Genomic DNA, 226,173 nt, shown 5'->3' with positions numbered 1-226,173 from the left:
AGTTCGGGTAGAAGAGCCACGAGTCGATGCCCCACTGCGGCACTCGCTTGACGTTCACGCCCGGCGGCAGATCCTTGAGGTTGGCGATGAGCTCCGGCTTGTCCCACGGGCCGAACAGTCCGCTGCGCAGCACCTGGTCCAACGGCTTGACCATGGACATGTCGGGCGGCGGCGCCTGGCCACCCCACGTCGACTGCAGGCTGTGCGGGCCGGCCAGCTCGTAGTGCAGCGCCTCGTAGCCGAACTTCTGGATCTTGGCGGCTTCCTCCTTGGTGTACTGCCCCTGGTGCAGGATCGGCGCGTGGTAGAACTCGATGAACGCGTCAATGAAGAGCTTCCAGTTGCTGCCGACTTCGGCTCGGTAGGAGTAGGTCTCGGTCATCTCGCCGAACGGATAGCCCTCGATCCCCTTGGCCAGCGGCCCCAGGTAGTCGGCGAGCGGCCCGGCGTTGTCGTCGAAGTTGACGAAGATAAAGCCTTCCCATACTTCGCAGCGCACGCCTGCCAGGCCGTAGTCGGTCTTGTCGACGTTGAAGAACTCGTCTTCCTGCTGGACGAAGGTCAGGTCGCCGTCCAGGCCGTAGCGCCAGGCGTGGTACTTGCAGGTGAATTGCCGGCAGGTACCGGAGGTCTCCTCGTTGGGGAAGTCATTCCACACCAGCTTGTTTCCGCGGTGGCGGCAGATGTTGTGGAAGGCCCGCACGACGCCGTCTTTGCCCTTGACGACGATGATCGACGTTCCCTTGCACACCGAGGGCAGCTCCCGGGTGAAGTAGCTGCCGGTCTTGGGGAGCCGTTCGACGCGTCCGACGTTGATCCACATGCGCTTGAAGACCGCCTCGCGCTCGGCATCGAAGAATGCCGGGTCGATCGAATCGCTGTAATCGACTGGCTCGGTGCCCAGTTCGGGATAGCTCTGCGTCCAGCTGCCAGCAGCGGGCTTGGGGAAGTGCGCCACGGTACTACCTCTCTGATTCGGGTTTTTCGTCAAGTTCAACGCCAAAGGTGTTGAAGGCCATGGCCAACATGGAATAGCAGCCGACCGTGAAGACGAGTTCCATCAGTTGTTGCTCGTCCAGGTGTTCGGCGAGAACCGCCTCGGTGGCGGGGGAGAGCCGGGAGTCCTCTTCGAGTTCGTCGGCTGCGTTCACCACGGCTTGATGCAGGTCGTCACGTCCCGCGCCGTGCTGCAGGTCTTCGATGTCGGAGTCGGTGAGGCCGGCCTCCTTGCCGATCGTGATGTGGTGCACCCACTCGTATTCGCAGCCGCGGCGGTGGGCGGTTCGCAGGATCGCAAGCTCACGGAGGTTGCCGGGCAGCGATGAGCGGTACAGCAGTTCGACATTGAACTTGAGGAACGCCCGGGCCAGTTTCGGGTGGTGAACCAGCATGGTCATCGCCGAGCCGGCGTCGCGCGAGTTGCGCCGATCCGCGGTCAGCATCTGAGCCAGGGCGCGCTGGACCGCCTCATCGTCCCACTGGGACTCCGGCAGCGGGGTCAGGCGCATCGGTTCCTCCTCGTGAATGAGAATCACATTCTCATATTTGACCAACAGATTTCCATGTTTGGCTCGATTGGTCAACACTTCGCCGTTTGTGCAGGTGGAGTGAGTAGGTGGAACGGTGCTCGGCGCGGCCGGTCGCGCCGCGGACGCCGCGACGCCGAGAGTCTGCGCGAAGGTTGATTCTCCGAAAACGGGAAGATAGTTTTCCTAGGAGACGTCGTTGGGGCGGCCCACCCGCCGCCCCCGGAACGGAGGATGGCCGTGAACAAGGACGACATGATTCTGGTCAGCGTCGACGACCACACCGTTGAGCCACCGGACATGTTCGCCAACCACCTGCCGCGTAAGTACCTCGATGACGCGCCACGCCTGGTGCACAACCCGGACGGTTCCGACTCGTGGCAGTTCCGTGACGTGGTGATCCCCAACGTCGCGCTCAACGCGGTCGCGGGCCGGCCCAAGGAGGAGTACGGGCTCGAGCCGCAGGGTCTGGACGAGATCCGGCCCGGTTGCTACAACGTCGACGAACGGGTCAAGGACATGAATGCCGGTGGCATTCTGGGCTCGATCTGCTTTCCCTCGTTCCCTGGCTTCGCCGGCCGACTCTTCGCCACCGACGACCCGGACTTTTCGGTGGCGCTGGTGCAGGCCTACAACGACTGGCACATCGACGAATGGTGTGGCGCGTATCCCGGGCGCTTCATACCGATGGCGATCCCGGTGATCTGGGATGCCCGCAAGTGCGCCGAGGAGGTGCGGCGGGTGTCCAAGAAGGGCGTGCACGCCTTGACGTTCACCGAGAACCCGGCCGCGATGGGCTACCCGAGCTTCCACGACGAGTACTGGAATCCGCTGTGGCAGGCTCTGTGTGACACCGACACGGTACTGAATGTGCACATCGGGTCGTCCGGCAAGCTGGCCATCACCGCCCCCGACGCGCCGATGGACGTGATGATCACCCTGCAGCCGATGAATATCGTCCAAGCGGCCGCGGATCTGTTGTGGTCCAAGCCGATCAAGCAGTATCCGGACCTCAAGATCGCCTTGTCCGAAGGCGGCACCGGGTGGATCCCGTACTTCCTGGAGCGCGTGGACCGCACCTACGAGATGCATTCGACCTGGACCGGTCAGGACTTCGGTCCGAAGGTGCCTTCCGAGGTGTTCCGGGAGCACTTCCTGACCTGTTTCATCTCCGATCCGGTGGGTGTTGCGCTGCGCCACTTGATCGGCATCGACAACATCGCTTGGGAGGCCGACTACCCGCACAGCGACTCGATGTGGCCCGGAGCTCCCGAAGAGTTGTGGGATGTGTTGACCGCCAACAGCGTGTCCGATGACGACATCAACAAGATGACCCACCAGAACGCCATGCGCTGGTACTCCTTCGACCCGTTCTCGCACATTCCCCGCGAGCAGGCCACGGTCGGCGCGCTGCGGAAGGCTGCCGAGGGGCACGACGTCGCGATCCGGGCGCTTAGCCACCACAAGGACGGGGATCGACAGGCGAACGCGTTGATGGAAGCCGCGCGGTCGAACAGCTGAGCCGGGCTCGGCGGATCGGTCAACATTGACGGGCACGGCCGCATATGAAATTCTGTTCACCGGTTACGAGAATGGGATTCTCGGTTGTGAGAGGGAGCGAAACGGCTCGATGGATCCAGACACGATCGATTTCTTCACCGACCAGGCGGTGGTCGGCGACCCATACCCCTACCTGCGCGCGCTGCGGGAGCGGTCGCCGGTCACCCGCGAACCGCACCACGGCGTGACGATGGTGACCGGCTGGGACGAAGCGTGCGCGGTGGCCGGCAATGCCGAGGTGTTCTCCTCGTGTATCGCCGTGACCGGCCCGTTCCCCGGCTTCCCGGTTCCGCTCGACGGCGACCTGGGGGGCGAGACCGTCGCGGGCCTGATCGACAAGCACCGCGACGAACTGCCGTTCAGTGACCAACTGCCGACCCTGGACCCGCCGACGCACACCAACCACCGTGCGTTGCTGATGCGGCTGCTCACCCCCAAGCGTCTCAAGGAGAACGAGGACGCCATGTGGGAGCTCGCCGATGCGGTGCTCGACGATTTCCTGGCTCCCGGCGCCGGTGAATTCATCGGCGGGTTCGCGGCTCCGTTCACCCTGCTGGTCATCGCGGACCTGCTGGGCGTTCCGGATGAGGACCGTGACGACTTTGTCAAGAACATGCACCACAACGTCGGCGGTGGGATCGGCAGCACCGACGCCAAGGCGCTGGCGCACAGCCCGTTGGAGTTCCTCTACGCCACGTTCGCCGGCTATGTCGCCGACCGTCGCAGTGCACCGCGCGAGGACGTGCTGACCGGTATGGCGGAGGCGACGTTCCCGGACGGTTCCATTCCGGACCCGATGGACGTGGCCAAGGTGGCCGCCAACGTCTACTCGGCAGGCCAGGAGACCACGGTACGACTGCTCGGCTCGGCGCTGAAGATCATCGGGGAGCGGCCTGACATCCAGCAGCGTCTCCGTGATGACCGCAGCCTCATCCCGAATTTCATCGAGGAGGTGCTGCGCTTCGAGAGTCCGGTCAAGGGCGACTTCCGCCTCTCCCGGGTGGACTCCGAAATCGGCGGGATCCACGTCCCGGCCGGCACAACACTGATGGTGCTGGCCGCCGCGGCGAACCGGGATCCGCGCCGCTTCGCCGACCCGGACACCTTCGACCCCGCCCGCTCGAATGCCCGCCAGCACATCACCTTCGGGCGCGGCATCCACAGCTGCCCCGGCTCGCCGCTGGCCCGCGCCGAAACCCGCATCGCCATCGAGCGGCTGCTGGACCGCACCACCGAGATCAGGATCTCCGAAGAGCTGCACGGTCCTGACGGTGCGCGCCAGTTCCGCTACATCCCGACCTACATCCTGCGCGGGCTGATTCAACTCAACCTGGAATTCACCCCGACCGAGCGGGCAGCCCGATGAAGGCCTGGGTCGACCCGGATCGCTGTGCCGGACACGGTATCTGCACCACGATCTGTCCCGAGGTGTTCGCCATCAACGACGACGGATACTCCGAGGTCACCGTTGATGAGGTACCAGCACAGTTCGAAGGCGCGGTTCGCGATGCCATCAAACAGTGCCCGGAACGTGCCATCGACGACGTCACCGACGATTCATCCACGAAGGAGAGCTAATGGCGAACGCGCCAAAGGGATATGTCATCCTGACCGAGGCCATCAAGGACCCCGCGGGCATGGTCGCCTATGGCAAGGCGGCGGGGCCGACGATGGCCAACGCCACGATCCTGGCTGTCGAGACCCAGCATGAGGTGCTGGAAGGCGACTGGCACGGAAACCAAACCGTCGTACTGGAATTCGAATCCGTCGATGCGGCTCGATCCTGGTACCACTCCGAGGGCTACCAGGAGGCGGTGAAGCTGCGGCAGGCCGCGGCCGAGTGCAACGCGGTAATCCTGTCCGGATTCCCGGCGCGCTCCTGATCTGGGCCCCGCTATGCGGCGGGAAAACTCGTGCCCAGTGTGAACATGGCGACGTGACGTCGGCGTGTCGCGTCGTCAGATTCACACTCGCGGCGGGGAAGGTCTAGTCGTCGGCTTCGACGATCGCCAGCGCTTGGCGAGGGCAGCGGCGTACCGCCTCGGCGACGTCGCGTTCGGTCTCGGCGGTGATATCCGGCTTGAGAATGAAGAGGTTGTCGTCGTCATCGACGTGGAACACCTCCGGGTTGATCCCCATGCAGATCGCATTGGATTCGCACAGCCCGTAGTCGACCACTACCTGTCGCCGCGACATCGACACCCCTAACGCAACACGCGGACTGGGACGTTCTTCCATCCCGAGACATTCTGCATGTGAACTCGTTGCAGGCCAGACCAATCCACTTCGTAACGAGGCATGAACTCCAACAGTCGCTCCAAGGCGATGACGCTTTCCATCCGGGCCAGCGCCGCCCCCAGGCAGCTGTGAATCCCATAGCCCAGTCCGAGGTGCTGCGCCTGCGTCTGGTCCCGGTCGATGTCGAAGCTGTCGGGATCGGTGAAGGCTTCGGGATCCCGGTTGGCGGCCGCGGCGATCAGGAACACCGGCTTGCCAGCCGGAATGGTGCCGCCGGCGACGTGGGCTTCCTTGAGGGTGTAGCGGACGTTGTACTGCACCGGGCCCTCGTAGCGCAGCAGTTCCTCGACCGCGGCGGGAACTTTGCTGGGATCGTCGAGCAGCTTCTGCCACTGGTCGGGCTGGCGGGCGAAGATCACCGCGGCGTTGCCGACCAGCTTGGTGACGGTTTCCGCGCCGGCGGCCCCGAGCAGCGAGGCGAAACCGGTGATCTCGATATCGTCGAGGCGTCGCATCTGGCCGTTCTCGCCGGGCATTTCGGCGGCGATCAGCCTGCTGATCATGTCGTCCTGTGGGTCGACGCGCCGTTCCTGGATCAGTCCGTAGTAGTAGGTCGCGGTCTCGATGGTGGCCTGCATGCCGGCCTCGCTGATCTCGATCTGCCCCGGTTCGCGGTGAAGCGAGGTGTCGATCCAGTGCCGTACCTGTTGGCGGTACTCGTCGGGCACCCCGGCCATCCGTGTGATGACCTCCACCGGAAACGGCCCGGAGAAGTCCTGCACCACGTCGAAACCGTCGGGGTTGACGGCGCCCAGGAACCGCTCGACCTGCTCGATGACGGTGTCGCGCTGGGCCTGGATCGCGCGCGGGGTGAAGGCCTTGTTGAGCAGGCTGCGCATGTGCCGATGATCGGGTGGGTCCATGAAGATGATCATCTTCTGCGGCGCCTCACCGGAGCGCACCATCGCGAGGTCGCAGCCGCGAGCCGACGAGTAGGTTTCGAAGTCCTTGAACGCCGCCGACACATCCTCGTGGCGGGTCAGGGCGTAGAAATCCTCTTCGGCGTTGTAGTACAGGGGCGCTTCCTCGCGCATTCGCCGATAGATGTCGAATGGGTTGTCGTAATACTCTTCGGAGAACGGGTCGAAGACGACTTCCGCCTTGGTCATCGAACCTCCTCAGGGCGTCGGACGGTAGGGGAAGCCGACGCTGGGACGGTGGACTATAACCGCTACTGTAAGACAAACGGCAGCGACTCGGAAGGGGGCGTCGCACACCGGCGTCACCGGGGGTGGTCCATCAGCGACAGCGCCGCGTCGGCGGCGTCGAGTACCGCGCCGGGATCCGCCTCCGCTCGCTGCGCCAGGTCGGACACCAGCCGAACATCCTTTTGCAGCAAGGACCCCGCCAGGCCGGCCAGCCTGTCCAGGGTGCCGCCGGAACCTCGGATGCTGTTCAGCGCGAAGCTGTTCGCGCTGCCCCGTGACACCACCTCGGCGAGCCGGTCGGTGGCGACGCCCAACTGCTTGCCCAGGTCCAACGCGGTGGCGGCGGTCCCGAGGTTGGCGGTGAACAACAGATTGTTGAGCAACTTGGTCACCTGGCCAGAGCCGAGGTCGCCCAGGTGCACCACCGGGTCGGCAAAGGTCTCGAAGACCGGCCGGCAGCGCTCCACGACCTCGGCCTCGCCCCCGGCCATCACCAGCAGCGTGCCGGCCGCGGCGGCCGGACCGCCCCCGCTCACCGGAGCGTCGATCACCGAAACCTGCTGTTCGGCACAGTGTTGTGCCAACCGGCGGCAGGTGTCGGGATGGACCGTGCTGTGAATCGCGATGATCCCGCCGGGCTGCAAGCCGGCCAGCACACCGTTGTCTCCCCGCACCACTTCGTCCACGTCGGCGTCACCGACCACGCACAGGCAGACCAGGTCGCTCTGGCCGGCCAGTTTCGCGGGGGAGTCGGCGATGCGTGCCTCGGTGTCGGCGAAGGGCTCCAGCGTGCCGTCCCGTCGCGCCCACAATGTGGTGGCGTACCCGCCCTCGACGATGCGTCGCGCCATCGGCGCACCCTGGCTGCCCAAACCGATGAATCCAACGCGCATCAGCTGACCTCCGAGTCCCGCGCGACGACAGCCGCCGCGCAATCGTTGACGAATGACAGCACCGAGCGGTGATATTCCGCTGCGCTGAAGCCGAGGCTGAGATTGTGGCCCGCCTCGGACTGGTGGTTGCTCGTGAAACTGTCGGCGGCGACGAAGATGTCGCGGATCTCGCGCTGCGCGTCCGGGCCGGATTCCCAGACCTTCTCGTGTTCGGCGAAGGTGAAGCGCACCGGCACCCGAATCTCTCCGGCCAGCGACGGAAAGTCCCGCCGCGGCCAACTGGCGACCATGTCGGCTTCATACGGTGCGCCCGACGATGCGTTGGTGATCCCGCGCAGCACCGCCTCCGGATACAGCGAGGCGGGCTCCCAGAGCAGTTCGCGCAGACCGGTTGGCCGCTGGCCCGGTCCGGCCGAGCCCAGTGCGGCGCGCGCGGCGTCTTGGTAGTGCAGTCCTGTGCCGGCCAGTTCCAGGCCGAGCAGCTGCGCGCCGCGATCGGCCGCGGCCATCCGCACCGCCAGCTCGCAACCGTTGGAGTGTCCCAGTAGGAACAGTCCGGCGCCGCGCGCCCGGTCTCCGAGGATCCGGTCGACGGCCAGGTAGGCCAGTCGGACGCGTTGCTCGGGCTCGGCCATGGCTTCCGGATACAGGGCCGAGGAGCCGTAGCCCGGACGATCCAGCGCGATCACGGTGTAGCCCAGCGCCGCACCGCTTCTCAACAGCGACAGCGTGGGCTGTCCGGGGCAGTCGAAATAGATCGACGTGGTTCCACCGCCATGCAACGCGATGACCACCGCGTGTGGATTGGGAACCTCGGCCACCAGCGCCGACATCGGCACCCCGTCGGCGCTGACCATCCGCGGGCGAACCGTGGCGCTCACGAGTCGGTCCGCAACAACATGACCCCGCTCGGTGTCAGCCCACCGCTGCTGGCCACGGCGACCCGCGCGCCGGCGACCTGGCGGTCACCGGCCTCGCCGCGCAACTGGGTGACGGCCTCGTGGATCAGTCCCATCCCATGAGTGCGGCCATGCGAGAGCTGACCGCCGTGGGTGTTCAATGGCAGCACTCCGTCGCGCGCGATGTTGACACCCCCGTCCAGGAAGCCCTTCGCCTCACCGATGCCGCAAAAGCCCAGAGCCTCAATCCAAGACAGGCAGTTGAAAGTGAAACCGTCGTAGAGTTCGGCGACGTCGACATCCGCCGGCCGCAACGATGTCCGCGACCACAGATGCGCGGCCTGGCCCAGCACCTGCGGTTCGTGAGTCAGCGTGCTCTGGTCCCAGTCGATGCGCTCGATGATCTGGGTCCCGACCGCTTCGACTCGGATCGGTGGCTTGGCCAGATCGCGGGCCGCATCGACGGCCGACACGATCACCGCGACCGCGCCATCGCACGGGACGTCACAGTCGTAGAGGCCGAACGGTGTGGTGATCATCCGGGCGGACAGGTAATCGTCCATGCTCATCGGGTCGCGGTAGATCGCCGTCGGGTTGAGCGCGGCATTGGCCCGTTGGTTCAACGCGATCCAGCCCAATGTTTCCCGGGTGGTGCCGTACCGGTGGAAATGTCGCTGGGCGTTCTGCGCCAGCGTGTGCGCGGCCGAGGTTGCCCCGAACGGCATCTGCCAGCTCGTGGTCCGCCCGCCTTGCGGCCGGATCTTGCCCTGTTTCATCAACTCGTTGTAGGTGGCCTCCCACAGAGTGCGGAAACACAGCACATGGCGTGCCAGGCCGGTGGCCACGGCCATCATGGCGGCGATCACCGATCCGCTTGGCCCGAACGTCTCGAGGCCGCCGTTGTGCCAGGTCGGTCGGAGGCCCAAGGCGGCTTCGAGCGCGGTCACCCCGCCCTCACCGAACGGGCCGGGGAGGCCGGCGCCGGGGTACGTGGAGAGTCCGTCGATGTCACCGAGGCTCAGTCCGGCGTCGGCGATGGCCGCTTCGCACGCCGCCACGGTCAGCGACAGGGGATCCACCATCTGCCGGCGGCCCAACGTGGACATGCCGATCCCGGTGAGCGCTACCTTGTCCTCGAACTTGTCGCTCGTCACCATCGGGCGCACGTGCTGTGCGTAGTCCTCGGGTGCGATCTCGTCATCGGGAAGCGGCGCGATGTCACCTGCGTCGCCGGCGGGGCGAAACAGCGGCAACCAGACGTCTTCGTGCTGTTCGAACACCACTTCCAGTTGCCGGCCGAGCTCGAGTCGCTCCGGATCACAGTCGATGATGTTGGTGGTCAGCCGAATTCGCGGGTCCTCGCTGATAGCAGCCTGCGCCACCACATACGGAGCCGGCAGCCCGGGCAGGCTGAATCGGTGGTTGACGGTGAACCCGGCCAGGGTGGCCCGCCCGGACACGTCGCGCACACCCACGTTCGTGCTGCGGCAGTAGCGGCATACCGGCTGTGGCGGATGGATCAGCGAGGCACAGTCGCGGCATTCCTGCAGCCGTAGCACGCCGTCAGCGCCGGCGGTCCAAAAGAATTCGTTCTCGGGGGTGACCGCGGGGAGGGGGCGCCCAGGTGCGCTCATGCGTCGTCCTCCTCGGTGATTTCGATGATGGCGTGGACCGGGCAGTCCAGCAAGGCACGCTTGACGTCGTGCTCGTCGGCCTCGGCCACGGTCCCGTCGCCCGTCAGGGACGCATAACCCCAGTCGTCCAGCGAGAAATATCCGGGCGCGTGCTTGGCGCAGAAGCCGAACCCGTCGCACAGCGTGCGGTCCAGGCGGATCTTCATGCCCTCACCTCCTCGACCGCATAGGGACGCATCGCGCGAAATGCGCCGCCGCGGCACGACTCGCAGGCATCGTCGAGGTGGCTGGCCACCAAGTCCGGGAACCGGGTCAGCAGGCTGGACGCAACGTTGGTGGCGCCGTCCAGCGTGCCGCAGGCACCTCGACCGGGCAGCACGCCGGCCCAGCGCTGCAGTCGCTGCACGTCTTCGGTGGTGGCGGCTCCGTCGCGCAGCGCCTCGGCGACCGCCGCCATCGCTACGGTGCCGTTGAAGCATGACCCGCACTGTCCGGCGTTCTCCCGGCCGAAGTAGGCCAACACCGAGGCCGCCACCGCGACGGGGCAGTCGTCGGTGAGCACGGAGATCGCCCCACAGCCCAGACCGCTGCCGGCGGCACGCAACGACTCATGGTCGAGGGTGGCCGCCAGTGCGTCCCGATTGAGCAGGCCGGCGAAGTAGCCCCCCATCAGCACACCGCGTACCTGGTCGGCGGGAATCCCGTGCGCGCTCAACAATTCGGCGACCGTGACGCCGTGCGGTAGCTCATAGAGCACGGGAGGTCTCCCGCCGCCACTGACCGTGGCCAGGAAGGTGCCCGGCGACAAGGCAGTGCCGCGCGCCCGGAACGTGTCCGCGCCGTGGCGCAGCAGATAGGGCAGGTTCGCCAGGGTTTCGACATTGGAGACCAGGGTCGGGCGCTGGTGGATTCCCTGCTGGTACGGCCGTGGTGGTTTGTCGGTCGGCTTGGCCGGGCCGCCGTTGATGGCCCGCACCGCCGCGGTCTCCTCGCCGGCCACATAGCCCGCGTCGACGGTGTGTACCGTGATCAGCAGCCCGCCAAGGACTTCCGGGCCGGCCTCGGCCAGTGCGTTCTCGACACTGCGGGCCGCCGAGGGATCGGAGACATAGATGTAAGCGCGGCGGGCCGCCACCGTCGCGGCGGCCAGCCGCAATCCGTCGAGCACCAGATGCGGTCGGTTGCGCAGCAGCCAGCGGTCCTTGACCGAGGCTGGTTCACCTTCTTCGCCGTTGGCCAGGACCACGGTGTCGCGACCGCGCAAGGCCGCGTCGCGCACCGAGCGCAGCTTCACCGCAAGGGGAAACGCCGCCCCGCCGCGGCCGAGTAATCCACTGCGCTGAACCTCGGCCAGGAACTCCTCGGCATCGGGCAGTGGCCGATAGCCCTCGCCTGCCAGGTATTCCGCTGCGTCCTCGACGCCGGATTGCTCGCGCAGCAGCCGTGGTGCGCAGCCCGGCCAGGTGGCTACAGCGAGCTTCGGAGTTGCTGCCGTTGTCGTCATTGACACCTCTTTTGGCTAGGCTCGCGGACGTGAGAACAGCGGTGGTGCGACTCGACGTCGACCCGGCCGGGAAGCTGATGCCCGAGCATCTGGCGGCGGGAATGGCAACGCTGCGAGACTTGGCCGGCCAGGCCGGTGTCGACGTGGTCGATGCCGATATCGCGGCCTTGCCGGTGGGTCGGCGCCACGTACGGCTGCTGATCACCGGAGCCGAGAAAGACGTCGTCGACATCGGTATGAGGCTGTGTGCCAAGGCATTCGACACGATGCCGGCACCGGGTGTGGTCACCTACCTGAGCAGGGGAACCGATGATGACGTGCACGGGGTGCTGGCCGGGCTGGGACTGTCCGGCCAGATAGTCCGGACTCCGGGATCCGATGGTCTTGACGTCGTGCACGTGACCTTGGTGGAGTCGGATCTGCAGCGGGTTGGCGAAAGCCGTATCCACACCGCGCTGGAGGCGTCGCTGAACTGCGAGGTCCACATTCACACCTGCTGAGTCCATCAGCGGCCCAGGAATTCCAGGATCGCCGGGGCGGCCTGCACCCAAGTGTCGAACATGTTGAAGTGACTGACTTTTCCGGAAGCGCGATCCTCTGCCGCCCGCTCCCAGGCATCTTCGGGCCACGGCGGGTCGATCAGTTCGGATCCCTTGATCAGGCAGTTGACCTCCAGCGAGGTGCGCTTGGGATGGTCCCAGTCGTTCTCGCCGCCGCGGATGATCAGCGTGGGAACCGTGATCGCATCGAACATCTCGTCATCGACACCGGGAATCGTCTGGCCCGGCTTGGAGACGAATGCATTGAGCCAGCGCAACATCACCTTGAGGAACGCATCACCGTCCAAGTCGAGCAGTCGCTGCTTGTTGTTCGGGTTCTCCTCGATCCGCTCCTGCCACTCACGTACCCCCAGCAAGGCCGCCGGCCCGCCGCCGCGCGCGGCCAGGATGCTGGGCACCACGTAGTAGGAACCGAGCACGAAGGTGCCGTAGATGCCGCCCACGATGTTCCACAGCGCCAGCTTGGTGACCAGTTCTGGATAGAGCATGGTGGTCAGGATCGAGTCCCGCGCACCACCTGAGCCGCCGGCCAGGATGACCGGCCCGGTCTCCAGGGCGGTGAGTAGCCCGTGCAGGGTCTCGGCGCGCATGTGCGATTCGGACTGACCGTAGAACTGCACGTCGGAGGCGCCGCAGTTGGGGCGGTCCCACAGCAGTACCCGGTAGCCGCCGTCGACCAGTGCATCGGCGAGGGGGCGCAGCCCCGGTATCTCCTTGGAGAACCGGCCACCGGGTGTCAGGACGATCAGGTGGCCGGAGGTACCGAGGATTTCGTAGACAACGTTGCCGGCGTTGACTTCGATTGAGGCCACCGAAAACTCCTGTGTGCTAGGCCTGGACGAGGACGTCGTTACCGACTACCCGCACCGGGTAGGTGCGAATGCTCCACTCCGGTTTGACCGCTGTCGTACCGGTGGCGAGTTCGAAGCCCCATTGATGCCAGGGGCAGTAGATGTATTCGAGGTCCCGGACCATGGTGGCCTCTCCGGGGCTCTCCTCGTCGACGATGGTGCGGCCACGCAGCCGGCCCGAGCACAGTGGACCACCCTGGTGGGGGCAGAAGTTCGCGATCGCGTAGAACGTCCCGTTGATGTTGTAGACCCCGACGCCGTGATGCCCGATCGGCACGAGCTTGTGTGTGCCGGGCGGTATTTCATCGATGGTGGCAACAATGTGTTCACGGCCCTGGGCCAGCCGGGGCCGCTGTTCGTCTTGGCTCATCTAGAACACCCGCACCTGTCCCTCGAGGGCCGGGACCGTGTCGGGAAGGTGGTAGGTCTGCAAGCCGTTTTTGAACATCACCGCTTCCCGGGCCGCCTTGGGCAGGTGCTTGACCAGCCAGCGCGGGTCGTCGAAGGTCCAGTGTGGGTAGTCCGAGGAGTACAGCAGGATCTTCTCGCACTCCATCCATTCCAGAGCCCGCGTGAGTTCGGTCTTGTCTTCGGGGTAGTCCAGAGGCTGGGTGGTGAACTTGATGTGGTCCTTGACGTATTCGCTGGGCTTGCGCTTGATGTCCACCCATGACTTGCGAGCCTCGTAGATGGCGTCCATCCGCCACATCAGCGGCAGGATCCAGCTGAAGGCATGCTCGACGAGCACGATGCGCAGGTTCGGGTGGCGGTCGAAGACGCCGTCGAACACCAGGCTCATCACTTGGTTCGCTGCCAGCAGTGAGTAGGTGACCATGAAGTCGTGGTTGTAGCTGGGCATGCCCACCGGCGGCATCGGCAGCTCTTCGTGATGGCTGCGCGACAGGTGGCAACTCACCGTGATGTCGTGCTTGGTAGCCGTCGCCCAGATCGGGTCGTACTTGGGGTCGCCCCATGCGGGCCGCGGTTCGGCCTTGATCAGGATCTGCGCCATGTAGGGGTGGCCGGCCCACTTCTCGATTTCGGCCACGGCGCCGGCGGGGTCCTCGATCGCGGCACAGATCGAGCCGCGCCAGCGCTGGTGCCAATTGTTCTTGGCATCGAGCCAGTGGTTGGCCTGCCAGTCGTTGAGTGCGGACGACATCGCCTGCTGTGCTTCGGGAAAGCGGGCCGGGTAGGCGGCGGGCTCGAGGATCGCGTAGTCGGCGCCCGCTTCCATGATCAGCTGCTTGAATGCCAACTCCGGGTCGCTCCCGGGGAATTCGCCGTCGGACGGGAACGCGTCGACTCGCATGGCGTAAGCGTGCGCATAGTCCGGGGCGTCGTAGTAGATCTGCTCACCGACCCGACGGGGCAGAAAGTACTTGCTGCGCCAGGGCTCGGGGAGATACTGCACCAGATCGCCGCGTCGCGGCACCGGGTGAACGTCCGAATCCACGCACCGCACGGCGATTCGCTCGGCGGCCGGCTTGCGCTCGGTAGCTGTCACGGTCATCGTGAACTCCCTTGGTCCCTACTGCTCTCTAGTGTGCTCCCGCGACGGCTGGTACGGCAGGGACTTCTATGCCGTAGAGGCCAGCGGCGTTGCGCCAGCACAGCTTGTCGCGTTGTTCGGCGCTGAGCGCCCGCGGAACGCTCAGTTCGTTGCGCTGCCAGTGCGGGTAGCTGGATCCGTACATCACCATGTCGTCTTTGCCGGTGAAGCCGAACCACTCACCGGCGAAATCGGTGTCCCCGGGGCCATCCATGGCGCCCTGCACGAAGTAGACGTGGCCGGGCAGGTAGTCGCTCGGCATCTTGGGCGCCCAGGGCGTCTGCTCCAGGTGTGGCCGGCCGAAGGTGTCCATCCGCCAGATGATCGGCGTCAGCAGATCCGCGGCGCCGTCGGCCCACACGAACTTCAGCGCCGGCATCCGCTCGAAGACGCCCTCGGCGATCATGTTCATCAGGTGGTACAGGTAATTGCACGCCATGAAGCTGACGTACTGCTCGTAGGTGCGGGGAACGCCGGACGGCGTCGGCGAGGCGGAGATGCCCGAACCGACCTCGATATGCGCCACGACCGGCAGGCCGGCGTCGATGGCCGCCTCCCACAATGGCCAGAATTGCGGCTTGCCGAAGAGCTCCCGGGATTGCAGCGGAACGCCGATCTGCACAACGCGGGGGTGGCCGGACCATCGGTCGATCTCGCGCAGCGCTCCGGCAATGTCGTCCGGGTTGACGCGGATGGTGCCCCGGAAGCGCTCGCCGTACTCGGGGTGGTCCAGCCAGCGCGACACCAGGATCTCGTTGTGCGCTGCGGCGATCGCCGATCCCAGATGCCGGTCCGGCATCACTCCACGCGTCATCGGGTGCAGTACCGCCACGTCAATCCCACGTTCGGTGAAGAGGTGCTGGGCGAGGACCGCGGGGTCCGACCCCGGGTATTGGCGCTGTGGGCCGTCTGTGCCGGGTGCGTACTCGCCGCCCGGCGCGCCGTACCAGTCCATCTCGTAGTCGGGGAAGCCACGGCTCTTGAACGGCTCCCGCATGAAGCCGCGTAGGTCGGAGTTGGACGCCGCGAAGATGTGCACGCTGGCGTCGATGACGGGCGTGCGGGTGCCGTCCGGGTGTTCGATCATCAACGCCGCCCTTCGTCCTACCGCCCGCCGGGCACTGTGGTGCAGTCACCGTGCCGCCCGACCCCCCGGTGGGACTATTGTATAGCTGTATTCTTTGCACGCAAGAACTATATTCTCATTCTGGCGCGCAAGGGTTGAGGGTCACCGGCCGCGCCGTGGCTTGATCGACGGCGCGTTGTGCGGCGGTGACAAGGAATCTCAAGCCGAGATCGTTACATCCGTTTGCGAGAATGTTATTCTCGATCGGCGCTTGGGAGAGGTGACTGCAATGCTCTTGGAGTTCGACGAAGATCAGCGACTGTGGCAGGGCACGGTACGCGATGTGGTGGGCAAGCAGTGTTCGCCTTCGCTGGTGCGCAGCGTCGCCGAGGGCGAGGAAGACGGCGCAGTCGACTCCCTCTGGAAGGTCTACGTGGACCTGGGCTGGACCGAACTGCACGAACCGGAGACCGCGGTAGAGCTGGCGATCGTCCTGGAAGAGCTGGGCCGCGCCACCGACCCGACCCCCTTCCTGGCGACCATGACCCAGTTCGCTCCGCTGGTAGGTGAGCATTACAGCCCGGACGGGTCCACTGGTGCAGCAGTTTTCAGCGGGGTGACCGCGCATCGCAACGCCGGCGGCTGGGTGTTGGACGGAACCGCACTGAAGGTATTGGACGGCGATCGCGCCGACCGGCTGGCGGTGGTCACCGCGGCGGGGGTCTTCATCGTGGATGCCGGCACGGTGACGACACGCAAGGCGGCCGTCTTCGACCCGACGTTGCACCTGAGCGACGTCTCCTTCGCCGGAGTCGAGGTTCCCGACAGCGCCCGGATCCGGGTCGATGCCGAGCGGGCCCGCCACGTCGCGCTCAGCGGAATGGCGATGACGATGGTCGGCGCCTGCCAGCGCATCCTCGATCTGGCGTTGGAGCATGTCCGCAGTCGGCAGCAGTTCGGGGTCCCGATCGGGTCGTTCCAGGCTGTCCAGCACAAGGCCGCGGACATGCACGTGGCGATCGAACGCGCCCGGGCGCTGGCCTATTTCGCCGCGCTGACGATCGCCGTCGATGACCCGCGGCGCCGGATGGCGTCCGCCATGGCCAAGGCCGCCGCCGGGGAATGCCAATCGGTGGTCTTCCGGCATGGGCTGCAACTGTTCGGTGCGATGGGATTCACCTGGGAGAACGACCTGCAGTTCGCGCTCAAGCGGGCCAAGGCGGGGGAGCTGATGCTGGGTGGTGCCGCGCAGCACCGGGCCGCGATCGCCGAGGAATACCTTGCAGCTCGCATTTGATCCCGAGGTCGAGGAATTCCGCGCCGAGTTCGCGGCCTTCCTCGACGCCAACCTGCCCCCCGAGGCCGACACCATGGAGCGGCCACGTTCGGTGTCGCACATGCCGCAATGGGCCCGCCAGTGGCAGCGATTGCTGTTCGACAACGGCTGGTTGTTGCCCGGCAATCCGCCGGAGTTCGGTGGCCGCAATGCCACCCTGCTGCAGCAGTTCGTGCATCTGGAGGAGCTGTGCCGGCGCCGCATCTATCACAGCTTCAATCCACAGGGTGTGAATATCATTGCGGCGTCTCTGCTTTCGTTTGGCAGTGCTGAGCAGAAGCATCGCTGGGCGGTGCCGATTCTGCGCGCTGAGATCACCGCCTCACTGGGCATGAGCGAGCCGAGCGCAGGCTCGGACCTGGCGTCCTTGCGGACCAGGGCGGACCGTGACGGTGACGATTTCATCGTCAACGGCCAGAAAGTGTGGACCTCGGGCGCTCACGACGCCGACGTGCTGTTGACGTTCGTCCGTACCGATCCCGACGCGCCCAAACACAAGGGCATCAGCGTGCTGGTGATCCCGACAAACACCCCGGGCGTGGTGCGTCGTCCGTTCCCCACCATCTGCGGAATCGACGACAAGGACTTCAACGAGGTCTTCTTCACCGATGTGCGGGTGCCGGCGGAGAACCTGGTCGGACCGCTGCACGGTGGCTGGCGGGTGGCCAATGGATCCCTGGGCCACGAACGCACCATGATGTGGCTCGGTTTCGCCGACCGGTTGGACAACATCATCGCCGACTTCCATCCCGAGGGCGCGCTCGAACGCGACCGGTTCGCCACGGCGGTCATGGACTATCAGGCGCTGCGCCTGCTGGGGTCCGCAGCGCTGGCGCGCGCGGCGCGCGGCGAGGAGGATGTCGCTGCTCTGTCCGTGCTCAAGCTGCTCGGCTCCGAGGCAGAGATGTTCGCCTCCGGTCACGCGCTGGATGCGGCCGGGGCCGACGGCCTCGTGCACCCTGCGAATTCGGGACCGTATGCGCCGATGAACCTCGACAGCTACTTCGCCAGCTGGTTCGAGAGGCATGCCCGGAGCTTCTCCGGCACCATCGCCGGGGGCACCTCGGAGATCCACCGCAATATCGTCGCTCAGCAGGGGCTGGGCTTGCCTCGCGGCTGAAAGCTCAGTACCCCGCGAGCTGGTGGTCGGTCTACCTCCGCGTAGGTGATCCAAGGCGTGCGCCGAGCTTGGCGATCTCGGTACCCAGTTGTGCACCGATCTCGGCGAGGGTCGTCCGCCGTTGGTCGGGGTTGTTGCGCAGTGTCGTGTATGCGGCAGCGAACAGCCGTGGCGGGGTGAACAATTTGGTGGACGGGAGGTCGCGGTTCATCACTTTCAGCAGCGTCGCCGCGCCGTCCGGGTCAGCCGCGACCCGCCGGATGACTTCGGCGACCAGCGGTGAAGGCGCCCCTGGAGGTGCCATCTGCATCGCGAACCAGTACATGTCGTAGGAACTGCGGTCCCGGCTCTTCCACCACCGTTTCAGTGCAGCGTCTTGGGTGGCCGCAGCCCCGGCTGAGCCGCTGATAGCCATCGACAGCGACTTGGCTTCGCAGAGCGCATCGGAGATGCCCTGCCCCGGAGAGAAATCCTTGAAATGCCCGGCGTCTCCGGCGAGCACCCAACCCGGTCCAGCTGACTCTCGAAAGTAGCTGTGCCAGTTAGCCATGACGCGAAGTGGCCCGTCACGGTCGGTGCCTCCGACGATATCGTCAAGTTCAGGCCACTGACGAAGTGCATCGCGGTAGTTGGCCTCTCGGTCACGATTGAAGTCATCGGCCTCGCGATGATCGACACCGACAGCTGCCATATAGAGGCCTGAGTCCGTCGGACTGGCCAGGAAAGACAGATTGCCCCTGCGTCCGATACGCAGACGTGGCTCCTGGGGGCCCGTCGCGAAGTACCCCCACACGGGTATACGCCCGCCGGGTTTCACCAGATACTTACGAGCGCCAACTGACTTGGCCACCACCGATCCCCGGCCGTCGGCGCCCACCAGCAGAGCGGCCTCGACGGGTCCGTCCTCGGTGTCGATGCCGATCACGCGTGCGCCCGAGGTGCGGGCCCCGGTAACCCGGCATCCGGTCCGCACGTCGACGCCTGCGTTCGCCGCCGCTGTCACCAAAGCGTGGTCGAGGATCGTACGCCGCACATTCAGGCCGAGATGGGGAAACACATCGCCGAGAGCGCCATCGAGACGGACATCGTCGATCACCAAACTGAAGCAGTCCAGTTGGGTTGCGCCACGCGCAAGTACCGGCTCCAGAGCCCCGATCTCGGCGAGGATGGCCACGCCCCGGGGCTGGATTACATGGGTCGAAGGCGTCTCGCTCGGAAACCTGGCCTTGTCGACCAGGCACACCCGCATGCCAGCCCGCGCCAAGTAGATGGCGAGCGCGGAACCCGCACAGCGTCCGCCCACCACCACAACGTCAAACGGATCCATCGAGAGCCTCCGCGTCCACTCGACATCGGGGTGAACTAGCCGTTGGTGACTCTAATGTCGACCTTCTTTCCCCAATGGGCTTTGAGCTGACTTTGTCTCATCTCGACGGGCACACCGTTTCAGATAGGACTGTCGCCCACGGGAAACCGGATTGCGGTCGCTCGCGGGGAGCGTCAGTCGATGACGACCTGTTCTTTGAGCTCGGTGATCGGACGCGCGCACCCCTGCTCGTCGCAGATCCGCTGAAGTTTCTCCAGGGTCTCGTCCAGCCCCGGCCCGAGCCGCTTGCCCGGGGTGAAAGTCGCCGGCAGGTTCCGCATGCCCTGGATGACGCCGATGGTGTCGTAGTGCACCGCACCTTCGGTGTCGCACTGGTAGTCGGGCATCCGGTCGAGCACCGCGGTCACCATCGACTTGAAAACCGTGCGTGCCACGTTGGATCCGATGCAGCGGTGCACTCCCAGGCCGAAACTGAAGTGCCGGTTGCCTTTACGGTCCATGATGACGCGGTTGGGTTCTTCGAAGATGGCAGGATCGCGGTTGGCCATCGCCCAGGACAGCCAGAGCCGTTCGTACTGCTTGAACTGTTGCCCTTCGACCTCGACGTCCTCGGCGAATGTCCGGCCGTCGCCGGGCGCGGGCGTGAAGAAGCGCAGGAATTCCTCGGTCGCCGGGTCCAGCAGCGTTGCACGCTCCTCGCTGAGCCGGGTGCGCTCGGATGGGTGCTGGCCGAGCCATTCCAGTGCGTGCGCGGTCAGCGCCGTGGTGGTGTCGAAGCCGCCGCCGATGACCAGGCCCAGGTTGCCCAGGATCTCGATGTCGGGAGCGGGCTCACCGTCGATACGGAATTGCATCAGCGCGTTGACCAGACCGGGACGCGGGTTCTCCCGGATCTCCATCATGTTGTTGATGATGTCGATACCCATTTCGCGGTGCTGCTCGTTGATCTTCTCGCGATCGGGCGAGTGCTCGGGCGTGTACACCGAGGCGTGGGTGGGCTCGCTGTAGACGTTCCACTTCTTGAGCTCGATGCCCATCATCGCGAGGGTGAACACCGCGGGAACCACGTTGGCCAGATGCTCGACAAAATCGATCCGGCCCGACTCGATGTGCTCATCGAGTGCGGCGCGGGTGATCTCGTCGACGAATGGCACCCACCGCTTGATCGCGGCGGGGGACAGGTACGGATTCAGTGCGCCGCGGTAGGCGCTGTGCTCGGGCTCGTCCATCTCCAGGATGCCGCCGCGCACCACCGTTGCGCGGCTGGCCTTGGGAATCGTGATGCCCTGGAAGGGGGTTTCGCCGCTGATGTCGTGATGGTTGGAGACCACCGGGCAGCGGGCCAGTTCGAAGACGTGCTTGCTGTCGGCCGCCACCCAGTGCCCGCTGTACGTGGGACTCCACGCCATCGGGCACTTGGCCTGCATCTCGTTGGTGATCTCTTCGAACCGATCGCGGTACTCCGGAGCGTGCCGATCGAAGAAGAAGGTGTTCTTCTTCCGATCGTCGGACGCATCGTCTTGGCCGGTCGCGGCGAGTGAATCGTTGACGCTCAAGGAATCCTCCCTATTCATTCCTCGATGAGAATGGCCTGTTCGGGGCAGGAGTGTGCGGCCTCGCGCACGGCGTCCTGCTGATCGGCCGGAACCACTTCGGACACCGGCGAAGAGGTGCCGTCAATGTCGTTGAGCACGAAGGAGTCGGGCGCGATCATCGCGCACAGCGTGTGGCCCTGGCATCGTTGGCCATCAACGGAAACCTTCATGTTCTCGCTCCTTTCAACCGATTTCGGTGCGCTGGGATACGACGGGCGTCATCAGATGTGGTAGTCGTACCACTTGAGATATCCACCGGCGTCGACCCGCAGCTGCATCCCGGTGACGTACCGAGCCTCGTCGGAGACCAGCCACAGCACCGCGTTGGAGATGTCTTCGGGTTCGATGAACGGCACCTTCATCGCCTGCTGGACATAGAAGACCGGTTCGGCGTCGGCGCGGGTCGGGTGTTCGAGGTCGGGGCGGAACGAGCGATACATCGGCTCGCTCTGCAACATGTCGGTGTTGCAGTTGGTCGGGTGAATCACGTTGGCCCGGATGCCACGCGGTGACAGCTCGGTGGCCAGGTCGTGCATGAACTGCGAGATCATCCGCTTGGACGTCATGTAGGCCATGCCGCCCGGGTCGCCACCCGGGTTGGGCTTGCTGTGTGCGTCCATCAGCGCGGCGGCCGAGGCGGTGGCCACGATCGCGGAGCCTTCCTTCAGGTGCGGCAGCGCGACATGGACGGCGTTCATGGTGCCGACCAGGTTTGTGTTGATGACGTCGGTCCACGCCTGCAGCGGTGGCTGACCCTTCATGCCGGCGATACCGGCCTGTGCCACAACGATGTCCAGCTTGCCCAACTCGGCGATGCCGGCCTCCAGTGCCGTCTTGAGCGCGGCTGCATCGCGGACGTCGGCCTGTGCAATGACGCAGCGCTGACCGGATTTCTCGACGAAGTTCTTGGTTTCTTCAAGGTCTTCGGCCGTGGCCATCTTGTAGCCGATGGTCTCGAAGTCGGTGCAGTAGTCGACGGCGATGATGTCGGCGCCTTCCTCGGCCAGCCGCAGGGCGTGGCTGCGGCCCTGCCCGCGGGCTGCTCCCGTGATGAATGCGACCTTTCCGGCAACGCGTCCCACTGCTGTTCCTTTCGTTGGTGTCCGTGCACGCCTGGCTTGGCGAAATGTGGTGAAAGTCAGGTATTGCGGCCACCGTTGACGCCGAGGATCTGTCCGGTGATGTAGCCGGCCTCCTCGGACACCAGGAAAGCGCAGGCCGCGGCGATGTCCTCGGGCTTGCCGATACGCCGCACCGGGGTCTTCGCGATGCTGTCCTCGATGTTGCCGAGGAACCCTTGGCGATCGGCATTGCGCAGCATCGGGGTGTCGATGAAGCCCGGCGGCACGGCGTTGACGGTGATACCGCTCGGCCCGTACTCCAGCGCCAAGGTCTTGGTGAGCCCGTTGACGGCGGACTTGGCCGCGACATAGTGCGCCATATAGGGAGTCCCGGAATGCGTACTCGACGAGGAGATGTTGACGATGCGCCCCCAGCCGGCTTCGACCATGTCGGGCAGCACCGCCTGAATGGTGTGGAAGACACCGTTGAGGTTGATATCGATGATCTGCTGCCAGTCCTCGAAGCTGATGTGACTGAACTTTTTGAATCCGTCTTTGCCGGCTGCGTTGACCAGAATGGTGATCGGACCGAGCTGTCCGCGGATCTGCGTCAGTGCGATGTCGATCTGCCCGCGATCGGTCACGTCGGCGGCGAAGGCCAGATCTTCTTCGTTCGGTTTCAGATCGATGATGGCCACCCGGTGGCCGGCGGCGCGCAATCGGCTCACGACTGCCGCACCGATGCCCGAGGCGCCCCCGGTCACGACAGCAGTCCTCACGAGGCCCGTCTCGATCACAAAGAATCTCCTTTCCGAGCGTTGAGAATCGTACTCTCGCTTGTCGGATTCTGGCAAGGTCCATCCGGACCCCTTCTCAGCAGCGAAAATGCCGTAGTCGCATTAACTCTCGCCATAGAAGTGCAGGTTGTAACGCTTTTCGTCCACCCTTGAGTTCTCACATATGAGATGTATGATTCGCCGCAGATGAGAATCTAGTTACCCGCCGGGGAGGCTTGATGCGTTCGCAGGACACGGCAGACACCACCGCCGACGGCTCCACAGGACAGGTTGTCGACCGGCGACTGCTGATCAACGGTGAGCTGGTGGAGGCGGACGCCACGTACGCCTCGCTCAACCCGGCCACCGGAGAAGTCCTGGGCTATGCCCCCGCGGCCGGCGTCGAGCATGCGGTCGCGGCCATCGCGGCGGCACGCCGGGCCTTCGACGAAGGTGACTGGGCGACCGACACCGACCTGCGGGTCCGCTGCCTGGATCAACTGCACCGTGCACTCGTCGAGCACCGTGACGAATTCGCCGCGCTCACCATCGCCGAGGTTGGCGCGACGCCCGCGCTGACCCAGGGTGCACAGCTCGACCAGCCGATCGCGATCGTCCGCTACTACGCCGATCTGCTCAAGAACTATCCGATGACCGAAGACCTCGGCAACGTCGAGAGCCGCGGAATGCTGCACCACCGTTGGGTGGAGAAGGAAGGCGCGGGCGTCGTCGCCGCGATCATCGCCTACAACTACCCCAACCAGCTGGCCCTGGCGAAGCTGGCGCCCGCGCTGGCCGCCGGGTGCACCCTGGTGCTCAAGGCCGCGCCCGACACTCCGCTGGTGACGCTGGCGCTCGGCGAGCTGATCGCCAACCACACCGACATCCCGGCCGGCGTCGTCAATGTCCTCAGTTCGTCAGACCCCGCGGTCGGCGCCGCGCTGACCACCGACCCCGACGTTGACATGGTCACCTTCACCGGATCCACCCCGACCGGCCGGGCGATCATGTCCGCCGCCAGCGGGACACTCAAGCGGGTCTTCCTGGAGCTGGGCGGCAAGTCCGCGGCGATCGTCCTCGACGACGCCGACTTCAACATGGCCTCGGTGTTCGCTGCGTTCTCGATGGTGACCCACGCCGGCCAGGGCTGTGCCCTGACGTCGCGGCTGCTGGTACCTAACAGTCATCACGACGAGATCGTCGAGATGATCAAGACGAACTTCTCTCATGTGCGCTACGGCGACCCCACCGACCCCAAGACCTACATGGGTCCGCTGATCAGCGCCAAGCAGCGCGACAAGGTCGATGCCATGGTGCAGCGCGCGGTGGCCGCCGGCGCCACTCTGGTGACCGGCGGGGAGAAGGTCGATCCCGGCTTCTTCTACACCCCAACGCTGTTGACCAATGTCGACCCGGACAGTGAGATCGCCCAGGAAGAGGTCTTCGGACCCGTGCTGACGGTGATCGGCTATGACGACGACGACGATGCGGTCCGGATCGCCAACAACTCGATCTACGGCCTGTCCGGTGCGGTCTTCGGTAGCCAGGATCGGGCGCTGGCGCTGGCCCGCCGGATCCGGACCGGAACGTTTTCGATCAACGGCGGCAACTACTTCAGCCCGGACGCACCGTTCGGGGGATACAAGCAGTCCGGGATCGGCCGCGAGATGGGTATCGCCGGGCTGGAGGAATTCCTGGAAAGCAAGACGTTCGCGGTGCCGGTAGCCGGAGCAGGCGGATGAGACCGCTCGAAGGCGTTCGCGTCCTCGAAGTCGCGATGTACGGGTTCGTCCCCTCTGCCGGTGCTGTGCTGGCGGAGTGGGGCGCCGAGGTCATCAAGGTCGAGCACGCGGTGACCGGCGACCCGCAGCGCGGGCTGCGCCAGACCGGCATGTTGCGGGTCGAAGGCGACCCCAACCCCAACATCGAGCACGCCAACCGCGGAAAGCGCAGCATCGGCCTGGACGTGTCGACGCTCGAGGGTCGCGAGGTGTTGCTCGAACTGGCAAAGCGCGCAGACGTTTTCCTGACCAGTTTCCTTCCCGGCCATCGCAAGAAGTTCGCCATGGACGTCGAGGACATCCGTGCGGTGAACTCGAAGATCATCTACGCCCGCGGCAGCGCGCTGGGCCCCCGCGGAGTCGAATCGGAAAAGGGCGGCTACGACATGACCGCCTTCTGGTGTCGCGCCGGTACCGCCGCCACCATCACCCCGCCCGGCATCGAGGGCATGATCGGCCCGCCCGGACCCGCATACGGCGACACCATCTCCGGCACCAATCTGGCCGGCGGTATCGCGGCGGCACTGTTCCAGCGCGAGCGCACCGGCGAGCCGTCGGTGGTGGACGTGTCTCTGCTGGGCAGCGGCCTTTGGGCCATGGGCCATACCGTCGCCTTGACCAGTCATCTGGGCGAGCGTCTGATTCAGCAGCCGCCCGGTGTGCATGGTTCGCCGATCAATCCGCTGGTCGGGGTCTACGCGACCGCCGACGAGCGCTACATCTCGTTTGTGATGATGCAGCCCACCAAGTTTTGGGCCGACGTGTGCAAGCACATGGAACTCGACGACTACATCGACGATCCGCGGTTCGCCACCGCACAATCGTTCGCCGAGCACACCCCGGCCGCCGTGGAGATCCTGCGCGCGGCGATGGCCAAGCGGACGCTGCCGGAGTGGAGTGAGCGCTTCGCCACCCTGGCCGGACCGTGGGCGCCGGTGCAGGACACCCTGCAGGCTGCTGCGGACGCGCAGATCCGCGCCAACGAATACATCGTGCAGGCCGGTGAACTGGAGTTGGTGGCCAATCCGGTGCAGTTCGACGTGGCCGCCCCAGCGACCGGGCCGGCACCCGGATTCGCCGAGCAGACCGACGAGATCCTGGTCGAGCTCGGCCTGGACTGGGACCGCATCATCGAACTCAAGACCGTCGGCGCGGTTACCTAGGTCATCGGGCAGGAGCTGGGGAATCGCAATGCCGTGCTGCTTGACTCGCAAAGGCCACCCGCCGGGTGCCACTGGTGTGGCACAGTGCGTAGAACTCTTCGGGGGTCGATCCGCGGTGTCGGCGGTAACCATCGTGGAAGGGGCGGCAGCGGTGGTGCCTAGTGGTGTGGGAGCACTGATCTCGGCTCACGATGACGTCTGCCTCGACGCCGCGGTGATGGAGCGGTAATGGTTCTGGGAGCGACGGCGGATCCACCCTTGGGCGGCGACCTCCACGACCCGGACCGGCGGTCCGCCGCCGCGGGCCGGCATCGGCCCGCCGGTGCCAGGCGCCAGCCGCCGGCGTACCTGCGTCCGCTGATCGGACTGGCGACGGTGCTGACGATCGCGGCAGCGATCGGGCTGCCGATCGGCTTGTTCCGGGGCAGTTTCACCCGCACGGTGCCCGTCACGGTGCTCTCGCAGCGCGCCGGCCTGGTGATGTACCCCGACGCCAAGGTCAAGATCCGCGGTGTGCAGGTCGGCAAGGTCGGCGACATCGAGGCCAAGCCGGATGGCACCGCCGTCCTGCATCTGAAGATGGAACCGGGACAGCTGTCGCTGATCCCGGCCAACGTCAGCGCCCGGATAGCCTCCTCGACGGTGTTCGGAGCCAAGTTCGTCGATTTGGTGCCGCCGCCCGAACCGGTCACCGCCCGCATGCACGCCGGCCAGGTCCTGGCGGGCGAGCATGTCACGGTCGAGATCAACACGGTGTTCCAACAACTGGTGCGGGTCCTGGACAAGATCGACCCGAAGAAGCTGAACGAGACTCTGAGTGCGGTCTCGACGGCGTTCAACGGACGCGGGCAGAAGCTGGGGCAGGCGCTCACCGACTTCGACAAGCTGCTGGCCGAGATCGAGCCCAGCCTGGGCACCCTCGAACACGAGGCCACCACCATGGCTCCGGTGTTTCGGTCTTACGCCGACGCGGCACCGGACCTGACCGCCGCACTGAACGCCACCAGCACCATGAGTGAGAGCGTTGTGCAAGAGCAGAACAGCTTGGACAGCTTCCTGCTCAGCGCCATCGGGCTGGCCGACACCGGCAACGAGGTACTGGGAGAGAATCGGCAGGTCCTGACCGAGTTGACGCAGGTACTGGAGCCGACCGCCGCGTTGCTGGACAAGTATCACGAGGAACTCGGCTGCGCGATCGGCGGCTTGGTGCCGTTCGCCAAATCCCCGCCGTTCGACGTCCCCGGCATCATCATCACCGCCAGCTTCACCCTGGCCAAGGAACGCTACCGCTACCCCGATCATCTACCGAAGGTGGCGGCCCGCTCCGACCGTTCCTACTGCACGGAACTGGGCCTGCCCGATGTACCGCCGGAGTATCGGGTGCCCGCGTTGATCGCCGACACGGGAGCCAACCCGTACGAATACGGCAACCAGGGCATTCTGCTCAACTCCGACGGCCTCAAGCAGGCGCTGTTCGGGCCGATCGGTGGGCCGCCGCGCAACAGCGCCCAGGTGGGGATGCCGGGATGAGAAGCGGAATGGGAACGCTGATCAAGTTCGGTATCTACGCCGTGGTGATGGCGTTGGCGACGGTATTTCTGTTCGCGATCTTCGCTGAGGTCCGAACCGGGCCCACGGTGGGCTACCAGGCGGTGTTCGCCGACGCCTCCCGGCTCAAGGCCGGCGACAGCGTGCGGGTCGCAGGAGTGCGGGTCGGCACGGTCGGCGGCGTGTCGCTGCGTCCGGACGGAACGGTTTTGGTGAAGTTCCAGGCCGACCGCAACATCCCACTCACCACCGGCACGCAGGCCTCGGTGCGCTACTTGAACCTGGTCGGTGACCGCTACCTGGAACTGGCCGACGGGCCGGGTTCGACTCAGCTGTTGGGAAAGGGAGGGCAGATCCCGCTCGAACGGACCGCGCCGGCCCTGGACCTTGACCTGCTGCTCAACGGCCTCAAGCCGGTGATCCGCGGCCTGAATCCTCAGGACGTCAACTCGCTGACGGCGTCGCTGATCCAGATCATGCAGGGTCAGGGCGGCACCATCGACTCCCTGATGTCGCGGACGTCGTCGTTCTCGAACTCCCTGGCCGACAACAACCAAGTGATCGAGTCCCTGATCGACCAACTCCGCACGACGCTGGCCACCCTGTCGGGCGGTGACAAGCGGTTCTCCGGGGCGATCGATCGGCTGAGCAAGCTGGTCGCCGGGCTGGCGGCTGACCGCGACCCGATCGGGACTGCGGTCACGGCCCTGGACCGGGGCACCGCGTCGCTGGCAGACCTGCTCGGCAACGCCCGCGATCCGCTGACCAACACCATCACTCAGGTCGATCGGTTGACCACCGCGATCAACGCCGACCTCGCCGGCCTGGACATGTCGCTGCAGAAGGCGCCGGAGAACTACCGCAAGGCCATCCGGCTCGGGGCGTACGGCGGGTTCATCCAGTACTACCTCTGCGCGGTCCAGATCCGGGTCAGCGATACCCAAGGCCGTACCGCGGTGTTCCCGTGGATCAAAGCGGAGGAGGGCCGATGCAGCGACACCGACTGAGCGCCGTGCTGCCCGGTGCCGCCACGGTACGACGGGGGACCCGCCGATGCTGAAATACCATGGCAGCCACCTGATGCGCATGGGCCTGATCGGCGTCGTGGTCGTCGCATTCATCGTTGCCATCGGGCTGCAGCCCGAGCAGCTGATCCAGTGGGCCACCTGCGTGCGCTACCAGGCCCGGTTCGCCGAGGCCGGTGGCCTCAGTACTGGTGCCGACGTCACGCTGTCGGGGATCAAGGTCGGCTCGGTAACCGACGTCGCGCTCGACAACGGCGACGCTCTGGTGACCTTCACTCTGGCGGGCAAGTACGGACTGGGGACGCAGACCACGGCCCACATCCGCACCGGTTCGTTGCTCGGTGAGCGGGTGCTGACCGTGGAGCCGACTGGCAGCGGCAAGATGCATCCGCTGGAGGTCATCCCGCTCACCCGTACGTCGTCGCCGTACTCGCTGGTCGACGTGGTCGGCGAACTCACCACGAACACCGCCGGCACCGACACCGAGTCACTGAACCGGTCGTTGGACACCCTCTCCGAGACCATCGACCAGATCGCCCCGCAGCTGGGGCCGACGTTCGACGGACTGAGCCGGCTGTCCCGGGCAGTCAACAGTCGCAACGAGGGCCTTGCCGACCTGTTGAAGTCGGCGGCTGATCTCACCGGTGTGCTCTCCGAACGCAGCCAGCAGATCAACTCGCTGATCCTGGACGCCGACAGTCTTGTCGATGTGCTCAACACCCGGCGGCAGGCCATCGTCAACCTGTTGGTCAGCACCTCGGCGGTGTCGCGGCAGCTGTCCGAACTGGTCGCTCAGAACAACGAACAGCTCAAACCGACGCTGGACAAAATCATCGAGCTGAACAAGATCTTGGTGAAGAACCGGGACAACCTCGCCAAGGCGTTGCCAGGTTTGGCGAAATACGAACTCACTCAAGGTGAGACGGTGTCCAACGGGGCTTACTACAGCGCCTACGTCCCGAACCTGTTCCTGCCTCAGTTGCTCCAGCCGTTCTTCGACTACGCGTTCGGATTCCGTCGTGGCGTCGATGCCGGTCAGCCGCCGGACAATGCCGGACCGCGTGCCGAATTGCCGTTCCCGGTCAATGGGATTCCACAACCAGGAGACCTGCCGCCCAGATGAGGACTCGTAGACCACTGCAGATGGCGGCGGCCGTCCTGGCGGCACTGCTGCTACTGGCCGGTGCAGGCATACTCGTCGGCCAGACCGTCCTGAAACCGACCCGGATCACCGCGTACTTCTCCACTGCGACCGCGATCTATCCCGGTGACGAGGTCCGGGTTGCCGGGGTGAAGGTCGGCACCATCGACCGGATCGAACCGCAAGGGACTCAAGCCAAGCTCACCCTGCGCGTCGACCGCAAGGTGCCGGTCCCGGCCGAAGCCAAAGCCGTGATCGTCGCACCCAACCTGGTGGCGGCACGGTTCGTCCAGCTGACCCCCGCCTACCATCGCGGCGACGGGCCGACGATGGCTGATGGCGCAGTGATCCCGCGCGAGCACACCGCGGTCCCAGTCGAGTGGGACGAGGTCAAGACCCAGTTGAACCGGCTTGCCGCCGAATTGGGGCCGCGCAGCGGCGTCTCGGGAACGTCGGCGGCGCGCTTCATCGACAGCGCGGCCAATGCGATGGACGGCAACGGCGCCAAACTGCGCGAGACGCTCAAGCAGCTCTCCGGCGTGGCCCGGATCTTCGCCGAGGGCAGCGGCAACATCGTCGACATCATCTCGGGTCTGCAGACATTCGTGACGGCGCTACGCGACAGCGATCAGCAGATCGTGGTGTTCGAGTCGCGGCTCGCGACGTTGACCAGTGTGGTCAACGACAGTCGATCCAACTTAGATGCAGCTCTCACCGACTTCGCCGGTGCGATCGACACGGTGCGGGATTTCGTGGCGGGAAGTCGCGCCGAAACCGCCGAGGCGCTGCAGGGTGTGGCCAAAGTCAGTCAGACGCTGGTCGATTCGAAGAATGCGATCCGCAATATCCTGCATATCACCCCGAACGCGATCGCCAACACGCTCAACATGTACAACGTGACCAGCGGGACCCCGGTGGGTTCGTTCGCGTTCGCCAACTTCAGCAACCCGGTGCAGGCGATCTGCACGATGAACGGCGCGATCGGCAACGTGACGTCGACGGAGACCGGCAAGCTGTGCGAGGGTTACCTCGGTCCGGCCATGCGGCTGCTGAATTTCAATGGGCTCCCGTTCCCGATGTCTCCGTACCTCACCAAGGCGGCCAGCCCCGACAAGTTGATCTACACCGACCCCGCGTTGATGCCGCACGCCGAGCACCCGGGAGACCTGCCGGAGCAGACGCCGTCGATTTCGGCCTACACCGGGCTGAACGGCGACGTCCCGCCCCCGCCCGGGTGGACGGATCCGTTGCAACCGCGCGGTTCCTACGCGCCGGACGGACTGCCCGCCGCAGCGACGCCGCCGCTGATCTCCGGTGTACCGCCGCCCAGCCCGACCACCTTCGACGGGATGCTGCTGCCGGGCGGTCCGCCGCCGCCTGGGCCGTTGCCCGGACCGTTGCCCGCAGAGGGGGTGCCCACGCCATGATCGGTCTGAAATCCCTGCGGCACAGCGCTGCGGTCGCCGTCCTGGTCGCCGGCACCACCTCCGGCTGTGCCTTCGGCGGCCTGAACTCGATGGCGTTGCCGGGCGTTCAGGGCCGCGGTTCCGGGGCACAGCACTTCACCGTCGAGCTGGCCAATGTCGGCACGCTGGAATCCAATTCGCCGGTGATGCTCTCCGACGTGGTGATCGGCAGTATCGGCAAGATGACCGTCAGCAACTGGCACGCTAACGTCGATATCGCGGTCAACCCCGGCGTCGAGGTGCCGTCGAATGCGGTGGCGACCGTCGGGCAGACCAGCCTGCTCGGTTCTATGCACCTGGCGCTCAATCCGCCGATCGGGCAGGCGCCGACGGGGCGGCTGAAGTCCGGGGCCAAGATCCCGCTGAGCGACTCCTCGACCTATCCCTCTACCGAGCAGACCCTCTCGTCGCTGGCGGTGTTGGTCAACGGGGGCGGACTCGGTCAGATCGGTGACATCATCCACAACTTCAGCGCCTCCATGGCAGGCCGGGAAGGCGACATCCGCGACCTGATCGTCCGGCTGGACCACTTCACCGGTGCGCTGGACCGGCAACGGAACAACATCGTCGAGGCCATCGAAGAGATGAACCGGACAGCCACCACCTTCGCCGGGCAGCGCGACACCATCAACCGTGCGCTGAACAAGATTCCGCCGGCCATCGACGTCTTGATCAAGGAGCGTCCCAAGTTCGTCACCGCGTTGACCAAGCTCGGTCAGTTCGGCGACCTGTCAGCGGGTCTGGTCAACGACTCCGGGCACCAACTGGTCTCCGACCTCATCCATATCGAACCGGCGTTGCGTTCGCTGGCCGACATCGGCCCAGAGCTCAACTCCGCAGTGGCCTACGCCTCGGCCTTCCCGTACGGGCCCAACGCGATCGAGCGCGCCGTGCGGGGCGACTTCTTGAACCTGTTCGCCGTCTTCGACCTCACCAAACCCCGACTCAAGCGGGCCATGTTCGCCGGCACGCAGTGGGGCGACGAGGACGCGAAACTGGTTCCGGCTCCCGGCGATCCCTGGTATCTGAACTACTCCTACGACCCGCTGCAAGAGCCGATCCTGCAGTCGTCTGGCCAGGCCCTGCCGCCAGGAGCGGTTGGCTCGGGAGGCGGTGGCTAGATGCTGACACGCTTTGTCCGGATTCAGCTGATCCTGTTCCTGGTGGCTTCGGTGATCGGCGTTTCAGCCATGCTCTTCGGCTACATGCAGGTGCCGACCATGCTCGGGATCGGCCGGGTGGTGGTCAAACTGGACCTGCCCGAAACCGGGGGGCTCTACCGGTTTTCCAATGTCACCTACAACGGGGTGCAGATCGGCACGGTGACCAAGGTCGAGCTGACGCCGGGCGGGGTACGTGCCACGTTGTCGCTGAATCGATCACCTAAGGTGCCTGCCGATCTGGTGGCTGCGGTGCGCAGCGTGTCAGCCATCGGCGAGCAGTACGTCGATCTGCTGCCACGCAGCGATGGCGGTCCGTACCTGCACAACGGCTCGGTGATCGCGGCGTCGGACACCCAAGTCCCCCAACAGGTCGGTCCGATGCTCGATCAGGTCAGTGCGCTGGTCGACTCGATTCCCAAGGATCAACTCAGCAATCTGCTCGACGAGACCTTCCAGGCTTTCGACGGTGCCGGCTACGACTTCCAGTCCTTGCTGGACTCGGCAACCACCATCAGCGGTGACGCCAACCGGGTTTCGGACAAGGTGCGCAAGCTGGTCGATAACAGTGCGCCGCTGCTGGACTCGCAGGTGAAAAGCGCCGACGCTATCCGGACCTGGGCAGCCAGCGTGGCCGGGATCTCCGAACAGGTAGCCGCCAACGACCCGCAGTTGCGCGCCATCTTGCAACGCGGCCCCGGATTCGCCGACGAAGTATCCGGCCTGATGGCCGATCTCAAGCCGACGCTGCCGATCCTGCTGGCCAACCTGAACACCCTCGGGCAGGTGCTGATGGTCTACAACCCGTCGCTGGAACAGCTGATGGTGCTGCTGCCCGGTTACATTGCGGCCCAGCAGTCGTTCGGTCTGCCCAAGAACAACCCGACCGGTCTGCCGCAGGGCGACTTCACCCTCACGTTCGGGGACCCCAACCCATGCACCGTGGGGTTCCTGCCGCCGTCGTCATGGCGTTCCCCGGCCGACACCACCACAATCGACACCCCCGACGGCCTGTACTGCAAACTGCCGCAGGACTCACCGGTATCGGTGCGTGGTGCCCGCAACTTCCCGTGTATCGAGCATCCTGGTAAGCGCGCGCCGACCGTCGAACTGTGCGACGACCCCAAGGGTTTCGTCCCGATCGCGATGCGCCAGCACCTCACCGGACCCACTGCGTTCGACCCGAACCTGCTCAAGCAGGGCATCCCGGTCGACGACCGGGTCGATTTCAGCGACCGGCTCTTCGCCCCGGTCGGGGGTACTCCACTGCCGCCCTGGGCCACCCCGTCGGGCACATCACCGGATTCTCCGCGGCCAGAGGTGCCGGCGCCGCCGCCGTTGGCTGGAAACGCCGGGATCGGTGAACAGACGCCTTCGGTTGCGGTGGTGCCCTATGACCCGAACACCGGCAAGTACATGACCCCCGATGGGCGCTACGAGCAGCAGGCGAACCTGGTGCCCGGCTCCGGGCCCAAGTCGTGGACCGACCTGATGCCGTACTGAGTGCCGGAGGAGGACGAATGCGCGCACGTGAATTGATCGTCGCTACAGCGGCTTTCGGACTTGTCGTCGGGGCAACGCCGGGACCGCCGGCGCAGGCGGCCCTGGGCTTCGAGCTCAACGGCCCCTACCGGGTCATTTCGAACGGGGACTGGGCCAAGACCAACGAGGTCTTCATGAATGAGGTCACGGTCACGTCGGTATGGACATTCAGTTCCAGTTGCGAGAATGCGCACGTCTGCACCGGCCAGGTGAGCAGCGACCAGGGCTGGACCGCTCCGCTGGAATTTCGCACCTCGCGCTGGATTGTCGACCGCTTTCACCAGAACTGGCAGACCTGCCCGGACGGCACTACCTCATCCGGCCGCCAGCGCTACCAGTTCCAGGGCAGCGACACCAACGGCCAGTACGACAAACGCAACATCGACCGGCTGGTCGGCTACGACCGGACGATCGGCGTCTCGGGGGCCTGTGGACGTAACCAGCCCACGGTGATCCTCATGCCGTTGACCGTCGAGCGGCTCTAGACCGTGGGGGAGACCATGCAGACCACTCGCGTGATGAAAGTGCTTGTCGCGGCGCTACTTGCCGCCGGGACGATCGCCGGCGTGACGCCCGCGGCGCCGGCGGTTGCCGACCCGTACGTACCGATGTGCGACGTCCCGGCGTGCACACCCGGAATCATGCCGAACGTCGTGCTGGGTGCGCCGTGCTCCAACACCACCTACTTCGTCTTCGGGTCCGCAGTCGCAGGGGCCTCGACCCTGCCGGGCCGGCTGGTGTACTGCGCGTCGCCGCGCCGCTACGAGCCCCGCTGGTTCCGCTCCCCGGAGATGCACGGCATCAAAGAGGAGAACAGCAAGTGTGACGAATACTCCGGAGAGGTGGCGCAAGCACCCGACGGGCTTTTCTTGACCTGTGTCGCCGACGGCGAGTCGTTGTGGCGTCGCGGTGATCTGTAGCGGGACAACAATCTTGGCACGTCGAGGGAGTTCGCCCATGTTCCGAACCACTGCCGCTGCAGCGGTGGGCACGTTGACTATCGCCATTGCGGTGGCACCGACCGCCGCGGCCGACATGCGCTATGGCAACTACGAGGTCCTGAGCAACCGGTGGACCGACGCGACGTGGGTGTGGGCGGCCTATCCGTGCGAGACGATGGGCAAGTTCGACGACCTGCCCGCCGGCTGCGTGACGGTGAGTGCGATCGACCGGCCGCATTTCTTCGGTCGCGGATATTACGGTGGCACCGCCAAACTGGTGGACGGTCAGTACTCGTTCACCTCGGATTACCCCAACGGTCTGAACTGTCCGTTCGGGCCCTCGATGCCGACGCGCGACACCTACACGTGGGATGCGAACACACTGGCCGGTGTCGTCGAATCACATTTCGACGTGGGCTGTATGAATGGCCCGGGCGGGGTGAACACCTGGACGTTCGCGTTGGTGCGGATGTAGCGGGCTAGACCGGGTCGAACGAGGAGATCAGCCACCGGCCGTCGTGCTTCTCCAAGCCGACCTTGACGCTGCTCATCGAAAACGAGCCGTCCGGAATCGACTTGCTGATCGTGGTCTGATTGAGATAGATCAGCACCTCCGCGGAACTGGGGTGCAGGGATACGACGCCCTTGCGCACCACCGCGGCCACCGTCTGTACCTGCTTCTCCTTGACCGCCGGGGTGACGACCTTCTGGGTGAAATCGATGTAGTGCGACAGGAAGTCACCGGTGAGGTGGTTCTCGGCGGCGGCGAAATCCTGGTCCATCGTCTTTGGGGCGTAGGTCAGTATGGCGATCGCGCCGTCGGCGGCGGCAGCCATCACCGCCTGTTCGTCCGCGGGCCCGAGCTGCCGATCGGCACCTAGCACCCCGAAGTAGAGCCAGCAGGTCAGTGCCGCGGCGGCCACCAGCAGCCCGGCGAGCGCGGCCGCGATCCAGCGCGTCGTCGAGACGGCCGGTGCCGCCGACTCGGCCGCGTCCTCGACCGGTCCCTGGCCCCCGAGCGCGGCATCCACGGTCTCGTCGTCCGCGGTCGGTTGGTCGCCCACCGACTCCTCGGTGGTTTCGACGGTCACGTCATCCTCGTCGGATTCGCTCATGCCGCGAAGTCCACCTTCGACATCTTGACCTGGTCGCCTTCGCGGGCCAGGTGCACGGTGAGGCGCCAGGCACGGGGTTCTTCTTTCGCCCCGGCGGTATTGGTGACCTTGGTGTTGGCCGCGACCAGCACCACCGCGTCGTTGTCCGACATCGATTCCACCCCCGCGACCGCCGAGTCGACCGTGGTGACGGTTTTCGACTGGCGGGCCACCTTGGTGAAATCGCCGACGTGATCTTCGAAGTCCTTCTTGAACTCACCGGTTGAGTTGTCCAGGATCGCCTTGACGTTGTCATCGACGGTTTCGTAGTTCAGTGACATCAGCGTCACCACCCCTTGGCGTGCGGCGGCGGCATACTCGGCCAATTGGTGCTGGCGCTGCGCCACGCTGTTGTGGTGCACCAGCATCACCACGTCCGCGGCGATCAGACCACCGATGGTGAGCACGGCCAGCGTCGCCGCCGCCCAAGGCAGCACGTTGCGGGCGCGCGCGAACTTGCGGGGCCGCTCGGCCGGCTGCTCGGCGGCGCCCTCGTCAACGCCTGAGGCCGGCTCGACCGCTGCGGAGGTCTCGATTACCTGCGCGGTATCCGGCTCGATCACCGCGGTGGCTTCCGGCTCGGACTCCTGCTGCGCCTTGAGCAGCTCCGCTCGGGCGCGGGCCAACTCCGCCGCCGCCTCGGCGGCCTTCGCCTCGGCCTCCGCCAGCGTCAGGGCATCCTTGGAAGCGCGCTTGGCGGCGTGCTTTCCGGGGTGTTTTCTGGGACCCCCCGGCTTCGCCGGATCACGCGACGGCATACGCCTCTCCTGTCCGTTGTCCACCCAGCACCAGGGTCCCTCACCAAGTGCGGAGGGAGCAGAGCGCCCCCTTGGTACCGGCGTCGGTGGCGACCACGACGTCGTCGATGCGCAGTTCGCAGACGAACCCGGGCGCGCCCGGAGCGGGATGCATCGCGGGCAGTGATACCACTACCATTGCCCAGTCTTCGGGGTTGGCCAGGGTGGTGTCGAAGATCCAGGGCTGGCCCGGCCCGATGATGACGTCTGCCTTCGGACTGTATTGATACGGGTTGTGGCTGTACTCGCCGAAGTTGGGTGGTTGCACTTCGCGGTAGTAGATGTATGCCTGGGCGGTCTCGGTGGAACTGACCGAGTAGCGCACCCGGTGCGGCGCCGTGTCATCGGCGCTCGCTGGGATGGCGGCGGCCAGCGCAGCGGCAAACGCCATCCCCGCAACCAGGGACGATACGGCGACCTGCCTGCCTGTCACGGGCTCCTCCACTGCTGCACCCGCCGGAGCGGACGCGTGGGCAAAGACTCAAATTCTTGGTAGCGAAGAATAACATTTCCGCGGTGCTTGCGACGGCGAACCATCCGGCCCGTCATCCCCTGGGGTCGGTGGTCGCTGCTGCACGCCCCGCCCGGAAGCCGAACACCATGGCCGGGCCGATGGTGCCGCCCGCGCCGCCGTAGGCCCGGCCGGTCACTCCCGCCATCGCGTTGCCCGCGGCGAACAGGCCGGGGATCCGATGCCCGGTGACGTGCAGAACCCGGCCGTCGGAGTCGGTGCGGGGTCCGCCCTTGGTGCCCATGGCTCCGACGGACAGTGGCACGGCGTAGAAGGGCGCGGTGTCGATGGGCCCCAGGGTGCGGCCGGCGACAGTGCTTGCCTGGTCGTCACCCCAATAGCCGTCGTAGGCGCTGGATCCCCGCCCGAATTCGGGATCCGCCCCCGCCGCGACGTCGCGGTTCCAGGCGGCCACCGTCTGTGCCAGACCCTCGGCGTCGATCCCGGTCTTGGTGGCCAGGGCGGCCAGATCGGGCGATTGCGAGAACCAGTCCGGTGCGGTGCCATCGGGTGCGACGCCCAGGAATCCGTACCGGCGCAGGTGTCCGGCGTCGAACACAATCCAGGCCGGATCGTTGACGTATCCGCCGCGCGGCTCCAGGTAATGGAAGGCGCCGGCCATCGAGTTGTAGTCGCAGGCCTCGTTGACGAACCGCCGCCCGGCCCGGTTCACGATGATGCTGCGCGGGCGGGTCCGCTCGAGCCGTACGCTGCGACTGCGCTGCTCGCCGGCGATGATGTCACCCGGGATCCGGACGATCGGGACCCACCACGCCTCGCCCATATTGGCCAGGTCCGCGCCGTGCGCCATCGCCATACGCAGTGCGTCACCGGTGTTGTTCGGCGGCGACACCGCACCGCGCATCGGCCCGCGCAGAAACGCCTCCACCAGAGAGGCGTCCCATTCGAAGCCGCCGTTGGCCAAGATGACGCCCCGCCGGGCGCGCACCCGGCGTGTCAAACCGTCGCCTTCGACCTGCACACCCGTGATGCCTTCGGCGTCGGCGAGGAGCTCGACGCCGCGGCACCCGGTCTGTGGTGTGATCCCGGCGTCGAGCGCGCCGCGCAACAGCCCGGCGATCAGCGCGGTGCCGGCTACGCAGATATCGCCCGCCGCTGTTGCCTCGATGTCGGCGTGCAGCCGGGCCCGGGTCTCGGCGTCGAACCCGACGTTGCTGTAGTCGGCGGGGAACGCCGTGATCCGGTCCTGCCAGGAGCCCACCCGGGAGACGTCGTAGGGCAGCGGGCTCAGTGAGCGCCCCCCGGACGGGCGTCCGCCGGGCAGCTCCGGTTTGTAGTCCGGGAAGCCGGTGGCGACCTCGAAGCGGACATCGCTGTGGGCTTCGACGAACTCGACCATCTCCTGACCGGTCCGCACGAACGTCGAAACCAGCGCGTCGTCCATCGCTCCGAAGGATTGGGCGCGCAGGTAGTCCATCGCTGCCTCGACGGTCAGCCCGGGAGCGCGATCGTGGGCCGGAATCCACGCGATGCCACCGGAGACCGCAGTGGTGCCGCCCACGGTGTCGGACTTCTCGTAGAGGGCCACCGATGCGCCATGCACGGCCGCGGTCAGCGCGGCGGTGAATCCGGCGCCGCCGGTGCCTAAGACCACCACGTCGACTGAGTTGTCCCACGCGTCGTCGTCCCAATCGCCATGCGCGCCGGCTGACATCATGTGTTCCTCTCGGGCAGCTTCAGCTCAAGATTTCGGACAGCCGGCCGGCCGCGGCCAGCACGGCGTCGCGGCCGCGCAGCACCACGTCCTCGCGGTGCGAGATCAGGTTGATGCAGGTCGGCGGTGCTGGGGGGCGGCGGCGAACCGGAACGGCCAGTCCGAAGGTTCCGGGCTCGATCTCGCCGTGGGTGACCACCCAACCGCGCTCCCGGGTCTGCGGAACGATGTCGCGTTCGCCGGGGCGCGCGGGCATGGCTGCCAGCAGTGCGATCCCGGCGGCGCCAAGGCTGAGCGGATGGCGGCTGCCCTCGTGGAACGCGAGTTGATAGCCGACCTGGGTGGGGACAATGACCGCGACGGCCACCTGCTGGTCGCCCTCGGCAACCAGCAGTGACACCGTGGTCCCGAGTTCGTCGGCGAGCGCGCGCAGCGTCGGCAGGCAAAGCTGTCGCACGTTGTTGTCGAACGAGGCTCCGAGTACGGCCAGTGCGGCGGCCGAGCGGTACCGGCCGTCGTCTCCCTTGGCGATCAACCGGAAGCCGGTCAGCGTGTTGAGTAGTCGGTAGCTGATCGTCCGGTGCACGCCTACCCGGTCGGCGACCTGCTGCACCGTCAATCCCTCCGGCTCGGCGGCCACGGCCTGCAAGGCGGCCAGCCCCCGGGCCAGCGTCTGAGAGCCTCGCGCGGTCTCGGTGGCAGCGTCCGGTATCAGCGTGGGCATCAGCAGGGCCTCCTTGACATACACCCGTGTGAGAGTGATGCTCTTGAATATAACGTACATATGTGTGCGATAAAAGCACGTCTGATATGTCGCAAAACGAGAATGATATTTCCGAACAAGTCAGGGAAGAGGTGGGCGGTGCCGGAGTTCGAGAGCGTCTGGAGTGACCTCCAGGGCGTCGCGTTCGAGCAGGGCTACCTCGACGCGAGCGGCGTGCGGACCCGGTACTTGCGGGCCGGTGATCCGGCCAAGCCGGTTCTGGTGCTGCTGCACGGCTCCGGAGGGCACGCCGAGGCCTACGTCCGCAATCTCGCCGCCCACGCCGAGCACTTCTGGACCTGGTCGGTGGACATGCTCGGTCACGGCTACACCGACAAGCCCGGTCATCCACTCGAGGTTGGCCACTACGTGGCGCACCTGGTGGATGTGCTGGACGCGATCGGTGCTCGGACGGCCAGCATCAGCGGTGAATCCCTCGGCGGATGGGTGGCGGCGCGCGCCGCCATCGACCACCCGGACCGCGTCCATCGGCTGGTGCTCAACACCGCGGGTGGTTCCCAAGCCGACCCCGAGGTGATGAAGCGGATCATCACGCTGTCGATGGCTGCGGTCGAGAATCCCAGTTGGGAAACAGTGCAGGCGCGCATCAAGTGGTTGATGGCAGACAAGACGAAGGACTACGACGACATCGTCGCCAGTCGCCAGCGGATCTACCGCCTGCCGGGTTTCGTCGACGCGATGCGCGACATCATGGCGTTGCAGGACCCGCAGATCCGCGCCCGCAATCTGTTGGGGCCGGCCGAATACGGACAGATCACCGTGCCCACGCTGGTGGTCTGGACCAGTGATGACCCGACGGCCGACGTCGAAGAGGGCAAGCGGATCGCCTCGATGATCCCGGGTGCCCGGTTCGAACTGATACCCGGCTGCGGCCACTGGCCCCAGTACGAGGACCCCGAGACCTTCAACCGCCTTCACCTGGAATTCCTGCTGGAGCACTAGCGTGACCGCACCCAGTGATGTCGAAGTCGTCGTGGTCGGCGCCGGCCCGGTCGGCCTGACTCTGGCCAATATCCTTGGCCTGCAAGGGATTAAAACCCTGGTCGTCGAGGATCGAGACACCCTCATCGACTATCCCCGCGGTGTCGGCCTCGACGACGAGTCGCTGCGTACCTTCCAGGCGATCGGCCTGGTGGACGCCATACTGCCGCACACCGTCCCCAACCAGATCCTGCGGTTCTACGACGGCCGCCGGCGCCTGCTGGCCGAAATGGCGCCCGCCGACGCCTGTTTCGGCTGGCCCAAGCGCAACGGATTTGTGCAGCCGCTGGTCGACGCCGAACTGCTGCGCGGCCTGGAACGCTTCGAACACGTCGAAGTGTTGTGGGGCCGGCCGATGACCGGCTGCGCCGAAGTCGATGAATCGGTCACGGTGAGCATCGGCGGCGAAGGACTGGAACCGCAGACCGTCTCGGCCCGCTACGTCGTCGGGTGCGACGGCGGACGCAGCGCCACCCGCCGGCTGATGGGGGTGTCCTTCGACGGCACCACCTCGTCGACGCGCTGGCTGGTGGTCGACATCGCCAATGATCCACTGGGCCATCCCAACAGCGAGGTCGGCGCCGACCCGGCACGCCCATACGCCTCGATCTCGATCGCGCACGGTATCCGCCGGTTCGAGTTCATGATTCACGCCGACGAGACTGACGAGCAGGCGCAGGACCCCGAGTTCGTCGCGGCCATGCTGGCTCCGTTCGTGCCGCATCCGCACGATGTCGACGTGATCCGCCACCGGGTGTACACCCACCACTCCCGGATCGCCGGGGCCTTCCGCCGCGGCCGACTGCTGTTGGCCGGTGACGCCGCGCATCTGATGCCGGTCTGGCAGGGCCAGGGCTACAACAGCGGGATCCGCGACGCGATGAACCTGGGCTGGAAGCTGGCCACCGTGGTCCGCGGCCAAGCCGGGCCGAGCCTGCTGGACAGCTACGACACCGAGCGCCGCAAGCACGCCCGCGCGATGATCGACCTCTCCACGATGGTGGGCAAGGTGATCTCGCCGACCAACCGCCGCGTGGCGGGTCTTCGTGACCGGGTGATCCGCGCGGCCTCGGCGGTGCCGACCCTCAAACGCTATGTCCTGGAGATGCGGTTCAAGCCGATGCCGCGCTACGAGCAGGGGGCGGTCGTTCATGACCCACACCGTCCCGACTCCCCGGCGGGAACCCTGTTCATCCAGCCGCGCGTTGACACCCGCAGTGGCACAGACCTACTCCTCGACGAGGTGATCGGCACCGGGTTCGCGGTATTGGCCTGGAACAACAATCCCCGGGCGCTGCTCGGCGAAGAGGTCTTCGCACGGTGGACGGCGCTGGGGGCCAGCTTCATCGCGGTGCGGCCGTCGACCCAGCTGCAGTGGACCCCGCCCGGCCAGGCCGATGACCCCGCGATCACCATCGTCGGCGATCGGACCGGAGCGCTGAAAGCCTGGTTCGACCGGCACAGCGAATCGGTGCTGTTCCTGCGCCCGGACCGTTGCATCGCCGCGGCCTGCATCGCCCAGCGCGCCCCCGAGGTGAGCTCACGACTTTTTGACGTGCTGGCCCTGACCGTGCAAGGGGGTGATCGCCCCGATGCCACTGGCCCTGTGCTGCATGTCCCACAGCCCACTGCTGAATCTGCCGGGACCACCCCGTGAGTTGATGGACGACATCGACGCCGCGATCGCCGACGCCGCGGCGTTCGTCGCCGACTTCGACCCACAGCTGACGGTGATCTTCGCGCCGGATCACTACAACGGGTTCTTTCTACAACTGATGCCGCCGTTCTGCATCGGCACCGCGGCCCAGGGCATCGGTGACTATGGCACGCACCTCGGGGCGCTGAACGTTCCGGCAGACATCGCGCGCGAGTGCGCCGAGGCGGTGCTGGAACGCGGTGTGGACGTGGCTGTTTCGGCGTCCATGGACGTCGACCATGCCGTGGCGCAGCCGTTGGAGCGGCTGTTCGGCGACGCCGGCGCGTGCCCGGTGATCCCGGTCTTCATCAACGCGGTCGCCGCCCCGCTGGGACCGATACACCGCGCCCGCGCGCTAGGCGCGGCGGTAGGGGAGTTCGTCGCCGGCCTGGACCTACGCGTACTCGTGGTGGGATCCGGTGGACTCTCGCACGATCCGCCGATCCCGACACTGGCGACCGCGCCACCGGTCACCCGGGACCGGATCCTGCACGGCACCGCGATGAGCGCCGAGCAGCGCCAGGCCCGCCAGGCGTCGACCATCGCGGCAGCCCGCGACTTCGCCGCGGGGACGAACAACCTCGCCCCGCTGAACCCGGAATTCGACGAGCGCTTCCTGTCGATCGTGGACAGCGGACGCCTCGACGACCTCGACGACTGGACCAACACGTACATCACCGAGGCCGGTGGAGGATCGGCGCACGAGATCCGGACCTGGGCAGCCGCTTTCGGTGCGCTCGCAGCCCAGGGCGGCTACCGCACCGGCCGCCGTTACTACCGGGCGGCACCGGAGCTGATCGCCGGGTTCGCCATCCGCACCGCAGAACACACGGAGGCGCTCCGGTGACCGACGCAGAACACGTCGTCGTCGACGTGCTCATCATCGGCTCCGGCGGCGGCGGAATGACCGCGGCGTTGGCCGCGCATGCCCGCGGCCTGGACACCCTGGTGGTGGAGAAGTCGCGATACTTCGGCGGCTCTACCGCGCTGTCCGGCGGCGGTATCTGGGTGCCGGGGGCGCCGTCGCAGCGTCGGGAGGGCTATGCGCCCGACCCCGACGACGTCCTCACCTACCTGCGCGCGATCACTGACGGGCTGGTCAGCGACGCCCGGCTGCGGCAATACGTGGATGCCGCACCGCGGATGATGGAGTTCCTGGAGCAGACCAGCGCCTGGTTCGAGTTCGTCTGGAAACCCGGCTATGCCGACTACTACCCGGAATTGCCCGGCGGCTCCGAGCTGGGCAGCACCATCAACGTGCCCGCCATCGACCTGCGCAAGCTCGGCGACGAGGAACAGAATCTACTGGCGCCGCTGGCGTTGGCGCCCAAGGGGATTTGGCTGGGGCCCAAGGACCTTCGGCTCTTCTATCAGGTCCGTCAATCTTGGCGCGGAAAAGCGGTGCTGGCCAAGCTGCTGTGGCGGATGTTTCGCGCCCGAGTTTTCGGAGACCGGATGGCCGCCATCGGCCAATCGCTGGCCGCGCGGCTTCGGCTGGCGATGGTCGAGCGCGATATCCCACTGTGGCTCGACACGCCGATGACCGAGCTCATCACCGACGAATCGGGTACGGTCACCGGTGCGGTTGTGCACTGTGGCGGCCGGGCGCAGCGCGTATCGGCACGCCGCGGCGTGATCCTGGCCAGCGGCGGATTCGACCACGACCTGGCCTGGCGCCAGCAGCATCAGCCTGTGCTGGAACACGATTGGAGCTTCGGCAATCCGCTCGCGACCGGCGACGGGATCCGGGCCGCCGAACGCATCGGCGCGGCCACCGAACTGCTCGACGAGGCCTGGTGGTTCCCGGCGCTGTGTTGGCCCGATGGGCGACTGCAGTTCATGCTCAACGAACGCATGATGCCGTCGCAGTTCATCGTCAACGGCGACGGCGAGCGCTTCATCAACGAGGCGGCGCCCTACATGGATTTCGCGCACGCCATGATCGCCGGACAGCAGGCCGGCGTCACCCACATCCCGTGCTGGCTGATCACCGACCAGCGATCCTTTCACCGCTACGTCGTCGCTGGACACCTGCCGATCCCGAAGATCCCCGGGGCGCCGGTACCAACCGGGCGCCGGATACCGCAAGCCTGGCTGGACTCCGGAGTGGTCAAGGCGGCCAACTCCTTTGAGGAGCTGGCAGGCGAGATCGGCGTTCCCGCCGAACGGCTGCGCGGCACCGCGCAACGGTTCAACGAGTTGGCTCGATCCGGCCACGACGACGACTTCTATCGCGGCGACAGTGTCTACGACAACTACTACGGGGACCCGACGCTGCCCAACCCCAACCTGCACCCACTGGGCAAACCGCCCTACTACGCGTTCCGCATCATCCTCGGCGACCTGGGCACCTCGGGTGGCCTGCGTACCGACGAAGACGCGCGGGTGCTGCGCGCCGACGACTCGGTGATCGACGGTCTCTATGCGGTGGGCAACACCGCGGCCCCGGTGATGGGCCGTAGCTACGCCGGGGCGGGAGCAACCATTGGACCGGCGATGACTTTCGGTTACGTGGCCGCCCAACACATCTGCACGCACCATCGTTCCGCCGAATCGCAGGCTCCCAACCAATCGCCAGGAGGTAAAACGTGAAGATCTCACTGTTCTACGAATTCGCGCTGCCGCGTCCATGGTCCGACGACGATGAACGCCAGCTGTTCTCCGACGGCCTCGACGAGGTGGAGCTGGCCGACAAGGCTGGGTTCTCCACGGTCTGGCTCACCGAGCACCACTTCCTGGAGGAGTACTGCCACGCCACCGCGCCGGAGATGTTCTTGGCCGCGGCCAGCCAGCGGACCAAGAACATCCGGCTCGGTTTCGGGATCATGCATCTGCCCCCAGTGGTCAACCACCCCGCCCGGGTGGCCGAGCGGGTCGCCACTCTGGACCTGTTGTCCGGTGGCCGGGTCGAATTCGGTACCGGAGAGGGATCCTCGATCGCCGAGCTCGGCGGATTCGGGATCGACCCGGCCGACAAACGGACCCAGTGGGAGGAAGCACTCGAGGTCTCGATCCGCTGTATGACCGAGGAGCCGTTCACCGGCTTTGACGGCCAGCATGTCCAGATGCCGGCCCGCAACGTGGTGCCCAAGCCGATGCAGAAGCCGCATCCGCCGGTCTGGGTGGCCTGCACCCGGCCGGCGTCGGTGCAGATGGCCGCCCAGAAGTGCATCGGCGCCTTGAGCTTCGCCTACACCGGTCCGGGACCGCTGGCCGAGCGCGTCAACGGCTACTACAAGGAACTCGAAGAGAACGGCGTCCCGGTCACTCCCCAGGTGAACCCCAACATCCTGGCCATCGGCGGCGACCTGTCGATGATGGTGGCCCCCACCGACGAGCAGGCCGTCGCGCGCCTTGGGGTCGGTGGCGGATTCTTCTCGTTCGGGATCATGCACTACTACATGACCGGCGAGCACACCCCGGGCCGGACCGGGGTGTGGAACCGCTACCTCGAAGAGGTGAAGAAGGACCCGACGCTGGCTTACGGGCCAGGCCGCGGGGCAATTGGAAGCCCTGCGACCGCAAGGGAGTTCCTGCGTGGCTATGAGGAGAGCGGCGTCGATGAGCTCATCCTGTTGCTCAACCCGCGCAGCCACGAGGCGACCATGGAGGCCATCGAGCTGATGGGCAAGGAGGTGCTGCCGGAGTTCATCGAACGAGATGAGAAGGCGGTCGCCGAGAAGGCCAAGCGGCTTGAACCGGTACTGGAGAAGCTGGAGGCCCGTCGACAAGCGCCCACCGCACCGGCATTCGACGAGTCCTACTCGTTCGGCGGATTGCCGACCGGTCGAGGCGGCACCTTCACCGCCACCGAGATCCCCGAGGCGATGGCCGAGATGAACGAGGGTCGGGTGCAGGCTGCGCAACTTGCCAAGGAAGAGCGGGAGCGCGGCCAGCGGTGAGCGCAGCGTCCGCGTTGTGGCGCTACGACGGTCGACGGACCGTGGTTACGGGCTGCGCGTCGGGAATCGGCGCGGCGCTGGTGACGCACCTCGGCGAACTCGGAGCGCAGGTCGTCGGCCTGGACCGGCTCGAACCCACGGCTAGTGTCGACGAATTTCACGCGACAGATCTGGCTGATCCGGCGTCCATCGAACGCGCCGCTGCTGCCATCTGCGAGGTGGGTCGGGTCGATGCGCTGTTCAACGTTGCGGGGGTGTCTTCGGGCATCGGCGACCCGGAGCGGGTGGTCACGATCAACTTCCTGGGCTTGCGTCACCTCACCGAATCGCTGTTGCCGGTGATGCCGGCGGGATCGGCGATCACCAATGTGTCCTCGCTGGCTGCGGCGGCCTACCGTGAGAACGCCCAGACCACGGTCGGCCTGTTGAACTCCCAAGACATGGCTGCCGGATTACAGTGGTGCCGTGCCAATCCCGCCGCGCTTGCCGACGGCGGCTACCGGCTGTCCAAAGAGGCGATCATCCTCTACGGCATGCTCAACGCCGGCTCGCTGGCGAAACGCGGAATCCGGATCAACTGCACCGCGCCCGGCGTCACCGAGACCCCGATCCTGGACCAACTGCGCACCAGCTACGGGCAGGACTTTCTCGACGACATTCCCAAACCGCTGGGCCGGGTCGCCAGCGCCGAAGAACAGGCTGCACCACTGGTGTTTCTGAACAGCCCGGCCGCCGGTTACATCACCGGGCAGGTGCTCTGGGTCGACGGCGGCAACATCAGCGGCCGAGCCGCCGCCGCGCTGACCGACGGGTCGGTGCCGTGGCCAGCCTGACCGAGTTCCGGCGAGTGGCCGAGACGGTGCGCAACTGGGGGCGGTGGGGTGCCGCCGACGAACTGGGCACCCTGAACCTCATCACGCCGCAGAAGGTCGCCGAGGCCGCGGGCCTGGTTCGGCACGGCAAGGTGTTCCCGCTCGGGGTGGACTTCGGTTCCTCGGGACCGCAGGGCGCGCTTCAGTTCCGGCACAATCCGATTCACGTGATGACCGTCGATGGCGGCGACGTCAGCACGCTGGCGCAGTACGGCCCGGAATGGCACCGCAACATCGTGGCACAGCAACTGGGCGAGTTCTTCGTCGATAACCCGTTCCGGTTCAACGACGACATGATCGTGATGCCGCTGCAGGCCGCCAGCCAGTGGGATGCGCTATCGCATGTCTATTACGACGACCAGCTCTACAACGGCTTCCCGGCGGGTTCGGTGACCAGCCTGGGCGCGTACCACTGCGGTATCGACAAAGTCGACGGCAAGGGGATCACCTCGCGTGGAGTGCTGCTCGACGTGGTCGCCCACCGCGGAGCGGACACCTTCCTGCCCTTGGGCACCCCGATCACCCCGGAGGAACTCGACGAAATCGCCCGAGCCCAACAGGTCAGTGTGGAACCCGGTGACATCGTGGTGGTTCGAACCGGTTGGTGGGAGAGGTTTTCTCAGACCGGCAACGGTTCCGAACCGGGAGCCGGTCTGGACTGGCGGTGCGCCTCCTGGCTGCACGCCCATGACGTCGCCGCTGTGGCCGCCGACAACTTGATGGTCGAGGACCCGGTTTCCGGCGTCGAGGGAACCTATCTGCCCCTGCACATGTTGTGCCTGCGCGACATGGGGTTGATGCTCGGGGAGTACTGGGACCTCGGCGCGCTCGCCGCAGATTGCGCCGCCGATGGCCGTTACGAATTCCAGCTGGTGGCACCGCCTTTGCGGGTGACCGGCGGAGTCGGGTCACCGGTGAATCCGATCGCGATCAAATAGCCCGGGGCAGGAGCAGCATGCGATTCGTCTTCGTGCACGGTGGATTTCATGCGGGGTGGTGTTGGAGTCGCACCATCGCGGAGTTGGCAAAGATCGGCCACACCGGTATCGCCGTCGACCTACCCGGGCACGGCGACCGGCTCCACGAGGAGTCCACCCTGGCCAACCGCCGGGAGGCTGTGGCCGCGGTGCTGGAACCCGGCGACGTCCTGGTAGGGCATTCCGGCGGTGGGTTCGACGCTATCCTGGGCGCCGACAGTGCCCCAGATATGGTGCGCCACATCATCTATCTTGCCGCCGCGCTGCCCAGAGAGGGCCGCAGCTACACCGATGCGATGACGATGGGAAGCGAGGGAGCCCAGTTCTTCGACACCGCGGCCGCTGGCATGCTGAGCCATCTGCACTTCGCCGACGACGGGACGATGACCTTCGCCGACATCGGCGGGGCGCGGCAGTACTTCTACCACGATTGCGATGACGAAACGCTGCGGTGGGCCTTCGAACGGCTCGGGCCGGAACGGTTTGGCGAGACCACGGTTGCGCCAGTGTCGGTGCCCGACTTCTGGGCGGCCGATATCGGCCGCAGCTTCATTCGCTGCGAACAGGACCGTGCCTATCCGCGCTGGCTGGCCGACCTGGTCTGCAGGCGGCTCGGCGTCGAAGCGCTGACCATCGACGCCTCGCACTCGCCGTTCCTGAGCCGTCCCGCCGAACTGGCCGAACTGCTGGTGCACGCCACCACGACCCGGCCGATCGGCCCGCTGATCCCTGACTGAGGAGTCCCCGTGCCGGTTACCCGCAAGACCGTCGTCGTGGACGGCCTGAGCACTTCCTACCTGGAGGCAGGCGACCCGGCGGCCCCCGCGGTGGTCCTGCTGCACGGCGGTGAATTCGGTGCCGGCGCCGAGATCGGCTGGGAACGCACCATTCCCGCGCTGGCCCAGCGTCACCGGGTGCTCGCACCCGACCTGCTCGGGTTCGGGGAATCGGCCAAAGTGATCGATTTCAACGACGGGCGCGGCATGCGGATCCGGCACGTCGCACGGTTCTGCGCGGCACTGGGTGTCGAATGGGCGGATTTCGTAGGCAATTCGATGGGCGCGATCATGCTGCTGGTCGATACCACCTCGGAGGCGCCGCTGTTGCCGGTGCGGCGACTGGTGGCCATCTGCGGTGGCGGCGACATCCAGCAGAACGAGCACATGGCCGCGCTCTACGACTACGACGCGACGGTGCCGGCGATGCGCCGGATCGTGGCAGCGCTGTTTCACGACCCGACCTATCCGGCCGACGACGAGTACGTGGGACGGCGCTACGCGTCGAGCACCGCGCCCGGGGCCTGGGAGGCGATCGCGGCGGCGCGGTTCCGCAGGCCCGGTGCCGAACCGCCGCCACCGGCGTCGAGCAGTCGCCGCTACGAACGCATTTCGGTACCGACGCTGGTGGTTGAAGGTGGCTGCGACAAGCTGCTCCCGCCCGGCTGGGCGGCCCAGATCGCCGACCAGATACCCGGTGGGCGCGCGATGGTCGTCGCCGACGCCGGCCACTGCCCGCAGATCGAACAGGCTGAACAGGTCAACGGCTTACTGCTGGATTTCTGTGCCGGGTGACCGACCTAGTTCGTGATTGGTGGTGCTTGCGGTTGGAATGGTTGGTACCACCACCATTGGGCGCGTTCGCCGGTGGGCCCAGGACACGGTGCCACCGCGGGCGGGGATTGCTTGGGTGGGCGTGCCAGCGATGCGGCGCTCAGTGGTCGGTCGCTGTTGTCGGTGACGATGAGGTGGGTGGCCGGTCCGGTGATGGTGATCAGACCGCGATGGTGCAGCCGATGATGGTAGGGGCAGACCAGCACCAGGTTGTTGAGTTCGGTTTCGCCGCCGTCTTCCCAGTGCCGGATGTGATGAGCATGCAGGCCACGGGTGGCACCGCAGCCGGGAACCACGCAGCAGCGGTCGCGGTGCTCAAGGGCACGCCGTAGCCGGCGGCTGATTGCGCGGGTAGTACGGCCGGCGCCGATGACCTCACCGTTGCGCTCGAACCACGCCTCGAAGGTGGCGTCGCACAGCAGGTATTGGCGTTCGTCGTCGGTGAGCAGTGGGCCCAGGTGCAGGGCTGCTGCTCGGTCGTTGATGTCGAGGTGGGCGACCACGGTGGTGTGGTGGCCGTGGGGGCGGCGGACGGCCTCGGCGTCCCATCCGGCTTCGACCAGACGCATGAACGCATCAGCGGTGGTGGGCAGCGCAGGCCGATGCTCTGAGCCGCGGTCGTCGTTGTCGTGGTCGTGTTTCCATTGCGCCATCAGCGCGTCCAGGTGCGACTGCAGGGCGGCGTCGAACTTCGCCGCATCCAGGGGGTTCAGTTTGATCCGCCAGCAGGAGCCGTGTTCGTCACTGGTTTTGGTGATCGAGCGTGCCGGCTCGGGTCGGGGATCGGGTTCTGGGCGTGGTTCGAGTTTGACTGCGGTTCGCAGCTGGCTGACGGTGGCCACCCCGGCCAGCTGGGCATAGTGCTCATCGGAGCCGTCGGCGGCTCGCTGCGCGATGACACCGACCTGGTCCAGGGAGACTCTGCCGTCCCGCATGCCCTGCACGCAGCGGGGGAATTCGTCGAGCCGGTGCGCCACGGTCGCGATCGTGTGGGCGTTGCCCGGTGACACCCCGGTCTTCCAGGCCACCAGTGCCGGGATCGAGCGCCCCCCGGTCACACCCCACAACTTGTCGCGTTCGATCTCGGCGACGATCTCCACGATGCGTCCATCGATCGCGTTGCGCTGCCCGGTCAACTCCGCCAACTCGCCGAACAACACCTCAAGACGCTGAGCGGGCGACAACCCCGTGGCGTCCGGAACTGCGATCGAAGACATGACTTCATCATCGCAGGGGGGTCTGACAATTCTGTGCCGCCGAATCTGGCTGCCGACTCTCGGTCGACAGGCCATTTAAATCAGTCGCTTGACTGAACACCGGGAAACGGGTTGAGTCGAACGACGGGCGCGGTAGCAGCGGAAGGGCGCAGATGGGCAACGAATTGGCCGGCAAGGTGGCAGTCGTCACCGGAGGTGCATCGGGTATCGGCCGCGGGATTGCCGAGCGATTCCTCGCCGAGGGAGCACGCGTCGTCGTCGCCGATCTGGATCGCGAACGCGGCGAAGCACTCGCGGGACAACTCGGTGCCGATGCGACCTTCCGGGTCGCCGACGTCTCCGAACCGGCCCAAGTGGGCGCGCTGGTCGAAACGGCCGTCGAGACGTTCGGGGCACTGGACATCATGGTCAACAACGCCGGGGTGTCTGGCACCATGCACAACAGGTTCCTCGACGACGACCTGGCTGACTTCCACCGCATCATGGCGGTCAACGTGCTCGGCGTGATGGCCGGCACCCGCGACGCGGCCCGGCAGATGTCCAAGGCCGGCGGCGGGTCGATACTCAATCTGACCTCGATCGGCGGCATCCAGGCCGGCGGCGGGGTGATGACCTATCGTGCCTCGAAAGCCGCGGTCATCCAATTCACCAAGTCCGCGGCGATTGAGTTGGCCCACTACGACATCCGAGTCAATGCCATTGCGCCCGGCAACGTTCCGACGCCATTCGTGGCGTCGTCGGCGGCGACGAACCTGGACCCGGATGACCTGGCACGGTACGAAGCGGCGATTCGAGAGACGATGCGGGCCGACCGGCCCCTGAAGCGGGAGGGCACCGCGGCCGACGTCGCCGAAGCCGCGCTGTACCTCGCCGGTGAACGCTCCCGGTACGTGACCGGCGTGGTGCTGCCGGTGGACGGCGGGACTGTCGCGGGCAAAGCGATCCGGCGGCGCAGCAAGCCGGCGGACGGCGCAGACAATTAAATCAATCGCTTGACTTAAAACGTGAACCACGATTGACTGGCGTCGTGACTACCGCTGATCGAGCCGTGCGGGCTGAGCGGGCCAACAGCACGCGGGAGGCGATCCTGACCGCGGCCGAACAGCTGTTCGCCGAACATGGTGTTTTCGCGGTTTCCAACCGGCAGGTCAGTGAAGCTGCCGGCCAGGGCAACAACGCCGCCGTCGGGTACCACTTCGGCACAAAGACCGACCTGGTTCGCGAGATCGAGCGCCGCCACCGGGTGCCGGTCGAGCGGCTGCGCGAAGAGATGGTGTCGGCTGCGGTGGAGTCCACCGAACTGCGCCACTGGGTGTCGTGCCTGGTCCGCCCGCTCACCGATCACCTTGCCGCATTGGGCAATCCGACCTGGTACGCGCGATTTGCCGCGCAGGTGATGGCCGATCCGGCCTACCACAACATCGTCGTCAAGGACGCGTTGAGCTCGCCGTCTCTGGTGCAGGTCGTCGATGGCATCAACGCCTGCCTTCCAGATCTTCCGGTCCGGGTCCACCAGGCCCGCAATGTGATGGCCCGAAACCTGTTGATGCACACCTGCGCCGAACACGAACGAGCGCTGGCGTCCGGGGCGTCGACATCCGCCAGCTGGACCGAAGCCGGGTCCGACCTGATCGACGCAATCGTGGGGCTGTGGCTCGCTCCGGTAACCGGAGTTCGGCGAGGGTCGCGATGAAAGTGACTGCCGAACAAGACATCTGCGCGTCATCGGGGCAATGCGTGGGCTTTGCTCCACGCGTGTTCGACCAGCGTGATGAGGACGGCGTCGTCGTCCTGCTCGATGAGTCCCCGCCGCAGGAGTTGGCCGACGCCGTGCGCCAGGCGGCCCGCGTCTGTCCGTCCGGAGCCATCAAGATCGTCGAGGAGTGAGCGTGACCGAAGCGTCCACCATTGCCAGTACCGCAACACCGGAGTACCCGATGAGCCGCGATGGCCGGTGCCCCTTTGCGCCGCCGCCGGAGACCATGGCGCTGGCCGCGCAGCGGCCGCTGAGCCGGGTGCGGATCTGGGACGGCAGCACGCCGTGGCTGATCACCGGCTACGAGGCGGTGCGCACCCTGTTCTCCGATCCCCGCGTCAGCGTCGACGATCATCAGCCCGGCTTCCCGCACTGGAACGAGGGTATGCGCGCCAGTGTCGATCACCGCCCCAAGTCGGTCTTCACCTCCGACGGCGCCGAGCACATCCGGTATCGCCGAATCCTCTCGCCCGCACTGACCATGAAGCGCGTCGAGGCGATGAAGCCAGTGGCGCAACGGATCACCGACGAATACATCGACGCGATCTTGGCCGGTCCGCAACCGGCCGACCTGATCGAGGGATTCGCGCTGCCGATTCCCTCCCTGGTGATCAGCGAACTGCTGGGCGTGCCGTATGAGGACCACGAGTTCTTCCAGCAGCACGCCACCATGGGGGTGGATCGCTACGCCACCTCCGACGACCTTGCCGCGGGCGCCACCGAACTGTCCAAGTACCTGGTGCGGTTGTTGGAGGCCAAGATGGCCGACCCGGCAGAGGACATGGTCTCCGACCTGGGTAAGCGCGTGTCGAACGGTGATCTGTCGGTACGGGAGGCCACCCAGCTGGGCACGGGGATGCTCATCGCCGGACATGAGACCACCGCGAACATGATCGGCCTGGGCATCGCGGCGCTGTTGCGCGAGCCCGACAGGATTGCCGAGAAGACCGCGGTGTTCCGCGACGGCGACGACGCCGCGATCGCCAACGCCGTCGAGGAACTGCTGCGCTACCTGTCCATCATCCAGAACGGGCAGCGCCGGGTCGCCCTCGATGACATCGAGATCGCCGGCGAGACCATTCGCGCCGGCGAGGGCATCATCATCGACTTGGCGCCGGCCAATTGGGACGCCTCGGTCTTCCCCGACCCGGACGCGCTGGACCTGGCGCGCCCGGCCCGCCAGCACATGGCGTTCGGGTTCGGCCCGCACCAGTGCGTCGGTCAGCAGCTGGCCCGCGCCGAAATGGTGATCGCCTTCCGCGCCCTGTTCCAGCGCATCCCCACCCTGAAGCTGGCGGTGGACATCGACGAGATCCCGTTCAAGAACGACCGGCTCGCATACGGCGTCTACGAGCTCCCCGTCACCTGGTAACCGCCCGATTGGAAGTGGATTGATATGTCCAGCACATCAACTCAGCACGTCGCGTTCTATCCCGCCGGCGGTTACGGGGCGCCCAAGGACCGGCACGGCCAGGCGGAGGCGGGCATCGGTAACGTCGGGCTGCCTGCGGGAACCGAGGTGTTCTCCGCCGACAATCACATCTCGATCGCCGACGACATCTTCTATCAGCGGTTTCCCGAGGACCTCAAGGACAAGGCGCCCCGGATCTGGTACGAGGACGGCGCGTACATGGTCGGTCGCAAGGGACAGTCATTCCTGCCGGGCGACTTCTCGGCGGTCCTGATGCAATACGACGATCTGGCCGGTGCGGCCAGCAGCAATATCGAGGCCCGGATCCAGGAGCTGGCCACCGACGGCGTCGACAAGGAACTGGCGTTCCCCAACGCGGTGCTGGCGCTGTTTCACTTTCCCGACAAGGAACTGCGGGAGCGGGTGTTCCGCATCTACAACGAGTACATGGCGGAGCTGCAGGAGCGGTCGAAAGGTCACTTCTACGGGGTGGGTCTGATCAACTGGTGGGACCCCGCCGGTACCCGGCGCACGCTAGACGAACTGAAATCCCTGGGACTCAAGACATTCCTACTGCCGCTGAACCCCGGCAAGGACGACGACGGCAACATCATCGACTTCGGTGCCCGGGTGATGGATCCGGTGTGGGACGAGATCGAGCAGGCCGGGTTGCCTATCACCCACCACATCGGTGAAACCCCGCCGAAGACGCCCTGCGAAGTCAACAGCGTGGTAGTGGGCATGATGGTCAACGTCGACTCATTCCGCGAGCAGTTCGCCAAGTACATCTTCTCCGGCATTCTGGACCGTCACCCGGCACTGAGGATCGGCTGGTTCGAAGGTGGGATCGCTTGGGTTCCCACCGCTTTGCAGGACGCCGAACACCTACTCGCCTCCTACCAACACATGTTCACCCACCAGCTGCGGCACGACATCCGGCACTATTGGGACACCCACATGAGCGCCTCGTTCATGGTTGACCCCCTTGGCCTGCGACTGATCGACCAGATCGGGGTGGACAAGGTGATGTGGTCGTCGGACTACCCGCACAACGAGAGCACCTTCGGCTACTCGGAGAAGTCGCTGGCCGGCGTTGTCGCAGCACTGGGACCGCAGGAGGCGGCGAAAGTGGTGAGCGCCAACATCAAAGCATTCCTGGGTGTCTGATGGTGGCTGCTGCGGCAACGCTGTCGGCCGTGGCCGGCGGCGTAGAGATCGCAGAAGTCCCGGACCGAGCCCGGCTGCGCCGGGAAACGGGCGCGCGGCTGCGAGCGGCGATGGCCGAGCGGGGCATCGATGCCCTGGTGCTGTTGGGCAACAACGCCGTCACCTATGCCACCGGTACCAGCTGGCGGCTGGGTGACGCCGGCCTGTCCCACATCGATCGACCGGTCGCCGTGGTGCTTGCCGACGACCCGTACCCGCATCTGTTCGCCCCGCTGCGGAACGCCTGGGACACAGATCTGGCCGCCGACCACCTGCACGCACCGGCGTTTCTCGAATGCGACGAAGGCGTCGACCAATTCGCCCGAGCCATCGCCGAACTGATCCCAAGTGCCGCAGTGGTCGGGGTCGATGAATGCACCGGTGCCATGCGGCGTGCCCACCAGCGGCTGTTCGCGGCGCGCCGACCGGTCGACGCGGCGCAGGTGGTCAACGCCGCCAAACTGACCAAAACCGCCGATGAACTGTCGTACATCCGCACCGCATGCCGGGTCACCGCACTGGCGATGGACGCGGTGCACGCGACGCTGGATCCCGGTGTCCGGCCACGCGACCTGTCGGCGCACTTCCTGCGGCGGGCTTTCGAACTCGGCGCCGACGCCATCATGCTCGAACCGATCTGGCAGGTGATGAGCGACGGCAGAGCCCCCGGTGACCTGCCGCTGTCGCCCTCCGATCGGGAGCTGACCGTGGGTGACGTGGTGTGGTCTGATGCCTCGATCAGCTACGGCGGATACTGCTCGGCCTTCGGATGCACCCGGTTCGTCGGAGCCAACCCGAAACCACACCAGCATGCGCAGTTTCGACAGTGGCATGCGGTGCTCTCCGCGGTGCTGGACGCGACGCGAGCCGGCGTCACCGCCGGAGACCTGGCCCGGGTGGCGACGGCCGCCAACGGTGGACGGCGGCCGTGGTTGCCGCACGGTTACCTCGGCCACGGCCTTGGCGTGACTGCGGGTGAGGCGCCGATGATCGGTACCGACCTGGGTACCGAGTTCGACGAGAACTTTGTGTTCGAGCCGGGCATGGTGTTGGTGCTGGAGCCGATGGTACGGGGGGACGGCACGGGCGGATACCGCAGCAAGCACGTTGTGGTGGTCACCGAGGACGGCTTCCTCTCGCTGACCGACGACCCCCAGGTGCCGTATGCGTACTGAGGTTGCGCCGGATGCGCTGGCGTTGGGTTGCGGGCGACTCGAGCGCGCGCTGGCTCAGATGGAAGCCCATGATCTCGATGTGCTGGTGTTGGGGCGCCAGGCCAATGTCCGCTACCTGGCCGGCACTCCGCAACGCTGGATGGCCGGCACCCGTTCGTTTGCCCCCAACTGCGTACTGGTGCGTGCGAGCGGCGCGGTTCATCTGCTGAGCTCGTCGGATCAAGGTGTACCCGAGGATATTCCGCACGATCACCTGAACGAGGTTTCGTGGAATCCGACGAACATCATTGCCGCGCTGGCGCATCTCGACGGCGCGCTGACCGCACGACGGGTCGGAACCGATGCGATGTCACCGCTGTTCGCCCAACTGCTCCCGCTGGCGTTCCCGCAAGCGGACCTCGTTGACGGGGAGCCCGCCATGCGGGCCGCGCGGTCAATCAAGACCGCCGAGGAGATCGCCGCGCTGCGGGCCGCGGTGGCGGCCGCTGAGTCGGCGTTGGCAGCGGCGGCGGGCGCTGTAGAAGACGGCGTCAGCGAACAGACGTTGGCCGGGGTGCTGATGGAGGCGATGGCCGCGGGAGGGGACAGCACCCCGGCCAACCAAGACGTCGCCTGGATGACCTCGCGGGAACATCCGTGGCGGCGTGCGAGCGGCGACGGCCGGGCCCGGACCGGTGACCTGGTAGCGATCTCGGTAGCTGTGCTCGCCGGCGGCTACCTCGCCGAGGTGGGACGCACCTTCCCGGTTGGCGGTGGGGCCGACGTTGACACCGCTGCTCTCTACCGGCGCTGGGACAGATTGTGGGAGAGGCTGTCCGGCGCCTGCCGTCCCGGCGCATCGTGCAGCGCGCTGCTGAGTGCCTACGCCGACGCCGGGGAGCCGCTGCCGCCGATTCCGGTGGCCCATGGTCTGGGTCTGGGACTCGACCCGCCGGTGGTGTCGGCTCATCTGCCGCGGACCGCGGCGTCCGGGCGGTTGGAGCCGGGCATGGTGCTGGCCGTCACCGGCTATGTGTTCGAACCCGGGGTGGGTGCGGTATTCGGGCGTGAGGCCGTATTGATCACCGAAGACGGCCACGAAGTGTTGACCACCAGTCCGAGTTGAAGGAGCAGTTCGCGAATGTCAGACACGCCAGGGCCTTCCGAGCGGCCATCCGCGGAAGAGATCATCCGCTACCACAAGGATCCGGCCACCAAGATCGCCACCATCACGTTCGACCGTCCCGAATACCTCAATGCTCCGACGTCATCGGCGCGGTTGCGCTACGCGGACCTGCTGCGTGCAGCTAGCGTGGACAACGACGTCAAAGTCGTGGTGATCCGCGGTGTCGGGGACAACCTGGGTAGCGGTGCGGATCTTCCCGAGTTCATGGAGGGCGTAGACGAGCCGGAAAAGAGGTTGGCCGAGCTGCGTTTGGAAGGCATGGACGTCAACTATCCGCCCAAGGGCACCTTTCGCAACGGCGCCACCATCAGCGCCTGGTACGCCAACGTGCAGGCCGGCAACCGGCCGCTGCAGGAGCTCAAGAAGATCAGCATCGTCGAAGCGAAGGGCTACTGCTACGGCTGGCACTTCTATCAGGCCGCCGACGCCGATCTGGTGATCTCCAGCGACGACGCACTGTTCGGCCACCCATCGTTCCGCTACTACGGCTGGGGACCGCGGATGTGGACCTGGGTGCAGATGATGGGGCTGCGCAAGTTCTCCGAAATGGTTTTCACCGGAAGGCCTTTCACCGCCGCCGACATGGAGAAGTGCAACTTCCTCAACAAGGTGGTCCCGCGTGAGGGGCTCGAAGCCGAGGTCGACAAGTACGCGCTGGCCTGCGCGCGCAACCGCCCGGTGGACACCGTGTTCATGCAGAAGATGTTCTTCGAGGTGTACAAGCAGCACCAGGGCGAGTACATGGGCAGTCTGCTGTCGGCGTTCTTCGAGTCGATGGGCTCCGGCGTGGCACCCGACGCTGATGACCTGATGCTCGACGATGCCATCGAATCCGGCCTGTCCGGAGCGGTCAAGGACAATGACTCGAGGTTTCCCCCCGACTTCCGGCTGAGCAAGTCAAGTCGCAACAAGGAATCCTGACGCCGTGGAACCACTGCACGGCTACACCGTCGTCGACCTGTCCGACGGTATCGCCGGCGCCTATGCCACCAAGATGCTCGCCGACGGGGGAGCGACGGTGGTTGATGTCGAACCCCCGCATGGTGACTCGTTGCGGGGATGGTCGGCCTCGGGAGCCGAGGTCGACATCGACGCCGGCGGTGTGCTGTTCAGCTTCCTGGGCTGCTCCAAACACAGTGTCGTCGCCGACCCAGACAACGCCGACGACATCGAGTTCGTGCACCGGCTGCTGGCATCCGCCGATGCGGCGGTGTGGTCGCCCGACGGAGCTGTCGGTCGCCACCCGTCGCTGGCGCCCGCCGAGATCCACCGGCGTCACCCGCACCTGGTGGTCACCGCGATCACGCCGTTCGGACTGCATGGGTCGTGGCGGGACCGCCCGGCCACCGAGTTCACCTTGCAGGCCTGGTCGGGGGGAGCGGTCGGACTGGGGCGGGGTTCGCAGGACCGCGCTCCGGTACACATCGGCGGGCAGGTCGGCGACTGGCTCGCTGGGGCCTACGCGGCCGCGATGACGTTGGCGTCGCGGGTCCGCGCGCTGCGTGACGGCCGCGGGGAACTGATCGACCTGTCCGCACTGGAAGCCCAGATCCTCGGTCTCACTTACTATCCCGTCACCTACTTTCAGGTCCTCGATCGCCCGTGGCGGTCCGAACGCCGGCCGACCGTACCCGGTGTGTCCGAGGCCGCCGACGGTCTGGTGGCGCTGGGCTGCGGCACCGCGCAGCAGTGGTTCGACCTGTGTGCGATGTCGGGTCACGACGAGTGGATCGACGAGAACTCGCCGCTGTCGATCACCGAGCAGGCGAACCTGCACGCAGCGGAGCTGTACGAGTGGGTTCGCAGTCACAAGGTCGACGATGTCCGCGACCTGGCGTCGGCGTTCCGGATACCCAACTCGCCGGTCGGCAACGGGGAGAACGTACCCACCTTTGACCATTTCCGGCATCGCCAGGTGTTCACCCGCAATCCACGAGACGGGTTCCTCCAGCCGGTTCCGCCCTATCGGCTCAGCGGTGTGGCGCTACAGGCACCGACGTCGGCGCCGCGCCTGGGTGAGCACACCGACCACTACCGGCAGATGCCGCCGGCGCGGCGCGACGCCCCGGCTTCGGAATCAGCTGGGGATCGGCTGCCGCTGAGTGGCATACGCGTGCTGGACATGACCACCTTCTGGGCCGGACCGTCGTGCACGCACCTGCTGGCCATGCTCGGCGCCGAGGTGATCCATCTCGAGTCGACCCGGCATCCCGACGGCACCCGGCTGATCGCCGGGATACCGGTCAGCGAGGAGTCGTGGTGGGAGAAGTCCCCGATCTTCTCCGCGCTCAACACCAACAAGAAGGGCCTGACGCTGGACTTCCAGACGCAGGCCGGCCGCGACGTGCTGCACCGACTGATCGCCGACTGCGATGTCATCGTCGAGAACTTCACCCCCCGTGTCATCGAGAATCTAGGTCTGGACTTCGAATTCGTGCAGTCGCTGCGCAGCGACGCGATCATGCTGCGGATGCCCGGATTCGGCCTGGACGGTCCGTGGCGGGACAACCCGGCGTTCGCCTATGTCATCGAGGACGCCGCCGGGCTGAGCTGGCTGACCGGCTACCCCGATCGCAACCCCTACGAGCCGTATTCGATCGGTGACCCGAACGCGGGTGCGCATGCGCTGACGGGGCTCTTGCTGGCCCTGGAGCATCGGCGTCGCACGGGGCAGGGCGTACTGGTGGAGGCGGCCATGATCGACGCCGCACTCAACATCGCGGCCGAGCAGGTGCTCGAATACTCCGCCAACGGTGCACTGTTGCAACGTGATGGAAATCGTGGGCCCGCGGCCGCCCCGCAGAACTTCTATCAGACCGCCGGCGTCGACGAATTCGGCCGCGAAGACTGTTGGGTCGCGATTGCGGTGGCCACCGACGAGCAGTGGACCGGCCTGCGGGCCGCCCTGGGTGACCCGGCCTGGACCGCCGATCCAGCCTTGGCGGACGCGGCCGGACGGCGCGCACGCCACGACCTCATCGACCAGGAGCTGTCCGGCTGGTGCGCGACCCGCAGCGCCGACGACGTCGTCGAACCACTGTGGAACGCAGGCGTTCCGGTCGCCAAGGTCATGCAACCGCATCGCCAGACCGAGTTGGCGCAGTTGGCCGAGCGGGGCTTCTTCGAACAGGTCGATCACCCGGTCAACGGCCCCGCGCCGCACAGCACACTGCCCGCCCGGATGTCGCAGCGCCCGCAGCGTATTCATACCCGCCACGCACCGCTGCTGGGCGAGCACAATCATGAGCTGCTCAGCGAGCTGGGACTTTCCGCGACTGAGATTGCCGCGTTGGCGGCCGACGGGGTTATCGGCAGCTCACCCGGCTAGCCGGGCCGCTACCGCCCGGTGGGTTTGATCGAGTGCACCAGCTCGATCGCGGCGCCCAGCGTGGCGATCCGATCTTCGAGGCGCTCGCCGGCCGGGTAGACCCGCACGGTGTCCACGCCGGTGTCGCACCAGACCTGCAGGCGATCCCGGACCATTGCGGGGGTGCCGATCAAGGTGGTGGCCAGCACCATCTCGTCGGTGATCAGCGCGGCGGCGCCCTCCCGGTCGCCGGCCTGCCAGCGCCTCTTCACGGCGGCGGCGACATCCGACCAGCCCTGGCGACTGTAGGCCTGGTTGTAGAAATTGGTGCTGGTCGAACCCATTCCGCCCAGGCTGAAGGCCAGTTCGGTCTTGCGGCTGTCGATCAGTTCCTTCAGATGCTTCTCGTCGCTGGCGAACGACACTTCCGCGCCCTGGCAGATGTCCAGGTCCGCTCGGGTGCGCCCGGAGCGGGCCAGGCCGTTGTCGAGGTGGGTGAAGTAGGCCGCGTCGGCGCCCTCGGGCACGAAGCTGGTGCCCAGCCAGCCGTCGGCGATTTCGCCGGTCAGCGTCAACATCGCCGGGGTCAGGCTGGCCAGATACAGCGGAATCCGGTGTTCGGCGCGCATCGATAGCCGCATAGCCTTGGTGGCTGAATCGGTGCGGGGGATCTGGAAGTGCTTGCCGCTATGGGCGATTCGATCTCCGGCGATCGCCTGCCGGATGATCTCGATGGTCTCGCGCATCCGGCCGAGTGGTCCGTCGAACGGCTGACCATGCAGCCCCTCGATGACCTGCGGGCCCGAGGCGCCCAGACCGAGCAGGAACCGTCCCCCAGAGAGGTTGGACAATGTGATGGCGGCTTGGGCGATGGCGACCGGAGTGCGGGTGGACAGCTGGATGATTCCGGATCCCAGCAGCATGCGGTCGGTGCATGCGGCGTAGTAACCCAGCGCGGAGACCGCGTCGGAGCCCCACGCCTCGGCGACCCAGCAGATGTCCAGGCCCATCTTCTCCGCCTCGCGGACCAGCAGCTTCTGGTGCTCCCAGCTGCCGACGCTGGCAGCTTCCAGCGTGATGGCCGCGCGCATCAGTGCTCGGCGCGCTGTTTGAGGTGATCGAGGGTGGCCGTCATACTCGCCTCGAATTCGCGCAACCGCACGAACACGATCTTCTGTTCCTTGTCCGGCATCGCGGAGATGGCCAGCGAAAGCCCGGACGGCGCGGGCCCCAGCTGCATCCATTCGGTCAGCCGGGTGCCGGTACCCTCCGGGGCCAGGCTCAACCGCCACGAGGACGTGGGATTGGCGGGATCACTGACTGCCCATCCGAACACCGTCAGCGGTTCGAACTCGACCACCTCGGAGATCGTGGACCATTCCCCGAGGGCGGGATGCCGGTTGTATCCGGTGAACCGAGCGCCCAGCCGAGGCCCGTCGTCGTCGGCCCATTCGACGCGCTGAAGTTCCTGACTGCTCTCGGCGACGGCGTGGATGTCGCTAGCCAGTTCCCAGACGCGTTCCGGCGGGGCATCGATCCAGGTGGACACCTCCACCGTCGGTGCGTCGGCGTATACGGCTCCGGTCCACTCCATGCGGAGATTCTCGCACTTGCTGCCCCAGCGGGTGTATGGCTCGCGGGAGGTCAACAGGCGCAGGAGTCCAGCGCGTCCAGCGCGCCACGGGTGTCCAGATCGGTGAACGCCGCGGCGTAGCGCTGCGCGAACGCCAGACTGATGTCCGGCCGTTGCCAGTTGTCGCCACCGGACAGCGTCGCGATCCAGATCGCCAGGCCATGCGCCGCCGAGGCCCGATAGTGCAGCCAGATCTCGTCGGCCGACGGCAACTGCACGGTTGGCAAGCCCAGGGCTCCCCGGTATTCCTCGAGCAGCGCACGTTCTCCGGCGCGCCTGTCGTCGACGGTCAACGCACCCTGTAGGAAATAGCCCAGATCCAGCGAGAAATTTCCGCGCCGCACCATCTGCCAGTCCAGGAAGCCGACGTCGCCGTCGGGCAACAGGTAGGTATTGCCGACGTGCGGATCGCCGTGCAACAGGGTCTGCGGTCCCCGGGCCAGGCTGCGGATGTAGCGGGCCCAGGTGTCGCTGAACAGCTCCGTGCCGGTCATAGCGGTGATCTCGGACGGCACCGAGTCACCCAGCCTTTGGTGGGCCACCTCCAGCGGCGCCAGCTCCAGGCCGGCGAACGGGACGAACGGCTCCACCCAGCCCAGCGCGGGGTTGCCGCTGATGCGCTCTCCCCAGAACGCACCATGCAGGCGGGCCAGGCCGCGCACCCCTTGGGCTGCCTCGTCGATGGTGAGCGGACGGGTCGCATCGCACGGTTGTGCCCCGCGCGCCACGGTGATGTCCTCCATGATCAGCAGGAAGTCGCGACGCTGTTCGTCGATCACCGCCCGATAGACCGTCGGATGGTCAAGCGGCAATGCGACATCGGAGAGAAACAGCCGCGGCTCGTGGTAGAGGCCACTGGTCAGTTCCACCAAGTCGGCATGCTCGGGGTCGATCGCCTTGGCGAACACGGTGGCCGGCCCGCTGCCGGACGAATAGCTCAGGGCCAGGCGCGCTCGGCGGTTAGTGCCGTCGTCACGGGATGCCACCGTCACGGCATCCACGACCGCCCCGGGGTGGTGCCCTCTGATCGCAGCGGTCATCCACTCCGGAGATATCGCGTCCCAACTGTCAGGGATGGCTGACGGCGCTATTTCAGGCAGCTTCCCGCGTCGACCGGCAAGGTGACACCGGTGATGTAGCGGGCCTCGTCGGAGGCCAGGAACAGCACGGCGTTGCTGATGTCGATCGCGTCCACCCACGGCACCGGCAGGGTGTGGAACATCTGGCAGATCGGTGCCATGTCGTCGGGACCCGGGTTCTCGAGGTCCGGGCGGAACATCTTCCAGGTGCCCTCGTTCATGATCATGCCGGTGCTGACGTGAGTGGGGTGCACGGTGTTCACGCGAATGTTCTGGTGTCCCAACTCGACGGCGAACGAGCGCATGATGCCCACCACGCCGTGCTTGGCGGCGACGTAGTTGCCGCAGTGCGGGTAGGCCTTCAGCCCGCCGACCGAGCTGGTCAGGATGATCGACCCGCCCTTGCCGCTGGAAATAAGATGCGGGACACCCGCTTTGACCGTCTTCCACACGCCCGACAGGTTGATGTCGATCATCTCCTGCCAGTCGTGTTCGCTGCACTGGTCCAGGGTGTCGCCACCGTTGCCGATGCCGGCGTTGGCAACGATGATGTCCAGGCCGCCCAGCTCCTCCACGCCGGCGTCCACCGCGGCCTTGAGCCCGTCGAAGTCGCGTACATCGACTTCGGCCGTGAAGATCCGGCGCCCCCGTGCCTTGACCAGGTCGACGGTCTCGGCCAGTTCCGCACGCGTGGCCGGCGGAATGGGCGAGTTCTGCACGATCGGCTTACAGACGTCGATCGCGATGATGTCGGCGCCCTCCTCGGCCAGCCGCACCGCGTGGCTGCGGCCCTGACCGTGGGCCGCGCCGGTGACGAATGCGACCTTGCCCTCAACACGTCCAGCCATGGAAACCCTCAATTCATAACTAGTAGAAGTGGATTCATCCGACCGAAGCGGGCATGGACTCCCACCCGCGGACCGTCGAAGTCGGTGACAGCGCTGCCTTGGTGAGATCGACCTCCCAGTCGGGGAAGCGTTTGAGGATCTCCTCCAGTGCGATACGCCCTTCCAGGCGGGCCAGTGCGGCACCCAGGCAGTAGTGCGCGCCCACGCTGAAAGTCAGATGCTGGCGGGCCTCGCGGTGGATGTCGAAAACGTCACCGTCGGGGGCGAATCGGCGGTGGTCGCGGTTGGCCGCGCCGATCAGCATCATCATCACGCTGCCCTCGGGCACGGTCTGGCCGTAGTACTCCACATCCCGGGTGACGTAGCGCGCCACGTGCGGTGCCGGTGGCTCGTAGCGCAACAGCTCTTCGATCGCCTGCGGGACCAAGGCCGGGTTTGCCACCAACGCGCGGCGCTGGTCGGGATGCTCGGCCAGCACCTTGCCGGTCCAGCCGATCAGCCGGGTGGTGGTCTCGTTTCCGGCCCCGGCCACCAGCATCACGTACATCAGCAGCTCGTCGCGGGTCAGCCGCCGAGTGGTGCCGGATTCGTCGGTGAATTCGACATTGAGCAGTTCGGTCATGATGTCGTCGGACGGGTGCTCGACGCGCCAGTCCAGATAGTCGGCGAAGATCGATCCGTCATCAAATCCCTCGGATGCGACCGTCATCGGCTTGCCGGCCTCGGTGCGCATGTTGTCATTCGAGCGGTCCCGGATGACCTCCTGATCTGCTTCGGGAATGCCCACCAGCATGCCGATCACCCGCATGGGCATCTGCGCGCCCAGGTCGGCCACGAAATCGAGGCGTCCGGTACCGATCAGCGGATCCAGGCAACGGGCGCAGTACTCGCGGATCTTGGATTCGAGTTCGGAGATCTTGCGCGGGGTGAACATTCGGGCCAGCAGCTTGCGGTGAATGTCGTGGATGGGCGGATCCTCGAACAGAATCAGCCCCGGCGGAATCGGGGTGTTGGCCTTGATCAGTTCCAGAATCGCGCCGCGCGCCGAGCTGAACGTCTGGTGATCGACCAGGGCCTTGTTGACGTCGTCGAAGCGGCTCAGCGCGTAGAAATCGTGCTCGGCGTTGTAGTACAGCGGTGCCTCTTCGCGAAGCCGGCGAAACATCGGGTACGGATCGCTGTTGAGGTCAACGTCATACGGGTCATAGCGCGCTTCGTCGGTGGTGGTCACCGTCATGTTGTTCGTCCCTTCGGCGGAGCTGCGGTCTACAGGCCGGCGGTGACCGGAGCCGCCACCGGGGTGAATTCCAGGTGCAGTTCGGTCAATCCGCGCAGGATGAAAGTCGGCTCGAAGGTGAACCGGCGCTCGCCGGCCGGGCCGTGTTGGGATTCGTCGAGCCGGATATCGGTCATGCGATCCAGGATTCGTTCCAACGAGATGCGGCTCTCGGCGCGTGCCAGCGGTGAGCCCGGGCAGGTGTGGCTGCCGCGGGCGAAAGCCAGGTGCTCGCGCACATTGGGACGGTCGATCCGCAGTTCGTGCGGGTCGTCGAACTTGCGTGGATCGCGGTTGACCGCGCCGGGGAACATCACCACGACGGTGCCGGCCTTCAGCTCCACCCCGCCCAGCGTGGTGGTCTTGCGCACCAATCGGGGGTCGGTCTTCACCGGGCTTTCCAGCCGCAGGGTCTCCTCGAGGAAGTTCGGGATCTTGCTACGGTCGCTGCGCAGCTGCTCGACCAGGGCCGGGTCCTCGGCCATGAATCGCAATGCGGCACTGAGCAGTTTGGTGGTGGTCTCCTGACCGGCACCGAACAGGAACGTGGCGCTCTTGACCACGTCGGCGATCTCGGGAATCGAGCCGTCCTCATAGGTGGCGGTGGCCAGGTCGGTCAGCACGTCGCCGCGTGGGCTTTCCCGCCGGTCAGACAGGTAGCGGCTGAACTTGTCATCCAGCCAGGCCAGCGGATCGTGGGCGAGCTCCTCATGGTCCAGCGCGCCGATGCGGGCACCGGGCTGTGGTGCGCCGAGCACTTCCTGGAACACCGGCCGGTCCTCTTCGGGCACACCCAGCAGGTCGGCGACCACCAGCATGGCGAACGGGCGGGCGTAGGAGGTGAGGAATTCGCAGCTGCCGCTGTCGATGAAGTAGTCGAGCTGGCGATCGGCCAGCTGCCACATGAAGTCCTGATTCTCCTTGAGCCGCTTGGGCGTGAGCAGCCGGCTCAATATCGATCGGGCCTTGGTGTGCATCGGCGGGTCCATCGTCACCATGTGCTCGGTCATCGGCATCAGGTGGCGGTTGGCCTCGATCTGAGCGCTGATGTCGTCGCCCTCGGGGGTGAACGGCAGCGGCGGGAACGGTCCGCCGACCGCGACCAGGTTGGAGTAGGTGTCGGAGTCGCGGTAGATCTCGTTGGCCTCTTCGTGGCCGGTTACCGCGACCACGTCGTACACGCCCAGCGGCGTGACCGGGTTCTGAGCCCGCAGATAGTCGAAGTACGGGTGGGGATCGGGTACCAGGGACTGATCGGTGAAGAAGTCGATCGTCGCGAAGTCAGTCAACATGGACCTCTCTGCAGAACGGGCTGACAGCTGCTGTGCACCTGCTTAGCATGGGCGGGGTTGGGGGGTCAAGGGTTGCGACGCCACTACGATGGCCGCCGGACATGTAAAGGTGACGACAACGATGCGGAGCGAACTGTATGTCCGAATCGGCTAAGGGACAGCGCAGAATTGGGGCACCGGACGCGAAGAACCGGACCCTGTTGCTCGACGCTGCCGAAGAGCTTCTGCTGACCGCCGGCGCCGGCGCGGTGAGTTCGCGTCGTGTCGCCGAGCGGGCCGGCCTCAAGCATCAGCTCGTGCACTATTACTTCCGCACCATGGACGACCTGTTCCTGGCGATGTTCCGCCGGCGCGGCGATCAGGGGTTGGCCGAACAGGCGGCGGTGTTGGCGTCGCCGCAGCCGCTCTGGGCGCTGTGGCGATTCAACACCGACCCGGCGTGGACGGCGCTGACCATGCAATTCATCACCGTGGCCAACGAGCGTGAGGCCTTGCGGGCCGAGATCGCCAATTACGCCGAGCGGCTGCGCGCCGAACAGATCGCGGCGGTCTCCGGGCTGTTTGCCCGGTATGGCGTCGACGACGGGGAGTTCCCGCCGACGGTGTTGATGGTGCTCATGACCAGCGCCTCGCGGATGCTGATCATCGAGCAGGAGGCGCTGGGCATGACCCTCGGCCATGCCGAGACCGTGGAGTTCGTCGAGCGCTGGCTGCAACGGCTCGAGGGCGACCCGCCACCGCGCGCGCCGCTCGCCGGCGTCGCGCTGGCCACGGGGCCCGCCCCGCATTAGCGCTGCTTCCGGCCTTGTTGGAGGCGATCCGCGGCCTCCCAATGCGCGTCGGCGACCCACAACCGGGCGAATGCCGCCACCGCCTCGTCTGCCGATGCGCCACCGAGCACGCGCTTGATCTCACCGGCCGAGGGATTGGCCAATGACCGGGCCAGGGCACGCCATTCGGCGTCGAAAGACTCCCGGGGAACCACCCGGTTGATCAGGCCGATGCGTTCGGCCGCCGGAGCGTCCAGCATGGTTCCGGTGCCGGCCAGCAGCAGTGCCTGACTGTGTCCGACCAGTTTGCCCAGCCGCTCGGCGCCACCCCACGCCGGCATGATCGCCAGTGACACCTGATTGAACCCGATCTTGATGTCCGCGGCCGCGATGCGGATGTCGGCGGCGACCGCGACTTCGGCGCCACCGCCTAATGCGTGGCCGTTCAAGGCGGCGATCACCGGTGCCGGGAACGCGGCGATCCGATCGCACAGCGTGCGCATCCGCCAGGCCATCGCCGCCGCTTCGGCCTCGGTGCGCAGGGCGGCGAGCTGCTTGAGGTCCCCGCCGGAGACGAAGGCGCGGTCGCCGCCGCCGGTGATCACCAGCGCCTGAGCCCCGGCGACCTTGTCCAGCGCCCGGTCGAGTTGCTCCATGGTTTCGGGGGCGATGGCGTTGCGTGCCTGGGGCCGGTCGATGGTGATGATGGCCAGGCCGTCATCCACGTGTACGTCCAGCTCGTCCGGACAGTCCTGGCCCATGGCTCTCCACTCAAGATATTGGCATTCTCAAAAACGGAGAATAGCATCACGGGCAAGATGCGAAATATTCCTGCCGACCTGGTGCGGCGCTATGAAGAGCAGGGATGGTGGACCCGCGAAACCCTCGGTGACCTGCTCGCCGCCGGGCTGGCGGCGAGCGCCGAGACCGGGTTCGAGGTGCACTCGGCGGTACGGCCGTGGCGGGGAAGTTTTGCCGACGTGGAGCTCGTTGCCCGCCGGCTGGCGGCCGGGCTGCGGGCCCGCGGAGTCGGCCCGGGTGACGTGGTGGCCCTGCAGCTGCCCAACTGGATGGAGGCCGCCGCGGCATTCTGGGCGGCGGCGTTTCTGGGCGCGGTCGTGGTGCCCGTCGTGCACTTCTACGGCCCACGGGAACTGGGCTTCATCCTGTCCGCCAGCCGGCCGCGGGTGTTCATCACCGCCGAGCGGTTCGGGCGGATGAGCTTTCGGCCCGAGCTGTGCGCCGACGTCCCGATCGTCGGGGTGGTGGGCGGGAGAGACGTGAGCGTGGTGGGCGGGAACGTTGTCGACTTCGAAGACCTGCTCGCCGACGAACCGATGGTGGGCACGCTGGACGCCGACCCCGGGGCGCCGGCGTTGATCGCGTTCACCTCCGGGACCACCCGCGAACCCAAGGGCGTGATCCACAGTCACCAGACCCTGTGCTGCGAGACCCGCCAGCTGCTGGCCAACTACCCCAAGGATCGCGGTCGGCAGCTCACCGCCACTCCGGTCGGGCACTTCATCGGCATGGTCGGGGCGTTCCTCATCCCGGTACTGGAGGGGGCGCCGATCGACCTCGCCGACGTCTGGGACCCCGCCAAGGTGCTGGCGCTGATGGCCGGGCAAGGCGTGTCGATCGGTGGCGGTCCGCCGTACTTCGTCACCAGCCTGCTCGATCACCCGGACTTCACCGACGCGCACCTGCGCCATATCCGCCACGTCGGTCTGGGTGGGTCGACCGTGCCCGGGGCGGTCACCCGACGACTCGCCGACCTGGGCATCTTCGTCTTCCGCTCCTACGGCAGCACCGAGCATCCGTCGATCACCGGTTCAGGCCCGAGCGCGCCCGAGGACAAGCGATTGTTCACCGACGGCGATGCGCGGCCCGGCGTGGAGGTGCGGTTGGCCGACGATGGCGAAATCCTGAGCCGCGGACCAGACCTGTGTCTGGGCTACACCGATGACGCTCTGACCGCGGCGGCGTTCGACGCCGAGGGCTGGTATCACACCGGGGACATCGGGGTGCTCGACGCCGACGGGTATCTGACCATCACCGACCGCAAAGCCGATGTGATCATCCGCGGTGGCGAGAACATCAGCGCCGTGGAGGTCGAGGACGTCCTGTTGGCGATGCCGGCGGTGGCCGAGGCGGTCGTGGTCGCGGGGCCGGATGCCCGACTGGGGGAGCGGGCGGTCGCGGTGCTACGCCTCAAGCCGGGGTGTGTGCTGCCGGCCATGGCGCAAGTGCGGGAGCACTTCGAGCGGATGGGCGTCGCGCGGCAGAAGTGGCCCGAGGAACTGCGTGAGGTCGAGGACTTCCCGCGCACCGCCAGCGGCAAGGTGCAGAAGTACCTGGTCCGCAACCAGCTCGCCGAGAGTGTTGCAACGACACCTATGTGAGAATAAGATTCTCATGAACCGAAAAGGAGCATTTCATGGGTCAACTGTCACATCGCGTGGACGTCCCGTTCCCCTTGTTCGATGCGGATAACCACCTTTACGAACCGCCGGAAGCGCTGACCAAGTACTTGCCCAAGGAGTACAAGGACGTCGTCCAGTACGTGGAGATCAACGGGCGCACCAAGATCGCCATCCGCGGCCAGATCAGCAACTACATTCCGAACCCCACCTTCTCGGTGGTCGCCAAGCCGGGCGCCTGGGAGGAGTACTTCAAGTACGGCAACCCCGACGGCAAGAGCAAGCGCGAACTGTTCGGCGAGCCGATGAAGTCCATTCCGGCGTTCTTCGAGCCCGCCCCCCGGCTGGAGCTGATGAACGAGCTGGGCATCGACCGCTCGCTGATGTTCCCGACCCTGGCCAGCCTCATCGAGGAGCGGCTGCGCGATGATCCGGTCACCATCCACGTCATCATCCACGCGCTGAACCAGTGGTTGGACGAGGTCTGGGGCTTCAACTACCAGAATCGCATCTTCACCACGCCGGTCATCACGCTGCCGATCGTCGAGAAGGCCATCGAGGAACTGGAGTGGGCGGTCAAGCGCGGTGCCCGCGCCATCCTGATCCGCCCGGCCCCGGTGCCCGGCTTCCGCGGCCCGCGTTCGTTCGCGCTGCCCGAGTTCGACCCGTTCTGGGAGAGGTGCGTCGCGCACGACGTCTTCATCGGGATGCACTCGTCGGACAGCGGCTACTCCCGCTACACCTCCGAGTGGGACGGCTCGGTGGAAGAGATGCTGCCGTTCCAGACCAACGCGATGGGCATTCTCAATGAGTGGCGCCCGATCCAGGATGCGGTGGCTTCGTGGGTGATTCACGGTGCCCTGTTCCGGCACCCCAAGCTGAAGGTCGGCATTGTGGAAGCCGGCTCCAAGTGGATGTTCCCGCTGCTGGACTCCATGACCGAGGTCTATCGGAAGGCGCCCGAGGCGTTCCTGGGCAACCCGATGGAGGAGATCAAGAACCGGATCTACGTCAGCCCGTTCTACGAGGAGGGCATCGACGACCTGATCAACCTGGTGGGCGTGGAGCAGGTGCTCTACGGTTCGGACTGGCCGCACCCGGAGGGTTTGGCCGAGCCGACGCACTACATCACCGCGCTGTCGCACTTGCCCATCGAGGACCAGGCCAAGATCATGGGCGGTAACCTCGGTCGGCTCGTCACCGTCTAGCGGTGCCACGCTGGCAGACCATTCCCGAGATGGTCCTGAGCGCCGGCCATCGCTTCGGGGACGCCGAGGCGATCGCCGACGGTCCCCTGCGGCTGAGCTTCGCTGCGCTGGCCGACCGGGTTCGTTGTGCGGCAGGCGCATTCGCCGCGGCGGGTGTCGCCAAGGGCGATCGGGTCGCGATCTGGGCGCCGAATTCCGCGGACTGGATCATCGCCGCGTTCGGGCTGCTGACCGCCGGTGGGGTTCTGGTTCCGGTCAACACCCGATTCAAACCGGCCGAGGCCCACGACATCATCCGTCGCAGCGGCGCCAAGCTGGTGCTGGTCGAGAAGGGCTTTCTCGGACTGGATTTCATTGCTCCGCCCGGAGTTCCGGTGGTCGACCTGAGATCGGATTTCCTGAGCAGCGGTTCGCCGCTGCAGCGCAGTGTCGGTGGCGGCGACGTCGCCGACATCATCTTCACTTCGGGTACGACCGGCCGGCCCAAAGGCGTGATGATGACCCACCAACAGAACCTGCGGCTCTATGCCGAATGGTGCGACCTGGCCGACCTGCGCGAGGGTGACCGGTATCTGATGGTCAACCCCTACTTCCACACATTCGGCTACAAGGCGGGCTGCCTCGCGGCGTGCATCCGGGGCGCCACCATGGTTCCGGTGCGGGTGTTCGACGTTGACACCGTGGCCGAACTCATTGAAGCCGAACGCATCACCATGCTGCCGGGGCCGCCGACGCTGTATCAGTCACTGTTGGATGCACGCGGGACTCGCGACCTGTCGTCGCTGCGTGCCGCGGTCACCGGTGCCGCAGACATCCCCGTGGATCTGATCCGCAGGATCCGCAATGAGCTGCCGTTCCGGTCGATCATGACCGGATACGGCCTCACCGAAGCCGGTACGGTGACGGCCTCCCGGCGGGGCGACTCGTTCGAGGACATCGCGACCACGGCGGGGCAGGCCTGCGAAGACATCGAGGTGAGTATCGCCGGCGACGGCGAGGTCTTGGTGCGCGGCTACAACGTGATGGTGGGCTACCTCGATGACCCGGCGGCCACCGCCGAGGCCATCGACGCCGAAGGCTGGTTGCACACCGGGGACGTCGGCACGCTGGATGCCGCCGGCCGGTTGCGGATCGTCGGCCGCAAGAAGGACATGTTCATCGTCGGCGGATTCAACGCCTATCCCGCCGAGATCGAGGGCTTCCTGCTGGAACATCCGGGGATCTCGCAGGTTGCGGTGATCGGCGTGCCCGATGAGCGGATGGGCCAGGTGGGCAAGGCGTTTGTGGTGAGAAGTGCCGCGGATGCGCAGCTCTCCGAGGAGGCATTGATCGCCTGGAGCCGAGACCGCATGGCCGGGTTCAAGGTGCCGCGCTCGGTGTGTTTCGTCGAGGCACTGCCGCTGAACGCCACCGGCAAGGTGGATAAGGCTCAGCTGGAGACAAGGGTCTTCGAGACCGGGGCGTGACGGCTCGTGTACGTCTGCTTGTGTGCCGGGGTGACCAGCCAGCAGGTGATCGACGCCGTCCGGGACGGCGCAGCTACCACCAAACAGGTCGGTGAGCGCACCGGTGCCGGAGCGGCGTGTGGACGCTGCCGAACCAACATCCGGGCCCTGATCTCAACGACCCTGCGGGAATCCAGAATGCTGACTTAAGTCATCTAATATGCGCGGCCGCCGGGAGGCGATACTGTCGTGGCGGCGGATGACGCAGAGTCGGTGAACAGAGGGATCAAGGCATGGCCGTGGCGGACAAGTCAGAGAAGGTGACGGCGCGCGAAGCTCGGCGCCTACAGACGCGCGAGAGGCTGCTGGGTGCGGCGACCGCCGAATTCAAGCGGACCGGGATGGCCCAGGCCGACGTCGGCGCCATCGTGGCCGCCGCCGGCGTCGCGCACGGCACGTTCTTCTTTCACTTCCCCACCAAGGAGCATGTGCTGCTGGAGTTGGAGCGCCGGGAAGAGGAACGAATCACCAAGCAGTTCGAGAAATTCCTTGCTGGGCACCAAAGCCTTTCGGACATCTTGGCTGAGTCCACCCGCCTGATCATCGACCTGGAGCGGCGCCTGGGCGATCCGCTGTTCACCGAATTCCTGGCACTGCACTTCTCGCCTACCCGACCGCCCGCCGAGAACGGCGAGCATCACCCGCTGATCGTGTTGATCGCCGAGCGTATCGAGGTGGCGCGTGAGTGTGGCGAGATCGACGACGACGTGGCCGCAATGAACAGCGCGGTGTTCTTCCTGCTCGGTCTCTACGCCCTACTCATCACCACCCACGACTGGCCGAACCGGCCGGAGTTGGTCGCCGACTACTTGGCCAGGACTTTGCGCGGCTTGGGTGCCGCACGCTGATCTCACCAAAAGTCATTGACTTAAGTCAGTAAGGTCCCTACCGTCGTAGGCGTTCCACAAACGGCGAGGGGCGGCTATTGCCTACTGCACCGCAGCAACTGCGCGACGGGCTCGGGCTCGATGAGCATCTGGAGCTGTCACAGGCTGCCCAGCGCCGAGCAGACCGGTGGCTGATCTGTGGCGGCATGCTCATCGGCACGGCGGCGGCCGGGATCTTCGGCCTCCCGCTGTTTCTCCGGGGAATCTGGTTGCAGCGCAAAGCTCAGCGCGACGGACTGACCGTGCGGCCAATGCTGGTGACGCTGCTGGGCTATCTGGTGATCATCGACGCCGCGATCAACGCCGTGGGCTGGGCACTGGACATGGTGGCCGGCCACACCCTGCTGGCCCGGGTGCTGCTCAACGGCTGGGGCGCGATGTTCGACGGCGGCTATTTCTGGCACTACAACGAGTTGTGGATCGGCGGAGCTGCCGGCCCGGGGGAGAAGGGCTGGGAGATCGGGCTGATCTTCACCGTCTTCACCATGCGCATCGCGGCGGCGATCGGGTTTCTGCAGATGAAACGGTGGGGTCATCAGTGGATGGTGGTGACCTGCTGGATGGGCGTGCTCATCTGGATCGGCTACGTGTTCAACATGACCATGTATGCCGATGTGCGTTACGCCGGTGTGGTGTTCCCGGTAATCGGTTGGTGGCTCTACGACATTTTCTACATCACACCGTTTTTGGCGATCCCGTACCTGCACACCGTCAACCGGGAGATCTTCTCCGACTGACCGACGATAGGAAACTGTGATGACCTGGCTCTGGGAGATTCTCCGTTACGTCGCCGCATGGGGCGGAACGTGTTTGATCATCGCTTTCTGGTACTGGATGTTCTCCAGCATCGGAACCTTCTGACCGGGGTAGGCGTGGACCCCCTGGCGCTGGAGACCAGCTGCGCGCTGACGGCCGTCGCACTGAGCGATCGACGCCGCGACGGTGCACGGTTGATGACCGGCGCCCGAAGAGGTTTCAGCCTCAACCCGAACCTGTCCACCGTCTATGTTCCCCATCCCGCGGAACCGGGCTGGACCAGACGGACGCTGACCTGCGGGGTGGCGTTGCAATGCTCACCCTCCAAGGAGAGAATCGCGCAGTACCGATTGGCCGACCTGTCGCCGCGTGAGCGTCAAGCCTTAACGCTCGTCGAGGCGCAGGTGGCCCTCGGCTGGGTCGCCGTGCGCTGGCCGGGACTGGTGGCCGAGCTGCGGCGGGTGCTGCCGGATCTCGTCCCCGCGGATCCCGAGATGCAGGCCGCCGAGATGTTCGATCGTGCGATCGCGACGGCGCGCAACGGGCAGTCGCTATCCGGGCATCCGCTGACGGGGACACTGCCGGCTGCCTGGACCGAGCCGGGGCGACTGGCTTCCTCGGTACGCCGACTCGGCCGCATGCCCTGGTCCAGCAACCAAAAGCGGCGCCCCCGCCCGTATTCGGTACCGGTGGGCGGTGACGGGGGAGTCCGCAACACCACCATGCCGCCACCGAGCCGGCCGCAAGACGATGATCGCTTTCTCGGCCGTGAGCGGCGACCGGGGATCCCATACCCGGAGTGGAGCATGCACACCGGCGCCCTGCTACCCGACCATGTCGCCGTCGTGGAATACGACCGGCGCACGCCATCGGGCGAGCCGTCCCCGGCCGCGGTCGATCTGCGGAAGTGGTTCGAACAACACACCGTCCGTGCCATGACCAATCGGCTCGCCGACGGATCAGACCTCGACGTGGATGCCTACGTCAGCCACCGCCTGGACGTGTTGGCCGGGGCGGCGGGGGAACCCCGGATCTTCCGGGAGCTGCTGCCGGCGGATAGGGATGTGACCGTCGCGGTGCTGCTCGATGCGAGCTCGTCGCTGGGCGTGCACGGTGGTCGGCTGTTCGGCCTGGAACTGGCCTGCGCGGACGCGCTCTCAGGAGCAATGACCAGCGCGCGTCAGCGCCACGGAGTCTTCGCGTTCACCGGCAACACCCGCCACCACGTGGAAGTGCACTGCCTCAAGGATTTCGGTGACCGGAATTTCGTGGCGCCGAGCGGCCTGGGACTGCGGACCGGTGGCTACACCCGACTGGGTGCACCGCTGCGGCATCTGACCAGCCGGCTGCTCGCCCAGGCCGGAGAACGGCGGCTGCTCCTCATGATCGGCGACGGGCTGATGTCCGACGAAGGCTACGAAGGCCGATACGCCTGGGCCGATGTCGCGCACGCCGTCGAAGAAGCCGACCGGGCCGGTGTGTGCGTGTACTACGTCGGAGTCGGACCGGTGCGCGTGGACCCCTTGCCTGAAGTGTTCGGACCGCGCCGCTCCCAACGGATTCGGCGCGTCGCGGAGCTACCGCGAGTACTGGCCCACGTGCACCGCGAACTGACCGCAGCATGACCGACGACGCGCGAGGAGTCCGATGAGCAGCGATGTTTACTTGGCCAACGGCAACGAAGTGCAGTTGTTCGAGAAGGCGTACCTGCGCCGCATCCCGGTGATGCTCACCGGTCCGACCGGCTGCGGCAAGACCCGGCTGGTCGAGCACATGGGCTTGCTGCTGGGGCGGCCGGTGATCACCATCAGCTGCCACGACGACCTGACCAGCTCGGATCTGGTGGGCCGATTCCTGGTGGCCGGCGGTGACGTGGTGTGGAACGACGGGCCGCTGACTCAAGCGGTGAAGTCCGGGGCGATCTGCTATCTGGACGAAGTCGTGGAGGCGCGGCATGACTCGCTGGCCGTGCTGCATTCACTGACCGATCACCGTCGCGCTCTATACCTGGACCGGGCCGATGAAACCATCACGGCCCCAGACACCTTCATGCTGGTGTGCTCCTATAACCCGGCCTACCGCAGCTCGCTCAAAGAGCTGAAGCCGTCTTTCCGGCAACGGTTCGCCACGCTGCCCATGCACTACCTGCCGCCCGAGCGCGAGGCGCAGGTGATCGTCGCCGAGACCGGTATCGAACCGCAGATCGCCGGTCGCCTGGTGCAGTGCGCCACCGCGCTGCGCACCGCAGACCAGGCGTTGCACTTCGAACCGCCCTCGACGCGCACCCTGGTCAACGCTGCGCAGCTGGTCGGCGCCGGCGCGAGCGAGCCCGAGGCCGCCGAGGCGTGCATCCTGGCGCCGCTGACCACCGACGGCGGAATCCACGACGGCCTGCGTGAAGTGGCCGCCGGCGTGTTCACCACCCAGACCGAGCGCCCCTAGGAAAGGAAGCCGCGAAGTGGACCAGCAAGAACGCAACCGCAAGCGAGCGCTGATCGTCTTTCAGATCTTCATCTACGGCTATCTGGCCATCATGTTCGGCGTCCAGCTATATATGTCGTTCGCCCGGGGCTGGTGGCTGTTATGAGCCCGAACCGGTCCGGTTCGACAACGGACTTCGCCGCGATCGAGGAGCACGAGACGCAATCCCGTGCCGCCCAACGCCGGGCCGACCGCTGGATGATCGCCGGTGCGGCGCTGATGGGAATGTGGGTGCCGGGCATCATCGGCTTACCGATCTTCTTGCGCGGCGTGGGGCTGCAGCGCGAGGCCCAGCGTGCGGGTCTGGCGATGCGGCCCATGATCGTCACCTTGATCGGTTACCTGGTGCTGATCGACGGCATGCTCAACAGCCTGGGCTGGTCGTTGGACCTGGTCGCCAACCACACCCTGATCAACCGGGTGCTGATGATCGGCTGGGGCCACATGTTCGACGCCGGCTACTTCTGGCACTACAACGAACTGTGGGTGGGCGGCGCCGCCGGGCCGGGCGAGAAGTCCATGGTCTTCGGCATGATCCTCACGGTGTTCGCGATGCGCTGCGCCGCCGCGATCGGCTTTCTGCAGATGAAGCGGTGGGGCCACCAGTGGATGATCGTCACCTGCTGGATGGGTGTACTCATCTGGATTCTCTACGTGTTCAACATGACCATGTATGCCGATGTGCGCTATGCCGGTGTGGTGTTCCCGGTGATCGGCTGGTGGCTCTACGACATCTTCTACATCACACCGTTTTTGGCGATCCCGTACCTGCACACCGTCAACCGGGAAATCTTCTCCGACTGATAAAGGAGTCCCACGATGGAAACACCTGCCGCCGAGGCACTGCCACCGGGCACCACCCCCTACTACGCACGAATGCACAAGTGGATCAAACGCGCCACCTTGGTGTGCCTGGTGGCGCTCGTCATCGAGGGCGCGTTCACCCTGCCGTTCATGGCGGTCTACTACGGCTACCCGACGCTGAGCCTCACCCAGATCTGCAGCGAACTGCTGAAGACGCGGTTCTCCGACGACACCATGGAGTGCAAGTACCCCTACCCGCCGCTCGGTCCACCCGAGGGCGCCGCGGGAAAGGCCAGTGCGCAGGACGAGTGGGGTATTCAACCCGTGCCCAAGTACCACCGGCTGGGCTTTCGCGAACTGGTCCGCATTCACCAGGAGCGGCTCGCACATCAGAACTAGCGAACCCTGGTCGCTAACGGCCAGGTTTCGCTGGGGAGATATCTAGCGCCGGCCGGGTCCGACGGGGCCGGGGCCGGCCGGGCCGGGACCGACCGGGCCGACGCCGACGGGGCCGACAACGCCACCCGGTCCGACGGGTCCGCCGACACCGATTCCGGCCGGTCCGACTGGGCCGATAAACGGATGCGGGTCGACGCCACCGGGCTCGCACTGATTGGTCTCTGTGTTGAAGTACATGCCGTAGCCGCAGCCGTCTAAGGGGTCGGCCTGGCTGACGGCGGGCGACGCGAGTCCGATCAGCGCGACTGATGCCATAGCAAGGGCAAATACCGGCGTCGTGGCGCAATGCCGCAGCAGTGGACTCATTGCCGTCCTCATCTCTGTCGTCGTCTGGGCCCTGCCAACGGGGTTAGCCCGCTCACTCTAATTGTGTGTGACCGGATCTACAGGTGGATCACCCGAATTGCGCCCGTACGGGCGCCGATCCGACTCAGTACTGGGTGCAGCCCTGATCCACCGGAATCGCCGCGGCGGTAACCAGGTTCGAGTCGGCACTGGCCAGCCAGCACACCGTGCCGGCGATGTCCTCGGGTTCGGCCACCCAGGTGGGCAGGAACGGCGTGAGCATCTGGGAGAGTTGCGGATTGGTCTCCATCGCTCGGCCGAGCGCGCTGACCATGTCTCCGGTGCCCATGTCGGTGTTGACCGGTCCGGGGTGCACACTGTTGACCCGGATCGCGTGCTTGCCCAGTTCGGCCGCGAACGCGCGGGCCATTCCGGTGACGGCATGCTTGCTGGCCGTGTAGTGGACCATGAACGGCTGCATCTTGATGCCGGCAGCCGAACTGATCAAGATGATCGAGCCGCCGCGGCCGCCGTCGATGATGTGCGGTGCGCCGGCCATCACGGTGTTCCAGGTGCCAGTCACGTTGATATCCATGACATCGCGAAAGTTCTCCGGGGAGATCGCATCCCAGGCCTGAGGGGCCGCCACGCCGGCGTTGGCGACGATGATGTCCAGGCGCCCGAGTTCGGCCACACCGGCCGCGACCGCCTCGCGAAGACCGTCATAGTCGCGGGTGTCGACGACGGCGGACACCATGCGCTGCCCAGTGGCCTGCACCAGTCGGGCGGTCTCGGCCAGGTCTTCGGGACTCGCCGGGTTGTACGGTACGCAGTCGGGCAGCTTGCCCGCCACATCGACCGCGATGATGTCGGCGCCCTCGGTCGCCATCCGCACCGCGTGGGCGCGTCCCTGTCCCCGTGCCGCACCGGTGACGAATGCCACCTTGCCGGTCAATCGGCCCGTCATAGCTCTCCTCTGCGTGTTGTTCTACGTTCTGCCGTTTGAATTGGGTTCTTCAGCAGGCCAGCCTGATTCAGCTGGTGGCCAAGCCGCCCAAGGGACCGATTACGCCCAGGATCGGGTCGATCAGAGCCTGTTGAATGCCGGTCTCATCCAGCAGGTCCTGGATGGCCAGGCCGATCGGTCCTTCGATGGCGAAGAACATCGTGAAGGGATTGAAGTCGGCGTTGCAACACGGCTCCGGTGAGTGCGACGAACTGACGACGTGTCACGATCCACTCCCTGACTCGATTTCTTGACGGCAACCGGCGGCCAGAAGCTCCCGCAGTCTCCGCATGTCCACCTTGCCGGTCGGCCCGCGGGCAATGGCATCGGATCCTTCGACCAGCAGCCACACCGTCGGCACCTTGAACGGGCTGAGCAGATCGCGAGATCGCCCGCGTAACCCTTCGATGGTCAGCCCGTCACCGGCCACCACCGCCCCCACCCGATTCCGGCCTGCGTCGGGCACATTGGTCGCGAAAGCTGCAGTGACACCATCGATGGCACGCAACGCTCTTTCGACCTCGCTCGGATAGACCGTGGCGCCGCTGACCTTGAACATATCGTCGGATCTGCCGTGGTAGAACAGGAATCCGTCGTGATCGAGCCGGCCCAGGTCCCCGGTGGGGTAATAGCCGTCGACGGTGAAGATCTCCTCACGGCTGCGGCCGCAGATGCCGCGCAGTACGTGCGGTCCCCGCAGCTGGATCTCGCCGACCGTCCCTGCGGGTACCGGCTCCGCAGTATCGATATCGACGATCCGAACCTCCATGCCCTCGAACGGTTTTCCGCAGCTGCCCCACGCCGATTGCGGCATATCGGTATCGCTGGCAAAACCGCAGTACGGTCCGAACGACTCGGTCATCCCGAACAGATTGGCCCGCGCCCCGGGCTCGGCACGCAACTCCGGTGGCAACAGCGCCTCCAGGCTGCCGGGCCGCAGCGCCGACAGGTCTGCCGAACCGGCGTGCCGGGCCAGTTCCTGCGCCTGGTCCGGCCACCCGCGAAACAACGTGACCCGCTCGGATTCCACTAGGGCCAAGGTAGTCTCGGGTTTCGGAATCTCCTCGGTGATGAGGGTCGCGCCGGCCAGCAGCGCCGAGAGCACCCCGCCGCCGAATCCGCCGACCCAGAAGAACGGCATCGGCAGATACAACCGGGTGTCAGCGGTGATGCAACGGGCGGCCAGCCCCGACGCCACCGCGCCCAGCGCGCTGCCATGGGAGTGCCCGACCCCTTTGGGTGGGCCGCTGCTGCCGGAGGTGAACATGATCAGCATCAGGTCACTGGGTGTCACCGCTTCGGTCATCGCATCGAACACCCGGACCGGGCCGGGCCCTGCGGCAGTCGTGGCCAGGTTCTCCAGGGTCGCGACCTGTTGCAGCGCTGGAAGAGCCGCCGAGCGTTTGCCGGGGAGTCCGTCGAGGTATCGCCGGCCGCGGAACTCCTCGACGCCGATTAGGTACTGAACCGCGGCGACCTGGAGCTGTGTGCGCAGCTCTGAGGGCGTCAGCAGGGTGCTCAGCGGAACCAGGACTGCACCGATGCGGGTCACGGCGATCGCTGTGCGGACCCAGGCGACACTGTTGGGCATGATCAGCCCCACCCGGGTGCCCTTGCCGACGCCGGCCTGCACCAAGCTCGCGGCCAGCTCCCGCGATGACGTGTCCAGGTCGCCGTAGCTGAGCCGGGCGCCGGAATCGATGACCGCCGGCTTGTCCGCGTAGCTGGCCGCACGGGAACGAATCAGTGCGTCGATCGTCGCGGTGTCAGGCATCGAATACCTTTGCCAGACTGCGCAAATCCACCTTGCCACTGGAGAGCAGTGGGATGTGTTCGGGCCGCACCGCGGCGAACCTGCGGGGGATCTTGTACGCCGAGAGCTCCTCGCGCAGCGAGTCGCGGAGTGCATCGGTGTCGCTGTCGGCTCCCACCAACACGGCGGCGACCACCTGACCGCGGTCTGGGTCGGGGATGCCGATCACGTGGGCGGTGACACCGCCGGTGACCTTGGCGATCGCGCGTTCCACTTCGGCCGGGGCGACATTTGCGCCGGCGGTCTTGATCATGGCGTCGCGGCGGCCCAGAAAGTAGAAGAATCCGTCGGCGTCGGTGCGGACCTGATCGCCGGTGCGGAACCAGCCGTCGGCGTCGAAGCATTCCTCGCGGCTGCGTCGGTGATAGCGCTGCATCACATGGCGCCCGCGGATCAGCAGCTGGCCGTCGTCGACCCGGCACTCGCTTCCCGGCGCCGGCTTGCCGAAGCTGCCGCGCCGGTGCTCGGGCTGGTCGGTGACGTCGTCGCTGAGTAACACCGGGCCACCGGTCTCGGTCATCCCGAGCATGCCGTGCCGCAATCCGGGGTCGGCGGGCCGCACGTCGGGCGCCATGATCGCGTACAGGTTGCCGCGGCGGACGCTGGACAGGTCCCGTGCGCTCAGGCTCGGATGGTGAATGAGGCCGGCGACGCCACTGGCGAAGCCGTTTGCCAGGGTGGGTTTCTCAGCCTCCAGGAGATCCAAGGTCTCACCGGGATCGCTGGCGTTGGAGCACAGCAGGGTCGAACCGGCCAGCACGGTGCCCAGCAGGGCGAAGGCGAAGCCCCCGACCCAGAAGAACGGCGAGTTGCTGAAATGTATGTCGCCGGACGTGATTCCGCAGACCTCATTGAGGTAGCTCTGATGGCCGATCAGCCCGCCGTGAGTGTGCACCACGCCTTTGGGGGTGCCGGACGACCCCGACGTGTAGATGATGGCCAGCGGATCGCTGGGCTCGACGTCGGCTTCCAGCGCCGGTAAGAGCGCATCTATCTCCGGTGGCGAGTATCCGAAGACCACATGGCGCAGCTGCGGCACCGCAACGCTGTAGATCGGGTCATCTTCGACCGCGGCGTCGATCAGCACCTCTGCCAGCCGTTGCCGGTAGTCGTGGGAGCGATACGACTCTGCGGACAGCATGATTCTCACGTCGCTGTGCAGCAGCTGATCGCGGAGCTCCGGTGTCGTGGCGAAGGTGGGGAAAGGTACCACTACCGCGCCGATCCGTGCTGCGGCCAACATGGCCACCACGAACTCAGGGCCGTTGGGGTGCAGCACACCGACGTGCGTGCCCCTGCCGGCGCCTAGTGAGATCAGCTGCGAGGCCAACGCCGCGGAGCGCTGGTCGGCGTCGGCGTAGCTGAGCCGCTCGGTGTCGCAGATCAGCAGCGGGTGCGAACCGCGGGCCCGCGCCTGCGTGCCGAGGATCTGCGGCAGGGTCTCATCGAGCATGCTTGCCCGACATTCCGATCAGCTCCCGGACTGCAGCCAGGTCGGCTTTGCCCGATGGCGTCCGTGGGATGACGTCGAGGATCGTGATCTCGGTCGGGATCTCATAGCGAGCCAGCCGGCCCCGCAGAAACTCGGTGAGCGTCCCGGCGTCGGCGACGGCACCGGATCGCAGTTCGACCGCTGCCACCGGGGTCTCGCCGAGACGCTCGTCGGCACGGCCCACCACGGCGGCGCTCTTGACCGCCGGATGCGCCTCAAGTGCTACCCGCACATCGTCGGGCAGCACTTTGAAGCCGCCGCGGATGATGGCCTGATCGGCCCGGCCCAGGATCCACAAGAACCCGTCGGCGTCGATCCGGGCGAGATCGGTGGTGCGCATCCAGCCCGCCGTCCGGCCCAACTGCCCGGGCTTGACCTCGAGCAGGCCGGGCTGATCGGCGACGAGCGGGACACCGTCGTCACCGACCACGCGCAGCTGCGCGCCGAGGCTGGCGCGCCCGACGCTGCCGCGCTTGGCCCGCCAGAACTGTTGATAGTCGGCCAGCGTCCATCCGGCCACGCCGCCGCCGAATTCGGTTGCCGCATAAGAGGTGAGTACCGGGATGCCGAACTTGGCGGTGAACGCGTCGGCGTCATCGGCGGACAGCGGGGCCGTACCGGAGGTGACCGCCTTGATGCCGGCCAGATCCTCGCGGGTCAGGTCCGAATGCAGCACGGTACGCAGCGCGGTCGGCACCAACGAGACCGCTTTCGGCTGGTAGGCGCGGACTGCCGCCGCCCACCGATCCAGATCGAATCGATCCAGCAGCACAAAGGATCTCGCTTCGGCCACGCATTGCAGGATCCGGTACACGCCGCCGATGTGCACCAACGGGGAGTTGACGATCGCCACCCCCCGGCGCGGATGCTGTGGTGGTTGCGGGGAGGCGATCACGCTGTGCGCGAGCATGTCGTAGCGCAGATCGACACGCTTGGGTGGACCGGTGGTGCCGCTGGTCAGCATCCACACCGCCACACCGGGGCGTCCGTTATCGGGGCTGGGCGCGGCCGCGCGAGCGATCTGCGGCGGCTCGGTGAGATCGGTAAGGGTCACCACCGTGGTTGACGTATCGGTGGTGACGAGGCCGGCCAGATCCGCAGGCGCACCGATGATCGCCGGTAGCCCCAGGGCGGCGATATCGGCGCGGGTGCGTTCATCGCCGCGCGACGGGTTGATGACCACAACGCAGCCTTCGCTCAGCAGCACCCCGAGTACGGCGGCGGCGTGGGTGGGCCGGTTGCGCAACAGGATTCCGATCCGGCCACCGGGTTCGGTCACGGCGGCGACCGCCCGGGCCGTCTCGCCGAGCTGCGCCCAGGTGTACCAAGCACCGTCGTACTCGACAGCCGGTGCCTCGGGCGCCAGATCGAGCACGTCGGCGATGCGCCGGCTCAGCGGATGCGTCATCAGCGGATCCGTGGCGGTGCGGCGGGACGCTGCGCTAGTGCGTCGAGTTCGGCCTTGCCCAGCGGGTTGCCTAGCCTGGTGTAGATCAGGCCCTGTTCCAGGGCAGCACGGTACGGCTTGTCCAGGGACTCCCAGATCGCTTTGACCGTGCCCTGGGTGGCCGAGGGCGGCTTGGCCGCGATCGTGGCGGCGATCTCGTGCGCTCGCGTCCAAAGCTGTGCGCGCACCACGATTTCCGTCACCAAGCCGATGCGTAAGGCGGTGTCGGCACTGACCCGCTCATCGTTGCCCATCAGCGCGATCCGCAGCGTCTCACCCAACCCGATTCGGCGCATCAGCCCGATCGGCTCGAGTGCGCAGACCAGTCCGGCCGAGACGTGCGAGTCGAAGAACGTGGCCTCGTCCGAGCAGATCACCACGTCGGCCTCGTTGAGGAAGTAGAACGCTCCCGCCGTGCACATGCCCTGCACGGCACAGATGACCGGTTTGAACATCTTCTGCCACTTGGGACTGAGCAGCTCGCCGGGATCTTCGTGGTTCCAGACGTTGTCGGGCTGGCCGTAGGGGGACTTGATGTCCAGGCCGGCGCTGAATGCCCGCTCGCCCGCGGCACGCAGCACGACGGCGTTGACGTCAGCATCGAGTTTGACGATCCGCCATGCCGTTGCCATCTCCTCGCACATGGTGCGGTCGAACGCGTTGAGCCGGTCCGGCCGGTTCAAGGTGATGGTGGCGACGCGTGCGGCGCGGTCGAAGTCGAGCAGGATCGTGGTGAACTCGGTGCTCATCGGCATTGCCATTCCGGTGCGCGCTTCTCTACGAAGGCCCGGGGCCCCTCCAGGGAGTCCTCGGTGTGCAGGTTACGTTCCCGGAACGACTCGGCGAGCATCTCCGCCTCGTGCAGTGGCAGGTCCAAGCCCTTGAGGATCGCCAGCCGGGTTCCGCGTACCGCCAGCGGGGCGTTGGAGTTCAGCACGTCAGCGATCTCGTGCGCGCGGGTCAGCAATCGGTCATGCTCCACCACCTCGCTGATCATGCCGAGGTCGTAGGCGCGTTGCGCGTCCATGCGCTCATGTTTGCCCATCATGGCCATCCTTAGCGCGATGGAGCGAGGTAGCACCCGGGCCAACCGCACCACTTCGCGCCCGGCGACCAGGCCGATCGAGACGTGCGGGTCGAAGAACGTCGCGCGGTCCGAGGCGATCACGATGTCGCAGGTGGTCACCCAGTCCAGTCCGGCGCCGCAACAGATCCCATTGATGGCCGCCAGCACCGGTTTGGCCATCGTCCGGAACGGGGGAGTGCCCTCCTGCGGTGCCTCCCACTGCTCGTAGGTGGACAGGTAGGGCCGTTCATTGATCACCTTGCCGTCGCCAGGGATCGCCTTCACGTCGGCGCCGGTGCAGAACGCCCGCCCGGTGCCGGTGACGATGACCACCCACACCGCCTGGTCGCTCTCGGCCTCGGCGTAGGCGGACCGCAGTTCGGTGACCATGTGCGGGCTCAACGCATTGAGCGCCTCGGGACGGTTCAGCGTGATGGTGGCGGTGTGCCCGCGCACGTCGTAGTCGATGGTGTCGAACATCGGCATTTGCCGTCTCTTTCCTTCTCAGCGGCCCGTGAAGCCGGGCGGTCGCCGCTGCGCAAACGCGGCTAGGCCCTCTTTGAAATCGCCCGTACGGCAGCTGAGCTCAAGGTTGAACAGCTCCTGGGTCAGGGCTTGCGGCAGCGTTGCCTGCTGTGCGTAGTGCAGCGCCTGCTTGGTCAGACCGATCGCGACCGTGGGCCCCTGTGTCAAGGCGGCCAGCAGTTCTTCGGCGGCGGAGTCCACGTCTGCCGGTGCCACCGCCCGGTGGATCAATCCCCAGTCCTGCGCGGATGCGCCACTGACCTGCTCGCCGAGCAGCAACATGCGCCGGGCCCGGGCCAGTCCCACCAGGCGGGGCAGCAGCCACGTCGAACCCGAGTCGGGGCTGAAGCCGCGCGCCACGAACGGTTCCCAGAACACCGCGTCGGTGGCGGCCACGGTGAAGTCGGCGGCCAGCGCCAGATTGCAGCCCAGGCCCACCGCCCAGCCTCGGACGCTGCATACGACCGGCAACGCGATGGTCTGCAGCAGTTCGATCACCCGGTGCGCGCCGTGGGGGACGCGGCGCAGCAGATCGCCGGTGCGGGGTCGCTGGTCGCCGGCGTTGGTCGCGACCCAGTCGGCGCCCGCGCAGAAGTCATCGCCGGCGCCCCGGATATGGATGGCGCGCAACGTGTCGTCGCTTGCCGCCTCGGTCAGGGCTTTGACCAGGGCATCGGTCATCGACGCGCTCAGGCAGTTCCGGCGGTCCGGGCGCGCCAGGGTCAGCCGGAGCAGCGCGCCGTCACGCAGCGCTGTCACCGCGCCATCGGGGGCGGAGCCGGACCCGGAATCGGGGGAGTCGGCCACGGTGGTGTCCACCTTTCAACGCTATATCGTGATAGCTACAGTAGGCTATACGATTGACGCGATTCGGCGGAGAAAGGCCTATGGCGGACGGTTCGGGGAGCTCAGTGGTTTCGGCCGGCGACGCCGCCCGTTTCGGTGAGCGCCCGCTGCCGCAGACCGTCGCGGTGGCCGGCGCCATGCGGCGCCTGACCGGGCTGCTGCTGGCGTTGGAGCACTCGCATCCGGCGGTGGACGACATGCTGACGCAGTTCGCCGACTGGGAACGGCAACTGGCTGCGGTCGCGGCGGTAGAGGCGATGCCCCGCTTGGAAGACGCTGACGGCCCGGCGGGCCGGGTCTACCTGGGGCACGCTTTCGACGTCGGGTCGTTCAACCCCTGCTTCCCGGAGTATCGATTCGACCACCTCGATGGCGAGACAGCCTCGGGGACAGTCACGTTCCCGCTGCCCTACGAAGGGCCTCCGGGGCTGGTGCACGGCGGCTTTCTCGGAGTGTTCTTCGACTGCGTGACCCAGCATCAGAGCTGCGCGGCCGGCTCGGCCGGGCGTACCCGCTCACTGCTGGTCACCTACCGGCGCCCGACGCCCATTCTCAGCGAGCTGGACTTCGACATCGTGCGAACTGAGGTGGAGCGGGGTATCGCCTCGACAGCACGACTTCTTCATCGCGGCGAGGTGCTGTGCACCGGCGAAGTCACCACGGCGGCGGCGCCGCCGAACAAATTGAGTGCCATTCGATTCGGCCGCAGACAGGATGAGGAGTCCCACCGATGAGCGCTGCCGAGACCACCGACGACCGCGTGCTGTTCGATGTCGACCCCGACGGGCGCATCGCCACCATCACGCTGAACAATCCCGGCCGGCGCAATTCCTACGATGCCGCGATGCGCGACGCGGTCGCCCGCTGCCTGGACCGGGTCGCCGAGGACGACGATCTGGTCGTAGTGCTGCTGCGCGGCACTGAAGGAGTGTTCAGCACCGGAGCCGACATGAACCACGCCTACGGCTGGTATGGCGAGCGCGGGGAGACCGCGCAGCCGGCGGCCAAGGGCCGGCCGAGCCAGCGCCGCCGGCTTACGGTGGACCGCAAATCGTTTGGCTTCTACCACAACCTGATGGGCTTTCCGAAGGTCACGGTGGGTGAGATCAGCGGGTATGCGCTCGGCGGCGGTTTCGAGATGGCGCTGATGACCGACATCTCGGTGATCGCGCGCGACACCAAGATCGGTATGCCGGCGACGCGGTTTCTGGGCCCGGCGCTGGGCAGCCTGCACATGTTCTTTCATCGCCTCGGCCCCGTGCTGGCCCGGCGCCTGTTGTTGACCGGGGACATCGTCGAGGCCGCCGCGGTCGAACATCTGGGTGTGTTCACCGAGACCTGCGATCCGGCGGCGGTGACCGCGCGGGCTCGCTACTGGGCATGCAAGGCCGCCAAGATGCCCGCCGACGGCGTCGTCATCGCCAAGGAGGCGTTTCGGCTCGTCGAGCAGAGTCAGGCGTATCAAGGCGAAGAGGTTGCCAGCTACCTGTTTCACGCCTACGGCACCAACCTGCAGTTCGCGCCGGGGGAGTTCAACTTCGTCAAGACCCGGGCGCAGCACGGAACCAAGGAGGCGTTCCGGCTGCGTGACGAGCACTTTCACGTGCCGGAGCCGTGACCCTGGTCCGGTGCGATAGGCCAGGCTCGATCGATTGCTTTACAAAAATAGCGAATAATGTAAGGTCGGAAAAATGCCTACACCTGTCATCGTCGGCGCCGTTCGCACGGCCATCGGACGTTCGTTCAAGGGAACATTGGTCAACACGCCCCCGGAGACGCTGATCACCACGGTGCTGCCCGAGGTGGTGCGCCGGGCCGGCATCGAGCCGGCGGAGATCGACGACATCATCTTCGCCGAATCGCACTACGGTGGCGGCGATCTCGCTCGCTACGCGGCTGCTGCGTGTGGCATGGAGTCGGTGCCCGGCCAGTCGGTCAACCGGCATTGCGCCGGCAGCCTGACCGCGATCGGCAACGCCTCGGCGCAGATCGGTTCCGGGATGGAGCGGGTGCTGATCGCCGGCGGCGTGCAGTCGCTGTCGATGACGCCGCTGACGAACTGGCGCATCCCTGGCCCCGAGCTGAAGTTCGAGGAGCGCTGGATGCCCCCGACGCACCCCGAGACCCCGGATGCGCCCACCCGCGACATGTCGATCACGGTGGGGTGGAACACCGCGCAGGCGGCGGGCATCACTCGCGAGGAGATGGACGCGTGGGCCGCGCGCTCGCATCAGCGGGCGATCGCTGCGATCGATGCCGGCAAGTTCGTCGACGAGATCATCCCGCTGAAGGTCGAACTGCCCGACGGCTCGGTGACCGAGTTCAAGGTCGACGAGTTCCCCCGCCGCGAAACCACCGTGGAGAAGCTGGCGGGCCTGAAGGTGCTGCACCCCGAGATCGACGGATTCTCGATCACCGCCGGCAACAGCAGCGGCACCAACGACGCCGCGGCGGCGGTTGCGGTCGTCGAGTCCGACTACGCCCGCGACAACGGCCTGACCGTGATGGGCACCGTCAAGGCCTGGGGCTCGGTCGGTGTCGCTCCCCGCGACACCGGGCTCGGCGGCGTCCAGGTCATCGGCAAGGTGCTCCAACGGGCCGGGCTGTCCGTCGGCGACGTCGCGCTGTGGGAGATCAACGAGGCTTTCGCCTCGGTGCCGATCGCGGCGTGCAAGGAATACGGCATCGACGAAGAGCTGGTGAACTTCTCCGGCAGCGGCTGCAGCCTCGGGCACCCCATCGCCGCATCCGGTGCCCGGATGGTGACCACGCTGCTCTACGAACTGAAGCGACGTGGCGGGGGCATCGGTGTGGCCGCCATGTGCGCCGGTGGCGGCCAGGGTGGCGCGGTGGTGATCGAGGTCTAGGTGATCTAGCGCTTGGCCGACGACGGCGTGGTACGACGCCGCGCCGGCTTGGCGTTCTGTTCGATCAGCCGCTCGGCGTGATCGAGGATGCAGTTGAGGCCGTAGTCGAAGTTGGCATCGTCGGCCGCACCGATCCGATGGCCCTGCCGGGTGGTCTCTGCCAGCAGCGGGGTCACCGCCGGGTCGATGACCAGGGCCTCCTCGAAATCGGACGGCCCCTCGGCGTCCGACGCCCGGTTCTTCTCGTAGAGGCGCTGCAGCACCACGGACCCGCGGATGTGCACCGAGACCGTCGAATAGGTGTCGAAGGCGTCCTGCGGCGACAGGCCGGCCTCCACCAGACTGGCGATCGCCCGCTCCACTTCCTGGACGCCGAGCTGTGCGGCCCGCGGACTCAGTGCGGCCCGAATCAGGATGAGATCGCACAAGATCGGGTTGCCCAGAAACGTCGACCGCATGCTGTGCGCGTGATTGCTCAACGTCTGACGCCAGTCCTTGGCCTCCACGTACGGGGTGGCGAAGGTGTACTGGCGCAGGGCCCGGGTGGTCATCGCATTGAGGAGGTCATCCTTCTTGCGGAAGTACCAGTAGATGCTCGTCACGCCGACGCCGAGATGCTTACCGAGCAACGGCATGCTCAGGTTGTCGACCCCGATTTGTTCGGCGAGCTCGAAGGCGCCGTCGATGATGTCATCGGGGTTGATCGATCCGCGTTCGCGCCGTTGCCGTTTCTCGGCGACTGGCTGCTTTGCCACTGCGGGTACCTCCAGTTCTGGTCGAACACGGACGGATTCTTCGCTGTTTAACCTAGCCGTCAAACCTACCTGTACCGCTCGCCTGCGCGGGGTAATGAGCTTCTCTTACCGTAAAGCCTATGGTAAGCATTTTGATATAACTTGTCACAACGCCTGAAGGGTGAGCCGTGTCAGAAGCGGTACTGCGCGAGCGTCGCGGACGGATTCTCGTCATCACGATCAACCGGCCGGAAGCGCGCAACGCGGCCAACAAGGCGGTCGCCGAGGGGTTGGCCGCGGCGTGCGACGAACTGGACGACACTCCCGAACTGTCGGTCGGGGTGCTGACCGGAGCCGGCGGCAATTTCTGTGCGGGAATGGATCTCAAGGCGTTCGCGGCCGGGGAGCTGGCGTATGTCCCGGGACGTGGGCTCGGCTTCACCGAGCGCCCGCCGCGCAAGCCGCTCATCTCCGCGGTCGAAGGGCACGCGGTGGCCGGCGGCACCGAGCTGGTGCTGGCCACCGACCTGGTGGTGGCCGCCAAGGACGCGAAATTCGGTATCCCGGAGGTCAAGCGGGGGCTGGTGGCCGCCGGCGGTGGCCTGTTGCGATTGCCGCACCGTATTCCGTATCAGAAGGCGCTCGAATTGGCTTTGACCGGTGAGAGTTTCACCGCGGAACAGGGCGACCAGTGGGGCTTCGTCAACGTGCTGACCGAGCCGGGCGGAGCGCTGGACGGGGCCATCGCCCTGGCCGAGCGGATCACCGCCAATGGCCCGCTGGCCGTCGCGGTGACCAAGGAGATCATGGTGAAGTCGGCCGGCTGGAGTCAGGATGAGATCTGGCGCAAGCAGGGCGAACTGATCGCGCCGGTGTTCACCTCCCATGACGCCAAGGAGGGTGCCATCGCGTTCGCCGAGAAGCGCGCTCCGAACTGGACCGGCTCCTGAACACTGGTCTGCGGCCGTGGATCTGGGTTTGCACAACGCGCGGGCCGTCGTCGTCGGTGGTGGCCGGGGGATGGGACTGGCCACCGCTCGTTGTCTGGCCGACGACGGCGCTCGGATTGCGGTCATGGCACGCTCGGCTGCTGATCTGGACCGCGCGTGTGACGACCTGAGGGGGCGCGGTAGCCCGGAGGCGATCGGCATAGTCGCCGATGCCTGTGACGAGGAGCGGGTGCGGGAGGTCTTCGACGAACTCGGGCGGCGCTGGGGCGGCGAACTCAACATCCTGATCAACGCGGCCGGCCCCGACGTGCAGGGCACGTTCGAGGATCTCACCGATGAGCAGTGGCGCCGGGCGATCGACCACGGCGCGATGGGGATGGTGCACACCGTTCGGGCGGCGTTGCCGTTGCTGCGCAAGGCGCAGTGGGCGCGAATCGTCAACTTCTCGGCGCAGTCGACGCAGCGCCAAAGCACGGTCCTGATCGCGTACACCGCGGCGAAGGCGATGGTGAACAGCATCTCGAAGAACCTGGCCCTGCTGCTGGCGCCCGACGAGATTCTGGTCAACGTGGTCTCGCCCGGAAGTGTCGCCTCCGAGGCGCTGGTCGGCTGGGCTCGCTCGGTCGGTGTGGACGGAGACGACCCGTACCGGCTGATGGAGGCCATCGCCGAGCATTTCGGCCACCCGGCGCAGTTGCCACGGGCCGGCCTGCCGGACGAAGTGGGCGCCGTCGCAGCCTTTCTGGCCTCGCGTCGCAACGCCTACATGACCGGCGCCAACGTCAACGTCGACGGCGGCTCGGATTTCACCTGATCGGCCGACCTGGAATCGGCCCTGAACTGCTCTTATAGTCGTTTTCGGCCGGATTGGCGCGGGTTGCGGAATGCGCTACCGAAAGGTATACAGTAAGAACTATTCCAGTCGGATTCCTGCGGGCGGCCGCGACGGTCGAGGCGAGGAGGTGCGGAGTCGATGACCGCTGCCGACGACGGCACGCTGGTGGCGACGGGCACTGCTGTGCTCTACGACGTACGCGACGGTGTCGGGGTGATCACCTTCAACCGGCCGCAGCGGCTCAACGCCTGGGGACCCGACATCGCGGCCGGCTTCTACGCCTCGATCGATCACGCCGAGGCGGATCCTGCGGTCCGCGCGATCGTGGTGACCGGCAGCGGCCGGGGGTTTTGCGCCGGCGCCGACCTGGGTCCCGCCACCAGCCTTGAGAATGCCGATGCCGACACCTCCGAGACCGACGTGGCCCAGTTGGTCGGGGACCGCCCCCCGCATTTTCTGAACGAACTGCGCAAACCCGTGATCGCCGCGGTCAACGGATCCTGCGTCGGGATCGGCCTCACCCACGCACTGATGTGCGACGTCCGATTCGCTGCCGCCGGAGCCAAATTCGCCACCGCGTTCACCCGGCGCGGGCTCATTGCCGAACACGGGATCACGTGGATTCTCCCGCGACTGGCCGGCTGGGGTGCGGCGATGGACCTGCTGCTGTCCGGGCGCACCTTCCTGGCCGAGGAAGCCCGCGAGCTCGGTCTGGTCAACCACGTCGTGGCACCCGAACTGCTGCTGGAACGTGCCATGGACTACGCGCGGGACATCGCCGCCAACTGCTCACCGGCATCGCTGGCGGTGATCAAAGGCCAGGTCTATCGCGATGCGCTCGACGACGTCGCCGCGGTGAGCGCGCGCGCCGAATCCCTGATGTACGAATCGCTGGCGCGGCCCGACCTGATCGAAGGTATCACCAGCTTCTTCGAGAAACGCCCACCGAACTTCCCGCCCCTGTCTTAAGAAAGGTTGAGCGCATGACTGCCGCACCTGAACGGCTCCCGTACTTGGCCGTCGACGTCGACAACCACTACTACGAGCCGCTGGACGCCTTCACTCGACACCTGCCCAAGGAATTCCGCAGCCGCGGTGTCCAGATGGTGCGGGATGGGAACCGCACCCTGGCGGTGTTCGGCGGGGTCGTCAACCACTTCATCCCGAACCCGAACTTCGATCCGATCATCGAACCCGGCTGCCTGGATCTGCTGTTCCGCGGCGAGATCCCCGAAGGTGTGGAGCCGGCCTTGTTGATGAAGCTCGACCGGCTCTCCGAGCATCCCGAATATCAGAACCGCGACGCCCGCGTGCAGGTGCTCGACCGGCAGCGGCTGGAGACGGTGTTCATGCTGCCGACCTTCGCCTGTGGTGTGGAGGAGGGACTCAAGCACGACATCCCCGCCACCGTTGCGTCGGTGCACGCGTTCAACCTGTGGCTCGACGAGGACTGGGGCTTCGACCGTCCCGACGGCCGCGTGATATCCGCACCGATCATCTCGCTGGCCGACCCCGAAAAGGCTGTCGAGGAAGTCGAATTCGTGATCAGTCGCGGCGCCAAGCTGGTGTGTGTGCGCCCTGCGCCCGTGCCTGGCGAGGTTCGGGCCCGGTCCCTCGGCGACCCCGTGCACGACCCGGTGTGGGCGCGCCTTGCCGAGGCGGGCGTCGCTGTCGTCTTCCACCTGTCTGACTCCGGTTACATGGCGATCCCGGCGTTGTGGGGCGGTAGCGGTGTGTTCAAGGGATTCGGTAAGCGCGACCCGCTGGACATGGTGATCATGGACGATCGCGCGATCCACGACACCATCGCCTCGATGATCGTGCACCAGGTGTTCACCCGTCACCCCAACCTCAAGGTGGTCAGCATCGAGAACGGCTCGTACTTCGTCTACCGGCTGATCAAGCGGTTGAAGAAGTCGGCCAACAATGCGCCCTACCACTACAAGGAAGATCCGATCGAGCAGCTGCGCAACAACGTCTGGATTGCCCCCTACTACGAGGACGACGTGAAGCTGCTGGCCGACACCATCGGCGTCGACAAGATCCTGTTCGGTTCGGACTGGCCGCACGGCGAGGGCCTGGCCGACCCGACCACCTTCACCGCCGACATACCGCAGTTCCCCGAGTTCAGCGCGGAAGATACCCGAATGGTGATGAGGGACAACGCATTGACCCTGCTGGGTGATCCGAACCGTACTGCACCGGGCGTCGCCCACCTGGCAGCTTCGGCCTGACGGTGGGCGAATGGACCCTCGGCGCGGTCCTCGACGCGATCGCCGAGGCCGTACCCGACCGGGCGATGACGATCTGCGGAAAGCGACGCAGCACGTTCGCGCAATCCGCGCAGCGCACCCGCAGGCTGGCCAACTATCTGGCCGGCCGCGGACTCGGTGCCCGGCGTGAGCGCGCGGAGCTGCGCAACTGGGAGTGCGGCCAGGACCGGGTCGCGCTGCTCATGCACAACGACCTGTACCCCGACATGGTGATCGGCTGTCTCAAGGCCCGCACGGTCCCGGTCAACGTCAACCACTACTACACCCCGGCTGAGGCCGACGAGCTCCTGGAGTATCTGCGGCCCCGCGCGGTCATCTACCACGCCTCGCTCGAGGCGAAATTCGCCGACTCCCTCCGCGAATCCGGCGCCGAGCTGCTGATCCGGATCGACGATGGGGCCGTCGAAGCCCTTTCGCTTGATGCGATATCGCTCGATGACGCACTGGCGCAGGGCGATACCGATCAGCAGGTGGCGCCGTCGCCGGACGATCTGCTGATAATTTGCACCGGGGGAACCACCGGGCGTCCGAAGGGCGTGCTGTGGCGACAAAGTGACATCTACGTGTCGTCGATGGTCGGTGACGATCACGCCTGCGTGGCGGAGATTCACCAGAAGGTGCAGCATGCCGGTCCGCCCTGGTTCGCGCTGTCGCCGCTGATGCACGCCGCCGGGCTGTGGACCGCGTTCTCGGCGATCCTGTCCGGCCAGACCGTGATCCTCAATGACAGCCGCACCAGGTTCGACCCCCGTACGGTGCTGGAGACCGCCGCGCGCGAAAAGGTGGGGCTCATGACCATGGTGGGCGACGCCTACGCCGCGCCCCTGGTCGCCGAACTGCGCAACGCGACCTATGACCTGACATCCCTGCACTCGATCGCAACCGGCGGTGCCGCAACCAATCCGAAGTATCAGGCCGCGTTGCTGGAACTGCTTCCGCAGATCACCCTGATCAACGGATACGGCTCCTCGGAGACCGGGAATCTGGGCTTCGGGCGCAGCCAGCGCGACGCGCGGCGTGACACGTTCGATCTACGGACCGGGGGATCGGTGGTGTCGCAGGACCGCACCCGGTTCCTGGAACCCGGTGAAGCGGAAGTGGGTTGGGTGGTGCGGACCGGCCGGATCCCGCTCGGATACTTCGACGACGCGGACGCGACGCAGCGCACCTTCGGCGAGATCGACGGTCAACGGATGGTGATCTCCGGCGACCGCGCCGGCATCGAGAAGGACGGCACGCTGCGGTTGTTCGGGCGCGACGCTCTGGTGGTCAACACCGGCGGGGAGAAGGTGTTCGTCGAAGAGGTCGAGGGCGTGCTGCGTGCTCACCCGGCGGTGGCCGACGCGCTGGTGGTGGGCCGCCCGAGCGAGCGCTGGGGTGAAGAACTGGTGGCGCTGGTTGTTCCGCAACCGGATTCGGGTGTTATCGACGAGCAGTTGGACGCACACTGTCGATCGGTGCTGGCGGGCTTCAAGGTGCCCAAGGCGTTCGTCATGGTGACGCAGGTGCGCCGACTGGGCAATGGCAAGGCCGACTATCGCTGGGCCAAACGACAGGTGAGTGAGGTGACTACGGCATGAGTGGCACAGGCGAACGGTCACGAGCCATCGATTGTCTGGTGAACGTGCACTTCGGCGAGAATGAGCAGCCGTCCTGGATGGTCAGAACGCGCGATGACTACTTCAAGGGACCCGAGTCGATGTTCGCACCGGTCGACATGTCGGCGCTGCTCGACGAGATGGACGCCCACGGCGTGGCCAAGGCCGTCTTGATGGACAACCTGGTCAAACCCTCGGTGACCGCCCGAAAGTTCGTCGAAGCCCGGCCGGACCGTTTCGTGCTGGCGATGGGCGGAATGAACCTGCTGCGTCCGGTGCCCGCGCTGCGGGAGCTGAGCGCTGTCGTCAATGAACTCCCGGTGGTCTACGCCGTTGTGGGACCGAGCTTCTGGGGCGATGGCCAGTATCCGCCCAGTGACGCCGTTTACTACCCGCTCTACGCCAAGTGCGCCGAGCTGGATCTGCCGCTGTGCGTCAACACCGGCATTCCAGGGCCGCCGATCCCGGGCGAGGTACAGCACCCGATCCACCTGGACCGGGTCTGCGTGCGATTTCCCGAACTGCGGCTGTGCATGATCCACGGCGCCGACCCATGGTGGGACGTCGCGATCCGCATGCTGATCAAGTACCGCAACCTGCGGTTGATGACCTCGGCCTGGTCGCCGAAACGTCTGCCGGAAGCCCTGCTGCACTTCATGCGCACCCGGGGTGCCGGCAAGGTCATCTTCGCCTCGGACTGGCCGGTGCTGCGGATGGACCGGGTGGTGCCCGAGGCGCGCGCTCTGGACCTGCCTGCCGACGTGCTCGACAACTACCTCTACCGCAATGCCGCCGACTTCTTCTTTGCCGAACGCGGCACCGTACCCGAACAGGAGAGCTGAGATGGATCGCTTCGAACTGCGCAGGCTGGACTACAGCCTGACCGAGGACCACGTCGCGTTGCAGGCTGCCTACAAGCAGTTCTTCACCACGCACTGTCCGATCGAAACGGTGCGCACCGCAGAGGAGTCCGGCTTCGACAAGAACCTGTGGGAGCGCCTCTGCGCGATGGGTGCCACGACCATGGCATTGCCGGAATCGGTCGGCGGCGACGGCGCCACCCTGGTCGACCTTGCGCTGGTCGCCGAGGAGATCGGTCGATCGCTGGCGCCGGTTCCCTGGATCGACCAGGTCTGTGCGGCACGGCTACTGCAACGGCTTGGAGGCTTGCCGCCGGAGGCGGACGACTCCGCCGACATCGTGAGCGGGACTCGTCTGATTGCGTTCGACCCCCACCAGGAGGCCACCACCGGACGCCGACTGCTGCCGACCGGATCGATCGCCGACACGATCATCGTCCGTGACGGTGATGCGGTGGTGCGACTTTCCTTCGGTACCCGGCCGGTTCGGGTCGACAACATCGGTCGGTTGCCGATGGCCTGGGTCGACCCGGCCGACGCCGACGCGGCGACCGTGCTGGCCAGTGGACCGGAGGCGCTGGCGGAATATCAGCAGGCACTGGATGAATGGCGACTGCTGACCGCCTCCGCGTTGGTCGGGATGGTGGAGCAGACCATGACCATCGCCGCGGAGTTCGCCAAGACCCGCTACACCCTCGGGGTGCCGATCGGCACCCTGCAGGCGATCTCGCATCCGTTGGCGAATATGGCGATCACGGTCGCCTCCGGACGCAATCTGGCCTACCGCGCCGGATGGTTCATGGACAACGAGCCCGGCGAGCGTCCGGAGCTGGCGGCCTCGGCCTTCGTCTTCATGGCAGAGGAGGCCGCCAAGGCCGCCACCATGGCGGTGCACATCCAGGGCGGTCTGGGCGTTTCCGCCGAAGCCGCGGCCACCGCCTACCTGGTCCGGGCCCGCGGCTGGCCCCTCGCCGGAGGCGACCCCGGAGCCACCGCCTGCCGCATAGGGGAGCTCGTCGCCGTTCGTGAAACAGCCGCCCGCGAAACCACTGCCCGCTCAGCCGGATAGGACATCGACCATCATGGACTTCTCACAGCCGCAACTGACCGACGACGACCTGGCCTTTCGCGACGAGGTGCGAGCATTCCTGGCCGCCCACGTCACCGAGGACGTGAAACGCCGCGACCGCGAGACCGGGGACAACTTCGACGAGGGCGTCCACCTGGCGCTGGGCGCCGCGGGTTACCTGGAATCGGAGTGGAAAACCGAGGCCGATGGCGGCTTCCCCCGCGTGCGCCGACGTATCTGGGAACTGGAGAAGCGTCGCGCCCATGTGCCCTGGGTCACCTGGGGAACCACGGCGATGGTGGCCCGCTCCGTCGCATCCTTCGGCTCGCCCGAGTTGTGCGAGGAGATTCTGCCCGGCGTCTTCAGCGGCCACATCCGGCTCTGCCTGGGCTACACCGAGCCCGAAGGCGGCTCCGACGTCGCAACCTGCAAGACCCGCGCGGTGCGCGACGGCGCCAACTGGATCATTAACGGCTCCAAGATGTTTACCACCGGCGCCCACAACTGCCAGTACGTCTTTCTGATCACCAACACCGATCCGGATGCGCGGAAACACAAGAGCCTCACCATGTTCCTGGTGCCGTTGAACACTCCGGGGATCGAGATCCAGGGCCTGCGCACCGTCGACGGTGACCGTACCAACATCGTCTACTACAGCGACGTCCGCGTCGACGACAAATACCGACTCGGTGAGGTCAACGGCGGGTGGACCGTGCTGCGCGAGCCGCTCAACGTCGAACACGGTGCGGTGGACGCCAATCCCGATGGATTGCAGGACGTCTCGATCATGATGCACCAGGCCAACTTCATGGCCGTCGCCGTCGACAAGGCGGGCGAGGTGGCCGGGCGGTCGGGGAGCATCGCGGATCGTTCGGTGGCCTACCGGCTCGGGCGCGCCGCGGCGCGGGTGGAGGCGTCGCTGTCGGCGCCGTCCATTTTCGGACGGGTGGCACTGGCGCAGGCGATGCGCGACGTCTCGCCGGACCTGATGGACCTGCTCGGAAGTGCATCGGCGCTGCCGATCGACACCGACGGTGCCATCGACGGTGGGGCGTCGGACTACGTCTTCCGGTTCGCACCGCTGGTCGGCATCTACGGCGGGACCCTGGAGGTGTTCCGCAACATGATCGCTCAATACGTGTTGGGTCTGGGCAAGCCGAATTACTCGCCGCCGGTGGTTAAGACGTCGTAGTGGTCATGATTCGGCGGTGGTAGCTCGACGGAGCCTCGCCGGCGAATCGGGTAAACGCCCGAGTGAACGCGGACAGGCTGTCGAACCCGACGGCGGTAGCGGTCTGCTGCACGCCTTGATCCGGGGCGGCCAGCAGTGCCATCGCCTGCAGCATCCGGGCGTTGAGCAGGTAGGTCCGCCACGACATGCCGATCACCGCTTCGAACTGACGGCGCAGGGTGCGCTCGGACACGGCGACGGCGTGGGCGACCTCAGCCGCGGTCACCGATGCCAGGTGGGCCTTGGTGTAGGCCATGGCCGCGCCGACGATCGGATGATCGGAGATCGGCAGGCTCAGTGGCGCCTCGTGGTCCAGGGCGTCGGAAACCAGGTGCCCCAGGGTGCGGAAGAAGTCGTCGGAGACGGTGTCCCCGTCGGCCCGCTCGATCGGCCAGCGCAGCGAGTGCAGCATCATCTCCCGGATCAGCGGCGAGACGGTCAGGATGCGGGCCCGGTCGCCGGCGAGCGGAACCAACTCGGGATCGAACATCACCGCCACGGTGCGTACTTCCGGGCGCATGGTGGCCTGATGCTCCAGGCCGGCCGGGATCCAGGCCGCCTGTTGCGGCGGCAAGAGGTAGTGCGCCGCGGCGGTCTCGACCTCGACCACGCCGCCGACGGCGTACTCGATCTGGTGCATGTCGTGGGAATGCCATCCGGTGACCAGTTGCCGTCCCTCGTAGAGGTAGCTGCCGGCCCGCGCGCGCCCGCCGCGACGCAGATCGATATTGGCCGGTTCTGCAAACTCTATGGCCGATCGCGCGGAGACGGTCACGGTTTTTCAGGGTACTAGTAAAGGCATGAACATCGACGACTTGATCCTGGTCAGCATCGACGACCACGTGGTGGAGCCGCCCGACATGTTCCTCAACCATGTCCCGGCCAAGTTCAAAGCGGAGGCTCCGATCGTCGTCACGGATGACAAGGGCGTCGACCAGTGGATGTATCAGGGCCGCCCGCAAGGCGTCAGCGGTCTCAACGCGGTGGTGTCCTGGCCGGCCGAGGAGTGGGGTCGCGACCCCGCCGGTTTCGCCGAGATGCGCCCCGGCGTCTACGACGTGCACGAGCGGGTCCGCGACATGAGCCGCAACGGCATCCTCGCCTCGATGTGCTTCCCGACCTTCACCGGATTCTCGGCACGGCACCTCAACATGACCCGCGAACATGTCACCTTGGTGATGGTGTCGGCCTACAACGACTGGCACATCGACGAGTGGGCCGGCGCCTATCCGGGCCGCTTCATTCCGATCGCGATCCTGCCGACCTGGAACCCCGAAGCGATGTGCGCCGAGATCCGCCGGGTGGCGGCCAAGGGCTGCCGCGCGGTCACCATGCCCGAGCTGCCCCATCTGGAGGGGCTGCCCAGTTACCACGATGACGAGTACTGGGGGCCGGTGTTCACCACGCTCTCCGAGTGCAACGTGGTGATGTGTCTGCACATCGGCACCGGGTTCGGGGCGATCAGCATGGCCCCCAACGCCCCGATCGACAACATGATCATCCTGGCGACCCAGGTCTCGGCGATGTGTGCCCAGGACCTGCTGTGGGGCCCGGCGATGCGCAACTACCCGGACCTGAAATTCGCGTTCTCCGAGGGCGGTATCGGCTGGATCCCGTTCTACCTGGACCGCAGCGACCGGCACTACACCAACCAGAAGTGGCTGCGCCGCGACTTCGGCGACAAGCTGCCGTCCGAGGTGTTCCGCGAGCACTCGCTGGCCTGCTACGTCACCGACAAGACGTCGCTGAAGCTGCGCCACGAGATCGGCATCGACACGATCGCCTGGGAGTGCGACTACCCGCACTCGGACTGCTTCTGGCCGGACGCTCCCGAGCAGGTGCTCGCCGAACTGGAGGCAGCCGGCGCCGACGACTCCGACATCAACAAGATCACCTGGCAGAACTCCTGCCGGTTCTTCGGCTGGGATCCGTTCGCTCACACCCCGCGCGAGCAGGGATGCGTCGGTGCGCTGCGTGCGACGGCCACCGATGTGGACACCTCGATCCGGCCGCGTGCCGAATGGGCGCAGCGGTACGCGCAGAAGCAGTTGGCGCAGGCGTAGCGCGATGGTCTCGGTGATCACCGGCGGCGCCGGCGGGATGGGGCTGGCCACCGCGAAGATCGTCGGTCGCGGGCAGCCGGTCGTGCTCTGCGATGTCCGCCAAGACCGGCTGGACGGCGCGGGGGCCGCCTTGAACGGCCTCGACATCACGACCGTCAACTGTGACGTCACCGACCGCGACGCGGTCACCGCGCTGTTCGATACCGCGGCCGGCATCGGGCCCGTCACCTCGGTGATCCACACCGCCGGAGTCAGCCCGAGCATGGGGGATGCCGACTACGTCATGCGGACCAATGCCGTGGGCACCGTCAACGTCAACGAGACCTTCTTTCGTGCGGCACCCGAGGGCGCTGCGATCGTCAACGTGGCGTCGATGGCCGCGCACCTGTTGCCCGACGAGGTGATCCCGACCGGTCAGTTTCCTTTGGCGCTGCAGGATGTCCACGGCTTCACGCAGGCCATGGCGGCGGTGTGCGAGCCGATGCCGCCGGATGTGCGTTCGGGTTTCGCCTACGCGGTGAGCAAGGCGTTCGTGCGCTGGTACTCCAGCTCGCAGGCCGAACGGTTCAACGGCCGAGGATTGCGCATCGTCTCGGTCTCTCCGGGTTCGGTGGACACCGAGATGGGCCGGTTGGAGGAGCGGGCCGGTGCGGGGGCGATGGTCGCCGACGCGGCGGTCCCGCGTTGGGGGACGCCCGAGGAGATGGCTGAACTGCTGGCGTTCTGCGTCAGCGCCAAGGCGGGTTATCTGACCGGCACCGACATCCTCAACGACGGCGGTGTGGTGGCTTCGATGCGGGAGCGAGTGCGGGTGGCGGCCGCCGGCTGAGGTCCGCCCAGATTTGCGCACGTCGACTATTCGACGTAACTTTCGAAAGTATGACGGCGACGATGGACGGGGACGGCACGGCGCGCCCGGTCTCGTCGCCGCCGACCGAGCGGGTGATGCGGATCCTGGAGCTGCTGGCCGCCGACCCGGAACGGCATTTCTCGCTCTCGGAGATCTCGCAGACTCTGGGCATCAGTCACGGCACCTGCCACGCGATTCTTGCCACCCTGGCGGGCCGGCAGTGGCTGGTGCGGGACCGCCAGTCGGCCGGGTATTCCTGGGGTCCGGCCCTGGCCGCGCTGGCCCGCCCGGTCAACCGGCAGGCGTTCCGGCCCGAGTTGCAGCGGCTTTTCGACGCGGTCGGCCGACTGGTGATCCTCGGCGTCCGCCAGGGTGCGACGGTGGTGGTGACCGATTCGGTCGGGGAGTCGATCGCCGGGCTGCAGTTGGGCGCCGGATTCCGGATGCCGCTGGTTGCCCCGTTCGGGCGCGAGTTCATTGCCGGGGTGGGCGAGAACGTCAAGAAGGAATGGCTCGGTGGGCTGGGCGCACCGTCGCCGCGGCTGCGGCGCCGGCTGGCCGCGGTGCTCGACGAGGTCGGCCGGCGCGGTTACGCGATCGACCGGATGAGCCGTGAGTACGTCCGGGTGTACTCGGCGCTGCAGGCGCTGGCGGCCGACGGCGAGCCCGACGAGATCACCGCGCGACTGGCGACGGCCTTCGCCGATCTCACCGAGGTCGACTACCTGCCCGACGAACTCGGCGGCATCGAGCGGCATCCGATCGCCAGTGTCTCGGCTCCGGTTCGCGACATCGACGGGACGGTCACGATGTCGGTGGGGGTCGCCCCGTTCGCAGCCTTGACCGCCGCGGAGGTCGCCGATCTCGGTGCGGCTGTGCGCGAGACCGCTGCGCGTATCCAATCCCAGTGGACTGCACGTGGAGAACATGAGGAGAGCTCGTGAGCGTGACGCTCAGCGCCGAACAACGCCAGCTCGGCGAGTCGCTGCGGCAGTTCGCCGCCCGGCACGCGCCGATGACCGATACCCGTAAGGCCTTCGATGCACTGGCGGACGGGGAGTTGCCACCCTGGTGGGATGACCTGGTCGCCAACGGGTTTCACGCGATCCACCTGCCCGAACAGTTCGGCGGGCAGGGCGGCGGGCTGCTCGACGTCGCCGCTGTCCTGGAGGCCGCGGGAACGGTGTCTCTGCCGGGTCCGTTGCTTCCGACGGTGACCGCGGGCGCGGTCGGGCTGCTCGCCGAGGCCACGCCGGCGCAGGAGGACTATCTGCGTGCACTTGCCGCCGGCGCGCCGGCAGCCGTCGTACTTGCCGGGCAGTCGGACTTCACCGCGCGACGAGCCGACGACGGCTGGCTGATCAGTGGTGCCTCCGAGGTGATCTCGGGGGCCCGCTCGGCCCGTCTCGCACTGGTCTGCGCCCGCGGCGAGGAGGGAACCGACCTCTGGGCCGTCGTCGACACAGCCCGGGCGGCGATCCGGCCGGTGGCCGGCACCGACCTGCTCACCGACCTGGCCACGATCACCCTGACTGATCACCGGGCGAGCGCCGACGACGTCCTGACCGGGATCGACACCCAGCGCGCGGAGTACCTCGCCGTCGGTCTCGCCGCAGCGGTGTGCGCCGGCATCGCCGGGTGGTGCGTCGAGGCGGCCACCGCGCATCTGCACACCCGGGAACAGTTCGGCGTCCGCATCGGCACATTCCAGGCATTGCAACACCAGGCGGCGATGTTGCTGGTCAACGCCGAATTGGCCTGCGCCGCTGCCTGGGACGCGCTGCGAGCCGTCGCCGACACGGTCGATCAGCAGCGCATTGCCGCTGCCACCGCGGCATTGACGGCAGTCACGCCATGCCCGGACACCGTATTCGACACCTTGACGATGTTCGGTGCCATCGGGTTCACCTGGGAGCACGACCTGCACCTGTATTGGCGCCGCGCCACCAGCATCGCGGCTTCGATCGGCGCGGCCACCGACTGGGCGCGCCGGCTCGGCGAGCTGACCGTCGCGCAGCAGCGAGACTTCACCGTGGACCTCGGCGGCGCCGAAGCCGAGTTCCGGGCGGGTGTCGCCGCGACTCTTGACGCTGCCCAAGTGCTGGACAACGATGGTCCGGGACGCCAGGGCCACTACCCGCACTTCGAGACGGGCCCGCAGCGGACGCTGATCGCCGACGCTGGGCTGATCGCCCCGCAGTGGCCCGCACCGTGGGGCCGGGATGCCTCCCCGTTGCAGCAGTTGATCATCATCGAGGAGTTCGCCAAGCGGCCCGGGCTGGTCCGGCCCTCGCTGGGCATCGCCGAATGGATCCTGCCGTCGTTGGTACGCGCCGCGCCGGATGCCCTGCAGCAGAGGCTGATTCCCCCGACTCAGCGCGGCGAGCTCGCCTGGTGCCAGCTGTTCTCCGAGCCCGGGGCCGGCTCTGACCTGGCGTCGCTCACCACCCGCGCGGTCAAGGTCGACGGCGGATGGCGCATCAACGGCCACAAGATCTGGACGTCGGCCGCACAGCGTGCCGACTACGGCGCACTGCTCGCCCGGACCGACCCCGCGGCGGCCAAACACCGCGGTATCGGCTATTTCATCGTGGACATGCGCTCCGCCGGTATCGAGATCCAGCCGATCGTGATGGCCACCGGGGCGGCCGAATTCAACGAGGTGTTCCTCGCCGACGTCTTCGTTCCCGACGAGATGCTGCTCGGGGAGCCCACCGAGGGTTGGCAGCTGGCGATCGCCACCATGGCCGAGGAGCGCACTGCCATCAGCGGCTACGTCGAGAATGACCGAGCCGCCGCGCTGCGATCCATCGCCGCGGTCCCGGGCCGATCACGCGACGACGCGCTGCGCGCACTCGGCGAACTCGACGCCTACGCCAATGCGATCAGGGCGCTCGGGGTACGCGAGACCATCAGGCTGCTCGATGGCGAGGGATTCGGGGCGTCGTCGAGCATCGCAAAAGTGGCGATGAACGTTCTGCTGCGCCGCACCTTCCACGCGACATTGGCCACCGTCGGCCGACTGGCGATGGTCGCCGATTCCGACCCGGCCGTCGTCGAGCCGTATCTGTTGTCGCCGGCCGAGCTGATCGGCGGCGGCACCAAGGAAATTCAGCTGAACATCATCGCGCAGATGATTCTCGGCCTGCCCCGCAAATGAGATGAAGGACACCCGCATGGGACTACGTGGAGACGCCGCGATCGTCGGCTATGTCGAGCTGCCGCCGGAACGGATGAACAAAGCCACCCCTGCCCCGTTCACCCTGGAGCAGTGGGCCGAGTTGAGCGCCGCGGCGCTGGCCGACTCGGGCCTTTCGGGCGAACTCGTCAACGGCATAGTCACCTCGCATCTGGGCGAATCCGAGATCTTCGTGCCCTCCACGATCGCCGAATACCTAGGGGTCCCAGCGCGATTCGCCGAGATCGTGGATCTGGGCGGGGCCAGTGCGGCGGCCATGGTCTGGCGGGCCGCGGCGGCGATCGAACTCGGCATCTGTGACGTAGTGCTGTGCGCGCTGCCGGCCCGCTACATCACCCCGATGTCGGAACGCAAACCCAAACCGCTGGTCGACGCCATGTTCTTCGGCTCATCGAGCAACCAATACGGTTCTCCGCAAGCCGAGTTCGAGATTCCCTACGGCAACCTCGGTCAGAACGGTCCCTACGGTCAGGTCGCCACCCGCTATGGCGCCGTCTACGGCTACGACGAACGGGCGATGGCCAAACTGGTCGTCGACCAGCGTGTCAATGCCAATCACACCGACGGCGCGATCTGGCGGGACACCCCGCTGAGCGTCGAGGACGTCCTGGCCAGCCCGGTGATCGCCGATCCGCTGCACATGCTCGAGATCGTGATGCCCTGCGTGGGCGGCGCCGCGGTGGTGATCGCCGGTGCCGAGTTCGCCAAGCGGGCCCGCAACCGCCCGGTGTGGATCAAGGGATTCGGCGAGCACGTGCCGTTCAAGACTCCGACGTACGCCGCAGACCTGCTGGCGACTCCGATCCGCGAGGCCGCCGACACCGCATTCGCCATGACCGATCTGACTCGCGCGGACATGGACATGGTCTCCATCTACGACTGTTACACGATCACTGTGCTGCTGTCGCTGGAGGATGCCGGGTTCTGCGAGAAGGGCAAAGGCATGCAGTTCCTCACCGATCACGACCTGACCTTCCGCGGCGACTTCCCGCTCAACACAGCGGGCGGCCAGCTTGGATTCGGGCAGGCCGGCCTGGCCGGTGGCATGCACCACGTCTGCGACGCCACCCGTCAGATCATGGGCCGGGCCGGGGCCTCGCAGGTGGCCGACTGCAACCGGGCCTTCGTCTCGGGCAACGGCGGGATCCTGTCGGAACAGACGACGCTCATCCTGGAAGGGGACTAGACCGCAGATGATCACTTTCGAACGGCCGATGCCGGTCAAGACGCCCACCACCGCTCCGTTCTGGGATGCGCTGGCGCAGCACCGCATCGTCATCCAGTACTCACCGTCGACCGAGAGCTACGTGTTCTATCCGCGAGTCCGCGCTCCGCGCACGCTGGCCGATGACCTGGAATGGCGCGAGATCTCCGGAATGGGCACGCTGTACTCCTTCACGGTGGCCCGCCGCCCGGTCGGGCCGCACTTCACGGACGCCGTCCCTCAGCTGCTGGCGATCGTCGAATGGGATGAGGGCCCGCGGTTCTCCACCGAACTGGTCAACACCGATCCCGCCGATCTGGCGGTCGGAATGCGGGTGCAGCCGGTGTTCTGTGACTACCCCGAACACGATGTCACGATGCTGCGCTACGAACCGGCGACGGATCGTGGCTGACGACGCCGCGGCGCAGATCGAGGCGATCAAACGCCTCAAGTCCCGCTACTGCCGGTATCTGGACACCAAAGACTGGGCTGCCTGGCGCGCGCTGTTCACCGATGATTTCGTCAGCGATACGTCGCGTGCGGGTGGCAAAGTCATCACTGGCGCCGACGAATTCGTGGCTTTCACCCGAAAAAGCCTGCGTGATGAGCCCACTGTCCACCAGGTCCACGCGCCCGACATCGAGCTGGACTCGCCGACCACGGCGCACGGGGTGTGGGCGCTGGAAGACGTGGTGCGCTTCGGCCCCGGCGTCAACCTGCGCGGCTACGGGCATTACACCGAGACCTACGAAAAGGTCGACGGCGGCTGGCGGATCAAGACCTCGACGCTGACCCGGTTGCGCGAGGACATCTTCAACGGGGTGTTCGCGGTCTATCTCTCGCCGCGGGTTCGCGCCGTGCTGGCCGCAGTCGCCGGCCGGTTCATCACCTGACTGCCTGCCGCGGCGGCCCAGCTCGATCGTCGTGACCCTTCTACGCCATACTGAATGCATTACGGGAATAGCTATAGTATAGGCGCCGGGGCGGATCCCGGATCGTCGTGTCCAAGCAAGGGGAGTGTTCGTGGAGATCGAGAACAAGCGCGCGATCATCGTTGGTGGCGCATCGGGGTTCGGTAAGGCGACAGCGGAGCTGTTGGCCAAACGCGGGGCCCAAGTAGCGGTCTTGGATCGGCCGCAGTCCAAAGGTAAGGAAGTGGCCGAGTCGATCGGCGGGCAGTTCTTCGAAGCTGACGTCACCGATTTCGCCGGCACCGAGCGGGTGTTGAACGAAGCGGTCGAGGCGTTGGGCGGGCTACACATTGCCGTCACCACAGCGGGTGGCGGTATCGGGCAACGAACGATCAAACGGGACGGACCGCACGACCTGGAGGCCTTTCGCAGTACCCAGGATCTCAATGTCGTCGGGACCTTCAACGTCAGCCGGCTCGCTGCCTGGCACATGAGCACCAATGAGCCCGAAGACGACGAGCGCGGCGTGATCATCAATACGTCCTCGATCGCGGCGTTCGAAGGCCAGATCGGGCAGGTGGCCTACACGGCATCCAAGGCCGCGATCGCCGGAATGTGCCTGACGATGGCCCGCGATCTGGGCAGCGTCGGCGTCCGGGTGCTGGCGATCGCTCCCAGCCTGTTCGCCACCGGCCTCACCGAGGGCATCCCCGACGAGTTCGCGGCCGTGCTGACCAAGGATGCGGCGTTCCCGAAGCGGCTGGGCCGGCCCGAGGAGTACGCCAAGCTGGCGGCCGCCATCGTCGAGAATCCGATGCTCAACGGCCAGTGCATCCGCCTGGATGCCGGCCAGCGCTTCGCACCGAAGTGACACCGCGTTGACTCTGCGGTCAGGGCGGCGAAATGCGGTGTGTCGCGGCCCTGACCGCAGAGTCAACGTCAGGCGTCGGCGAGCGCCGGTGGCTTGAGTGCCGCCGGATCCGGGTTCGCGATGGGGCGCCCCATGAACCGGCGGGCGTTGTCGCCCATGAAGTCATAGGTGCGCCGAACGTCCATCCCCTCGGCGTATTTCCAGAATCCCTTCGGCTCGGCCAGTCCCTCGGGATGCGGATAGTCCGATCCGAACAGCACCTTGTCCCAGCCGACGGTGTCCACCACGTCGGAGACGGCGCCCTCCCAGAACGGGCTGACCCAGATGTTGCGCCGGAACACCTCGTGCGGATGCTCCGGGAAGTTCTGCGGCATCTTCTTGTAGAGGTCGCCGAAGTCGTGAAACAGCGGCCCGATCCAGGAGCTGCCGTTCTCCACGCTGGCGATGCGCAGCTTGGGGAAGCGGGTCAGGGTGCCGTGGCAGATCAGCGCGGTGATCATGTCGGCGATCTCGCGGTGCCCCAGCACCATCCAGCGGAAGGCGCTTTGCGTCATGAAGTTCTGCGTGTACGGCGGCTCCCACCGGCCAACGTAGTCGTCGAGCGGCGGGAAGCTGGCGTGCAGCACGATGGGCAGACCGGCGGCCTGCACGTCACGCCAGAACGGGTCGAACTCCGGCAGCGCCGGAGAGCGCCAACCGCGGATGCCGTTGACCGGGCCAGGTTTGACGAGCGCTACCGCTGCGCCCTGGTCCAGGATGTACTCCAGTTCCCGCTGGGCGCCCTCGACCTCGGACAGATTGATGATCGGCGTGGAGAACACCCGGCCGTCGTAGTCGTAGGACCAGTGCTCGGCCATCCACTGGTTCAGCGCGTGAATGATGGCCAGCGTGAGCTCCGGGTCGTCGGCGCTGGAATGCTCGACCAGGCTGGCCAACGTGGGGTAGTTCAACGCTTCGGTGACGCCCTGGCGGTCCAACTCGGCGACCCGGTCCGCGGGGTTGCGGGTTGCCGACGGCGCCTCGATCGCCCTGCCCTGCATCTCGCGCAGGGTCAGTCCCTCGGTGTTCTCCCCGGCGAAGAACTTCTCGTGTGCACCCGGCGGGGCGACCCGCTCGAAGGTGGGATTGGGGATGAAGTCGCTGACCTTGCCGTTGATGATGATCCGGGTCTGGTGGCCGATCTGGGCGAATTGCACCGCCCGCGAGTACTTCTCCGGCAGGTACTTGGTCAGTGCCTCGGGGGTTTCGTACATGTGTTGGTCGGCATCGAAGATCGGCGCGTCACGGAACTGGCTCATGATTGCTCCCGGTCGCTAGGTGGTCAGGATGGTTGCCGCGGCGGTGCCCGGCGCGCCGTAGAGCTGAGCGAATCCCACCTTCGGGCCCCCGGGCACCTGACGGTCACCGGCTTCGCCGCGCAGCTGGCGGACCAGCTCGTGGATCTGGCGCAGTCCTGACGCGCCGATCGGCTCACCGTTGGCGATCAGCCCGCCGTCGGTGTTGATCGGCAGTGACCCGGTGATCTCGGTCGCGCCGTCGGCCAGCAGCTTCTCCTGGTCGCCGTCGGCGCAGAAGCCGCACTCGGCCATATGGATGATCTCGGCGCCGGCGTCGGTGTCCTGCAACTGGATGACGTCGACATCTTCGGGTGCGACACCGGCCTTTTCGAAGGCGGCGCGGGCGGCGTACACCGTGGGTGCCACGTCTTCGGTCACCGGAGCGAAGGTGGTGTTCACCTCGTAGGCGCCGTAGCGCCGCGTGCGGACCTCCACCGCGCGCAGGTACACCGGCTTGTCGGTATAGCGGTGCGCGATGTCGGCGCGGCACATCACCACCGCCGCCGCGCCCTCATCCGGTGCGCAGAACATGTACTGGGTCAGCGGATAGTTCAGCATCGCCGAGCCCAGGATCTCCTCCTCGGAGATCGGCTTACGCCGGAACGCATTCGGGTTCAGCACGCCGTTGCGGAAGTTCTTCGCCGCGACCTTGGCCAACGTCTGCTGGGAGATGCCGTGATCGTGTAGGTAGCGATTGGCCTTCATGCCGAAGAACTGGGTGGTCAGGTATTGGCCGTTCTCGGCGTACCAGCGCGGCATCCCCACCAGGGCCGGGTCTTCGGTGAACGCGCCGCGCGGGTGTTTGTCCAGGCCGACGGCGATGCCGATGTCGTAGTCGCCCAGCCGGATGCCGTCCGCGCAGACCTTGGCTGCGCTGGCCGCGGTGGCGCACGCGTTGAACACGTTGGTGAACGGGATGCCCGACAGCCCGACCATCCCGACGATGGCGTCCGGGTTGGCCACCGTCCAGCTGCCACCGGTCGCGGCCCCGATGTCTTTCCAGTCCACGCCGGCGTCGGCCACGGCGGCGAAGATCGCCTCGACCCCCATCGCCATCGCGGACTTGCCCTCGAATCGGCCGAACGGGTGCAGGCCGACACCGATGATCGCTACGTCATGAGTCATGGGATCGCGGTCTCCGATACCGGCCGAAAGGCGAAGGTGATGACCTCGGTGCCGTCGGCATCGGAGGTGAACGGCACCATGACCAACTCCACCGGCATCCCGAACTCCAGCTTGTCGGGGTCGTTCTCGGTGAGGCGCCCTTCGACCCGGATGACGTCGCCGAGCTGCACCAGCCCGACACCGAACGGCACGAAATCGTTACCGGTCGGGCCCAGATACGGTGCCCCGGGTGGAAAGCCCTGGGTGGTCCAGGCCACCAGGGTGCCGGCCCGCGGCAGCAGCTCCTGGCTCATCTGATCGCCGCTGCAGCTAGGACAGTGCGGCTGGGCCGGGAACACCGTGGCGTCACAGGCGCCGCATCGGTTGCCGATCAGCTGCGGGTTCGCCTCCGGCCATGTCGAAATATCGGGTGCTAGAGCTTTCTGCATCGGTCCTCCGTTGACTCTGCGTTGGTGGCGGAAAAGGTCGAGTAGGCAGCACCGTGGCCGCAGACTCAACGATGGTTAGGCGATATCGCCCGATTCTTTGAGCTTTTCGATACGGTCCCAATCCATCCCGAGCTCCATCAGCACGATCTCGGTGTGCTCGGAGGCCTGTGGAGCACGCGTGGTCTCCAGCGGCTCGTGGTTGAACTGAACCGGGCCGCGGACCACCTTGAACGGCGGTCCGCCGTCACCGGGTTCGACCTCGGCGATCATGTCGTTGGCGATGGCCTGCTCGTCGGAGCCCAGGTCGACCAGGCTTTGGAACGGCGCCCACTGACCCTTCATGGTCTTGAGGTGTTGGCGCCAGTATTCGAAGGGCTTGGCGCCGATCGCGGCGACGATCAGTGCGCCGGCCGCTTCGGCGTTCTGCATCAGCGGCAGGACCTCGGCGAAGCGCGGGTCGTCGGCGGCCTCGGGAATCCCCAGATGCTCAAAGGTGTCTCGGATGTAGCCGGTCGGGCTGACGATGCACAGGTTGATGGTGCCGCCGTCGGAGGTCGTGTAGTTGCCCAGGAACGGGTTCGCCGGTGAGCCACTCGATTTGTGCGGCGGTCCCAGCTTCGCCTCTCCTTCGTCGAGTCTCGCTGAACCGCCGGATTCGGGCATCATCGCCCGCATCGCCTCGCCGGTGTCCATGCCCTGCGTCACGCTGGCTCCGGCCGCCCACCATGCGGTGGACAGCAATGACACGTCGACCTCAAGCGCCTCGCCGGTGCGTTCGCGGTGTAGCAGCGCGGCGGCGATCCCGCCGGCGATGTTCATCCCGCCGATTGAGTCGCCGAACGCGGGGATGCCCTGGGACAGCGGCGCCCCGAGTTCCTCGGGACTCAGCGCGTGGCCTACCCCGCTGCGGGTCCAGAACGCGGTGCCGTCGAAGCCGCCGATGTCGCGTTCGGGCCCCTTGTCGCCGTAGGCACTGCCGCGGGCGTAGACGATGTTGGGATTCGCGGCGCGGATGTGCTCGACGTCGAACTTGTTCTTCTGCCGCGCGCGCGGCAGATAGTTCGTCAAGAACACGTCCGCCGTTGCTGCCAGTTCGTAAAGGACCTGCTGCCCACCGGAAGTCGATACGTCGATGCCGACGCTGCGCTTGCCCCGATTGGGGTGCTCGATCAGCGGATGCCGGTCGGGGTTGAGCTCGAAACCGCCCATCCGGATGAACCCGCGCTGGGCGTCACCACGCACCGGGTGCTCGACCTTGATCACGTCGGCGCCCCAGTCGGCAAGGATCGCGCCGGCCGCGGGTACGAAGGTGAACTGCGCGACTTCCAGCACCCGGAAGCCGTCCATGACTTTGATCAACTCAGCGCGCTCCTGCCGCCGTGTGAACCCCTCGAGAACCAATTGAAGTATTCTACTGTAATGGTTACGGTTGGGCATCCGAAAGGGGCGAGGTGAGCGACATCGGACGGCAGACCAGCAGCGTTGAGATCGGCGAACTGGCTGCGGCCGCGGCCGAGTCGCGCCTGCTGATCGACGGCAAACTGGTGGCAGCGGCGTCGGGTGCGGAGTTCGACAACCTCAGCCCGGCCACCGGACGGCTGTTGGGGACTACCGCGGCCGCCGATCGCAGCGACATGCGGCAGGCGATCGGTGCGGCCCGGCGCGCGTTCGATGACACTGATTGGTCGACCAACCGCGAACTGCGCAAGCGCTGCCTGGCGCAACTGCAGTCGGCGCTGGAGGTCGAGAAGGAAGAGCTGCGCACTGAGCTGATCGCGGAAGTGGGCTGCCCGGTGATGACGACCCAACTGGCGCAGCTGGATTGGCCGCTCGCAGATGGGCTGCGCTACCCGGGACGGTTGATCGACGAATTCGACTGGGAGCGGCTACTCGACGGCGGGGGACTGTTCGGCGACCGCAACGTCCGCACCGTCGTCAAGGAGCCCGTCGGTGTGGTTGCGGCGATCACGCCGTCCAACTTTCCCATCGAGGTGATCCTCAACAAGCTGGGGCCGGCCTTGGCGGCCGGCAACACCGTGGTGCTCAAGCCCGACCCGAACACCCCGTGGAACGCCACCCGGTTGGGGCGCCTGGTCGCCGAGCACACCGACATCCCGGCCGGGGTGGTCAATGTGGTGCCCACGCCGTCCAACGAGGTTGCCGGACTGCTGGGCACCGACCCTCGGGTCGACATGATCTCCTTCACCGGATCGACCACGGTCGGCAAGCTGCTGGCCCGCAACGGCGCCGACACCATGAAGCGCACCTTCCTGGAGCTGGGCGGAAAGTCGGCGCTGATCGTGCTGGATGATGCCGACCCGGCCAAGGTGATCCCCGGTGCGGTAGGGGTGTGCGTGCACGCTGGGCAGGCCTGCGCGGCCACCACCCGGATGCTGGTGCACGCCAGTATGTTCGACGAGTTGGTTGCCGCGGTCACCGCGGCCTTCGCGGCCGTCACCGTGGGCGACCCGGCGCTGCCGCGAACCCTGGTCGGCCCGCTGATCAGCGCCGCGCAGAAGCAGCGGGTACTCGACGCCTACGCGCAGGCCCGCCGTGACGGGGCCGAGATCACCACCGGCGGAGGCGAAGTCGACGGCCTGCCGGATGAGCTGGCGGGCGGACACTACGTGCAGCCGACGGTGATCGTGGGGGTCGACAACGGCGCCGCCATCGCGAGGGAGGAGGTGTTCGGGCCGGTGCTGGTGATGCTGCCGTTCGGCGACGATGACGAGGCGGTGCGGATCGCCAACGACAGCGCCTACGGGCTGGCCGGCGCCGTGGTTTCGGCATCGAACGAGCGGGCACTGGCTGTGGCTCGCCGGATCCGGACCGGCGCGGTCGGCGTCAACGGCGGCATGTACTACGGAGCCGACGCGCCGTTCGGCGGCTACAAGAGCAGCGGCTGGGGCCGGCAGTGCGGGATCGAGGGGTTCGCGCAGTACTTGGAGACCAAGACGATCGGCTACCGCAAGCCCCGGGGGGCGTGAGTCATCAGCCCCGCTGGGCGGTGAACGTCACCGGCAGCGACCGCGGGGAGCGAAACGGCTGCCCGTAGATATGCGGATTACCGTCGGTGACCAGGGTGATCTCGCCGAGGCGTTCCAGCAGGCATTCCATCGCGACCCGCATCTCCATGCGGGCCAGATGCAGGCCCATGCAGGTGTGCTCGCCTGCGGCGAACGTGATGTGCGGAATCCACTTGCGGAAGATGTCGAATTCCTCCGGCCGCTCCCACCGGGCCTCGTCGCGGTTGGCGGAACCGATGCAGACATCGACGACCGCGCCGGCGGGGACTTCGACGCCGGCCACCTCGGTGACGCGGATGGCGGTGCGCTGCACCGTGGTCAGCGGCGTCTCGTAGCGCAGCCCCTCCTCGATCGCGGCGCCGATCAGATCGTGGTCGGCGCGCACCGCCGCGAACTGTTCGGGATGGGTGAGCAGCAGATACAGCAGGTTGCTGGTGGCCCGGTAGGTGGTCTCCAAGCCGGCCGGCAGCAGCAGGCGTAGAAACGAGAAGATCGCTTCGTCGGTGAGCTTTTCGCCATCGACGTCCGCGGTGACCAGGTCGCCGATGATGTCTTCGGTCGGCTGGGACTTGCGTTTGGCCATCTGGGCCAGGAAGTAGTCCTTCAATTCCGCTGAAGCGGCAAACGCCCGCTCGTAGTTGACGGTGTAGCTGATCAGCTCGATCGCCCGCTGGCGGAACCAGGGCAGGTCCTCTTCGGGCAGGCCCAGCAGCTTGGCGATGACCCGGGTGGGGAACTCGAAGGTGAATCCGGACACCAGATCGGCGGTACCGCCGCCGATGAACTCGTCGATCAGGGCGTTGCAGACCGGCCGGACCACCTCCGGCTCCCAGTGCACCAGTGATTTCCTTTTGAAGGCCGCCGAGACCAGATTGCGATGCTTGCGGTGCGGCTCGCCCTCCATCGCCAGGATCGTCGGTCCGATGAACAGCCCGATGGTGACGTCGTAGATGTGCGAGTTGAAGGAATCAGCCTCGCGGAAGACCTGATTCACGGCCTCGAAAGAGACCGCGGCGAATTGGGTCTTGGGCCGAAGCGATGCTGGGGTCTTGGAGTAGTCCATGACCGTTCCGGGGAAGACCCCGAGTCCTTCTCGCTTGCTCCGGAAGTACGGATAGGGGTCCTTCAGGTAGTCGGCCGGCTTGTCGAGTGCGGCAGCGATGTCGTCAACCTGACTCTCCACGGCTGATCTCCCGTCGGGTGTATCTACATACTGTAATGATTACAGTAAATGACTAAGCGAGTATTGCGCCAGCGTCAGGCCAGGCTGATCGGCATCCGCTTGATGCCGTGCACGAAGGTGCTCTGCAGGTACTCCGGCTCGCCGATCCTGACTTCCGGCAGCCGGGTGAGCAGCTCGTAGAACAGGTGACGCAGCTCCATCCTCGCGACATGGGTGCCCAGGCAGTAGTGCGCGCCGCCGCCGCCGAAGCCCAGGTGCGGGTTGGTAGCGCGGGTGAGGTCGAACTCATGCGGCCGGTCGAACACCGACTCGTCGCGATTGGCCGAGCAGTAGTACAGCGCCACCTTCTCGCCGGCCTTGACCTCGGTCCCGGCGACCTCGGTGTCCACCACCGCGTGACGGGCGAAGGCGAGTACCGGTGTCGCCCATCGCACGAACTCCTCGACCGCCCCGCCGATCCGATTGTCGTAGTCCGCCAACAGCCAGGCGCGCTGCTCAGGATGTTCGACCAGGGCCTTGAAGGCGTGCGTGGTGGCCTGTTTGGTGGTGTCGTTGCCCGCAGAGCCCAGCAGCACCATGAATGAGCCGAGCTCGGAATCGGTGAGGCGGTGGCCGTCGACTTCGGCATTGACCAACTCGGTCATCAGGTCATCGTGCGGTTCGACGCGGCGGCGCTGTGCCAGCTCGACGCCGGAGCCGGCCAGCACGCCCAGCTGCGTCATGACGTGCACGGCCCGCTCCTCCAGTGAGGCGTACTCGTCGTCGCTGCCACTGAACAGGCATTCGGCGGCGTAGGCCACCTTCTGCTGGTCGGCCGGGTCGATGCCGATCATGTCGGAGACGGTGCGCATCGGTAGTTGGCCGGAACAGCTTGCGACGAAGTCGATCTGGTCGCCGGTGCGCAACTGGGTCAACAGGTCGTCGACGATGCTGCGGGAGTTGGCCTTGATCTGATCCTCGATGCGCCGAACCTGCCGCGGGGTGAATCCCGAACTGATGAGCTTGCGGTACCGAGTGTGGTCGGGTGGGTCCATCGCCAGGAAGAACGTCATGTTGCGCTGGATCTCGGCCGGCATCGGGTCGACGCTGACGCCTTCGCTGGAACAGAATAGCTCTTCATGCTGGCTGATGAACTTGACGTCGGCATGCCGGGTTGCCGCCCAGTATCCGGTCTCCTGGTGGGGGAACACCGCGTCTATGGGCCGGTGCCAGGTCAGCCCCGGTTCGCCCCGCAGCGTCGCGAACGTCTCGTCCCGGGTCCGGAAGTCCTTGCCCCAAAAGTCGGTTTCGGAGATGTCCAGGCGATGGTAGGGGTGCGGCGATACCGGTGTGGTCGGTGACGAATCCAGTGTCATGGTTTCCTCTCGGGGCGTTGGCCCTACGCGGTGATGGGTGTGCCGGCGGCGATCGAGGTGATGAACCCGCCGTCGACGAGAACGTCCTGGCCGGTGATCCATCCGGCGGCGGGGGAACCCAGGAAGTCGATCACCGGCACGATGTCGTCGACGCCGGCATGCCGGCCGACGGTGGCGCGTACGGTGTCGAGCAGCTGTTTGCCCATCGACTGCTCGAAGTCGGGCAGGATCGGCGTTTCGACCGGGCCCGGGCTCACCGTGTTGATCCGTACGCCGTACTCGGCGTGGGCCGTCGCGGCTCGCCGCTTGGCGTACAGGATCATCGCCTGCTTGGAGGTGCTGTAGACCGGGTAGGCCGGGTCCTGGCCGGCCTGCCAGCGCAGGACGGCCTGCGCGTCCGTCGCTTCGAGTAGGTCGTTGAGCACTCCGATGCGCTGCTCCCACCCGAGTGCCGCCGTCGATGCCACCGCGACCACCGACCCGCCGCGACGAAGCCGCGGTAGCAGGCCCTCGGTCATCAGGCGCATCCCCAGGTAATTGACCGTCAGCACATCGGCAGCCGATGCGGTGCCCGGTATGCCGGCGACGTGGGCCAGTAGGTCCCAGCCGTCGCCGATTCCGGCGGCGAACTCAGCGATGGCTGTCGGATCCCGCAGGTCGCAGTAGGCGTGTTGCGACGCCGGCGTGTGGTGGGCGCGCACGTCGACGGCGAGAACGAAATCTCCGCGCTCGAAGAAGTGCGCGGCGGTGGCGGCGCCGATTCCAGACCCCGCGCCCACGACCACGACCTTGCGCTGCGGGTTGGTCATCCTCGCCAGCCTTCTGGTGTACCCGAAAAGTCGACAGTAAGCACGACTGTAACTAATTCGGCGCGTGCGGACAATGCTACGGTTGCCCTTACCGGATAGCCGAAAGCTGCCTTGAGGAGCCGAGAATGAGCGCAACGGGCCAGGTCGTCGGGTTCGTGGGAGCCGGCAAGATGGGCGAACCGATGGTCGCGCGCCTGGTCGCCGCCGGCTATCGCGTGCAGGTGTACGCGCGCCGGCCCGAGGTGCGCCAGAGGCTCGCGGACACCGGTGCCGTGCCGGTCGAGTCGGTCGCCGCGACTGCCCGCAATGCCGGCGTCGTGATCAGCTGTCTGTTCTCCGACGCCCAACTGCTCGATGTCGCCACCGGCCCCGACGGCCTGCTTGCCCATACCGACTCCAGCACAGTGCTGGTGTCCCACACCACCGGGACGGTGAGCACCTTGACCACATTGGCGGCGGAGTTTCCGCACGGCCCGGTGCTGGTGGACGCTCCGGTGAGCGGCGGCGCTCATGACATCGAGGCCGGCAAGCTGACCGTGCTGCTCGGCGGCCCCGACGAAGCGGTCGCCCGCGCGCAGCCGGTGCTGGCTTCCTATGCCGATCCGGTGATCACTACCGGGAGTCTGGGCACCGCGCTCAACCTCAAACTGATCAACAACGTGCTGTTCGCCGCCAATGCGCAACTGGTCGCCGCCGCGGTCGAGCTGGGCAAGAGCCTCGGAGTGCGCGACACCAGCCTGTTCGAGGCGCTGTCGCAATGCAGTGGCGGCAGCCGGGCCGCGGGGTACGTGCAGTCGGCCGGTGGTGTGGAGAGCTTCGCCAAAGTCGTTGCACCCTTTATGCGCAAGGATGTGGCGGCCTGCATTGAGGCCGCCGCAGACCGTGGCGTCGAACTGGGCCAGTTGCGGACCGTGGCCGAAAACGGGCCACTGGACCTGTCGTGACGGCCGAGCTGGCAAATCTGCTGGAGAAGCAGCGGCGGTCCTTCGTGGCCGACGGGCCGCCGGGTGTCGCGGTCCGGCGTAGCCGCATCGACCGATTGCTCGCGATGGTGCTGGAAAACGTCGACGCCTTCACCGAGGCGATGGCGCAAGATTTCGGCACCCGGTCGAGAGCGGCCTCACTGGCCACCGAGATGATTGGCATCGTCCCCGTGGTCGAGCACACCAGATCGCATGTCCGACAATGGATGCGACCGGGCAAGTTGTTGCGTGCGGCCCGGCTGGTCGGGTTGCGTGCCGAGGTGCAGCCCAGTCCACTCGGCGTGGTGGGAATCATCGGGCCGTGGAACTTCCCGCTGCAACTGGTGGTGGTGCCGGCGGCGGCGGCTTTCGCGGCGGGCAACCGGGTGATGGTCAAGATGTCCGAGATCACGTCGTGCACCGCCGATCTGATGGCACAGCTGGCGCCGAAGTACTTCGAGGAGAGCGAGTTCGCCGTCGTCACCGGCGGTGCTGAGGTGGCGGCCGCGTTCGCCGGTCTGCCGTTCGATCACGTCTTCTTCACCGGTTCGCCGTCGGTGGGTGCACTGGTTCAGCGCGCCGCCGCGGACAACTTGGTCCCAGTGACCTTGGAACTGGGCGGGAAGAATCCCGTCGTGGTGGCGCCCGGCGCCGATATCGCGCGATCGGCGAAGCGGATCGCGTCGGCCCGCATGGTCAACGGCGGTCAGGTCTGCGTGTGTCCGGACTATGTTCTGGTGCCCGAGCGCGACATCGACGCATTCGTCGATGCGGCCCGGCAGACGTTGCGGGACATGTTCCCGACGATCCTGACCAATGGCGACTACTGCTCAAGTGTCAACGAAGCCAACTTCGACCGGGTGCTGGCTCTGATCGACGACGCGCGCGACCGCGGCGCCGTGGTGGAGGCCGTCGCGCCGGACGGGGAGGCGCTGCCGGATCGTGCGTCCCGCAAGATCGCCCCCACCCTGGTGCGTGGCGTCGATGCGACCATGCGGATCGCCGACGAGGAGATCTTCGGTCCGGTGCTGATGGTGCAGGGCTATGGCACCCTCGATGAAGCGATCGCGACGATCAACGCACGCCCCGCTCCGCTGGTCGCCTACTGGTTCGGTCCCGGCGGCAAGAGCTTTCGGGACTTCGTGCAGCGCACCAGAAGCGGTGGAGTGGCCCGCAACGATTTTGCGGCACAGATGATTCCGTCGGGGGCACCGTTCGGCGGGGTGGGCCGCAGCGGCATGGGCGCCTACCACGGCAAGGCGGGCTTTGACGCGTTCAGCCACTACCGGACCGTGGTGGGCTCCGACCTGCCGTTCAGCATGACCGGCAGTGCGGCGCCGCCGTTTCGGCCCGCGATGCGCTTCTACGCCGATGCGATGCTGCGCTCGGCGCTTGGCCGGACTCGTCGCCGGATCAAACGCGGCTGACGACGCTAGCCCTGCTCGGCCTGTTCGCGCGCCCACCGGTAGTCGGCCTTGCCCGCCGGGCTGCGCACGATCGTCGACCGGAACACGACTGCCTTGGGCAGCTTGTAGCGGGCCAGCGACCCGCCGGCATGCTCGATGAGTTCGGCGGCCGTCACGGCGGCACCGTCGGCGAGGGCCACCACGGCCACCACCTCCTGGCCCCAGCGTTCACTGGGCCGGCCCGCGACCACCACGTCGACGACACTCGGATGTGAGGCGAGGGCCGTCTCGACTTCCTCGGCGAAGATCTTCTCCCCACCGGAGTTGATCGTCACCGAATCCCGGCCGAGCAGCTCGATCGATCCGTCGTCCAGGTGCCGGGCCCGGTCGCCGGGGACCGCGAAGCGTGCTCCATCGATCACCGGGAAGGTGGCCGCGGTCTTGGTTGCATCGCCCTTGTAGCCCAACGGGACATAGCCGCGCTGGCCGAGCCAGCCCAGGCCGTCGTGCCCGGGTTGCAGCACGGCCCCGAGGTCTTCGGCCACCACGCAGGTGTCCGGTCCGCCGGCGAACGTTCCGGTGGACACGGCACCCGATGTCGACATGTGACGCATCTGGGCGCCGGTCTCCGAGGAACCGACACCGTCGATCACCATCGCGCCGGGCAGGGTCTCGACGATCTGCTGCTTGACGTACGGCGTCAACAGGGCGCCGCCGTTGGCCACCACCAGCAGTGACGATACGTCGGCGGTGCCGTTGCGGATCGCGTCCAGTAGCGGCCGGGCCATCGCATCGCCGACCACGGTCACCGACAGCACTTTCTCGCGCTCAATGGCGCGTACCACGTCGTCGGCGTCGAAATGGTCCACAACCGAAGGGAAGACCAGGGTTTGGCCGGTGTTGATCGCGGTCATCACCGCCCACTGGGCGGCGCCGTGGATCAGCGGCGGCAGGATCATCAGCCTGATGCCCGGGTTCTCCCGAGCCGGCCCCACGATGTCGTCGATGGAGCTGACCTCTTCGGCGGTCATCAGGTTGCGGCCGCCGAACGAGCCCATGAAGATGTCGTGCTGACGCCAGAGCACGCCCTTGGGCATCCCGGTGGTGCCACCGGTGTAGAGCACATACAGATCGTCGGGCGAGGGTTGCACCGGAGGCGGCTCCGGCGAGCTCTCCGCCAGCACCGTCTCGTAGTCGACCGCCCCGTCGAGCAGGGTGTTGCCGGAGTCGTCAGCGATCTGGATGAGCACTTTGAGTTGCGGCAGGTCGGGCAGCACTTCGGCCAAGGTGGGGGCGAACGCGGCGTGATACACCAGCGCGGTGGCGCCGGAATCCGCCAGCAGGTACGCCAATTCCTTGCGCACGTAGCGGTAGTTGACGTTGAACGGTGCCACCCGGGCCCGGAAGCTGCCCAGCAGGGTCTCGACGAACTCGTTGCCATTGTAGGCGTAGATGCCCAACAAGTCCTGGCCGGTCTCGTGCGCAGACAGATCCGACCGGGGCGTGTGGCACCCCAGCCCGCGCGAGTGCAGGTAGGACGCCAGCCGGTTGGACCGCTCGAGGATCTGGGCATAGGTGTAGCGCCGGTCGCCCTGGACGATCATGTCGCGGTCGGGGATCGCCGCGGCCACCGCGTCGGTGACCTCGGGCACGGTGAACTGGGTCAGGGGTGCCACGTGTCCATCAGCTCCTGTGTGGTGGTGATCGTCGCCAGCAGCGACAACGTGTTGTCGATGATGGCAGCACCGTACTCGGCCGGGACACCGGCCACCGCGTCGCGGGGCACCACCACGTGGTAAGCGGCGTTGACCGCGTCCATGACCAGGTTCGGGATGGCCACGTTCAGCGAGACCCCCACCGCGACAACGGTGGATATGCCCAGGTTGCGCAGGACTGCATCCAGATCGGTTCCGCCCATCGGCCCGAGGCCGTGACAGCGGCTGAGCACCAGGTCATACGGTTCCGGCCCGAACTCGGGTAGCAGGGTGGCGCCGGCGCTGCCCGGATCGATGCGCACCGCGCGGCGGCCGGCGGCGAACAGCCGCGCGTTGTGGTTCGAACCCAGGCCGTCCGGGCGACGGTGCACCAGGCAGTGCACCACCGCAACGCCGGCCGACCGCGCTGCCGGCAGCAGCCGGCCGATGTTGGGCAGCGCCTCACGGCGCGCCTCGTCGGCTAGGGCCGCCAAGCCGGCGTCGGGTCCCACCACCGCGCCCTGCAGCTCCTGGGTGATGAGTGCGGTGTGCTGGGGCGCCACTAATTCCGCCAGTGTGGCGGTCATGCCGGCACATCGTAGAACTGTGTCGCCCACTTTCGCAGTGTCATAAACGGTTTCGCGTCGACCTTGGACAGCGCCGGATTCTGGATGTAGCGCTGGTAGCGCCAGATGCCCAGATCGTCTTCGACGGTAGTCAGGAATTGCTTCTCGACACGCGCCCGGACGTCGTCCGGCGGCGCGTCGGAGTCGTCGCCGGGAACCCTCGGCCACCAGATCGAATAGAACAGGTCCGAGCGGCCCTCGTCGACCGGGGTGCAGGTGAAGATCAGCCGGTGCTGCTGCACGCCCTCGAAGATGCTGATCGCCCCGCCGAGCCCGAACAGGTGACTGTGGAAGCGCAACGCCATCTGTTCCGGGTCAGCCGCGCGCTCGTCGGGAAAGCCGGCGACGAAGTGCCATTCCTGGCCGGCCATCTCCCAGTCGAGCAGTCTGGGCGTCACCGTCGCGTGGTGTACGTACTGGAAATGTGCGCTGTCAGCGGCATTTTCGGCGACGATCTGTGGATGGACCGGTTCGCCCTCCAGACGTCGGGAGAATTCCGGGTAGGCCCGGTAGTAGTCCTGCGGGCCGGCGGTGAATTGGGGAAACTTGCCGAAGATGTCGGGCATCTCCCAGTGGGGTTCGGCGCCGTCGGGGTGGTGCCATGCGAACACGCAGCCGTGCTGCTCGCGGACCGGGTAGACCCGCAGGCGCAACGCTTTGTTCGGCCGGTCCGGCTGATAGGGGATGAATTTGTTGCAGCCGTCGGGTCCCCACTGCCAGCCGTGGAAGGGGCACTCGACGCGATCTTCGACCACCGTGCCGCCGTGGCCCAGGTGGGCGCCCATGTGCTTGCAGTGCGCCTCCATCACGTGCAGTTCACCGCCGGCGTCCCGGTAGGCGACCAGGTCCTCGCCGAAGTAGTGCAGGGCCCGGGTCTCTCCGGTGGTGAACTCCGGTGACCAGCCGATCATGAACCAGCCGGTGACCTTCCAGGTGAACGGAACCTTCATCGCATTTCCTCCCGCGGCGTCCAACTGAATACCGTACCGTAAACCCATCGATAGATATATCGGCAGGAATGGAGCGTGGTCATGGTCGGGTCCGATCGGATTCTCGACGAACTGGGCTACTACCTGCTGGCCGGCGCCGGCGGGGAGGGCCCGGCCGTGCTGATGGATGAAGCCCGCCGTGGCGAGGAACTCGGGTTCGGGACCGCGTTCATCTCCGAACGCTGGAACGTCAAGGAGGCGTCGTCGCTGGTCGGGGCGGCGTGCGCGGTCACAGACCGGATGCAGATCGCCACCGCGGCAACCAATCACAACACCCGCCATCCGTTGATCACCGCGTCATGGGCCACCACCATGCACCGACTGTCCGGGGGACGGTTCACCCTGGGCATCGGCCGCGGCGTGGCTGCCATGTACGCCGCGTTCGGGATCCCGAACGTCACCACCGCGCAGATGGCCGACTTCGCGCAGGTGATGCGCCGACTCTGGAAAGGCGAGGTGATCTTGGGCCACGACGGGCCGATCGGCCGCTATCAGGTGCTGTTCTTGGACCCGGACTTCCGAGAAGACATCCGGCTGGCGCTGGTGGCATTCGGGCCCAAGACCCTCGAGCTGGGCGGCGCATTGTTCGACGACGTCATTCTGCACACCTACTTCACCCCGGAGACCTTGCAGCGCAGTGTGAAAACGGTGAAGGACGCCGCGGAACGAGCCGGCCGCGACCCGGCGAGCGTGCGGGTGTGGTCGTGTTTCGCCACCGTGGGCGATCACCTGCCCGAAGAGTTGCGGCTGAAAAAGACCGTGGCGCGGCTGGCTACCTACCTACAGGGCTATGGCGATCTGCTGGTGCGCACCAATAACTGGGACCCGGCGGTGCTGCAACGCTTCCGCGAAGACCCGGTGGTGACCTCGATCCCGGGCGGTATCGACCACAAGGCCACCGCCGAGCAGATCGAGCACATCGCGACGTTGATCCCCGGCGAGTGGCTGGAACCGGCGGCCACCGGACCGGCGCGGTGCTGCGCGGAGCGTATCCGCGAGGAGTTCGACTACGGCGCCGACGCGGTGATCCTGCACGGGGCCACCCCTGACGAGCTGGAGCCGGTGGTCACCGCCTACCGCGACGTCGTGGGGTGAGCGTCAGTCCAGGCCGCCGCGGATCGCGTCGAACGCCGCACCGAGAACCTGGGGCAGCACCAGCGACTCATCTCCCAGCCAGCGTTCGTAGGCGCTGAGCGCCACCCCCAGCATCATCCACGCCACCGTCTGCGGCCGCAGGTCGTCGGGGTCCAGGCCCGCGCGGCGCGCCACGAACTCCGCGATGACGTTGCGCCATCCGGCGTACATCGTCATCGAGTACGCCTGCAGCTCATCGGTCTGCAGGATCACCCGCATCCGCCGGCGATGGCGCGCCGTCTCACTCGCGCCGAAAGTGTTGAACGCCAAGAGTGCCGCGCGTAGCGCATCGCCGAGAGGTGCGGCCGGGTCGATGCCGTCCAGGGTTTCGCGCAGTTGTTGCAGGTGTGCGTCGAAGTCGCCCCACGGGATGGCGTTCTTCGAGGCGTAGTACCGGAATACCGTGCGCCGGCCGATGCCGGCGGCCTGCGCCACGTCGTCGACGCTCACCTCGCCGAATCCGCGGGCGGCGAACAGGTCGATGGCCACGTCGGTGATGTGCTGCGGGGTGGTGGAGCGCCGCCTCCCGGCGCGGGGGTGCGGATTCGGTGTACCGCCCATCTGACAGCCCCACTTCCTTTACGGCACTCGATGCCATATTCTGTCCGAGATTGTGACCGACACGACAGTCCGTTGTCGAACCCGAACGTGAGAAAGGCCCGCGTCATGGACCAGAACCAAAAGATTGATAGCGCTGCCGGAGCCGCTTCGTCGGCGACATCGAACTCAGAGATCGTCACCGAGACCCTGGTCGAAGAGGTGTCCATCGACGGCATGTGCGGCGTCTACTGACCATGCCGGACGTCGCCGTGGAGTCGGAGGCAACGGTGTTCGACCCCGACCGCGGCTGGGAGCTGCACCCGCAGGTGGCGCTCCGTCCGGAGCCGTTTGGTGCGCTGCTGTACCACTTCGGCACCCGTAAGTTGTCGTTTCTGAAGAACCGCACCATCGTCGAGGTGGTGCGGTCTCTGCCGGAGCACGACGATGTCCGATCCGCCTGCCGCGCAGCCGGAGTCGACGACGCCGACCAGGGTCCGTACCTACACGCGCTGCGCGTGTTGGCGGATTCGAAGATGCTGATGCCCAGGGAGGGCCAATGACATCCGTGGCACCGGTGCCCCGGCTGATCGAACAATTCGAGCACGGGCTTGACGCTCCGATCTGCCTGACGTGGGAACTGACCTACGCCTGCAACCTGGCGTGCGTGCACTGCCTGTCCTCGTCGGGCAAGCGCGATCCCCGCGAGCTGTCCACGCAGCAATGCAAGGACATCATCGACGAGCTGGAACGCATGCAGGTGTTCTACGTCAACATCGGTGGCGGGGAACCCACTGTGCGCTCGGACTTTTGGGAGCTGGTGGACTACGCGACCGAGCACCACGTCGGGGTGAAGTTCTCTACCAACGGTCTGCGGATCACCCCCGAGGTGGCGGCCAAGCTGGCGGCCAGCGACTACGTCGACGTCCAGATCTCCCTGGACGGTGCCACCGCCGAGGTCAACGACCCGATCCGTGGCCCCGGCTCGTTCGACATGGCGATCCGCGCGCTGGAGAACCTGGCCGCGGCCGGATTCTCCGATGCCAAGATCTCGGTGGTTGCGACCCGCCACAACATCGACCAGCTCGACGACTTCGCCGCGCTGGCCAGCCGCTACGGAGCCACGCTACGGATCACCCGACTGCGGCCGTCGGGGCGCGGCGCCGACGTGTGGGACGACCTGCACCCGACCGCCGACCAGCAGGTCCAGCTCTATGACTGGCTGGTGGCCAACGGGGAACGCGTGCTGACCGGCGACTCCTTCTTCCACCTGTCCGGCCTGGGCGCGCCCGGCGCGCTGGCCGGACTGAACATGTGTGGTGCCGGACGGGTGGTGTGCCTGATCGACCCCGTCGGCGATGTCTACGCCTGCCCCTTCGCTATCCACGACCGCTTCCTGGCTGGAAACGTGCTGTCCGACGGCGGTTTCGACAACGTATGGAAGAACGCCCCGCTGTTTCGTGAACTGCGTGAGCCGCAGTCCGCGGGGGCGTGTGGAAGCTGCGACCACTACGACAGCTGCCGGGGCGGCTGCATGGCCGCCAAGTTCTTCACCGGCCTGCCGCTGGACGGCCCCGATCCGGAATGCGTCCAGGGCTACGGCGCTCCCGCGCTGGCCGCCGATCGGACCAAGCCCCGTCCGGCCGCGGACCACTCCCGCGGCAAGCCGATCACCACTGTGGTGCCGTTGACGCTGTCCATGCGTCCGCCGGCCCGCCTCTGCAATGAAAGTCCAATCTGATCATGGCTCGTGATGTCTGGTTCGAAACCGTTGCTATTGCCCAGGAGCGAGCCAAGAAGCGGCTCCCGAAGTCCGCGTACTCCTCGCTGATCTCGGCCAGTGAAAAGGGCCTGACGGTCAGCGACAACGTGGCGGCGTTCAGCGAACTGGGATTCGCGCCGCACGTGGTGGGTGCTCCCGCCAGCCGCGAACTGTCGACAACGGTTATGGGGCAAGAGATCTCGATGCCGGTGATGATCTCGCCGACCGGTGTGCAGGCAGTCGACCCGGACGGCGAGGTTGCCGTCGCGCGAGCGGCGGCGGCGCGCGGCACCGCCATGGGCCTGTCGTCGTTTGCCAGCAAGCCGATGGAAGAGGTCATCGCCGCCAACCCCAAGACCTTCTTCCAGATCTACTGGCTGGGGGGACGCGACGCCATCGCCGAGCGGGCGGAGCGCGCCCGGGCAGCCGGGGCCGTCGGGATGATCGCGACCACCGACTGGAGCTTCTCGCACGGGCGGGACTGGGGCAGCCCCACCATCCCGGAGAAGATGGACCTCAAGACCATGGTCAAGATGATGCCTGAGGCTCTCACCAGGCCCGGATGGTTCCTGCGGTGGGCCAAGACCCTGCGTCCGCCGAGCCTGCGGGTGCCCAACCAGGCAGGCCGCGGCGAGGCCGGTCCGCCGTTCTTCCAGGCCTATGGGGAATGGATGGGCACCCCACCGCCCACCTGGGAAGACATCGCCTGGCTGCGTGAGCTGTGGGGCGGGCCGTTCATGCTCAAGGGCGTGATGCGGGTAGACGACGCGAAACGGGCTGTGGATGCCGGTGTTTCGGCGATATCGGTCTCCAACCACGGTGGTAACAACCTGGACGGCACGCCCGCGGCGATCCGGGCCCTGCCTGCCATCGCCGAAGCGGTGGGCGACCAGATCGAGGTGTTGCTGGACGGTGGCATCCGGCGGGGCAGCGACGTCGTCAAGGCAGTGGCGCTGGGAGCGCGTGCGGTGATGATCGGCCGGGCCTACCTGTGGGGGCTGGGCGCCGCCGGACAGCCCGGGGTGGAGAACGTCTTGGACATCCTCCGGGGCGGCATCGACTCGGCCCTGATGGGCCTCGGCCGGGCGTCGGTGCACGACCTGTCGGCGGACGACATTCTGATTCCGGCCGGTTTCACCCGGGCGCTCGGCGTGCCCGCCGCCGAGGTCTAGTCGGAAGGCGCAGGTCCGCCACTGGTCGGGCCGGCGCGCCCACCTGCTAAATCAGCGTCAGTTCTGATACGCCCGTGGCGGACGGGACGGACGTGATCACGGGAAAGCATTCCGGTCCCCGGAGCGAAAAATTTACTCGGGTCGTACTCGTCAACAACTGGTGTACGACAGGTGAATTCGCTTACCATCGTCCGATGGCGGTTGGCGGCGAGCTCGGTAGTTCGACCTGGGACGAACTGCAGAACCAGCTACAGGGTCAGCTGCCGGAGCGGGGGATGCGGCTGCTGGTCCCGGTCGGGTCGACTGAGCAGCACGGCCCGCACCTACCGCTGGACACCGATACCCGGGTCGCACAGGCGCTCGCTCAGCGGTTGGCCGAGCGGTTGGCAGCAGCCGGGTCGGGGCAGGGTTGGACGGTCGCGCCGGCCATTGCCTACGGCGCCAGCGGCGAGCATCAGAGCTTTGCCGGCACCATCTCGATCGGCACCGAGGCACTGACCCAGCTGTTGCTGGAGTACGGGCGCTCCGCCTGCTGCTGGGCGCAGCGGGTGGTCTTCGTCAACGGCCACGGCGGCAATGTGCCCGCATTGGTCGAGGCGGTAGGCCGGCTGCGGTTCGAAGGCCGCGACGTGGGCTGGCTTCCGTGTGCCGCCCCGGGTGCTGATGCCCACGCCGGACACACTGAAACCTCTCTGCTGCTGCATCTTTCGCCGGAAAGCGTCCGGCTCGACCGGGCGCGGCCGGGTAACAGCGCACCGTTGGCGCAGCTGCTTCCCGCGATGCGCGGCGGCGGGGTCGCGGCGGTGAGCGCAGTCGGGGTGCTGGGTGACCCGACCACCGCCACTGCCGGTGAAGGGCAGCGGCTCTTCGCCGAGATGGTCGACGCCGGCCTGGCGGCCGTTGATACCTGGGCTCCCGGGGCGAACGGGATGCTGCGGTGACCGCGGCCCGGCTGCCTGACGGCTTCGCCGTGCAGGTCGACCGGAAGGTACGGGTCCTGGGACGCGGATCCACACTGTTGGGCGGGTCGCCGACCCGGCTGCTGCGGCTGGCGCCGGCCGCCCAGGGGATGTTGTCCGACGGCCGTCTGGAGGTACGCGACGCGGTCAGCGCACAGCTGGCCCGTACCCTTTTGGATGCCACCGTTGCCCATCCACGGCCGGCCGGCGGGCCATCGTATCGAGACGTGACGGTCGTTATTCCGGTGCGGGACAATATCATCGGACTGCAGCGGCTGGTTGCGGCTCTGCGTGGGCTGCGTGTCGTGGTGGTGGACGACGGGTCTCAGGTTCCGATCTGTCGGGAGGATTTGACCGCGGCGCACTGCTGCGAGGTGCAGGTGCTGCGCCACCCGGAGAGTCGGGGGCCGGCGGCCGCGCGCAACACCGGGTTGATGTCCTGCACGACGAATTTCGTGGCGTTCCTGGATTCCGATGTGGTGCCGCGTAGGGGCTGGCTGGAGGCCCTGCTGGGGCACTTCTGCGACCCGGCCGTGGCCCTGGTAGCCCCGCGGATCGTCGGTATGGCCGACAGTGGTCACCTGGTAGCGCGGTATGAGTCCATGCGTTCGTCGCTGGACCTGGGTGGCTGCGAGGCACCCGTGGTGCCCTACGGCAAGGTCGCCTACGTCCCCAGCGCGGCGATCATCTGCCGTTCCACGGCGCTGCGGGAGCTGGGCGGCTTCGACGAGGCGCTGCATTCCGGTGAAGACGTCGACCTGTGCTGGCGATTGGTGGATGCGGGCAGCAGGCTGCGCTATGAGCCGATTGCGCAGGTCGCCCACGATCACCGGGTGGAGCTGCGGGATTGGGTGGCGCGCAAGGCTTTTTACGGGGGATCGGCGGCACCGCTGTCGGCCCGCCACCCGGACAAGGCCGCACCCATGGTGATCTCCGGCTGGGCGCTGGCAGGCTGGGCGCTGATGGCGCTCGGCTCGGCGTTGGGCTATCTGGTCTCCTTGACCATCGCCGCACTGACCGGGCACCGGGTTGCCCGGTCCATGCGGGGCCCAGACACTGCGCCGGCCGATGTGCTGATGGTGACGTTGCGCGGACTGGCGAGCGCCGGGCTGCAGATCGCCTCGGCGCTGTGCCGGCACTACTGGCCCGTCGCACTGCTGGCCGCGTGCGTGTCACAGCGCTGCCGCAGGGCGCTGCTGCTGGCGGCGGTCGCCGACGGGGTGGTGGATTGGCTGCGGCACGCGCGCAGTGAGGACGATTCGCGGCCATTGGGGCTGCCGGCCTATCTGCTGCTCAAGCGGGTGGACGATCTGGCCTACGGCGCCGGCCTGTGGAGCGGTGTGGTGCGTGAACGCAACCTCGCCGCACTCAGGCCGCAGATTCGCAGCTAGGCCGCCTTGGCCGTTCCGGTGGTACACAGCGATGCGCTGGTGGTGGGGGCTGGGAGCGCGGGATCGATTGTCGCGGCAATGCTTTCGTCGGACCCTTCATGCTCGGTCACGGTGGTGGAATCGGGTCCAGGTCTGGGGGATCCGGTGGTGGCTGCGCAGACCGCCGACGCGATGACATTGCCGATCGGCCCGGCCAGCCGGCTGGTGCATCGGTATCGTGCCGAGCTGATCAGCAGGGCCGGCAACACGGTGACAATCGTGCGAGGTGCCACCTTCGGCGGATCCGGCGCGGTCAACGGGGGGTACTTCTGCCGGGGGCTCCCGGCAGACTTCGCCGGCTACCCTGCGGGTTGGGCGTGGCCGCAGCTGTTGGAGTCATTTCGCGCCGTCGAGACCGACCTTGACTTCCACGGCCCGCAACACGGCGATGCCGGCCCGATACCCGTCCGACGGACTCGTGAAATGTGCGATAGCACAAAACGATTCAATGATGCCGTGCAGCGAGCGGGGTTCGGGTGGATCGACGATCTCAACGACGCGACGCTGACGACGAGATCCGGCGCGGGTGCCGTCCCGCTCAACGTAACTGCCGATGGCGTGCGCACCGGACCGGGGGTGGCGTACCTGCGACCCGCACTGTCGCGGGACAACCTCGCGGTCCTGACACAGACCCGGGCGGTCCGCGTCGCCATCGAAGCCGATCGAGCCATAGCCGTGGAAGCGATCGGTGAACAGGGTCCCATCAGGCTGACTGCGGATCGGATCGTGTTGTGCGCCGGGGCGATCGGATCGGCACACCTGTTGATGCTGTCCGGTGTCGGTGGAGAGGCCATGCTTCGTGATGCGGGTGTCGCGGTAAAGGCAGCGCTTCCGGTCGGCGCGTACTGTGCGGATCACCCGGAATGGCTGGTGGCATCGGCATGGCCGGGCACGCCCGGCCGCCCGGTGCTGGAAACGGTGCTGCACCATGAGAACGTCGAGATTCGACCCTACACCGCCGGTTTCGCCGCGATGGTCGGTGAAGTCGACACGCCCGACCAGCCGCAGATCGGAGTGGCGCTGATGACTCCGCGGGCCCGCGGGCGGATAAGCCTGGTCTCGGCGGACCCGCAAGTACCACCGCGTATCGAACACCGCTATGACACCGAGCCAGAGGATATGGCGGCGCTGCGCAGCGGTGTGGACGTGGTCGATCAGATAGTGGGCGTGAAAGGTGTTGGTGCAGAGCCGCGTTGGTCGACGTCACAGCACCTGTGTGGTAGTGCGCCGATCGGCGACGACGGCGACCAGGCAGCGGTGCTCGATGCGCAGTGCCGGGTGCGTGGCATCGACGGGCTGTGGGTGATCGACGGCTCGGCGCTGCCCCAGATCACCAGCCGCGGACCGCACGCGACGATCGCGATGCTGGCGCACCGGGCCGCGGTACTCCTCTGCGGTCAGGACCGCAGCCGGTAGCGGATCGGCAGGTGCTTGAGGCCGCCGACGAACGTCGTCGACGCCAGCTGGGGCTCGCCGGCGAGCTCGATGGCCTCGAGCCGCGGCAGCAAGGCGCTGAAGAAGCTGCTGATCTCCATGCGCGCCAAGGCGGAGCCCACACAGAAGTGCACTCCGTGCCCGAATGCCAGATGCTTGTTCGGGTCGCGCCCGACGTCGAAGGCGAACGGGTCGTCGAACACGTCCTCGTCACGGTTGGCCGAAACATACGACAGATAGACCGATTCGCCTTCCGCGATCGGTACGCCGCGCACCGTGGTGTCGGCGGTGGCGGTGCGCATGAATTCCTTGACCGGCGTCACCCAGCGGATGATCTCCTCGACCGCGGTCGGCATCAGTCGCAGGTCGGAACGCAGCCGCTCCCGCTGATCCGGGTGTTCGATGATTGCCCGAAGGCCGCCGCCGATCGCGGCGCTGGTGGTGTCGTGGCCGGCGGTGGCGATGATGACGTAATAGGAAGCCGTATCCACATCCGACAGCGGTGCGCCGTCGACGGTCGCGTTGGCGATAGTGGAGGCCAGATCGTCGGTTGGTTGTGCGCGCCGCGCCGCGGTCAACGCCCCGAAGTAGGAGAAGAAGTCGAGCAGCACCGGCAGCTGCTCCTCGGGAGTCAAGCCGCGGCGGTACTCCTCGTCGTCGCCGCCGAACAGTTCCTGGGTCAGCCGCAGCATGCGGCCGAAGTCCGTTTCCGGCAGACCCAGCAGCGACATGATGACGAACAGCGGGTAGTTGACCGCGACCTCCTGCACGAAATCGCACTCCGGGCCGAGCTGCACCATCTTCTCGACGTAGCGATGGGCGAGTTCATCGATGCGGGTCTTGAGCATCCGCATCGCCTTGGGGCGGAACCAGTCTGAGACGATCGTGCGCATCTTGTGGTGCTGCGGATCGTCCATGTGGATCAGGGTCCGCAGCCCCATTCCGGACTCGAGCAGGGAGCGCTGCAGGTCGTCGGCGTCAGCGGGCGCCAGCACGGGCCGCGGTGCGTTGATCCACAGCACGTTGTCACGCTCGATCTCCATGATGTCGGCGTGGCGGGTGATGGCCCAGAACGGGCGGTACGGCCGATGGTCGACCAGGGACACCGGTGCGTGTGCGCGCAGATGGGTCAGGGCCGCGTGTAGCCGAGGTTCGTCGGCGTAGGCGCTGGGGTCGACGAACACCTGGGCGGCCTGGTCGATGATCGGTGTGCTCATACCCTGCTCCTAGTCCCCATTTTTGACACGTGTCAGGTTTGGGTCCAGTGTTGCGGATCGCCGGCCGTCGTGGCGGCGCTTTGGGCTGATTGCGGCCGATTAGGCTCTTCGGTCATGTCGATCGGATCGTGCCGCTGGCCTCGCCGGGTCGGCGCTGTGGTGCTGGCGCTGACTGCGGTGTTGGCGGCCGGGTGCGCGCGCTCGGACGGGGCGGCATCCCACTCGAGCGTGGGGCCCCGTGCGGTCGCGCTCAACGCCGATGTGGTGCGGACCGGATCCGGCCTGTTGAAAGGCACCGTCGGTCCGGATCACCGGCTGTTTCAAGGGATCCCGTACGCCGCTCCGCCGGTTGGGCCGCTGCGGTGGCAGCCGCCGGCGCCGATGCCGGCGTGGCCCGGTGTGCGTGATGCGGTCAGACGTGGCCCCTGGTGCATTCAGCCGGATGCCGCCGACGTGGATCCGATCAGCGAAGACTGCCTGACGCTCAACGTGTGGACTCCGACCGGCTCGGCCGCCGAGCCGCTGCCGGTCATGGTGTGGATCCACGGCGGCAGTTTCATGCGGGGCGCCGGCGACATCTACCACGCGCAACGGCTTGCCGTCCGCGGACGCATCATCGTCGTCACCATCAACTACCGGCTGGGCGCGCTCGGATTCCTGGCCGACCCCGCGCTGGGCAACCCCGGCAATTACGGGCTGGCCGACCAACAGGCGGCGCTGCGCTGGGTTCGCGACAACATCGACGAATTCGGCGGCGACCCGGACAAGGTGACCATCGCCGGTGAGTCCGCCGGCGGCATGTCGGTCTGCGACCACCTGGCTGCCCCGGATTCGGCGGATCTGTTCCGGGCCGCGATCATTCAAAGCGGCCCGTGTCAGGCCCAGGTCGAGGTGCCCGACGCGCAGCGGATCAGCCGTGAATACACCGAATCCGTGGGGTGCGGCGACCGGGCCACCGCGCCGCAAGACCCTGATGAGCAGATCGCGTCGTGCCTGCGGGCGTTGCCGCCCGACCGGCTGGCCAAGCCGCTGTGGTACTCACGGTTCGGCACCGATCACCTCAGCGGCCCGGTGGTCGGAACCGCGCTGCTGCCCAAGGATCCGGTGCGAGTGTTCCGGGAGCCACCGGGCGAGGGCGGCCCCGCGGGTAAGCCGGTGCTGCTCGGGGTCAACCGCGACGAGTTCGCACTGTTCGTCGCGCTGCGCTATCTACGCGTCGGGCAGGAGATCACCGCCGCGGAATACCCCGACGAGCTCAGCGACACGTTCGGTCGTGACTCCGCCGCCGCGGTGGCCGAGCACTATCCGCCGGCCAGGTTCGACGGGAGCGTCTCACTCGCCTATGCCGCCGCTGCGACCGACGACATCTTCGCCTGCCTGGCCGACCGGATGGCCCGCGGCCTGGTCGGCGGTGCGCCGGTGTACGGCTATGAATTCGACGACCCGCACGCGCCTGCCCCGGAGTTGTTCGACCAGGTGCCTTTCCCGATCGGCGCCACGCACTCGCTGGAGATGCGCTACCTCTTCGACATCGGTGGCGCCCCGCCGCTCGATCCCGCGCAGCGCCGGTTATCCGACCAGATGATCGAGTACTGGACCGGGTTCGTCGTGACCGGTGCACCGATCGCCGTCGACCAACCTGATTGGCCCGCGATAGGAAACGGGCCCGACCGGCGGTGGATGTCACTGCGCACCGACGGCAGCCGGATGATCACCGACTACGCCGCCGAGCATCAGTGCGACTTCTGGGCGACGGTGCGGAGCTGACCCGCGACCGCTGATCCTCGCCGAGCGTGTACTCAGGACGAAAATTCACCCGAAATCTCGGCCTCACTACACGCTCGGCGAGAAGTGGGAGGCGTGAGGTTCAGGCGGGCGTGACCCAGGTGGTGATGTCGGCGTGCACCACCTCGACGCCGGACTTGTCGGTGATGCTGACCGGCACCACCACCTCAGTGCCTTCGGTGATCGAACCGAAGTCCGGTGGGTCCAGGCGGGCGGTCGCCCGCAACGACGTCGTCGCCTTGGCCAGGTAAGCCACGTTCATCGCCTTGGGGATCCAGCGGTGGCTGCGCGGCACGGTGGCCTCCATCAACATCCCCATCGCCACTTCGGCCGCGTTGCAGGACGCGATCGCGTGCACCGTGTGCAGGTGGTTGTAGACGAACGGCCACTTGGGCACCAGCACCTCTGCCAGTCCGGGTTCCATCCGGACCACGTGCGGCAGCACCGAGGCGAAGTAAGGGACCCGAGCCATCGCCGCGGCCGAGAACAGTCGGGTCCCGCCGGGGATGCCCGCCAGCCGTCGCCATGTCTGATAAGTACTGGTAGATCCGGTCACGTTGAGCTACCTTACCGGCAAGTAAGGTCGACTGCCGGGCGGCTCGGCGGCGGCTGGTCCGAGGGCCCGCGAGCGCTGTCGCTGGGTCGATGCCGCGGTTCCAGCGTCGCCTCTGCTTGGCTGAGCCTCGCTAAACCGCGGGGATTTGGCCGCTGACCCGATCTGGGGCATACTATTCAGGTTCGCCTGCGCCGGGGTTGTCCCTGGCCGGGCATACGACCAGCGCCCACCCGGGCGCGTCCGGTCCCATTCTCGCCGTACGGAGCTTTTTCACCGTGCACGGGGCCGCGTGAGGGCGACACGCCCGACCGCGGGGACCGGTGGACCAGGACAGGTAAACAGCGGCGGCAGCGCCCAGCGCAGTGTCGACACCGGACCCACGGGTCCTAAAAGGTACAGACGAGCTGGGGCACGTAAGGGTTCGAAAAACGGACCCCCTTTGCAGGAGTGAGGTAGCAGAAGCGTGGCGGGACAAAAGATCCGCATCAGGCTCAAGGCCTACGACCACGAGGCGATTGACGCCTCGGCGCGCAAGATCGTTGAGACGGTCACTCGTACCGGTGCGTCCGTAGTCGGCCCGGTGCCGCTGCCGACCGAAAAGAACGTGTATTGCGTCATCCGGTCCCCGCACAAGTACAAGGACTCGCGGGAGCACTTCGAGATGCGCACCCACAAGCGGCTGATCGACATCCTCGATCCCACGCCGAAGACCGTTGACGCCTTGATGCGCATCGATCTGCCGGCCAGCGTCGACGTCAACATTCAGTAGGAGCACCGAAAACCATGGCACGCAAAGGTATTTTGGGTACCAAACTGGGCATGACGCAGGTGTTCGACGAGAACAACAAGGTCGTGCCGGTCACGGTCGTCAAGGCCGGGCCCAACGTGGTGACCCGCATCCGTACCCCCGAGCGCGACGGCTACAGCGCCGTCCAGCTCGCTTACGGCGAGATCAGCCCCCGCAAGGTGAACAAGCCGGTCACCGGTCAGTACGCCGCCGCGGGTGTGAACCCCCGCCGTCACCTCGCCGAGCTGCGGCTCGACGACGAGGCCGCCGCGGCCGCGTACGAGGTCGGCCAGGAGCTGACCGCAGAGATCTTCGCCGACGGCAGCTACGTCGACGTCACCGGAACCTCCAAAGGTAAGGGCTTCGCCGGCACCATGAAGCGGCACGGTTTCCGCGGTCAGGGCGCCGGGCACGGCGCCCAGGCCGTGCACCGCCGGCCGGGTTCGATCGGCGGCTGCTCGACCCCCGGCCGGGTGTTCAAGGGCACCCGGATGTCGGGCCGGATGGGTAACGACCGTGTCACCACCCAGAACCTGGTGGTCCACAAGGTGGACGCCGAGAACGGTGTGCTGTTGATCAAGGGCGCCATTCCGGGCCGCAACGGTGGGCTGGTTCTGGTCCGCAGCGCGATCAAAAAGGGTGAGAAGTAATGGCCGGCATCAAGATTGACGTCAAGACTCCGGACGGCAAGAAGAGCGGCTCGGTTGAGCTGCCCGCCGAGCTGTTCGACGCTCCCGCCAACATTGCGCTCATGCACCAGGTGGTGATCGCTCAGTTGGCTGCGGCCCGTCAGGGTACGCACTCCACCAAGACCCGCGGTGAGGTCAGCGGCGGTGGCCGTAAGCCTTACCGGCAGAAGGGAACCGGCCGGGCCCGCCAGGGTTCGACTCGCGCACCGCAGTTCACCGGTGGTGGCGTGGTGCACGGCCCCAAGCCGCGTGACTACAGCCAGCGCACCCCGAAGAAGATGATCGCCGCCGCCCTGCGCGGAGCGTTGTCGGACCGGGCTCGTAACGGCCGCATCCACGCGGTCACCGAGCTGGTGACCGGTCAGACCCCGTCGACCAAGGACGCCAAGGCGTTCCTGGGCTCGATCACCGACCGCAAGCAGGTGCTGGTGGTCATCGGCCGGGCCGACGAGACGGGCGCCAAGAGCGTGCGCAACCTGCCGGGTGTGCACATCCTGTCCGCGGACCAGCTCAACACCCACGATGTGCTGCGTGCCGACGACGTGGTGTTCAGCGTCGAGGCTCTGAACTCCTACATCGAGGCTCACACCGCCAAAACCGAGGAGGTTTCGGCCTGATGGCGACCATCACCGACCCCCGCGACATCATCCTCGCGCCGGTCATCTCCGAGAAGTCCTACGGGCTGATCGAGAACAACGTGTACACGTTCGTGGTCCACCCCGACACGAACAAGACGCAGATCAAGATCGCGATCGAGAAGATCTTCGCGGTCAAGGTTGCGTCGGTGAACACCGCGAACCGGCCGGGTAAGCGCAAGCGGTCCCGGACCGGCTACGGCAAGCGCAAAGACACCAAGCGCGCCATTGTGACTCTGGCGCCCGGCAGCAAGCCGATCGACCTGTTCGCCGCACCGGCCTGACCGGAGTGAGAGAGAGATCTAACTGACATGGGAATCCGCAAGTACAAGCCGACGACCCCCGGTCGTCGCGGTGCCAGCGTCTCCGATTTCGCTGAGCTCACCCGCTCTCACCCGGAGAAGTCGCTGGTTCGGCCGCTGCACGGCCACGGTGGGCGTAACGCCCACGGCCGGATCACCACCCGGCACAAGGGTGGCGGTCACAAGCGTGCCTACCGCGTGATCGACTTCCGTCGCCACGACAAGGACGGCGTCAACGCGAAGGTCGCACACATCGAGTACGACCCGAACCGCACCGCCCGCATCGCACTGCTGCACTACCTGGATGGCGAGAAGCGCTACATCATCGCTCCGCAGGGTCTGTCGCAGGGCGACGTGGTCGAGTCGGGCGCCAACGCCGACATCAAGCCCGGCAACAACCTGCCGCTGCGCAACATCCCCGCGGGCACCCTGGTGCACGCCGTGGAGCTGCGGCCGGGGGGTGGCGCCAAGATGGCCCGCTCCGCTGGCTCCAGCATTCAGCTGCTGGGCAAGGAAGGCGCCTACGCCTCGCTGCGTATGCCGTCGGGTGAGATCCGCCGTGTCGACGTGCGCTGCCGCGCCACTGTCGGCGAGGTGGGCAACGCCGAGCAGGCCAACATCAACTGGGGTAAGGCCGGCCGTATGCGGTGGAAGGGCAAGCGCCCGACCGTCCGTGGTGTGGTGATGAACCCGGTGGACCACCCGCACGGTGGTGGTGAGGGCAAGACCTCCGGCGGCCGGCACCCGGTTAGCCCGTGGGGCAAGCCGGAGGGTCGCACCCGCCGGCCGAACAAGCCCAGCGACAAGCTCATCGTCCGACGCCGGCGCACCGGCAAGAAGCGCTAGGAATCGGAGGGAAAGCGATGCCACGCAGCCTCAAGAAGGGTCCGTTCGTCGACGAGCATGTGCTCAAGAAGGTCGACGTTCAGAACGAGAAGAACACCAAGCAGGTCATCAAGACCTGGTCACGTCGGTCGACGATCATCCCGGACTTCATCGGGCACACGTTCGCCGTTCACGACGGCCGCAAGCATGTCCCGGTATTCGTCACCGAGTCGATGGTCGGGCACAAGCTCGGCGAATTTGCTCCGACGCGCACCTTCAAGGGACACATCAAAGACGACCGGAAGGCTAAGCGCCGGTGAGCGTTACGACTGAATTTCCGTCCGCTGTCGCCAAGGCCCGCCATGTGGGTATCTCGGCCAGTAAGGCGCGCCGGGTGATCAACCTGGTGCGCGGCAAATCGGTGACTGAAGCGCTGGACATCCTGCGCTGGGCGCCGCAGCAGGCCAGCCTGCCGTTGGCCAAGGTCATCGCCAGTGCGGCGGCCAACGCCGAGAACAACGACGGCCTGGACCCGTCCACCCTGGTGGTGGCGACGGTCTACGCCGACGAGGGCCCGACCGCCAAGCGGATCAAGCCGCGCGCCCAGGGGCGTGCGTACCGGATCCGTCGGCGCACCAGCCACATCACTGTGGTGGTGGAGAGCCGGCCGTCCTCCGGCGGCGGTTCGGCGCAGTCCGCCGGTGCCACCCGGGCGCGTCGTGCGCAGGCCAGCAAGGCCGCCTCCGAGGCGGGCGCGAAGGCGCCGGCCAAGAAGGCGCCGGCCAAGAAGGCTTCCGCAGCCAAGGCTGCTGAGAAGACGACTGAAAAAGCGGCGGCTAAGAAGGCGCCCGCCAAGAAGGCGGCAACCAAGAAGGCGCCTGAGACGTCCGACGCGAAGGAGGGCTCGGAGTAATGGGCCAGAAGATCAACCCGCACGGCTTCCGGCTCGGGATCACCACCGATTGGAAGTCGCGGTGGTACGCCGACAAGCAGTACGCGGACTACGTCAAGGAAGACGTGGCGATCCGCCGCCTGCTGTCGACGGGACTCGAGCGCGCCGGCATCGCCGATGTCGAGATCGAGCGCACCCGTGACCGGGTTCGCGTCGACATCCACACCGCCCGGCCCGGCATCGTCATCGGCCGCCGCGGTACCGAGGCCGACCGGATCCGTGCCGACCTGGAGAAGCTGACCGGCAAGCAGGTGCAGCTGAACATCCTCGAGGTCAAGAACCCGGAGTCGACGGCGCAGCTGGTGGCCCAGGGCGTGGCCGAGCAGCTGAGCAACCGTGTGGCGTTCCGTCGGGCGATGCGCAAGGCGATCCAGTCGGCGATGCGTCAGCCCAACGTCAAGGGAATCCGGGTGCAGTGCTCGGGCCGTCTCGGCGGTGCCGAGATGAGCCGCTCGGAGTTCTACCGTGAGGGTCGGGTGCCGCTGCACACGCTGCGCGCCGACATCGACTACGGGCTGTACGAGGCGAAGACCACCTTCGGCCGGATCGGCGTGAAGGTCTGGATCTACAAGGGCGACATCGTCGGTGGCAAGCGCGAGCTGGCCGCTGCCGCACCGTCGGCCGACCGTCCGCGCCGGGAGCGGCCGTCGGGCACCCGCCCGCGCCGCAGCGGCGCCTCGGGTACCACCGCGACCAGCACCGACGCCGGGCGGGCCGCTGAGAGCACTGAGAACACCGCTGCTGCGGAAACGGTCACCGAGACCGCTCCCGCCGCAGCGGAAACGCAGAGCACGGAGAGCTAAATCATGTTGATTCCCCGTAGGGTCAAGCACCGCAAGCAGCACCACCCCAAGCAGCGCGGTATCGCCAGCGGCGGCACCGCGGTGACGTTCGGTGAGTACGGCATCCAGGCACTGGAGCACGCCTACGTCACCAACCGGCAGATCGAGTCGGCTCGTATTGCCATCAACCGGCACATCAAGCGTGGCGGCAAGGTGTGGATCAACATCTTCCCGGACCGTCCGCTGACCAAGAAGCCCGCCGAGACCCGCATGGGTTCCGGTAAGGGTTCGCCGGAATGGTGGGTCGCCAACGTCAAGCCGGGTCGGGTGCTGTTCGAGCTGAGCTACCCGAATGAGGCCATTGCCCGCGCCGCACTGACCCGGGCGATCCACAAGCTGCCGATCAAGGCGCGCATCGTCACCCGAGAGGAGCAGTTCTGATGGCAGTGGGAGTTACCGCTGGCGAACTGCGCGAGCTTAACGCCGACGAGCTCGTCGAGCAGTTGCGCGAGTCCAAAGAAGAGCTGTTCAACCTGCGTTTCCAGATGGCGACCGGGCAGCTCACCAACAACCGTCGGCTCCGCACGGTGCGCCACCAGATTGCGCGCATCTACACCGTGTTGCGCGAACGGGAACTGGGCCTGGCGTCCGGTCCCGCTGGTTCTGAAGGCGAGGCATCGTAATGGCACAGGCTGCAAAGGCTAACGCCGCGGAGAAGGGTGCCAAGCACACCCCGCGCACGGAGACGGTGCGGGGCCGCCGCAAGACCCAGATCGGCTACGTGGTCAGCGACAAGATGGAGAAGACCATCGTCGTCGAGCTCGAAGACCGTGTGCGGCACCCGCTGTACGGCAAGATCATCCGGACCACCAAGAAGGTCAAGGCGCACGACGAGAACAACACGGCCGGCATCGGCGACCGCGTGTCGCTGATGGAGACCCGTCCGTTGTCGGCGTCGAAGCGCTGGCGCCTGGTCGAGATCCTGGAGAAGGCCAAGTAGTACGGCGACGTAATATCGACAGAGCCCCGCGACCTGGGTCGCGGGGCTTCGTCGTGTCTGGGGTCGGGTGCGGCTTAGGCCGGCACCTTGACCCGCGCCACTGGTTGCGGCGCGGTCGGACCGAGCGGAACCTGCAGCGACTCCTGGCCGTTGAGCACCCGGGCCGGCACCACCAGCGTGCGTTGTGTCGGCGTCGGCAGACTGGTCCGCAGCGCTGTCAGTTGTCGGCCGTTGAGACGGTTCAATCCGGCCGAGGTGTTTCGGCGTAATCTGCTCGCGCTGTGGTAGCGCACCAGCACGGCGACGTCGGTGTTGCGCTGACGCGGTGTCAGGCGGACCGTGACCGCGGTCGTGTCGGTCTCAGGCAGCCACAGCCGTTCCAGGTTCTCCGTGGAGATGTCTCGCGGCGACATCCAGAACGTGGCCGCGAAGTGTTTGGGCCCCTTGGGCTCCTTCTGCTTCAGTCGGCGGCGACGTCGGCGGATCTGGGTCGGCTGCAGGCCCGCCAGTAGCGCCGCATCGACCTGGTCGAATTCGTCGGCCGACAGGATTCGCGCGTCCAGGTGACGTTCGCAGAGGTCTCGTGCCAGGCGTTCGGTGGCTACGGCCAGGGTCGCTGCTACGGAATCGCGAACAGCCACCGCCTCGGTGTTGTGCATCGGATCCATCCGCAGGATCAGCCAGTTGTCTTGCGGACCAGGGGAGCTGGGCACCGTGGCTGCCGCCGTGTCGTCGTCGTTGTGTTCGCCGTCGGGGGAGTCGCACGTTCGTACTGACACGATGTCGATCCCGTCCAGACGCACGTCGAACTGCCGCAGGCCGGCGGCGACGAGCGTAGCGGGAAGAGTCGGTGCCGGTACCGGTGCCGGGACGCGGCGATGTCGGCCAGCCGCTTCGGCCGGGGCCGCGGGTATGGCGGGTATGGCGATCACCGAGACCAGCCGGCCGCGATATTCGCGCACGCCGACGACGTCGCGACTGTAGCGGCGGCGGTGGTCGAAGCCGGGCGTACAGCCTTCGGTGAGGAACGCCGCGGGCGTGGCGAACCGATCGAACAGCCGTGCCAGCACGATTGCCGTCAGCGGTACCCGGCGGTGCGTGATCAACGCGGCCGTGGTGAGCACCGCGGCAAGTCCGACCGCCGGCCACCATGCGCGCTCGGCCGGCCCGAGCTGCGCCGGCCAATGACCCGCTACCCACAAGATGCCGATGTCGATCAGAAACACCGTGGTCACGCGCAGCCAGGACAGATTCAGCCCCAACGAATGCTGCGCCCTCATCGACGTGTCCAACTCATGGTTCCCCCCAGAACTTCCATGAAGTGTGCGGTGACCGGGCTACCCACTGAATCGCCGGGCCAAACATCCCAGGCCCGGGGTGCGAGGGTGGACCTGGGATGTTCGGCTTGCGACGTGGGTCAGATTCCGAAGAGGTCCGACGGATCGAACATGCCCGAGATGTCCGGGAGACCCCCGGCGAGGTCGGCCGCGCCGCCGGCGGCGTCCGCGGCACCACCGGCTGCGTCGGCTGCGCTGCCCGCCGCTGCGGAAGCGGCGTCGGCCGCACCACCCGCGGCATCGGCGCCCATTGCGGACATACCGAACGCCTCTCCCGGATCAATGAGCCCGGCCGCGTCGAAATCGGTCGGGATGTTGAAGTCGCCGAACGGAGTCGACAGCGTGTCGGTGATGGAGTTGGCGGCGCCGTCCACCCCGGGGATATCGGTGTAGACGTTCTCGAACCCGTTGCCGAAGTTCATCACGTCATACACCGTGCCCACCGTGGGAAGGTCCGAGGCGGTCGCACCGGAGGCCGGGTCCACGTCGGTGATGGTGAACTGCGTGTTGTGGATACCGCCGAAGAGGTCCGTGACATTCTCGCTGGCGGTCACGGTGCCCAGGTCAGTGGCGCCGCTCCCGGTACCGCTGGAGACGTCGAACGATTGGTCGCCCTCGCCGACTTGGAACAAGGGCGGAGCGCTGAACAGCGGGCTGAGCGGGGTGAAGCCCTCTGAGCCGTCGGCCTGCACGGGATTGAAGGTGGTGTCGCCGATGGTGAACCCATCGCCGGTACCGGGCGTGACGTCACTGGGCGTGGCATCGGGTGTGCCGGCGGGCGTGGCGTCGGGTGTGGTGCCGGGTGTGCCGGCGATCGGCGGGATCGCCCCGGTGTCGCCGAGCGGCGACGGGCTGGGGGTGCCCGCGGTGGGTGTCAGCGCGCCGAGATCGCCGAGCGGGGCAGGGGTGGGCGTGGTCGCGTCCGGGCCGAGGGCACCGGCGTTGCCCAACGCTCCTGTTGCGCCGGTACCGGCGACATTGCTCGCCAGGTCGACTGGAATCGCGGTACTGCCGACATTTCCGGCCGCGCCGATCCCGTTGTCGGCCAAAGCGACTGTCGCGGGCAGGAATGTGGTCGAGAGTAGACCGGCGGTGACCCCACCGGCCGACAAGATGATCCGACGATTCATTTTCGGTACGTTCCTTCCGTACGTGGATGGTCCCGGTCCTGAATGTTCCCCATCGAACATGCCGGGAAGAGCTGAACATCGTCCGCCGTCCCGCGGTACGCGCACGACAAAACCGTCTGGGATGTTGTTGTAGCGGCGATAGTGTTGGGCGACAACGGATGTCCGGATGCCAGCGACTGCTTCTCAACCCCCCGTTGGCATCCTCGTCAGACGCTAACGGGTCGGCGACGCCGTCACCACCCCTGTGGGCGGATATTTCAACAGTTAATCTCAATGTAGAGAATCGCCATCGTCGATCGATGCACGTAAAGGCGGCGATGTAAGTTATTGCGGCAGAGGAATTGTGGCAAAGGACAGTTTCTACTGAGGTTTTGTCTCAGCCAGCTCAAAGTAATCGTGTTGGGGTAGGCCAACATTCGATTTGACCAAACCGAGCTGGGCGGCACACTGATCGCTATGGAGCTGCGGCAGTTGAAACATTTTGTCGCTGTTGCCGAGGAGCTGCACTTCACCAGGGCGGCTGCGAAGGTTCACGTGGTGCAGTCCACCCTGTCCGCGTCGATCAGCAGTCTGGAGCAGGAACTCGGTACCGCGCTGCTGGTCCGCAACAATCGCCGCGTCGACCTCACCACGGCTGGACTGGCGCTCCTGCCGGATGCACAGAACGCCCTGGCTGCCGCCGACCATGCGCGAGCCGCCGTCGACGCGGTCCGGGGGGTGTTGTGCGGGCGACTGAGCATCGGGGTGATCCAGGGACTGAGCACCGTCGATCTGCCGGGGTTGCTGGCGCGATATCACCGAAGCTTCCCGCGCATCGACATCACCCTGCGACACGATCCCATCGACACATTGGTGCAGGCGACCGCCGATGGCGACCTGGACCTGGCCCTCGTCAGCCGGCCCTACGACGACAGCAGGGTCAAGGACCTGCCCTTGGGAATCGAACCGCTGGTGCTGGCGGTGCGCCGCGACGATCCGCTCGCCCGCAATGCCGTCGTCGCCCTGGCCGCACTGCGCGATCGCGAGTTCGTCGAGCGTCGGGCGGACTTGCGGACCCGACTGCACATCGATGGCATCTGCGCCGAGCTCGGATTTGTCCGAACCGTCTGCGCCGAATCCAACAGTCCGCTCGACCTGGTCGATCTGGTCGCTGCGGGGCTGGGCGTCGCTTTCCTGCCGCCGGCGTTGGTGGCGAAGTCGGATCAGCTGGTCGGGGTGGCGACCGATCCGGTGCTCCCGCGTGAACTCGCACTGATCACCCCGATCGAGCGGGCGCCGTCGCCTGCGGCCGCGGCGTTTCTCGGCGAGCTGGTGTCGGCGGGAGCGGGGGACAATCGTCCATCGGGCGCGCCCGAGCGGCCCCCGGCTTCAAAAGCTGCCGCTTCGGCACCGGGCCGGTAGTGTCTCATCCGTTCCGGGGGCCGACGACGGAGTGAGCGATGGTGGAATTCACGGGCAAGGTCAGTCTCGATATCCGGGATTCCGAGCCGGACTGGGGGCCGTTCGCTGCGCCCACCGCCCCCGAGGGGGCGCCCAACGTGCTGTACCTGGTCTGGGACGACACCGGCATCGCCACCTGGGACTGCTTCGGCGGACTGGTGGAGATGCCCACCATGAGCCGGATCGCCGAGCGTGGCGTCCGGTTATCTCAGTTCCACACCACCGCACTGTGCTCCCCGACCAGAGCGTCGCTGCTGACCGGGCGGAACGCCACCAGCGTCGGCATGGCCACCATCGAGGAGTTCACCGACGGCTTTCCCAACTGCAGCGGGCGTATCCCATTCGAAACCGCCCTACTCAGTGAGGTTCTCGCCGAGCAGGGGTGGAACACCTTCTGCGTCGGCAAGTGGCACCTGACCCCGTTGGAGGAGTCCAACATGGCCGGCGCCCGGCGGCACTGGCCCACCCAGCGTGGATTCGAACGGTTCTACGGTTTCATGGGCGGTGAGACCAACCAGTGGTACCCGGATCTGGTCTATGACAACCACCCGGTCGCACCGCCGGCCACGCCCGAGGACGGCTACCACCTTTCCAAGGACATCGCCGACAAGACAATCGAATTCATCCGGGACGCTCAGACGATCGCGCCCGGAAAGCCCTGGTTCGGCTATGTCTGCCCCGGCGCCGGGCACGCCCCGCACCATGTGTTCGCCGAATGGGCCGACCGCTATGCCGGACGCTTCGACATGGGCTACGAACAGTACCGGGAGATCGTGCTGGCGAACCAGAAGAAGCTGGGGCTGGTGCCGGAAGACACCGAACTCTCCGAGATCAACCCCTACGCCGGCGTCACCAGTGCCGACGGCCAGCCCTGGCCCCTGCTGGATACGGTCCGCCCGTGGGACAGCCTCGATGACGCCGAGAAGCGGCTGTTCGCCCGGATGGCTGAGGTGTTCGCGGGATTCCAGAGCTATACCGACGCCCAGATCGGCCGGATCCTGGACTACCTGGAGGAGTCCGGGCAACTCGACAACACCATCGTCGTGGTGATCTCGGACAACGGCGCCAGCGGCGAGGGTGGACCGAACGGGTCGCCCAACGAGAACAAGTTCTTCAACGGTTACATCGACACCGTCGAAGAGGCGATGAAGCTCTTCGACGAGCTGGGCAGTCCGGAAACCTACAACCACTACCCGGTCGGGTGGGCGATGGCGTTCAACACGCCCTACAAGCTCTACAAGCGCTACGCCTCCCACGAAGGCGGCATCGCCGATCCCGCGATCGTCAGCTGGCCCAACGGAATCGCCGCGCGTGGCGAGGTGCGTGACACCTATGTCAACGTGTGCGATGTGACCCCGACGGTCTACGACCTGCTCGGTATCGAAGCGCCAGCAACCGTGCGCGGCATAGCCCAGCGTCCGCTGGAAGGCGTGAGCTTCAAAGCAGCGCTGGTGGATCCAGCCGCAGATACCGGCAAGCACACCCAGTACTACACGATGTTGGGCACCCGCGGGATCTGGCATCGCGGCTGGTTCGCCAACACTGTGCATGCGGCGACCCCATCGGGATGGAGTCACTTCACCGACGACCGGTGGGAGCTCTACCACCTCGCCGAGGACCGCAGTCAGTGCCACGACCTGGCTGCAGAACATCCCGAGAAGCTCGAAGAACTCAAGGCGATGTGGTTCGCCGAGGCTGAAAAGTACAACGGGCTGCCGCTGGCCGACTTGAACATCTTCGAGATGACCAGCAGGCAGCGGCCTTACCTGTCCGGCGACCGTACCGGCTATACCTACTACCCCCACACCGCCGAGGTGCCGTTGGGGGCCTGCGTGGAGCTTCGTGGCCGGTCATTTTCGGTCCTGGCCCGTGTCACGGTGGATTCGGCCGACGCGCAGGGAGTGCTGTTCAAGCAGGGCGCCCGGCACGGCGGGCATGCGCTGTTCGTGCAGGGCGGCCAGTTGCACTACGTCTACAACTTCCTCGGCGAGCGCGAACAGTGGCTGTCCTCGCCCGGTCCGATTCCGTTGGGCCGACATGTTTTCGGCGTACGGTTCGAGCGCACCGGCACCGTTGAGGGCGCTCACACGCCGGTCGGCGAGGCCTCGTTGTACATCGACGACACAGTGATCGCCACTTTGCCGGACATGGTCGCCCAGCCGGGCGCCTTCGCGTTGGCCGGCGGCGGAGTCAGCGTCGGGCGCAATACCGGCCAGGCGGTGTCCTCGGCGTACCGTGCGCCGTTCGCCTTCACCGGGGGGACCATCGCGGACGTCGCGGTGGATGTCAGCGGAGAGCCCTACCTGGACGTGAAAAGAACTATCGCGGCAGCATTTTCGCGGGATTGATGTGATGCTGACGGACCTCGTCGAGATCCCGGCCGGGATGTTCCGGATGGGCTCGACGAGTTTCTATCCCGAAGAGGCGCCCATTCACAGCGTGGCGGTGCAGCGGTTCGCGCTGGAGCGCCATCCGGTGACCAATGCGCAGTACGCTGCATTCGTCGCCGCAACCGGGTATGTGACCCTCGCCGAGCAGGAACTCGATCCCGCGCAATACGGCGACGCCGAACCGGGCGCCCTGGTGTTTCACCCCACTGACGGGCCGGTCGACCTGCGCGACTGGCGGCAATGGTGGCGGTGGGTCCCCGGCACCAGCTGGCGCCACCCGTTCGGACCGGACAGCACGGTTGAAAACAAGCCGGATCACCCGGTGGTCCAGGTGGCCTATCCCGATACGGCTGCTTACGCCCGATGGGCCAGGCGGCGGTTGCCGACCGAAGCCGAGTGGGAGTACGCCGCCCGCGCCGGGCGCGTGAGCACCTATGCGTGGGGGGAGGAGGAGAAGCCGGGCGGTGCGTTGATGGCCAACACCTGGCAGGGCGACTTTCCGTACCGCAACGACGGTGCACGGGGCTGGGCCGGGACGTCGCCGGTGGGGACTTTTCCGCCGAACGATTGGGGGCTGGTCGACATGATCGGCAACGTCTGGGAGTGGACGACCACCGAGTTCTCGGCCCACCATCGGCTCCAGGACCGGCCAGCGCCGCCGAAGTCCTGCTGCACTCCCGTCGGCCCGGCCGACCCGGGTATCAGTCAGACCCTCAAAGGCGGATCGCACCTGTGCGCGCCGGAGTATTGCCATCGCTACCGACCGGCGGCCCGGTCCCCGCAGTCGCAGGACACCGCCACCAGCCACATCGGGTTTCGTTGCGCGACAGACGGACAGAGCTAGCGCGACCGTGCGCGTCTGTGCGTCCTGGCGCGGCGTGTCGCTGTACAAACACGCACGCTGGCGCCAAATGCCGGACGTCCTAGGAGATGGTGTCGATGGCCGCCCAAACCCGTGATTGGAAGTCCGGTGGCAGCGGGATATAGCCCTGCTTGTTCAGATTGGCCTGGCCCAGGCCGGCGGCCGCCTGCAGGAAGCCCTTGACCGCCTGGCCCACGGCGGGGTCGGGATACTTCGAGCAGACGATCTCGTAACCGGCCAAGACGATCGGGTACACGTCGCCCTGGGTCGGGTTGTAGAACGACGAGATGTCGACCACGAGATCGTTGCCGCTTCCGGTGATCTTCGCGCCGGCGATGGTTTTGCCCACGGAGTCGGCTCCGATGCGCACCGGACGCTTGGACTTGCGGCTGGCCGGGGTTTTGATCTCGGCGGCGAAAAGTCCTTGGTCCATAGCGAAAGCCAACTCGTTGTAGCTGATCGAACCCTCGATGGTGCGCACCATCGCGGCGGTGCCCTCGTTGCCTTTGGCGCCCACACCGACGCCACCGTTGAAGGTCTTGTCGGCGCCTTTGTCCCAGACCCCACCGGATGCGGCCCTCAGGTAGGCCTGGAAGTTCTCGGTGCTGCCGGACAAGTCGCTGCGGTAGACGACACGGATGTCCTGGGCAGGCATGGGCCCGTTGAGTGCGACGAGGTCCGGATCGTCCCAGCGCGTGATGCTGCCGTTGAAGATCTTGGCGATGGTGGGCGCGTCGAGTACCAGCGAGTCGACTTCGGGCAGGTTGTAGGTGATGGCCATCGGCCCGAACGCGATCGGTAGGTGCCAGGCGTCCGCACCGCCACAACGCTGCTTGGCCAGCTCCCGCTGCTCGGCGTTCAGGGGTGAGTCGGACGCAGCGAAATCGGTGTCTCCAGCCAGGAAGTCGGCGATGCCGGCGCCCGACCCGTTGGCGGTGTAGTCGAGTGTGCGATCAACGCAGGCGGCGCGGTAGACACCGACGAACTCGGCCATCGCGTGCGCCTGCGCGGTCGAACCACTGGCCTTCAGATCTGTTTTGCCTCCGCACGTCACCAGTTCACTGGCGTAGGCCAGCGTCATATGGGGAACGCTGCACGCCGACAGTGCCAGTGCGCCCGCAGTCAGCAGGATGCCGGCGGCCACGGCCGGCGTTCGGGTTGCGACAGCCCGAAAACGATTCATGGCCGTGTGTATAACAACCGAAACCCGCATATTGCCGAACAGTAGGTAAACGGGGTGCGGGCGGAGAGTGACGTCTGAGCGAGTTAGATCGGATTCCGATACGCTTGCTGGCCAGCGTGTTTCGGGGCATCTGCTGCTCGGCGCCGCTGTTCGCTACCCTGACTGCCGATGACCACTGAGCCCGAATCAGGCGCGGCCGGCACTGCGGTGGCGAAGCGGCGCCAAAGGCCGCGCTATTTGACCGGCGCGGTGATCCTGGCCGCGATCGTTGTGGCGTATGCGTCATCGCTGTTCGGCGTCCACACGCTGCAGAGATCGGACAGTCCGCTGCCGCCGCTCGATCTGAGCGCGGCGAATCCGGAGGACACCATCGTGCAGGTGCGCCTTCAGGAGCTGAACCCGGTCGCCAATCGACTCGCGGTGGATGTGCTCGTCCATCCCGGAGAGGCGTTGTACGACAAGCGCTTCGATGTGCTGAACACCGAGCTTGCGGTGCGGCTGTATCCCCCGAACGATCTTGGGGACCTCCACTTTCCCCAAGGGGATGCGCCGGCACGGGTCAGCACGACGATCGAGGCGTACGGCGCCCCCGGAAACTGGCCCTTCGACAGCTATGTCACCGAACAGCTGTCGGCCGATGTGTTCGTCGGGACCGGCGAAGGCCGCAGGCGGCTCCCCGCCCGAGTGGAGGTCACCGGATCGCTGGACGGCTGGGACGCCAGCGTCGCTCGGGTGCATGACGCGAGCCGGACCCGAAACCAGCGAGGTGATGCCGATGCCGCGGTGGTGTTGAAGATCCAGCGCGCCCGCGGGCCGCTGATCTTCGACCTCGGAATCTGCCTGGTTCTGATCAGCCTGCCCACCCTGGCGCTGATCGTGGCCGTGCCGATGGCGATGGGCAGGCGGAAGTTTCTGCCCCCATTCGCCACCTGGTACGCCGCGAATCTGTTCGCCATCATCCCGCTGCGCAACATCCTTCCCGGCGCCCCGCCGCCGGGCTCCTGGATCGACCAGGCAATCGTCCAGTGGGTGCTGATCGCGCTGGCGGCGGCGATGGGTCTGTTCATCTACGCCTGGGTGCGGCAAGGGGACGACTGATGCCGTCGCGCCGGCCCTTGGCCGCCGGGCTTGGCCAGCAATTTGGTGTTGCGGGATCCGTCACCTAAGCTCTAGGGGTTGCCGTCAGCAGACCTCGGCCAGCGCAAGTTGGCCCTGCGTGCACTTCGGCAATGAAGAAGACAATGCACGACCGGGGAGAATCCGGCATGCCACTTGGCGTGTCGGGCGTCGACTCGATTATTTAGGAGATCTGGTGATTCAGCAGGAATCGCGGTTGAAGGTCGCCGACAACACCGGCGCCAAGGAGATCTTGTGCATCCGGGTGCTCGGCGGCTCGTCGCGGCGATACGCAGGCATCGGTGATGTCATCGTCGCAACCGTCAAAGACGCCATCCCGGGCGGCAACGTCAAGCGGGGTGATGTCGTCAAGGCCGTCGTGGTGCGCACCGTCAAGGAGCGTCGCCGCGCCGACGGCAGCTACATCAAGTTCGACGAGAACGCGGCCGTGATCATCAAGGCGGACAACGACCCGCGCGGCACCCGCATCTTCGGGCCGGTCGGTCGCGAGCTGCGCGAGAAGAAGTTCATGAAGATCGTCTCGCTGGCACCGGAGGTGTTGTAGATGAAGGTCCACAAGGGCGACACCGTCCTGATCATCGCCGGTAAGGACAAGGGCGCCAAGGGCAAGGTCCTGCAGGCTTTCCCAACCCGCAACCGCGTGCTGGTCCAGGGCGTCAACCGGATCAAGAAGCACGTCGCGAACTCGGCCAACCAGGCTGGTGCATCCTCGGGCGGGATCGTCACGCAAGAGGCCCCGATCCACGTCTCCAACGTGATGGTTGTCGACTCCGACGGACAGCCCACCCGGATCGGTTACCGGGTGGACGCCGAGTCCGGCAAGAAGGTTCGCGTCTCCAAGCGCAACGGCAAGGACATCTAGAGATGACGACTGCAGAAAAGATCCAGCCCCGGCTGAAGGTGCGCTACCGCGAGGAGATCCGGGACGCGCTCAACAAAGAGTTCAACTACGCCAACGTGATGCAGATCCCGGGCGTGGTGAAGGTCGTGGTGAACATGGGTGTCGGCGAAGCCGCCCGGGACGCCAAGCTGATCAACAACGCGGTCACCGACCTGGCCGCGATCACCGGCCAGAAGCCGGAGATTCGCAAGGCCCGCCTGTCCATCGCACAGTTCAAGCTGCGCGAGGGCATGCCGATCGGTGCCCGGGTCACCCTGCGCGGTGACCGGATGTGGGAGTTCCTGGACCGGCTTACCTCGATCGCTCTGCCGCGTATCCGCGACTTCCGCGGGCTGTCGGCCAAGCAGTTCGACGGTTCCGGCAACTACACCTTCGGGCTGGCCGAGCAGTCGATGTTCCACGAGATCGATGTGGACTCCATCGACCGCCCGCGGGGGATGAACATCACCGTCGTCACTTCGGCGACCAACGACGACGAAGGACGAGCGCTACTGCGGGCTCTCGGCTTTCCGTTCAAGGAGAACTGACCATGGCTAAGAAGGCGTTGGTTATCAAGGCGGCCCGCAAGCCCAAGTTTGCGGTGCGCGCCTACACCCGCTGCAACAAGTGCGGCCGCCCGCGCGCGGTGCTCCGCAAGTTCGGCCTGTGCCGAATCTGCCTGCGCGAAATGGCGCACGCCGGCGAGCTGCCCGGTGTGCAGAAGAGCAGCTGGTGAGGGTGGAGGAGCAGCCTAAATGACTATGACGGATCCGATCGCGGACTTCCTGACCCGTCTGCGTAACGCCAACTCGGCGTACCACGACGAGGTGACCCTGCCGCACTCGAAGATCAAGGCGAACATCGCCGAGATCCTCAAGCGCGAGGGTTACATCACCGACTACCACGTCGAAGACGCCCGGGTGGGCAAGGCGCTGGTGGTCAACCTCAAGTACGGCCCGAACCGGGAGCGCAGCCTCGCCGGTCTGCGCCGGGTGTCCAAGCCGGGCCTGCGGGTCTACGCAAAGTCGACCAACCTGCCACGGGTGCTCGGCGGCCTGGGCGTGGCGATCATCTCCACGTCCTCGGGTCTGCTCACCGACCGTCAGGCGGCCAGGCAGGGCGTGGGCGGCGAAGTCCTCGCGTACGTGTGGTGAGGGAGTAGCAGACATGTCGCGTATTGGTAAGCAACCGGTCCCGGTTCCCGCCGGGGTCGACGTGACCATCGATGGTCAGAACGTATCGGTCAAGGGACCCAAGGGCACCCTGGAGCTCTCCGTGGCGGAGCCGATCAACGTTGCTCGCAACGATGACGGCGCCCTCGTGGTGACCCGGCCGGACGACGACCGGCGCAACCGGTCGTTGCACGGCCTGAGCCGCACCCTGTTGGCCAACCTGGTCACCGGTGTGTCGGAGGGCTATGTCCGCAAGATGGAGATCTTCGGCGTCGGCTACCGCGTCGCGCTCAAGGGCAGCGACCTGGAGTTCGCGCTGGGCTACAGCCACCCGGTGCTGATCAAGGCTCCGGAGGGCATCACCTTCGCGGTGGAGACGCCCACCAAGTTCTCGGTCTCGGGCATCGACAAGCAGAAGGTCGGCCAGATCTCGGCGAACATCCGCCGTCTGCGTCGCCCCGACCCGTACAAGGGCAAGGGCGTGCGCTACGAGGGTGAGCAGGTTCGCCGCAAGGTCGGAAAGACAGGTAAGTAGTCATGGCGCAATCACAAACAGGCACCCCGGACCGCAAACCCGTCGGGCAGAACATCTCCGAGGTTCGGCGCACCCACCGGATTCGTCGGCACGCGCGGCTGCGCAAGAAGGTGTCCGGCACCGCCGAGCGTCCCCGCTTGGTCGTGCACCGCTCCTCGCGGCACATCCACGTCCAGCTGGTCGACGACCTCGCTGGTCACACCGTGGCTGCGGCGTCCTCGATCGAGGCCGACGTGCGGGGTGTGGACGGCGACAAGAAGGCCCACAGTGTGCGGGTCGGCCAGCTGATCGCTGAGCGTGCCAAGGCCGCCGGCGTTGAGAACGTGGTGTTCGACCGCGGTGGCTACACCTACGGTGGGCGTATCGCGGCGCTGGCAGACGCAGCGCGCGAGGGCGGATTGAACTTCTGATGACTGACGTGAAGATGACTGGAAGGACCGCATGATGGCGGAGCAGCCGACAGGGGCCTCCTCGGCAGGTCCCGACACGGGCAGTGCCCACCGCAGCGACGGGCGCGACAACCGTGACAACCGGGGTGGACGTGGTGGCCGCGACGGCGGCCGTGGCGGCCGCGACAACCGTGACGGCGACAAGAGCAACTACCTGGAGCGCGTCGTCGCGATCAACCGGGTGTCCAAGGTGGTCAAGGGTGGCCGCCGGTTCAGCTTCACCGCATTGGTGATCGTCGGCGACGGCCACGGGCTGGTCGGCGTCGGCTACGGCAAGGCCAAGGAAGTGCCCGCCGCGATCGCCAAGGGCGTGGAGGAGGCTCGCAAGGGCTTCTTCCGGGTTCCGCTGATCGGTGGCACCATCACGCACCCGGTGCAGGGTGAAGCCGCCGCCGGTGTGGTGTTCCTGCGCCCGGCCAGCCCCGGTACCGGTGTGATCGCCGGCGGTGCGGTGCGTGCCGTGCTGGAATGCGCCGGCGTGCACGACATCCTGTCCAAGTCGCTGGGCAGCGACAACGCGATCAACGTGGTGCACGCCACCGTTGCCGCGCTGAAGATGCTGCAGCGTCCCGAAGAGGTGGCGGCCCGACGTGGCCTGCCCATCGAAGACGTTGCGCCGGCCGCGATGCTCAAGGCTCGTCGCGAGAGCGAAGCTCTGGCTGCCGCCGCGGCGCGGGAAGGCACGGCGTAATCATGGCAAACCTGAAGATCACCCAGGTCCGCGGCACCATCGGTGCACGCTGGAAGCAGCGCGAAAGCCTGCGCACCCTGGGCCTGCGCAAGATCCGCCAGTCGGTGGTGCGTGAGGACAACCCGCAGACTCGCGGGCTGATCCGGGTTGTTCACCACCTCGTAGAAGTTGAAGAGGCCGGGGAGAAATAATGACGCCCATCAAGCTGCACGACCTGCGCCCTGCGCCCGGGTCGAACACCAAGAAGACCCGCGTCGGTCGTGGTGAGGGTTCCAAGGGTAAGACCGCGGGCCGCGGTACCAAGGGCACCAAGGCACGGAAGAACGTGCCGGTCCGGTTCGAGGGTGGGCAGATGCCGATCCACATGCGGCTGCCCAAGCTGAAGGGCTTCCGTAACCGGTTCCGCACCGAGTACGAGGTCGTCAACGTCGGCGACATCAACCGGTTGTTCCCGGAGGGTGGCACCATCGGCCTCGACGAGCTGGTCGCCAAGGGTGCCGTTCGGAAGAACACGCTGGTCAAGGTGCTCGGCGACGGGAAGCTGACCGTCAAGGTCGACGTCACCGCTCACAAGTTCAGCGGCAGCGCCCGGGACCAGATCACCGCAGCCGGAGGCACCGCCACCGAGCTGTAGATCTCGCCGCTGCGCGAGAAGCCACAGAATCGCACTCCATCAGTTGGTGGGGTGCGATTCTGCGTCTGGGCGTCGTGTCCGGCGGCGCCGGTAGGCTCAAAAACATGTTCTCCTTGCTGACCGGCGTGCCCGGCCTGGACGACCTGCGCGGCGTCGCCCGTCGTATCGACACTGCTCGCCACCACGGCGTGCCCAACGGCGTCATCCTCGAACTCGACCTGCAGGAGTTGCCCCACGAGACCGGGGCTTTCGACCCGCTGGCCCTGATCCGTTCCGGTGGTCGGCCGCCGGTGCTGCGCGATGTGGTGGCCGCGATCCACCGCGCCGCCGAAGACCCTCGGGTCGCCGGACTGATTGCGCGGGTGCAGCTGTCGTCGGCGGCCGCCGGGCCGGTGCAGGAGCTGCGGGCTGCGATCGCCGATTTCGCCGCCGTCAAGCCGTCGCTGGCATGGGCCGAAACCTACCCGGGCACGCTGTCCTACTACCTGGCCTCGGCGTTCGGCGAGGTCTGGATGCAGCCGTCGGGGACGGTCGGGCTGATCGGATTCGCCACCAACGCGACCTTCCTGCGCAGTGCGCTGGGCAAGGCCGGCATCGAGGCGCAGTTCGTGGCCCGGGGCGAATACAAGTCGGCAGCCAACCTGTTCACCCAGGACTCCTACACCGAGGCGCACCGCGAGGCCGAGACCGCGTTGGTGGAGAGCCTGCACGCCCAGGTGCGCGCGGCCGTCGCCGAGTCCCGCAAGCTCGACGCCGGCGTCATCGACACCCTGGCAGACAAGGCGCCGCTGCTGCGGGACGACGCGGTGGCCTCTGGCCTGATCGACCGGATCGGATTCCGCGACGAGGCCTACAACCGGATCGCCGAATTGGCCGGAGCCGAGGGCACCACGAGCGCCGACGACGACGACGCGCCACCACGCCTGTACCTGGGGCGCTACGCCCACGCCACGGCCGGCGGATCGGGACCCGCCCTGCCTGGGCGCAAACCCAAGCCGGCGATCGCCGTGGTAACGGTGTCCGGGGCGATCGTCAGCGGCTCGGGCGGGCCGCAGCTGTCACCGCTGGGCAATCGCAATGTCGGTGGTGACACGATCGCCGCGGCGCTGCGCGAGGCCGCCGCCGACGACGAGGTCGCCGCGATCGTGCTGCGGGTGGACAGCCCGGGCGGCTCGGTCACCGGGTCGGAAACCATCTGGCGAGCGGTGCAGCAGGCCCGCGATGCGGGCAAGCCGGTGGTGGCCTCGATGGGCGCGGTCGCGGCTTCCGGCGGCTACTACATCTCCGCGGGCACCGACACCATCGTGGCCAACCCCGGCACCATCACCGGATCCATCGGGGTGGTGACCGGCAAACTGGTCGCCCGTCAGCTCAAGGACCGCCTGGGCGTCGGCACCGACTCGGTGCGCACCGGCGCCAACGCCGACGCCTGGTCGATCAACGCCCCGTTCACCGCCGAGCAGCAAGGACAGGTCGAGACCGAAGCCGACCTGTTCTACAACGACTTCGTGGCGCGGGTTGCCCAAGGCCGCAACCTGTCCACCGACGCAGTCGACGCGGTGGCGCGCGGGCGGGTGTGGACCGGCGCCGACGCGGCCGAACGCGGGCTGGTCGACGAACTGGGTGGGCTACGCACGGCGGTGCGCCGCGCCAAGACGTTGGCCGGGATCGACGCGGACGCGCAGGTCCGTACCGTGTCCTATCCCGGCTCGTCGTTGTGGGAGTTCGTCCGGCCGCGCCAGTCATCGCAGCCGGCGGCGGCCCTGTCCGACGCGGTCGGCAACCTGCTGGTGCGGTCCTTGACCGGGATCGTCGACCAGGTCGAACGCTCGGTCAACGGGGCGCACGTGCTGTGGCTGGGGGAGTCGCGCTGGTAAAGCGCGTAACGCAGAATCAACAATTCTCTTCGCGGCAGTAAAAGCTCGGTAACACGTCTTTAACGGGCCCCGGCCATCCTTAGAGCCATGAAACGGTTACTGCTGCTGGCAGGTCTGAGCGCGATGGTCGGCCTGGCCGCTCCCGCCAACGCCGCGCCGACCGGTATCGATGGGCAGTTCCTGGCCACCTTGAACGGTGCCGGACTCAGTCACCGGGCCAACGACGATGCCACCGTCTCGGCCGGCCACGCCGTGTGCCAGCTGATGGACGCGGGACTGTCGCCGATGGACACCGTCGTCGCGGTGCAGACCACCAACCCGGGCTTCACCATTCAGACGGCCGGCCAGTTCGCCGCGATCTCCACGGCGCACTACTGCCCGCAGTACATGTAGTCCGGTTTGGCTAGGACTGCAGCCGGGCACCCAGCACGTCGCGGAACAACGCCTGGCGCAGTGCGAGTTCGCGAGGATCGCTGTAGAGGTGAAAGCCCAGGCGGTTCATCACATACGAGTAGCCGATGCCGGTGTCGGGGTCGGCAAACCCGAATGAGCCGCCGAAGCCCGGTGTGCCATAAGCCCTATCCGAGGAGCCGAAGGCCGAGGCGAACGCCGGCTTGGACAGCCCCAGCGAGAACACCACGTCAACTCCCAATACCTTGTCGCGTTCGCCGCGAGACGGCGGTGTCGGCATCGCGGTGAGCTCATCGTGGACGCCTGGGCTCAGGGGCAGGGTGGGATCCGCGATGGCGGCGGCGCCATAGAGTCGGGCGATCGCCGAGGCGGTGCCGATTCCGTTGGACGAGGGCATCTCCACGGCTCGCACGTCATCGCGGTTGTAGTCGCCGTCCCACGGTTTGATGTCCCTGGGGAGGTCGCTCGCCCGTGCCAGCAGCCCGAACGGGTTGAACGACGCCGCCACCAGGGCCGCCGGCATCACATTGAGGTGCAGTAAGGACTCGGCGCGCTTCCACTGGTGCAGCAACGCCACCTGATCGCGGGTTACCGAAGTCGGCAGGCCGATGTGCATGTTCAGCCCGAGCGGCCGGGCGATTTCCTCGGCGAAGAAGCGTCCCAGGGTGCGACCCGCTGGGTCGGTGCGACGGATGAGCTCGGATTCGTACCAGCCCAACGTGATTGCGTGATAGCCATGCCGGGTGCCCGGCGCCCAGCGCGGCTTCTGCGCGGCGAGTATGGGCGCCAGCCGGTTCGGGTCGGCGACGTCGGCCAGGGCGGGTGCGGGTTTGAGCGCGCACAACCCGGCCTGATGCCCCAGCAGTTGGCGGACCGTGACGTCACCCTTGCCGGCCTGGGCGAACTCCGGCCAATGGGTTGCCACTTTGTCGTCGTAGCCGAACAGTCCCCGAGAGACCGCCAGCGCCACCGCCAGCGCCGCCACGCCCTTGGTGCTGGAGAAGACGTTGACCATGGTGCCGGGCTGCCATGGCTCGCGCGCAACCCCGTCGCGGTAGCCGCCCCACAGGTCCACGACCTTGACACCGTCGCGGTACACCGAGACCGCGGCGCCGACCTCACGGCCTGCCGCGAAATTGGCCCGGAAGGCATCGGCCACCTTGCCGTAGCCCGCATCAACGTCGCCGCTGATCAGGTCGTGCGGAACCTTGACTTTGAGCACCATGGGGTGGTTATACCGCCGCCGGTCGCCTGGTTATCGCTGAATGGCGAAGTCAGGGCGCCGCGCCCGCACGGTCGCCACGACGGGACACCTCGGTAACCGGCGCTGCACCACCATGTCAGGGCGGTGTCCGGGATCGGTATTTCGGTCGGTCGGTGCACGAGATCGTCCGATAGGGCCGTTAGTCATTTTTTTGGAGGGTCTTGCTATTTCAAATAGTGGAGCCCATATCTAGGCAATATTACCTAATCTGTGGCGGCAGTCACATATGTACGTAAGTCATGATGTCGCCCATATGACACGCCTCTCAATTTCGGCTAATTCTCAGGTCAGTCATGGTTTATCGCGACACGAGCCTATGCGGAACCCTAAATTTCAATTCGTCGGGGTCGTCAAATTCAGCTAGCTTGCAGCACGAGTGATCGCGTTACGGTTCGCGTTTTTCATGCTGAACCGGCGATTAATTAGGCAATGAATTCAGAAATTGAGAGGTTCGGCATGAAACAGAGTCGTGACCGTCGGCAAAGTGGCCGTTCGGGTGGCGTCGCACGGCGGGTAGCCGGCGCGGGTAGCGCAGTCGGTGCATTCCTGGCCTTCGGGGTGGGCCCGGTGGCAAGCGCTCCGTCTGCCAGTGCTGACTTCGACGACCTGTTCTCGCAGCCTCTCCTGGAGATGTTCGACTCGTGGTCCGCGGGCTCAGACCTGTGGCTCGCCGGGTCGTCGGACGACTTCCTGGACGGCTTGGACGCGGGTGCGGCGTTCGACTCGAGCATTTTCGCCTTCGACCCGACCCAGCCGTTGGGGCCGTGGCTGGCGGAGCTGGATCACCTGCTCTACTCGGGATTCCAGAACTACGTCTACCTGCCGTTGTACGCCGTCAGCCAAGACCTGATGGGCTACGCCGAGCCGTTGCTCAACATCGTCAACCAGCCCTTCGTCGACCTGTTCGGTCGGGTGCTGATCGGTAACGGCATCGACGGCTTCGACGGCGTCAACGACTCGCTGCTGGGCAGCTCGGGACTCTTCGGCAACCTCGGCGACGGTGGGTTCCTGTTCGGCGACGGCGGCGCCGGGGTGGCCGGTGACGCCATCAATGCCGACGGTGGGTTCGGTGGAGCGGCCGGCCTGATCGGCAACGGAGGCGCCGGCGGCGCCGGGCTGGACGGCATTGCCGGCGGCGATGGCGGTGCCGGCGGAGATGGTGGCGCCGGCGGCTGGCTGCTGGGCAACGGTGGCCTGGGTGGCGCCGGCGGCGTCGGCGGAATCGGCGGCGGCGCAGGTGGTTTGGGTGGCGCCGGCGGTGCCGCCATCTTCATCGGCAACGGCGGCGCCGGTGGCGCTGGTGGTGCCGGAGGTTTCGGGGGCGACGGAGCCGACGGAGCCACTTTCGGCGCGAGCGGTGACAACGGCGGCTTCGGCGGTATCGGCGGCAGCGGCGGTACCGGCGGCCGGGCGGGCTTGCTGTTCGGTGCCGCGGGCAATGGCGGCAATGGTGGCATCGGCGGCGACGGCGGTGCCGGCGGCGACGGTCAGAACGGTCTGCACGGCACCAACGCCGGTGGCGCCGGCGTCAGCAGCGGCCTGCCTGGGCAAGACGGCATGGACGCCGGTAACGGTGGCAACGGCGGCAACGGTGGCGCCGGTGGGAATGCCGGTAAGGGCGGCGCGGGCGGCTTCCTCGGCATCCACCCGGCGGGTGCGTCCGGTGTGGCCGGTGCCGGCGGCAGCGCCGGTGACGCCGGCAATGCCGGTAACGGCGGCAATGGTGGCAACGGCGGCAACGACGGGACCGGCCTGTCCGCCGGTGACGGCGGTAACGGCGGGGCGGGCGGTGACCGTGGTATCGCCGGTATCGCCGGCCTCGGCGGTCTGAACAGCGACGGCACCCGCGCCGCTTCCGGCGCGGACGGCGCGGTCGCCATCAGTGGTGGTAACGGTGGTCACGGCGGCAATGGCGGCAACGGCGGCGTGCTTGCCGACGGCCAGGGCCAAAACGGTGGTGCCGCCGGAAACGGTGGTGCCGCGGGCCGGATCGGCGACGGCGGTAACGGCGGTAACGGCGGCCATGGTGGCGACAGCGCCGCCGGGGCCGACGGGGCCAACTCCGGCGACGCCGGGGTGGACGGCAAGGTCGGCGGCTACGGCGGCGACGGTGGACACGGCGGTGCCGGTGGCCGCGATGCCGGAAACTCCGGCAACGGCGGCAACGGCGGCAACGGCGCGGACGGCGGCGACGGCGGAGCCGGTGCCAACGGTGCGGACGGGATTCTCCCCGGCCAGGACGGTCAGGACGGTGGCCGCGGCGGCAGCGGCGGTGACGGCGGCGCCGGCGGTAACGGTGGCAATGCGGGCGTCGTCTACAACGGCGTGGTCGGACTCAACGGCAACGGCGGCGACGCCGGTAACGGCGGCAACGCCAACACCCCCGGCAACGGCGGCAACGGCGCGGCCGGCAATGCCGAAAACCCCAACGGCGGCAAGGGCGGCAACGGTGGCGACCCGGGCACAGCGGGCAACGCCGGCGTCGCCGGTGTGCACGGCACCGGCGGCAACCCGGCCAGCGGCGTCGACGGACTTGGCGGCGTGGCCGGGACCGGAGTGACCGGCATTCACGGCAACGGCGGTAACGGCGGCGCCGGCTATGACGCCTCGGCCGACCCGGACGCGGTTCCCGGTGCCGACGGCGGCGCCGGCGGGGCCGGCGGCCACGGTGGCCTGATCGGCAACGGCGGCAACGGCGCGGCCGGTGGTAGCGGTGCGCTGGGTGCACTCGGCGCTGACGGCGACGTGCCCGGCGCATCCGGTGGTACCGGCGGTGCCGGTGGCGCTGGCGGCGCTGGCGGCGCTGGCGGTAACGGCGGCGCGCTCGCAGGTAACGCCGGTAATGGCGGCAACGGCGGTGACGGCGCAACGGGTGGCAGCGGTGGTACCGGCCAGGACGGAGCAACCGGGGTGGCCGGCGTCGACGACGGCGCGGGCGGCGACGCCGGCGACGGCGGTAACGGCGGCGTGGGCGGAAATGGCGGTGTGGGCGGCAATGCCGGTACCGCGGCCAACGGCAACGGCGGCAGCAACGGTGACGGCGGGAACGCCGGTGACGGCGGGAACGCCGGGAACGCCGGCAACGGCGGGACCGGTGCCGCCGGTGACGCCGACAACCCCGACGGCGGCAAGGGCGGCGACGGCGGCAATCGCGGTGAGGCCGGTCTGGGCGGCACCGGTGCCGGACCCGGCACCGGTGGCGACGGCGGTACCGCCGGAAGCGACGGCGTTGCCGGCGCGGACGCCACCGCAGGCGGTAATGGCGGTGCCGGCGGTCGCGGCTTCGACGCCACCGCCCCGGGAACCAATGGCGGTAACGGCGGTGCTGGCGGTAACGCCGGGGCCATCGGCACCGGTGGCGACGGCGGCGCGGGTGGTACCGGCGCCAACGGCCTGGCCGGTGTGACCGACGGCAACGGCAACGGCACCCTCGGCGGCGATGGCGGTCAGGGCGGCAATGGTGGCGCTGGCGGCGCGGGCGGCACTACCTCCGGTGACGCCGGAAACGGCGGTGTCGGCGGGGCCGGTGGTGTCGGCGGCATCGGCGGAAGCGGCGCCAACGGCACCGCTGGTATCGACGCCACCCTGCCCGGCGGCAACGGTACGGACGGCGGCGACGCCGGCAACGGCGGTGTCGGCGGCGCGGGTGGCAGCGGCGGCAACGGTGGCGTCGGGGGCACTGCCACCGACGGCAAAGACGGGCATGCCGGCGATGGCGGTGTCGGTGGTGCGGGCGGTAACGCCGGTAACGCCGGCAACGGCGGTGTCGGTGGTGCCGGCCTAGGCGGCGGTGCCGGTGCGGAAGCCGGCAACGGTGGCGACGGTGGCGACGGCGGCGTGCGCGGCACGGCCGGGGCAGGCGGCCAGGGCGGCACCAGCGGCGACGGAACCACCCAGGCGGCCAACGGCTCTACGGGTGCCAATGCCACCGGCGGCGACGGCGGTGCCGGCGGCAAGGGTGGTGCGGCAACCAACGCGAACCAGACCGGCGGCGACGGCGGCAAGGGCGGCAACGCCGGCCCCGATGGCCGCGGCGGCAACGGCGGCGCGGGCGGCACTGGCTTCAACGGCGCCAACGGCACCAACTCCACGGACCCGAGCGTCGACGGCACCAACGGCGGCAACGGCACCGCCGGCGGTAACGGCGGCGCGGGCGGTCTCGGCGGCACCAACTCCGGCGTCGGCGGCAACGGTGGCGCCGGTGGTGCCGGCGGTAACGGCGGCAACGGCGGCCACGGCAGCAACGGCACCGTCGGTGGCAACGGCACCAGCGCGAACCCGGACGGCGCGGCCGGCGGCGACGCCAGCAGCGGCGGTAACGGTGGCAACGGTGCTGCCGGCGGTAACGGTGGCGTGGCCGGTACCGGGGCCAATGGCAGCGGCACCGCCGGTGCCGGGGGCAAGGGCGGCAATGCCGGTAACGCCGGCAATGCCGGCAACGGTGGTAACGGCGGCGACGGGATCGCCACCAACACCACCGGGTCCGGTGCGCATGGCGGTCACGGCGGCAACGGCGGCGACGGTGGTGACCGTGGTACCGCAGGTACCGCGGGCACGGGCGGCACCGGCGGTAACGGGAGCCAGGCCGCGGACGGCAAAGCCGGGTCGACCGGCACCGGCGGTAACGGTGGGAACGGCGGCAAGGGTGCCGACGCGACCAGTACCGGCCAGTACGGCGGCAACGGCGGCAAGGGCGGCAACGCCGGCGCTGACGGGAACGGCGGTAACGGTGGAGACGCCGGTAAGGGCGCCAATGCTCCCACCGGGCCCGGCACGACCGGAGGGACCGGGGAGACCGGCACCAACGGCGATCAGTCCGGCAACCCCAACGGCGGCACCGGCGGTACCGGCAGCAACGGCACCGGGATCGGCGGCAAGGGCGGCAACGGTGGCACCGGTGGTACCGGCGCCGACGCCGGCAATGCACCTGGGGAGTCGGCAGGTGCCGGTGGCACCGGTGGTACCGGCGGCAACGGCTCCAACGGCGCCGACGGTGGCTACGGCGGTAAGGGCGGCGACGGCGGCCTCGGCGGTAGCAACTCCGGCAACGGCGGCGACGGCGGCAAGGGTGGCGCCGGCGGCAACGGCAGCAGGGGTGGCGATGGCGGCGCCGGTGGTGCCGGTGCCGGCGGCGGTGACGGCAGTGCGTCGAACCCCAACGGTGGCGCCGGCGGTAACGGCGGCAGCGGCGGTAACGGCGGCAGTGGTGGAAACGCGGCCGGCGGCAACGTCGGTGGCAAGGGCGGCGCGGCGAACAACCCCAACGGCACCGGCGGCCAAGACGGTGGCAACGGCGCCGACGGCACTCCCGGCGGACCCGGAGCCGCCGGACCGGGTGGCCCGGCTGGTGGCGGCGGCGCGGCTGCCGGCGGTGGCACCGCAGGTCCGCCTGGACTGCCCGGCGAGGGTGGCAAGGGCGGCGGGGTCATTCCCCCGAGCTGATAGCGGGGCCACCGGGCAACGCGACAATGGCCGCCGGTCCTTCGGGACCGGCGGCCATAGTCGTTGTGGTGGCGAAGTGCCGTTTAGAGCCGAATCGCCTCGATCGCAACGGAATTGCGCAGCCGCGCCACGATGTCACCGTCGGGGAAGGTGCGACCGTAGTCGGCGAACACGGTCTCTCGGCCACGCTCGCGTACCTGCCATCCGCGCTCGGTCAGGTATGCCCCCACCGGGTTTCGCTCGCCGGAGTACACCAGGCTGGTGATGTCGAGATCCAGCCCCTGTTCGGCGAACCGCTGACCCAGCGACTGGTTCGAGCCGCTCAGCGCGGCCGCGCCGTCGGGGTGGTACTCGGTGGCCAACCGGCTGCCCGGAGCGCTCAGCGCGGTGATGTGATCGAACAGCCGGTCCTGGGCCTCCGGCGGCAGGTAGATGAGCAGGCCCTCTGCGCTCCACGCGGTGGGCTTGGTCTCGTCAAAACCGCTGTCGCGCAACGCGGCCGGCCAGTCGTCGCGCAGATCGATGGCCACGGCGCGGCGATCGGCGGTCGGCTGGGCTCCCAGATCGCCCAGGGCGCGTGATTTGAACTCGATCACGTCCGGCTGGTCGATCTCGTAGACGACGCTGCCCTGCGGCCAATCCAGCCGGTAGGCCCTCGAATCCAGTCCGGCGGCCAGGATGACCGACTGTCGGACTCCGGCGTCTGCGGCCTGGCCGAAGAAGTCGTCGAAGAACCGGGTGCGTACTGCCATCACGGCGGTCATCGGTTCGGCGGCGGACTTGGCCTCCGCGGCCACTGCGGGGTCCAGGGTGCCGTCGACCATCTTGGTGAAGAAGTCGATACCGACCGCACGCACCAGGGGCGCCGCGAACGGGTCGGAGATGATCGGCTGGGCTTCCGCGGTGGCCAGCGCGCGAGCGGCGGCCACCATGGTGGCGGTGGTACCCACGCTGGAGGCCAGGTCCCAGCTGTCCCCAAGGGATCGTGCACCGCCGGTGCGTTCCATCACTGTCCGCCTCCCCGGACCGCGCTGATGTAGGCCAGCTTGCCGAAGCCGGGCTCTTGGTCGATATCCAGCGGTGGCAGCCCGTACTCGGCGAACAGCGCGCCGACGTCGTGGCTGTCGACCCGCCAGTCGTGGCCGGCCAGATAGGTGCCGGCCTCATTGCGGTCCCCGAAATAGAGCAATTCGGCCATATCGATGTCCACGCCGTGGCTGCGCATCCGTTCCGCGGACTCCTGCATGCGCCGGCGGGTCTGTTGTTCGGTGTTGGCGTCGAGGCCTGGGGTGCTCTCGGTGGCAATCCGGCTGCCCGGTGCACTCAGCGCGGTGACGGTGTCCAGCAGCCGGTCCTGTGCGTCCGGTGGCAGGTAACCCAGTAGTCCCTCCGCGCTCCAGGCGGTCGGCAGGGCCGGGTCGAACCCCGCCGCGCGCAGCGCCACCGGCCAGTCATCGCGCAGGTCGATCGAGACGGTTCGCCGGACTGCGGTGGGCTGGGCGCCCTGGGCGGCCAACACCCGGGTCTTGAACTCGATCACTTCGGGCTGGTCGACCTCATAGACAACGGTGCCGGCCGGCCAGTCCAGTCGGTAGGCGCGCGAGTCCAGTCCAGAGGCCAGGATGACCGCCTGGCGGATGCCGGCCGTACCCGCGTCGGTGAAGAAGTCATCGAAGAAGCGGGTGCGGGCCGCCATGTTGTCGGCCATCCGAGCCATATCCATCGGCGCCTGGTCGCCGAAGTCTTCCGGGGCGATCTCGCCACTGGCCAACCGGGTGAACAGGTCCAAGCCGACGGCGCGCACCAACGGTTCGGCGAACGGGTCGTTGATCAGGGGATGGTCGGCGCGGCTGGCGATCGCACGGCCCACGGCCACTCCGGTGGCGGTGATGCCCACGCTGGAGGCCAGGTCCCAGGTGTCTCCAGGAAATCGGCCGGTACCTGCCATGGTGCACACTCCTATCTCTAGCTTCTATCTAGCTCTGCCGGCCGAACGGCGCCGGGAAGTTAGTTAGCGTATTTAACGAGCTATCGGTGACTGTACGCCGCTACGCTGATCGCACGCTGGCAGTGGCGCTAACGCCCGCCCGGCCCGCAGTGCGCAGCTGTTACTCTCGTAGACTGCTGACGCGCCTAGGACACGCGTGGCCCCGTCATGATTCGGCCGGCACGTGGACGCGAAAACGCAGGACTAACCCAGGACTAACCGGGGCTGGGACAGAACAGCCCATTGGAACGCCGCGACCGGACCTCGGCTGCGCAGGAGGAGAAGAGTGTTCTCGGCTTTCATCTCATCACTGCGGACGGTCGACCTGAGGCGCAAGATCTTGTTCGCGCTGGGCATCATCGTGGTGTACCGCCTGGGAGCCGCGATCCCGTCGCCCGGCGTCGACTACCAGAACGTGCAGCAGTGCATCAAGGAAGTCAGCGGTGGCGATGCCGCGCAGGTCTACTCGCTGATCAACCTGTTCTCCGGCGGCGCGCTGCTGCAGCTGACCGTGTTCGCCATCGGCGTGATGCCCTACATCACCGCCAGCATCATCGTGCAGCTGCTCACCGTGGTGATCCCGCGCTTCGAGGAGCTGCGTAAAGAAGGCCAGTCCGGCCAGAACAAGATGACGCAGTACACCCGTTATCTGACGGTCGCGCTGGCCGTTCTGCAGGCCACCAGCATCGTGGCGCTGGCCGCCAACGGTGGACTGTTGCAGACCTGCAGCCTGCGCCACGACATCATCTCCGACCACAGCATCTTCACCCTGATGGTCATCGTTCTGGTGATGACGTCCGGCGCGGTGCTGGTGATGTGGCTCGGTGAGCTCATCACCGAGCGTGGCATCGGCAACGGCATGTCGCTGCTGATCTTCGTGGGTATCGCCGCCCGCATCCCGATCGAGGGCAAGACCATCCTCGACTCCCGCGGCGCCATGGTGTTCACCATGGTCTGCCTGGCGGCACTGGCCATCGTCGTCGGTGTGGTCTTCGTGGAGCAGGGCCAGCGTCGTATCCCGGTTCAGTACGCCAAGCGCATGGTGGGCCGGCGCATGTACGGCGGCACCTCGACCTACCTGCCGTTGAAGGTCAACCAGGCCGGCGTTATCCCGGTCATCTTCGCCTCGTCGCTGATCTACATTCCGCAGCTGATCACCCAGTTGGTCCACAGCGGTGGCGGCGCCGGCAACGGCTGGTGGGACAAGTTCGTCAGCACCTACCTGTCCGATCCGTCCAACTTCGTCTACATCGCCCTGTACTTCGGCCTGATCATCTTCTTCACGTACTTCTACGTGTCGATCACGTTCAACCCCGACGAGCGGGCTGACGAGATGAAGAAGTTCGGTGGCTTCATTCCAGGCATCCGGCCGGGACGCCCGACCGCGGACTACCTGCGCTACGTGCTCAGCCGGATCACCCTGCCTGGCTCGATCTACCTCGGCGTCATCTCGGTGCTGCCCAACCTGTTCCTGCACATGGGCAGCTCGGGCACCGTTCAGAACCTGCCCTTCGGCGGCACCGCGGTGCTGATCATGATCGGCGTCGGTCTGGACACGGTGAAGCAGATCGAGAGCCAGCTCATGCAGCGCAACTACGAAGGGTTCCTCAAGTGAGAGTCGTACTGCTGGGACCGCCGGGGGCAGGCAAAGGCACCCAGGCGGTGAAGCTCTCGGAGAAGCTGGGGGTCCCGCAGATCTCCACCGGTGACCTGTTCCGCCACAACATCGCCGAGGGCACCGAGCTGGGCAAGCAGGCCAAGCAGTACCTCGATGCAGGAGACCTGGTGCCGCCCGAGCTGACCAACGCGCTGGTCGAAGACCGGCTGGACCAGCCCGATGCCGCAGGCGGGTTCATCCTGGACGGCTACCCCCGCTCGGTAGAGCAGGCCGAGGCGCTGCACGCCATGCTGGAAAGCCGTCAGACCAAACTGGACGCTGTGCTCGAGTTCCGGGTCACCGAGAGCGAACTGCTCAAGCGGCTCAAGGAACGTGGTCGCGCTGACGACACCGCCGAGGTCATCCACAACCGCATGATGGTCTACCGCGAGGAGACCACGCCGCTGCTGGACTACTACCAGGACGAGCACGACCTGCACGTCGTGGACGCGCTCGGCACGCTCGATGAGGTGTTCACCCGCGCCCTGAACGCCCTGGGACAGTAGTGATCGGACTGCCGAAGCGGCGCAAAGCGGTGCCGCATCGCAGCCCGGGTGAGCTCGACGCGATGGCTGCGGCAGGGGCCGTGGTGGCCGCCGCACTGGCCGCAGTCCGCGAAGCGGCGGCCGTCGGCGTCTCGACCCTGCAACTGGACGAGATCGCCGAATCGGTGATCCGGGACGCGGGCGCCACGCCGTCGTTCCTGGGCTACCACGGATTCCCGGCGTCGATCTGCAGCTCGGTCAACGACCGGGTGGTGCACGGCATCCCGACGGCGGCCGAGGTGCTGGCGGAGGGCGATCTGGTGTCCATCGACTGCGGCGCGATCCTGGACGGCTGGCACGGCGACGCCGCGGTCACCTTCGGGATCGGGACGCTGAGCACGGCCGACGACAACCTCTCCGCGGCCACCCGGCAGGCGATGGAGGCCGGAATCGCCGCGATGGTGGTGGGCAACCGACTCAGCGACGTTTCGCACGCCATCGAAATGGGTGCCCGGGCCGCGTCGAATGAGTTCAAGCGCTCGTTCGGCATCGTTGCCGGTTACGGCGGCCACGGCATCGGCCGTCAGATGCACATGGACCCCTTCCTGCCGAACGAGGGATCGCCGGGCCGCGGACCGCTGCTGGTTGCGGGCTCGGTGCTGGCCATCGAGCCGATGCTGACCCTGGGAACCGACCAGACCGTGATCCTCGAAGACGAATGGACCGTCGTCACCGCCGACGGGTCACGCGCCGCGCACTGGGAGCACAGCGTCGCCGTGACCGAGGACGGGCCCAGAATTCTGACCAGCCCGGCCGCCGGCTGACCCGTAGGGAAATGAACCAAACTCCCCGCTGAACCGTGTCACCACGGTGAAGGTGCGAGCCTTGAACGCGCCATCAGCCTTGCGCATCCTCGTGGTCGGTGCAGGCGTGGCGGGGATTTCGCTTGCTCGCGGGCTGCTGCGTGACGGTCACGACGTCACCGTTTTCGAGCAGCGGCCCCACCTTCAACCCGGCGGCGGTGCCGTGACCATCTGGTCCAACGGCGCGACGGTGTTGGGGCAGCTGGGCGTGGACATGGTGGGAGCCGGGCAGCCGTTGTCGGCGGTGCGGGTGATGACCTCGACGGGCCACTCGCTCGCCACGCTCGACATGACCGCGATGGCGCGCGGGCTGGGCGCACCGGTTCGGATGGTTCCGCGCCGGGTTCTGCTGGAGCGCCTGTTGGAGGACTTTCCGGCCGAGCGCATCCGGTGTAGTGCCCGCGTGGTTGGCGTGAGCGCTACGGAGGGCGAAGCGCGAGTCGACTTCGACGATGGCAGCTCGATCAGCGGCGATCTGTTGATCGGTGCAGACGGGCTGCATTCGATGGTGCGGGACCTCACCGACGCACCGCCGGCCCAGCCGACCGGCTGGAGCAGCTGGCAGGGCCTGGTCGACCTCCCCGACGTTGTCGCGGACAAACGGGTGGCCCTGATGATTGTCGGCAAGCGCGGAAACCTCGGCCTGTGGCCGGCCGGCGGATCCGAGCTGCAGTGGTGGTTCGACCTGCCGTGGTCACCGGACTTCGTTCGCCCGGCATCCCCGATCGACATGATCCGGCAACACTTCACCGGCTGGTCCGAACCGGTCGATCGCGTGCTGAGTGCCCTGACCGACGACGACCTGGCGGGCTCGCCGTACCCGCATTTTCGTCATCCGGTTCCCGGGGCGGGCCGCGGTGCGCTCACCCTGATCGGCGACGCGTCGCACACCATGCCGCCCACCATGGCGCAGGGGACCAACCAGGCGCTGCTCGACACCATGGTGCTGTGCAAGGCGCTGGCGGATCTGCGGCCGGACCCATCACACGGCGATCTGGCGCGCGCGCTGCGCTGGTACGAGAACACCCGACGCCGCAAAGTGGCCGCGGTGTCCCGGGTGACAGCGCTGCAGCTGTCCCACAGCGAGCTGGTGCTGCGACCGGCGGCGTTCATCCCGGACCGATTGCACACCTGGGGGATGACCATGTTCCTGCGCTCGGTCAGTCATCGCCGGATGTCGGCCGAGATCGGGCGCGGACTCGGCCCGGCCGATATCAGCCACATCGCCGGCCGGACAACAGATCGCAGTCATTGAGGAGAGTGGACCGATGTCACTTCCCGCGCATGAGGACGTGGCCGCTCGCCGCCTCGCGCCGGCACCGGCCGATCCGGTCCGGGTGCGCGGTGAATTCGACAGTCCGTCGCGCTGGCTCTGGCTGATCAAATGGTGCGTGCTGGCCACCCCGCACTACCCGATCTTGATCGCCCTGTATCTGGCCTACGTGCCGATGACCCTCGTTGCCGGAGTGGCGATTGCCATCACCGGTCGATACCCGCGGCCGATCTTCGACTTCAATGTGGGCGTGCTGCGCTGGTCATGGCGCGTCATGAATTACCGGTTCCCGATGAACAGCACCGACAGATTCCCGCCGTTCACGCTGGCGTCTCGGCCCGACTATCCGGCCGATCTGCAGGTCGACTATCCCGAACGGCTCGACCGCCGGGCGGTGCTGATCAAATGGTGGCTGTTGGGGTTGCCCCAGATCCTGATGTGTTGGGCGCTGGAGCCTGCGCTGCAGTTGCTGTGCGTGATCACGGCGGTGACGCTGTTGATCACCGGGACGATCCCGGCCGGCATGTCGGACCTGCTGTTGGGCATCGTTCGGTGGCGCTACCGGGTGGCTGTCTATGTCTCTTTGATGAGTGACGTGTATCCGCCTTTCCGGCTGGATCAGGGCGAGCTGTGGGGGACCGATGGCGCGCCGTAATCCGCTGTTCCCGTACGTGTATCGACTCGGGATGCCGTTCTTCGACCGGCTGTTCTATCGCCGGTACCGACGGACGGCCATGAGCTACGCGATGGGCCGGTTGCTGATGATCGGCCTCGGTCCCGGAGCGGACCTGATGTTTCTGCCGGCGGCGGTCACGTCGGTCGCGGCCGTCGAGCCGGAGCCCGCGATGCGTCGGATGGCCGCCGCGATCGCCCGCCGTCACGGCATCACGGTGGATATCGTCGATGGGGTCGGTGAGTCGATTCCCTTCCCGGATAACAGTTTCGATTCGGTACACGTTGGGCTCGTGCTGTGCTCGGTCGACGACGTCGATGCCACTCTCGGCGAGATTCGCCGGGTGCTGGCCCCGGGGGGCCGGCTGGTGGTGCTTGAGCACGTCCGCGGCGATGGCGCGATGGGTCGATTCCAGGACCTGATCGCGAAGCCGTGGGCGTGGCTGGCATCCGGCTGCCGGCCGAACCGCCGGACCATCGACGCCATTGCCGCAGCAGGATTCGACACCACCGCTCTGTCGAGCATTCGACGTACACCGGTACCGCCGCCGTGCACACCGCAGCTGCAGGGGTTCGCCACTGTGCTGCGTGGTGAACCGGGTGGCAGCAGCGTGGGTCTAGGTAATGTCGAGAGATTGGAGTCCCACCATGAGTAATACCGTTGCGAATCGGCGCCGGGCAGTGATAGCCGTCGGCGCGGCCCTGGCCGCCGGGCTGGTCCCGCTGGCGTTCACCGCCCCGGCTTACGCCGACGGGGGTTCTCGTGGAACGAGTCCGGACCCTTGGTTCATCGGTGATCCCGGCGACCTGAGCGCTGTGCTGTTCGGGTCGGCCGATGATCCGGATTTCATCAGTAACACCACCGATTTCGGGTTGTTCACCCTCACCTCGGCTGGCGACCCCTCGGACGACAACTATGTTGCGGTCGTCCTGCAAACCTCGCTGTTCACCAACATCCTGACGTCGGGAACCGACCCGGAGGACAATCTGGGGTTCGGGGCCGCGAGCATCGGGGTGGCCGGGGAGACGGTCAACACGTTCATCGTTCCGGACCATCCGGACTTGGACTTCACGTTCTCGCTGCCGTTCACGGATCCCTTCGCCGCGCTGTTCATTGACCTCATCGAACTCGGCCTCGTCTGAGCCAGAACACTATTCGGAGGCGACCGCGTCGATGATGTTGAGGCGGGCGGCTCGTCGTGCGGGCGGCACCGAGCCGAGCAGGCTGATCGCCACCGCCCCCAGGGCGTAGGCCGGTGCCACCGCGCTCGGCCGGAACGTGACGGTGAAATTCATGATCTCAGCACTGACCAGGCTGTAGAGCCACTGATCTGTCAGGCCGATCGCCAGCCCGATCAGGCCGCCGATCACCCCGATGCCCACCGCTTCGGCCAGCACCATCTGCACGGTGAAGCGGCGATTGGCGCCGATCGCTCGCAGCACTCCGATTTCGCGGCGTCGTTCGAGCACCGAGAGCGTCAACGTGGTGAACAAGGCCACCGCGGCCACGAACACCACGATCAGCCACACCGCGTTGGCGATCACCATGCTCTGATGCAGCGGCGCCTCCAGGCCCGCCAGGGCGGCGCGTCCGTCGTAGACGTAGTTCGGCTCGGGGACCACGCGGCGGATGTCGGTGAGCAACCGCGCCGGGTCGGCATCGTCGCCGGCGGTCACCTGCAGCGTGGTCACCGCCGGGCGATCGAACCAGGTGCGCAGTTGGTCGAGCCCGATCCCGACGGTCCCGATGACCGTCGAGAAGTAGGGGACCAGCGCCAGCACTGCGGCCTGCCGGGGGCCGCGGGGTGTCTGCAGGTGCAGCTCGTCGCCGACCTGCACACCCAGGGTGGTGCCCAGGTTCTGTGACAGCACCACCCCCCGGCCGTCGAGCACGTCGCGGCGCGTCTGGTCGTCGAGCGCGCGAAACAGCGGATCGGCCGATCCGGGAGAGAATCCGTCGAGCATCACCCGGGTGCCGCCGATCACCGCAAATCCGTAGGCGCCCGGGCAGACCCGGGCTACCCCTGGCAGCGCGGCCACCCGATCCTCCAGGCCCTGCGGCAGCGCGTCGGTGGGAAAGCTGTCCGGAGCGTTGGCGCTGACCCACACGTCGACTCCCGCGACGGGGGCGAAGATGGCGCGCGCCGACGCGATCATGTCGTTGTCGGTCCCGGTGATCACCACGGTGGTGACCACGGCGATCAGCACGGTCATCACGGTCGCCCACACCCGCCGCGGTGCACGCTCGATCGTTGCCGCCCCGACCGCGCCGACCGTTCCGAAGATGCGGGCGGCTGCGGCCGCGGCGGCGACCAGGGATGCGGTCAATGCGAAACCGAGGGTGATCTCGGCGCAGAACACCGCGATCATCGCCGCCAGGGAACTGGTGCCGCGGTGGCCGACGATGATCAGCAGTGACACCGCGATCACCGCGATGGCCGCGATCCCGCTCACCGTCCGCAGCCGACGGGGCACGGTGTCGGCGGCGGAAGCGCCGACGGGAGCCAATGCCTCGATCGGCGACACCTTGTAGACCTGTCGCGCGGCCATGGCCGCCGCGGTCACGCTGGACAGTACTGTCGCGGCTATCGCGACCGGCAGGGCGTAGCCGGGCAGCCAGTACTCGACCCGGGCTTCGAGTCCCTGCGTGATGGCCGGCGGTAGTCTCCGGATCGCCAAGCGTCCCAAGATGATTCCCAACATCGATCCGGCGGTGCCGCCCAGCACGCCCAGGGCTGTGGCTTCACCGATCAAGTCGGCGACGATGGTGGAGCGTCGGCCTCCGATCGCTCGCAGTGTCGAGATGGCCGGACGGCGCTGGGCGATCGCCATGGTCATCGTGGTGTAGACCAGGAACGCTCCCACCACCAACGCAACCGCCGCGCCCATCAGCGCCATGTAGTTCATCAGCCGGACGCCGTCGCCGGCGCGGGTCGCCCGCATCCGTGGCTCGGCGACGATGGCTCGCCCGTTGACGGCGGAGGCCACCGCGGTGCGAACTGCCCCCGGGTCCGTTCCTGGCTTGATGGTGATCAGAATCGAATCGAGCTGGCCGAGCCGCCCACTGATGTGCTGCGCCAGGGCAAGCGGAGCCAGCACGTAGTTGCCGCCGTTGAGGTCGGCGAGATGTTTGCCGGTCAGTACCTGGGTCACGGTGACCCAGGTCGTGCCCAGCCGGAACCCGTCGCCTCGGCTATGGCCGACGCCCGGCCCGACCTGCACGCCGCTCGGTGTCCTCGATGGCCCGGTCGGCGGATGAGCCAGGGCGTCGGCCAACGCGCCGGCCAGGGCGACGCTGCTTGCATCCGCGCCGAACAACAGCATCGTCCCGGTGGCCGTGGGGGTAGCCGTCCGGATCAGCGGTGCCGCGGTGGCGACGCCGGGAACCCGGGCCACGTCGGGCGCCAGCGAGTCGGGAAATCCGGCGTCGGTGACACCGGACACCTCGAGTGCGGCGATCCCGGCGATCCCGTCGGAGAGCCGGTTCACCGATCCGGTGATCGACCCGAAGATGCCCAGCACCGCAACCAAGTACATGGCCGACACGGCCATGACGGTGATCGAGGCGACGGTGCGCCGCCGGTGAACGGCCAGTTCGCGCAGACTGAACAGTCGAAGCCGGCTCGCAGTGGCGGCTATCGCCGACGTCATCGCCGGACCGCGGCCCGCTCGTGGCGCGGCGACCCGTTGCGCCCGGCGTCGCCGGGCTTGCGATCGCCGGAGTCGTTGGGCGGCGACCCGCTGCGCCCGGCTTCGCCGCGCTTGCGATCGCCGCGGTCGGACCCGACCCGGCCGTCCTGCAGGCCGATCACCCGGTCGGTGGCCGCCGCGGCATCGCGGTCATGGGTCACCATCACCACCAGCCGGGCTCGGCCTCCCTCGTGCGCCACTTCGGCGAGCAACCGCAAAATCGAAGCGCCCGTTGCGGAATCGAGGTTGCCGGTTGGTTCGTCGGCCAGAATCAGGGACGGATTCATCATCAGTGCCCGCGCGATCGCGACGCGCTGCAACTGACCGCCGGACAGCTCCGCCGGCCGGTGCTCGATTCGGTTGCCGAGCCCGACCCGCTCCAGCAACCCGATCGCATCGTTCTTGACCCGGTCCAGTCGGCTGCCGTCGAGCAGTTTCGGAACTGCCACGTTCTCCCACGCCGACAGGGTCGGCAGCAGATTGAAGAATTGAAAGACGAAGCCCACCCGGTGCCGGCGAAACGCGGAGGCCCGCTCGTCCCCGAGTCGGCCGATCTCGGCGCCGTCGAAGATGATCGAACCGCTGTCGGGCGAGTCCAGTGCCCCGAGTAGGTGCAGCAGTGTGCTCTTCCCGGCGCCCGACGGCCCGACGACCGACACAAACTGGCCGCCGGTGAGGTGCAGGTTGATCCGGTCGAGTGCTCGCACCCGTTGGCCGCCGATCCGGTACTCGCGCACGACGTCGCGCAGTTCGATGGTCAGCTCGCGCGCGCGCGACTGATCCGCGTGAAGACGAAGATCGGTGTGCAAGGGCGTCACTCCCTATCCGCGGGTTCTGACCCTTGACACGGTTGGCGACGCTGCGCGGTTCACGGTGGGGGACTCCGGTGCCGGGAATGCGCCGACCGACACCTAGGGAGTCGCGGCGTCGAACAGTGCGCGCAAGGTGGTGTGGATCTGGCGGACGGCATCGTCGATACCGCCCATCGGCTGCAACAGGTGGCTCAGCGTCAGCCGGACGTCGACCTCGACGATCGAATTGAGCTGCCGGTCGATCGCGTCCGTCAGGTCGTAGGACGACCGGACCGCAGCTGCCATGGCCTCGATCGCACCGGCCAGGATCGGTCTGGGCCCCACCGTCAACAGCGGTGTCAGGCCCGCTTCGGCGTCGTTCTCGTGGGTCAGCGTAGCGCTGACCAGCGGATCGTCGGCGGCGGCGCGCAGGGTGAAGGCGGCGCCGGCCGCCAGGCCTGCGGCGACGTCGTCGGGGTGCGACTGGATGGCCGTGATGACCCCGGTGATGAAACGGCTGGTTTCGCGCTGAACCAGGGCCTCGCCCAGCGCCTGCTTCGCGCCGATCTCCTTGTACAGCACCTGACGGCTGATGCCGACGGTGGCGGCGATGCGGGACATGTTCACCGCTTGCCAGCCCTGCTCGCAGATCAGCGCATGGGCCGCGTCGAGGATCCGGTTGTGCAGCATCTCCCGGACCTCGGCCTGAAAATTCGGCACGGCGGGCATGCCTCACAGGGTAGACGACAAAAACGTAGAAATGTCGCGCCAGGTACATCTATGGTGTAGCTGTATCGTTGCCGTACAAATACTGGGAAGTTGCACCGGGTCGGAGGCGGATCGGGATGGTGCCGTCGTCGGGGAGCGTGGACCAGGTCAAAGGTGCGCTGGCCCGGTTGTCGAGCCGGTATCGCGCGGTGATCTACCGGGCCTACTACCTCGGCTGGACGACTGCACAGATCGCCCGGGATCTCGGGATCGATGACGACACGGTCAAGGGCGAACTGCACGAAGCGTTGTGCGCATTGTGGGCCGGGCTGAGGTCCGTGGACGGGCGGCCGTGGCGGCCGTCCTGACGAGCGTGGTTGCGACTCAGGCGTAGCCCAGAGCCGTGTTCTCCAACCGGATCCGGACCCACAGCAGTGCGGCATTGGCCAGCGTGAAGGCGACGGCAGTGAGCCACGCCGTGTGTATCAGCGGCAATGCCAATCCCTCGAGGGAAACCGCCACATAGTTGGGATGGCGCAGCCATCGATACGGCCCCCGCTGCACCAACGGAACATCGGCCAGCACGATCACCCGGGTGTTCCAGCGTCGGCCCAACGTTCGCACGCACCACCAGCGCAACGCCTGGCTCAACGCGGCCAAAACCAGCATCGGCCAGCCCAGCCACCCGATGAACGGGCGGTGCAACAGCCACACCTCGGCCGCGCAGGCGATCAGAAAGCCGGAGTGCAGGATGACCATGGCGGGATAGTGGCCACGGCCGAACTCCTTGGCTCCCCGGCTGAAAGCCCAGTCGGCGTTCGAGGTGGACACGGCCAGCTCTGCCAGCCGTTCAAGCCCGACGGCCAGGATCAACAGGTAATACATCGGCTACCAGCCGAGCAGCACAAGCTCGGAGCAGAATCCCGGACCCATCGCGACCATCAGGCCGAACGAGCCCGGTGGCGGCGGATCGGCCATGGTGGCCCGCAGGACGTCGAGTACCGAGGCCGATGACAGATTCCCGTTCTCGCGCAACGATGTTCGGGTTCGTTCCAGCGCATCGGCAGGCAGGTCCAGGACGTTTTCGACCGCCTCGATGACCTTGGGCCCGCCGGGATGACAGACATAGGTCGACACGTCATCGGCGGACAGTCCGCAGTCGGCCAGAAAGTTGCGGACATCCTCGGCGAGATATTTCTCGACGACCGTGGCGACCTCGACGGACAGCTTGATCCGGAACCCACTGGTGCCGATATCCCAACCCATCACGTCCTGGGTGTCGGGATAGAGCCGGCTGCGGGTTGCCAGAATTCTCGGCAACCTCGGTTCCGCCGGGCGCCGGTTCGCCCCCGTTGCGATCACGGCGGCCGCACCGTCACCGAACAGGCTGGCCGCCACGAAATTGGCCATCGAACGGTCATGGCGCTGGATGGTCAGCGAACACAGTTCGACCGCGACCAACGCCGCCACGTGGTCGGGGTAGGAGCGCAGATAGTCGTACATCCGGGCCACCCCGGCAGCGCCCGCGACGCAGCCCAGGCCGAACAGGGGCACCCGTTTGACGTCGGGCCGCAGCCCGACTCTGGCCGCCAGCCTGGCCTCCAATGTCGGTACGGCGAGCCCGGTCACCGTCGTGGACACCACCACGTCGACGTCGGCCGGTTTCACCTTGGCGGCATCCAGGGCCGCCAGCAGCGCCTGCTCCCCAAGGTCCAAGGCGACCTCGATGAAGGTGTCGTTCGCTTCGGTGAAACCGCTCAGCTCGGCGTAGCGCGGCAGCGGCAACGCTAGATGGCGGGATGCAACCCCGCTGGCCTCGAAGAACCGCCGAAATTCTGGGCCGGCGAAATCGCCCAGGGCTTGGGCCGCTTCCTCTTGGCTGTATCGGTTCGGCGGGAATTCAACGGCTACCGCGGCAAGCGAAGGCGACGAGGGGCTCATGCCGGTGTCACGTTGCCGAGCGCTCAACGGTTCAATTCCGCTACCGCGCTGAACCTTCCGGCCTGTGCCCTCGCGGTCTGCGACCAGCGCGCAGGTGCGCTGAACTTGGCAATTGACGCACACCGACGTGGGCGCGCCGCGCGGTGCGGTAAGAAAAGGGCGTGGCAGCTTCCAGTTCCTCCGGCGATCTCGCCCCAGCCGACCCGATCGCGCTGGCCCGCGCCAACTGGGAGCGGGCCGGCTGGGGTGAGGTCGCGGACGGGATGGTGGCGGTGACATCGGTGATGCGCGCCCACCAGATCCTGCTGGCCCGGGTGGAAGCGACCCTGCGGCCCTACGACTTGAGCTTCTCCCGATTCGAGCTGCTGCGGCTGCTGGCGTTCAGCCGTTCCGGCGCCCTGCCGATCACCAAGGCGTCCGACCGGCTGCAGGTCCACGTCACCAGCGTCACGCACGCGATCCGGCGGTTGGAGGCGGCCGGCCTGGTCGAGCGGCTGCCGCACCCCACCGACGGCCGCACCACGCTGGTGTCCATCACCGATTTGGGCCGCACCACGGTCGCGGACGCGACGGTCAGCCTCAACCGTGAGGTGTTCGCCGATGTCGGTATGTCGGTGCAGGAATCGCGGACGCTGTCGTCGGCGATCGAGACCCTGCGGCGCAACGCCGGAGACTTCTAGGGATTCACGCTCGCGCGGCCGGGGACGGGATGGGGATGGTGGCGGTGACGGCGGTGCCCGCTCCCGGGCGTGACCGGATGTTGAGCCGGCCACCGACCAGCTCGGCGCGTTCGGACATCGACAGCACCCCGTAGCCGCCCATCTCGTCGCCGCCCACCGGGTGCTCGAAAGTGTCGAAACCCACCCCGTCGTCGATGATCTCCAACCGCGCGGTATCGGGATCGGCGGTGATCGCGAACCCCAGCCGCACCGTCGTCGCGGCCGCGTGTTTGACCACGTTCTGCAGGCCCTCCTGCGCGATCCGGTACAGCGCCAGCTCGATGTGTTCGGGCAGCCGGGTCTCGGCCAGGTCCAGCTCAATCGTGAGTTGCGGGATGGACTGGGCGAGGCTGGCCAGACCACCGGACAGGCCCAGATCGTCGAGCACCGGTGGCCGCAGCCCGCTGATCGCCACGCGGGTCTCCTGCAGGGTCAGCCCGGCGAGTTCACGAGCGGCCTCCAGCTGTGCCGACGCCTCGTGCGGATCGTTGCCGACGGCACGGGCGGCGGCATCCAACCGGTAGGACAGCGTCACCAGCCGCTGCGAGATGCCGTCGTGGATATCGCCGGCCAACCGGCGTCGCTCGATCTCCTGGGCCTCGATCACCTGCTCGACGAAGAGCTCGTGGGCACGTTCGCGCGCCACCAGCTGCCGGTGCAGCCGGGCCTGGTGCATGGCGCCGGCAATGAGCCGGCCGATCACCCGCAGCAGCTCGACGTCCCCGGGGGTGAACTCGCGGCGCGTCACGGTGTGCACGTTGAGCACACCCACCAGCCCACCCGGATCGGTCTCCATCGGCACCGACACCATCGAGGTGAAGTCACGCCCGCGCAGCGACTCGATCGGCAGGTAGCGCGGGTCGGACTCCTTGTTGTCGCTGATCACCACCGGCTCTCGGTGCCGCGCCACCCAGCCCGACACCCCCGATCCCAGCGGCAGCCGGATCTTGCCCACCTCGGTGTCGAACGGCGGGGTCGCGCCGGTCAGAGTCAGCGAGCGCTCGGTGTCGTCGAGGACGTGCACGAAGCAGACGTCGGTGCCGGTGGCTGCGGTGATCATCCGGGCGGCCGCGGCGGCCAGCGGTTCCACTCCGGGCCCGCTGGAGGCGGCCTGGATGAGCTCCCGCAGCAGCGCCAGCTCATGGTTGGCGTCGACGAAGTCCCGTACCGCATTGGGTTTGCGGGGGCGGGAGCGCGGGCCGCCGGCGGAACTCACCGGTAGATGCCTTCGCGCAGTGCGGTGGCCACCGCACCGGTCCGGTCGGAGACCCCGAGCTTGCGGTAGATCGAGCGGAGATGGGATTTGACCGTCTCGTCGCCGATCACCAGCTTGGTGGCGATCCCGCGGTTGGACAGCCCGCTGACCATGTAGGCCAGGATCTCACTTTCCCGCTGGGTGAGCCCCTGGCGGGCGCCGGGCCAGAACTCATCGCGCTGCAGGCGGGCGGCGGTGCCGGCCGCCCGTGCCGCCAGACCGGGGTCGATCACCGTCTCACCGCGGTGCGCCAACTCGATCTGGTGCACCAGATCGTCGCTGCTGATGCTCTTGAGCAGGTAACCGCTCGCACCGACGCGCAGCGCCTCGAACAGGTACTGCTCGTCGTCGTAGACCGAGAGCATCACGACCTTGCGTTCCGGGTCGCGTTCCCGCAGCGCCAGGCAGAGGTCCAGGCCGCTCTCACCGCGCATCCGCACGTCGCACAGCACGACGTCCGGGTCGGTCTCGCCGATCACGGCGATGGCCTGCTCGGCGTTGATCGCCTGCCCGACCACTTCGATCCGGTCGGCGAACGCGGTGAGCATGGCCCGCAGGCCCTCGATCACCATTTCGTGGTCGTCGACGAGGACCAGGCGCACGGGCATAGCAAGACAATAAAGCCTCCCGCAGCGGCGCCCGGAACGGTTCCGTCGGGCGATTTCCCCGCCCAGATCCCCCCAATGGGGGAGGACACCCGCGCTCGTTTCCGGCACGGTGTCTGTTATGCAGATCACAACTGAACTCGCGACATGGACCGGTCCGGGCCGCCCGTTCTGGTGGGACCAGGTGCGCCCGGATGCCGAGGTTTACCCCCTACAAGCGGTGATCTTTGATCTCGACGCGCTCGCCGACGCTGACGGTGAACCCCGGTCGGGCCTGGTGGACCTGGTGTTGAGCCTGTTCGCCACCGGTCTGTGGATCGCGGTGGTCGGTGCCGGCCCGCGTGCCTGGGTGCAGGAGCGGGTGCGGGAACTGATCGGCGACGGCATGGCCGAGACCGTGGTCAGCGCGGACGACCTGACCGGCCCCGCCGGTGACGCCGAGCTCTACCGGCTGGCGCTGTGGGAGCTGGGCATTGTGGCGGGAGAGGCGCTGGTGATCGCCGGCTACGAGTCCGGGGCCCGCACCGCGGCCGCGATCGGCCTTCCGGCGATCTACGCGGGTTCCAGTCGCTACGACGGATTGCTGGCCAACGGATGCCGGGAGTTGCAGTCGCAGCGGGTGGTCGCCCGATTCAGCTCCCGCGAAGCGGGTTGATCTCGGCGCCGGTTTACGCCGCGCCGCAGTCATTGTTTGACGCTGACGCCTCCGGTCGCTGACCATGATGGGGTGCGTCGACTGGTGGTTCTTTGGTGCGTAGCGCTGTGTGCGATGGGCGTGAGATCGGTGACTGCGCCGCTGGCCGCGGCGGTCGTCGAACCGTGGTTCGGAAATGCGGTCGGCAACGCCACCCAAGTGGTTTCGGTTGTCGGAGTGGGGCATTCGACCGCAAAGATCGATGTCTATCAACGGACACCCGCGGGATGGGAACCGGTCGCGGCCGGGATTCCGGCGCATGTCGGCTCGGCGGGCATCACGCGAGAGACCAAGGAAGGCGAGCCGTCGACCCCGATGGGCATTTTCACCCTGGATTCGGCGTTCGGCACCGCCCCGAATCCCGGTGGGGGCCTGCCGTACGTGCAAGTCGGGTCCGACCACTGGTGGGACAGCGACTCGGACAGCCCCACCTACAACACCATGCAGGTCTGCAAAAAAGCTCAGTGCCCGTTCAACACGGCGGTCAGCGAGAACCTCAACATCCCGCAGTACCGGCACGCGGTGGTCATCGGCGTCAACAAATCTCGCATACCCGGTGCCAGCTCTGCCTACTTCTTTCACACCACCGACGGCGGGCCGACGGCGGGCTGCGTGGCGATCGATGACGCCACGCTGGTGAAGATCATCGGCTGGCTACGGCCCGGCGCGGTGATGGCAATCGCGAAGTAGCCCGGCAGGCCGGCGGGGCACTCAGCCCTCGCGCAGCAGGTTGATCACCGCGCTGAAATCCTGCGCGCCGTGCTCGGCGGCGAAGTCGCGGTAGATCGCCGCGGCGTGGCTGCCGAGCGGGGCAGCCGACCCGGTGGAGGCGACCGCGTCCATGGCCAGGCCCAGGTCCTTGTTCATCAGCACAGTGGCAAAACCCGGCTCGAAATTCCGGTTCGCCGGCGACGTGGGCACCGGCCCCGGGACCGGGCAGTTGGTGTGCAGCGCCCAGCAGTTCCCGGTGGCGCCGGTCATCACGTCGAACAGCGCCTGGTCGGCCAGTCCCAGCTTTTCGGCCAGCACGAACGCCTCGGCGACCGCCACCTGCTGCACGGCCAGCACCATGTTGTTGCAGACCTTGGCGGCCTGGCCGGCGCCCGCCGCACCGCAGTGGATGATCTTGGCGGCCATCGGCTCCAGCACCGGGGTGGCGCGCGCTACTGCGGCATCCTCGCCGCCGACCATGAACGCCAGCCGCCCGGCGACCGCACCGGTCACCCCGCCGGAGACCGGCGCATCGAGCTGGGCGAACCCGTGCGAGCCGGCCAGGGCGTGCACCTCGCGGGCGTCGGCCACCGAGATGGTCGAGCTGTCGATGAACAGGGTGTCGGGGGAGGCCGCGGGCAGGATCTCGGCGTAGCAGCCCTTCACCGCGTCCCCGTGCGGAAGCATGGTCACCACCGTGTCGGCGCCGGCCACCGTCTCAGCGGCGCCGGCGTGGATGCTCACGCCGTGTTGCTCGGCGGCCGCGGTGGCCGCCGGCGCCGGGTCGAAGCCGCGCACGGTGTGCCCGGCGGCGACCAGGTTCGCCGACATCGGCCCACCCATGTGGCCCAGACCGAGAAACGCGACGATTGCCATATGTGCTCCTAAGTGGCCCAGGGGGTCCGGGTGGCGGGGGCTACTGGCCGGACCGGACGCGGGCCGCCTCGGCCCGGCCGATCACCAGCCGCATGATCTCGTTGGTGCCCTCCAGAATGCGGTGCACCCGAAGATCGCGGACGATTTTCTCCAGACCGTATTCGCGCAGATATCCATACCCGCCGTGCAGCTGCAGCGCCTTGTCGGCGACATCGAAGCATGCGTCGGTGACGTAGCGCTTGGCCATCGCGCACAGCTCCACCTTGTCGGGGGAGTTGTTGTCGAGCGCGGTCGCAGCGCGCCACAACAGCAGCCGGGAGGTCTGAAGCGCGGTGGCCATGTCGGCGAGGGTGAACCGGATCGTCGGTTCGTCCAGCAGCGCCTTGCCGAATGCCGTCCGGTCAGCCAGGTAGCTGCCGGTCTTGTCGAACGCTGCCTGGCCGCCGCCCATCGAGCAGGCAGCGATATTGATCCGGCCGCCGTTGAGGCCGTTCATCGCGATAGCGAAACCGTTGCCCTCCCCGTCGGGACCTCCGAGCATCGCCTCGGCCGGCACCCGCACCCCATCGAAGATCACCTGCGCGGTCGGCTGGGAGTTCCAGCCCATCTTCTGCTCGGCGGCACCGAAACTCAGCCCCGGCGTGTCCTTTTCGACGATGAACGTGGAAATTCCCCGGGGGCCGTCACTGCCGGTTCGGGCCATCACCACGTAGACGTCCGAGACGCCGGCGCCGGAGATGAACTGCTTGACGCCATCGAGCACGTAGTCGTCGCCCGAGCGCACCGCACGGGTGCTCAGTGCGCTGGCATCCGAGCCCGCCCCGGGCTCGGTGAGGCAGTAGCTGGCCACCACCTCCATCGACGCCAGTCGGGGCACCCAGCTCTTGCGCTGGTCTTCGGTGCCGTAGCTGTCGATCATCCAGGCGCACATGTTGTGGATCGACAGATAGGCGGCGATCACCGGGTCGGCGATCGAGAGTTGCTCGAAGATGCGCACCCCGTCCAGGCGGCGCAGCCCGGAGCCGCCGACGTCGTCGCGGCAGTAGATCGCCGCCATCCCCAGCTGGGCCGCCTCCTGCATCACGTCGACCGGAAAGTGGTGGGTGGCATCCCACTCCAGGGCATACGGGGCAAGTCGCTTGTCGGCGAACGCTGCCGCGGTGTCGACGATCACCCGTTCTTCGTCATCCAAGATCGTGTTCATAAAGCGGCCCTATTGCATTGTGGGGATGTGGAATTCAGCGCCGTCCTTGATGCCCGAAGGCCAGCGCTGCGTGACGGTCTTGACCTTCGTGTAGAAGGTGATCGACGCCGTCCCGTGCTGGTTGAGGTCGCCGAAGCCGGACCGCTTCCAGCCGCCGAAGGTGTGATAGGCAACCGGCACCGGGATCGGCACGTTCACCCCGACCATGCCGACCTGCACCCGGGAGGTGAAGTCGCGGGCGGTGTCGCCGTCGCGGGTGAAGATCGCCACCCCGTTGCCGTACTCGTGTTCGCTCGGCAGCCGCAGGGCCTCTTCGTAGTCGTGAGCCCGGACGATGCACAGCACCGGGCCGAAGATCTCCTCGGTGTAGATCGACATGTCGGTGCCGACGCGGTCGAACAACGTGGGGCCGGCGAAGAAGCCGCCGGTCAAGTCGGCGTCCCCGAAAACGGTGTCGTCGCTGGCCCGTTCGCGACCGTCGATCACCAGCTCGGCGCCGGCGGTGACGCCTTGGGCGATGTAGTCGTTGACCCGGTCCAGAGCGGCCCGGGTGACCAGCGGGCCGTAGTCGGCCTTGGGGTCCAGGCTGTGGCCGACCCGCAGGTTGTTGATTCGCTCCACGAGTCGCGACCGCAAGCGCTCGGCGGTCTGCTCGCCGACGGGCACCGCCACCGAGATCGCCATGCAGCGCTCGCCGGCACTGCCGTAGCCGGCGCCGATCAGCGCGTCGACGGCCTGGTCCAAGTCGGCGTCGGGCATCACGATCATGTGGTTCTTGGCCCCGCCGAAGCACTGGGCGCGTTTGCCGTTGGCCGTGGCCGTTGAGTAGATGTACTGCGCGATGTCGGAGCTGCCGACGAACCCGATGGCGGCGACTCCCGGGTGGTGCAGCAGGGCGTCGACGGCTTCCTTGTCGCCGTGCACCACCTGCAGCACGCCCGGCGGCAGCCCGGCCTCACCGAACAGTTCGGCGAGCCGCACCGGCACCGACGGGTCACGTTCGGATGGCTTGAGGATGAAGGCGTTTCCGCACGCCAGGGCCGGTCCGGCCTGCCACAGCGGGATCATCGCCGGGAAGTTGAATGGGGTGATCCCGGCGACCACGCCCAGCGGCTGGCGCAGCGAGAACACGTCGATGCCGGGGCCGGCACCCTCGGTGTGCTCGCCCTTGAGCAGGTGCGGGATGCCGACGCAGAACTCGATCACCTCGATTCCGCGTTGGATGTCGCCGCGGGCGTCGTCGAGGGTCTTGCCGTGTTCGCGGGAGAGCAGCTCGGCCAGCTCGTCGACATGGGTGTTGACCAGGTCGATGAAGCGCATCATCACTCGGGCCCGGCGCTGCGGGTTGTAGGCGGCCCAATCGCGCTGGGCCGCTGCCGCGGAGGTGACCGCGGCGTCGACGTCGGCGGTGTTGGCCAGCGGCAGGGTGGCTTGCACCTCGCCGGTGTTGGGGTCGAAGACGTCCGTGCTGCGCTGCGAGGTGCCGGCGTTGCGGCGGCCATCGATGAAGTGCGGAATCTGGCGGGTCATGGTCGCCAGATTACTAGGACATCCTAGTAAATGCGAGGGGGTGTGATCCTCGGGTGTGCGGATTTGCGGGGTTTGCCGCCGTTGGGCCTACCAATCCGCACAGTCGGCGGGGTGGGCGTTCTAGCTCGGCTCCCAGGCGGGCAGAAGCCCGGCGGCGCGGACCTGTGCCAGCGTCGGTGCATCCGCATCGCGGTGCGAGAGCACCAACGGGTGATCGTCGGGCCAGTCGATCCCGATCGTGGGGTCGGTGGCGCAGATAGTGTGCTCGCGCTGGGGATTGTATTCAGCGGAGCACAGGTACATGACCGTCGAATTATCTTGCAGCGCAATGAATCCATGCGCCAGTCCGGCGGCGAGATACACCGACCGGCGGTTCTGGGCGTCCAGCAGCACCGCATCCCAACGGCCGTAGGTGGGGGAGCCGACCCGGATGTCGACGACAACGTCGAAGACCGAGCCCGACACGCAGGTGACGTACTTGGCCTGCCCGGGCGGCAGCTGGGCGAAGTGCAGGCCGCGCAGCACGCCGGCACTCGATACCGAGCAGTTGGCCTGGCGCAGGTCGAAGCGGTGTCCGGCGAACGCGGTGAAGTCGTGGTCGGTGAACCATTCGAAGAATGTGCCGCGGGAATCGGCGTGCTGGGTCGGGGTGAGCTCCCACGCTCCCGGGATGGTCAGTTCGCGCGCGTCCACGTCAGCGTCCCAGTGTCGCGTAGCGGGCTTCGGCGGCCTCTTTGAGTGGGGCCCACCAGGATTCGTTGGCGCGGTACCAGTCGATGGTGTCGCGCAGGCCGGCATCGAAGTCGGTGTGCTCGGGCTTCCAGTCCAGTTCGTCACGCAACGCCGACGGGTCGATCGCGTAGCGCAGGTCGTGACCGGGCCGGTCGGAGACGTGGTCGAAGTCGTCGGGGTCGTGGTCCATCAGCCGCAGGATGGTCTGCAACACGGTGCGGTTGTCGCGCTCCCCATCGGCGCCGATCAGGTAGGTGCGGCCGATATGGCCGCCGGTCATGATCCGCCAGACGGCGCTGTTGTGGTCGTCGACGTGAATCCAGTCGCGGACGTTGGCGCCGCTGCCGTAGAGCTTGGCCCGGCGCCCGGTGAGCAGGTTGGTGATCTGGCGTGGGATGAACTTCTCCACGTGCTGGTACGGCCCGTAGTTGTTGGAGCAGTTCGAGATGGTCGCCTGCACCCCATAGGAGCGCACCCAGGAGTGCACCAGGAGATCGGCGGCGGCCTTGGTCGATGAATACGGGCTGGACGGGCGGTAGGGCGTCGTCTCGGTGAACCGGCGCGGGTCGTCGAGGGCCAAGTCCCCATAGACCTCATCAGTGGAGATGTGGTGCAGCCGTACCCCATGCGCGCGCACCGCCTCCAGCACGGCGAAGGTGCCGATCACGTTGGATCGCAGGAACGGCTCGGGGTCGGCCAGCGCGTTGTCCACGTGGGTCTCGGCGGCGAAGTGCACCACCGCGTCGGTCGCGGGATCCAGCTCGGCGACCAGCTCGGTGACCAGCGCGGCATCGGTGATGTCGCCCTGCACCAGCCGGATCCGATCAGCGACCTTGTCGAGGGACTCGCGGCTGCCGGCGTAGGTCAACGCGTCCAGCACGGTGATCGTGGTGCCGGGGCGCTGCGCGAGTGTGCTGTGCACGAAGTTGGCGCCGATGAACCCGGCGCCACCGGTGACCAGCAGATGCATGGGGCAACCCTAACGGTGGGGCGAGTGGTGTCGTGGCTGCCAGCGGGAAATCCACGACACCGCGTCCGCCCGTTGCGTGGTGAGGTTCCCGCTCGCGTTCAACCCCGCGGCGTCAACCCGAGCGGCCCCGCCAGCTCCGTCAATGTCGGCAGCAGGTTCTGCCAACCGCCCAGCACCTGGATGGTCACCTGATCCGCGCCGGCCGCCAAATGCTCTCCGAGCCGGGCGGCGATCTGGCCGGCGGTGCCGTGGGCCACCACGGCGTCGATCAACCGGTCGCTGCCCGGCGCGCGCACGTCGCGGTCGGAAAAGCCCAGCCGGCGCCAGTTGTTGACGTAGTTGGACAGTCGCAGGTAGAAGCCGACCGCCTCGCGTCCGGCCTCGCGGGCCGCGGCGGCATCCGTGGACAACACCACCTTGTGCTCGGGGGCCAGAAACACCGACGGGCCGACCAGCTCGCGTGCGCTGGCGGTGTGCTCGGGCGTGGTCAGGTAGGGGTGCGCCCCGGCGCTTCGCTGCGCCGCCAACTGCAGCACCTTGGGGCCCAGCGCTGCCAGCACCCGGCGGCTGGTCGGCACCCCGGCCTCATCGAGGGCATCCAGATAGTCGGTCAGGGCGGCATATGGGCTGCGGTACTCGGCGGTGGCCTCGGAATGGCCGACGCCGATGCCGAGCAGGAACCGATCCGGGTAGGCCGATTCGATGCGGTGGTAAGACTCCGCGACCTGCTCGGCCGGCGCGGACCAGATGTTGATGATCCCGGTGGCCACCTGCAGGGTCGATGTCGCCGCCAGCAGTGGCTCGACAAACGCCAGGTCGGCGGCTGGCGAGCCGCCCACCCAGATCGCGCCGTAGCCCAGGCGTTCGATCTCGGCGGCCTGCTCGGGGGTGGGGGATCCGAAGGTCCACACCGCGTAGCGGCCCAGGTCGGGCTTGAGTGCGAACGTGTCCGACATCGTGACTCCTGTGCTCCTGGTAGTTACTCGGCGGGCAGCGGATACGAGTTGTCGACCGGTGGGGGTTCGGCGGCCTTTGGGCGCAGCATCGCCGCCACGTCCACCCCGGAAGCCTTCAGCGTTTCCAGCACCTTGGCAATGCCCAACGGACTGATACCCAGCAGACCACCGATCGCATCATGCGCATCGCCGGCGCCGCCGACGATCGACAGTCGCTCGATGTCCGACAGCGGCGCGGCCGCAGCCTGGGTGGCCGCCACCACCGAGGCCAACACGTCGGGGAGCATCAGCATTCGAGCCGCCTCCGCGCTGTAGCTGTTGAGGGCGTTGGCGATCTCCTTCTTGCCCTCGGCTTCGGCAAGCAGCTTGGCCTTGGTGCCCTCGGCCTCGGCGACCAGACTCGCCTTGGCGCCGTCGGCCTCGGCCTGGCGTTCCACCCGCAGCGCGTCGGCGGCTGCTTTGCGTGCGTCGGCTTGGGCTTCACCGGCTTGTCGGGCCGCTTCCGCCTGGGCCTGCGCCGCCAGGATCGCGGCCTGGCGCTGCCCCTCGGCGCGGGCCACATCGGCCTGGCGCTGCGCCTCGGCGGGGGCGATCACATCGGCCTGCAGAGCGGCCTGGGCCTGTTCGGCGCGACGCTGCTCCACCTCAATGCGGGCCTGCACCCGGGCGGCCTCGGCCTGCTCGACGGCGATCCCGACGTCCTTCTCGGCGCGGGCGTGCGCCAGCGGGCCGGCCTGGTCGGCTTGGGCGTTCTCGGCCTCGGTCTGGGCACGCAGCCGGGCCAGCTCGACGTCGCGCTTCTGATTGGCGGTGGCGATCGCCGTGTCGGCTTCGGCCTGGGCGACCGCCCCCGCCTGGCGGGCCTTGGCCGACTGGATCTGGGCGTCCCGCTCGGCCTCGGCGGTGCCGACCGTGGCGTCCCGTTTCACCTCGGCGATGCGGCGCTGACCCAGCGATTCGAGATAGCCGTTGCGGTCGGAGATGCCGGCGATCTTGAGCACGTCGACTTCCATGCCGATGCGGGACAGGTCGGTGCCGGCTTCCTCGACCACGCTGCGGGCCAGCGTGTCGCGGTTGGAGTTGAGGTCCTCGACGGTCATCGTCGCGGTGATGCCACGCAGGCTCCCGGCGAGGATGTCGTTGATCTGGCGTTGCAGATCGTCGAGGTCCGAGGTCAGGAAGCGCTGTACCGCGGTCTGCACGGCATCGTCGGCCGAGCCGATCCGGACCAGGCCGACGGCTTCCACGTTCACCGGCACCCCGTTGTTGGACAGCGCGTTCTGCAGGTTGATGCTGACGTTGAACGGCTCCAGCGACATGATGTCGACCCGTTCGATGCCCGGCATCCGGAACCTGGCCCCGCCGCGCACCACCTTCGGCTGACCGCGCCCGGTGAACACCGCGACCTCGTTCGGCGGGACCTTGATGTAGTTCTGGACGTAGATCATCGGCAACACGACCAGCAACAGCAATGCGGCGACGGTGCTGATGACCACGATCAAGACAAGCGACACGATTTCTGCCTCTCCACCTGAGTTACTGAGCGGGTACTGCGACGACGTGCAGGTAATCGGCGTCGACATCGGCGATGTAGACGCGGGTGGCTTTGGCGAGAGTCTGCGGCTCGGGGCTGATCGCCCGGGACCGGACCCGGTTGCCGTCCGGGTCGACGAAGGCGATCTCACCCCACCCGCCGGGCGGCACGTCGATCGTCACCGTGCCCAACAGGCCGATGTAGGCCGACCGTCCGTGCTGGGAGTTGGATTCCTGTCGCCGCAGGTAGGGCAGTACCACGCCGTGCAGGATGAAGGCCAGCGTGACTCCAGTGCCGAGTCCCAGCGCACCCGCGGGCAGGGCGCTGAACCCGGCCCACGTCCCCACCAGTCCGCCGGCACCCGTTCCGACCAGGGCGGCGGACATTCCGGTCAGGCTCAGGAACGGCATCCCGTCGTGCCCGATATCGGTCAGTAGCAAGGCGGTGAGCAGGGCGATCGCGCCGACGGCGAATGCCGCCAGGTACACAGCCGTCACCACGCCTCCTGCAGATCGAGCGCCGCCACATCACCGCTTGTCAGGTCATCCTCGCATGTCGCGGGCGTGTGTGACGGTGGCGCTTTTGTGAGGCTTGACGGAGGAGGGGCGAAGCTGGGGCCGCCGCATAAACCCGGCGCTTTTGTGAGGCTTGACGGAGGAGGGGCGAAGCTGGGGCCGCCGCATAAACCCGGCGGTTTAGCGAGGCTCGACGGAGGAGAGGCGAAGCTGGGGCCGCCGCATAAACCCGGCGGTTTAGCGAGGCTCGACGGAGGAGAGGCGAAGCTGGGGCCGCCGCATAAACCGAGCGCTTTTGGCGTGGGAGGCGGATGCGGGTATCGTAGGTCGACGGTGCGGCGTCCGCGTCGACTCTTGCGTGTCCAGTCTGAGATTCTTGGGGTTCTACCTGGAATTTCCTGTCACCGGCCCACGTTTTGAAGTCGTAGTCGATGCTGCGCCGTGGCGGGCGCATGCACACGCGACAAGTAAGTCAGACACGGAGGATCGCCGGAGAGTAATGGCCAAAAAAGACGGTGCAATCGAGGTCGAGGGTCGAGTGGTCGAGCCCCTGCCCAATGCGATGTTTCGCATTGAGCTGGAGAACGGTCACAAGGTGCTCGCCCACATCAGCGGCAAGATGCGGCAGCACTACATCCGTATCCTGCCGGAAGACCGGGTGGTCGTGGAGTTGTCTCCCTATGACCTGTCCCGGGGACGCATCGTCTACCGGTACAAGTAGCTCCCGACCCCCGAAGTACGTCAACCAGCGATTAGAACAGGACCACAGCAGCCGTGAAGGTGAACCCCAGCGTCAAGCCGATCTGCGACAAGTGCAGGGTGATCCGTCGGCACGGCCGGGTCATGGTGATCTGCTCGGACCCGCGCCACAAGCAGCGCCAGGGCTAGCAGTCGCCGGCCCGGCCTAGCCGGGCACCAGCCACAACTGAATGCAGACCTCCCAGTACCAGTGAGCGGATAGGCCGCTCACACACGCCCGGATCGGAGGCCGGGCCCCGGAGCTTTTGGCCGGGAACGGGCTGGGACCATAACCTCCGCTACGAAAGAGGAATGCCACACATGGCTCGACTTGTGGGCGTCGACCTGCCGCGCGATAAGCGCATGGAGATCGCGCTGACCTACATTTACGGCATCGGCCGTACTCGCTCCAACGAAATCCTGGCTGCGACCGGTATCGACAAGGACCAGCGCAGCAAGGACCTGACCGACGACCAGCTCACCCAGTTGCGTGACTACATCGAGCGCAACCTGAAGGTTGAGGGCGATCTGCGCCGCGAGGTGCAGGCAGACATCCGTCGCAAGATTGAGATCGGCTGCTACCAGGGTCTGCGGCACCGTCGCGGTCTGCCGGTGCGCGGCCAGCGGACCAAGACCAACGCGCGCACCCGTAAGGGCCCGAAGCGCACCATCGCCGGTAAGAAGAAGGCCAGGTAATCGTCATGCCACCGAAGAAAGCGACCGGCCCGAAGAAGGGTCAGAAGACCCGCCGGCGGGAAAAGAAGAACATCCCGCATGGTGCCGCTCACATCAAGAGCACCTTCAACAACACGATCGTGACGATCACCGACCCGCAGGGCAACGTGATCGCGTGGGCGTCGTCGGGCCACGTGGGCTTCAAGGGCTCGCGTAAGTCCACCCCGTTCGCCGCGCAGCTGGCCGCGGAGAACGCTGCCCGCAAGGCGCAGGAGCACGGCGTGAAGAAGGTCGACGTGTTCGTGAAGGGTCCGGGTTCGGGCCGCGAGACCGCGATCCGCTCGCTGCAGGCCGCCGGCCTCGAGGTCGGCGCGATTTCCGATGTCACCCCGCAGCCGCACAACGGCTGCCGTCCGCCCAAGCGGCGTCGGGTCTAGGAGGACTGAAACAACATGGCTCGTTACACCGGACCCGCCACCCGCAAGTCCCGTCGTCTGGGCGTCGACCTCATCGGCGGCGACCAGGCATTCGAGAAGCGGCCCTACCCGCCCGGCCAGCACGGCCGCGCCCGGGTCAAGGAAAGCGAATACCGACTGCAGCTGCAGGAGAAGCAGAAGGCTCGCTTCACCTACGGCGTGATGGAGAAGCAGTTCCGTCGCTACTACGAGGAAGCCGTCCGTCGCGGCGGTAAGACCGGCGAGGAACTGCTGCGCATCCTGGAGAGCCGGCTGGACAACGTGGTTTACCGCGCTGGCCTGGCCCGCACTCGTCGGATGGCCCGTCAGCTGGTCAGCCACGGCCACTTCACCGTCAACGGTGTGAAGGTCGATGTGCCCAGCTACCAGGTGTCGCAGTACGACATCATCGACGTCAAGGACAAGTCGATCAACACGGTGCCGTTCCAGATCTCCCGTGAGGTCGCGGGCGACCGCCCGATCCCGGGTTGGCTGCAGGTGGTCGGGGAGCGTCAGCGCATCCTGGTCCACCAGTTGCCCGAGCGCGCGCAGATCGTCGTCCCGCTCACCGAGCAGCTGATCGTCGAGTTCTACTCGAAGTAAGACAACTCGGGGTCCGACCCCGAGTCCCCCAAACGGCATCAAATAGCGGGTGCCAGAAGGAGAAAAGAACACCATGCTGATCTCACAGCGTCCGACCCTGTCCGAAGAGGTCGTGGCCGACAACCGGTCGCAGTTCGTCATCGAACCGCTGGAGCCGGGATTCGGTTACACCCTGGGCAACTCGCTTCGTCGCACCCTGCTGTCGTCGATCCCCGGCGCGGCGGTCACCAGCATCCGCATCGACGGTGTGCTGCACGAGTTCACCACGGTCCCGGGCGTCAAGGAGGATGTCACCGACATCATCCTGAACCTCAAGGGCCTGGTGGTCTCGTCCGAGGAGGACGAGCCGGTCACCATGTACCTGCGCAAGCAGGGCCCCGGTGCGGTCACCGCCGGTGACATCGTCCCGCCGGCCGGCGTGACGGTGCACAACCCCGACATGCACATCGCCACCCTGAACGACAAGGGCAAGCTCGAGGTGGAGCTGATCGTCGAGCGTGGCCGCGGTTACGTTCCGGCCGTGCAGAACAAGGTGTCGGGCGCCGAGATCGGCCGCATCCCGGTGGACTCGATCTACTCGCCGGTGCTCAAGGTGACCTACAAGGTCGAGGCCACCCGTGTCGAGCAGCGCACCGACTTCGACAAGCTGGTGCTGGACGTGGAGACCAAGAATTCCATCAGCCCCCGGGACGCGCTGGCCTCGGCCGGTAAGACCCTGGTTGAACTGTTCGGTCTGGCACGCGAGCTCAACGTGGAGGCCGAGGGCATCGAGATCGGGCCGTCGCCGGCCGAAGCGGACCACATCGCGTCGTTCGCCCTGCCGATCGACGACTTGGACCTGACCGTGCGGTCCTACAACTGCCTCAAGCGCGAGGGAGTGCACACGGTCGGGGAGTTGGTCGCTCGCACCGAGTCCGACCTGCTCGACATCCGTAACTTCGGTCAGAAGTCCATCGACGAGGTCAAGGTCAAGCTGCACCAGCTCGGCCTGTCGCTCAAGGACAGCCCGGCCAGCTTCGACCCGTCGCAGGTAGCGGGTTACGACGTTGCCACCGGCACCTGGTCGGCCGACGCCGGATATGACGAGCAGGACTACGCCGAAACCGAGCAGCTGTAACGCCCAACCTCTCGAAAAGAGAGCCGTCCCGGCCCTACCTGATACGGGGGCCGGCCCCATTTAGGAGAAGTCGCAATGCCCAAGCCCACCAAGGGCCCCCGCCTCGGCGGATCGTCCTCGCACCAGAAGGCGCTGCTGGCCAACCTGGCCACGTCGCTGTTCACTCACGGCCGGATCAAGACGACCGAGCCGAAGGCGCGGGCACTGCGGCCGTACGCCGAGAAGCTGATCACGCACGCCAAGAAGGGCACGCTGCACAACCGGCGTGAGGTGCTCAAGAAGATCCGTGACAAGGACGTGGTGCACTCGCTGTTCGCCGAGATCGCCCCGCACTTCGCGGACCGCAACGGTGGCTACACCCGCATCATCAAGGTCGAGCCGCGTCAGGGTGACAACGCCCCGATGGCCGTGATCGAGCTGGTTCGGGAGAAGACCGTGACGTCGGAGGCCGACCGCGCTCGCCGCGCCGCGGCCAAGGCGGAGAAGGCTGCCAAGGCCGAGAAGCCCGTCAAGGTCGAGGCCGAGGAGAAGGTCGAAGAGCCGGCCGCCGAGGAGACCGAGGCCGCTGAAGCCACCGAGGCTGTTGAGGGTACCGACGAGTCCTGACGGCGTGGCCGAAGCCGTCCGGCTTCGGCTCGACATCGCCTACGACGGCACGGAATTCGCCGGCTGGGCGGTTCAGGCGGGACAGCGCACGGTCGCCGGAGTCCTCGACGAGGCTCTGACGACCGTGTTCCGCACCCCGGTGCGGTTGTTCGCGGCGGGACGCACCGATACCGGCGTGCACGCCACCGGACAGGTGGCTCACATCGATGTTCCGGATTCGGCGCTCCAACATGCCTATTCGCGGACTCGGCGTGACGGTGAGCCGGAATTCTTAGCACTGACACGGCGATTGGCGCGTTTCCTGCCGATCGACGTGCGAGTGTTGCGGGTGCAGCGCACTGTTGCCGAATTCGACGCCCGGTTCTCGGCCCTGCGACGCCATTACGCCTACCGGTTGTCGATCGCGCCCTACGGTGTGGTGCCTTCCGAGGCCCGCTACATCACCGCGTGGTCTCGCCCGCTGGACGTCGACGCGATGACCGAGGCCTCCCGACACCTGGTGGGGCTGCATGACTTCGCGGCTTTCTGCCGGCATCGCGAGGGTGCCACCACCATTCGCGACCTGCAGCGCCTGGACTGGGTCCGTGACGGTGATCTGGTCACCGCCCACGTCAGTGCCGACGCGTTCTGCTGGTCGATGGTGCGCTCGCTGGTCGGCGCGGTACTGGCGGTCGGTGAGCACCGGCGCGATGCCGCGTGGTGCGCCGATCTGCTGAACGCGCAGCGCCGATCCAGTGATTTCACCGCCGCGCCCGCACGTGGGCTGACGCTGGTCGGCGTCGATTACCCGCCGGACGACCAGCTGGGGGCGCGCACCCTCATCACCCGGGATCTACGCACGCGCTAGGCGTCCCCGGGTGCGAGCGTGCACGGTTGTACAGCTTTGGCGGCGTGTCGGTTGGGGGCACCTCCCGCTTGCGGGGGAAAAACACGCTCCCTCGCGGGAGATGGGCTACAGCAGGCCGGCGACGAACGAGGCGGCCTGATTGGTCATGCCGGGTGTGTAGCCGGAGTGCGCGGAGAAGATGCGCCCGGGGGAGCAGATCGGGTCGCCGTCGGTGCACAAGTCGATGGTCTTGAATCCGTAGGCCGGACTGTTGGTCAGCGGCTGCCCGATCTTGGTCGACGGGTTGCCGAACACCGCGATCGCCGCAACGTGATCGGCGGCCTCGGGCGGTAGCGGGGCGGTGAAACCGAAGCCGGGCACCGGTGCCGCCGCCACGATGTCGATGATCGCCGCGCCCTGCGAGTAGCCACCGAGGACCAGGCGGGTGCCGGGGCAGTTCTCCACCATCCACATGACGTGCCCGCTGGCGTCGTTGGCGCCGTCGGCTGCCCGGCCGAAGTCGTAGCTGGCCGGGTAGTTGACCGCATAGGCGCCGACCGACCGGGACGTCCGCCCCCGCAGGGCGCTGACCAGGCCGTCGCCGACTCGGCCCAGGCCCGGGGGCTCGCTGGTCCCGCGGGCGAACACCACCTCGACGTCGGGGCAACCGTCAGCCGAGGCTGTCGGCATCGACGACGCGGTGGGGTCCATCAGGAGCGCTGCGGCAGCGGCCCCTGCCGCCAGGATCCGGAATGCCTTCATGGTGAACGATAGTAGCGAAAATAAGCCTTGATCAGCTAACTAAACCGGCGTGGGCCGCATCACGGCGCAAGCGTCGGTGCCGGACCCGCGGCTCGCAACCGGCCGGCCACGAAGTTGGCGGCCTGGCTGGTCAGGGCCGGGATGTAGCCGTCGGTGTGGTCGGTCCACTCGTTCCCGGGACCTTCATGGCAGATCGGGTCACCCGGGTTGCACAGGTCGATGGCCTTGGAACCGAACAGGACGCTCTGCTGGCTGATCGGCCCGCCCGTGCGGTCGGCGGGGTTGCCGAACGTGGCGACAGCCACCACCTGGTCGGCAAGGTCCGCGGGCAACTGGTTGCCCCAGGTGATACCGCCTACCTGCGTACCGGTGACGATGTCGATGACCGAGGCTCCCTGTGAGTAGCCGCCCAGCACCAGATCGGTGTTCGGGCAGACGTCGGCGGCCGCCTTGACCCGCCTGATCACGTCGTTGGCGCCGTCGCCGCCGCCCAGCTGCAGCCGGCCGGCGGGGTAGTCGACCCCGTACTCGTCGACCTTCTTGGAGGTCTGCTGGCGCAGCGAGTCGATGAATGCCCGCCCCACCCGGCCCACGCCGCGCGGTTCGCTGGTGCCGCGGGCGAAGATGACCTCGACGTCCGGGCAGTCGTAGGCGGACGCCACCGGGGCGATGCCGGGGGCCAGTGAAGACATTGCCGGGAGCGCCAGCAGTGCGCCTGCCATCAATGTCGCGGAAAAAATGCTGCTCAGCTGAACAAAACGCATACCCGAGATGGTACCGAAACAGAAATTCGATACCGACGGGCCTGTGGATGGCCGGACGCGGGCGCTGCGGTCTCGCGGTTAGCGTCGCCAGAACACCGATGACGGGAGTGGGTGGCCGAGATGGCCGGGCGATCGACGACGCGGCTGCAGCTCAGCGCCCACCGCTTTGTGGCCCGCCGGATGGAACGGGCGCTGCGGTGCGGGCAGGTGACAGGCGGCCCCGTCCCTGGCCGGGCCGCCTTGGGCTTGGGGTGGCTGCTCAGTATGGTCATGGCCGCGGGCGCGGTGGTGCTGGCAGTCCTATGGCCGCAGCCGGTCCTCGGTGACGCGCCCATCGTGCTGGATCGCGCGAGCGGGGCACTGTATGTCCGGATCGGCGACACGGTGCATCCGGTCTACAACCTCGCTTCGGCTCGGCTGATCACCGGTGCAGCCGACCCGCGACCGGTAGACGGCGGCGCCGTCGGCCGGGCCCGGCGTGGCCCGCCGCTGGGTATCCCGGGTGCGCCCGACGTACTCGGATCGGCACTGCCGGACTCCCAGACCTGGTCGCTGTGCGAAGACTCGGCCGGCACCACCCTCATCGTCGGGGCCGACCCGCCGCCATCCGCCCGCCTCGACCCGCAGCAGCCGATACCGGTCCACTCCGAGTCCGGCGCACTGTATCTGTTGCGCGACGGACGTCGGGTTGCGGTCGACCCTGCCGGACCGGTGCTGGACTCCGCCGTATCGAGACGTGTCTCGGCGTTGCTGCTGAACGCGATCCCCGAAGCGCCCTCGGACCCGGCAGACCACCGCGCGATGGGTTTCAGGGTGGGCTCGGCCCCGGTGGCGCTGTGCGCGCACTGGCGCGCGGATGATCCGGGCGGGGTCACCCTCTCGAGTGGGGTAGGCCTGCCGGCGGGAGCGGCGCCGACCGTGCTGGCTCAAGCGGACGGGCCGGGCCCCGCCCTGGACGGCGTCTACCTTCCGCCGGGACACAGTGCCTACGTGCGCGCGGTCGACAGTTCCGGCCACGCCGGGGGTACGGGATATCTGATCGCCGACAGCGGGGTGCGGTTCACCGTCGACGACGACGATGCGGCGCGCAGGCTGGGGCTTCCCGCGGTGGCCGCCGGGGTGCCGTGGCCGATGTTGGCCGGTTTACCGGCCGGCCCCCGGCTCAGTCGGGATCAAGCGTTGTTGGGTCGCGACGTGGTTTCCGGCCCGTGACCGCCCGGCTGGTGACGGCTGCCAGGAGCAGTGCCAGGAGGACAGCCGTGCCGAAGATCGCGGTGTGCAGCCCGGCGGGCGCGGGTTCGGCAGCGGCTTCTGAGTCCGGGGCGGGACGGGGGACAGGCGCGGCAGGCCGGGGCTGCTCTCCGGAGGCCGCCACCTCAAAGGTGAGCGCCGCCAACGGGTCTACCACTCCGGCGCCGACGACGTCATCACGCCCGCCGGGTGGGTGGTGTGCGGTGTCCTTGATCCGGTCCATCACCTGCCGCGGCGTCCACTGTGGGAACCGCGAGCGGATCAGCGCGGCCAGACCGCTGACCACTGGCGCGGCGAAACTGGTGCCGCGCAGCGCCGATCCGTCGGCGGTATCGGCCATCGCATCGCCGACGGTGCTCAACGACAGCACCGCTTCGCCGGGAGCGGCCACGTCGACCCATGGGCCGGGCAGGGTGAACGCCGAGGCAGTGCCGCGGGCATCCACCGAGCCCACGGTCAGCACATAGTCGTCGTACCAGGCCGGAGTGACGATCATGGGTCCCCCTGCGCCGCAGCCCTCGTCGGTGTTGCCCGCCGCTGCGACGACGACGCTGTTCTTGACCTCGACTGCATACGCCAGGGCGGCGCCCAGCGCGCGGTCATCAAGGCCGGAGCTCGCTGGCCGGCAGGCCACCGCGGAGATGTTGATCACCGACGCGCCCAGGTCGGCCGCGGTGCGCACCGCCTTGGCCAGGGTGTCGACATCGCCGATTCCGGGGCCATCGCCGCGGACGGCGAACTTGGCGCTGGATGCGCGAATGCCGATCACGGTGGCCAGCGGTGCCACGCCGCTGAACCGATCGGTTGCGGGATCCGGTGCGGCCGCGATGATTCCGGCGACCACGGTGCCATGCCCGTCGCAGTCGCGGGTGCCGTCGCCGGCGGACACGTAGTCGCCGCCGCCGATCAGACCCGGCAGCCGCCGGTGCGCCGTAACACCGGTGTCGATCACGGCAACCCGCTGGCCGGCCCCGCGGGTGAGCGCCCAGGCCGCGGCCAGGTCCAGTCCGTCGAGCTGGGTCGGTGCCCCACCCGGACCCAGCGAGCCCACCGTGCACACCTCGCGCTGGACGGTGCGGTGTGCCGGAGCGGCCGGCGTCGGCGCGGGCAATCGGGTGTGGTCGATCGGGGGCGGTGCGACCGCGTTCGCCGGTGGTGCGCACGGTGTCGCTGCGATCAAGGCGACCGCCGCCAACCGGGCGATCCGGGTCCACCGCACGGGTCAGCCCAGATTCAGTCCGCGGGCGAGGCTGTACAACCCGCACAGCCAGCAGGTCAGCGGCGCCAGCGACCCGAGGGCCAGGCCCTCGATGATTTCAGCGCCACGCCCGATCAGCGGGGACATCCTGGGCGTGGCGAAGCCGAGGCCCAGCACCACCGCCATCAGCAGCACGGCTGCCGCCGCCGGCCATTGCGCCGTCGTGTTGCGCGCCGCGCCGAGCAGGGCGATTCCCACCGTGGCGGTACCGCCGGCAACCAGCGCCGCGATCTGCACGCCGTCGGTGAGCGAGCGGGCCCGCAGCGTCAGTGCCACACCGGCCGTCGCCGCGAATACCGCGCCGACCAGTCGGGGCGCCCCGCCAACCGGCGGCCCGGCGACCACCGCGGCGGCGCCCAGAGTCACCAGTGCCGCGGCACCCGCCACCAATCCCGTCAGCAGATCGTGCGCCGCGCCCACCTGCGCTTCCCGGCGGGCGAGCCCGGTGGCCGCGGAGACCATCCGGTCGGCGATGCGGATCATGCTGACTCCGGCGACAGCGGCCACGGCACCCACTCGCGTCGGCGCGATCCCGGTGACCGCTGCGGCCATTCCCGCGACCGCGGCCAGTACCGCCAGCCCGGCCAGGCAGCACAACGTCGTGCGTACCGGCCCGCTCCAGCCGCTCGGCGGGACGCTCATCAGGGCGACCGTCCCTGCCGCCGCGGCCGCCAACAGTGCGTTCGGGGATCCGGGACCGCCGGGAATCGCCACGAAGCCGGCAACACCGGCCAGCCCGGATGCCGCCAGCGCGGCACTGAGCCGGCGCGCCGCCGGACCCCAGGGCCGCTCCTTCGTTCGCACCGCGGCCGCCACCCGTTCTGCCGGATCGTCGAACAGCACCCGCGGAGCCCGGCATTCGGCGTGCGTCAGCAGTAGTATCGATCCATCTCGGATGCCTTGTTGGGAAAGGGTTTTCGTTCCATCGAGGGCGGCCTTACCCGGCTCGGCCAAGCGGTAGGGGCGCAGTGGTTCCGGGCCGGTCCGGTGCGGTATCAGATCTGCGACAGCCGGGATCAGGGCCGCCACCGGGACCCCGGACGGGAGCGTCAGATCGGCGTGCGCGGTGTCGGCGTGTACGGCGACCCGGTACATGCCGGAATCCGGAGTCGACACGTCGCGTTCTCCTTTCGGCTTCGTTGGCCGCACGCTACCGCCGCGGCGAGGGAGAGGTTTTCGGCTATCCACAGCTGACTTGCCGGTGAAATGGGCGCTGTCTACGGTGTGCCGATGACCGGTCCCGTGTTGACCGCGATCTCGCCCCCGCCGCCGTCGCGGGGTGAAATCGCCGTCGCCGCACCGCCATCAGTGCCCGAAACCGAGTCTCGGATGATGCTGACCCGGTTGCTACCGGCCGTCATGGCAGTGGGGATGCTTGCCGTGACCGCCGTCGCCTACCGCTCGGGAACTCCGGCCGCACGCAGCCCGCTGTTCGCTCTGTTCCCGCTGATGATGCTCACATCAGCGGTGGCAGCCGTACTCGCCGGACGAAACCGGGGACGTGGCAGCGACATCGACGACGACCGCGAAAACTACCTGGCCTATCTCGGCGAGTTGCGTGAGTGCGTGACCGACCGGGCCGCCGCCCAGCACGCGTTTGCGGTGTGGTCGCATCCGGAACCGGATGCACTGTGGGCGCTGGTCGGCGGGCCCCGAATGTGGGAGCGCGGACCCGGCGATCCCGCGTTCGGTTCGGTGCGGTGGGGGATCGGGTCGGCCGTCCCGGCCACTCGCCTGGTGGCGCCGTCGCGGGATCCGGCGCGGCGGGTCGATCCGGTCACCGATGCCGCGCTGCGACGTTTCCTCGAGACCCACGCAGCGATAGCCGAGGTGCCGGTCGAGCTGACGGTGCTGGGCCCGGCGCCGCTGCTGCTCGACGGCGACATGGAGCGGGGGCGAGGTCTGTTGCGTGCGCTGATCTGCCAGCTCGCGGTCCTGCACGGCCCCGACACGGTGCTGATCGCGGCCGTCGCAGGTCAGCCTTACTGGGATTGGCTGAAATGGCTACCGCACCACCAGCATCCATCGGCTTCCGACGTCGGCGGTCCGCTACGGCTGACCTACCCTGACCTGACGGCCGCCGAAACCGGCTTGGCCGGCCGGCGGGCGGTAGTGATCATCGACGATGTCACTGGTCTGCGGGTGGCCGAGGCAGGTGCGCGAGGCGTTGCTCGCCAGCTGCACGTCACTGCGGCGACGCTGCGCGACTCCGATGGCCACGTCGGCCGGCCGGATTTTCTGGCCCTGGCCGACGCGACGGTGTGCGCGCGGCGACTGGCCGCACACCTGCCCGTCGGCTCCGGCGATGGGCAGGGGTGGGCGCACCTGCTGGGCATCGGCGACATCGACCGCTTCGACCCGTCGGCGCAATGGGCAGGTGCCGCGGCACCGCGATTGTGCGTCCCGATCGGCGCCGACGCGAGCGGAGATCCGGTGTGGCTGGACGTCAGAGAGGCCGCCGAGCGGGGCAGCGGGCCGCACGGACTGTGTGTCGGCGCCACCGGCTCGGGCAAATCGGAGTTCCTGCGCACCCTGGTGCTGGGCATGACGGCCAGACATTCACCCGAGGACCTGAACTTGGTGCTGGTGGACTTCAAAGGTGGCGCAACCTTTCTCGGCTTCGAGCAGACCAACCATGTTTGTGCGGTGATCACGAACCTGGCCGACGAGGCACCGCTGGTGGAGCGGATGGGCGATGCGCTGGCCGGCGAGATGCACCGGCGCCAGCAACTCCTGCGCGCCGTCGGGGCATCCGGCATCGCCGCATATCGGCAGGAGCGGACCGCGCAGCCGCAGCTACCGCCCCTGCCTGCACTGCTGGTCATCGTCGACGAGTTCTCCGAACTGCTGCACCAGCATCCCGACTTCCTCGACACTTTCGTCGCCATCGGTCGGCTGGGCCGATCACTGGGAATGCATCTGCTGTTGGCCAGCCAGCGACTAGAGGAGGGCAGGCTGCGCGGCCTGGAATCGCACCTGTCCTACCGGGTGTGCCTCAAGACGATGTCGGCCGCCGAATCCCGGATCGTGCTGGGCACCAGCGACGCCTACGAACTGCCCAACACCCCCGGAATTGGGTTCTTGCGGACCGCCGCCGGCGCGATACGGCGATTCCAGACGGCCTACGTCTCCGGGATGTACCCGCGTCCTAGAGCGGCCTCTGCCCCGGTACGCCCGTTCACCGCAGCGCCGCTGGGCCCCGCCCTGGAAGGGGTCGATCCGGCCGGACGCACCGTGCTGCAGACAATGCTGCAGCGATTGTCCGGGCACGGACCCGCGGCACGGCAGATATGGCTGGCGCCGCTGGGAGATTCCCCAGCCTTGGGATCCCTGCTCGACGTCGACCATGGCGATCTGACGGTTCCCGTCGGCGTCGTCGATCGGCCCTTCGACCAGCGTCGCACCGCCTTGTCGATCCGGTTGGATGGCGCCGCCGGACATGTCGCCGTCGTGGGCGCCCCGCAATCGGGCAAGTCGACCGCGCTGCACACGCTGATCGCCGCGCTGTGCGCCACCCACGATGCGACGCGGATCGCGTTCTACTGCTTGGACTTCGGTGGCGGTGCGCTCTCGGCGATTCGAACCCTGCCGCACGTCGGGACGGTGGTCGGACTTGGCCAACCCGATCTGGTTCGGCGGGTGGTCGCCGAGATGGAGACAATCCTGGCGCGGCGCGAAGCCCAGCGGGCCGGCCGTATTGCGGACATCGAAGGCCCGGCCCCGGACATATTCCTGGTGATCGACGGATGGGCCGCCCTGTGCCGGGAATTCGAACTGGAGGCCAGGATCGTCGCGCTGTCCGCCCGCGGTCTGTCCTTTCGGGTGCACGTGATGCTGGCTGCATCGCGGTGGGCCGAGGTGCGGCCCGCGTTGCGTGACCTGATCGGCACCCGTATCGAGCTGAGGCTGGGGGATCCGGCCGAATCCGAACTGGATCGCCGCCAGGCTCAGCGGGTTCCGCAGGGCCGGCCCGGGCGCGGCCTGACTCACGACGGCATGCACATGCTGCTGGCCCGCCCGCAGGGCTGGGAACCGATGCACCACCCCGACGGTGCCGTCGCACCACCGATCCGGCTGTTGCCGACCCTCGTCGACCGGGCCGAGCTGGCCGCCCACCCGACCGGCTTGCCGGTCTTGGGCATCGACGAACGCGAACTCGACGGTGTTCCCGTCGATTTCGGCCGCCAACCGCACCTGCTCATCCTGGGCGACAGCGAATGCGGCAAGACCTCGGTGCTGCGAACGCTCTGCCGCGAGCTGGTGCGGGCGCACCCCGCCGGGCAGGCTCAGCTATGGGTGGTCGACTATCGGCGGGGCCTGCTGGACGTGGTACCGACCGGACATCTAGCCGGTTACGCGGTGTCTCGGCCCGCGCTGACAGCGCTGCTGCCGAGCCTGACAGACCAGCTGGCCGAGCGGATGCCGGGCGCCGACCTCGGCTCGCAGCAACTGCGCGCCGGGTCTTGGTGGTCCGGGCCGCAGCTGTATGTGGTGGTTGATGACCACGACCTGGTGGCCGCCGCCAGCGGCAATCCGCTGACACCGCTGCTGGAATACCTGCCACATGCCGCCGATCTCGGGCTGCACCTGATGGTGGCCTGCCGCAGCGGGGGAGCGGCCCGGTCGATGTACGAGCCGATGCTGACCGCGCTGTCGGATCTGGGCGCGATGAGGCTGATGATGAGCGGGGTCGCCCCGGACGGCCCGCTGAGTTCGGTTCGACCGGCAATCCTCCCGCCCGGGCGCGGCACCCTGATCACCCGCGCGGACGGTGAGCGGCTTATTCAGGTGGCGTGGGAACCATGAGCCTCGGGCATCGGGCGGTGATCGAGGCCGGACCCGCAACCATCCGCCGACTGTGTTGCGGCGGAGCTGAATCGGCGGACGCCGCAGCGGCGCTGGAGTGGATCGATGACCCGGTCGGTCTGGTCGATGGGCAACCGGTCGCGATGCCCGAGCTCTTGCGCGAGGCGCTGACCTGCTCATTGCCCGTTGAATCGGTCGAGCTCATCCATCCGTCCTGGTGGCCGGTCCGCAGGGTGCAGCTGCTCGCCGCGGCGGCGCGAGTGCTGACCGGTGAGGTGGTCACCCGATCGCGGGCAACGGTGCTGGGTGCCGCGGTGGTTGTGGAGATCGCCGCCGGTCTGGTGGCCGTCGCGGGCGCCGATACCACCGACGTCGTCGCCGAGCCGCGCCTCGGCGCCGTCGGTGCGGTCGCCGACGCGGTGGCAGGCCGGATACGTGCGGCGGTGCGGGAACGTCCCGGCGCTGTCGTGGTCGACGCACCGGTCGGGATCGGTGGGGCCGCGGCGCTGGCTGCGCTGATCGAGGAGCGGCTGCGCCCCGGGGTGCGGGCGACCGTGGTCGATCGGCTGCCGCCGGTTCGCCTCGCTGCCAGTACGCCGGTCGCCAACCCGGCACCCGTCGGTCGCCGGCTTCGGTTGGCCCCGGCCGTCGTGGTCGGCTGTGGGGTCGCGCTCACCCTCCTAACGCGTTGTTCCGCGCGGCCCGCCACCGAGACGCCGGCTACCTACCTAGTGGAAGGCCATGTAGCGGTACAGATTCCGGATGGGTGGTCGACGCGACGGGTGACAGATGGGCCAGGGTCGGACAGGGTGGAGGTGGTCTCGCCCAGCGACCCGCAGCTGGTGCTGCACGTCACCCAAGCGCCGGCCGCCGGTGACACCCTGACGGCCATCGCAGAGCCGTTGCAGCGAGCCCTGCAACGCGCTGAAGCCGAAACACCCGGAGTATTCACCGATTTCGCCCCGGAAGGTGCCAGCGCGGGACGCCCCGCAGTGACCTATCGGGAAGTTCGCAACGGCCGCCATGTCGATTGGGCGGTCTTGGCCGACGGTGCGGTGCGCATCGGAATCGGGTGTCAGAGCGAGCCGGGAGGCGAGGACGCGTTGCGTGTGGTGTGTGAGCAGGCGGTGCGCTCTGCCCACGCGGTCAGCTGAGGATGTGAAGTCGCCGACCGTCAAAGGGGAGGTGGGGGAGACTTTCGCCATTGGCTGGGTGAAACGCCGTGTGTTTGGCGAAACTGCCTGGTGAAGTAGGCCGCATCCGGTAGTCCGACCCGCTGGCCGATTTCGGTGATCGACAGCCGCGTATCGGTCAGCAGCCGGCGGGCTTCGCCCATGCGCCGCTGGGTGATCCACTCCAGGACCGTGCGGCCGGTGCGGCGGCGCACGACGGTGGTCAGATGCCCCGCCGATACCGAGACCTCACGGGCGACTTCGCGTAACGAGAGCGGTTCGGTGTAGCGCCGGTCGATGGTGGCGAACACCTCGGCCAGTAGGGGTTCGTCTTCGTGACGCAGACCGCCGATGGTGTCGGCGGCGAGTCGGGTGAGCTTGACCAGCAGCAGGGTCAGTAGAGCCGATATCGCTTCGCGATCTCCGTCTTGGCGTTGCCCGAGTTCGGATTTCATCGCGTTGAGGATGTTGAAGATCGCTGGACGATCAGCGACGGGTAGCTCGATGCGCAGCAGGCCGTCTTCGTTCTCATGCAGGAACAGGCAGAGTAGCGGATGTGATCGCCAGGAGAGCCACGGCGATGCGCTGTCATGGCCGACCGCTGCTGGGTCGAAGAACACCGCGATGCCGTCGTCGGCGCACTCCACTGCGTCGGGACCGACGGTGGCGCCCATCGCGACCACGTAGAACACCCCGGTCGACCGGTCGCACCACAGGGCCGGGAAGTTGTGGATCTGGCCGTGTTGGGACAGCCTCTCCCGTCCCACCCGGGCCACCACCACCGGTGGCAGGTGTGGGTCGGTCGGATAGTCGTAGACCTTCACCCCGGCGCGCTGACGCACCAATCGGGCCGTAGGAAGCATGCGCCGACGATAATCCAAACCTGCGGAAGAACGTCCTAACTTCACAGAAAAATGACGGTTAGCTTTAAGTCGTGCTGACTGAGATGCGCTGTTATTGCTGCGGATTCATATCGCGTGGGCGACCGGCGCTGCCGAATACCTGCATTTACCTGAGAAAACTCTGGTAAGCCTCGCCTTTCTTTCAGCGCGCCAGCTAACCCAAATCCGACCCGTGCTCGTGCCACAACCTTGAGGAGATCTCCCTTGCGCGCAACAATCCGCCCCTACGCCAGCGCTGGTGTCGCGATCGTGGGCGCTGGCCTGATCGCGGCCACTCCGGTGGTCGCGCCGCTGCCCACTGTCGGCGCGGTGCGCGATGTGGCGCTGACTGCGAGCAGCGCGTGGGACGAGGTGTTCAATGCGGCGTCGCAGAACCTGACGCAGATGCTCAACAACTACTACCTGGCGCCGGGGATTGCGTTTCAGCAGTTCTTCGCCAACCAGATGCACTACGCCCAGCAGCTGATGGATGACCCGGCGAACATCACCGCGGTCACCGAGCAGATGCGCCACAACCTGGATGCGCTGCTGACCGGCTACACGATGACCAATGCCTCCGAGGAAACCCTCAACATCGTGCTGAGCCACACCTTGAACGCCGGCAGCCTCGCCGACGGCCTGGGTTGGTACGACATGTTCGCCGGGCCGTTGGCGTCGCTCGCGGGCGGGATGTTCCCGGCGGATCTCATCCCGATCATCCACTTCCTGTCCTCACCGATGAGCGGGCTGATCATGGGTTCGGTGGGGCCGTGGATCGCGCCCGGGGTCGGCTTGCTCAACAGCATCACCGACGGTGACAGCCTCGGCGACACGCTGGCAAACGTGTTCGGGGCCTCCCTCAACGGTGCAACCTTGAACCTGGACAGTCTGCTGCCGATGATCAATGAAATGGCCGGCGGCATGCTGCCGGACGGCATGGGCATCGGGCACCTGGAGGTCGCCTTCGGCGGTTGGCTCACCGCCGGCAATGTGGCAATCGATCCGTATCAGGTTATGGGTGCAGGTGGCGAGGTTATCGCCGAGACGCCCGCGGTGGGTGGCTCGATCCTCAACAGCGTCGGTATCGAGCTCACCGGTGTCCCGGTGCTCGGCGCCCTCAACATCGGCAGCAATGCGATCGGCCCGTTCGCGGCGATGCAGGCCCTCGGTCAGACCGTCGGTGCGCTGTTGGGTTCCGGTTGGGACGGCAAGGGCGCGGTGCCGGTCACCCCGCCGCTGGCCGGTGTCGATCTGCCGGTGATTAACGATCTCGATGACGGTGGTGCCGGTGGCGCTGCGGCTACCGACTGGTTCGCCGACTTGGTGGCGGGGCTGGGTCTGTAACCCGCTCTCGACGTAGATCCCCTAAAAACCCTTCCCAAACCAGACTTTTCACACGAGAGGTATTCACACATGAGTTACCGCAATCGCATGATTGGCGCCGGCAGCGCCGTGGCGGCGTTTCTGGCGTTCGGCATGACGCCGTTGGCGCCGGCGCCGGCTGCTTCGGCTGATTTTGAGGATCTGTTCAGTTTCGATTGGTTGGTCCCGACGGCCGCCGATGTCGACGTTCCTGGCTCGGCGGACGCGTTCGATATGTCGGCGATGTTCGGTGATTTCAACGTGGCCACGTTGTTTGATCAGATGTTCTACAGCCCGTTGCACATGCTGACGGAGTTCTGGATCAACAACCCGCTTGGTGAGATGGTCAACGGCGCGATCAACACCATCTCGGGGCAGTACCTGATCGGTGACGGTATCGATGGGACCGCGGAGAACCCCGATGGTGGCCATGGTGGGCTGTGGTTCGGTGATGGTGGTGCCGGTTGGAACAGTGATGTGGCCGGGGTTGTCGGTGGCAACGGTGGTAACGCGATCGGCTTCGGCAACGGCGGCGATGGCGGTGACGGCGGTGCGGGTGCGGCCGGCGGCAACGGTGGCATCGGTGGGGTCTGGATGGGCCACGGCGGCGACGGCGGCGCCGGCGGCATTGCGACTCTGGCGGGCGGTTTCGGTGGCGCCGGTGGCGATGGCGGCGCGGCCATGGCCTGGATGTTCGGCAACGGCGGGGCCGGCGGGGCCGGCGGCACGGGCATGGACGGCACCCAGAACGTCAGCGGCACGGGGATGAGCGGGGGCCAAGGCGGCAACGGTGGGGCCGGCGGTGTCAGCGGATACCTGCTCGGCAACGGCGGCAGGGGCGGCGCCGGCGGCGCGGCCGGCGACGGTGGTAACGGCACGAACGACGGCACCAACGGACTGGCCGGTGGCGTCGGCGGCCGCGGCGGTGTGGGCGGTCTGGGCGGCGCCCGCGGTTCCAACTTCTACGGCGCCCCGCTCTACGGCAGCGCCGGCCAGGCCGGTGACGGCGGGCACGGCGGCAACGGCGGCGTCGGCGGCGAGGCGGCCACCGACGCCAGCGGCCACTTCCTCGGTAGGGGCGGCGACGGCGGCGTTGGCGGTGACGGCGGCGCCGGCTACGCCGGTGGCGACGGCGGCAACAGCGGCAACGGCGGCTCCGGCATCAACGGCGGCAACGCCGGCGGCTGGGGCGGCAGCGGCGGCTACGGTCTGGGCAACTCCGCGACCACTGAAGGCGCCGACGGTATCGGTGGTCACGGCGGCAACGGCGGTGTCGGTGGGAATGCCACCGGCGCGGTCGGGGTGACCGGCACCGCCGGCAACGGCGGCTCCGGCGGCCAGGGCGGCTACAGCGGTTCCAACCAGGCCGGCGGCGACGCCGGTAAGGCCGGGGCCGGCGGTAACGGCGCCACTGACGACAACACCATCCAGACCATCGGCGGCCGCGGCGGTTACGGCGGCGGCGGCGGAAACGGCCAGATCGCCGGGGCCAGCACCGACGGTGCCGCCGGCGGCACCGGCACCTACAAGGGCGGTGACGGCGGCGGCGGTGGCAACGGCGCTCAGGCCGCCAACGGTGGTGCCGGCGGTAACGGCGCCGACGGTGGCGTGGCCACCGGCTGGAAGGACGCTGACGGCACCATCTGGAGCATCGGCGGCAACGGCGGCAACGGCGGCGGCGGCGGTCAGACCAGCGCGAACATGCTCACCGGCGGCACCGGCACCGGCGGTGTCGGCGGTCAGGGCGGCAATGGCGCCGACGGTCTGACCGGCCCCGGCGTGGTCAGCATCGGCGGCAACGGCGGGTGGGGCGGCAACGGCTCCGCAGGTAGCGGCGCCGATGGTGGTGCCGGTGGTAGCGGTGGTTCCGGTGGTAACGGGACCGCCTCCGGTGGAAACGGTGGTAGCGGCGGCAGCGGTGGTACTTCGGACACCACCGGAAACGCAGGAGTCGGCGGAGCGGGCGGAAACGGCGGCAACAGCGGCGGTGTAGCCACCCCGACCAACACCTTGGGCATCGGGCCCAGCCACGCCGGTAACGGCGGCAACGGTGGGGATGGCACCACTTCCTACGGCGGCACCAGCAGTGTCGGCGGCGCCGGCGGCAACGGCGGCAACGGCGCCGGCAGTGTCAACGGCGGTAACGGCGGTAACGGCGGTACCGGTGGTCGCGGCAATTTCGGGGCTGATGGATCGACCGGCAACAACCCGCTCACCGGCGCCCCCGGAAAGGTTGCTGGTGGCGACGGCGGCGACGGTGTCACCGGCGGGGTCGGCGGCAAGGGCGGCAACGGCGGCAACTCGGAGAACGGTGTCGGCGGCAATGCCGGCAACGGCGGGCGCGGCGGTGACGCCGGGCAAGGCGGTAACGGTGGCGCCGGCGGTGTCGACCCGACCACCGGAGCCGGGTTGGCCGGCGGTAACGGTGGCGATGGCGGTAACGGCGCGGCCGGTGGCGCGGCGGGCACTGCCGGGCAGGGCGGGGCCGGTAACGGCGCCGCCGGCACGGTGGGTGCGGGCGGTGCCGGTGGTGCTGCCGGTAACGGTGGCGCCGGTGGCGCCGGCGACCCGGTCGGCCCCGATGGCAACCCCGGCAACCCGGGCAACCCCGGCTAGCCAGTACCTCTCGACACGGTCGCCGGGTCCCGCTACGGGACCCGGCGATCGTGCCATTTGCGGGGCGTCGTTACAGCGAGCCCCCTTAACGCGAGGGTGCGTGTCTGTACAGGACACGCCGCGCAGAATCGTGCGTCTGCGCACGCTCGCCGTGGTCCGGGCGGGTGGTTAGAGCAGCGCGCCGATCAGCATCAGCGGGGCGAGTCCGACCAGCGCTGCCAGTGGTTCGCCGATCGCGTCGAGTGGGTTGCCGGCGGCCATCTCGGTGTTGAAAAGCTCCACGGCCAGCGGTGGCAGAGTGAACAGCAGCGCGCTGGCCATGTCGACCGCGGGGAGGCCGGTGTGGGTGAATGACAACTCCCCGAAGCCCTGGGTGAACCAGTTCGCGGCGCCGGCGAGGAACGTCGAGAGGTAGTTCGAGATGTCGTCCGGTGATCCGTCGAGGTTGAACGCGGCTATCGCGGAGTTGATGATCGGACCGAGTACGTAGTCCATGGTCTGGGGCGAGATCAGTTGGTAATTGGTCGGATCCATCAGGGTGTTGAACGCATCCTGGAACCCCTGTTGTAAACCGTTCAGCAGGGCGTCGGGAACTTGGTCCAGGACACTTTGGGGCGGCAGAAACCCCATGGGAGTGGGCACATCGGCGAACCCCGGCGACCAGCCGTTGTCGATGCTGCCGTAGCCCAGATTGACCAACACCGACAAGCTCGGCTGCAGCAGATCCGCCAGCGGATTGCCGACCACCGGAATCAACCGCAACGGGTCCAGCAACGGCAGGCTGGGCGACTCGATCATGAAGTGGTTGGTCAGCGAGTCGGCCGTCGACGTCGGGAGTTGGATCGCGTTGTCGACCTGATCCGGTGTCAGCCCCAGGTACGCGATGTGGTTGAAGACGATGCCGAGGTAGGCGTTGAGATCCGACAGCAGGTTGATCGGGTACTTCGGGAAGTCCGCGAAGCCGTCGTATTCGTAGGTGTAGATGTCGGTCGGGGAGATGTCCGACGGTGTCGCACCGCTGAAAGTAAGCCCCAGGCTGGTGGCGTCGGGAGTGTTGCCGTCCGGGACCGCGAAGCGTTCCAGCAGGCCGCCGTTGGGATTGCTGGGGTCGCCCAGCAGCACGAAGTGCACGTCGTTGGGGTCCACCCCCTCGCTCGCCAGCCGCGACATCAGCAGCGAGTCGATCGTGGAACTCTGCGAATAGCCGCTGACCACAACGGGATTGTCGTGATTGACTCCGCCGGCGGCGATCTGCGCTTTGATCGCGTCCAGGATGATCTGCTGGCCCTGGGCCGTCGAGTTGTCGAACGTCATGCTGAACGGGCCGGTGAACGGATACAGCGACTCCGGTGTGGTCACCGCCCGCATGTCGCCGGTGAAGCCATGTGGTTGCAGGTAAAGCCTGTCGAACGCGTTGAGCCAGCCCTGGCTGGGAGTTGCGACGAAGCTGGCGCCCATGATCAGGGCGGTGCCGTCCCCGAGCGAGGATTCAGTGGCGGCCAGTAGCGCCGACGCATGTGCTGCAGCCGCTGGTTGCACCGGCGGAACGACCAGCGTGCCGGCGCCGGTGATGACCAGTCCAGCGGTGAGATAGGCGCCCAGAGCTAGCTGCATTTCCCCTCCTCGATGCAGTCGACGGGCCGGACGCAGCAGTCAGCTCAAGGCGTACGGTCCTCGTTCTGCATTTATGTCATCCAGGCGGTGGCCGTGGACGGGGAATGCGCAGATCGACGCGTCGGCCCGTACGACAACGCGCTGCGGTTGCAAAACCCGATGGAACCGAACCCACCCGGCCGCAGTCGAACTACATATCAACGCGACTGAATCGCGGCCGCCGACCGATATGGGGGAGACGTGACCACACCCGCAGCCACCAGCACACTCAGCGCCGACTTCGACGTCATGCTCGCCGTCGCGGCGGCCACCGACGCCCGCAACGAGGAAATCCGGGGGATGCTGCAGGCGTTCGTCGGCAAGATGCGGGCGGTGCCGCCGTCGGTGTGGTCGGGCCTGGCGGCTGCCCGCTTCCAGGACGTGCTGGACCGCTGGAACACCGAATCGCTGAGGCTGCACCACGCGCTGGCGCGCATCGCCGAGACCATCCGCCACAACCAGCGGGCGCTGCGTGAAGTAGCCGAGACCCACTCGCACCACATCGCCGCCGCCGGCGACGGAATCTGAGTGGGGCCGGGTATGGACGCCGCATTGTCGTACAACTTCGACGAGATCGAATATGCCGTCCGTCAGGAGATCCACGCCACGGCCGCCCGGCTCAACGGGGCCCTGGAGGAGCTGCGGTCGCAGATCGCGCCCCTGCAGCAGGTGTGGACACGGGAGGCGGCCGGTGCCTACCACGCTGAACAGCTGCGGTGGCAGCACGCCGTCAGTGCGCTGAACCAGATCCTGTTCGATCTGGGCAGCGCCGTGCGCGACGGCGCCGCCGACGTTGCCGATGCCGATCGTCGTGCCGCGGGAGCTTGGGGCAGCTAGGAGAGTCTGCCCCCGGAGCACGGTGTGGCCCCGAAGGAGGAGAGCCGACGGGGCCACACCGGCATCTAGGCTGGCCATGGCGGCTATCGGGGTGTGACGCCCCGTTTTGACCTGCGCGGATCCCCGCCGGTAAGCTGCACCGTTGGCGTGCGGTGCCTCCTGGCACAGCGGGTCCTCGGGTCACTGTCGGTCGCCGAGAACCAACGCGTCGACGCCAGACCGGCACCCGGCTCGCACCGGGATCCGCAAGAACCGGGAAACCCCGGCTCGAGTTAAAAGAAGAGGTAAGCGCTGTGCCCACCTATGCGCCGAAGGCGGGTGACACCACGCGTTCGTGGTATGTCATCGACGCCACCGACGTGGTGCTCGGCCGGCTCGCCGTTGCGGCAGCAACCCTGCTGCGCGGCAAGCACAAGCCGACATTCGCGCCGAACGTTGACGGCGGTGACTTCGTCATCATCATCAACGCCGACAAGGTCGCCATCAGCGGCGACAAACTGCAGAAGAAAATGGCTTACCGCCACTCGGGCTACCCGGGCGGGCTGCGCAAGCGCAGCATCGGTGAGCTGATGGAGACCCGTCCCGACCGCGTCGTGGAGAAGGCGATCCTCGGGATGATCCCGCACACCAAGCTGGGGCGTCAGATTCAGCGCAAGCTGCACGTCTACGCCGGGCCGGTGCATCCGCACACCGCCCAGCAGCCGATCCCGTTCGAAATCAAGCAGGTGGCGCAATGACCGAGACGGCATTTGAAGGTACTGAGGCCCACGAGGTCGACGAGGCCCCCGAGGCCATCGTGGTCGAGGAGACCGTAGAGGTGCACGAAGAGGTCGCGCCGGCCTACGAGCCGCACGACCTGGGTCGGCCCATCCAGACCGTCGGCCGCCGCAAGGAGGCCGTGGTGCGGGTGCGTCTGGTGCCCGGCACCGGCAAGTTCAACCTGGACGGACGCACCCTGGAGGCGTACTTCCCGAACAAGGTGCACCAGCAGCTGATCAAGGCTCCGCTGGTCACCGTGGACCGGGTGGACAGCTTCGACGTCTACGCCCACCTCGACGGCGGCGGCCCCTCCGGCCAGGCCGGTGCGCTGCGGCTGGCTCTGGCCCGCGCGCTGATCCTGGTCCAGCCCGAAGACCGTCCGGCGCTGAAGAAGGCCGGCTTCCTGACTCGTGACCCCCGGGCCACCGAGCGCAAGAAGTACGGTCTCAAGAAGGCCCGCAAGGCTCCGCAGTACAGCAAGCGCTGATCTGCGATTGCATTCTGGCAGCGAGTTGGGGGTGCCTTCCGCACGCGGAAGGTGCCCCCGGCTTGCGTTTGAGGGTGCGTGTTCTCGGTCCGATACCGGCGTGTCGGGTCGGGGATACGCGCGCTCGCGGCGATAAAGGATAGTTATGGGTCGACTTTTCGGCACCGACGGCGTTCGCGGGGTTGCCAACCGCGAGCTGACTGCCGAGCTGGCGGTCGCGCTGGGCGGCGCGGCGGCGCAGCGGCTCTCCACCGGTACCGGACGCCGGGTGGCCGTCGTTGGACGCGACCCGCGGGCCAGCGGCGAGATGCTGGAGGCCGCGGTCATCGCCGGGCTGACCAGTCAGGGCGTTGACGCGCTGCGCGCCGGTGTGCTGCCGACCCCGGCGGTGGCCTATCTGACCAGCGCATATGAAGCCGACTTCGGGGTGATGATCTCCGCCTCGCACAACCCGATGCCCGACAACGGCATCAAATTCTTCGGCCCGGGCGGACACAAACTCGACGACGCCACCGAGGACCAGATCGAAGACCTGGTAGCCGCCGGACCGGGCTTGCGCCCGATCGGCGCCGAGCTGGGCCGGGTGGTGGACGCCAAGGATGCGCTGGACTGCTACCTGCGACACCTGGGCGAATCCCATCGCACCCCCTTGGACGGCTTGACCGTGGTGGTGGACTGCGCTCACGGCGCGGCATCGGACGCGGCACCGCGGGCCTACCGGGCCGCCGGTGCCACCGTCATCACGATCAATGCCGAGCCCGACGGGCTCAACATCAACGAGGGGTGCGGCTCGACGCACCTGGAACCCGTGCGCGCCGCGGTGCGGCACCACGGCGCCGACCTGGGCCTGGCACACGACGGGGACGCCGACCGCTGCCTGGCCGTGGATGCCGACGGCAACGTGATCGACGGCGACGCCATCATGGTCGTGCTGGCGCTGGCGATGCGTGATGCCGGTGAACTGTCCGACGACACCCTGGTGGCGACCGTGATGAGCAACCTCGGACTGCACCTGGCGATGCGCGAGGCCGGGGTGACCGTGCACACCACCGATGTCGGCGACCGCTATGTCCTCGAACAGCTGCGGGCCGGCGGATTCACCCTCGGTGGTGAGCAGTCGGGTCACATCGTGCTGCCCCAGGTGGCCACCACCGGCGACGGCATCATCACCGGCCTGCGTCTGATGGCGCGGATGGCGCAGACTCGCACTTCACTGGCCGACCTGGCCGCGGCGATGCGCACGCTGCCGCAGGTGCTGATCAATGTCGAGGTCACTGACAAGGCCGAGGCGGTGGGGCGCCCGACGGTGCGCGACGCGGTGCAGCGTGCCACCGACGAGCTCGGTGATACCGGACGAATCTTGTTGCGCCCGTCGGGAACCGAGCAGCTCGTCCGGGTGATGGTGGAGGCCTCCGACGAGGAGACGGCGCGCCGGATCGCGGCCGACGTCGCCGACGCGGTCCGCACCCGGAACTAAGCCCGGCGGTCCAGCGCGGCTCGACGGAGGAGAGGCGAAGCTGGGACCGCCGAATGAACCCGACGAATCTCGGCGAACCCGGGGGAACCCCTCGAGCGCTGTCAGCGTCAAACCCGTATGGGACGACAACAGCTCTACATCAAGGACTCCGCATTGCGCTCGGTGGCCGACCGCTTCGATTCCACCGCGGCGGCTATCGATATGGCTTCCCGTATCCGGTTGGGCGGGTTGACATTCGATGGCGGCACTGCCGGGCGCGACCATGTCGGGGCAGGGGAAGCACTGCGCCGCGCCGTACAGGCCTGGTCGCCCGAGCTGATGCGCTGGTCGCGGGCCACCAGTGAGGTCGCGACGGCACTGCGGGCTGCGCTGGCGCGCTACGGGCAGGCCGAGGCCGCTTCTGCCGTGCGAGTGGGCTGAGGTGGCCCTGCGATATGACGTGTCCGCACGGCTGGCCGAGGGGCGCGAGGCGGTCGCGCACACTCAGACCTACGTGGCGGCCTGCCACCGGCGGGGATACCGGGATCCGGAGCTCACCGGCTACGACGCTCAGCTCGCCGACCGGTACGACAGTGAAGCCGGCCTGGACCTGCGGTCGCTCGATGATGACTGCGCCGCGCTGAACGCACTGGCCGATGCCGCCGACGACGCACTGCGCGCCCAACGACAGCAACTGGTCGAGCTGGACAATGCCTGGCGGGGGTCGGGCGCCGACGCCGCCATGGAATTTCTGCGCCAGCACTGCGACGCCGCAGCACAGCTGACGGACCGGCTGCGTGCCGCGGCCGCGGGCTGTGGTGCGCTGCGTGATGAGCTGTGGCGGTTGATCGACACCAAGGTCGCCGCGGTGGTGGCCGTCGATGAGCGGGTGGGTGCGCACCGGCCCTCCTGGCTGGCGGCAGCCCACGCGGTGAGCTCTGGCGCCAACGACGAGCGTGCTGCCGAGGTGGTGGAGACGCAAGTGATGCCCTACGTGGACAACGATGTTCGCGGCGAGTGGGTGGCGGCCGTCCGGTCGGCGCAGGACGGGTGTGCCGCGGCCTACAGCGCCGCGGTCGCGGCAGCCGAACCCGGGGCGGGTGTGGTGTTCGCGATTCCGGGGGATCTCGGACCGGTGCTCGAGCCCGACGTGGCGGTGCCCGCCGTGCCGGTCCCGGTTGCGCCGATCGCCGGCCCCGTCGATGGTCCGCCGGTCCAGACGGCAGCGGTTGCGCCGGATCCACCGGCCCAGCCGGCGAGCGACCCGGCGCCCGCAGGACCACTTGCGGGGCAGCCGGGTGATCTGGGGCCGCCCGGAGCGCTCGGCCTGCCCAGCGACTGGGGTTTGCCGTCGGCGGGACTGCCGGGCGGCGCGGGTGGTGGGCTCGGCGGACTCGCGGGCCTGGGCGGGCTGATCCCGCGGCTTGCCGATGCGCTCGGCGAGCCCGGCGTCGGGGAGCCGTTCGACGAGCCGTTCGATGATCACCCCCGGGTCGACGCCGACCCCACAGACTCCGATGATCCCGCCGATTCCGAGCCGGACGCCGAACCGGCGGCGGAGACCGCTGAGGAGCCTGACGCCGAGGACCCCGCCGGCGACGTGCCGGTCGGCGATGCCGCACCGGAGCCGGCGCCGGCCGCCGGGGACTTCGAACCCGTAGTCGACACCGGCGACAGCGAGGACGAACAGTCGACGGGCGTCATCCCACCGAAGACTCCGTGCGAGACCGCCGCCGAAGAATTGCCGCAGGTGGGGGAATGATCCAAGGGATTTGCATCATGATGCGAGACCTGCCGCATCATGATGCGCCGCGCGTATGATGCTCGAGGTGAGAACCACCGTGGTGATCGATAGCGATGTCGCTGCCGAGGTCGAGCGACTTCGACGGCAGGGCCTGGGTATCAGCGAGGCGCTGAACCTGCTTGCCCGCCGCGGCATCGCCGCACAGGCCAGTGCCCCCGGGTCTCGATACGTTCATCGCACCGCGCCGATCGGCCTGAAGGTCGATGTCACCAACGTGGCCGAGGTGCTCGACCTACTCGATGACGACCGATGATTGTCGACGCGAACCTCCTGCTGTACGCCGTCGACGCCGAGAGTAAGCACAATCCGGTGGCCGCGGCGTGGCTGGAAGAAGCGTTGAACGGCCCCAACCGGGTTGGTCTGCCATGGCAGACCATCGGTGCGTTCTTGCGGATCGTCACACACCCCAGGGTGGCTGCCAACCCATTGACCGGGCCTGAAGCGTGGACGTACGTTGCGGACTGGTTAGCAGTCCCGGTGGTGTGGATCCCGCCCGCCACCGAATCGACGGCACAGGCATACGCGAAGATCTGTACGCAGGTCGATGTCACCGGCAATCTGGTACCGGATGCCCAGCTTGCTGCCCTCGCGATCGAGCATGGCGTCGAACTCGCCTCTGCCGACTCCGATTTTCAGCGATTTCCCGGCCTGCGCTGGATCAACCCGCTGACTTCCGGCTAGGTGCCCGGCGCGTCGTTCAGCTCGGGCGGACTCCCCAGGACTGTAGCGTCGAGACGATCTTGGCCGCCGCCTCCAGCTCTTCCAGCGACAGCTCTCGGGTAGGCGTACGCCACTCGGCGACGGTCGCCAGCTTGCCCTCGACGAAGTTCTGCTTGGACTGGCCGCGCTGGATCTTGCCGCTCGAGGTGGTGGGCAGTGACACGTGATGCACCAGCACTACCGCGTCGGCCGCGATCCCGTGATGGGTGGCGACCGCCAGCCGAATCGCCTCGATGACGGCGTCGAGGTCGGTCTCAGCGGCCCGCGCACTGTCCACTTCGCTCACGACGACAAGCTGTTCGACGCCACCGGGCGGCGCGTCGGTGGCGAAGACCGCCCCGCGTCCCGACACCAGTACTGGGTCGCATTGCTGCACGGTGAACTCAATGTCGTTGGGGTAGTAGTTGTGACCATCGATGGTGATCAGGTCCTTGCATCGTCCGGTGGTGAAAATCTCACCGGCACAAAGGAATCCAAGGTCTCCAGTACGCAGGAACGGGCCGCGGGTCGTCTCGCCCGGCTCGGCCAGCACCGCCCCGAACGTCGCCGCTGTCTCCTCTGGCCTGTTCCAATAGCCCTGCGCGACATTGGGTCCGGCGACCCAGATCTCGCCGACCTCGTCGGGACGGCAGGGCTGGCGGGTCACCGGGTCGACGATCGCGATGTCGGCTTGTCGTGGCTGACCGCAGCCCACGAACGTCGCGGCGGCGGGGTCATCGGGCGCCACGTCGACGATGCGGTCCTGCTCCAGCGCGACCCGGTCGAGGTAGCGCACCCCGGGCACCCCGGCGGGCGATCCGGACGCCACACACAGGGTGGCCTCGGCCAACCCGTACACCGGATAGCACGACGAGAGCTGGAAACCCGCGGGCGCGAAGGCGTCGGCGAACGCCGCCAGCGAGGTGGCGCGCACCGATTCGGCGCCGTTCATCGCCACGGTCATGCAGGAAAGGTCCAGTGCGGCGCGCTCTTCGGGAGTGCTGGTCTCCACGCACCGGTCGTAGGCGAAGTTCGGTGCGGCGGTGATCACGCCGCGATGCGCCGACACCAGTTCCAGCCAGCGCATCGGGCGCTTGATGAACGCCGTCGGCGACATCAGCGCCGTGCTGGCCCCGATGTAGATCATGGACAAGATTCCGCCGATCAAACCCAGGTCGTGGTGCGGTGGCAGCCAGAACACGCCCTTGGCATTCTCGTCGCCGTTCCACGACTGACGGATGGCATCGCAGTTGTGCAGGATGTTGCCGTGGCTCAGCAGCACGCCCTTGGGGGAGCGGGTCGAGCCCGACGTGTACTGGATGGCGGCCGGGGAGTTGATGTCGATATCGGGAGCGACCCAGGTGTCGGGGTCGGCGCCGGCATCGGTGAAGAACCACTGCTCGGGTTCCCCGGGAATCCCGGCGACCGCGGCCCGAGTGTCCTGGCTCTTCTCCGCGGCGGTGAGCGCGAACCGGGCCTGGGCGTCGGGGACGACGACCTGCAGGCGCGGCGCCAGCTTCTGGTGCACCGGCACTGCCACGGCACCCGCGTACAGGCAGCCGAAGAACCCGGCGATGAAGTCCAGGCCCGGCCGCACCAGCACCAGCACCCGTTCGCCGGTGACGTCGTAGCGCTGCAGGTTTGCCGCGATGGCCCGGGCGCGACGGTCCAGCTCACTGAAGGTCAGCTCGCTGCGGCCCTCGGCGTCGCCGTTGTAGGAGAAGCTGAAGGCAACCTTGTCACCGAACCGCTCGGCTTGCCGCCGTAGCAGCTGTACCAGGGTTTCTGCAATGGGGGTGGTCACGGTGGGCGTGAATTCCATGGGCCCATCTTGGCGTGCGGGGTGTTCTGGACCACACCCGGCCCCCGCGCACTGAGTCAGGCCGGCAGCAGGGCGCGCAACTCTTCGACGTAGCGCAGCGCTTCGTCGGCCCCGGTGGCCAGCGGACCGACCAGCAGTGTCGTCACGCCGGCCTCCGCGTAGGCAGCCAACCTTTCGGCCACCAGACCGCGCGGCCCGACCAACGATGTGTTGCGCACCAGCTCATCGGGAACCGCGTCGATCGCCTCGGCCTTGCGTCCGGACAGGTAAAGCTCCTGGATGTGGTTGGCGACGTCGCCGAAGCCGTACCGGGTGGCCAGATTGTGGTAGAAATTGCGGCCTTTGGCACCCATTCCGCCGATGTACAGGGCCAGCTGCGGTTTCACCCAAGCCAGCCGGTCCTCGACGTCGTCGCCGATAGCCAGCGACGCCCCCACGATGACGTCGAGCGGGCCTAACGCCGGATCACGCTTGGCCGCACCGGCTTTCAGGGACGGTCCCCACACGTCATCGGCCCGTTCCGGGTAGAAGAACACCGGCTGCCAACCGTCGGCGATCTCCGCGGTCAGTTCGACGTTCTTGGGCCCCAACGCGGCGATCGAGATCGGAATCCGCTCGCGCACGGGGTGATTGATCAACTGCAATGACTTGCCCAGGCCGGTTCCGCGCTCCGCCGGAAGGGGCATTTGGTAGTGCTTCCCGTCGTAGCTGAGGCGTTCGCGGCGCCACACCGCCCGGCAGATCTCCACGACCTCTCGAGTACGGCCCAGCGGGGCGTCGAACGGCACCCCGTGGAAGCCCTCCACCACCTGCGGCCCGGACGTGCCCAGCCCCAGGGCGAACCGGCCGTCGGACACGTAGTCCAAGCCGGCGGCCGTCATCGCCAGCAGGGCAGGCGTTCGGGTGTAGATGGGCAGAACGCCAGTCAGGAGCTCGACACGCGACGTCTTGGCCGCCAGGTAGCCCAGCTGGCTGATGGCGTCGAACGAGTAGGCCTCGGCGACCGAGACCACGTCGATCCCGACTCGCTCCAGCGCGACAACCTGCTCGACCGCTTCCTTGAACCCACTCGCATAGGCCAGCTGTACACCGATCCGCACTTAACAGAGATACCACGACGCTCCTTAGCGCAACAGCCTGAGTGGTGCGCGATATCGGCAACAAGTCCACCGATTGGTCTCAGGTTTTACTTACGGTTAACCAGGCAAGTTAAGGCGTGTACTGGGAACAAGCTCCGAAAACACTGGAAAAACATCTAACGAATTTGCTTGCCTCTAAGGTTACTCACCGGTAGTGTCGCCTTTCACATCTGTGGACAAATGTGACCGCAGACGCAATACGGCGGCGTCACGGCCTTCGAGGCGCTGGTCAAGGGCGGTACCCAACAACAAGGAGATGGCTGTGCAACAAACCCTTCGTCCCTACGTCACCGCCGCCGGCGTCGCGATCGTGGGCGCAAGCCTGATCGCAGCCACCCCGGCCGCGATGTCGCCGCCGAACATCAGCACGGCGCGTGATGTGGCGCTGACCGCGAACAGTGCATGGGACGAGGTGTTCAACGCCGCGCAGCAGAACCTGACCCAGATGCTGAACAACTACTACCTGGCTCCGGGGATCGCGTTTCAGCAGTTCATCGCCAACCAGAACGACTACGCCCAGCAGTTGCTCGACGACCCGGCGAACATCACCGCAGTCACCGAGCAGATCCGCCACAACCTCGACGCCGTGCTGACCGGGTACACCCTGAGCAATCCCAGCGAGGAAACCCTCAACATCGTGCTCAGCCACACCTTGGCGGCCGGCAATTCGGCGGACTTCACGTTCGGCTGGTACGACCTGTTCGCGGGCCCCTTGGCGTCGATTGCGGGTGGAATGTTCCCGGCGGATCTCATTCCGATCATCCACTTTTTGTCCTCGCCCTTGAGCGGCATCATCATGGGCTCACTGGGCCCGGCGATTGCCCCGTGGGTCGCGCTGCTCAACAGCATCAGCGACCACGACGGCATCTCCGAGACATTGGCCAACATGTTCGGGGCCTCGCTCAACGGCGCCACCCTCAACCTGGACAGCCTGCTGCCGATGATCAATGAAGTCGCCGGTGGCATGCTGCCGGCCGGCATGGGGATCGGCCACTTGGACATCGCGTTCGGCGGGCTGCTCAGCGCCGGTCATGTGGCCATCGACCCCTACCAGGTGCTCGGCGCCAACGGCGAGGTCATCGCCGAGACGCCCGCGGTGGGCGGCTCGATCCTCAACAGCGTCGGCATCGACCTCACCGGTGTTCCGATTCTGGGGAGCATCAGCATCGACAGCAACGCGGTCGGCCCGATCGGCGCGATCCTGGGTCTCGGTCAGACCGTCGGTGCGCTGTTGGGTTCCGGTTGGGACGGCAAGGGCGCGGTGCCGGTCACCCCGCCGCTGGCCGGCACCGACCTGCCGCTGATCCCCGACCTCGACGACGGCGGTGCCGGTGGCGCTGCGGCTACCGACTGGTTCGCCGACCTGGTGGCGGGGCTGGGTCTGTAACCACCGCCGGACATAGATCACCCGAAACCTGCTATCCCCAAACGACTTTCACACGAGAGGTATTCGCATGACTCAAGGCAAGACCGCATCGCGGCACCGCAACCGCATGATCGGCACCGGCAGCGCCGTGGCGGCGTTTCTGGCGTTCGGCATGACGCCGTTGGCGCCGGCGCCGGCTGCTTCGGCTGATTTTGAGGATCTGTTCAGTTTCGATTGGTTGGTCCCGACGGCCGCCGATGTCGACGTTCCTGGCTCGGCGGACGCGTTCGATATGTCGGCGATGTTCGGTGATTTCAACGTGGCCACGTTGTTTGATCAGATGTTCTACAGCCCGTTGCACATGCTGACGGAGTACTGGATCAACAACCCGCTTGGTGAGATGGTCAACGGCGCCATCAACACCATCTCGGGGCAGTACCTGATCGGTGACGGTATCGATGGGACCGCGGAGAACCCCGATGGTGGCCATGGTGGGCTGTGGTTCGGTGATGGTGGTGCCGGTTGGAACAGTGATGTGGCCGGGGTTGTCGGTGGCAACGGTGGTAACGCGATCGGCTTCGGCAACGGCGGCGATGGCGGTGACGGCGGTGCGGGTGCGGCCGGCGGCAACGGTGGCATCGGTGGGGTCTGGATGGGCCACGGCGGCGACGGCGGCGCCGGCGGTGACGCCGTGGGCCTGGCCGCCAACGGCAACGGTCTGATGGGCGGCGCCGGCGGTGACGGTGGTGCGGCCATGGCCTGGATGTTCGGCAACGGCGGCGCCGGCGGTGCCGGCGGCCATGGTTCGGGCGGTGCGCAGGGCAGCTTCGCCAATGGCGGCACCGGCAACGGCGGAATCGGCGGGAACGGCGGTGCCGGCGGTGCCGGCGGGGTCTCGGGCTACCTGTTCGGCAACGGCGGTAGCGGTGGCGCCGGCGGAATCGCCGGCAACAGTGGCGACGGCGCCGCGGGCACCGCCGACCACCACAACGGTGGTAACGGAGGCTCGGCCTCGTTCAACCAGGGCTTGGGAGGTGCGGGCGGCGCGGCCGGTGCCCGCGGCTCCAACTTCTACAACTCCCCGCTCCTCGGTGCGGCCGGCCAGGTCGGCGACGGCGGCGACGGCGGTGTCGGTGGCAACGGCGGCGCGGGCTTCAAGGACGCCACCGGCACCTTCCTCGGTGACGGGGGTAGGGCCGGCCTCGGTGGTTTCGGTGGTAACGGCAACATCGGTGGCAATGGCGGCAACGGCGGCAACGGCGCCGAAGGCATCAACGGCGGCGGCGGCGGTCAGGGCGGTCAGGGCGGCTCGTCCGTCGGTGGCAACGCCGGTGGCACCGGTGGAAACGGTGGTGTCGGCGGTAACGCCACCGGTGCTGTCGGGGTAACCGGCACGGCCGGCGACGGTGGTCGCGGCGGCACCGGCGGCGCTAGTGAGACAGGTGCCGGTGGTGCCGGTGGCAACGCCGGTGCGGCCGGCAACGGCGCCACCGGCGACGCCACCATCAAGACCGTCGGTGGTAGCGGCGGTGCCGGCGGCGGCGGCGGTGCGGGCCTGACCGGCGGCAACGGCGGTAACGGCACCGTGGGTGGCACCGGCACCTTCAAGGGCGGCGCCGGCGGCTTCGGCGGTACCGGCGGCGGCACCATCACCGGCGGCACCGGTGGCAACGGGGGTAACGGTGGTGCCGGCGGCACCAGCACCGGCTGGAAGGCCGCCGACGGCACCATCTACAGCCAAGGCGGCAACGGTGGTGCCGGTGGCAGCGGCGGTGGAGTCTCGGGCGTGCTGATCGGTGCCTCCGGCGTCGGCGGCAACGGTGGTGCCGGCGGTGACGGCGGGGCCGGTGCCTCCGGCGCCGGTGTGGTCAGCGTGGGCGGTAACGGTGGCAACGGCGGCAGCGGTGCGGATGGTTACGGCGAGCAGGTCGGGGGCACCGGCGGTGCCGCCGGTAACGGTGCTGACGGCACCGCGTCCGGCGGCAACGGCGGCGTCGGCGGCAAGGGCGGCGACGCCGAGCGCGGGCCCGCCGGAGTCGGCGGGGCGGGCGGCAACGGCGGCGACAGCGGCGGCGTGCAAACCACCGTCGGCAACCCTGCCGGCTTCGGGACCAGCCACGCCGGTAACGGCGGTAACGGTGGCATCGGCGGCAGCGGCAACGGCAACAGCGGCGTCGGTGGCGTCGGTGGCAACGGCGGCAACGGCGCCGGCGACGTCAACGGCGGAAACGGTGGCACTGGCGGCGTCGGCGGCGCGGGTGCGGGCGGCGCTGTCGGGTCGACCACGAATGGCGCCTTGACCGGCACCGGCGGTACTACCCCCGGCGGCGTTGGCGGCGACGGCACCAACGCCGCCGCTGGCGGCAAGGGCGGCAACGGCGGTACCTCGGAGAACGGGATCGGCGGCAACGCCGGCAGGGGCGGTGCCGGTGGCCGCGGTGGGGCGGGTGGCGACGGCGGTGCCGGCGGCAACGACCCGACCACTGGCGTTGGTCTGGCCGGCGGCACTGGCGGCAACGGTGGGCTCGGCGGGGCAGGCGGTGCTGCCGGTACCGCCGGGCACGGCGGGGCCGGTAACGGTGCCACCGCCACCGACGGTGACGGCGGCCTCGGCGGCTTCGGCGGCCAGGGTGGCGCAGGCGGCAACGGCGCCGCGGGCACCAGCTCGGCGACTGCGGCCGGCGGTAACGGCCAGGCCGGCGGCGCCGGCGGTCAGGGCGGCAACGGTGCTGCCGGCGGCACGTCGGGCACCGGCAACGGTGGCGGTGGCGGCGCTGGCGGTCAGGGCGGCAAGGCCGGCGACGGGGGAGCCGGCGGGGCCGGCGGCGTCGACGCCAACGGCAACGGGCTGGCCGGCGGTAACGGTGGTGCCGGTGGCGTCGGCGGCCACAGCGGCACCGGCGGCGCGGGTGGTGCCAGCACCAGTGGCACCGCCGGCACCACCGGCACCGACCTGTTCGGTGGCGCGGGCGGCGCGGGCGGTGCCGGCGGGGCCGGCGGCAATGGCACCGATGGTGCCAGCGTGCCTACCAAGCCAGGCGACGACGGCGGTAACGGCGGGGCCGGCGGCACGGGCGGCACTGGCGGGGCCGGTGGCGGTTCCACCGCCAACTCCGGCGGCGCCGGCGGCGCGGCCGGCGCTGGCGGCCACGGTGGCACCGGCGGTGACGGCGGGACCGGCAGCGCCGGGTCCGGCGCCAATGGCAATGGCCTGGACGGTGGCGCGGGAGGTGACGGCGGTAAGGGCGGCAGCGCCGGGACCGGCGGCAACGGCGGTTCGAGCACCAGCGGCACCGACGGCCGTGGCGGTGCCGGCGCCAACGGAGGCGGCGGCGGTAACGGCGGTAACGGGGGTAACGGCGGCGACGCGGCCGGCACCGGCACGCCCGGCGACGGGGGCTCGGGCGGCACGCTGGGGACCGGTGGTGCGCCCGGTGCGGGCGGCACCGGTACCCCCGACGGCAGCCCCGGCACCTCGGGTGCCGACGGCACCGCCGGCACCCCGGGCAATCCCGGCAGCTAGTTACATCACCTCGCGGTCGCCGGGTCCCTCACCAGGGGCCCGGCGACCGCGTCGTTTTCGGGGCTGATCAGGGATTCGCACACGCCATTCACCTAGGTTTGTTGTGAATATGCGCCATGCCCAGAACAGGGCGACCGTCCACTCTCAGGCGAAAATTATGCAGGATCACGAGATACCGCAAAGTTAACGCCTGTGAGCTTTGAAAACTCAAGAAGAATGTTTGACGAAGATGCTTGTGTCTTATGTTCTTCACGGTTAGTGTTCTGTTTCACATCAGTGAATAAGTGTGAATCCAGGAGCAACACGGCGGCGCCATGACCTCTCCATGCGCTTGCCGAGGGCGGCACCTCACCTAAGGAGATGGCTGTGCAGAAATCCCTTCGCCCCTACGCCACCACCGGTATCGCGATTGTGGGCGCCAGCCTCGTCGCCGTCGCCCCGGCCGCCGTGACGGCGCCGGATGTGCACGTCGGGCGCGATATCGCACTCACCAGCGTCCTGACCGACGCGATGGCGCCGTGGATCGAGCAGTACAACATCGCGGCGCAGAACGC

Annotated in this window: 224 protein-coding genes and 4 pseudogenes (2 of these 228 cut by a window edge); 144 read left to right on the top strand and 84 right to left on the bottom strand. The window is 67.4% G+C overall.

Annotated features, from left to right (window positions below; genetic code table 11):
• A protein-coding gene (locus tag ACKY0W_RS18390; protein ID WP_406757888.1) for an SRPBCC family protein crosses the window boundary here: on the bottom strand, window positions 1–958 show its 5' portion. 320 nt of this gene lie to the left of the window's left edge; only the first 958 of its 1,278 coding nucleotides appear in the window; the start codon lies at window positions 956–958; its stop codon lies beyond the left edge, outside the window.
• Window positions 959–962: 4 nt separating this feature from the next.
• The gene (locus tag ACKY0W_RS18385; RefSeq protein WP_409435249.1) at window positions 963–1,508 is read right to left on the bottom strand and encodes a carboxymuconolactone decarboxylase family protein; all 546 of its coding nucleotides are present in this window, start codon (window positions 1,506–1,508) and stop codon (window positions 963–965) included.
• 258 nt (window positions 1,509–1,766) lie between these two features.
• Here ACKY0W_RS18385 and ACKY0W_RS18380 point away from each other — a divergent pair, with 258 nt between their 5' ends.
• The 4 genes from ACKY0W_RS18380 to ACKY0W_RS18365 all read left to right on the top strand — a co-directional run bounded on the left by ACKY0W_RS18380 (window position 1,767) and on the right by ACKY0W_RS18365 (window position 4,969).
• Window positions 1,767–3,047 carry an amidohydrolase family protein gene (locus tag ACKY0W_RS18380; RefSeq protein ID WP_409435248.1) on the top strand — a complete coding sequence of 427 codons (1,281 nt, stop codon included), beginning with the start codon at window positions 1,767–1,769 and terminating at the stop codon, window positions 3,045–3,047.
• Between the two features lie 109 nt (window positions 3,048–3,156).
• Complete coding sequence (locus tag ACKY0W_RS18375; RefSeq protein WP_409435247.1) at window positions 3,157–4,452, top strand: cytochrome P450; 1,296 nt, start codon at window positions 3,157–3,159, stop codon at window positions 4,450–4,452.
• Window positions 4,449–4,664 carry a ferredoxin gene (locus ACKY0W_RS18370; protein ID WP_406757885.1) on the top strand — a complete coding sequence of 72 codons (216 nt, stop codon included), beginning with the start codon at window positions 4,449–4,451 and terminating at the stop codon, window positions 4,662–4,664. Before ACKY0W_RS18375 ends, ACKY0W_RS18370 begins: the two co-directional genes overlap by 4 nt.
• Window positions 4,664–4,969 (top strand): DUF1330 domain-containing protein, encoded by a 306-nt coding sequence (locus tag ACKY0W_RS18365; RefSeq protein ID WP_409435246.1) that lies wholly within the window; start codon window positions 4,664–4,666, stop codon window positions 4,967–4,969. Before ACKY0W_RS18370 ends, ACKY0W_RS18365 begins: the two co-directional genes overlap by 1 nt.
• Window positions 4,970–5,072: 103 nt before the next feature.
• On the opposite strand, the gene ACKY0W_RS18360 is transcribed toward ACKY0W_RS18365, so the two are convergent.
• From ACKY0W_RS18360 to ACKY0W_RS18330, 7 genes and pseudogenes are all read right to left on the bottom strand, one after another.
• Complete coding sequence (locus ACKY0W_RS18360) at window positions 5,073–5,282, bottom strand: ferredoxin (RefSeq protein WP_409435245.1); 210 nt, start codon at window positions 5,280–5,282, stop codon at window positions 5,073–5,075.
• Window positions 5,283–5,290: 8 nt separating this feature from the next.
• Window positions 5,291–6,493, bottom strand: coding sequence for a cytochrome P450 (locus tag ACKY0W_RS18355; RefSeq protein ID WP_409435244.1), 1,203 nt, complete (start codon window positions 6,491–6,493; stop codon window positions 5,291–5,293).
• A gap of 113 nt (window positions 6,494–6,606) precedes the next feature.
• Window positions 6,607–7,425: an NAD(P)-dependent oxidoreductase gene (locus ACKY0W_RS18350; protein WP_409435243.1), complete on the bottom strand. Its 819-nt coding sequence runs from the start codon at window positions 7,423–7,425 to the stop codon at window positions 6,607–6,609.
• Window positions 7,425–8,282, bottom strand: a complete 858-nt coding sequence (locus ACKY0W_RS18345) for an alpha/beta hydrolase (protein WP_409437843.1) — start codon at window positions 8,280–8,282, stop codon at window positions 7,425–7,427. The genes ACKY0W_RS18350 and ACKY0W_RS18345 overlap by 1 nt, the downstream gene beginning before the upstream one ends.
• Before the next feature lie 20 nt (window positions 8,283–8,302).
• The gene (locus tag ACKY0W_RS18340; RefSeq protein ID WP_409435242.1) at window positions 8,303–9,958 is read right to left on the bottom strand and encodes a thiolase C-terminal domain-containing protein; all 1,656 of its coding nucleotides are present in this window, start codon (window positions 9,956–9,958) and stop codon (window positions 8,303–8,305) included.
• Between the two features lie 11 nt (window positions 9,959–9,969).
• Window positions 9,970–10,164, bottom strand: a pseudogene (locus ACKY0W_RS18335) (ferredoxin); the annotation flags it as partial.
• Window positions 10,161–11,462 carry an NADH-ubiquinone oxidoreductase-F iron-sulfur binding region domain-containing protein gene (locus tag ACKY0W_RS18330; protein WP_409435241.1) on the bottom strand — a complete coding sequence of 434 codons (1,302 nt, stop codon included), beginning with the start codon at window positions 11,460–11,462 and terminating at the stop codon, window positions 10,161–10,163. The gene ACKY0W_RS18330 and the pseudogene ACKY0W_RS18335, both read right to left, overlap by 4 nt.
• A gap of 29 nt (window positions 11,463–11,491) precedes the next feature.
• On the opposite strand from ACKY0W_RS18330, the gene ACKY0W_RS18325 reads away from it, so the two are divergent.
• Window positions 11,492–11,962, top strand: a complete 471-nt coding sequence (locus ACKY0W_RS18325) for a hypothetical protein (protein WP_409435240.1) — start codon at window positions 11,492–11,494, stop codon at window positions 11,960–11,962.
• 5 nt (window positions 11,963–11,967) lie between these two features.
• Here the strand turns inward: ACKY0W_RS18325 and ACKY0W_RS18320 are convergent, their stop codons facing one another.
• From ACKY0W_RS18320 to ACKY0W_RS18305, 4 genes are read right to left on the bottom strand one after another with little or no spacing between them, the layout of a single operon-like run.
• On the bottom strand, window positions 11,968–12,834 hold the full coding sequence (locus ACKY0W_RS18320; protein ID WP_409435239.1) for an alpha/beta fold hydrolase: 867 nt from the start codon (window positions 12,832–12,834) through the stop codon (window positions 11,968–11,970).
• 16 nt (window positions 12,835–12,850) lie between these two features.
• The gene (locus tag ACKY0W_RS18315) at window positions 12,851–13,243 is read right to left on the bottom strand and encodes a Rieske (2Fe-2S) protein (RefSeq protein WP_409435238.1); all 393 of its coding nucleotides are present in this window, start codon (window positions 13,241–13,243) and stop codon (window positions 12,851–12,853) included.
• Window positions 13,244–14,386, bottom strand: a complete 1,143-nt coding sequence (locus ACKY0W_RS18310) for an amidohydrolase family protein (RefSeq protein ID WP_409435237.1) — start codon at window positions 14,384–14,386, stop codon at window positions 13,244–13,246.
• Window positions 14,387–14,414: 28 nt separating this feature from the next.
• Entirely contained in the window at window positions 14,415–15,512 is a 1,098-nt protein-coding gene (locus ACKY0W_RS18305; RefSeq protein WP_409435236.1) for an amidohydrolase family protein, read from the bottom strand.
• A 268-nt stretch (window positions 15,513–15,780) separates the two neighbouring features.
• Between ACKY0W_RS18305 and ACKY0W_RS18300 the strand changes: the two genes are divergently transcribed.
• Entirely contained in the window at window positions 15,781–16,788 is a 1,008-nt protein-coding gene (locus ACKY0W_RS18300) for an acyl-CoA dehydrogenase family protein (protein WP_409437842.1), read from the top strand.
• Window positions 16,772–17,947, top strand: a complete 1,176-nt coding sequence (locus tag ACKY0W_RS18295; RefSeq protein WP_409435235.1) for an acyl-CoA dehydrogenase family protein — start codon at window positions 16,772–16,774, stop codon at window positions 17,945–17,947. Before ACKY0W_RS18300 ends, ACKY0W_RS18295 begins: the two co-directional genes overlap by 17 nt.
• A gap of 31 nt (window positions 17,948–17,978) precedes the next feature.
• Here the strand turns inward: ACKY0W_RS18295 and ACKY0W_RS18290 are convergent, their stop codons facing one another.
• The 5 genes from ACKY0W_RS18290 to ACKY0W_RS18270 form a co-directional block, all read right to left on the bottom strand.
• Window positions 17,979–19,274, bottom strand: a complete 1,296-nt coding sequence (locus ACKY0W_RS18290; RefSeq protein WP_409435234.1) for an NAD(P)/FAD-dependent oxidoreductase — start codon at window positions 19,272–19,274, stop codon at window positions 17,979–17,981.
• 173 nt (window positions 19,275–19,447) lie between these two features.
• Window positions 19,448–20,830 carry a cytochrome P450 gene (locus ACKY0W_RS18285; protein WP_409435233.1) on the bottom strand — a complete coding sequence of 461 codons (1,383 nt, stop codon included), beginning with the start codon at window positions 20,828–20,830 and terminating at the stop codon, window positions 19,448–19,450.
• A 14-nt stretch (window positions 20,831–20,844) separates the two neighbouring features.
• The gene (locus tag ACKY0W_RS18280) at window positions 20,845–21,039 is read right to left on the bottom strand and encodes a ferredoxin (RefSeq protein ID WP_024440885.1); all 195 of its coding nucleotides are present in this window, start codon (window positions 21,037–21,039) and stop codon (window positions 20,845–20,847) included.
• Between the two features lie 51 nt (window positions 21,040–21,090).
• Window positions 21,091–21,951 carry a mycofactocin-coupled SDR family oxidoreductase gene (locus tag ACKY0W_RS18275; protein WP_409435232.1) on the bottom strand — a complete coding sequence of 287 codons (861 nt, stop codon included), beginning with the start codon at window positions 21,949–21,951 and terminating at the stop codon, window positions 21,091–21,093.
• A 56-nt stretch (window positions 21,952–22,007) separates the two neighbouring features.
• The gene (locus tag ACKY0W_RS18270) at window positions 22,008–22,709 is read right to left on the bottom strand and encodes an SDR family NAD(P)-dependent oxidoreductase (protein ID WP_409435231.1); all 702 of its coding nucleotides are present in this window, start codon (window positions 22,707–22,709) and stop codon (window positions 22,008–22,010) included.
• A 236-nt stretch (window positions 22,710–22,945) separates the two neighbouring features.
• On the opposite strand from ACKY0W_RS18270, the gene ACKY0W_RS18265 reads away from it, so the two are divergent.
• The 12 genes and pseudogenes from ACKY0W_RS18265 to ACKY0W_RS18210 all read left to right on the top strand — a co-directional run bounded on the left by ACKY0W_RS18265 (window position 22,946) and on the right by ACKY0W_RS18210 (window position 34,948).
• Window positions 22,946–24,448, top strand: coding sequence for an aldehyde dehydrogenase family protein (locus ACKY0W_RS18265; protein WP_409435230.1), 1,503 nt, complete (start codon window positions 22,946–22,948; stop codon window positions 24,446–24,448).
• Complete coding sequence (locus ACKY0W_RS18260; RefSeq protein ID WP_409435229.1) at window positions 24,445–25,650, top strand: CaiB/BaiF CoA transferase family protein; 1,206 nt, start codon at window positions 24,445–24,447, stop codon at window positions 25,648–25,650. The genes ACKY0W_RS18265 and ACKY0W_RS18260 overlap by 4 nt, the downstream gene beginning before the upstream one ends.
• 40 nt (window positions 25,651–25,690) lie before the next feature.
• Window positions 25,691–25,879, top strand: a pseudogene (locus ACKY0W_RS18255) (hypothetical protein); the annotation flags it as partial.
• On the top strand, window positions 25,879–27,180 hold the full coding sequence (locus ACKY0W_RS18250) for an MCE family protein (RefSeq protein ID WP_409435228.1): 1,302 nt from the start codon (window positions 25,879–25,881) through the stop codon (window positions 27,178–27,180). The pseudogene ACKY0W_RS18255 and the gene ACKY0W_RS18250, both read left to right, overlap by 1 nt.
• Complete coding sequence (locus tag ACKY0W_RS18245) at window positions 27,177–28,205, top strand: MCE family protein (RefSeq protein ID WP_406757865.1); 1,029 nt, start codon at window positions 27,177–27,179, stop codon at window positions 28,203–28,205. Before ACKY0W_RS18250 ends, ACKY0W_RS18245 begins: the two co-directional genes overlap by 4 nt.
• Window positions 28,206–28,251: 46 nt before the next feature.
• Window positions 28,252–29,346, top strand: a complete 1,095-nt coding sequence (locus ACKY0W_RS18240) for an MCE family protein (RefSeq protein WP_409435227.1) — start codon at window positions 28,252–28,254, stop codon at window positions 29,344–29,346.
• Complete coding sequence (locus ACKY0W_RS18235) at window positions 29,343–30,791, top strand: MCE family protein (RefSeq protein ID WP_409435226.1); 1,449 nt, start codon at window positions 29,343–29,345, stop codon at window positions 30,789–30,791. The genes ACKY0W_RS18240 and ACKY0W_RS18235 overlap by 4 nt, the downstream gene beginning before the upstream one ends.
• On the top strand, window positions 30,788–31,951 hold the full coding sequence (locus ACKY0W_RS18230; protein WP_409435225.1) for an MCE family protein: 1,164 nt from the start codon (window positions 30,788–30,790) through the stop codon (window positions 31,949–31,951). Before ACKY0W_RS18235 ends, ACKY0W_RS18230 begins: the two co-directional genes overlap by 4 nt.
• Window positions 31,952–33,493, top strand: a complete 1,542-nt coding sequence (locus ACKY0W_RS18225; protein WP_409435224.1) for an MCE family protein — start codon at window positions 31,952–31,954, stop codon at window positions 33,491–33,493.
• Window positions 33,494–33,510: 17 nt separating this feature from the next.
• The gene (locus ACKY0W_RS18220; protein ID WP_409435223.1) at window positions 33,511–34,017 is read left to right on the top strand and encodes a hypothetical protein; all 507 of its coding nucleotides are present in this window, start codon (window positions 33,511–33,513) and stop codon (window positions 34,015–34,017) included.
• Window positions 34,018–34,032: 15 nt separating this feature from the next.
• Complete coding sequence (locus ACKY0W_RS18215; RefSeq protein WP_409435222.1) at window positions 34,033–34,452, top strand: hypothetical protein; 420 nt, start codon at window positions 34,033–34,035, stop codon at window positions 34,450–34,452.
• Between the two features lie 37 nt (window positions 34,453–34,489).
• On the top strand, window positions 34,490–34,948 hold the full coding sequence (locus ACKY0W_RS18210; RefSeq protein ID WP_409435221.1) for a hypothetical protein: 459 nt from the start codon (window positions 34,490–34,492) through the stop codon (window positions 34,946–34,948).
• A gap of 4 nt (window positions 34,949–34,952) precedes the next feature.
• On the opposite strand, the gene ACKY0W_RS18205 is transcribed toward ACKY0W_RS18210, so the two are convergent.
• From ACKY0W_RS18205 to ACKY0W_RS18185, 5 genes are all read right to left on the bottom strand, one after another.
• A complete protein-coding gene (locus ACKY0W_RS18205) occupies window positions 34,953–35,588 on the bottom strand; it encodes a twin-arginine translocation pathway signal (protein WP_409435220.1) in 636 nt (211 codons plus the stop codon).
• Window positions 35,585–36,385 (bottom strand): VirB8/TrbF family protein, encoded by an 801-nt coding sequence (locus ACKY0W_RS18200; RefSeq protein ID WP_409435219.1) that lies wholly within the window; start codon window positions 36,383–36,385, stop codon window positions 35,585–35,587. The genes ACKY0W_RS18205 and ACKY0W_RS18200 overlap by 4 nt, the downstream gene beginning before the upstream one ends.
• A 40-nt stretch (window positions 36,386–36,425) precedes the next feature.
• On the bottom strand, window positions 36,426–36,815 hold the full coding sequence (locus ACKY0W_RS18195; protein WP_409437841.1) for a hypothetical protein: 390 nt from the start codon (window positions 36,813–36,815) through the stop codon (window positions 36,426–36,428).
• Window positions 36,816–36,969: 154 nt separating this feature from the next.
• Window positions 36,970–38,610, bottom strand: a complete 1,641-nt coding sequence (locus ACKY0W_RS18190) for an FAD-dependent oxidoreductase (RefSeq protein ID WP_409437840.1) — start codon at window positions 38,608–38,610, stop codon at window positions 36,970–36,972.
• Between the two features lie 22 nt (window positions 38,611–38,632).
• The gene (locus ACKY0W_RS18185; protein WP_409435218.1) at window positions 38,633–39,334 is read right to left on the bottom strand and encodes a helix-turn-helix domain-containing protein; all 702 of its coding nucleotides are present in this window, start codon (window positions 39,332–39,334) and stop codon (window positions 38,633–38,635) included.
• A 138-nt stretch (window positions 39,335–39,472) separates the two neighbouring features.
• On the opposite strand from ACKY0W_RS18185, the gene ACKY0W_RS18180 reads away from it, so the two are divergent.
• The 9 genes from ACKY0W_RS18180 to ACKY0W_RS18140 are packed head-to-tail and all read left to right on the top strand — an operon-like array spanning window position 39,473 to window position 49,393.
• Window positions 39,473–40,336 carry an alpha/beta fold hydrolase gene (locus ACKY0W_RS18180; protein WP_409435217.1) on the top strand — a complete coding sequence of 288 codons (864 nt, stop codon included), beginning with the start codon at window positions 39,473–39,475 and terminating at the stop codon, window positions 40,334–40,336.
• Between the two features lies 1 nt (window position 40,337).
• The gene (locus ACKY0W_RS18175; protein WP_409435216.1) at window positions 40,338–42,032 is read left to right on the top strand and encodes a bifunctional 3-(3-hydroxy-phenyl)propionate/3-hydroxycinnamic acid hydroxylase; all 1,695 of its coding nucleotides are present in this window, start codon (window positions 40,338–40,340) and stop codon (window positions 42,030–42,032) included.
• Window positions 41,989–42,918 carry a 3-carboxyethylcatechol 2,3-dioxygenase gene (locus tag ACKY0W_RS18170; protein WP_409435215.1) on the top strand — a complete coding sequence of 310 codons (930 nt, stop codon included), beginning with the start codon at window positions 41,989–41,991 and terminating at the stop codon, window positions 42,916–42,918. Before ACKY0W_RS18175 ends, ACKY0W_RS18170 begins: the two co-directional genes overlap by 44 nt.
• On the top strand, window positions 42,915–44,663 hold the full coding sequence (locus tag ACKY0W_RS18165; RefSeq protein WP_409435214.1) for an FAD-binding protein: 1,749 nt from the start codon (window positions 42,915–42,917) through the stop codon (window positions 44,661–44,663). Before ACKY0W_RS18170 ends, ACKY0W_RS18165 begins: the two co-directional genes overlap by 4 nt.
• Complete coding sequence (locus ACKY0W_RS18160; protein WP_409435213.1) at window positions 44,660–45,973, top strand: LLM class flavin-dependent oxidoreductase; 1,314 nt, start codon at window positions 44,660–44,662, stop codon at window positions 45,971–45,973. The genes ACKY0W_RS18165 and ACKY0W_RS18160 overlap by 4 nt, the downstream gene beginning before the upstream one ends.
• Complete coding sequence (locus tag ACKY0W_RS18155) at window positions 45,970–46,806, top strand: coniferyl-alcohol dehydrogenase (protein WP_409435212.1); 837 nt, start codon at window positions 45,970–45,972, stop codon at window positions 46,804–46,806. The genes ACKY0W_RS18160 and ACKY0W_RS18155 overlap by 4 nt, the downstream gene beginning before the upstream one ends.
• The gene (locus ACKY0W_RS18150; protein ID WP_409435211.1) at window positions 46,794–47,783 is read left to right on the top strand and encodes a cyclase family protein; all 990 of its coding nucleotides are present in this window, start codon (window positions 46,794–46,796) and stop codon (window positions 47,781–47,783) included. The genes ACKY0W_RS18155 and ACKY0W_RS18150 overlap by 13 nt, the downstream gene beginning before the upstream one ends.
• Before the next feature lie 17 nt (window positions 47,784–47,800).
• Entirely contained in the window at window positions 47,801–48,559 is a 759-nt protein-coding gene (locus ACKY0W_RS18145; RefSeq protein WP_409435210.1) for an alpha/beta fold hydrolase, read from the top strand.
• A 9-nt stretch (window positions 48,560–48,568) separates the two neighbouring features.
• A complete protein-coding gene (locus ACKY0W_RS18140) occupies window positions 48,569–49,393 on the top strand; it encodes an alpha/beta fold hydrolase (RefSeq protein ID WP_409435209.1) in 825 nt (274 codons plus the stop codon).
• A gap of 5 nt (window positions 49,394–49,398) precedes the next feature.
• Here the strand turns inward: ACKY0W_RS18140 and ACKY0W_RS18135 are convergent, their stop codons facing one another.
• Window positions 49,399–50,649 carry an HNH endonuclease signature motif containing protein gene (locus ACKY0W_RS18135; protein ID WP_409435208.1) on the bottom strand — a complete coding sequence of 417 codons (1,251 nt, stop codon included), beginning with the start codon at window positions 50,647–50,649 and terminating at the stop codon, window positions 49,399–49,401.
• Window positions 50,650–50,801: 152 nt separating this feature from the next.
• Between ACKY0W_RS18135 and ACKY0W_RS18130 the strand changes: the two genes are divergently transcribed.
• The 9 genes from ACKY0W_RS18130 to ACKY0W_RS18090 are packed head-to-tail and all read left to right on the top strand — an operon-like array spanning window position 50,802 to window position 60,690.
• The gene (locus tag ACKY0W_RS18130; protein ID WP_409435207.1) at window positions 50,802–51,632 is read left to right on the top strand and encodes an SDR family NAD(P)-dependent oxidoreductase; all 831 of its coding nucleotides are present in this window, start codon (window positions 50,802–50,804) and stop codon (window positions 51,630–51,632) included.
• 44 nt (window positions 51,633–51,676) lie between these two features.
• The gene (locus ACKY0W_RS18125; protein ID WP_409435206.1) at window positions 51,677–52,342 is read left to right on the top strand and encodes a TetR family transcriptional regulator; all 666 of its coding nucleotides are present in this window, start codon (window positions 51,677–51,679) and stop codon (window positions 52,340–52,342) included.
• Window positions 52,339–52,536, top strand: a complete 198-nt coding sequence (locus ACKY0W_RS18120; protein WP_409435205.1) for a ferredoxin — start codon at window positions 52,339–52,341, stop codon at window positions 52,534–52,536. The genes ACKY0W_RS18125 and ACKY0W_RS18120 overlap by 4 nt, the downstream gene beginning before the upstream one ends.
• Window positions 52,537–52,586: 50 nt before the next feature.
• Window positions 52,587–53,777: a cytochrome P450 gene (locus tag ACKY0W_RS18115; RefSeq protein WP_409437839.1), complete on the top strand. Its 1,191-nt coding sequence runs from the start codon at window positions 52,587–52,589 to the stop codon at window positions 53,775–53,777.
• 24 nt (window positions 53,778–53,801) lie between these two features.
• Window positions 53,802–54,983, top strand: a complete 1,182-nt coding sequence (locus ACKY0W_RS18110; protein ID WP_409435204.1) for an amidohydrolase family protein — start codon at window positions 53,802–53,804, stop codon at window positions 54,981–54,983.
• The gene (locus tag ACKY0W_RS18105; protein WP_409435203.1) at window positions 54,983–56,197 is read left to right on the top strand and encodes a M24 family metallopeptidase; all 1,215 of its coding nucleotides are present in this window, start codon (window positions 54,983–54,985) and stop codon (window positions 56,195–56,197) included. Before ACKY0W_RS18110 ends, ACKY0W_RS18105 begins: the two co-directional genes overlap by 1 nt.
• Window positions 56,187–57,302: a M24 family metallopeptidase gene (locus tag ACKY0W_RS18100; protein ID WP_409435202.1), complete on the top strand. Its 1,116-nt coding sequence runs from the start codon at window positions 56,187–56,189 to the stop codon at window positions 57,300–57,302. Before ACKY0W_RS18105 ends, ACKY0W_RS18100 begins: the two co-directional genes overlap by 11 nt.
• 15 nt (window positions 57,303–57,317) lie before the next feature.
• Complete coding sequence (locus tag ACKY0W_RS18095) at window positions 57,318–58,283, top strand: enoyl-CoA hydratase/isomerase family protein (RefSeq protein ID WP_409435201.1); 966 nt, start codon at window positions 57,318–57,320, stop codon at window positions 58,281–58,283.
• A gap of 4 nt (window positions 58,284–58,287) precedes the next feature.
• Window positions 58,288–60,690 carry a CoA transferase gene (locus ACKY0W_RS18090; RefSeq protein ID WP_409435200.1) on the top strand — a complete coding sequence of 801 codons (2,403 nt, stop codon included), beginning with the start codon at window positions 58,288–58,290 and terminating at the stop codon, window positions 60,688–60,690.
• 8 nt (window positions 60,691–60,698) lie between these two features.
• Here ACKY0W_RS18090 and ACKY0W_RS18085 read toward each other — a convergent pair whose 3' ends face one another.
• The 6 genes from ACKY0W_RS18085 to ACKY0W_RS18060 are packed head-to-tail and all read right to left on the bottom strand — an operon-like array spanning window position 60,699 to window position 66,797.
• The gene (locus ACKY0W_RS18085; protein WP_409435199.1) at window positions 60,699–61,760 is read right to left on the bottom strand and encodes an LLM class flavin-dependent oxidoreductase; all 1,062 of its coding nucleotides are present in this window, start codon (window positions 61,758–61,760) and stop codon (window positions 60,699–60,701) included.
• Complete coding sequence (locus ACKY0W_RS18080) at window positions 61,760–62,263, bottom strand: SRPBCC family protein (protein WP_409435198.1); 504 nt, start codon at window positions 62,261–62,263, stop codon at window positions 61,760–61,762. Before ACKY0W_RS18080 ends, ACKY0W_RS18085 begins: the two co-directional genes overlap by 1 nt.
• A 50-nt stretch (window positions 62,264–62,313) precedes the next feature.
• Window positions 62,314–63,342 (bottom strand): phosphotransferase, encoded by a 1,029-nt coding sequence (locus ACKY0W_RS18075; RefSeq protein WP_409435197.1) that lies wholly within the window; start codon window positions 63,340–63,342, stop codon window positions 62,314–62,316.
• A gap of 47 nt (window positions 63,343–63,389) precedes the next feature.
• Complete coding sequence (locus tag ACKY0W_RS18070; RefSeq protein WP_409435196.1) at window positions 63,390–64,229, bottom strand: mycofactocin-coupled SDR family oxidoreductase; 840 nt, start codon at window positions 64,227–64,229, stop codon at window positions 63,390–63,392.
• A gap of 34 nt (window positions 64,230–64,263) precedes the next feature.
• On the bottom strand, window positions 64,264–65,466 hold the full coding sequence (locus ACKY0W_RS18065; RefSeq protein WP_409435195.1) for a cytochrome P450: 1,203 nt from the start codon (window positions 65,464–65,466) through the stop codon (window positions 64,264–64,266).
• Between the two features lie 29 nt (window positions 65,467–65,495).
• Window positions 65,496–66,797, bottom strand: coding sequence for a cytochrome P450 (locus tag ACKY0W_RS18060; protein WP_409435194.1), 1,302 nt, complete (start codon window positions 66,795–66,797; stop codon window positions 65,496–65,498).
• Between the two features lie 137 nt (window positions 66,798–66,934).
• Here ACKY0W_RS18060 and ACKY0W_RS18055 point away from each other — a divergent pair, with 137 nt between their 5' ends.
• Window positions 66,935–67,588 (top strand): TetR family transcriptional regulator, encoded by a 654-nt coding sequence (locus ACKY0W_RS18055; protein WP_409435193.1) that lies wholly within the window; start codon window positions 66,935–66,937, stop codon window positions 67,586–67,588.
• On the opposite strand, the gene ACKY0W_RS18050 is transcribed toward ACKY0W_RS18055, so the two are convergent.
• On the bottom strand, window positions 67,585–68,328 hold the full coding sequence (locus ACKY0W_RS18050) for an enoyl-CoA hydratase/isomerase family protein (RefSeq protein ID WP_409435192.1): 744 nt from the start codon (window positions 68,326–68,328) through the stop codon (window positions 67,585–67,587). The genes ACKY0W_RS18055 and ACKY0W_RS18050 overlap by 4 nt on opposite strands.
• Window positions 68,329–68,385: 57 nt before the next feature.
• Between ACKY0W_RS18050 and ACKY0W_RS18045 the strand changes: the two genes are divergently transcribed.
• The 11 genes from ACKY0W_RS18045 (at window position 68,386) to ACKY0W_RS17995 (ending at window position 78,027) form a co-directional block, all read left to right on the top strand.
• Entirely contained in the window at window positions 68,386–69,969 is a 1,584-nt protein-coding gene (locus ACKY0W_RS18045) for an AMP-binding protein (protein ID WP_409435191.1), read from the top strand.
• A 35-nt stretch (window positions 69,970–70,004) separates the two neighbouring features.
• Window positions 70,005–71,195, top strand: coding sequence for an amidohydrolase family protein (locus ACKY0W_RS18040; protein ID WP_409435190.1), 1,191 nt, complete (start codon window positions 70,005–70,007; stop codon window positions 71,193–71,195).
• 2 nt (window positions 71,196–71,197) lie between these two features.
• Window positions 71,198–72,661, top strand: a complete 1,464-nt coding sequence (locus ACKY0W_RS18035; protein WP_409435189.1) for a FadD3 family acyl-CoA ligase — start codon at window positions 71,198–71,200, stop codon at window positions 72,659–72,661.
• 6 nt (window positions 72,662–72,667) lie between these two features.
• Window positions 72,668–72,850: a bacterioferritin-associated ferredoxin gene (locus ACKY0W_RS18030; protein ID WP_409435188.1), complete on the top strand. Its 183-nt coding sequence runs from the start codon at window positions 72,668–72,670 to the stop codon at window positions 72,848–72,850.
• A gap of 83 nt (window positions 72,851–72,933) precedes the next feature.
• Window positions 72,934–73,548, top strand: a complete 615-nt coding sequence (locus tag ACKY0W_RS18025) for a TetR family transcriptional regulator (RefSeq protein WP_409435187.1) — start codon at window positions 72,934–72,936, stop codon at window positions 73,546–73,548.
• A 77-nt stretch (window positions 73,549–73,625) separates the two neighbouring features.
• A complete protein-coding gene (locus ACKY0W_RS18020) occupies window positions 73,626–74,324 on the top strand; it encodes a hypothetical protein (RefSeq protein WP_409435186.1) in 699 nt (232 codons plus the stop codon).
• 135 nt (window positions 74,325–74,459) lie between these two features.
• Entirely contained in the window at window positions 74,460–75,968 is a 1,509-nt protein-coding gene (locus tag ACKY0W_RS18015) for a nitric oxide reductase activation protein NorD (protein ID WP_409435185.1), read from the top strand.
• Between the two features lie 22 nt (window positions 75,969–75,990).
• Complete coding sequence (locus tag ACKY0W_RS18010; protein WP_409435184.1) at window positions 75,991–76,785, top strand: CbbQ/NirQ/NorQ/GpvN family protein; 795 nt, start codon at window positions 75,991–75,993, stop codon at window positions 76,783–76,785.
• 16 nt (window positions 76,786–76,801) lie between these two features.
• On the top strand, window positions 76,802–76,930 hold the full coding sequence (locus tag ACKY0W_RS18005; RefSeq protein ID WP_409435183.1) for a hypothetical protein: 129 nt from the start codon (window positions 76,802–76,804) through the stop codon (window positions 76,928–76,930).
• Entirely contained in the window at window positions 76,927–77,628 is a 702-nt protein-coding gene (locus ACKY0W_RS18000; RefSeq protein WP_409435182.1) for a hypothetical protein, read from the top strand. Before ACKY0W_RS18005 ends, ACKY0W_RS18000 begins: the two co-directional genes overlap by 4 nt.
• A gap of 15 nt (window positions 77,629–77,643) precedes the next feature.
• Window positions 77,644–78,027, top strand: coding sequence for a hypothetical protein (locus ACKY0W_RS17995; protein WP_409435181.1), 384 nt, complete (start codon window positions 77,644–77,646; stop codon window positions 78,025–78,027).
• Between the two features lie 42 nt (window positions 78,028–78,069).
• Here the strand turns inward: ACKY0W_RS17995 and ACKY0W_RS17990 are convergent, their stop codons facing one another.
• From ACKY0W_RS17990 to ACKY0W_RS17950, 9 genes are all read right to left on the bottom strand, one after another.
• Window positions 78,070–78,342 (bottom strand): hypothetical protein, encoded by a 273-nt coding sequence (locus tag ACKY0W_RS17990; protein ID WP_409435180.1) that lies wholly within the window; start codon window positions 78,340–78,342, stop codon window positions 78,070–78,072.
• 175 nt (window positions 78,343–78,517) lie between these two features.
• A complete protein-coding gene (locus ACKY0W_RS17985; protein WP_409435179.1) occupies window positions 78,518–79,339 on the bottom strand; it encodes a mycofactocin-coupled SDR family oxidoreductase in 822 nt (273 codons plus the stop codon).
• Window positions 79,340–79,406: 67 nt separating this feature from the next.
• On the bottom strand, window positions 79,407–79,538 hold the full coding sequence (locus ACKY0W_RS17980; protein WP_409435178.1) for a hypothetical protein: 132 nt from the start codon (window positions 79,536–79,538) through the stop codon (window positions 79,407–79,409).
• Window positions 79,539–79,601: 63 nt separating this feature from the next.
• On the bottom strand, window positions 79,602–81,152 hold the full coding sequence (locus ACKY0W_RS17975; RefSeq protein WP_409435177.1) for a class I adenylate-forming enzyme family protein: 1,551 nt from the start codon (window positions 81,150–81,152) through the stop codon (window positions 79,602–79,604).
• On the bottom strand, window positions 81,145–82,644 hold the full coding sequence (locus ACKY0W_RS17970; RefSeq protein WP_409435176.1) for a class I adenylate-forming enzyme family protein: 1,500 nt from the start codon (window positions 82,642–82,644) through the stop codon (window positions 81,145–81,147). The genes ACKY0W_RS17975 and ACKY0W_RS17970 overlap by 8 nt, the downstream gene beginning before the upstream one ends.
• Window positions 82,634–84,091, bottom strand: a complete 1,458-nt coding sequence (locus ACKY0W_RS17965; protein WP_409435175.1) for a class I adenylate-forming enzyme family protein — start codon at window positions 84,089–84,091, stop codon at window positions 82,634–82,636. The genes ACKY0W_RS17970 and ACKY0W_RS17965 overlap by 11 nt, the downstream gene beginning before the upstream one ends.
• Window positions 84,091–84,885, bottom strand: coding sequence for an enoyl-CoA hydratase/isomerase family protein (locus ACKY0W_RS17960; protein ID WP_409437838.1), 795 nt, complete (start codon window positions 84,883–84,885; stop codon window positions 84,091–84,093). The genes ACKY0W_RS17965 and ACKY0W_RS17960 overlap by 1 nt, the downstream gene beginning before the upstream one ends.
• Window positions 84,876–85,682 (bottom strand): enoyl-CoA hydratase/isomerase family protein, encoded by an 807-nt coding sequence (locus ACKY0W_RS17955; protein ID WP_409435174.1) that lies wholly within the window; start codon window positions 85,680–85,682, stop codon window positions 84,876–84,878. Before ACKY0W_RS17955 ends, ACKY0W_RS17960 begins: the two co-directional genes overlap by 10 nt.
• Window positions 85,683–85,700: 18 nt before the next feature.
• Window positions 85,701–86,540, bottom strand: coding sequence for an enoyl-CoA hydratase/isomerase family protein (locus ACKY0W_RS17950; protein ID WP_409435173.1), 840 nt, complete (start codon window positions 86,538–86,540; stop codon window positions 85,701–85,703).
• A 68-nt stretch (window positions 86,541–86,608) separates the two neighbouring features.
• On the opposite strand from ACKY0W_RS17950, the gene ACKY0W_RS17945 reads away from it, so the two are divergent.
• The 3 genes from ACKY0W_RS17945 (at window position 86,609) to ACKY0W_RS17935 (ending at window position 89,434) form a co-directional block, all read left to right on the top strand.
• Window positions 86,609–87,301, top strand: a complete 693-nt coding sequence (locus tag ACKY0W_RS17945; protein ID WP_409435172.1) for a hypothetical protein — start codon at window positions 86,609–86,611, stop codon at window positions 87,299–87,301.
• Window positions 87,298–88,185: an enoyl-CoA hydratase/isomerase family protein gene (locus tag ACKY0W_RS17940; protein ID WP_409435171.1), complete on the top strand. Its 888-nt coding sequence runs from the start codon at window positions 87,298–87,300 to the stop codon at window positions 88,183–88,185. The genes ACKY0W_RS17945 and ACKY0W_RS17940 overlap by 4 nt, the downstream gene beginning before the upstream one ends.
• A gap of 73 nt (window positions 88,186–88,258) precedes the next feature.
• Window positions 88,259–89,434, top strand: a complete 1,176-nt coding sequence (locus ACKY0W_RS17935) for a thiolase family protein (protein ID WP_409435170.1) — start codon at window positions 88,259–88,261, stop codon at window positions 89,432–89,434.
• Window positions 89,435–89,439: 5 nt separating this feature from the next.
• Here the strand turns inward: ACKY0W_RS17935 and ACKY0W_RS17930 are convergent, their stop codons facing one another.
• Window positions 89,440–90,189 (bottom strand): TetR/AcrR family transcriptional regulator, encoded by a 750-nt coding sequence (locus ACKY0W_RS17930; RefSeq protein WP_409435169.1) that lies wholly within the window; start codon window positions 90,187–90,189, stop codon window positions 89,440–89,442.
• Between the two features lie 167 nt (window positions 90,190–90,356).
• Between ACKY0W_RS17930 and ACKY0W_RS17925 the strand changes: the two genes are divergently transcribed.
• The 8 genes from ACKY0W_RS17925 (at window position 90,357) to ACKY0W_RS17890 (ending at window position 98,945) form a co-directional block, all read left to right on the top strand.
• The gene (locus tag ACKY0W_RS17925; protein WP_409435168.1) at window positions 90,357–91,118 is read left to right on the top strand and encodes a crotonase/enoyl-CoA hydratase family protein; all 762 of its coding nucleotides are present in this window, start codon (window positions 90,357–90,359) and stop codon (window positions 91,116–91,118) included.
• A gap of 16 nt (window positions 91,119–91,134) precedes the next feature.
• Window positions 91,135–91,932 (top strand): SDR family NAD(P)-dependent oxidoreductase, encoded by a 798-nt coding sequence (locus ACKY0W_RS17920; protein ID WP_409435167.1) that lies wholly within the window; start codon window positions 91,135–91,137, stop codon window positions 91,930–91,932.
• A 159-nt stretch (window positions 91,933–92,091) separates the two neighbouring features.
• Window positions 92,092–92,922, top strand: a complete 831-nt coding sequence (locus tag ACKY0W_RS17915; RefSeq protein WP_409435166.1) for an enoyl-CoA hydratase — start codon at window positions 92,092–92,094, stop codon at window positions 92,920–92,922.
• A gap of 14 nt (window positions 92,923–92,936) precedes the next feature.
• Entirely contained in the window at window positions 92,937–94,187 is a 1,251-nt protein-coding gene (locus ACKY0W_RS17910; RefSeq protein ID WP_409435165.1) for an amidohydrolase family protein, read from the top strand.
• Window positions 94,188–94,189: 2 nt separating this feature from the next.
• Entirely contained in the window at window positions 94,190–95,806 is a 1,617-nt protein-coding gene (locus ACKY0W_RS17905; RefSeq protein ID WP_409435164.1) for an acyl-CoA synthetase, read from the top strand.
• The gene (locus ACKY0W_RS17900) at window positions 95,803–96,666 is read left to right on the top strand and encodes an amidohydrolase family protein (protein ID WP_409435163.1); all 864 of its coding nucleotides are present in this window, start codon (window positions 95,803–95,805) and stop codon (window positions 96,664–96,666) included. The genes ACKY0W_RS17905 and ACKY0W_RS17900 overlap by 4 nt, the downstream gene beginning before the upstream one ends.
• A 1-nt stretch (window position 96,667) precedes the next feature.
• Window positions 96,668–97,753: an acyl-CoA dehydrogenase family protein gene (locus tag ACKY0W_RS17895; protein WP_409435162.1), complete on the top strand. Its 1,086-nt coding sequence runs from the start codon at window positions 96,668–96,670 to the stop codon at window positions 97,751–97,753.
• A gap of 13 nt (window positions 97,754–97,766) precedes the next feature.
• Window positions 97,767–98,945 (top strand): acyl-CoA dehydrogenase family protein, encoded by a 1,179-nt coding sequence (locus tag ACKY0W_RS17890; RefSeq protein ID WP_409435161.1) that lies wholly within the window; start codon window positions 97,767–97,769, stop codon window positions 98,943–98,945.
• On the opposite strand, the gene ACKY0W_RS17885 is transcribed toward ACKY0W_RS17890, so the two are convergent.
• Window positions 98,932–99,759 (bottom strand): AraC family transcriptional regulator, encoded by an 828-nt coding sequence (locus tag ACKY0W_RS17885; protein WP_409435160.1) that lies wholly within the window; start codon window positions 99,757–99,759, stop codon window positions 98,932–98,934. The two genes, ACKY0W_RS17890 and ACKY0W_RS17885, sit on opposite strands and share 14 nt — an antisense overlap.
• A gap of 25 nt (window positions 99,760–99,784) precedes the next feature.
• On the opposite strand from ACKY0W_RS17885, the gene ACKY0W_RS17880 reads away from it, so the two are divergent.
• The 8 genes from ACKY0W_RS17880 to ACKY0W_RS17845 all read left to right on the top strand — a co-directional run bounded on the left by ACKY0W_RS17880 (window position 99,785) and on the right by ACKY0W_RS17845 (window position 108,082).
• Window positions 99,785–101,047 (top strand): amidohydrolase family protein, encoded by a 1,263-nt coding sequence (locus tag ACKY0W_RS17880; protein WP_409435159.1) that lies wholly within the window; start codon window positions 99,785–99,787, stop codon window positions 101,045–101,047.
• A 4-nt stretch (window positions 101,048–101,051) separates the two neighbouring features.
• On the top strand, window positions 101,052–101,876 hold the full coding sequence (locus ACKY0W_RS17875) for an SDR family oxidoreductase (protein WP_409435158.1): 825 nt from the start codon (window positions 101,052–101,054) through the stop codon (window positions 101,874–101,876).
• 50 nt (window positions 101,877–101,926) lie between these two features.
• Window positions 101,927–102,841 (top strand): IclR family transcriptional regulator, encoded by a 915-nt coding sequence (locus ACKY0W_RS17870; protein ID WP_409435157.1) that lies wholly within the window; start codon window positions 101,927–101,929, stop codon window positions 102,839–102,841.
• Complete coding sequence (locus ACKY0W_RS17865; RefSeq protein WP_409435156.1) at window positions 102,838–105,057, top strand: acyl-CoA dehydrogenase; 2,220 nt, start codon at window positions 102,838–102,840, stop codon at window positions 105,055–105,057. The genes ACKY0W_RS17870 and ACKY0W_RS17865 overlap by 4 nt, the downstream gene beginning before the upstream one ends.
• 16 nt (window positions 105,058–105,073) lie before the next feature.
• A complete protein-coding gene (locus ACKY0W_RS17860) occupies window positions 105,074–106,282 on the top strand; it encodes a thiolase family protein (protein WP_409435155.1) in 1,209 nt (402 codons plus the stop codon).
• A 7-nt stretch (window positions 106,283–106,289) separates the two neighbouring features.
• The gene (locus ACKY0W_RS17855) at window positions 106,290–106,712 is read left to right on the top strand and encodes a Zn-ribbon domain-containing OB-fold protein (protein WP_409435154.1); all 423 of its coding nucleotides are present in this window, start codon (window positions 106,290–106,292) and stop codon (window positions 106,710–106,712) included.
• On the top strand, window positions 106,669–107,193 hold the full coding sequence (locus ACKY0W_RS17850) for a nuclear transport factor 2 family protein (RefSeq protein ID WP_409435153.1): 525 nt from the start codon (window positions 106,669–106,671) through the stop codon (window positions 107,191–107,193). Before ACKY0W_RS17855 ends, ACKY0W_RS17850 begins: the two co-directional genes overlap by 44 nt.
• A 130-nt stretch (window positions 107,194–107,323) precedes the next feature.
• Window positions 107,324–108,082: an SDR family NAD(P)-dependent oxidoreductase gene (locus tag ACKY0W_RS17845; protein WP_409435152.1), complete on the top strand. Its 759-nt coding sequence runs from the start codon at window positions 107,324–107,326 to the stop codon at window positions 108,080–108,082.
• Window positions 108,083–108,150: 68 nt separating this feature from the next.
• Here ACKY0W_RS17845 and ACKY0W_RS17840 read toward each other — a convergent pair whose 3' ends face one another.
• The 4 genes from ACKY0W_RS17840 to ACKY0W_RS17825 all read right to left on the bottom strand — a co-directional run bounded on the left by ACKY0W_RS17840 (window position 108,151) and on the right by ACKY0W_RS17825 (window position 112,319).
• Window positions 108,151–109,380, bottom strand: coding sequence for an amidohydrolase family protein (locus ACKY0W_RS17840; protein WP_409435151.1), 1,230 nt, complete (start codon window positions 109,378–109,380; stop codon window positions 108,151–108,153).
• Window positions 109,381–109,395: 15 nt separating this feature from the next.
• The gene (locus ACKY0W_RS17835; RefSeq protein WP_409435150.1) at window positions 109,396–110,544 is read right to left on the bottom strand and encodes a thiolase family protein; all 1,149 of its coding nucleotides are present in this window, start codon (window positions 110,542–110,544) and stop codon (window positions 109,396–109,398) included.
• Window positions 110,541–110,972 carry a Zn-ribbon domain-containing OB-fold protein gene (locus tag ACKY0W_RS17830; RefSeq protein ID WP_409435149.1) on the bottom strand — a complete coding sequence of 144 codons (432 nt, stop codon included), beginning with the start codon at window positions 110,970–110,972 and terminating at the stop codon, window positions 110,541–110,543. The genes ACKY0W_RS17835 and ACKY0W_RS17830 overlap by 4 nt, the downstream gene beginning before the upstream one ends.
• A 75-nt stretch (window positions 110,973–111,047) precedes the next feature.
• A complete protein-coding gene (locus ACKY0W_RS17825) occupies window positions 111,048–112,319 on the bottom strand; it encodes a CaiB/BaiF CoA transferase family protein (protein WP_409437837.1) in 1,272 nt (423 codons plus the stop codon).
• A gap of 104 nt (window positions 112,320–112,423) precedes the next feature.
• Here ACKY0W_RS17825 and ACKY0W_RS17820 point away from each other — a divergent pair, with 104 nt between their 5' ends.
• Window positions 112,424–113,959 (top strand): aldehyde dehydrogenase family protein, encoded by a 1,536-nt coding sequence (locus ACKY0W_RS17820; RefSeq protein WP_409435148.1) that lies wholly within the window; start codon window positions 112,424–112,426, stop codon window positions 113,957–113,959.
• A gap of 4 nt (window positions 113,960–113,963) precedes the next feature.
• Here the strand turns inward: ACKY0W_RS17820 and ACKY0W_RS17815 are convergent, their stop codons facing one another.
• From ACKY0W_RS17815 to ACKY0W_RS17805, 3 genes are all read right to left on the bottom strand, one after another.
• Window positions 113,964–115,181 (bottom strand): cytochrome P450, encoded by a 1,218-nt coding sequence (locus ACKY0W_RS17815; protein WP_409435147.1) that lies wholly within the window; start codon window positions 115,179–115,181, stop codon window positions 113,964–113,966.
• A 74-nt stretch (window positions 115,182–115,255) separates the two neighbouring features.
• On the bottom strand, window positions 115,256–116,536 hold the full coding sequence (locus ACKY0W_RS17810; protein WP_409435146.1) for a cytochrome P450: 1,281 nt from the start codon (window positions 116,534–116,536) through the stop codon (window positions 115,256–115,258).
• A gap of 23 nt (window positions 116,537–116,559) precedes the next feature.
• Window positions 116,560–117,345 (bottom strand): SDR family oxidoreductase, encoded by a 786-nt coding sequence (locus ACKY0W_RS17805; RefSeq protein WP_409435145.1) that lies wholly within the window; start codon window positions 117,343–117,345, stop codon window positions 116,560–116,562.
• Between the two features lie 125 nt (window positions 117,346–117,470).
• Here ACKY0W_RS17805 and ACKY0W_RS17800 point away from each other — a divergent pair, with 125 nt between their 5' ends.
• Complete coding sequence (locus ACKY0W_RS17800; protein ID WP_409435144.1) at window positions 117,471–118,289, top strand: NAD(P)-dependent oxidoreductase; 819 nt, start codon at window positions 117,471–117,473, stop codon at window positions 118,287–118,289.
• Window positions 118,290–118,306: 17 nt separating this feature from the next.
• On the top strand, window positions 118,307–119,734 hold the full coding sequence (locus ACKY0W_RS17795) for an aldehyde dehydrogenase family protein (protein ID WP_409437836.1): 1,428 nt from the start codon (window positions 118,307–118,309) through the stop codon (window positions 119,732–119,734).
• 5 nt (window positions 119,735–119,739) lie between these two features.
• Here the strand turns inward: ACKY0W_RS17795 and ACKY0W_RS17790 are convergent, their stop codons facing one another.
• Genes ACKY0W_RS17790 through ACKY0W_RS17780 form a run of 3 tightly spaced genes read right to left on the bottom strand, consistent with a single transcriptional unit; the run spans window position 119,740 to window position 122,983 of the window.
• Entirely contained in the window at window positions 119,740–121,389 is a 1,650-nt protein-coding gene (locus ACKY0W_RS17790; RefSeq protein ID WP_409435143.1) for an acyl-CoA synthetase, read from the bottom strand.
• A complete protein-coding gene (locus ACKY0W_RS17785; RefSeq protein WP_409435142.1) occupies window positions 121,377–121,994 on the bottom strand; it encodes a cysteine hydrolase in 618 nt (205 codons plus the stop codon). The genes ACKY0W_RS17790 and ACKY0W_RS17785 overlap by 13 nt, the downstream gene beginning before the upstream one ends.
• Window positions 121,991–122,983, bottom strand: coding sequence for an aromatic ring-hydroxylating oxygenase subunit alpha (locus ACKY0W_RS17780; protein WP_409435141.1), 993 nt, complete (start codon window positions 122,981–122,983; stop codon window positions 121,991–121,993). Before ACKY0W_RS17780 ends, ACKY0W_RS17785 begins: the two co-directional genes overlap by 4 nt.
• Before the next feature lie 81 nt (window positions 122,984–123,064).
• On the opposite strand from ACKY0W_RS17780, the gene ACKY0W_RS17775 reads away from it, so the two are divergent.
• Complete coding sequence (locus ACKY0W_RS17775; protein WP_409435140.1) at window positions 123,065–124,117, top strand: TIGR03857 family LLM class F420-dependent oxidoreductase; 1,053 nt, start codon at window positions 123,065–123,067, stop codon at window positions 124,115–124,117.
• A gap of 3 nt (window positions 124,118–124,120) precedes the next feature.
• On the opposite strand, the gene mftR is transcribed toward ACKY0W_RS17775, so the two are convergent.
• Entirely contained in the window at window positions 124,121–124,717 is a 597-nt protein-coding gene (mftR, locus tag ACKY0W_RS17770; RefSeq protein ID WP_409435139.1) for a mycofactocin system transcriptional regulator, read from the bottom strand.
• A 105-nt stretch (window positions 124,718–124,822) separates the two neighbouring features.
• Here mftR and mftA point away from each other — a divergent pair, with 105 nt between their 5' ends.
• The 7 genes from mftA to mftG all read left to right on the top strand — a co-directional run bounded on the left by mftA (window position 124,823) and on the right by mftG (window position 131,432).
• Window positions 124,823–124,948, top strand: a complete 126-nt coding sequence (gene mftA, locus ACKY0W_RS17765; protein WP_409435138.1) for a mycofactocin precursor MftA — start codon at window positions 124,823–124,825, stop codon at window positions 124,946–124,948.
• Between the two features lie 2 nt (window positions 124,949–124,950).
• Window positions 124,951–125,256, top strand: coding sequence for a mycofactocin biosynthesis chaperone MftB (gene mftB, locus ACKY0W_RS17760; RefSeq protein ID WP_409437835.1), 306 nt, complete (start codon window positions 124,951–124,953; stop codon window positions 125,254–125,256).
• Window positions 125,253–126,434, top strand: a complete 1,182-nt coding sequence (mftC, locus tag ACKY0W_RS17755) for a mycofactocin radical SAM maturase (RefSeq protein WP_409435137.1) — start codon at window positions 125,253–125,255, stop codon at window positions 126,432–126,434. Before mftB ends, mftC begins: the two co-directional genes overlap by 4 nt.
• A gap of 2 nt (window positions 126,435–126,436) precedes the next feature.
• The gene (gene mftD / locus ACKY0W_RS17750; protein ID WP_409435136.1) at window positions 126,437–127,627 is read left to right on the top strand and encodes a pre-mycofactocin synthase MftD; all 1,191 of its coding nucleotides are present in this window, start codon (window positions 126,437–126,439) and stop codon (window positions 127,625–127,627) included.
• 194 nt (window positions 127,628–127,821) lie between these two features.
• Complete coding sequence (mftE, locus tag ACKY0W_RS17745) at window positions 127,822–128,568, top strand: mycofactocin biosynthesis peptidyl-dipeptidase MftE (RefSeq protein ID WP_409435135.1); 747 nt, start codon at window positions 127,822–127,824, stop codon at window positions 128,566–128,568.
• The gene (mftF, locus tag ACKY0W_RS17740) at window positions 128,565–129,977 is read left to right on the top strand and encodes a mycofactocin biosynthesis glycosyltransferase MftF (RefSeq protein WP_409435134.1); all 1,413 of its coding nucleotides are present in this window, start codon (window positions 128,565–128,567) and stop codon (window positions 129,975–129,977) included. The genes mftE and mftF overlap by 4 nt, the downstream gene beginning before the upstream one ends.
• 6 nt (window positions 129,978–129,983) lie before the next feature.
• Complete coding sequence (gene mftG / locus ACKY0W_RS17735; protein ID WP_409435133.1) at window positions 129,984–131,432, top strand: mycofactocin system GMC family oxidoreductase MftG; 1,449 nt, start codon at window positions 129,984–129,986, stop codon at window positions 131,430–131,432.
• Here mftG and ACKY0W_RS17730 read toward each other — a convergent pair.
• Window positions 131,414–132,667 carry a cytochrome P450 gene (locus ACKY0W_RS17730; protein ID WP_409435132.1) on the bottom strand — a complete coding sequence of 418 codons (1,254 nt, stop codon included), beginning with the start codon at window positions 132,665–132,667 and terminating at the stop codon, window positions 131,414–131,416. The genes mftG and ACKY0W_RS17730 overlap by 19 nt on opposite strands.
• Before the next feature lie 114 nt (window positions 132,668–132,781).
• Here ACKY0W_RS17730 and ACKY0W_RS17725 point away from each other — a divergent pair, with 114 nt between their 5' ends.
• A complete protein-coding gene (locus tag ACKY0W_RS17725) occupies window positions 132,782–134,434 on the top strand; it encodes a carboxylesterase/lipase family protein (RefSeq protein ID WP_409435131.1) in 1,653 nt (550 codons plus the stop codon).
• Window positions 134,435–134,534: 100 nt separating this feature from the next.
• On the opposite strand, the gene ACKY0W_RS17720 is transcribed toward ACKY0W_RS17725, so the two are convergent.
• A complete protein-coding gene (locus tag ACKY0W_RS17720; RefSeq protein ID WP_409435130.1) occupies window positions 134,535–135,008 on the bottom strand; it encodes a hotdog fold domain-containing protein in 474 nt (157 codons plus the stop codon).
• A gap of 463 nt (window positions 135,009–135,471) precedes the next feature.
• Here ACKY0W_RS17720 and rpsJ point away from each other — a divergent pair, with 463 nt between their 5' ends.
• The 11 genes from rpsJ to rpsQ are packed head-to-tail and all read left to right on the top strand — an operon-like array spanning window position 135,472 to window position 140,980.
• Complete coding sequence (rpsJ, locus tag ACKY0W_RS17715; RefSeq protein ID WP_003883485.1) at window positions 135,472–135,777, top strand: 30S ribosomal protein S10; 306 nt, start codon at window positions 135,472–135,474, stop codon at window positions 135,775–135,777.
• 14 nt (window positions 135,778–135,791) lie between these two features.
• Entirely contained in the window at window positions 135,792–136,445 is a 654-nt protein-coding gene (rplC, locus tag ACKY0W_RS17710) for a 50S ribosomal protein L3 (protein WP_406757763.1), read from the top strand.
• Entirely contained in the window at window positions 136,445–137,101 is a 657-nt protein-coding gene (rplD, locus tag ACKY0W_RS17705; protein ID WP_406757762.1) for a 50S ribosomal protein L4, read from the top strand. The genes rplC and rplD overlap by 1 nt, the downstream gene beginning before the upstream one ends.
• Window positions 137,101–137,403 carry a 50S ribosomal protein L23 gene (gene rplW, locus ACKY0W_RS17700; RefSeq protein WP_024440414.1) on the top strand — a complete coding sequence of 101 codons (303 nt, stop codon included), beginning with the start codon at window positions 137,101–137,103 and terminating at the stop codon, window positions 137,401–137,403. The genes rplD and rplW overlap by 1 nt, the downstream gene beginning before the upstream one ends.
• 27 nt (window positions 137,404–137,430) lie before the next feature.
• Window positions 137,431–138,267, top strand: coding sequence for a 50S ribosomal protein L2 (gene rplB / locus ACKY0W_RS17695; RefSeq protein ID WP_067969766.1), 837 nt, complete (start codon window positions 137,431–137,433; stop codon window positions 138,265–138,267).
• 17 nt (window positions 138,268–138,284) lie between these two features.
• Window positions 138,285–138,566, top strand: a complete 282-nt coding sequence (gene rpsS / locus ACKY0W_RS17690; protein ID WP_024440412.1) for a 30S ribosomal protein S19 — start codon at window positions 138,285–138,287, stop codon at window positions 138,564–138,566.
• Window positions 138,563–139,159 (top strand): 50S ribosomal protein L22, encoded by a 597-nt coding sequence (rplV, locus tag ACKY0W_RS17685; protein WP_406757761.1) that lies wholly within the window; start codon window positions 138,563–138,565, stop codon window positions 139,157–139,159. The genes rpsS and rplV overlap by 4 nt, the downstream gene beginning before the upstream one ends.
• Window positions 139,159–140,001, top strand: a complete 843-nt coding sequence (gene rpsC, locus ACKY0W_RS17680; RefSeq protein WP_409435129.1) for a 30S ribosomal protein S3 — start codon at window positions 139,159–139,161, stop codon at window positions 139,999–140,001. The genes rplV and rpsC overlap by 1 nt, the downstream gene beginning before the upstream one ends.
• A 3-nt stretch (window positions 140,002–140,004) precedes the next feature.
• On the top strand, window positions 140,005–140,421 hold the full coding sequence (gene rplP / locus ACKY0W_RS17675; RefSeq protein WP_406757759.1) for a 50S ribosomal protein L16: 417 nt from the start codon (window positions 140,005–140,007) through the stop codon (window positions 140,419–140,421).
• Entirely contained in the window at window positions 140,421–140,663 is a 243-nt protein-coding gene (gene rpmC, locus ACKY0W_RS17670) for a 50S ribosomal protein L29 (RefSeq protein WP_047318355.1), read from the top strand. Before rplP ends, rpmC begins: the two co-directional genes overlap by 1 nt.
• On the top strand, window positions 140,663–140,980 hold the full coding sequence (gene rpsQ / locus ACKY0W_RS17665) for a 30S ribosomal protein S17 (protein WP_067969775.1): 318 nt from the start codon (window positions 140,663–140,665) through the stop codon (window positions 140,978–140,980). Before rpmC ends, rpsQ begins: the two co-directional genes overlap by 1 nt.
• Window positions 140,981–141,054: 74 nt before the next feature.
• On the opposite strand, the gene eccE is transcribed toward rpsQ, so the two are convergent.
• Both eccE and ACKY0W_RS17655 read right to left on the bottom strand, forming a co-directional pair.
• Window positions 141,055–142,260: a type VII secretion protein EccE gene (eccE, locus tag ACKY0W_RS17660; RefSeq protein ID WP_409435128.1), complete on the bottom strand. Its 1,206-nt coding sequence runs from the start codon at window positions 142,258–142,260 to the stop codon at window positions 141,055–141,057.
• Between the two features lie 137 nt (window positions 142,261–142,397).
• On the bottom strand, window positions 142,398–143,447 hold the full coding sequence (locus ACKY0W_RS17655) for a hypothetical protein (RefSeq protein WP_409435127.1): 1,050 nt from the start codon (window positions 143,445–143,447) through the stop codon (window positions 142,398–142,400).
• A gap of 456 nt (window positions 143,448–143,903) precedes the next feature.
• Between ACKY0W_RS17655 and ACKY0W_RS17650 the strand changes: the two genes are divergently transcribed.
• The 3 genes from ACKY0W_RS17650 to ACKY0W_RS17640 are packed head-to-tail and all read left to right on the top strand — an operon-like array spanning window position 143,904 to window position 148,121.
• Complete coding sequence (locus tag ACKY0W_RS17650; RefSeq protein ID WP_409435126.1) at window positions 143,904–144,848, top strand: LysR family transcriptional regulator; 945 nt, start codon at window positions 143,904–143,906, stop codon at window positions 144,846–144,848.
• 38 nt (window positions 144,849–144,886) lie between these two features.
• Window positions 144,887–147,235 carry an arylsulfatase gene (locus tag ACKY0W_RS17645; protein WP_409435125.1) on the top strand — a complete coding sequence of 783 codons (2,349 nt, stop codon included), beginning with the start codon at window positions 144,887–144,889 and terminating at the stop codon, window positions 147,233–147,235.
• 4 nt (window positions 147,236–147,239) lie between these two features.
• Complete coding sequence (locus ACKY0W_RS17640) at window positions 147,240–148,121, top strand: formylglycine-generating enzyme family protein (RefSeq protein WP_409435124.1); 882 nt, start codon at window positions 147,240–147,242, stop codon at window positions 148,119–148,121.
• A gap of 79 nt (window positions 148,122–148,200) precedes the next feature.
• Here the strand turns inward: ACKY0W_RS17640 and pstS are convergent, their stop codons facing one another.
• A complete protein-coding gene (gene pstS / locus ACKY0W_RS17635; protein WP_409435123.1) occupies window positions 148,201–149,322 on the bottom strand; it encodes a phosphate ABC transporter substrate-binding protein PstS in 1,122 nt (373 codons plus the stop codon).
• Between the two features lie 168 nt (window positions 149,323–149,490).
• On the opposite strand from pstS, the gene ACKY0W_RS17630 reads away from it, so the two are divergent.
• The 13 genes from ACKY0W_RS17630 to ACKY0W_RS17570 all read left to right on the top strand — a co-directional run bounded on the left by ACKY0W_RS17630 (window position 149,491) and on the right by ACKY0W_RS17570 (window position 157,090).
• Window positions 149,491–150,420, top strand: coding sequence for a DUF4436 domain-containing protein (locus tag ACKY0W_RS17630; RefSeq protein ID WP_409435122.1), 930 nt, complete (start codon window positions 149,491–149,493; stop codon window positions 150,418–150,420).
• A 214-nt stretch (window positions 150,421–150,634) separates the two neighbouring features.
• Window positions 150,635–151,003, top strand: a complete 369-nt coding sequence (gene rplN / locus ACKY0W_RS17625) for a 50S ribosomal protein L14 (protein ID WP_024440402.1) — start codon at window positions 150,635–150,637, stop codon at window positions 151,001–151,003.
• A complete protein-coding gene (gene rplX / locus ACKY0W_RS17620) occupies window positions 151,004–151,321 on the top strand; it encodes a 50S ribosomal protein L24 (RefSeq protein ID WP_046188192.1) in 318 nt (105 codons plus the stop codon).
• Window positions 151,322–151,323: 2 nt separating this feature from the next.
• Window positions 151,324–151,887: a 50S ribosomal protein L5 gene (rplE, locus tag ACKY0W_RS17615; RefSeq protein ID WP_046285615.1), complete on the top strand. Its 564-nt coding sequence runs from the start codon at window positions 151,324–151,326 to the stop codon at window positions 151,885–151,887.
• Window positions 151,888–151,889: 2 nt separating this feature from the next.
• Window positions 151,890–152,075, top strand: coding sequence for a type Z 30S ribosomal protein S14 (locus tag ACKY0W_RS17610; protein ID WP_024440399.1), 186 nt, complete (start codon window positions 151,890–151,892; stop codon window positions 152,073–152,075).
• A 19-nt stretch (window positions 152,076–152,094) separates the two neighbouring features.
• Window positions 152,095–152,493, top strand: a complete 399-nt coding sequence (gene rpsH / locus ACKY0W_RS17605) for a 30S ribosomal protein S8 (RefSeq protein WP_013830245.1) — start codon at window positions 152,095–152,097, stop codon at window positions 152,491–152,493.
• Window positions 152,494–152,506: 13 nt separating this feature from the next.
• Entirely contained in the window at window positions 152,507–153,046 is a 540-nt protein-coding gene (rplF, locus tag ACKY0W_RS17600) for a 50S ribosomal protein L6 (protein WP_046188194.1), read from the top strand.
• A 2-nt stretch (window positions 153,047–153,048) separates the two neighbouring features.
• The gene (gene rplR, locus ACKY0W_RS17595; RefSeq protein WP_406757751.1) at window positions 153,049–153,456 is read left to right on the top strand and encodes a 50S ribosomal protein L18; all 408 of its coding nucleotides are present in this window, start codon (window positions 153,049–153,051) and stop codon (window positions 153,454–153,456) included.
• 34 nt (window positions 153,457–153,490) lie between these two features.
• Window positions 153,491–154,186: a 30S ribosomal protein S5 gene (rpsE, locus tag ACKY0W_RS17590; RefSeq protein ID WP_406757750.1), complete on the top strand. Its 696-nt coding sequence runs from the start codon at window positions 153,491–153,493 to the stop codon at window positions 154,184–154,186.
• A gap of 2 nt (window positions 154,187–154,188) precedes the next feature.
• Complete coding sequence (rpmD, locus tag ACKY0W_RS17585; protein WP_047320739.1) at window positions 154,189–154,377, top strand: 50S ribosomal protein L30; 189 nt, start codon at window positions 154,189–154,191, stop codon at window positions 154,375–154,377.
• On the top strand, window positions 154,377–154,820 hold the full coding sequence (gene rplO, locus ACKY0W_RS17580) for a 50S ribosomal protein L15 (RefSeq protein WP_409435121.1): 444 nt from the start codon (window positions 154,377–154,379) through the stop codon (window positions 154,818–154,820). The genes rpmD and rplO overlap by 1 nt, the downstream gene beginning before the upstream one ends.
• 104 nt (window positions 154,821–154,924) lie before the next feature.
• Window positions 154,925–156,697 carry a signal peptide peptidase SppA gene (gene sppA / locus ACKY0W_RS17575; RefSeq protein ID WP_409435120.1) on the top strand — a complete coding sequence of 591 codons (1,773 nt, stop codon included), beginning with the start codon at window positions 154,925–154,927 and terminating at the stop codon, window positions 156,695–156,697.
• A gap of 87 nt (window positions 156,698–156,784) precedes the next feature.
• Complete coding sequence (locus ACKY0W_RS17570) at window positions 156,785–157,090, top strand: DUF732 domain-containing protein (RefSeq protein ID WP_308484241.1); 306 nt, start codon at window positions 156,785–156,787, stop codon at window positions 157,088–157,090.
• Between the two features lie 10 nt (window positions 157,091–157,100).
• Here ACKY0W_RS17570 and ACKY0W_RS17565 read toward each other — a convergent pair whose 3' ends face one another.
• Complete coding sequence (locus ACKY0W_RS17565) at window positions 157,101–158,333, bottom strand: serine hydrolase domain-containing protein (protein WP_409435119.1); 1,233 nt, start codon at window positions 158,331–158,333, stop codon at window positions 157,101–157,103.
• A gap of 495 nt (window positions 158,334–158,828) precedes the next feature.
• On the opposite strand from ACKY0W_RS17565, the gene ACKY0W_RS17560 reads away from it, so the two are divergent.
• The gene (locus ACKY0W_RS17560; protein ID WP_409435118.1) at window positions 158,829–163,814 is read left to right on the top strand and encodes a PE family protein; all 4,986 of its coding nucleotides are present in this window, start codon (window positions 158,829–158,831) and stop codon (window positions 163,812–163,814) included.
• A gap of 83 nt (window positions 163,815–163,897) precedes the next feature.
• On the opposite strand, the gene ACKY0W_RS17555 is transcribed toward ACKY0W_RS17560, so the two are convergent.
• Together ACKY0W_RS17555 and ACKY0W_RS17550 are read right to left on the bottom strand one after the other, a co-directional pair.
• Window positions 163,898–164,821 carry an SAM-dependent methyltransferase gene (locus ACKY0W_RS17555; protein WP_409435117.1) on the bottom strand — a complete coding sequence of 308 codons (924 nt, stop codon included), beginning with the start codon at window positions 164,819–164,821 and terminating at the stop codon, window positions 163,898–163,900.
• Window positions 164,821–165,762 carry a class I SAM-dependent methyltransferase gene (locus ACKY0W_RS17550; protein ID WP_409435116.1) on the bottom strand — a complete coding sequence of 314 codons (942 nt, stop codon included), beginning with the start codon at window positions 165,760–165,762 and terminating at the stop codon, window positions 164,821–164,823. Before ACKY0W_RS17550 ends, ACKY0W_RS17555 begins: the two co-directional genes overlap by 1 nt.
• A 325-nt stretch (window positions 165,763–166,087) precedes the next feature.
• Between ACKY0W_RS17550 and secY the strand changes: the two genes are divergently transcribed.
• From secY to ACKY0W_RS17515, 7 genes are all read left to right on the top strand, one after another.
• On the top strand, window positions 166,088–167,416 hold the full coding sequence (gene secY, locus ACKY0W_RS17545) for a preprotein translocase subunit SecY (RefSeq protein ID WP_406757743.1): 1,329 nt from the start codon (window positions 166,088–166,090) through the stop codon (window positions 167,414–167,416).
• Complete coding sequence (locus tag ACKY0W_RS17540; protein ID WP_409435115.1) at window positions 167,413–167,964, top strand: adenylate kinase; 552 nt, start codon at window positions 167,413–167,415, stop codon at window positions 167,962–167,964. Before secY ends, ACKY0W_RS17540 begins: the two co-directional genes overlap by 4 nt.
• Entirely contained in the window at window positions 167,964–168,767 is an 804-nt protein-coding gene (gene map / locus ACKY0W_RS17535) for a type I methionyl aminopeptidase (RefSeq protein ID WP_409435114.1), read from the top strand. The genes ACKY0W_RS17540 and map overlap by 1 nt, the downstream gene beginning before the upstream one ends.
• 61 nt (window positions 168,768–168,828) lie before the next feature.
• On the top strand, window positions 168,829–170,061 hold the full coding sequence (locus ACKY0W_RS17530) for an FAD-dependent oxidoreductase (RefSeq protein ID WP_409435113.1): 1,233 nt from the start codon (window positions 168,829–168,831) through the stop codon (window positions 170,059–170,061).
• An 82-nt stretch (window positions 170,062–170,143) separates the two neighbouring features.
• Window positions 170,144–170,734 carry a DUF4389 domain-containing protein gene (locus tag ACKY0W_RS17525; protein WP_409437834.1) on the top strand — a complete coding sequence of 197 codons (591 nt, stop codon included), beginning with the start codon at window positions 170,144–170,146 and terminating at the stop codon, window positions 170,732–170,734.
• The gene (locus ACKY0W_RS17520) at window positions 170,721–171,407 is read left to right on the top strand and encodes a class I SAM-dependent methyltransferase (protein ID WP_409435112.1); all 687 of its coding nucleotides are present in this window, start codon (window positions 170,721–170,723) and stop codon (window positions 171,405–171,407) included. Before ACKY0W_RS17525 ends, ACKY0W_RS17520 begins: the two co-directional genes overlap by 14 nt.
• Complete coding sequence (locus tag ACKY0W_RS17515) at window positions 171,400–171,894, top strand: hypothetical protein (RefSeq protein WP_409435111.1); 495 nt, start codon at window positions 171,400–171,402, stop codon at window positions 171,892–171,894. Before ACKY0W_RS17520 ends, ACKY0W_RS17515 begins: the two co-directional genes overlap by 8 nt.
• Before the next feature lie 9 nt (window positions 171,895–171,903).
• On the opposite strand, the gene ACKY0W_RS17510 is transcribed toward ACKY0W_RS17515, so the two are convergent.
• The 3 genes and pseudogenes from ACKY0W_RS17510 to ACKY0W_RS17500 form a co-directional block, all read right to left on the bottom strand.
• Window positions 171,904–174,402: an FtsX-like permease family protein gene (locus tag ACKY0W_RS17510; RefSeq protein WP_409435110.1), complete on the bottom strand. Its 2,499-nt coding sequence runs from the start codon at window positions 174,400–174,402 to the stop codon at window positions 171,904–171,906.
• 125 nt (window positions 174,403–174,527) lie between these two features.
• Window positions 174,528–175,202: pseudogene (locus ACKY0W_RS17505) on the bottom strand (ABC transporter ATP-binding protein); the annotation flags it as partial.
• 150 nt (window positions 175,203–175,352) lie between these two features.
• On the bottom strand, window positions 175,353–175,961 hold the full coding sequence (locus ACKY0W_RS17500; protein ID WP_409435109.1) for a TetR family transcriptional regulator: 609 nt from the start codon (window positions 175,959–175,961) through the stop codon (window positions 175,353–175,355).
• A 155-nt stretch (window positions 175,962–176,116) separates the two neighbouring features.
• Between ACKY0W_RS17500 and ACKY0W_RS17495 the strand changes: the two are divergent.
• Window positions 176,117–176,308: pseudogene (locus ACKY0W_RS17495) on the top strand (sigma factor-like helix-turn-helix DNA-binding protein); the annotation flags it as partial.
• 16 nt (window positions 176,309–176,324) lie between these two features.
• Here the strand turns inward: ACKY0W_RS17495 and ACKY0W_RS17490 are convergent.
• Entirely contained in the window at window positions 176,325–176,825 is a 501-nt protein-coding gene (locus tag ACKY0W_RS17490) for an isoprenylcysteine carboxyl methyltransferase family protein (RefSeq protein WP_409435108.1), read from the bottom strand.
• 3 nt (window positions 176,826–176,828) lie between these two features.
• A complete protein-coding gene (locus tag ACKY0W_RS17485) occupies window positions 176,829–177,881 on the bottom strand; it encodes a type III polyketide synthase (protein WP_409435107.1) in 1,053 nt (350 codons plus the stop codon).
• Between the two features lie 161 nt (window positions 177,882–178,042).
• On the opposite strand from ACKY0W_RS17485, the gene ACKY0W_RS17480 reads away from it, so the two are divergent.
• Window positions 178,043–178,561 carry a MarR family winged helix-turn-helix transcriptional regulator gene (locus tag ACKY0W_RS17480; protein WP_409435106.1) on the top strand — a complete coding sequence of 173 codons (519 nt, stop codon included), beginning with the start codon at window positions 178,043–178,045 and terminating at the stop codon, window positions 178,559–178,561.
• 4 nt (window positions 178,562–178,565) lie between these two features.
• Here the strand turns inward: ACKY0W_RS17480 and ACKY0W_RS17475 are convergent, their stop codons facing one another.
• Together ACKY0W_RS17475 and ACKY0W_RS17470 are read right to left on the bottom strand one after the other, a co-directional pair.
• A complete protein-coding gene (locus tag ACKY0W_RS17475) occupies window positions 178,566–179,816 on the bottom strand; it encodes a GAF domain-containing protein (protein ID WP_406781806.1) in 1,251 nt (416 codons plus the stop codon).
• A complete protein-coding gene (locus ACKY0W_RS17470; RefSeq protein WP_409435105.1) occupies window positions 179,813–180,463 on the bottom strand; it encodes a response regulator in 651 nt (216 codons plus the stop codon). Before ACKY0W_RS17470 ends, ACKY0W_RS17475 begins: the two co-directional genes overlap by 4 nt.
• 118 nt (window positions 180,464–180,581) lie before the next feature.
• Between ACKY0W_RS17470 and ACKY0W_RS17465 the strand changes: the two genes are divergently transcribed.
• Both ACKY0W_RS17465 and ACKY0W_RS17460 read left to right on the top strand, forming a co-directional pair.
• Entirely contained in the window at window positions 180,582–181,115 is a 534-nt protein-coding gene (locus ACKY0W_RS17465; protein ID WP_409435104.1) for an HAD family hydrolase, read from the top strand.
• 72 nt (window positions 181,116–181,187) lie between these two features.
• Window positions 181,188–181,844 carry a L,D-transpeptidase gene (locus ACKY0W_RS17460; RefSeq protein ID WP_409435103.1) on the top strand — a complete coding sequence of 219 codons (657 nt, stop codon included), beginning with the start codon at window positions 181,188–181,190 and terminating at the stop codon, window positions 181,842–181,844.
• 21 nt (window positions 181,845–181,865) lie between these two features.
• Here ACKY0W_RS17460 and mmsB read toward each other — a convergent pair whose 3' ends face one another.
• From mmsB to ACKY0W_RS17420, 8 genes are all read right to left on the bottom strand, one after another.
• Window positions 181,866–182,741, bottom strand: coding sequence for a 3-hydroxyisobutyrate dehydrogenase (gene mmsB / locus ACKY0W_RS17455; RefSeq protein ID WP_409435102.1), 876 nt, complete (start codon window positions 182,739–182,741; stop codon window positions 181,866–181,868).
• Window positions 182,742–182,781: 40 nt separating this feature from the next.
• A complete protein-coding gene (locus ACKY0W_RS17450; RefSeq protein WP_409435101.1) occupies window positions 182,782–183,945 on the bottom strand; it encodes an isobutyryl-CoA dehydrogenase in 1,164 nt (387 codons plus the stop codon).
• A 9-nt stretch (window positions 183,946–183,954) separates the two neighbouring features.
• Window positions 183,955–185,475, bottom strand: coding sequence for a CoA-acylating methylmalonate-semialdehyde dehydrogenase (locus tag ACKY0W_RS17445; protein WP_409435100.1), 1,521 nt, complete (start codon window positions 185,473–185,475; stop codon window positions 183,955–183,957).
• A gap of 120 nt (window positions 185,476–185,595) precedes the next feature.
• Complete coding sequence (rfbC, locus tag ACKY0W_RS17440) at window positions 185,596–186,168, bottom strand: dTDP-4-dehydrorhamnose 3,5-epimerase (RefSeq protein ID WP_409435099.1); 573 nt, start codon at window positions 186,166–186,168, stop codon at window positions 185,596–185,598.
• 1 nt (window position 186,169) lies between these two features.
• Window positions 186,170–187,177 carry a dTDP-glucose 4,6-dehydratase gene (gene rfbB / locus ACKY0W_RS17435; protein ID WP_409435098.1) on the bottom strand — a complete coding sequence of 336 codons (1,008 nt, stop codon included), beginning with the start codon at window positions 187,175–187,177 and terminating at the stop codon, window positions 186,170–186,172.
• A 98-nt stretch (window positions 187,178–187,275) separates the two neighbouring features.
• A complete protein-coding gene (locus ACKY0W_RS17430; protein WP_409435097.1) occupies window positions 187,276–188,133 on the bottom strand; it encodes an LLM class F420-dependent oxidoreductase in 858 nt (285 codons plus the stop codon).
• A 23-nt stretch (window positions 188,134–188,156) separates the two neighbouring features.
• Window positions 188,157–189,647 (bottom strand): flotillin family protein, encoded by a 1,491-nt coding sequence (locus ACKY0W_RS17425; protein ID WP_409435096.1) that lies wholly within the window; start codon window positions 189,645–189,647, stop codon window positions 188,157–188,159.
• Between the two features lie 22 nt (window positions 189,648–189,669).
• Window positions 189,670–190,164: a hypothetical protein gene (locus ACKY0W_RS17420; RefSeq protein WP_409435095.1), complete on the bottom strand. Its 495-nt coding sequence runs from the start codon at window positions 190,162–190,164 to the stop codon at window positions 189,670–189,672.
• Between the two features lie 517 nt (window positions 190,165–190,681).
• On the opposite strand from ACKY0W_RS17420, the gene infA reads away from it, so the two are divergent.
• The 8 genes from infA (at window position 190,682) to truA (ending at window position 195,223) form a co-directional block, all read left to right on the top strand.
• Window positions 190,682–190,903 (top strand): translation initiation factor IF-1, encoded by a 222-nt coding sequence (infA, locus tag ACKY0W_RS17415; protein WP_003418601.1) that lies wholly within the window; start codon window positions 190,682–190,684, stop codon window positions 190,901–190,903.
• Window positions 190,904–190,956: 53 nt separating this feature from the next.
• On the top strand, window positions 190,957–191,070 hold the full coding sequence (gene rpmJ / locus ACKY0W_RS17410) for a 50S ribosomal protein L36 (protein WP_003879483.1): 114 nt from the start codon (window positions 190,957–190,959) through the stop codon (window positions 191,068–191,070).
• 171 nt (window positions 191,071–191,241) lie between these two features.
• The gene (gene rpsM / locus ACKY0W_RS17405; RefSeq protein WP_024443769.1) at window positions 191,242–191,616 is read left to right on the top strand and encodes a 30S ribosomal protein S13; all 375 of its coding nucleotides are present in this window, start codon (window positions 191,242–191,244) and stop codon (window positions 191,614–191,616) included.
• Window positions 191,617–191,621: 5 nt separating this feature from the next.
• Window positions 191,622–192,032 carry a 30S ribosomal protein S11 gene (gene rpsK, locus ACKY0W_RS17400; RefSeq protein WP_046189661.1) on the top strand — a complete coding sequence of 137 codons (411 nt, stop codon included), beginning with the start codon at window positions 191,622–191,624 and terminating at the stop codon, window positions 192,030–192,032.
• Between the two features lie 15 nt (window positions 192,033–192,047).
• The gene (gene rpsD / locus ACKY0W_RS17395) at window positions 192,048–192,653 is read left to right on the top strand and encodes a 30S ribosomal protein S4 (protein ID WP_406757718.1); all 606 of its coding nucleotides are present in this window, start codon (window positions 192,048–192,050) and stop codon (window positions 192,651–192,653) included.
• A gap of 73 nt (window positions 192,654–192,726) precedes the next feature.
• Complete coding sequence (locus tag ACKY0W_RS17390) at window positions 192,727–193,770, top strand: DNA-directed RNA polymerase subunit alpha (protein WP_019738182.1); 1,044 nt, start codon at window positions 192,727–192,729, stop codon at window positions 193,768–193,770.
• A 75-nt stretch (window positions 193,771–193,845) separates the two neighbouring features.
• A complete protein-coding gene (gene rplQ / locus ACKY0W_RS17385) occupies window positions 193,846–194,376 on the top strand; it encodes a 50S ribosomal protein L17 (RefSeq protein ID WP_409435094.1) in 531 nt (176 codons plus the stop codon).
• Window positions 194,336–195,223, top strand: coding sequence for a tRNA pseudouridine(38-40) synthase TruA (gene truA, locus ACKY0W_RS17380; RefSeq protein ID WP_409437833.1), 888 nt, complete (start codon window positions 194,336–194,338; stop codon window positions 195,221–195,223). The genes rplQ and truA overlap by 41 nt, the downstream gene beginning before the upstream one ends.
• Window positions 195,224–195,328: 105 nt before the next feature.
• Here truA and ACKY0W_RS17375 read toward each other — a convergent pair whose 3' ends face one another.
• Together ACKY0W_RS17375 and ACKY0W_RS17370 are read right to left on the bottom strand one after the other, a co-directional pair.
• Window positions 195,329–195,964, bottom strand: coding sequence for a cutinase family protein (locus ACKY0W_RS17375; RefSeq protein ID WP_409435093.1), 636 nt, complete (start codon window positions 195,962–195,964; stop codon window positions 195,329–195,331).
• 59 nt (window positions 195,965–196,023) lie between these two features.
• Window positions 196,024–196,728, bottom strand: coding sequence for a cutinase family protein (locus ACKY0W_RS17370; RefSeq protein ID WP_409435092.1), 705 nt, complete (start codon window positions 196,726–196,728; stop codon window positions 196,024–196,026).
• Window positions 196,729–196,848: 120 nt separating this feature from the next.
• On the opposite strand from ACKY0W_RS17370, the gene eccB reads away from it, so the two are divergent.
• The gene (gene eccB / locus ACKY0W_RS17365) at window positions 196,849–197,940 is read left to right on the top strand and encodes a type VII secretion protein EccB (protein WP_409435091.1); all 1,092 of its coding nucleotides are present in this window, start codon (window positions 196,849–196,851) and stop codon (window positions 197,938–197,940) included.
• Here the strand turns inward: eccB and mycP are convergent.
• Window positions 197,891–199,198 (bottom strand): type VII secretion-associated serine protease mycosin, encoded by a 1,308-nt coding sequence (gene mycP, locus ACKY0W_RS17360; protein WP_409435090.1) that lies wholly within the window; start codon window positions 199,196–199,198, stop codon window positions 197,891–197,893. The two genes, eccB and mycP, sit on opposite strands and share 50 nt — an antisense overlap.
• 3 nt (window positions 199,199–199,201) lie before the next feature.
• A complete protein-coding gene (locus tag ACKY0W_RS17355) occupies window positions 199,202–200,353 on the bottom strand; it encodes an EsaB/YukD family protein (RefSeq protein WP_409435089.1) in 1,152 nt (383 codons plus the stop codon).
• 114 nt (window positions 200,354–200,467) lie between these two features.
• On the opposite strand from ACKY0W_RS17355, the gene eccCb reads away from it, so the two are divergent.
• Window positions 200,468–204,043, top strand: coding sequence for a type VII secretion protein EccCb (gene eccCb / locus ACKY0W_RS17350; protein ID WP_409435088.1), 3,576 nt, complete (start codon window positions 200,468–200,470; stop codon window positions 204,041–204,043).
• Complete coding sequence (locus ACKY0W_RS17345; RefSeq protein ID WP_409435087.1) at window positions 204,040–205,197, top strand: type VII secretion-associated protein; 1,158 nt, start codon at window positions 204,040–204,042, stop codon at window positions 205,195–205,197. Before eccCb ends, ACKY0W_RS17345 begins: the two co-directional genes overlap by 4 nt.
• Window positions 205,198–205,217: 20 nt before the next feature.
• On the opposite strand, the gene ACKY0W_RS17340 is transcribed toward ACKY0W_RS17345, so the two are convergent.
• Window positions 205,218–206,078 carry a helix-turn-helix transcriptional regulator gene (locus ACKY0W_RS17340; RefSeq protein WP_409435086.1) on the bottom strand — a complete coding sequence of 287 codons (861 nt, stop codon included), beginning with the start codon at window positions 206,076–206,078 and terminating at the stop codon, window positions 205,218–205,220.
• Window positions 206,079–206,321: 243 nt separating this feature from the next.
• On the opposite strand from ACKY0W_RS17340, the gene gjpA (ACKY0W_RS17335) reads away from it, so the two are divergent.
• Together gjpA (ACKY0W_RS17335) and ACKY0W_RS17330 are read left to right on the top strand one after the other, a co-directional pair.
• Window positions 206,322–207,440 (top strand): outer membrane porin GjpA, encoded by a 1,119-nt coding sequence (gjpA, locus tag ACKY0W_RS17335; protein WP_409435085.1) that lies wholly within the window; start codon window positions 206,322–206,324, stop codon window positions 207,438–207,440.
• Window positions 207,441–207,509: 69 nt separating this feature from the next.
• The gene (locus ACKY0W_RS17330; protein ID WP_409435084.1) at window positions 207,510–210,074 is read left to right on the top strand and encodes a PGRS repeat-containing protein; all 2,565 of its coding nucleotides are present in this window, start codon (window positions 207,510–207,512) and stop codon (window positions 210,072–210,074) included.
• Window positions 210,075–210,242: 168 nt separating this feature from the next.
• On the opposite strand, the gene ACKY0W_RS17325 is transcribed toward ACKY0W_RS17330, so the two are convergent.
• A complete protein-coding gene (locus ACKY0W_RS17325; protein ID WP_409435083.1) occupies window positions 210,243–211,688 on the bottom strand; it encodes a PE-PPE domain-containing protein in 1,446 nt (481 codons plus the stop codon).
• Between the two features lie 240 nt (window positions 211,689–211,928).
• Here ACKY0W_RS17325 and ACKY0W_RS17320 point away from each other — a divergent pair, with 240 nt between their 5' ends.
• The 9 genes from ACKY0W_RS17320 to ACKY0W_RS17280 all read left to right on the top strand — a co-directional run bounded on the left by ACKY0W_RS17320 (window position 211,929) and on the right by ACKY0W_RS17280 (window position 217,751).
• Window positions 211,929–212,255, top strand: coding sequence for a WXG100 family type VII secretion target (locus ACKY0W_RS17320; RefSeq protein WP_409435082.1), 327 nt, complete (start codon window positions 211,929–211,931; stop codon window positions 212,253–212,255).
• Between the two features lie 12 nt (window positions 212,256–212,267).
• The gene (locus tag ACKY0W_RS17315; protein WP_409435081.1) at window positions 212,268–212,564 is read left to right on the top strand and encodes a WXG100 family type VII secretion target; all 297 of its coding nucleotides are present in this window, start codon (window positions 212,268–212,270) and stop codon (window positions 212,562–212,564) included.
• Window positions 212,565–212,857: 293 nt separating this feature from the next.
• Entirely contained in the window at window positions 212,858–213,301 is a 444-nt protein-coding gene (gene rplM, locus ACKY0W_RS17310) for a 50S ribosomal protein L13 (protein ID WP_046191136.1), read from the top strand.
• Window positions 213,298–213,810 (top strand): 30S ribosomal protein S9, encoded by a 513-nt coding sequence (rpsI, locus tag ACKY0W_RS17305; protein WP_406757703.1) that lies wholly within the window; start codon window positions 213,298–213,300, stop codon window positions 213,808–213,810. Before rplM ends, rpsI begins: the two co-directional genes overlap by 4 nt.
• 145 nt (window positions 213,811–213,955) lie before the next feature.
• Window positions 213,956–215,287, top strand: coding sequence for a phosphoglucosamine mutase (gene glmM, locus ACKY0W_RS17300; RefSeq protein ID WP_409435080.1), 1,332 nt, complete (start codon window positions 213,956–213,958; stop codon window positions 215,285–215,287).
• Between the two features lie 117 nt (window positions 215,288–215,404).
• Window positions 215,405–215,707, top strand: coding sequence for a type VII secretion target (locus tag ACKY0W_RS17295; protein ID WP_409435079.1), 303 nt, complete (start codon window positions 215,405–215,407; stop codon window positions 215,705–215,707).
• Window position 215,708: 1 nt separating this feature from the next.
• Window positions 215,709–217,028, top strand: coding sequence for a hypothetical protein (locus tag ACKY0W_RS17290; protein WP_409435078.1), 1,320 nt, complete (start codon window positions 215,709–215,711; stop codon window positions 217,026–217,028).
• Between the two features lie 67 nt (window positions 217,029–217,095).
• The gene (locus ACKY0W_RS17285; RefSeq protein ID WP_409435077.1) at window positions 217,096–217,323 is read left to right on the top strand and encodes a CopG family transcriptional regulator; all 228 of its coding nucleotides are present in this window, start codon (window positions 217,096–217,098) and stop codon (window positions 217,321–217,323) included.
• Window positions 217,320–217,751, top strand: a complete 432-nt coding sequence (locus ACKY0W_RS17280) for a type II toxin-antitoxin system VapC family toxin (RefSeq protein WP_409435076.1) — start codon at window positions 217,320–217,322, stop codon at window positions 217,749–217,751. The genes ACKY0W_RS17285 and ACKY0W_RS17280 overlap by 4 nt, the downstream gene beginning before the upstream one ends.
• A 16-nt stretch (window positions 217,752–217,767) precedes the next feature.
• Here ACKY0W_RS17280 and ACKY0W_RS17275 read toward each other — a convergent pair whose 3' ends face one another.
• A complete protein-coding gene (locus ACKY0W_RS17275; protein WP_409435075.1) occupies window positions 217,768–219,591 on the bottom strand; it encodes a fatty acyl-AMP ligase in 1,824 nt (607 codons plus the stop codon).
• Between the two features lie 56 nt (window positions 219,592–219,647).
• Entirely contained in the window at window positions 219,648–220,691 is a 1,044-nt protein-coding gene (locus ACKY0W_RS17270) for an LLM class F420-dependent oxidoreductase (RefSeq protein WP_409435074.1), read from the bottom strand.
• A 295-nt stretch (window positions 220,692–220,986) separates the two neighbouring features.
• Between ACKY0W_RS17270 and gjpA (ACKY0W_RS17265) the strand changes: the two genes are divergently transcribed.
• From gjpA (ACKY0W_RS17265) to gjpA (ACKY0W_RS17255), 3 genes are all read left to right on the top strand, one after another.
• On the top strand, window positions 220,987–222,117 hold the full coding sequence (gjpA, locus tag ACKY0W_RS17265) for an outer membrane porin GjpA (protein ID WP_409435073.1): 1,131 nt from the start codon (window positions 220,987–220,989) through the stop codon (window positions 222,115–222,117).
• 67 nt (window positions 222,118–222,184) lie between these two features.
• Window positions 222,185–225,619, top strand: coding sequence for a PGRS repeat-containing protein (locus tag ACKY0W_RS17260; RefSeq protein ID WP_409435072.1), 3,435 nt, complete (start codon window positions 222,185–222,187; stop codon window positions 225,617–225,619).
• A gap of 360 nt (window positions 225,620–225,979) precedes the next feature.
• Window positions 225,980–226,173, top strand: partial view of an outer membrane porin GjpA gene (gene gjpA / locus ACKY0W_RS17255; protein ID WP_409435071.1) — the 5' end (the start) only. 988 nt of this gene lie beyond the right edge of the window; 194 of the gene's 1,182 nt are visible here — the first part of the coding sequence; its start codon is at window positions 225,980–225,982; the stop codon falls past the right edge of the window.

The sequence above is a fragment of the Mycobacterium sp. SMC-14 genome (assembly GCF_046250075.1).
GTDB lineage: Bacteria > Actinomycetota > Actinomycetes > Mycobacteriales > Mycobacteriaceae > Mycobacterium.
This window is presented reverse-complemented; position numbering and strand designations above follow the sequence as displayed.

Bases quoted from the DNA above. Each gene is read 5' to 3' on its own strand.
- rplB (WP_067969766.1), top strand. From the start codon at position 137,431: ATGGGAATCCGCAAGTACAAGCCGACGACCCCCGGTCGTCGCGGTGCC.
- ACKY0W_RS18095 (WP_409435201.1), top strand. From the start codon at position 57,318: ATGTCAGACACGCCAGGGCCTTCCGAGCGGCCATCCGCGGAAGAGATC.
- ACKY0W_RS18045 (WP_409435191.1), top strand. From the start codon at position 68,386: ATGCGAAATATTCCTGCCGACCTGGTGCGGCGCTATGAAGAGCAGGGA.
- ACKY0W_RS17555 (WP_409435117.1), bottom strand. From the start codon at position 164,821: ATGGAACGCACCGGCGGTGCACGATCCCTTGGGGACAGCTGGGACCTG.
- rpmD (WP_047320739.1), top strand. From the start codon at position 154,189: ATGGCAAACCTGAAGATCACCCAGGTCCGCGGCACCATCGGTGCACGC.
- ACKY0W_RS18205 (WP_409435220.1), bottom strand. From the start codon at position 35,588: ATGAGCGAATCCGACGAGGATGACGTGACCGTCGAAACCACCGAGGAG.
- mftD (WP_409435136.1), top strand. From the start codon at position 126,437: ATGGCTCGTGATGTCTGGTTCGAAACCGTTGCTATTGCCCAGGAGCGA.
- ACKY0W_RS17900 (WP_409435163.1), top strand. From the start codon at position 95,803: ATGAGTGGCACAGGCGAACGGTCACGAGCCATCGATTGTCTGGTGAAC.
- rplE (WP_046285615.1), top strand. From the start codon at position 151,324: ATGACGACTGCAGAAAAGATCCAGCCCCGGCTGAAGGTGCGCTACCGC.
- ACKY0W_RS18195 (WP_409437841.1), bottom strand. From the start codon at position 36,815: ATGGCGTTTGCCGCTGCGCTGGCCGCCGCCATCCCAGCGAGCGCCGAT.
- mftE (WP_409435135.1), top strand. From the start codon at position 127,822: ATGGCGGTTGGCGGCGAGCTCGGTAGTTCGACCTGGGACGAACTGCAG.
- ACKY0W_RS17985 (WP_409435179.1), bottom strand. From the start codon at position 79,339: ATGACGGGCCGATTGACCGGCAAGGTGGCATTCGTCACCGGTGCGGCA.
- ACKY0W_RS18300 (WP_409437842.1), top strand. From the start codon at position 15,781: ATGCTCTTGGAGTTCGACGAAGATCAGCGACTGTGGCAGGGCACGGTA.
- ACKY0W_RS17570 (WP_308484241.1), top strand. From the start codon at position 156,785: ATGAAACGGTTACTGCTGCTGGCAGGTCTGAGCGCGATGGTCGGCCTG.
- ACKY0W_RS18050 (WP_409435192.1), bottom strand. From the start codon at position 68,328: ATGGGCCAGGACTGTCCGGACGAGCTGGACGTACACGTGGATGACGGC.
- ACKY0W_RS18100 (WP_409435202.1), top strand. From the start codon at position 56,187: ATGCGTACTGAGGTTGCGCCGGATGCGCTGGCGTTGGGTTGCGGGCGA.
- ACKY0W_RS18065 (WP_409435195.1), bottom strand. From the start codon at position 65,466: ATGACGGTGACCACCACCGACGAAGCGCGCTATGACCCGTATGACGTT.
- ACKY0W_RS18350 (WP_409435243.1), bottom strand. From the start codon at position 7,425: ATGCGCGTTGGATTCATCGGTTTGGGCAGCCAGGGTGCGCCGATGGCG.
- ACKY0W_RS17275 (WP_409435075.1), bottom strand. From the start codon at position 219,591: ATGGAATTCACGCCCACCGTGACCACCCCCATTGCAGAAACCCTGGTA.
- gjpA (WP_409435073.1), top strand. From the start codon at position 220,987: ATGGCTGTGCAACAAACCCTTCGTCCCTACGTCACCGCCGCCGGCGTC.
- rplR (WP_406757751.1), top strand. From the start codon at position 153,049: ATGGCGCAATCACAAACAGGCACCCCGGACCGCAAACCCGTCGGGCAG.
- ACKY0W_RS17975 (WP_409435177.1), bottom strand. From the start codon at position 81,152: ATGCCTGACACCGCGACGATCGACGCACTGATTCGTTCCCGTGCGGCC.
- ACKY0W_RS18170 (WP_409435215.1), top strand. From the start codon at position 41,989: ATGTCCCACAGCCCACTGCTGAATCTGCCGGGACCACCCCGTGAGTTG.
- ACKY0W_RS17800 (WP_409435144.1), top strand. From the start codon at position 117,471: ATGAGCGCAACGGGCCAGGTCGTCGGGTTCGTGGGAGCCGGCAAGATG.
- ACKY0W_RS17990 (WP_409435180.1), bottom strand. From the start codon at position 78,342: ATGGCATCAGTCGCGCTGATCGGACTCGCGTCGCCCGCCGTCAGCCAG.
- ACKY0W_RS17940 (WP_409435171.1), top strand. From the start codon at position 87,298: ATGAGCGCTGCCGAGACCACCGACGACCGCGTGCTGTTCGATGTCGAC.
- ACKY0W_RS18235 (WP_409435226.1), top strand. From the start codon at position 29,343: ATGAGGACTCGTAGACCACTGCAGATGGCGGCGGCCGTCCTGGCGGCA.
- ACKY0W_RS17295 (WP_409435079.1), top strand. From the start codon at position 215,405: ATGGGACGACAACAGCTCTACATCAAGGACTCCGCATTGCGCTCGGTG.
- rfbB (WP_409435098.1), bottom strand. From the start codon at position 187,177: ATGCATCTGCTGGTCACCGGTGGCGCCGGGTTCATCGGCGCCAACTTC.
- ACKY0W_RS18060 (WP_409435194.1), bottom strand. From the start codon at position 66,797: ATGTTGACTGACTTCGCGACGATCGACTTCTTCACCGATCAGTCCCTG.
- ACKY0W_RS17995 (WP_409435181.1), top strand. From the start codon at position 77,644: ATGGAAACACCTGCCGCCGAGGCACTGCCACCGGGCACCACCCCCTAC.
- ACKY0W_RS17730 (WP_409435132.1), bottom strand. From the start codon at position 132,667: ATGAGCACACCGATCATCGACCAGGCCGCCCAGGTGTTCGTCGACCCC.
- rplF (WP_046188194.1), top strand. From the start codon at position 152,507: ATGTCGCGTATTGGTAAGCAACCGGTCCCGGTTCCCGCCGGGGTCGAC.
- ACKY0W_RS18080 (WP_409435198.1), bottom strand. From the start codon at position 62,263: ATGGAGTGGACCGGAGCCGTATACGCCGACGCACCGACGGTGGAGGTG.
- ACKY0W_RS17895 (WP_409435162.1), top strand. From the start codon at position 96,668: ATGGATCGCTTCGAACTGCGCAGGCTGGACTACAGCCTGACCGAGGAC.
- ACKY0W_RS17875 (WP_409435158.1), top strand. From the start codon at position 101,052: ATGGTCTCGGTGATCACCGGCGGCGCCGGCGGGATGGGGCTGGCCACC.
- ACKY0W_RS17645 (WP_409435125.1), top strand. From the start codon at position 144,887: ATGGTGGAATTCACGGGCAAGGTCAGTCTCGATATCCGGGATTCCGAG.
- mftR (WP_409435139.1), bottom strand. From the start codon at position 124,717: ATGGGCGGTACACCGAATCCGCACCCCCGCGCCGGGAGGCGGCGCTCC.
- ACKY0W_RS18130 (WP_409435207.1), top strand. From the start codon at position 50,802: ATGGGCAACGAATTGGCCGGCAAGGTGGCAGTCGTCACCGGAGGTGCA.
- ACKY0W_RS18145 (WP_409435210.1), top strand. From the start codon at position 47,801: ATGCGATTCGTCTTCGTGCACGGTGGATTTCATGCGGGGTGGTGTTGG.
- ACKY0W_RS17805 (WP_409435145.1), bottom strand. From the start codon at position 117,345: ATGACCAACCCGCAGCGCAAGGTCGTGGTCGTGGGCGCGGGGTCTGGA.
- infA (WP_003418601.1), top strand. From the start codon at position 190,682: ATGGCCAAAAAAGACGGTGCAATCGAGGTCGAGGGTCGAGTGGTCGAG.
- ACKY0W_RS17980 (WP_409435178.1), bottom strand. From the start codon at position 79,538: ATGTTCTTCGCCATCGAAGGACCGATCGGCCTGGCCATCCAGGACCTG.
- ACKY0W_RS18345 (WP_409437843.1), bottom strand. From the start codon at position 8,282: ATGGTCAGCGCCGACGGGGTGCCGATGTCGGCGCTGGTGGCCGAGGTT.
- ACKY0W_RS17650 (WP_409435126.1), top strand. From the start codon at position 143,904: ATGGAGCTGCGGCAGTTGAAACATTTTGTCGCTGTTGCCGAGGAGCTG.
- rpmC (WP_047318355.1), top strand. From the start codon at position 140,421: ATGGCAGTGGGAGTTACCGCTGGCGAACTGCGCGAGCTTAACGCCGAC.
- ACKY0W_RS17870 (WP_409435157.1), top strand. From the start codon at position 101,927: ATGACGGCGACGATGGACGGGGACGGCACGGCGCGCCCGGTCTCGTCG.
- ACKY0W_RS18085 (WP_409435199.1), bottom strand. From the start codon at position 61,760: ATGCGCGCGGCCATCACGCTGGAAGCTGCCAGCGTCGGCAGCTGGGAG.
- ACKY0W_RS18310 (WP_409435237.1), bottom strand. From the start codon at position 14,386: ATGACCGTGACAGCTACCGAGCGCAAGCCGGCCGCCGAGCGAATCGCC.
- ACKY0W_RS17640 (WP_409435124.1), top strand. From the start codon at position 147,240: ATGCTGACGGACCTCGTCGAGATCCCGGCCGGGATGTTCCGGATGGGC.
- ACKY0W_RS17775 (WP_409435140.1), top strand. From the start codon at position 123,065: ATGGTCGGGTCCGATCGGATTCTCGACGAACTGGGCTACTACCTGCTG.
- ACKY0W_RS17445 (WP_409435100.1), bottom strand. From the start codon at position 185,475: ATGACCCGCCAGATTCCGCACTTCATCGATGGCCGCCGCAACGCCGGC.
- ACKY0W_RS17450 (WP_409435101.1), bottom strand. From the start codon at position 183,945: ATGAACACGATCTTGGATGACGAAGAACGGGTGATCGTCGACACCGCG.
- ACKY0W_RS17325 (WP_409435083.1), bottom strand. From the start codon at position 211,688: ATGCAGCTAGCTCTGGGCGCCTATCTCACCGCTGGACTGGTCATCACC.
- ACKY0W_RS17470 (WP_409435105.1), bottom strand. From the start codon at position 180,463: ATGCCCGTGCGCCTGGTCCTCGTCGACGACCACGAAATGGTGATCGAG.
- mftB (WP_409437835.1), top strand. From the start codon at position 124,951: ATGCCGGACGTCGCCGTGGAGTCGGAGGCAACGGTGTTCGACCCCGAC.
- ACKY0W_RS18200 (WP_409435219.1), bottom strand. From the start codon at position 36,385: ATGCCGTCGCGTGATCCGGCGAAGCCGGGGGGTCCCAGAAAACACCCC.
- ACKY0W_RS17260 (WP_409435072.1), top strand. From the start codon at position 222,185: ATGACTCAAGGCAAGACCGCATCGCGGCACCGCAACCGCATGATCGGC.
- ACKY0W_RS18250 (WP_409435228.1), top strand. From the start codon at position 25,879: ATGGTTCTGGGAGCGACGGCGGATCCACCCTTGGGCGGCGACCTCCAC.
- ACKY0W_RS17960 (WP_409437838.1), bottom strand. From the start codon at position 84,885: ATGCCGATGAGCACCGAGTTCACCACGATCCTGCTCGACTTCGACCGC.
- ACKY0W_RS17810 (WP_409435146.1), bottom strand. From the start codon at position 116,536: ATGACACTGGATTCGTCACCGACCACACCGGTATCGCCGCACCCCTAC.
- ACKY0W_RS18185 (WP_409435218.1), bottom strand. From the start codon at position 39,334: ATGCCCACGCTGATACCGGACGCTGCCACCGAGACCGCGCGAGGCTCT.
- ACKY0W_RS18225 (WP_409435224.1), top strand. From the start codon at position 31,952: ATGCTGACACGCTTTGTCCGGATTCAGCTGATCCTGTTCCTGGTGGCT.
- ACKY0W_RS17330 (WP_409435084.1), top strand. From the start codon at position 207,510: ATGAGTTACCGCAATCGCATGATTGGCGCCGGCAGCGCCGTGGCGGCG.
- ACKY0W_RS17430 (WP_409435097.1), bottom strand. From the start codon at position 188,133: ATGTCGGACACGTTCGCACTCAAGCCCGACCTGGGCCGCTACGCGGTG.
- ACKY0W_RS17390 (WP_019738182.1), top strand. From the start codon at position 192,727: ATGCTGATCTCACAGCGTCCGACCCTGTCCGAAGAGGTCGTGGCCGAC.
- rpsD (WP_406757718.1), top strand. From the start codon at position 192,048: ATGGCTCGTTACACCGGACCCGCCACCCGCAAGTCCCGTCGTCTGGGC.
- ACKY0W_RS17655 (WP_409435127.1), bottom strand. From the start codon at position 143,447: ATGAATCGTCGGATCATCTTGTCGGCCGGTGGGGTCACCGCCGGTCTA.
- rpsE (WP_406757750.1), top strand. From the start codon at position 153,491: ATGGCGGAGCAGCCGACAGGGGCCTCCTCGGCAGGTCCCGACACGGGC.
- rpsH (WP_013830245.1), top strand. From the start codon at position 152,095: ATGACTATGACGGATCCGATCGCGGACTTCCTGACCCGTCTGCGTAAC.
- ACKY0W_RS18245 (WP_406757865.1), top strand. From the start codon at position 27,177: ATGAGAAGCGGAATGGGAACGCTGATCAAGTTCGGTATCTACGCCGTG.
- ACKY0W_RS18105 (WP_409435203.1), top strand. From the start codon at position 54,983: ATGGTGGCTGCTGCGGCAACGCTGTCGGCCGTGGCCGGCGGCGTAGAG.
- ACKY0W_RS18135 (WP_409435208.1), bottom strand. From the start codon at position 50,649: ATGTCTTCGATCGCAGTTCCGGACGCCACGGGGTTGTCGCCCGCTCAG.
- rplX (WP_046188192.1), top strand. From the start codon at position 151,004: ATGAAGGTCCACAAGGGCGACACCGTCCTGATCATCGCCGGTAAGGAC.
- ACKY0W_RS17915 (WP_409435166.1), top strand. From the start codon at position 92,092: ATGACCGCTGCCGACGACGGCACGCTGGTGGCGACGGGCACTGCTGTG.
- ACKY0W_RS17970 (WP_409435176.1), bottom strand. From the start codon at position 82,644: ATGCTCGATGAGACCCTGCCGCAGATCCTCGGCACGCAGGCGCGGGCC.
- ACKY0W_RS17965 (WP_409435175.1), bottom strand. From the start codon at position 84,091: ATGACGCATCCGCTGAGCCGGCGCATCGCCGACGTGCTCGATCTGGCG.
- ACKY0W_RS17375 (WP_409435093.1), bottom strand. From the start codon at position 195,964: ATGAAGGCATTCCGGATCCTGGCGGCAGGGGCCGCTGCCGCAGCGCTC.
- rpsI (WP_406757703.1), top strand. From the start codon at position 213,298: ATGACCGAGACGGCATTTGAAGGTACTGAGGCCCACGAGGTCGACGAG.
- ACKY0W_RS18115 (WP_409437839.1), top strand. From the start codon at position 52,587: ATGAGCCGCGATGGCCGGTGCCCCTTTGCGCCGCCGCCGGAGACCATG.
- ACKY0W_RS18075 (WP_409435197.1), bottom strand. From the start codon at position 63,342: ATGACCGCTGCGATCAGAGGGCACCACCCCGGGGCGGTCGTGGATGCC.
- ACKY0W_RS18025 (WP_409435187.1), top strand. From the start codon at position 72,934: ATGGCCGTGGCGGACAAGTCAGAGAAGGTGACGGCGCGCGAAGCTCGG.
- mftC (WP_409435137.1), top strand. From the start codon at position 125,253: ATGACATCCGTGGCACCGGTGCCCCGGCTGATCGAACAATTCGAGCAC.
- ACKY0W_RS17280 (WP_409435076.1), top strand. From the start codon at position 217,320: ATGATTGTCGACGCGAACCTCCTGCTGTACGCCGTCGACGCCGAGAGT.
- ACKY0W_RS18110 (WP_409435204.1), top strand. From the start codon at position 53,802: ATGTCCAGCACATCAACTCAGCACGTCGCGTTCTATCCCGCCGGCGGT.
- eccE (WP_409435128.1), bottom strand. From the start codon at position 142,260: ATGAGGGCGCAGCATTCGTTGGGGCTGAATCTGTCCTGGCTGCGCGTG.
- ACKY0W_RS18210 (WP_409435221.1), top strand. From the start codon at position 34,490: ATGTTCCGAACCACTGCCGCTGCAGCGGTGGGCACGTTGACTATCGCC.
- rplC (WP_406757763.1), top strand. From the start codon at position 135,792: ATGGCACGCAAAGGTATTTTGGGTACCAAACTGGGCATGACGCAGGTG.
- eccCb (WP_409435088.1), top strand. From the start codon at position 200,468: ATGACCGGTCCCGTGTTGACCGCGATCTCGCCCCCGCCGCCGTCGCGG.
- ACKY0W_RS17370 (WP_409435092.1), bottom strand. From the start codon at position 196,728: ATGCGTTTTGTTCAGCTGAGCAGCATTTTTTCCGCGACATTGATGGCA.
- ACKY0W_RS18055 (WP_409435193.1), top strand. From the start codon at position 66,935: ATGTCCGAATCGGCTAAGGGACAGCGCAGAATTGGGGCACCGGACGCG.
- ACKY0W_RS17345 (WP_409435087.1), top strand. From the start codon at position 204,040: ATGAGCCTCGGGCATCGGGCGGTGATCGAGGCCGGACCCGCAACCATC.
- ACKY0W_RS17785 (WP_409435142.1), bottom strand. From the start codon at position 121,994: ATGACCGCCACACTGGCGGAATTAGTGGCGCCCCAGCACACCGCACTC.
- ACKY0W_RS17780 (WP_409435141.1), bottom strand. From the start codon at position 122,983: ATGAAGGTTCCGTTCACCTGGAAGGTCACCGGCTGGTTCATGATCGGC.
- ACKY0W_RS17880 (WP_409435159.1), top strand. From the start codon at position 99,785: ATGAACATCGACGACTTGATCCTGGTCAGCATCGACGACCACGTGGTG.
- ACKY0W_RS17945 (WP_409435172.1), top strand. From the start codon at position 86,609: ATGGCGGACGGTTCGGGGAGCTCAGTGGTTTCGGCCGGCGACGCCGCC.
- ACKY0W_RS17840 (WP_409435151.1), bottom strand. From the start codon at position 109,380: ATGAGCCAGTTCCGTGACGCGCCGATCTTCGATGCCGACCAACACATG.
- ACKY0W_RS18260 (WP_409435229.1), top strand. From the start codon at position 24,445: ATGAGACCGCTCGAAGGCGTTCGCGTCCTCGAAGTCGCGATGTACGGG.
- rplW (WP_024440414.1), top strand. From the start codon at position 137,101: ATGGCGACCATCACCGACCCCCGCGACATCATCCTCGCGCCGGTCATC.
- ACKY0W_RS18315 (WP_409435238.1), bottom strand. From the start codon at position 13,243: ATGAGCCAAGACGAACAGCGGCCCCGGCTGGCCCAGGGCCGTGAACAC.
- ACKY0W_RS17520 (WP_409435112.1), top strand. From the start codon at position 170,721: ATGGCGCGCCGTAATCCGCTGTTCCCGTACGTGTATCGACTCGGGATG.
- rpsK (WP_046189661.1), top strand. From the start codon at position 191,622: ATGCCACCGAAGAAAGCGACCGGCCCGAAGAAGGGTCAGAAGACCCGC.
- pstS (WP_409435123.1), bottom strand. From the start codon at position 149,322: ATGAATCGTTTTCGGGCTGTCGCAACCCGAACGCCGGCCGTGGCCGCC.
- rpsM (WP_024443769.1), top strand. From the start codon at position 191,242: ATGGCTCGACTTGTGGGCGTCGACCTGCCGCGCGATAAGCGCATGGAG.
- glmM (WP_409435080.1), top strand. From the start codon at position 213,956: ATGGGTCGACTTTTCGGCACCGACGGCGTTCGCGGGGTTGCCAACCGC.
- ACKY0W_RS18190 (WP_409437840.1), bottom strand. From the start codon at position 38,610: ATGTCAGCCGGCGCGCATGGCGATTGGGACGACGACGCGTGGGACAAC.
- ACKY0W_RS18360 (WP_409435245.1), bottom strand. From the start codon at position 5,282: ATGTCGCGGCGACAGGTAGTGGTCGACTACGGGCTGTGCGAATCCAAT.
- ACKY0W_RS18355 (WP_409435244.1), bottom strand. From the start codon at position 6,493: ATGACCAAGGCGGAAGTCGTCTTCGACCCGTTCTCCGAAGAGTATTAC.
- ACKY0W_RS17890 (WP_409435161.1), top strand. From the start codon at position 97,767: ATGGACTTCTCACAGCCGCAACTGACCGACGACGACCTGGCCTTTCGC.
- ACKY0W_RS18365 (WP_409435246.1), top strand. From the start codon at position 4,664: ATGGCGAACGCGCCAAAGGGATATGTCATCCTGACCGAGGCCATCAAG.
- rplD (WP_406757762.1), top strand. From the start codon at position 136,445: ATGGCCGGCATCAAGATTGACGTCAAGACTCCGGACGGCAAGAAGAGC.
- ACKY0W_RS18305 (WP_409435236.1), bottom strand. From the start codon at position 15,512: ATGATCGAACACCCGGACGGCACCCGCACGCCCGTCATCGACGCCAGC.
- rplQ (WP_409435094.1), top strand. From the start codon at position 193,846: ATGCCCAAGCCCACCAAGGGCCCCCGCCTCGGCGGATCGTCCTCGCAC.
- ACKY0W_RS17465 (WP_409435104.1), top strand. From the start codon at position 180,582: ATGCAGATCACAACTGAACTCGCGACATGGACCGGTCCGGGCCGCCCG.
- rplP (WP_406757759.1), top strand. From the start codon at position 140,005: ATGTTGATTCCCCGTAGGGTCAAGCACCGCAAGCAGCACCACCCCAAG.
- sppA (WP_409435120.1), top strand. From the start codon at position 154,925: ATGTTCTCCTTGCTGACCGGCGTGCCCGGCCTGGACGACCTGCGCGGC.
- ACKY0W_RS18385 (WP_409435249.1), bottom strand. From the start codon at position 1,508: ATGCGCCTGACCCCGCTGCCGGAGTCCCAGTGGGACGATGAGGCGGTC.
- ACKY0W_RS17510 (WP_409435110.1), bottom strand. From the start codon at position 174,402: ATGACGTCGGCGATAGCCGCCACTGCGAGCCGGCTTCGACTGTTCAGT.
- ACKY0W_RS17630 (WP_409435122.1), top strand. From the start codon at position 149,491: ATGACCACTGAGCCCGAATCAGGCGCGGCCGGCACTGCGGTGGCGAAG.
- ACKY0W_RS17910 (WP_409435165.1), top strand. From the start codon at position 92,937: ATGACTGCCGCACCTGAACGGCTCCCGTACTTGGCCGTCGACGTCGAC.
- ACKY0W_RS17850 (WP_409435153.1), top strand. From the start codon at position 106,669: ATGTCACGATGCTGCGCTACGAACCGGCGACGGATCGTGGCTGACGAC.
- ACKY0W_RS18070 (WP_409435196.1), bottom strand. From the start codon at position 64,229: ATGGCTGGACGTGTTGAGGGCAAGGTCGCATTCGTCACCGGCGCGGCC.
- rpsS (WP_024440412.1), top strand. From the start codon at position 138,285: ATGCCACGCAGCCTCAAGAAGGGTCCGTTCGTCGACGAGCATGTGCTC.
- ACKY0W_RS17340 (WP_409435086.1), bottom strand. From the start codon at position 206,078: ATGCTTCCTACGGCCCGATTGGTGCGTCAGCGCGCCGGGGTGAAGGTC.
- mmsB (WP_409435102.1), bottom strand. From the start codon at position 182,741: ATGGCAATCGTCGCGTTTCTCGGTCTGGGCCACATGGGTGGGCCGATG.
- ACKY0W_RS18240 (WP_409435227.1), top strand. From the start codon at position 28,252: ATGCTGAAATACCATGGCAGCCACCTGATGCGCATGGGCCTGATCGGC.
- ACKY0W_RS17610 (WP_024440399.1), top strand. From the start codon at position 151,890: ATGGCTAAGAAGGCGTTGGTTATCAAGGCGGCCCGCAAGCCCAAGTTT.
- ACKY0W_RS17490 (WP_409435108.1), bottom strand. From the start codon at position 176,825: ATGTATTACCTGTTGATCCTGGCCGTCGGGCTTGAACGGCTGGCAGAG.
- ACKY0W_RS18220 (WP_409435223.1), top strand. From the start codon at position 33,511: ATGCGCGCACGTGAATTGATCGTCGCTACAGCGGCTTTCGGACTTGTC.
- rpsC (WP_409435129.1), top strand. From the start codon at position 139,159: ATGGGCCAGAAGATCAACCCGCACGGCTTCCGGCTCGGGATCACCACC.
- ACKY0W_RS17835 (WP_409435150.1), bottom strand. From the start codon at position 110,544: ATGACTCATGACGTAGCGATCATCGGTGTCGGCCTGCACCCGTTCGGC.
- ACKY0W_RS17860 (WP_409435155.1), top strand. From the start codon at position 105,074: ATGGGACTACGTGGAGACGCCGCGATCGTCGGCTATGTCGAGCTGCCG.
- ACKY0W_RS17935 (WP_409435170.1), top strand. From the start codon at position 88,259: ATGCCTACACCTGTCATCGTCGGCGCCGTTCGCACGGCCATCGGACGT.
- mftA (WP_409435138.1), top strand. From the start codon at position 124,823: ATGGACCAGAACCAAAAGATTGATAGCGCTGCCGGAGCCGCTTCGTCG.
- eccB (WP_409435091.1), top strand. From the start codon at position 196,849: ATGGCCGGGCGATCGACGACGCGGCTGCAGCTCAGCGCCCACCGCTTT.
- ACKY0W_RS17825 (WP_409437837.1), bottom strand. From the start codon at position 112,319: ATGGACGGCTTCCGGGTGCTGGAAGTCGCGCAGTTCACCTTCGTACCC.
- ACKY0W_RS17515 (WP_409435111.1), top strand. From the start codon at position 171,400: ATGAGTAATACCGTTGCGAATCGGCGCCGGGCAGTGATAGCCGTCGGC.
- ACKY0W_RS18370 (WP_406757885.1), top strand. From the start codon at position 4,449: ATGAAGGCCTGGGTCGACCCGGATCGCTGTGCCGGACACGGTATCTGC.
- ACKY0W_RS17485 (WP_409435107.1), bottom strand. From the start codon at position 177,881: ATGAGCCCCTCGTCGCCTTCGCTTGCCGCGGTAGCCGTTGAATTCCCG.
- ACKY0W_RS18290 (WP_409435234.1), bottom strand. From the start codon at position 19,274: ATGGATCCGTTTGACGTTGTGGTGGTGGGCGGACGCTGTGCGGGTTCC.
- ACKY0W_RS17830 (WP_409435149.1), bottom strand. From the start codon at position 110,972: ATGCAGAAAGCTCTAGCACCCGATATTTCGACATGGCCGGAGGCGAAC.
- ACKY0W_RS18280 (WP_024440885.1), bottom strand. From the start codon at position 21,039: ATGAAGGTTTCCGTTGATGGCCAACGATGCCAGGGCCACACGCTGTGC.
- ACKY0W_RS17560 (WP_409435118.1), top strand. From the start codon at position 158,829: ATGAAACAGAGTCGTGACCGTCGGCAAAGTGGCCGTTCGGGTGGCGTC.
- ACKY0W_RS18340 (WP_409435242.1), bottom strand. From the start codon at position 9,958: ATGAGCGCACCTGGGCGCCCCCTCCCCGCGGTCACCCCCGAGAACGAA.
- ACKY0W_RS18040 (WP_409435190.1), top strand. From the start codon at position 70,005: ATGGGTCAACTGTCACATCGCGTGGACGTCCCGTTCCCCTTGTTCGAT.
- rplO (WP_409435121.1), top strand. From the start codon at position 154,377: ATGACGCCCATCAAGCTGCACGACCTGCGCCCTGCGCCCGGGTCGAAC.
- ACKY0W_RS17550 (WP_409435116.1), bottom strand. From the start codon at position 165,762: ATGGCAGGTACCGGCCGATTTCCTGGAGACACCTGGGACCTGGCCTCC.
- ACKY0W_RS17315 (WP_409435081.1), top strand. From the start codon at position 212,268: ATGGACGCCGCATTGTCGTACAACTTCGACGAGATCGAATATGCCGTC.
- ACKY0W_RS17565 (WP_409435119.1), bottom strand. From the start codon at position 158,333: ATGGTGCTCAAAGTCAAGGTTCCGCACGACCTGATCAGCGGCGACGTT.
- ACKY0W_RS18010 (WP_409435184.1), top strand. From the start codon at position 75,991: ATGAGCAGCGATGTTTACTTGGCCAACGGCAACGAAGTGCAGTTGTTC.
- ACKY0W_RS18330 (WP_409435241.1), bottom strand. From the start codon at position 11,462: ATGACGACAACGGCAGCAACTCCGAAGCTCGCTGTAGCCACCTGGCCG.
- rpsQ (WP_067969775.1), top strand. From the start codon at position 140,663: ATGGCACAGGCTGCAAAGGCTAACGCCGCGGAGAAGGGTGCCAAGCAC.
- ACKY0W_RS18230 (WP_409435225.1), top strand. From the start codon at position 30,788: ATGATCGGTCTGAAATCCCTGCGGCACAGCGCTGCGGTCGCCGTCCTG.
- ACKY0W_RS18215 (WP_409435222.1), top strand. From the start codon at position 34,033: ATGCAGACCACTCGCGTGATGAAAGTGCTTGTCGCGGCGCTACTTGCC.
- ACKY0W_RS17725 (WP_409435131.1), top strand. From the start codon at position 132,782: ATGTCGATCGGATCGTGCCGCTGGCCTCGCCGGGTCGGCGCTGTGGTG.
- ACKY0W_RS17855 (WP_409435154.1), top strand. From the start codon at position 106,290: ATGATCACTTTCGAACGGCCGATGCCGGTCAAGACGCCCACCACCGCT.
- ACKY0W_RS17500 (WP_409435109.1), bottom strand. From the start codon at position 175,961: ATGCCCGCCGTGCCGAATTTTCAGGCCGAGGTCCGGGAGATGCTGCAC.
- ACKY0W_RS17955 (WP_409435174.1), bottom strand. From the start codon at position 85,682: ATGCCGATGTTCGACACCATCGACTACGACGTGCGCGGGCACACCGCC.
- ACKY0W_RS18000 (WP_409435182.1), top strand. From the start codon at position 76,927: ATGAGCCCGAACCGGTCCGGTTCGACAACGGACTTCGCCGCGATCGAG.
- ACKY0W_RS18120 (WP_409435205.1), top strand. From the start codon at position 52,339: ATGAAAGTGACTGCCGAACAAGACATCTGCGCGTCATCGGGGCAATGC.
- ACKY0W_RS18265 (WP_409435230.1), top strand. From the start codon at position 22,946: ATGCGTTCGCAGGACACGGCAGACACCACCGCCGACGGCTCCACAGGA.
- ACKY0W_RS18375 (WP_409435247.1), top strand. From the start codon at position 3,157: ATGGATCCAGACACGATCGATTTCTTCACCGACCAGGCGGTGGTCGGC.